199 protein-coding genes, 10 tRNA genes, 1 other RNA gene and 1 pseudogene (1 of these 211 only partly in view) are annotated in these 228,819 nt (G+C 62.6%); 81 read left to right on the forward strand and 130 right to left on the reverse strand.

Annotated features, from left to right (window positions below; translation table 11 throughout):
* Positions 1-300 precede the first annotated feature (300 nt).
* From I7X43_RS10775 to I7X43_RS10810, 8 genes are all read right to left on the reverse strand, one after another.
* On the reverse strand, positions 301-573 hold the full coding sequence (locus I7X43_RS10775) for a hypothetical protein (RefSeq protein WP_198100955.1): 273 nt from the start codon (positions 571-573) through the stop codon (positions 301-303).
* Positions 574-752: 179 nt separating this feature from the next.
* The gene (locus I7X43_RS10780; RefSeq protein WP_198100956.1) at positions 753-2,138 is read right to left on the reverse strand and encodes a YfjI family protein; all 1,386 of its coding nucleotides are present in this window, start codon (positions 2,136-2,138) and stop codon (positions 753-755) included.
* A gap of 164 nt (positions 2,139-2,302) precedes the next feature.
* Complete coding sequence (locus tag I7X43_RS10785) at positions 2,303-3,250, reverse strand: DUF7146 domain-containing protein (protein ID WP_198100957.1); 948 nt, start codon at positions 3,248-3,250, stop codon at positions 2,303-2,305.
* A gap of 240 nt (positions 3,251-3,490) precedes the next feature.
* Entirely contained in the window at positions 3,491-3,727 is a 237-nt protein-coding gene (locus I7X43_RS10790) for a helix-turn-helix transcriptional regulator (protein WP_198100958.1), read from the reverse strand.
* A 593-nt stretch (positions 3,728-4,320) separates the two neighbouring features.
* Positions 4,321-5,562: a tyrosine-type recombinase/integrase gene (locus tag I7X43_RS10795; protein ID WP_198100959.1), complete on the reverse strand. Its 1,242-nt coding sequence runs from the start codon at positions 5,560-5,562 to the stop codon at positions 4,321-4,323.
* A gap of 205 nt (positions 5,563-5,767) precedes the next feature.
* Positions 5,768-5,844 (reverse strand) — tRNA-Arg (locus tag I7X43_RS10800).
* Positions 5,845-5,896: 52 nt separating this feature from the next.
* The gene (locus I7X43_RS10805) at positions 5,897-7,882 is read right to left on the reverse strand and encodes an OPT family oligopeptide transporter (RefSeq protein WP_198100960.1); all 1,986 of its coding nucleotides are present in this window, start codon (positions 7,880-7,882) and stop codon (positions 5,897-5,899) included.
* Between the two features lie 86 nt (positions 7,883-7,968).
* Positions 7,969-8,045: transfer RNA gene (locus tag I7X43_RS10810), tRNA-Pro, on the reverse strand.
* A 183-nt stretch (positions 8,046-8,228) separates the two neighbouring features.
* Between I7X43_RS10810 and trxA the strand changes: the two genes are divergently transcribed.
* The 4 genes from trxA to I7X43_RS10830 all read left to right on the forward strand — a co-directional run bounded on the left by trxA (position 8,229) and on the right by I7X43_RS10830 (position 12,056).
* Positions 8,229-8,558: a thioredoxin TrxA gene (trxA, locus tag I7X43_RS10815; RefSeq protein WP_198100961.1), complete on the forward strand. Its 330-nt coding sequence runs from the start codon at positions 8,229-8,231 to the stop codon at positions 8,556-8,558.
* A 173-nt stretch (positions 8,559-8,731) separates the two neighbouring features.
* A complete protein-coding gene (gene rho, locus I7X43_RS10820; protein ID WP_198100962.1) occupies positions 8,732-9,997 on the forward strand; it encodes a transcription termination factor Rho in 1,266 nt (421 codons plus the stop codon).
* A gap of 87 nt (positions 9,998-10,084) precedes the next feature.
* Positions 10,085-10,339 carry a type B 50S ribosomal protein L31 gene (locus I7X43_RS10825; protein ID WP_198100963.1) on the forward strand — a complete coding sequence of 85 codons (255 nt, stop codon included), beginning with the start codon at positions 10,085-10,087 and terminating at the stop codon, positions 10,337-10,339.
* A gap of 67 nt (positions 10,340-10,406) precedes the next feature.
* Complete coding sequence (locus I7X43_RS10830) at positions 10,407-12,056, forward strand: hypothetical protein (RefSeq protein ID WP_198100964.1); 1,650 nt, start codon at positions 10,407-10,409, stop codon at positions 12,054-12,056.
* A gap of 15 nt (positions 12,057-12,071) precedes the next feature.
* Here I7X43_RS10830 and glmM read toward each other — a convergent pair whose 3' ends face one another.
* From glmM to I7X43_RS10850, 4 genes are all read right to left on the reverse strand, one after another.
* Positions 12,072-13,403, reverse strand: coding sequence for a phosphoglucosamine mutase (gene glmM / locus I7X43_RS10835; RefSeq protein ID WP_198100965.1), 1,332 nt, complete (start codon positions 13,401-13,403; stop codon positions 12,072-12,074).
* Between the two features lie 54 nt (positions 13,404-13,457).
* Positions 13,458-14,249, reverse strand: coding sequence for a dihydropteroate synthase (folP, locus tag I7X43_RS10840; protein WP_246480371.1), 792 nt, complete (start codon positions 14,247-14,249; stop codon positions 13,458-13,460).
* A 116-nt stretch (positions 14,250-14,365) separates the two neighbouring features.
* A complete protein-coding gene (ftsH, locus tag I7X43_RS10845) occupies positions 14,366-16,264 on the reverse strand; it encodes an ATP-dependent zinc metalloprotease FtsH (RefSeq protein ID WP_198100967.1) in 1,899 nt (632 codons plus the stop codon).
* An 84-nt stretch (positions 16,265-16,348) separates the two neighbouring features.
* Positions 16,349-17,029 (reverse strand): RlmE family RNA methyltransferase, encoded by a 681-nt coding sequence (locus I7X43_RS10850; RefSeq protein ID WP_198100968.1) that lies wholly within the window; start codon positions 17,027-17,029, stop codon positions 16,349-16,351.
* A gap of 21 nt (positions 17,030-17,050) precedes the next feature.
* Between I7X43_RS10850 and I7X43_RS10855 the strand changes: the two genes are divergently transcribed.
* A complete protein-coding gene (locus I7X43_RS10855) occupies positions 17,051-17,515 on the forward strand; it encodes a YhbY family RNA-binding protein (RefSeq protein WP_198100969.1) in 465 nt (154 codons plus the stop codon).
* Positions 17,516-17,534: 19 nt separating this feature from the next.
* Here I7X43_RS10855 and I7X43_RS10860 read toward each other — a convergent pair whose 3' ends face one another.
* From I7X43_RS10860 to carA, 4 genes are all read right to left on the reverse strand, one after another.
* Positions 17,535-18,002 carry a DUF4149 domain-containing protein gene (locus tag I7X43_RS10860; protein WP_310737557.1) on the reverse strand — a complete coding sequence of 156 codons (468 nt, stop codon included), beginning with the start codon at positions 18,000-18,002 and terminating at the stop codon, positions 17,535-17,537.
* A complete protein-coding gene (gene greA / locus I7X43_RS10865) occupies positions 17,962-18,438 on the reverse strand; it encodes a transcription elongation factor GreA (protein WP_198100971.1) in 477 nt (158 codons plus the stop codon). The genes I7X43_RS10860 and greA overlap by 41 nt, the downstream gene beginning before the upstream one ends.
* Before the next feature lie 72 nt (positions 18,439-18,510).
* Positions 18,511-21,795 carry a carbamoyl-phosphate synthase large subunit gene (gene carB / locus I7X43_RS10870; RefSeq protein WP_198100972.1) on the reverse strand — a complete coding sequence of 1,095 codons (3,285 nt, stop codon included), beginning with the start codon at positions 21,793-21,795 and terminating at the stop codon, positions 18,511-18,513.
* Positions 21,796-21,800: 5 nt separating this feature from the next.
* Positions 21,801-22,964, reverse strand: a complete 1,164-nt coding sequence (gene carA, locus I7X43_RS10875; protein WP_198100973.1) for a glutamine-hydrolyzing carbamoyl-phosphate synthase small subunit — start codon at positions 22,962-22,964, stop codon at positions 21,801-21,803.
* Positions 22,965-23,233: 269 nt separating this feature from the next.
* On the opposite strand from carA, the gene I7X43_RS10880 reads away from it, so the two are divergent.
* A complete protein-coding gene (locus tag I7X43_RS10880; protein WP_198100974.1) occupies positions 23,234-23,923 on the forward strand; it encodes a Bax inhibitor-1 family protein in 690 nt (229 codons plus the stop codon).
* Positions 23,924-23,981: 58 nt separating this feature from the next.
* On the opposite strand, the gene rlmD is transcribed toward I7X43_RS10880, so the two are convergent.
* Genes rlmD through surE form a run of 5 tightly spaced genes read right to left on the reverse strand, consistent with a single transcriptional unit; the run spans position 23,982 to position 28,808 of the window.
* Positions 23,982-25,337, reverse strand: a complete 1,356-nt coding sequence (gene rlmD / locus I7X43_RS10885; RefSeq protein WP_198100975.1) for a 23S rRNA (uracil(1939)-C(5))-methyltransferase RlmD — start codon at positions 25,335-25,337, stop codon at positions 23,982-23,984.
* A 22-nt stretch (positions 25,338-25,359) separates the two neighbouring features.
* Entirely contained in the window at positions 25,360-26,253 is an 894-nt protein-coding gene (locus tag I7X43_RS10890) for a sigma-70 family RNA polymerase sigma factor (protein ID WP_198100976.1), read from the reverse strand.
* 26 nt (positions 26,254-26,279) lie between these two features.
* Positions 26,280-27,233, reverse strand: a complete 954-nt coding sequence (locus I7X43_RS10895; RefSeq protein WP_198100977.1) for a peptidoglycan DD-metalloendopeptidase family protein — start codon at positions 27,231-27,233, stop codon at positions 26,280-26,282.
* Positions 27,234-27,273: 40 nt separating this feature from the next.
* Positions 27,274-28,053, reverse strand: coding sequence for a protein-L-isoaspartate O-methyltransferase family protein (locus tag I7X43_RS10900; protein ID WP_198100978.1), 780 nt, complete (start codon positions 28,051-28,053; stop codon positions 27,274-27,276).
* A complete protein-coding gene (surE, locus tag I7X43_RS10905; protein ID WP_198100979.1) occupies positions 28,050-28,808 on the reverse strand; it encodes a 5'/3'-nucleotidase SurE in 759 nt (252 codons plus the stop codon). Before surE ends, I7X43_RS10900 begins: the two co-directional genes overlap by 4 nt.
* A 55-nt stretch (positions 28,809-28,863) precedes the next feature.
* On the opposite strand from surE, the gene I7X43_RS10910 reads away from it, so the two are divergent.
* Positions 28,864-29,448 (forward strand): transcriptional regulator, encoded by a 585-nt coding sequence (locus I7X43_RS10910; protein ID WP_198100980.1) that lies wholly within the window; start codon positions 28,864-28,866, stop codon positions 29,446-29,448.
* Positions 29,449-29,478: 30 nt separating this feature from the next.
* Here the strand turns inward: I7X43_RS10910 and I7X43_RS10915 are convergent, their stop codons facing one another.
* The 8 genes from I7X43_RS10915 to uvrC form a co-directional block, all read right to left on the reverse strand.
* Positions 29,479-33,696: a PAS domain S-box protein gene (locus I7X43_RS10915; protein ID WP_198100981.1), complete on the reverse strand. Its 4,218-nt coding sequence runs from the start codon at positions 33,694-33,696 to the stop codon at positions 29,479-29,481.
* Between the two features lie 245 nt (positions 33,697-33,941).
* Positions 33,942-34,017: transfer RNA gene (locus I7X43_RS10920), tRNA-His, on the reverse strand.
* A gap of 29 nt (positions 34,018-34,046) precedes the next feature.
* Positions 34,047-35,966 (reverse strand): peptidylprolyl isomerase, encoded by a 1,920-nt coding sequence (locus I7X43_RS10925; protein ID WP_198100982.1) that lies wholly within the window; start codon positions 35,964-35,966, stop codon positions 34,047-34,049.
* 107 nt (positions 35,967-36,073) lie between these two features.
* Positions 36,074-36,149, reverse strand: a tRNA-Val gene (locus I7X43_RS10930).
* An 11-nt stretch (positions 36,150-36,160) separates the two neighbouring features.
* The gene (locus I7X43_RS10935) at positions 36,161-36,433 is read right to left on the reverse strand and encodes an HU family DNA-binding protein (RefSeq protein WP_198100983.1); all 273 of its coding nucleotides are present in this window, start codon (positions 36,431-36,433) and stop codon (positions 36,161-36,163) included.
* Between the two features lie 80 nt (positions 36,434-36,513).
* Positions 36,514-37,089 carry a CDP-diacylglycerol--glycerol-3-phosphate 3-phosphatidyltransferase gene (pgsA, locus tag I7X43_RS10940; RefSeq protein WP_198100984.1) on the reverse strand — a complete coding sequence of 192 codons (576 nt, stop codon included), beginning with the start codon at positions 37,087-37,089 and terminating at the stop codon, positions 36,514-36,516.
* Between the two features lie 19 nt (positions 37,090-37,108).
* Complete coding sequence (locus I7X43_RS10945; protein WP_246480358.1) at positions 37,109-37,477, reverse strand: hypothetical protein; 369 nt, start codon at positions 37,475-37,477, stop codon at positions 37,109-37,111.
* Positions 37,478-37,619: 142 nt separating this feature from the next.
* A complete protein-coding gene (uvrC, locus tag I7X43_RS10950) occupies positions 37,620-39,635 on the reverse strand; it encodes an excinuclease ABC subunit UvrC (protein ID WP_198100985.1) in 2,016 nt (671 codons plus the stop codon).
* A 59-nt stretch (positions 39,636-39,694) separates the two neighbouring features.
* On the opposite strand from uvrC, the gene earP reads away from it, so the two are divergent.
* Both earP and efp read left to right on the forward strand, forming a co-directional pair.
* Entirely contained in the window at positions 39,695-40,741 is a 1,047-nt protein-coding gene (gene earP, locus I7X43_RS10955) for an elongation factor P maturation arginine rhamnosyltransferase EarP (protein ID WP_198100986.1), read from the forward strand.
* A gap of 106 nt (positions 40,742-40,847) precedes the next feature.
* Positions 40,848-41,402: an elongation factor P gene (gene efp, locus I7X43_RS10960; RefSeq protein ID WP_198100987.1), complete on the forward strand. Its 555-nt coding sequence runs from the start codon at positions 40,848-40,850 to the stop codon at positions 41,400-41,402.
* Positions 41,403-41,531: 129 nt separating this feature from the next.
* Here efp and ompA read toward each other — a convergent pair whose 3' ends face one another.
* The gene (gene ompA / locus I7X43_RS10965) at positions 41,532-42,230 is read right to left on the reverse strand and encodes an outer membrane protein OmpA (protein ID WP_198100988.1); all 699 of its coding nucleotides are present in this window, start codon (positions 42,228-42,230) and stop codon (positions 41,532-41,534) included.
* A gap of 251 nt (positions 42,231-42,481) precedes the next feature.
* On the opposite strand from ompA, the gene gyrA reads away from it, so the two are divergent.
* From gyrA to I7X43_RS11030, 13 genes are all read left to right on the forward strand, one after another.
* The gene (gyrA, locus tag I7X43_RS10970) at positions 42,482-45,112 is read left to right on the forward strand and encodes a DNA gyrase subunit A (protein ID WP_198100989.1); all 2,631 of its coding nucleotides are present in this window, start codon (positions 42,482-42,484) and stop codon (positions 45,110-45,112) included.
* Positions 45,109-45,693, forward strand: coding sequence for a DUF2059 domain-containing protein (locus I7X43_RS10975; RefSeq protein WP_198100990.1), 585 nt, complete (start codon positions 45,109-45,111; stop codon positions 45,691-45,693). The genes gyrA and I7X43_RS10975 overlap by 4 nt, the downstream gene beginning before the upstream one ends.
* A 10-nt stretch (positions 45,694-45,703) precedes the next feature.
* Positions 45,704-46,816, forward strand: a complete 1,113-nt coding sequence (gene serC, locus I7X43_RS10980; RefSeq protein WP_198100991.1) for a 3-phosphoserine/phosphohydroxythreonine transaminase — start codon at positions 45,704-45,706, stop codon at positions 46,814-46,816.
* Positions 46,809-47,909 (forward strand): prephenate dehydratase, encoded by a 1,101-nt coding sequence (pheA, locus tag I7X43_RS10985; protein ID WP_198100992.1) that lies wholly within the window; start codon positions 46,809-46,811, stop codon positions 47,907-47,909. Before serC ends, pheA begins: the two co-directional genes overlap by 8 nt.
* 5 nt (positions 47,910-47,914) lie before the next feature.
* Positions 47,915-48,841 carry a prephenate dehydrogenase gene (locus I7X43_RS10990; protein WP_198100993.1) on the forward strand — a complete coding sequence of 309 codons (927 nt, stop codon included), beginning with the start codon at positions 47,915-47,917 and terminating at the stop codon, positions 48,839-48,841.
* 33 nt (positions 48,842-48,874) lie between these two features.
* Positions 48,875-50,890: a bifunctional 3-phosphoshikimate 1-carboxyvinyltransferase/cytidylate kinase gene (locus tag I7X43_RS10995; protein WP_198100994.1), complete on the forward strand. Its 2,016-nt coding sequence runs from the start codon at positions 48,875-48,877 to the stop codon at positions 50,888-50,890.
* A 127-nt stretch (positions 50,891-51,017) separates the two neighbouring features.
* Positions 51,018-52,727, forward strand: a complete 1,710-nt coding sequence (gene rpsA / locus I7X43_RS11000) for a 30S ribosomal protein S1 (protein WP_198100995.1) — start codon at positions 51,018-51,020, stop codon at positions 52,725-52,727.
* An 84-nt stretch (positions 52,728-52,811) separates the two neighbouring features.
* The gene (locus I7X43_RS11005; protein WP_198100996.1) at positions 52,812-53,102 is read left to right on the forward strand and encodes an integration host factor subunit beta; all 291 of its coding nucleotides are present in this window, start codon (positions 52,812-52,814) and stop codon (positions 53,100-53,102) included.
* 9 nt (positions 53,103-53,111) lie between these two features.
* Complete coding sequence (locus tag I7X43_RS11010; protein WP_198100997.1) at positions 53,112-53,405, forward strand: LapA family protein; 294 nt, start codon at positions 53,112-53,114, stop codon at positions 53,403-53,405.
* The gene (locus I7X43_RS11015) at positions 53,395-54,537 is read left to right on the forward strand and encodes a lipopolysaccharide assembly protein LapB (protein WP_198100998.1); all 1,143 of its coding nucleotides are present in this window, start codon (positions 53,395-53,397) and stop codon (positions 54,535-54,537) included. Before I7X43_RS11010 ends, I7X43_RS11015 begins: the two co-directional genes overlap by 11 nt.
* Positions 54,534-55,274: a glycosyltransferase gene (locus I7X43_RS11020; protein WP_198100999.1), complete on the forward strand. Its 741-nt coding sequence runs from the start codon at positions 54,534-54,536 to the stop codon at positions 55,272-55,274. The genes I7X43_RS11015 and I7X43_RS11020 overlap by 4 nt, the downstream gene beginning before the upstream one ends.
* Positions 55,271-56,050, forward strand: coding sequence for a glycosyltransferase family 25 protein (locus I7X43_RS11025; protein ID WP_198101000.1), 780 nt, complete (start codon positions 55,271-55,273; stop codon positions 56,048-56,050). Before I7X43_RS11020 ends, I7X43_RS11025 begins: the two co-directional genes overlap by 4 nt.
* Positions 56,051-56,127: 77 nt before the next feature.
* Positions 56,128-57,789: an ATP-binding cassette domain-containing protein gene (locus I7X43_RS11030; protein WP_246480360.1), complete on the forward strand. Its 1,662-nt coding sequence runs from the start codon at positions 56,128-56,130 to the stop codon at positions 57,787-57,789.
* On the opposite strand, the gene I7X43_RS11035 is transcribed toward I7X43_RS11030, so the two are convergent.
* From I7X43_RS11035 to I7X43_RS11045, 3 genes are all read right to left on the reverse strand, one after another.
* Positions 57,739-59,067 (reverse strand): patatin-like phospholipase family protein, encoded by a 1,329-nt coding sequence (locus I7X43_RS11035; protein ID WP_198101002.1) that lies wholly within the window; start codon positions 59,065-59,067, stop codon positions 57,739-57,741. The two genes, I7X43_RS11030 and I7X43_RS11035, sit on opposite strands and share 51 nt — an antisense overlap.
* Positions 59,068-59,076: 9 nt before the next feature.
* Positions 59,077-62,583, reverse strand: a complete 3,507-nt coding sequence (gene dnaE / locus I7X43_RS11040; protein ID WP_198101003.1) for a DNA polymerase III subunit alpha — start codon at positions 62,581-62,583, stop codon at positions 59,077-59,079.
* Positions 62,584-62,705: 122 nt separating this feature from the next.
* A tRNA-Ala gene (locus I7X43_RS11045) sits at positions 62,706-62,781 on the reverse strand.
* 168 nt (positions 62,782-62,949) lie between these two features.
* Between I7X43_RS11045 and I7X43_RS11050 the strand changes: the two genes are divergently transcribed.
* A complete protein-coding gene (locus I7X43_RS11050; protein WP_198101004.1) occupies positions 62,950-63,306 on the forward strand; it encodes a DUF1304 domain-containing protein in 357 nt (118 codons plus the stop codon).
* A gap of 24 nt (positions 63,307-63,330) precedes the next feature.
* Here I7X43_RS11050 and dnaB read toward each other — a convergent pair whose 3' ends face one another.
* The 6 genes from dnaB to ppsA form a co-directional block, all read right to left on the reverse strand.
* Positions 63,331-64,749, reverse strand: a complete 1,419-nt coding sequence (gene dnaB, locus I7X43_RS11055; protein ID WP_198101005.1) for a replicative DNA helicase — start codon at positions 64,747-64,749, stop codon at positions 63,331-63,333.
* 154 nt (positions 64,750-64,903) lie between these two features.
* On the reverse strand, positions 64,904-65,356 hold the full coding sequence (rplI, locus tag I7X43_RS11060) for a 50S ribosomal protein L9 (protein WP_198101006.1): 453 nt from the start codon (positions 65,354-65,356) through the stop codon (positions 64,904-64,906).
* A 17-nt stretch (positions 65,357-65,373) separates the two neighbouring features.
* Positions 65,374-65,664, reverse strand: coding sequence for a 30S ribosomal protein S18 (gene rpsR, locus I7X43_RS11065; RefSeq protein ID WP_198101007.1), 291 nt, complete (start codon positions 65,662-65,664; stop codon positions 65,374-65,376).
* Between the two features lie 30 nt (positions 65,665-65,694).
* Positions 65,695-65,988: a primosomal replication protein N gene (gene priB, locus I7X43_RS11070; RefSeq protein ID WP_198101008.1), complete on the reverse strand. Its 294-nt coding sequence runs from the start codon at positions 65,986-65,988 to the stop codon at positions 65,695-65,697.
* A gap of 60 nt (positions 65,989-66,048) precedes the next feature.
* Positions 66,049-66,414, reverse strand: a complete 366-nt coding sequence (gene rpsF, locus I7X43_RS11075; protein ID WP_198101009.1) for a 30S ribosomal protein S6 — start codon at positions 66,412-66,414, stop codon at positions 66,049-66,051.
* Positions 66,415-66,514: 100 nt separating this feature from the next.
* The gene (gene ppsA, locus I7X43_RS11080; protein ID WP_198101010.1) at positions 66,515-68,914 is read right to left on the reverse strand and encodes a phosphoenolpyruvate synthase; all 2,400 of its coding nucleotides are present in this window, start codon (positions 68,912-68,914) and stop codon (positions 66,515-66,517) included.
* A 159-nt stretch (positions 68,915-69,073) separates the two neighbouring features.
* On the opposite strand from ppsA, the gene ppsR reads away from it, so the two are divergent.
* Positions 69,074-69,895, forward strand: a complete 822-nt coding sequence (ppsR, locus tag I7X43_RS11085) for a posphoenolpyruvate synthetase regulatory kinase/phosphorylase PpsR (RefSeq protein ID WP_198101011.1) — start codon at positions 69,074-69,076, stop codon at positions 69,893-69,895.
* A 10-nt stretch (positions 69,896-69,905) separates the two neighbouring features.
* Here ppsR and I7X43_RS11090 read toward each other — a convergent pair whose 3' ends face one another.
* The 15 genes from I7X43_RS11090 to rpsB all read right to left on the reverse strand — a co-directional run bounded on the left by I7X43_RS11090 (position 69,906) and on the right by rpsB (position 83,496).
* Complete coding sequence (locus tag I7X43_RS11090; protein WP_198101012.1) at positions 69,906-70,691, reverse strand: TrmH family RNA methyltransferase; 786 nt, start codon at positions 70,689-70,691, stop codon at positions 69,906-69,908.
* Complete coding sequence (rnhB, locus tag I7X43_RS11095; RefSeq protein WP_198101013.1) at positions 70,688-71,332, reverse strand: ribonuclease HII; 645 nt, start codon at positions 71,330-71,332, stop codon at positions 70,688-70,690. Before rnhB ends, I7X43_RS11090 begins: the two co-directional genes overlap by 4 nt.
* A complete protein-coding gene (gene lpxB / locus I7X43_RS11100; RefSeq protein ID WP_198101014.1) occupies positions 71,304-72,443 on the reverse strand; it encodes a lipid-A-disaccharide synthase in 1,140 nt (379 codons plus the stop codon). The genes rnhB and lpxB overlap by 29 nt, the downstream gene beginning before the upstream one ends.
* Before the next feature lie 6 nt (positions 72,444-72,449).
* Complete coding sequence (gene lpxA, locus I7X43_RS11105; protein WP_198101015.1) at positions 72,450-73,235, reverse strand: acyl-ACP--UDP-N-acetylglucosamine O-acyltransferase; 786 nt, start codon at positions 73,233-73,235, stop codon at positions 72,450-72,452.
* A gap of 11 nt (positions 73,236-73,246) precedes the next feature.
* Positions 73,247-73,687 carry a 3-hydroxyacyl-ACP dehydratase FabZ gene (fabZ, locus tag I7X43_RS11110; RefSeq protein ID WP_198101016.1) on the reverse strand — a complete coding sequence of 147 codons (441 nt, stop codon included), beginning with the start codon at positions 73,685-73,687 and terminating at the stop codon, positions 73,247-73,249.
* A 2-nt stretch (positions 73,688-73,689) separates the two neighbouring features.
* The gene (gene lpxD / locus I7X43_RS11115) at positions 73,690-74,730 is read right to left on the reverse strand and encodes a UDP-3-O-(3-hydroxymyristoyl)glucosamine N-acyltransferase (protein WP_198101166.1); all 1,041 of its coding nucleotides are present in this window, start codon (positions 74,728-74,730) and stop codon (positions 73,690-73,692) included.
* Positions 74,731-74,744: 14 nt separating this feature from the next.
* Entirely contained in the window at positions 74,745-75,245 is a 501-nt protein-coding gene (locus I7X43_RS11120; RefSeq protein ID WP_246480361.1) for an OmpH/Skp family outer membrane protein, read from the reverse strand.
* Between the two features lie 8 nt (positions 75,246-75,253).
* On the reverse strand, positions 75,254-77,566 hold the full coding sequence (gene bamA, locus I7X43_RS11125) for an outer membrane protein assembly factor BamA (RefSeq protein WP_198101018.1): 2,313 nt from the start codon (positions 77,564-77,566) through the stop codon (positions 75,254-75,256).
* A gap of 102 nt (positions 77,567-77,668) precedes the next feature.
* Positions 77,669-78,853, reverse strand: a complete 1,185-nt coding sequence (locus I7X43_RS11130) for a 1-deoxy-D-xylulose-5-phosphate reductoisomerase (RefSeq protein ID WP_198101019.1) — start codon at positions 78,851-78,853, stop codon at positions 77,669-77,671.
* Positions 78,850-79,680, reverse strand: coding sequence for a phosphatidate cytidylyltransferase (locus I7X43_RS11135; RefSeq protein ID WP_198101020.1), 831 nt, complete (start codon positions 79,678-79,680; stop codon positions 78,850-78,852). Before I7X43_RS11135 ends, I7X43_RS11130 begins: the two co-directional genes overlap by 4 nt.
* Positions 79,681-80,397, reverse strand: a complete 717-nt coding sequence (gene uppS, locus I7X43_RS11140) for a polyprenyl diphosphate synthase (protein ID WP_198101021.1) — start codon at positions 80,395-80,397, stop codon at positions 79,681-79,683.
* Positions 80,397-80,957 (reverse strand): ribosome recycling factor, encoded by a 561-nt coding sequence (frr, locus tag I7X43_RS11145; protein WP_198101022.1) that lies wholly within the window; start codon positions 80,955-80,957, stop codon positions 80,397-80,399. Before frr ends, uppS begins: the two co-directional genes overlap by 1 nt.
* A 22-nt stretch (positions 80,958-80,979) precedes the next feature.
* Positions 80,980-81,690, reverse strand: a complete 711-nt coding sequence (pyrH, locus tag I7X43_RS11150; protein WP_198101023.1) for a UMP kinase — start codon at positions 81,688-81,690, stop codon at positions 80,980-80,982.
* An 84-nt stretch (positions 81,691-81,774) separates the two neighbouring features.
* Positions 81,775-82,671, reverse strand: a complete 897-nt coding sequence (gene tsf, locus I7X43_RS11155; protein ID WP_198101024.1) for a translation elongation factor Ts — start codon at positions 82,669-82,671, stop codon at positions 81,775-81,777.
* An 81-nt stretch (positions 82,672-82,752) separates the two neighbouring features.
* Positions 82,753-83,496, reverse strand: coding sequence for a 30S ribosomal protein S2 (gene rpsB / locus I7X43_RS11160; RefSeq protein WP_198101025.1), 744 nt, complete (start codon positions 83,494-83,496; stop codon positions 82,753-82,755).
* Positions 83,497-83,682: 186 nt separating this feature from the next.
* Between rpsB and I7X43_RS11165 the strand changes: the two genes are divergently transcribed.
* Complete coding sequence (locus tag I7X43_RS11165; protein ID WP_198101026.1) at positions 83,683-85,206, forward strand: NAD(P)H-hydrate dehydratase; 1,524 nt, start codon at positions 83,683-83,685, stop codon at positions 85,204-85,206.
* A gap of 5 nt (positions 85,207-85,211) precedes the next feature.
* Here I7X43_RS11165 and rnr read toward each other — a convergent pair whose 3' ends face one another.
* Positions 85,212-87,344: a ribonuclease R gene (gene rnr, locus I7X43_RS11170; protein ID WP_198101167.1), complete on the reverse strand. Its 2,133-nt coding sequence runs from the start codon at positions 87,342-87,344 to the stop codon at positions 85,212-85,214.
* A gap of 111 nt (positions 87,345-87,455) precedes the next feature.
* On the opposite strand from rnr, the gene I7X43_RS11175 reads away from it, so the two are divergent.
* A tRNA-Leu gene (locus tag I7X43_RS11175) sits at positions 87,456-87,540 on the forward strand.
* Positions 87,541-87,666: 126 nt separating this feature from the next.
* On the opposite strand, the gene I7X43_RS11180 is transcribed toward I7X43_RS11175, so the two are convergent.
* From I7X43_RS11180 to I7X43_RS11195, 4 genes are all read right to left on the reverse strand, one after another.
* A tRNA-Ser gene (locus I7X43_RS11180) sits at positions 87,667-87,757 on the reverse strand.
* A gap of 55 nt (positions 87,758-87,812) precedes the next feature.
* On the reverse strand, positions 87,813-89,108 hold the full coding sequence (serS, locus tag I7X43_RS11185) for a serine--tRNA ligase (protein ID WP_198101027.1): 1,296 nt from the start codon (positions 89,106-89,108) through the stop codon (positions 87,813-87,815).
* 78 nt (positions 89,109-89,186) lie between these two features.
* Positions 89,187-90,149, reverse strand: a complete 963-nt coding sequence (ispH, locus tag I7X43_RS11190) for a 4-hydroxy-3-methylbut-2-enyl diphosphate reductase (RefSeq protein ID WP_198101028.1) — start codon at positions 90,147-90,149, stop codon at positions 89,187-89,189.
* On the reverse strand, positions 90,149-90,598 hold the full coding sequence (locus I7X43_RS11195; RefSeq protein WP_198101029.1) for an FKBP-type peptidyl-prolyl cis-trans isomerase: 450 nt from the start codon (positions 90,596-90,598) through the stop codon (positions 90,149-90,151). The genes ispH and I7X43_RS11195 overlap by 1 nt, the downstream gene beginning before the upstream one ends.
* Positions 90,599-90,674: 76 nt before the next feature.
* On the opposite strand from I7X43_RS11195, the gene radC reads away from it, so the two are divergent.
* Positions 90,675-91,349 carry a RadC family protein gene (gene radC, locus I7X43_RS11200; protein ID WP_198101030.1) on the forward strand — a complete coding sequence of 225 codons (675 nt, stop codon included), beginning with the start codon at positions 90,675-90,677 and terminating at the stop codon, positions 91,347-91,349.
* Positions 91,350-91,351: 2 nt separating this feature from the next.
* Positions 91,352-91,981, forward strand: a complete 630-nt coding sequence (locus tag I7X43_RS11205; protein WP_198101031.1) for a Smr/MutS family protein — start codon at positions 91,352-91,354, stop codon at positions 91,979-91,981.
* Between the two features lie 52 nt (positions 91,982-92,033).
* Here the strand turns inward: I7X43_RS11205 and I7X43_RS11210 are convergent, their stop codons facing one another.
* Both I7X43_RS11210 and I7X43_RS11215 read right to left on the reverse strand, forming a co-directional pair.
* Positions 92,034-92,792, reverse strand: a complete 759-nt coding sequence (locus I7X43_RS11210; RefSeq protein ID WP_198101032.1) for a MinD/ParA family protein — start codon at positions 92,790-92,792, stop codon at positions 92,034-92,036.
* Positions 92,789-93,511 (reverse strand): GGDEF domain-containing protein, encoded by a 723-nt coding sequence (locus I7X43_RS11215; RefSeq protein ID WP_198101033.1) that lies wholly within the window; start codon positions 93,509-93,511, stop codon positions 92,789-92,791. The genes I7X43_RS11210 and I7X43_RS11215 overlap by 4 nt, the downstream gene beginning before the upstream one ends.
* A 146-nt stretch (positions 93,512-93,657) precedes the next feature.
* Between I7X43_RS11215 and I7X43_RS11220 the strand changes: the two genes are divergently transcribed.
* Genes I7X43_RS11220 through I7X43_RS11230 form a run of 3 tightly spaced genes read left to right on the forward strand, consistent with a single transcriptional unit; the run spans position 93,658 to position 96,281 of the window.
* A complete protein-coding gene (locus I7X43_RS11220) occupies positions 93,658-94,509 on the forward strand; it encodes a CheR family methyltransferase (protein ID WP_246480362.1) in 852 nt (283 codons plus the stop codon).
* Between the two features lie 7 nt (positions 94,510-94,516).
* The gene (cheD, locus tag I7X43_RS11225; protein WP_198101035.1) at positions 94,517-95,188 is read left to right on the forward strand and encodes a chemoreceptor glutamine deamidase CheD; all 672 of its coding nucleotides are present in this window, start codon (positions 94,517-94,519) and stop codon (positions 95,186-95,188) included.
* Positions 95,189-95,195: 7 nt separating this feature from the next.
* Positions 95,196-96,281: a protein-glutamate methylesterase/protein-glutamine glutaminase gene (locus I7X43_RS11230; protein WP_198101036.1), complete on the forward strand. Its 1,086-nt coding sequence runs from the start codon at positions 95,196-95,198 to the stop codon at positions 96,279-96,281.
* A gap of 15 nt (positions 96,282-96,296) precedes the next feature.
* On the opposite strand, the gene hemW is transcribed toward I7X43_RS11230, so the two are convergent.
* The 5 genes from hemW to I7X43_RS11255 are packed head-to-tail and all read right to left on the reverse strand — an operon-like array spanning position 96,297 to position 100,706.
* Entirely contained in the window at positions 96,297-97,469 is a 1,173-nt protein-coding gene (hemW, locus tag I7X43_RS11235; RefSeq protein ID WP_198101168.1) for a radical SAM family heme chaperone HemW, read from the reverse strand.
* 32 nt (positions 97,470-97,501) lie between these two features.
* Positions 97,502-98,104 (reverse strand): non-canonical purine NTP pyrophosphatase, encoded by a 603-nt coding sequence (locus tag I7X43_RS11240; protein WP_198101037.1) that lies wholly within the window; start codon positions 98,102-98,104, stop codon positions 97,502-97,504.
* A complete protein-coding gene (gene rph, locus I7X43_RS11245) occupies positions 98,097-98,840 on the reverse strand; it encodes a ribonuclease PH (protein ID WP_310737558.1) in 744 nt (247 codons plus the stop codon). Before rph ends, I7X43_RS11240 begins: the two co-directional genes overlap by 8 nt.
* A gap of 1 nt (position 98,841) precedes the next feature.
* A complete protein-coding gene (locus I7X43_RS11250; protein WP_198101038.1) occupies positions 98,842-99,741 on the reverse strand; it encodes a PP2C family protein-serine/threonine phosphatase in 900 nt (299 codons plus the stop codon).
* Positions 99,738-100,706: a serine/threonine protein kinase gene (locus tag I7X43_RS11255; protein WP_198101039.1), complete on the reverse strand. Its 969-nt coding sequence runs from the start codon at positions 100,704-100,706 to the stop codon at positions 99,738-99,740. The genes I7X43_RS11250 and I7X43_RS11255 overlap by 4 nt, the downstream gene beginning before the upstream one ends.
* Before the next feature lie 48 nt (positions 100,707-100,754).
* On the opposite strand from I7X43_RS11255, the gene I7X43_RS11260 reads away from it, so the two are divergent.
* The 4 genes from I7X43_RS11260 to I7X43_RS11275 all read left to right on the forward strand — a co-directional run bounded on the left by I7X43_RS11260 (position 100,755) and on the right by I7X43_RS11275 (position 104,852).
* Positions 100,755-101,651 (forward strand): YicC/YloC family endoribonuclease, encoded by an 897-nt coding sequence (locus tag I7X43_RS11260; RefSeq protein WP_310737559.1) that lies wholly within the window; start codon positions 100,755-100,757, stop codon positions 101,649-101,651.
* Positions 101,648-102,286 carry a guanylate kinase gene (gene gmk, locus I7X43_RS11265; RefSeq protein WP_198101041.1) on the forward strand — a complete coding sequence of 213 codons (639 nt, stop codon included), beginning with the start codon at positions 101,648-101,650 and terminating at the stop codon, positions 102,284-102,286. The genes I7X43_RS11260 and gmk overlap by 4 nt, the downstream gene beginning before the upstream one ends.
* A gap of 18 nt (positions 102,287-102,304) precedes the next feature.
* The gene (rpoZ, locus tag I7X43_RS11270; RefSeq protein WP_198101042.1) at positions 102,305-102,508 is read left to right on the forward strand and encodes a DNA-directed RNA polymerase subunit omega; all 204 of its coding nucleotides are present in this window, start codon (positions 102,305-102,307) and stop codon (positions 102,506-102,508) included.
* A 100-nt stretch (positions 102,509-102,608) separates the two neighbouring features.
* The gene (locus tag I7X43_RS11275) at positions 102,609-104,852 is read left to right on the forward strand and encodes a RelA/SpoT family protein (RefSeq protein WP_198101043.1); all 2,244 of its coding nucleotides are present in this window, start codon (positions 102,609-102,611) and stop codon (positions 104,850-104,852) included.
* Here I7X43_RS11275 and greB read toward each other — a convergent pair.
* The 7 genes from greB to hemC form a co-directional block, all read right to left on the reverse strand.
* Positions 104,845-105,411, reverse strand: a complete 567-nt coding sequence (greB, locus tag I7X43_RS11280) for a transcription elongation factor GreB (protein WP_198101044.1) — start codon at positions 105,409-105,411, stop codon at positions 104,845-104,847. The two genes, I7X43_RS11275 and greB, sit on opposite strands and share 8 nt — an antisense overlap.
* Before the next feature lie 54 nt (positions 105,412-105,465).
* Positions 105,466-105,542: transfer RNA gene (locus I7X43_RS11285), tRNA-Arg, on the reverse strand.
* Between the two features lie 50 nt (positions 105,543-105,592).
* Positions 105,593-105,669: transfer RNA gene (locus tag I7X43_RS11290), tRNA-Arg, on the reverse strand.
* Positions 105,670-105,708: 39 nt separating this feature from the next.
* Positions 105,709-106,956, reverse strand: coding sequence for a heme biosynthesis HemY N-terminal domain-containing protein (locus I7X43_RS11295; RefSeq protein ID WP_198101045.1), 1,248 nt, complete (start codon positions 106,954-106,956; stop codon positions 105,709-105,711).
* On the reverse strand, positions 106,956-108,062 hold the full coding sequence (locus tag I7X43_RS11300; protein ID WP_198101046.1) for a uroporphyrinogen-III C-methyltransferase: 1,107 nt from the start codon (positions 108,060-108,062) through the stop codon (positions 106,956-106,958). Before I7X43_RS11300 ends, I7X43_RS11295 begins: the two co-directional genes overlap by 1 nt.
* Positions 108,063-108,121: 59 nt before the next feature.
* Positions 108,122-108,901: a uroporphyrinogen-III synthase gene (locus I7X43_RS11305; protein ID WP_198101047.1), complete on the reverse strand. Its 780-nt coding sequence runs from the start codon at positions 108,899-108,901 to the stop codon at positions 108,122-108,124.
* Positions 108,898-109,827, reverse strand: a complete 930-nt coding sequence (gene hemC / locus I7X43_RS11310; RefSeq protein WP_198101048.1) for a hydroxymethylbilane synthase — start codon at positions 109,825-109,827, stop codon at positions 108,898-108,900. The genes I7X43_RS11305 and hemC overlap by 4 nt, the downstream gene beginning before the upstream one ends.
* A 107-nt stretch (positions 109,828-109,934) precedes the next feature.
* Between hemC and ppc the strand changes: the two genes are divergently transcribed.
* A complete protein-coding gene (gene ppc / locus I7X43_RS11315; protein WP_198101049.1) occupies positions 109,935-112,751 on the forward strand; it encodes a phosphoenolpyruvate carboxylase in 2,817 nt (938 codons plus the stop codon).
* A gap of 92 nt (positions 112,752-112,843) precedes the next feature.
* Here the strand turns inward: ppc and I7X43_RS11320 are convergent, their stop codons facing one another.
* The 13 genes from I7X43_RS11320 to I7X43_RS11380 all read right to left on the reverse strand — a co-directional run bounded on the left by I7X43_RS11320 (position 112,844) and on the right by I7X43_RS11380 (position 129,556).
* On the reverse strand, positions 112,844-116,410 hold the full coding sequence (locus I7X43_RS11320) for an alpha-1,6-glucosidase domain-containing protein (RefSeq protein WP_246480363.1): 3,567 nt from the start codon (positions 116,408-116,410) through the stop codon (positions 112,844-112,846).
* Between the two features lie 177 nt (positions 116,411-116,587).
* Positions 116,588-117,226, reverse strand: coding sequence for a 3-oxoacid CoA-transferase subunit B (locus I7X43_RS11325; RefSeq protein WP_198101050.1), 639 nt, complete (start codon positions 117,224-117,226; stop codon positions 116,588-116,590).
* Positions 117,227-117,238: 12 nt separating this feature from the next.
* Positions 117,239-117,937, reverse strand: a complete 699-nt coding sequence (locus tag I7X43_RS11330; RefSeq protein ID WP_198101051.1) for a CoA transferase subunit A — start codon at positions 117,935-117,937, stop codon at positions 117,239-117,241.
* A gap of 80 nt (positions 117,938-118,017) precedes the next feature.
* On the reverse strand, positions 118,018-118,884 hold the full coding sequence (locus I7X43_RS11335) for an alpha/beta fold hydrolase (RefSeq protein WP_198101052.1): 867 nt from the start codon (positions 118,882-118,884) through the stop codon (positions 118,018-118,020).
* 75 nt (positions 118,885-118,959) lie between these two features.
* Positions 118,960-121,140 carry a TonB-dependent receptor gene (locus I7X43_RS11340; RefSeq protein WP_198101053.1) on the reverse strand — a complete coding sequence of 727 codons (2,181 nt, stop codon included), beginning with the start codon at positions 121,138-121,140 and terminating at the stop codon, positions 118,960-118,962.
* Between the two features lie 289 nt (positions 121,141-121,429).
* On the reverse strand, positions 121,430-122,215 hold the full coding sequence (locus I7X43_RS11345) for a 3-hydroxybutyrate dehydrogenase (protein ID WP_198101054.1): 786 nt from the start codon (positions 122,213-122,215) through the stop codon (positions 121,430-121,432).
* Positions 122,216-122,228: 13 nt separating this feature from the next.
* Complete coding sequence (locus tag I7X43_RS11350; RefSeq protein WP_198101055.1) at positions 122,229-123,065, reverse strand: alpha/beta fold hydrolase; 837 nt, start codon at positions 123,063-123,065, stop codon at positions 122,229-122,231.
* Positions 123,062-124,198, reverse strand: a complete 1,137-nt coding sequence (locus I7X43_RS11355; RefSeq protein ID WP_198101056.1) for a branched-chain amino acid ABC transporter permease — start codon at positions 124,196-124,198, stop codon at positions 123,062-123,064. Before I7X43_RS11355 ends, I7X43_RS11350 begins: the two co-directional genes overlap by 4 nt.
* Entirely contained in the window at positions 124,198-125,223 is a 1,026-nt protein-coding gene (locus I7X43_RS11360; protein ID WP_198101057.1) for a branched-chain amino acid ABC transporter permease, read from the reverse strand. Before I7X43_RS11360 ends, I7X43_RS11355 begins: the two co-directional genes overlap by 1 nt.
* Positions 125,220-125,954 carry an ABC transporter ATP-binding protein gene (locus I7X43_RS11365; protein WP_198101058.1) on the reverse strand — a complete coding sequence of 245 codons (735 nt, stop codon included), beginning with the start codon at positions 125,952-125,954 and terminating at the stop codon, positions 125,220-125,222. The genes I7X43_RS11360 and I7X43_RS11365 overlap by 4 nt, the downstream gene beginning before the upstream one ends.
* Entirely contained in the window at positions 125,951-126,694 is a 744-nt protein-coding gene (locus tag I7X43_RS11370) for an ABC transporter ATP-binding protein (RefSeq protein ID WP_198101059.1), read from the reverse strand. The genes I7X43_RS11365 and I7X43_RS11370 overlap by 4 nt, the downstream gene beginning before the upstream one ends.
* A gap of 7 nt (positions 126,695-126,701) precedes the next feature.
* A complete protein-coding gene (locus I7X43_RS11375) occupies positions 126,702-127,859 on the reverse strand; it encodes a substrate-binding domain-containing protein (RefSeq protein ID WP_246480373.1) in 1,158 nt (385 codons plus the stop codon).
* Positions 127,860-128,071: 212 nt separating this feature from the next.
* Complete coding sequence (locus tag I7X43_RS11380) at positions 128,072-129,556, reverse strand: sigma-54 interaction domain-containing protein (protein WP_198101061.1); 1,485 nt, start codon at positions 129,554-129,556, stop codon at positions 128,072-128,074.
* Between the two features lie 116 nt (positions 129,557-129,672).
* Here I7X43_RS11380 and I7X43_RS11385 point away from each other — a divergent pair, with 116 nt between their 5' ends.
* The 5 genes from I7X43_RS11385 (at position 129,673) to trhP (ending at position 135,900) form a co-directional block, all read left to right on the forward strand.
* The gene (locus I7X43_RS11385) at positions 129,673-130,560 is read left to right on the forward strand and encodes a GNAT family N-acetyltransferase (protein ID WP_198101062.1); all 888 of its coding nucleotides are present in this window, start codon (positions 129,673-129,675) and stop codon (positions 130,558-130,560) included.
* A complete protein-coding gene (locus tag I7X43_RS11390; protein WP_198101063.1) occupies positions 130,557-132,473 on the forward strand; it encodes a B12-binding domain-containing radical SAM protein in 1,917 nt (638 codons plus the stop codon). The genes I7X43_RS11385 and I7X43_RS11390 overlap by 4 nt, the downstream gene beginning before the upstream one ends.
* Positions 132,474-132,535: 62 nt before the next feature.
* Positions 132,536-132,907: a BlaI/MecI/CopY family transcriptional regulator gene (locus I7X43_RS11395; RefSeq protein ID WP_198101064.1), complete on the forward strand. Its 372-nt coding sequence runs from the start codon at positions 132,536-132,538 to the stop codon at positions 132,905-132,907.
* Positions 132,900-134,453 (forward strand): M56 family metallopeptidase, encoded by a 1,554-nt coding sequence (locus tag I7X43_RS11400; protein WP_198101065.1) that lies wholly within the window; start codon positions 132,900-132,902, stop codon positions 134,451-134,453. Before I7X43_RS11395 ends, I7X43_RS11400 begins: the two co-directional genes overlap by 8 nt.
* Before the next feature lie 52 nt (positions 134,454-134,505).
* Positions 134,506-135,900 carry a prephenate-dependent tRNA uridine(34) hydroxylase TrhP gene (gene trhP, locus I7X43_RS11405; RefSeq protein ID WP_198101066.1) on the forward strand — a complete coding sequence of 465 codons (1,395 nt, stop codon included), beginning with the start codon at positions 134,506-134,508 and terminating at the stop codon, positions 135,898-135,900.
* A 24-nt stretch (positions 135,901-135,924) separates the two neighbouring features.
* Here the strand turns inward: trhP and I7X43_RS11410 are convergent, their stop codons facing one another.
* The 3 genes from I7X43_RS11410 to I7X43_RS11420 are packed head-to-tail and all read right to left on the reverse strand — an operon-like array spanning position 135,925 to position 138,193.
* Positions 135,925-136,356 (reverse strand): Cd(II)/Pb(II)-responsive transcriptional regulator, encoded by a 432-nt coding sequence (locus I7X43_RS11410; RefSeq protein WP_198101067.1) that lies wholly within the window; start codon positions 136,354-136,356, stop codon positions 135,925-135,927.
* 4 nt (positions 136,357-136,360) lie between these two features.
* On the reverse strand, positions 136,361-137,155 hold the full coding sequence (locus I7X43_RS11415; protein ID WP_198101068.1) for a LytR/AlgR family response regulator transcription factor: 795 nt from the start codon (positions 137,153-137,155) through the stop codon (positions 136,361-136,363).
* A gap of 3 nt (positions 137,156-137,158) precedes the next feature.
* Entirely contained in the window at positions 137,159-138,193 is a 1,035-nt protein-coding gene (locus I7X43_RS11420) for a sensor histidine kinase (RefSeq protein ID WP_246480364.1), read from the reverse strand.
* Between the two features lie 39 nt (positions 138,194-138,232).
* Between I7X43_RS11420 and argH the strand changes: the two genes are divergently transcribed.
* The 3 genes from argH to I7X43_RS11435 all read left to right on the forward strand — a co-directional run bounded on the left by argH (position 138,233) and on the right by I7X43_RS11435 (position 141,605).
* Entirely contained in the window at positions 138,233-139,639 is a 1,407-nt protein-coding gene (gene argH / locus I7X43_RS11425; protein ID WP_198101069.1) for an argininosuccinate lyase, read from the forward strand.
* A 16-nt stretch (positions 139,640-139,655) separates the two neighbouring features.
* Positions 139,656-140,858, forward strand: coding sequence for a DNA polymerase IV (gene dinB, locus I7X43_RS11430; RefSeq protein WP_198101070.1), 1,203 nt, complete (start codon positions 139,656-139,658; stop codon positions 140,856-140,858).
* Between the two features lie 150 nt (positions 140,859-141,008).
* Positions 141,009-141,605 (forward strand): sensor histidine kinase, encoded by a 597-nt coding sequence (locus I7X43_RS11435; protein WP_198101071.1) that lies wholly within the window; start codon positions 141,009-141,011, stop codon positions 141,603-141,605.
* A 70-nt stretch (positions 141,606-141,675) separates the two neighbouring features.
* Here the strand turns inward: I7X43_RS11435 and I7X43_RS11440 are convergent, their stop codons facing one another.
* Genes I7X43_RS11440 through I7X43_RS11455 form a run of 4 tightly spaced genes read right to left on the reverse strand, consistent with a single transcriptional unit; the run spans position 141,676 to position 150,269 of the window.
* Entirely contained in the window at positions 141,676-144,054 is a 2,379-nt protein-coding gene (locus I7X43_RS11440; protein ID WP_198101072.1) for a serine/threonine protein kinase, read from the reverse strand.
* A gap of 37 nt (positions 144,055-144,091) precedes the next feature.
* Entirely contained in the window at positions 144,092-145,804 is a 1,713-nt protein-coding gene (locus I7X43_RS11445) for an HDOD domain-containing protein (RefSeq protein ID WP_198101073.1), read from the reverse strand.
* A 54-nt stretch (positions 145,805-145,858) separates the two neighbouring features.
* Positions 145,859-149,830, reverse strand: a complete 3,972-nt coding sequence (hrpA, locus tag I7X43_RS11450; protein WP_198101074.1) for an ATP-dependent RNA helicase HrpA — start codon at positions 149,828-149,830, stop codon at positions 145,859-145,861.
* 40 nt (positions 149,831-149,870) lie between these two features.
* A complete protein-coding gene (locus I7X43_RS11455) occupies positions 149,871-150,269 on the reverse strand; it encodes a VOC family protein (RefSeq protein WP_198101075.1) in 399 nt (132 codons plus the stop codon).
* Positions 150,270-150,390: 121 nt separating this feature from the next.
* Between I7X43_RS11455 and argA the strand changes: the two genes are divergently transcribed.
* From argA to I7X43_RS11520, 13 genes are all read left to right on the forward strand, one after another.
* Positions 150,391-151,731 (forward strand): amino-acid N-acetyltransferase, encoded by a 1,341-nt coding sequence (gene argA, locus I7X43_RS11460; protein ID WP_198101076.1) that lies wholly within the window; start codon positions 150,391-150,393, stop codon positions 151,729-151,731.
* A 54-nt stretch (positions 151,732-151,785) separates the two neighbouring features.
* Complete coding sequence (locus tag I7X43_RS11465; protein ID WP_198101077.1) at positions 151,786-152,064, forward strand: oxidative damage protection protein; 279 nt, start codon at positions 151,786-151,788, stop codon at positions 152,062-152,064.
* A 114-nt stretch (positions 152,065-152,178) separates the two neighbouring features.
* Complete coding sequence (locus I7X43_RS11470) at positions 152,179-153,210, forward strand: extracellular solute-binding protein (protein WP_198101078.1); 1,032 nt, start codon at positions 152,179-152,181, stop codon at positions 153,208-153,210.
* Between the two features lie 99 nt (positions 153,211-153,309).
* Positions 153,310-153,609 carry an H-NS histone family protein gene (locus tag I7X43_RS11475; RefSeq protein WP_198101079.1) on the forward strand — a complete coding sequence of 100 codons (300 nt, stop codon included), beginning with the start codon at positions 153,310-153,312 and terminating at the stop codon, positions 153,607-153,609.
* 121 nt (positions 153,610-153,730) lie between these two features.
* Positions 153,731-155,554: a DNA primase gene (dnaG, locus tag I7X43_RS11480; protein WP_198101080.1), complete on the forward strand. Its 1,824-nt coding sequence runs from the start codon at positions 153,731-153,733 to the stop codon at positions 155,552-155,554.
* Positions 155,555-155,692: 138 nt separating this feature from the next.
* Positions 155,693-157,909 carry an RNA polymerase sigma factor RpoD gene (rpoD, locus tag I7X43_RS11485; protein ID WP_198101081.1) on the forward strand — a complete coding sequence of 739 codons (2,217 nt, stop codon included), beginning with the start codon at positions 155,693-155,695 and terminating at the stop codon, positions 157,907-157,909.
* Positions 157,910-158,038: 129 nt separating this feature from the next.
* On the forward strand, positions 158,039-158,980 hold the full coding sequence (locus tag I7X43_RS11490; protein WP_198101082.1) for an adenylate/guanylate cyclase domain-containing protein: 942 nt from the start codon (positions 158,039-158,041) through the stop codon (positions 158,978-158,980).
* Positions 158,967-160,016: a ferrochelatase gene (gene hemH / locus I7X43_RS11495; RefSeq protein WP_198101083.1), complete on the forward strand. Its 1,050-nt coding sequence runs from the start codon at positions 158,967-158,969 to the stop codon at positions 160,014-160,016. The genes I7X43_RS11490 and hemH overlap by 14 nt, the downstream gene beginning before the upstream one ends.
* Positions 160,013-160,423: an Hsp15 family ribosome-associated heat shock protein gene (locus tag I7X43_RS11500; RefSeq protein ID WP_198101084.1), complete on the forward strand. Its 411-nt coding sequence runs from the start codon at positions 160,013-160,015 to the stop codon at positions 160,421-160,423. The genes hemH and I7X43_RS11500 overlap by 4 nt, the downstream gene beginning before the upstream one ends.
* Before the next feature lie 85 nt (positions 160,424-160,508).
* Positions 160,509-161,033 carry a nucleotide exchange factor GrpE gene (gene grpE / locus I7X43_RS11505; protein WP_198101085.1) on the forward strand — a complete coding sequence of 175 codons (525 nt, stop codon included), beginning with the start codon at positions 160,509-160,511 and terminating at the stop codon, positions 161,031-161,033.
* Positions 161,034-161,131: 98 nt separating this feature from the next.
* Entirely contained in the window at positions 161,132-163,090 is a 1,959-nt protein-coding gene (dnaK, locus tag I7X43_RS11510; protein WP_198101086.1) for a molecular chaperone DnaK, read from the forward strand.
* A 72-nt stretch (positions 163,091-163,162) separates the two neighbouring features.
* Complete coding sequence (gene dnaJ / locus I7X43_RS11515) at positions 163,163-164,308, forward strand: molecular chaperone DnaJ (RefSeq protein WP_198101087.1); 1,146 nt, start codon at positions 163,163-163,165, stop codon at positions 164,306-164,308.
* 135 nt (positions 164,309-164,443) lie between these two features.
* Positions 164,444-166,090: a response regulator gene (locus I7X43_RS11520; protein WP_198101088.1), complete on the forward strand. Its 1,647-nt coding sequence runs from the start codon at positions 164,444-164,446 to the stop codon at positions 166,088-166,090.
* On the opposite strand, the gene I7X43_RS11525 is transcribed toward I7X43_RS11520, so the two are convergent.
* Complete coding sequence (locus tag I7X43_RS11525) at positions 166,087-167,160, reverse strand: PA0069 family radical SAM protein (protein ID WP_198101089.1); 1,074 nt, start codon at positions 167,158-167,160, stop codon at positions 166,087-166,089. The two genes, I7X43_RS11520 and I7X43_RS11525, sit on opposite strands and share 4 nt — an antisense overlap.
* Positions 167,161-167,722: 562 nt before the next feature.
* On the opposite strand from I7X43_RS11525, the gene I7X43_RS11530 reads away from it, so the two are divergent.
* Positions 167,723-167,807: transfer RNA gene (locus I7X43_RS11530), tRNA-Leu, on the forward strand.
* Positions 167,808-167,928: 121 nt separating this feature from the next.
* Here the strand turns inward: I7X43_RS11530 and I7X43_RS11535 are convergent.
* The 20 genes from I7X43_RS11535 to I7X43_RS11630 form a co-directional block, all read right to left on the reverse strand.
* Complete coding sequence (locus I7X43_RS11535; RefSeq protein ID WP_198101090.1) at positions 167,929-168,450, reverse strand: phosphoribosyltransferase; 522 nt, start codon at positions 168,448-168,450, stop codon at positions 167,929-167,931.
* A 63-nt stretch (positions 168,451-168,513) separates the two neighbouring features.
* Entirely contained in the window at positions 168,514-169,851 is a 1,338-nt protein-coding gene (locus I7X43_RS11540; protein WP_246480366.1) for an adenylosuccinate synthase, read from the reverse strand.
* Between the two features lie 48 nt (positions 169,852-169,899).
* Positions 169,900-171,057, reverse strand: coding sequence for an ATP phosphoribosyltransferase regulatory subunit (locus I7X43_RS11545; protein ID WP_198101091.1), 1,158 nt, complete (start codon positions 171,055-171,057; stop codon positions 169,900-169,902).
* A gap of 56 nt (positions 171,058-171,113) precedes the next feature.
* Positions 171,114-171,299 carry a DUF2065 domain-containing protein gene (locus I7X43_RS11550; protein WP_198101092.1) on the reverse strand — a complete coding sequence of 62 codons (186 nt, stop codon included), beginning with the start codon at positions 171,297-171,299 and terminating at the stop codon, positions 171,114-171,116.
* 3 nt (positions 171,300-171,302) lie between these two features.
* Positions 171,303-172,202: a protease modulator HflC gene (hflC, locus tag I7X43_RS11555; RefSeq protein ID WP_198101093.1), complete on the reverse strand. Its 900-nt coding sequence runs from the start codon at positions 172,200-172,202 to the stop codon at positions 171,303-171,305.
* Positions 172,203-172,217: 15 nt separating this feature from the next.
* Positions 172,218-173,447, reverse strand: a complete 1,230-nt coding sequence (gene hflK, locus I7X43_RS11560; RefSeq protein WP_198101094.1) for an FtsH protease activity modulator HflK — start codon at positions 173,445-173,447, stop codon at positions 172,218-172,220.
* A gap of 21 nt (positions 173,448-173,468) precedes the next feature.
* Entirely contained in the window at positions 173,469-174,659 is a 1,191-nt protein-coding gene (hflX, locus tag I7X43_RS11565; RefSeq protein ID WP_198101095.1) for a GTPase HflX, read from the reverse strand.
* 54 nt (positions 174,660-174,713) lie between these two features.
* Positions 174,714-174,950, reverse strand: coding sequence for an RNA chaperone Hfq (gene hfq / locus I7X43_RS11570; protein ID WP_198101096.1), 237 nt, complete (start codon positions 174,948-174,950; stop codon positions 174,714-174,716).
* A 98-nt stretch (positions 174,951-175,048) separates the two neighbouring features.
* Positions 175,049-176,380 (reverse strand): ribosome biogenesis GTPase Der, encoded by a 1,332-nt coding sequence (der, locus tag I7X43_RS11575; protein ID WP_198101097.1) that lies wholly within the window; start codon positions 176,378-176,380, stop codon positions 175,049-175,051.
* A gap of 10 nt (positions 176,381-176,390) precedes the next feature.
* Positions 176,391-177,518 (reverse strand): outer membrane protein assembly factor BamB, encoded by a 1,128-nt coding sequence (gene bamB, locus I7X43_RS11580; protein WP_198101098.1) that lies wholly within the window; start codon positions 177,516-177,518, stop codon positions 176,391-176,393.
* Complete coding sequence (locus I7X43_RS11585; protein WP_198101099.1) at positions 177,518-178,183, reverse strand: YfgM family protein; 666 nt, start codon at positions 178,181-178,183, stop codon at positions 177,518-177,520. The genes bamB and I7X43_RS11585 overlap by 1 nt, the downstream gene beginning before the upstream one ends.
* Before the next feature lie 30 nt (positions 178,184-178,213).
* Entirely contained in the window at positions 178,214-179,512 is a 1,299-nt protein-coding gene (gene hisS / locus I7X43_RS11590; protein WP_198101100.1) for a histidine--tRNA ligase, read from the reverse strand.
* Positions 179,509-180,762: a flavodoxin-dependent (E)-4-hydroxy-3-methylbut-2-enyl-diphosphate synthase gene (gene ispG, locus I7X43_RS11595; RefSeq protein WP_198101173.1), complete on the reverse strand. Its 1,254-nt coding sequence runs from the start codon at positions 180,760-180,762 to the stop codon at positions 179,509-179,511. Before ispG ends, hisS begins: the two co-directional genes overlap by 4 nt.
* Before the next feature lie 22 nt (positions 180,763-180,784).
* Positions 180,785-181,684: a helix-turn-helix domain-containing protein gene (locus I7X43_RS11600; protein WP_198101101.1), complete on the reverse strand. Its 900-nt coding sequence runs from the start codon at positions 181,682-181,684 to the stop codon at positions 180,785-180,787.
* Positions 181,681-182,454 (reverse strand): type IV pilus biogenesis/stability protein PilW, encoded by a 774-nt coding sequence (gene pilW / locus I7X43_RS11605; protein WP_198101102.1) that lies wholly within the window; start codon positions 182,452-182,454, stop codon positions 181,681-181,683. The genes I7X43_RS11600 and pilW overlap by 4 nt, the downstream gene beginning before the upstream one ends.
* Positions 182,455-182,488: 34 nt before the next feature.
* Entirely contained in the window at positions 182,489-183,619 is a 1,131-nt protein-coding gene (rlmN, locus tag I7X43_RS11610; RefSeq protein ID WP_198101103.1) for a dual-specificity RNA methyltransferase RlmN, read from the reverse strand.
* A gap of 13 nt (positions 183,620-183,632) precedes the next feature.
* Positions 183,633-184,058 (reverse strand): nucleoside-diphosphate kinase, encoded by a 426-nt coding sequence (gene ndk / locus I7X43_RS11615; RefSeq protein ID WP_198101104.1) that lies wholly within the window; start codon positions 184,056-184,058, stop codon positions 183,633-183,635.
* A 42-nt stretch (positions 184,059-184,100) separates the two neighbouring features.
* Positions 184,101-185,849 carry a pseudouridine synthase gene (locus tag I7X43_RS11620; protein WP_198101105.1) on the reverse strand — a complete coding sequence of 583 codons (1,749 nt, stop codon included), beginning with the start codon at positions 185,847-185,849 and terminating at the stop codon, positions 184,101-184,103.
* Positions 185,842-186,555 carry an SMC-Scp complex subunit ScpB gene (scpB, locus tag I7X43_RS11625; protein ID WP_198101106.1) on the reverse strand — a complete coding sequence of 238 codons (714 nt, stop codon included), beginning with the start codon at positions 186,553-186,555 and terminating at the stop codon, positions 185,842-185,844. The genes I7X43_RS11620 and scpB overlap by 8 nt, the downstream gene beginning before the upstream one ends.
* Before the next feature lie 168 nt (positions 186,556-186,723).
* Entirely contained in the window at positions 186,724-187,728 is a 1,005-nt protein-coding gene (locus tag I7X43_RS11630) for an RluA family pseudouridine synthase (RefSeq protein ID WP_246480367.1), read from the reverse strand.
* A 121-nt stretch (positions 187,729-187,849) separates the two neighbouring features.
* Between I7X43_RS11630 and I7X43_RS11635 the strand changes: the two genes are divergently transcribed.
* Both I7X43_RS11635 and I7X43_RS11640 read left to right on the forward strand, forming a co-directional pair.
* A complete protein-coding gene (locus I7X43_RS11635) occupies positions 187,850-188,638 on the forward strand; it encodes an outer membrane protein assembly factor BamD (protein ID WP_198101107.1) in 789 nt (262 codons plus the stop codon).
* A 109-nt stretch (positions 188,639-188,747) separates the two neighbouring features.
* Entirely contained in the window at positions 188,748-189,488 is a 741-nt protein-coding gene (locus I7X43_RS11640) for a PP2C family protein-serine/threonine phosphatase (protein ID WP_246480368.1), read from the forward strand.
* Positions 189,489-189,525: 37 nt separating this feature from the next.
* On the opposite strand, the gene ubiM is transcribed toward I7X43_RS11640, so the two are convergent.
* The 11 genes from ubiM to I7X43_RS11695 all read right to left on the reverse strand — a co-directional run bounded on the left by ubiM (position 189,526) and on the right by I7X43_RS11695 (position 200,044).
* Positions 189,526-190,701, reverse strand: a complete 1,176-nt coding sequence (gene ubiM, locus I7X43_RS11645; protein WP_198101109.1) for a 5-demethoxyubiquinol-8 5-hydroxylase UbiM — start codon at positions 190,699-190,701, stop codon at positions 189,526-189,528.
* 62 nt (positions 190,702-190,763) lie between these two features.
* Positions 190,764-192,086 carry a fumarylacetoacetase gene (gene fahA / locus I7X43_RS11650; protein ID WP_198101110.1) on the reverse strand — a complete coding sequence of 441 codons (1,323 nt, stop codon included), beginning with the start codon at positions 192,084-192,086 and terminating at the stop codon, positions 190,764-190,766.
* Positions 192,087-192,176: 90 nt separating this feature from the next.
* A complete protein-coding gene (locus I7X43_RS11655; protein ID WP_198101111.1) occupies positions 192,177-192,914 on the reverse strand; it encodes a SapC family protein in 738 nt (245 codons plus the stop codon).
* Positions 192,915-192,943: 29 nt separating this feature from the next.
* Positions 192,944-194,257 (reverse strand): hemolysin family protein, encoded by a 1,314-nt coding sequence (locus I7X43_RS11660; protein ID WP_198101112.1) that lies wholly within the window; start codon positions 194,255-194,257, stop codon positions 192,944-192,946.
* A gap of 194 nt (positions 194,258-194,451) precedes the next feature.
* Positions 194,452-194,810: a transfer-messenger RNA gene (gene ssrA / locus I7X43_RS11665) on the reverse strand.
* A gap of 14 nt (positions 194,811-194,824) precedes the next feature.
* The gene (gph, locus tag I7X43_RS11670; protein WP_246480369.1) at positions 194,825-195,508 is read right to left on the reverse strand and encodes a phosphoglycolate phosphatase; all 684 of its coding nucleotides are present in this window, start codon (positions 195,506-195,508) and stop codon (positions 194,825-194,827) included.
* The gene (gene ubiG, locus I7X43_RS11675; RefSeq protein WP_198101113.1) at positions 195,493-196,218 is read right to left on the reverse strand and encodes a bifunctional 2-polyprenyl-6-hydroxyphenol methylase/3-demethylubiquinol 3-O-methyltransferase UbiG; all 726 of its coding nucleotides are present in this window, start codon (positions 196,216-196,218) and stop codon (positions 195,493-195,495) included. Before ubiG ends, gph begins: the two co-directional genes overlap by 16 nt.
* Positions 196,219-197,058: a 2OG-Fe(II) oxygenase gene (locus tag I7X43_RS11680; RefSeq protein WP_198101114.1), complete on the reverse strand. Its 840-nt coding sequence runs from the start codon at positions 197,056-197,058 to the stop codon at positions 196,219-196,221.
* The gene (gene yaaA, locus I7X43_RS11685; protein WP_198101115.1) at positions 197,055-197,852 is read right to left on the reverse strand and encodes a peroxide stress protein YaaA; all 798 of its coding nucleotides are present in this window, start codon (positions 197,850-197,852) and stop codon (positions 197,055-197,057) included. Before yaaA ends, I7X43_RS11680 begins: the two co-directional genes overlap by 4 nt.
* A gap of 21 nt (positions 197,853-197,873) precedes the next feature.
* Entirely contained in the window at positions 197,874-199,238 is a 1,365-nt protein-coding gene (locus tag I7X43_RS11690) for a TolC family outer membrane protein (protein ID WP_246480370.1), read from the reverse strand.
* A gap of 152 nt (positions 199,239-199,390) precedes the next feature.
* Positions 199,391-200,044, reverse strand: coding sequence for a protein-L-isoaspartate O-methyltransferase family protein (locus I7X43_RS11695; protein ID WP_198101116.1), 654 nt, complete (start codon positions 200,042-200,044; stop codon positions 199,391-199,393).
* A gap of 82 nt (positions 200,045-200,126) precedes the next feature.
* On the opposite strand from I7X43_RS11695, the gene I7X43_RS11700 reads away from it, so the two are divergent.
* From I7X43_RS11700 to I7X43_RS11740, 9 genes are all read left to right on the forward strand, one after another.
* The gene (locus I7X43_RS11700; protein ID WP_198101117.1) at positions 200,127-200,951 is read left to right on the forward strand and encodes an undecaprenyl-diphosphate phosphatase; all 825 of its coding nucleotides are present in this window, start codon (positions 200,127-200,129) and stop codon (positions 200,949-200,951) included.
* 7 nt (positions 200,952-200,958) lie between these two features.
* Complete coding sequence (map, locus tag I7X43_RS11705) at positions 200,959-201,762, forward strand: type I methionyl aminopeptidase (protein ID WP_198101118.1); 804 nt, start codon at positions 200,959-200,961, stop codon at positions 201,760-201,762.
* Between the two features lie 4 nt (positions 201,763-201,766).
* The gene (locus I7X43_RS11710) at positions 201,767-204,331 is read left to right on the forward strand and encodes a [protein-PII] uridylyltransferase (protein ID WP_198101119.1); all 2,565 of its coding nucleotides are present in this window, start codon (positions 201,767-201,769) and stop codon (positions 204,329-204,331) included.
* A 79-nt stretch (positions 204,332-204,410) separates the two neighbouring features.
* The gene (locus I7X43_RS11715) at positions 204,411-205,469 is read left to right on the forward strand and encodes a peptidylprolyl isomerase (RefSeq protein ID WP_198101120.1); all 1,059 of its coding nucleotides are present in this window, start codon (positions 204,411-204,413) and stop codon (positions 205,467-205,469) included.
* A complete protein-coding gene (locus I7X43_RS11720; protein ID WP_198101121.1) occupies positions 205,469-206,488 on the forward strand; it encodes an alpha/beta hydrolase in 1,020 nt (339 codons plus the stop codon). Before I7X43_RS11715 ends, I7X43_RS11720 begins: the two co-directional genes overlap by 1 nt.
* Positions 206,489-206,544: 56 nt before the next feature.
* Positions 206,545-207,324 carry a transporter substrate-binding domain-containing protein gene (locus I7X43_RS11725; RefSeq protein ID WP_198101122.1) on the forward strand — a complete coding sequence of 260 codons (780 nt, stop codon included), beginning with the start codon at positions 206,545-206,547 and terminating at the stop codon, positions 207,322-207,324.
* A gap of 112 nt (positions 207,325-207,436) precedes the next feature.
* Positions 207,437-208,219, forward strand: coding sequence for a lysine/arginine/ornithine ABC transporter substrate-binding protein (locus I7X43_RS11730; protein WP_198101123.1), 783 nt, complete (start codon positions 207,437-207,439; stop codon positions 208,217-208,219).
* An 18-nt stretch (positions 208,220-208,237) separates the two neighbouring features.
* Positions 208,238-208,927 carry an ABC transporter permease gene (locus tag I7X43_RS11735; protein ID WP_198101124.1) on the forward strand — a complete coding sequence of 230 codons (690 nt, stop codon included), beginning with the start codon at positions 208,238-208,240 and terminating at the stop codon, positions 208,925-208,927.
* A complete protein-coding gene (locus I7X43_RS11740) occupies positions 208,927-209,616 on the forward strand; it encodes an ABC transporter permease (RefSeq protein WP_198101125.1) in 690 nt (229 codons plus the stop codon). Before I7X43_RS11735 ends, I7X43_RS11740 begins: the two co-directional genes overlap by 1 nt.
* On the opposite strand, the gene I7X43_RS11745 is transcribed toward I7X43_RS11740, so the two are convergent.
* Positions 209,589-210,416, reverse strand: coding sequence for a substrate-binding periplasmic protein (locus I7X43_RS11745; RefSeq protein WP_198101126.1), 828 nt, complete (start codon positions 210,414-210,416; stop codon positions 209,589-209,591). The two genes, I7X43_RS11740 and I7X43_RS11745, sit on opposite strands and share 28 nt — an antisense overlap.
* Before the next feature lie 184 nt (positions 210,417-210,600).
* Between I7X43_RS11745 and I7X43_RS11750 the strand changes: the two genes are divergently transcribed.
* The 4 genes and pseudogenes from I7X43_RS11750 to I7X43_RS16435 all read left to right on the forward strand — a co-directional run bounded on the left by I7X43_RS11750 (position 210,601) and on the right by I7X43_RS16435 (position 213,261).
* The gene (locus I7X43_RS11750; RefSeq protein ID WP_198101127.1) at positions 210,601-211,587 is read left to right on the forward strand and encodes a LysR family transcriptional regulator; all 987 of its coding nucleotides are present in this window, start codon (positions 210,601-210,603) and stop codon (positions 211,585-211,587) included.
* 27 nt (positions 211,588-211,614) lie between these two features.
* A complete protein-coding gene (gene gluQRS / locus I7X43_RS11755; RefSeq protein ID WP_198101128.1) occupies positions 211,615-212,523 on the forward strand; it encodes a tRNA glutamyl-Q(34) synthetase GluQRS in 909 nt (302 codons plus the stop codon).
* 15 nt (positions 212,524-212,538) lie between these two features.
* Positions 212,539-212,883 (forward strand): annotated as a pseudogene (locus I7X43_RS16430) (FKBP-type peptidyl-prolyl cis-trans isomerase); the annotation flags it as partial.
* 18 nt (positions 212,884-212,901) lie between these two features.
* Complete coding sequence (locus I7X43_RS16435; protein WP_246480385.1) at positions 212,902-213,261, forward strand: FKBP-type peptidyl-prolyl cis-trans isomerase; 360 nt, start codon at positions 212,902-212,904, stop codon at positions 213,259-213,261.
* Positions 213,262-213,279: 18 nt separating this feature from the next.
* Here I7X43_RS16435 and I7X43_RS11765 read toward each other — a convergent pair whose 3' ends face one another.
* From I7X43_RS11765 to I7X43_RS11775, 3 genes are all read right to left on the reverse strand, one after another.
* The gene (locus tag I7X43_RS11765) at positions 213,280-214,149 is read right to left on the reverse strand and encodes a hypothetical protein (RefSeq protein ID WP_198101130.1); all 870 of its coding nucleotides are present in this window, start codon (positions 214,147-214,149) and stop codon (positions 213,280-213,282) included.
* A 102-nt stretch (positions 214,150-214,251) separates the two neighbouring features.
* A complete protein-coding gene (locus I7X43_RS11770; protein WP_198101131.1) occupies positions 214,252-215,826 on the reverse strand; it encodes an ABC transporter substrate-binding protein in 1,575 nt (524 codons plus the stop codon).
* Positions 215,827-216,203: 377 nt separating this feature from the next.
* Positions 216,204-217,046 (reverse strand): isopenicillin N synthase family dioxygenase, encoded by an 843-nt coding sequence (locus tag I7X43_RS11775; protein WP_198101132.1) that lies wholly within the window; start codon positions 217,044-217,046, stop codon positions 216,204-216,206.
* Between the two features lie 253 nt (positions 217,047-217,299).
* On the opposite strand from I7X43_RS11775, the gene I7X43_RS11780 reads away from it, so the two are divergent.
* The 7 genes from I7X43_RS11780 (at position 217,300) to I7X43_RS11810 (ending at position 226,431) form a co-directional block, all read left to right on the forward strand.
* Positions 217,300-220,155 (forward strand): 2-oxoglutarate dehydrogenase E1 component, encoded by a 2,856-nt coding sequence (locus I7X43_RS11780; protein WP_198101177.1) that lies wholly within the window; start codon positions 217,300-217,302, stop codon positions 220,153-220,155.
* 61 nt (positions 220,156-220,216) lie between these two features.
* The gene (gene odhB, locus I7X43_RS11785; protein WP_198101133.1) at positions 220,217-221,464 is read left to right on the forward strand and encodes a 2-oxoglutarate dehydrogenase complex dihydrolipoyllysine-residue succinyltransferase; all 1,248 of its coding nucleotides are present in this window, start codon (positions 220,217-220,219) and stop codon (positions 221,462-221,464) included.
* 63 nt (positions 221,465-221,527) lie between these two features.
* Complete coding sequence (gene lpdA, locus I7X43_RS11790; RefSeq protein WP_198101134.1) at positions 221,528-222,961, forward strand: dihydrolipoyl dehydrogenase; 1,434 nt, start codon at positions 221,528-221,530, stop codon at positions 222,959-222,961.
* Between the two features lie 19 nt (positions 222,962-222,980).
* Positions 222,981-224,078 (forward strand): cell division protein ZapE, encoded by a 1,098-nt coding sequence (gene zapE, locus I7X43_RS11795; RefSeq protein ID WP_198101135.1) that lies wholly within the window; start codon positions 222,981-222,983, stop codon positions 224,076-224,078.
* 125 nt (positions 224,079-224,203) lie between these two features.
* Positions 224,204-224,539 carry a hypothetical protein gene (locus I7X43_RS11800; protein WP_198101136.1) on the forward strand — a complete coding sequence of 112 codons (336 nt, stop codon included), beginning with the start codon at positions 224,204-224,206 and terminating at the stop codon, positions 224,537-224,539.
* Between the two features lie 209 nt (positions 224,540-224,748).
* Positions 224,749-225,399 carry a DUF47 domain-containing protein gene (locus I7X43_RS11805; RefSeq protein ID WP_198101137.1) on the forward strand — a complete coding sequence of 217 codons (651 nt, stop codon included), beginning with the start codon at positions 224,749-224,751 and terminating at the stop codon, positions 225,397-225,399.
* Between the two features lie 21 nt (positions 225,400-225,420).
* Positions 225,421-226,431, forward strand: coding sequence for an inorganic phosphate transporter (locus I7X43_RS11810; protein WP_198101138.1), 1,011 nt, complete (start codon positions 225,421-225,423; stop codon positions 226,429-226,431).
* Between the two features lie 53 nt (positions 226,432-226,484).
* Here the strand turns inward: I7X43_RS11810 and I7X43_RS11815 are convergent, their stop codons facing one another.
* Positions 226,485-227,471: a DnaJ-like protein C-terminal domain-containing protein gene (locus I7X43_RS11815; RefSeq protein WP_198101139.1), complete on the reverse strand. Its 987-nt coding sequence runs from the start codon at positions 227,469-227,471 to the stop codon at positions 226,485-226,487.
* Positions 227,472-227,630: 159 nt separating this feature from the next.
* On the opposite strand from I7X43_RS11815, the gene metG reads away from it, so the two are divergent.
* Positions 227,631-228,819: the 5' portion of a methionine--tRNA ligase gene (gene metG, locus I7X43_RS11820; protein WP_198101140.1), read on the forward strand. 857 nt of this gene lie beyond the right edge of the window; 1,189 of the gene's 2,046 nt are visible here — the first part of the coding sequence; its start codon is at positions 227,631-227,633; its stop codon lies beyond the right edge, outside the window.

The raw sequence follows: 228,819 nt of genomic DNA on the forward strand, positions 1-228,819 counted from the left end.
GCGCAGCTGTGCGCCCCTTATTGTTGTAACTGCGCCCCTAATCGGGCGGACCGCTGCCATCCTAACTCCTTGTCAGATCATCGTTTTCAGGTCCTGAAACGGGACGTTTATCCAGTACTAAATTTCCAGTCAAAAGCGGCAACGGTTACAACTGGCCGACCGCGCCAACGAAGCCCAGATTGAAGACGATAAAGCAGTCACGAGCAAACGACTGCTGCTGGCCGGGATCACCAGTTCGCTGCTAGAACAGGGAGTGGCTGCTCGTCGAGTCTTGATGACCCCTCTGAACAGGCTAGGGGTTCAGGCAAAGGGGGTGGATCTGCTCCTGAGCGCATCCTGTGGGACTCTCAACTCCCGCCATAGGGCCGGCACAGGCTCCCAGCAGCCCTGGGTGCGCCTCACCAGTCCAGCCGCTTGGAGTCGGGTCAAACCGGCGATCACAGCGCCATAGGGCCATCCAGAAGCCAGCGCCAGTTCTTTGAAGTGCAGTGCGCCCGTGTCGGGATAGGCCCAGAGCAAATAGCCCAGCAGCCCGCGTTCATCGTCGGACAGCGCCAGGGCCTGCGCCTCCATCGGGCCAGGGGTTGGCGGTGGATTGCTTGCCGGTTCCGGCCCTTCCAAAATGTCCACAGGGGCCAAGGTGGGGGCTACAAAACCTACGAAACCCCCGCCCCCGGCCTCCTCTGCCAGTTTTGTAGGTTTCGTAGTGCCCTCTTTGACGGCTTCGCCAGAAATAAGCCGCTGTAGCCACTTCATTGAGCACCCTCCGCCAGGAGGTCTGGGTGGATCAGATATCGCTCGCTTGGGCGGCCTCCGGTGATGCCTGTTGGTGTTGCCACCCTGGCTAGCCACCCATAGTCCGCCAGCACGTCAGCCGCCTTTCGCACGGCATCAGGGGACGTCAGCCCTGCCCAGTTCTTCACGGCGATTTCTCGCGGCGCAAAGTCTTGGGCCTCTTCGCCTCCATGCTTAGCCAGCTTGCCGGCCTTGATCTTGGCCAGTAGCGAGTGGGCGCCGTCCACCTCGGGATGCAGGGCGGCGCTGTAGAGGCGTTCGGCGTGTGTCCGCAGGTAGTCCCCCCATGCTAGGGCGCGGCCCAATTCGCGGGCTCCAATCTTGTGCGGGCTGTCTGGCGTATCTACCAGCGCAAAGATCAGCGCCAGCGCCGGGATCAACTTGGCATATTTGCTCAGGTGGGAAACCAGGGCGGGATGCAGTTCTTCCCCCCGGATCTCGGTCTGGAACGCCTCAAACCATTCATTGAACAGTCCTTGTGCCTCGGGCGTGAAGCGCCACTCCTGGGGCTCGCGCTCGCTGGCTGGCTGTAGATTGTTCAAGCGCTCGAACAGGCCCCACACGTTTTGGCGGGCTGTGGTGTCAGGCCATTGATCGACGTTCTTGAACTCGCGCACCACATCGGGCCAGACTGTCAGGCCAAATCGTTGAAGCAAGCCGTCATCCCCGGCACCCGCTGCAACGGCCTCCCGCACATAGCTTTGCACCTTGCCGGGCTGAATGCCGCCCAGCATGGCAATGCAAACCCTAGGGAGATAGCTAGCCCCGCGCATGATGCGATCTACCGCATAGCCTTGGTTCCCGTCATAGCCGGTGAGGTAGAAGCCGCGTGCACCTTCTTGGCCTGGGCGATCCATGCTGCACAGGCGGCCGTGCATTTCGTCCCCGAAGACAAGCAAGCCATAGGGGTGAGGCACCAGCAGTTCGGCCAGGGCTTCCACCGTGCTGTCATTGATCACATAGCGGCGCGCCTTGGGTTCCGGCTTCACCTCGGCAGGCTGCAACAGTGCGCGGGCCTTGCTCGGGTCTTTGATGGATTCCTTCTTGGCCAAGATCTCGCGCTCCTTGGCTGCCAGTTCCTCCACCTTGGCATCCAGAGCCCACTCATCATGGGCAAGCTCCCACCGTTCGCGCTCCTCGCGTTCTAGGCGCTTGATCGGGGCCAGGGCTTCACTGAGGGCTGGGGATTTCATGACGCCAGGGCGCCCCACCACCAGTCCCCACAGGTTCGGCGTCACGCGCCAATCGTCCCGCTCCTTTGGCGCCACAACGGCACGCGCACCAATCAGGGAAGACAAGGCCACGATGACGCCCACCGCCACGAAGTCGGGCGGGCATTGCATACGGTGTGCAATATCGAAGGCCCACGGGCGCAGCGTTTCAGGCAGCAATTCAAAGTGAAACGGCTCGACAGGGGGGAGGCTTGTTGGCAATGGCGTAGGCGCAGGCCAGCCTTCCCCTGCTGTTGCGTTCAAACCCTGAAGCCGCGACAAATCATCACGCGCATTCATGCCTGCACCCCCACTGATTGCCCGGCCGCCCACACATCGCACCAGTCGACGCCAGCGTCTGAGGGGCTGTGCACCTCACAGCGCAGGTCAGCCCGCAGAGCACGGGCCCTTAGGGTGTCGGCGGCGTCTAGGCCGGCTTTGTCGTTGTCCGCAAACACCACGATGCGCCGCACATCGCTAGGCCATATCCACTGCGCCAAGTTGCTGGCGCTGTACGCAGCCACCACGGGCAAGCCAGACGCCAGCCCGGCAGCTAGGCCGGTTTCAATGCCCTCAGAAATGCCCAGAACACCCCGCGATGGTTTGGCCAGGGCAATGCAGGCTCCTGCCAAGGGGCCGGCTGCTGCGGTCAACTTCTTGACAGTGGGCACAGGCGCTTTGCGGCCGCCCTGAGTCAGATAGGTACGGTGCAGGGCCACCAATTCCCCTTCGGGGGATGTGATGGCGGACACCATGGCGGGGAAGAGCCCGATTTGCTGGCCATCGGCCCAGTAGCCAAGGCGCGGGTGAAAGCGCAGGCAGTCCGGCAGGGGCCACATCCCACCAAGGCCGCGCCGCTTGAGGTAGAGCGTGGCGGAATCCCCAGGCAGCAAGGGCTCACACTCAGCCCACAGGGCGTGCACTCGCTCGGCGTTTTGTGCCCACCGCTGGCGCTGCTCTCGCTCTCGTTCGGCGCGGCTGGCCTGCACTTGGCGCTGGAACTGCGCCAGCTCGGCGGCGGACATGGCACGGCGATCCACCGCAGACCAGACCTCAAAGATTCCTTGACGGTGGCAGCCAAAAACGCCGCCCCGGCCGTCCTCAAACAGCTTGCACCATCCGGCGGTGTCGCCGCGTCGGCCATTGGTGCTGAATCGCTGCAGCTTGCCGGGCTCGATGAAGTCAGGCGCGCCGCTCAATACGTGGCGCATGAAGTCCAAAAATTTGGCTCGGGTGTCAGTCATGGCGTTTCCCCGTCATTGAATCGAACGCGGCCCCGATACGCGCCAAGGCACGCAGGTGCAGATGCACCAGGGCGGCGTTTAGGGAGTCAAGCTCGATGGGATGCACCCACCGCAGCCCAGGCCGGCAGAGGGTTTGGTGGGTTTGGGGGTTGGCGGCACAATCTGCGTGCCTGCACAGGCAACCCCATTCGCGCCCTGAGCCGTTCGAGCGGCCGGGGCGTTCTTCTTGGCGGGCCCCATTCAGTTGGAGCAGGCTTGCTGGGTTTTGATCCAGTCGCGCACAGCGGCGGCTGGCCAGCGGGTACAGCGGCGGCCCAAGCGCACAGGCTGGGGGAAGTCACCCACCGCCATGCGGCGGTAGATGCTCGGGCGGCTCAGACCCGTCACGGCCTCCACGATTTGCAGCTTCAAGAGTGCATCGGGAAGGCTGGCCGCTTCCAGGGGCTGGAAGCGTTCAGATTGGTTCTTATCGGTCATGTGGCGCTCTGTGGTTAATCACAGTGCGCATTCGACACATCTGGAGCGTTTATGGCTGCGGGGGAAATTGACCCAATAAAGCCCGCAGTCTTTCTCCGGCGAGGTGTCTAAGCAAATCCTCATCGAGATCACTCAATCCGCGATGATCTGAGCGAATTTTCTGGGCTTCACGCCGGTCCAGGCCACTGCTCCGGTGATCAATTTCTCGCCTCGCAACATCCATGGCGGCACAGCGATTTTCTGGCGTGTAGCCTCGCAATCCAAGAATCGCGTCGAACGCGGCCAACTCGCCCTTCCATCTCGGGAATGGATCGCGGGGCCGCCCTGCGCTGCGCTCAACCTCTACACAGAGAGCTCGTTCCAGGGGCTCGCCCCCTAAAAAAGACCACAACCTTTCAGAAAGGTAATGGGCCATGGCGCTTGAGAGCTGGCCGGAATCGAGCCCCGCCACGCAATGAGCCAGAAGTGCTCGCCCAGCGACTGCATCTCCAGATAGAGCTCGCTGAATCCAAGCGGCCTCCAATTCACTTTGGTCCTTCATCTTTTCTCTCGCTGTCTAGACGGGATCGCCTTGCGTGAAGCTGCTATGCGGTCTATGCAGCCTTGAACGGTAAGACCTTGGCGCCTGCCTTCAATTGGTCCAAATAGTCCGCCCACAGCGCCATCAGAGCCCGGCGCTGAGCCATGAATTCGGCGCGGTCATAGGCTGCCCCCAGGGGGCCGCTCTTGCCGTGGGCGAGTTGCGCTTCGATCACATCGGGCGAGACGCCGGGCAGTTGTTCCACCATGAGGGTACGTGCCATGGCGCGGAATCCGTGGGCGGTCATCTCGTCGGCCCCAAAGCCCAGGCGGCGCAAAGCGGTGTTCACGGTGTTTTCGCTCATGCACTTGTCGCCACCCTGCAGGGCCGGGAAAACAAAGCGGCCAGCGCCTGTGAGGGGCTGTAGCTCACGCAGCAGGGCCAGGGCTTGGGGCGCCAGCGGGACAAGGTGCGGCCGGCCGTTCAGCTTGGCGGTTTTGCGCCGCTTCATCTTGGCGGCGGGGATCGTCCACAAAGCGCCGTCTAGGTCGATTTCGGTCCATTCCATGGCGCGGATATTCCCCGGCCGTTGGAACAGCAGCGCTGACAAAAGCAGCGCGGCTCGCGTGGTGGGTTGACCGTGGTAGCTGTCGAGTGCGCGCATCAGCTCACCCGCATCGGCGGGCGCCAGCACCGCAGCCATGTGCTTGACCTGCACCGGCTGCAAGGCCCCCACCAAATCTGGCGCAGGGTTGGACTCACAAACCCCCGTCTGAATGCCGTACTGAAACACCTGCCCCGCCGTCTGGCGCAGCGTGTGGGCCGTTTCGATGGCCCCCCTGCGCTCCACCCGTCGCAACACTTGGAGCAATAGCGGGGCTTTGATATCGGCCAGCGGCAACGCACCAAGGTGGGGGAACAAGTCTTTCTCCATGCGCTCCAGCCAGCGCCGGGCGTAGGTGTCGCTCCATCCACTGGCCTTGGCGGCATGACATTCGCGGGCCACCGCCTCAAACGTGGTGGCGCTGTTGATCTGCGCGGCCAGCTTGGCGGCCTTGCGCTGTTGCACCGGGTTGGCGCCCGTTTCGCGGGTGCGGCGGGCTTCGTCACGGGCCTTGCGGGCCTCTTTCAGCGTCACAGCGGGGTAGCTGCCCAACGCCAACCGGCTCTCTTTGCCGTCCGGGTAGAACTTCCAAAACCAGCGTTTGGCGCCGTTCGGGCTGACTTCGAGGTAGAGCCCTGCCCCATCGGTCAGGCGGCGGCGCTTGGCCTCGGGTGGGCAGGTGGCATTGCGACAGTCGGCATCGGTCAGCATGGGGTATCCCCTAGGGCCAGAGCGACCCGGGGAACGCCTTTGTTCCCCGGTTTCTCAATTTACCCCGGTTTGTTCCCCGGTATGTTCCCCTGTGTTCCCCGATCTGCAAAGCCCCCATGTGATCCAACGTGGGCACAAAAAAGCCCCTAAGATTTTGATTTACTTAGGGGCTTGAGCGGTTCGGAGCGGGTTCGAAATGCTGATTTGGCCCGACGGGAGGGACTCGAACCCCCGACCTGCTGCTTAGAAGGCAGCTGCTCTATCCAGTTGAGCTACCGTCGGCCTGAATGACGAAGGGGCTCTCACGAGCCCCTTCGCATTGTGCCCTGGCGGATTAGGCCAGCAGCACGTTGATGATCGCGTTACCGATCCCCATGAGTGCAGCGCCAGAAATCAAGCCGGCGCACACGGGCTCGAGGCCGTCCACCCAGATCTTGTGGCCTTTGCTGGCCGGGTCCTTGTGCTTGCGGCCCATGATCCAGAAGATCAGCGCCCCGACAAACATGGCAAAAGTCGACTCGGGTGGCAACACAACGCCCAAGCCGATCGCCACGGCGGACAGACCAAATTTGCCCTTGGTCCGGATGCGCAGCACTTCGATCACGATGGCCACGATGGCCGCCACTGCCATGGAAATGATGGCCGACATGGGCAAGCCCTTCAAGCCTTTGGCAATGATTTCTGCCACACCCTTCCACTGCAGCGCAGCGGGCATCGCAAACTGATCACTGACGATGGTCGTCACCGAGCGCACCCCGTTGGCATCCGGCGGCAAGAACAGCAGGAAAAACAGGGGCACACAAAACAGCAGGCCGGCGATGTTGCCGATGATGTGGCCAATGGCCTGGTGACGCGGCTTGCCGCCGAGCATGTAGCCGGGCTTGATGTCCGACAACAGGTTGGCGGCGTTGGAAGCGATCTCCGAAGTCATGGCCGCGGGCAACAGATTCGAGCCCGGGTTTGTGCGATCAATCGCGCCCATGGTGAACTGCGTAATCTTGGCGAGCGAGCCCGTGGGCGTCCACGAGGTCAGGGCCATCGAATTGGTGCAGATCAGGGTGAGCACGAAAATCAGCGGCAGTGAAATCAGCGCCAACCACATCGGTACGCCAAAGAAGATGTGGGTCACCCACGCACCCAGAACCGAGAACACGGGCACGCCGACATAACTAATCCACAGCGGCAATTCGATGTCTTTGAGAACGTCGTTACCTGCGGCCGTCTTGTCCTTTTTGCTGAACGCTTTCAATGCGCTGGTGAAGATTTCCGGCTTGGCAGCCAGACTCACCATGGCGCCAGTCACCATCATGGTGACCCCCCACCACAGCGACCACTGATTCACGATCTCGGCGCGGTTCAGCGCAATCACTTTGCCGTCCGCGGCGACACGCGGCGCAATGTCGCCCAACTGGATCATCAGCGGCGCCAAGACACCAAAGTTGACGACGGCGCCGAGCAAGCAACTGGTCGCCACGGCGATACCCATCAGCCCCCCAACACCCAGCATGGCGGCATCCAAGGTCAAGCGCAGGCCCAACTGGCGAATATCTGTGCCCAAAATGGTCGGGATCCAGCCGTCTGCCTTGGCCGCCCAGGCGTAGTAGTAGTGATCCAACCGCTCATGGAAGTGCCACGCCTGCTTCATGTCGGTCCACTTGTCCATGGCCAACAACTTGAACTGGACGAGCTTCATCCAACCATCGCTGATCAGCGCTTGGTACAGCGCCGTACCCCCGCCCACGATGCCCAGCAGTCGAGCCTTGTAGACCCCGGCACCAGCGTCACCGCTGTACAACGAATCGAGCACCACACCGCAGGCCCGCCCCTCGGGGAATGGCGCTTGGTCGTCGTTGATGAACTTGCGCTTCATCGGGAAGGCGAGCAAAACCCCAATCATCGAAACGACGAAGAGCCAAATCATCAATTGCCACCAAGGAATGATGACCCCCGTGACCAGCATGTAGGCGACCAAGCTGGAGTAAATGGGGCCAATCACATAGCCAGCCGCAGTGGCAATGGACTGGGTGCAGTTGTTTTCCAGGATCGTGTAATCCTTGACGACTCCCGCAGCGGACAAGGCGCGAAACAGCGCGAAAGCCAGAATCACCGAGGTCAGGCCAACCCCAATGCCGATGCCGGTCTTGGCACCGATATACAGACCCGTGGCGGACAGTACGCCCCCGAGCAGGAAACCCGTCAATGCGGAACGCAGCGTGAGCTGCGCCATGTCGCCCTTGAAGACGTTCTGCAGCCACCAGCGATCTTTTTGTTCGCGGCTCCAGGTTTGAACTTCTTCGTCCGAGAGATGCAAGAGGGCCATAACGTCCCCAATTCGTTTCAGTTGCTACAAGTTCGGATGCAAAAAGAGGACCTCGCGGTCCCCCTTTTCAACGCCAAACAACGATTTGGTCGGGGCGAGAGGATTCGAACCTCCGACCCTCTGCTCCCAAAGCAGATGCGCTACCAGACTGCGCTACACCCCGAAAAACCTAGCATTGTAGACACGGGCGCAAAACTCTTGTCATGCCCCCTGCCAGAAACCACGAATGTCCCAGCCCGTTTCTGCTTGAAAGCACTGTGTCAGAATCAGTCGTGACCGCTTTAGCCGGTCCTCTGACTTGCACTTCACGCTGTCGTGGAGAGGTCTCAACCCCTAGGATTTTTTGATGAGCAGCGACTTGATCAAACACGTCTCCGACGCCTCGTTCGAAGCTGACGTGCTGAAGTCCGGCACCCCGGTGCTGGTGGACTACTGGGCGGAGTGGTGCGGCCCCTGCCGAATGATCGCCCCGATCTTGGACGAGGTCAGCGGCGCCTACGAGGGCAAGCTGCAAGTGGCCAAAATGAATGTCGATGAAAACCGGGAGGTTCCGGCCAAGTACGGCATCCGCGGAATCCCAACGTTGATGCTTTTCAAAGACGGCCAGCTGGCTGCCACCAAGGTTGGCGCGCTTTCCAAAGCCCAACTGACGAGCTTCCTGGACGCCCACCTATAATGGCGCCCGTTGTGCAGTCCTGACTTGACGTTTGGACTGCACCACCCTCCGGAACCCCCCGCTTAGTCGAGGCGCGGTTCGGAGGCTTTCCTCCTTTTTCTCCTCATCCCTGGCCAGTGTGGCGAAACGCACTGTTTCGCGCCCCGTCTGGACGATCGATTGGATGACATCCCATGCACCTGTCTGAATTGAAGGTACTCCACGTCTCGGCCCTCATCCGCATGGCCGAAGAGCTGGAAGTCGAGAACGCCAACCGCCTGCGCAAGCAGGAATTGATGTTCGCGATCATGAAAAAGCGCGCCAAAGCCGGCGAGCAAGTATTTGGGGATGGCGTTCTCGAAGTGTTGCCTGATGGCTTTGGCTTCTTGCGCGCTCTGGACTCCAGCTTCATGGCCAGCACGGACGACATCTACCTGTCGCCCAGTCAGATCCGACGCTTCAACTTGCACACGGGTGACATGGTCGAGGGTGAGGTGCGCGTCCCCAAAGATGGGGAGCGCTACTTTGCGTTGGTCAAGGTGGACCGCATCAATGGCCTGCCGCCGGAGGACATCAAGAACAAGATCATGTTCGAGAACTTGACCCCGCTGTTCCCCAAGGAACAGTTCAAGCTCGAACGTGAAAACGTCAAAGGCGATGAAAACGTCGCCAGCCGCATCATTGATTTGATCGCTCCCATCGGGAAAGGTCAGCGCGCGCTGCTGGTGGCCCAGCCCAAAACCGGCAAAACGATGCTCATGCAGCATCTGGCGCACTCCATCGTCGCCAATCACCCAGAAGTGCACCTGATCGTGCTGCTGGTGGACGAGCGCCCCGAGGAAGTGACCGAAATGGTGCGCACGGTGCGCGGCGAGGTCATCAGCTCGACCTTTGACGAACCGGCAGCCCGCCATGTGCAGGTCGCTGAAATGGTCATCGAGCGCGCCAAGCGGTTGGTTGAGCTGAAAAAAGACGTGGTCATCCTGCTGGATTCGATCACCCGCCTAGCCCGCGCTTACAACAACGTGCTGCCCAGCTCCGGTAAGGTGCTAACGGGCGGCGTGGACGCCAATGCCCTGCAGCGCCCGAAGCGTTTCTTCGGCGCCGCGCGCAATGTGGAAGAAGGCGGGTCGCTCACGATCATTGGCACGGCGCTCATCGACACCGGCTCAAAGATGGACGAGGTGATCTACGAGGAGTTCAAAGGCACAGGCAATTGCGAAATCCATCTGGATCGCCGCATGGCCGAAAAGCGGGTCTACCCCTCGATCCTGATCAACCGCAGTGGCACCCGGCGCGAGGAGTTGCTCCTCAAACCAGAGATCCTCCAGAAGTCCTGGATTCTGCGCAAACTGCTTTATCCGATGGATGAGATTGAGGCGATGGAGTTTTTGCTGGACAAGATGAAGGCGACGAAGAACAACCACGACTTCTTCGACCTGATGCGCCGCGGCGGCTGATATACTCTCACGTTTTTCCGACCCACCCTGGGCAAGTTCTGCGCCATCGCGGCGCGGTGGCTACCCAAGCATTCCCCGAGGTTCGCCATGAAAGAAGGCATTCACCCCAACTACCGCGAAGTGTGCTTCGTGGACCTGTCCAACGGCTTCAAGTTCGTGACCCGCTCGACGGTTGGCACGAAAGAAACCATCAAGATGGACGACGGCCGCGAGCTGCCGCTCGTTAAGCTGGAAACCACCAGCGAGTCGCACCCCTTCTACACGGGCACGCAAAAGAGCGTGGACAACCTGGGTGGCCGCGTGGAGAAATTCCGCAACAAGTTCGCTCACCTCAAGAAGTAATTTCTACCTTGAAGTGCACCAAGAGGCAGCCTACGGGCTGCCTTTTTGTTGGCATCATGCTTCTGCCGTGAACCCCAGCAATCCCGCCACACCTGCCATCGTGACCGAAGCCGGTGCACGCCCCTTGTCGCGTGCTGTGCTTTGGCTCATGTGCCTGACTTATTTGCTACCGGGACAATGGTCTCGCGAGGTTTGGCGCCCTTTCGATCTGGGCGCTTTTGGGTACATGGCTGCACTGGCTGAAGGCCGCGCCGAATGGCTCAATCCCACGCTTGCGGGTCTACAGACCCCCGATGGCGCGCTCCTGCCTTATTGGATTGGTGCTTGGGGCATTCAATTGCTCCCCTTTGATCCCGCACTCGCTGCACGCCTGCCTTTCTTGGCACTCCTGCTGGCTTGCTTGGCATTGCTCTGGTACGCGACATTTCACCTGGCTCGGACCGACGCCGCACAACCCGTGAGCTTCGCTTTCGGAGGCGAGGCGCAAACCATCGATTACGCCCGAGCCCTGGCGGATGCAGCCTTGTTGGCCCTGATGGCCACACTGGGCTTTCTTATGGCCCACGAAGCCACGCCTGCCATCGTCCAACTGCTGGGCACCGGCCTTTGGATCTATGCCTTGGCGGCCGCCCCCTACCGAGCAGGCTGGGCCCAAACCAGTTCGGCCAGCGGCTTGGTTGTCTTGGCCCTGAGCGGCGCTCCGTTTGTCGCTCTGCTGCTGGGCTTGGCTGGCTGGGTCATTTGTCACCGCTCTCGTTTTGAAGGGGCGCGGCGCCTTCGGTGGGGTTTGGCGCTGGGAATCGCCGTTGCATGCGCCAGTGCGGTGGTCACGCATGCATGGGCGTGGCGAATCGCGCAACTGAACGGGAGCAGTCTCCTGCAGTTGATCGCGTGGTACGTCTGGCCCAGCGGTGCGCTGGCGCTGTGGACGTTGTGGCGCTGGCGACGCCAGTGGAGTCGCCGACATGTCGCGATTCCCCTGTCGTTGAGCTTTGTTGCCCTGCTCAGCTGTTTGGCCATGGGTGGACAAGAGCGGGCCTTGCTGATTGGATTGCCTGGCTTGGCCATCTTGGCAGCCTTTGCAATCCCGACCTTGAACCGCAGCCTCAGCGCGATGGTGGACTGGTTCTCCCTGTTTCTTTTCAGTGCCACAGCCCTGTTCATTTGGGCGTATTACCTTGCGCTGCACACCGGTTGGCCTCCGCGCTTGATGGCCAACGTGAACCGTTTGGCACCCGGGTTTGTGATGCCATTCGACTCGATTTCGCTGGTCTTGGCGCTCGCTGGAACGCTGGCATGGCTCGCCTTGGTGCGCTGGCGGACCAGTCGGCAGCGCGCGGCCTTGTGGCGCAGCCTCGCCCTCCCGGCGGGGGGCGTGGCCCTAATGTGGCTGCTCATGATGACGCTGTGGCGGCCGGCGCTCGATCACGGCATGGGGCAATCCGATTTGCTGCGCCAACTCCGAAGTCATCTCGCTGTTTCGGCGTCAGACTGCATCGCCGCGCCCCATCAAAGCCTGGCTCTCCTGGCCACCTTGGAGGCTCAAGGAGGATGGACAACCCACGGAACCCAGACGCTTGATTCCACGTCTTGCCACTGGGCGGTGGTGCGACTGGCCGTCGGTCAAAACCCCGTTCTGCCCAACGGCTGGACTGCCGTTCAGTCGTTGCAGCGCTCCTCAGACCGAGGATCTCGATACTGGATTCTGAAGCGCTGAGCGCAAAGTGGCCGATTACCGAAGGGTGTTGGCCATCTTTTCGGCACAAGTGGCCGCCAGGTCCGCGTCGCGAGCCTCCACCATGACCCGAACCAAAGGCTCGGTTCCGGAGGGGCGGATCAGCACTCGCCCCTGCCCAGCCAGGGTCCGCTCAACCTCCGCTTGAGCCTGTTGCAAAGCCGGGTTGTCCCGCCAGTTCTGCCCCGGCTGAAGGCGGACATTGACCATCTTTTGGGGATAGAGCTTCAGATCCCCGAGTAAGCCCCCAAGCCCTTGGGCACCCGAGCGCACCGCGGCGGCCAACACCAGGAGCGCGCTCACCAAACCATCGCCCGTGGTGTGTTTATCAAGGGCCAGCAAATGGCCAGAGCTCTCCCCTCCCAGCTGCCAGCCACGCGCTTGGAGTTCCTCCAGCACGTACCGGTCTCCCACTTTGGCGCGAACCAAAGGCACCCGAACCTGCTCCAAAGCCAGTTCCACGGCCACATTGGTCATCAAGGTACCGACCACGCCGGGAACAGCCAAACCCTGCAACTGCCGGTCGCGAACCAAGAGATAGAGCAACTCATCGCCATTGATCAGGCGCCCTGAAGCGTCCACCAGTTGCAAGCGATCGGCGTCTCCGTCCAGGGCTACGCCGTAATGCGCGTTGTGAGCCCGCACCGCTGCCTGAAGGGCTTCCGGCGCGGTCGCTCCGTGCCCCGCATTGATGTTGTAACCATCGGGCTCACAACCGATCGCGACGACCTCCGCCCCCAATTCGTGCAGAACATCCGGTGCCACGTGATAGGCCGCACCATGCGCGGCATCCACGACAATCTTGAGGCCCCGCAAGGTCAAATCCGTCCCCACGCAGGCCTTGCAAAACTCGATGTAGCGCCCGCCCGCATCGTTCAATCGGATGGCTTTGCCCAGTGAACGGCTGTCGACGTCTTGAGCGGGCTCGCTCAAAGCCGCTTCGACGGCGAGTTCCCATGCATCCGGCAGCTTTTCACCGCGGGAAGAAAAGAACTTGATGCCGTTGTCTTGAAAAGGGTTGTGTGAGGCACTGATCACGACGCCCAAACTGCGACGCAACGCTCGCGTGAGGTACGCCACACCTGGCGTCGGCAAGGGTCCCGTCAGCGTGACGTCCACACCTGCCGAGACCAAGCCAGCCTCAAGTGCGGACTCCAGCATGTACCCGCTGATTCGGGTGTCCTTGCCGATCAGGACCGAAGGGCGAGCTTCGTTGCGTTTAAGGACTCGCCCAACGGCCTGCCCCAAACGAAGTGCGAACTCCGCGGTAATCGGGTGCTGGCCTACCGTGCCTCGAATTCCATCCGTACCGAAATACTGCCGTGTCATCTTGTTGCTTCAATGGTTGTGTGAGTCTGCGTCAGCAGCTCGATTACGATGCGGTCATGGCGTGCGGGGGTCCTGGGGGGCCATCGCCGCCCAAACCTGCAGCGCGTCCTTCGTCGCTTGTACATCGTGAACGCGCAGAATTTTCGCCCCTGCCTGCACTGCGGCTAACGCGGCAGCCAAACTTCCGGCCAGTCGATCCGAGACCGCGCGGCCCGTCAACCAGCCCACCGTGGACTTGCGGCTCCAACCGACCAGCACCGGCAGCCCCAGTTCCGCCAGCACCGGCAAATGCCGGGCCAGCGCGACGTTCTGCATCGGACTTTTGGCAAAACCAAACCCCGGATCCAGAACAAGACGGTGCCTCGCAATCCCCTGCCCCTCCAGCACGTTCACCCGCTCGCCCAATACCGTCTTCACTTCTTCGACCACGTCGTCGTACTGGGTGAGTTGCTGCATGGTCTGCGGCGTGCCTCGCATGTGCATCACACACGCGCCCGCCGTTGCATGACCGGCCAGCACGCGCTGAGCATCTAAGGCGCAAAAACCTTGCACGTCGTTCAAGATGTCCGCCCCTGCCTCCAACGCCCGCTGCATGACTTCGGGTTTCTGGCTGTCCACCGAAACGGGAACCCCCCACCGTACAGCCTCTGCGAGGACCGGAGCCAGTCGAGCCCACTCATCCTGGGCCATGACCTCAGCCGCGCCAGGGCGGGTGGACTCGGCGCCAAGATCCAGAATGTCGGCGCCCTCACGAAGCATGCGCTCGGCGTGACGTGTGGCGAGTTGCGGCGTCGAACATGCCCCACCGTCAGAAAACGAATCAGGGGTCAAGTTCACGACACCCATCACCAGTGGACGGTTTAAAGCAAGAACAAAACGACCAGCGTGCCAGTTCATCGACGACCCCATCAGCAACAAGGGCCCCACAAGGGGCCCTTCAGCAAGCGAATCAGCACCAGCCCTTAAGCAGTGGCCGTGGTTCCGGTAACCGGTGCACCCCCGTCGCCCCCCGCCGAGGGCGGAGTCCCGCCTTGCGCCGCAGGCGGCCGCGGCGGTCGGCCCTGCATGATGTCTTCAACCTGCTCGCCGTCGATCGTTTCCCATTCAAGCAAGGCCTTGGCCATGGCATGCATCTTGTCCGAATGTTCCTCGATCAACTTCCGTGCGATTCGGTACTGCTCATCCAAGATGCGCCGCACCTCAGAGTCGACCTTGCGCATGGTGTCCTCAGAAATGTTCTTGGTCTGCGTGACCGAACGTCCCAAGAAGACTTCACCCTCGTTCTCGGCATAAACCATGGTGCCCAGGGCATCGCTCATGCCATAGCGCATCACCATGTCACGGGCAATCTGCGTTGCGCGCTCGAAATCGTTGCCGGCGCCTGTGGTCATTTGACCCATGAAGACTTCTTCTGCAATGCGCCCGCCATACGCCATGGCGATGGAGTTCAACATGCGCTCTTTGTCATTGCTGTAGCGGTCTTTCTCCGGCAGGAAGACCGTGACGCCCAAGGCTCGGCCACGCGGGATGATCGTGACCTTGTGGACCGGATCCAACTTGGGCAACAGGCGCCCAATCAGCGCATGGCCCGCCTCGTGATAGGCGGTGTTCTTGCGCTCTTCCTCATCCATCACCATGGTCTTGCGCTCGGCGCCCATGAGGATCTTGTCCTTCGCGCGCTCGAAATCGATCATTTCCACCACACGCCCGTTGCGACGCGCAGCGAAGAGTGCCGCCTCATTGACCAGGTTCGCCAAATCGGCGCCGGAGAAGCCTGGCGTTCCGCGGGCAATCACTTCCGCCTTCACATCGCCACCAATGGGCACCTTGCGCATGTGCACATTGAGAATTTGCTCTCGGCCCCGAATGTCCGGCAAGGTCACATAGACCTGCCGATCAAATCGCCCGGGGCGCAGCAACGCAGGGTCCAAGATGTCGGGGCGGTTGGTCGCTGCCATGACGATGACGCCCAGGTTGGTTTCGAAACCATCCATCTCAACCAGCATCTGGTTTAGCGTCTGCTCCCGCTCGTCGTTCCCTCCACCCAGACCTGCGCCCCGGTGGCGACCCACTGCATCAATTTCATCGATAAAGATGATGCAGGGGGCATTCTTTTTGGCTTGCTCGAACATGTCGCGCACCCGCGCCGCCCCCACCCCGACGAACATCTCAACGAAGTCCGAGCCCGAGATCGTGAAGAACGGGACCTTGGCTTCGCCCGCAATGGCTTTGGCGAGCAACGTCTTGCCCGTTCCCGGCGGGCCGACCAACAGCACGCCGCGCGGGATTCGCCCCCCCAGCTTCTGGAATTTCTGCGGATCCTTCAGGAAATCCACCAACTCCTTCACTTCCTCTTTCGCCTCGTCGCAACCCGCCACATCCGCAAAGGTGGTGGCGTTGTTGTTCTCATCCAGCATGCGCGCCTTGCTCTTGCCGAAGCTGAAGGCCCCGCCCTTGCCGCCGCCCTGCATCTGACGCATGAAATAAATCCAAACGCCGATCAGCAGCAGCATCGGCCCCCAGCTGAGCAGCAGGGTCATCAGCAGGCCTTGCTCCTCGCGCTTCTCAAAGCTGAACTTGACGTTGTTGCGAATCAAGTCGCCCGTCAGGCCCCGATCAGAAAAACCACCCTGGACTGAAATGTCACGACCATCCGTGGTTTTGGCGCGAATTTCGACGCCACCCGCCCCTTCAACCAGCTTGGCACTGGCGATACGACCCGCATTGACATCGGCCAGAAAGTCCGAGTACTGCATGGCCTCGCCGCGCACATTGCTGCGGTCAAAGTGCTTAAACAGCGTAAACAGGACCAACAAAATAATGGCCCAGACCGCAACTTTGGAAAACCAAGGGTTGTTCACTTCAATCCTTCCACACGGCCGGCACGCTCCAACGGCAGGCGGCTCACCCGTGCAAGTGGGGGCGATTTTAGAGAGTTCAAGCCTTTAGCGCTTGGGGCGTTTGAGTCGCAGGCCAACCAAAAAGGTTTCTGCTGAACGGTCCCGGCTGGCCTTGGGCTTCACAGGCTTCACGACCTGGAAGTTCTGCTTGAACAGCTCCACCAATTGACTGTAGCCGGCGCTATGAAACACCTTGGCCACCAGCGCGCCATCGGGCTTAAGGTGTTGTTGACAAAAATCCAGGGCCAATTCAATGAGGTGCTCTACCCGTGCAGCATCCACGTCTTCGACCCCCGACAGGTTGGGGGCCATATCCGAAACCACGACGTCCACCGAGGCCCCCCCCAAAGCTGCGGCGAGGGCATCTGCGACCGCCTGCTCACGGAAATCGCCTTGGATGAATTCCACCCCCTCGATCGGTTCGAATTCCAGCAGGTCCAGGGCCAGGATGCGGCCATTCAAATCCCCCACCGCCGCACCGCCCTGCCCCGCCACTTTGGGAGCAAATTTGCGGCGAAGGTACTGGCTCCATGCGCCCGGAGCGGCGCCCAGATCCACCACCAACTGCCCCGGCTTGATCAGGTGCAGCGCCTCATCAATTTCCTTCAGTTTGTAGGCGGCGCGTGAACGATAGCCTTCCTTTTGCGCCTGCCGAACGTAGGGATCGGTGACGTGGTCATTGAGCCAAGCCTTGTTGACTTTCTTGCTTTTGGTTTGAACTTTCATGGTGCCAACGATAATCCCGGCATGACTGCATTGATTTTGAACGCGGCGCAGCGCCGTGAACTCCGCGCCCAGGCCCACCACTTGGACCCCGTGGTGATGATTGGCGCGGATGGTCTGACACCCGCCGTAACGAAGGAAGCGGACGCCGCGCTGAACGCGCACGGGCTGATCAAGGTCCGAGCAGCCTTGGACGACCGAGCCACTCGGGAAGCGGCCTTTGTGCAGCTCTGTGACAGCCTGGAGGCCGCACCGGTCCAGCATATTGGCAAGCTGTTCATCTTGTGGCGCCCCATGCCCGAAAAAGAAAAGGCGCCGGACGCAGGTACGAAACGTGCGCCCCGCATCGTCAAGATCGTCAAAGCGTCCAAGAACAAGTTTCAGCGACCGCAAGTCAAGAGCATCAAACTGCTCGGGAACGAGCGAATCACGGCCGGTGGTTTGGTCAAACGCGCCAAGCCCAAGATGTCCGGCAAGAAACGCGGCTGATCCCCCACTTGGGGCGCGTTCAGCGCCTGGGCACCAGCGCCCAGGCCATGTAGGCGACCAACGTCGACTTCAGAGCGAAGACGCCCGTCGAAGCCGCGTGTAGCAGGGCGAACGACCCTTGCCCGGTCATCTTGGCCTGCTGAATGAGCGGCTGCAGCACCTCGGCACCAATCAGGGTCAACACGAGAACTGCGACGGGCACCACGAACCCCAGGCCGAAGCGAAAGCGACGTTCGTCCTGAGCCCGTTGTAGTCGCTGCTCCACCATGATCAGCAGCACACCCAGTGCCAAGCTGTACCAAGCCTCGGCTCGAAACAAACCCGCCACATACAGGCCGGCCTGGGGGCGCTCCAGCGTGGCAAAGGCGGTCGGGGCCGCCACGAGAGCCACGCTGAGCAAGCCCCCGGCCCAAAGGCCAGTGAGCCAGCTTTGGGCAGCGGACAGCTTAGACGTAGCGCACCTCGACCACTTCGTAGGCACGCTCACCGCCAGGGGCCTGGTAAGTCGCCACGTCTCCCGCTTCCTTGCCAATCAGCGCCCGGGCGATGGGTGAACTGATGGAAATACGACCGGTTTTCAAGTCCGCTTCGTCGTCTCCCACGATTTGATAGGTGACTTCGTTGCCATTGCTTTCGTCCGAGAGGACTACCGTGGCACCGAACACCACCTTGCCCCCTGCGTCCAGCTCGGCGGGGTCGATGACTTTGGCAGCCGCCAGCTTGCCCTCAAGCTCTTGGATCCGGCCTTCGATGAAGCCTTGCTTGTCCTTGGCGGCGTCGTACTCCGCGTTTTCGCTCAAATCACCCTGCGCTCGTGCCTCAGCGATGGCTTGGATAACGGCGTGGCGCTCCACGGTCTTCAGGCGGTGCAGCTCTTCGCGCAGCAGTTCGGCGCCGCGTCGGGTCAAAGGAATGGTGGCCATGCGTGTACTCAGAATCAAAAACAAGCCGCCGCCCCGGCAAGCCAGGAGCGGCGGCGATTGGTTGGTCAAATTTTAGGCGAGCTCGGCGTGCAACTCTTGCAGGGATCGCACCAAGAGACCGTCTTGGTGCTTCATGCCCTCGACCGCCGCCTCACACCCCGCCATCGTGGTGTAGTACGTCACTCGGTTGGCCAACGCGGCCTGACGGATGTATCGGCTGTCCGCAATCGCCGTGCGCGTTTCATCCACCGTGGTGAAGACCAGTTGGATTTCCCCGCCCTTGATGGCGTCGGTGATGTTGGGCCGGCCCTCCTTCACCTTGTTGATGCGGCGCACCGGCAGTCCAGCCGCTTCAATCGCATCCGCCGTGCCCCGGGTGGCAATCAGGCCAAAACCCAGCGCATGCAAGTCCTTCGCACAAGCAATGGCCCGGGCCTTGTCGCTGTTCTTGATGGTGATCAGCACGTTGCCCGCACGCGGCAAGCGCGAGCCAGCACCGATCTGGCTCTTGAGCATGGCTTCGCCAAAGGTCTTGGCCGCGCCCATCACCTCGCCCGTCGAGCGCATTTCAGGGCTCAAGATCGGGTCCACACCTGGGAACTTGTTGAAGGGGAAGACGGCTTCCTTGACGCTGTAATAAGGTGGCGTGATCTCGCGGGGCGCGACGCCTCCAAGGCCCTTCTGATCCTTCAGCTTCACGCCCGCCATGCAGCGGGCAGCGATCTTGGCCAGTTGCTGGCCGGTGGCCTTCGAGACAAAGGGCACGGTTCGAGAAGCGCGCGGGTTCACTTCCAGCACGTAGACCGTGCAAGCCGACAGACCACGCGCCACATCCCCCTGAATGGCGAACTGCACATTCATCAGGCCCACCACTTTGAGGGCCTTGGCCATGGCCGCCGTTTGGCGACGCAACTCGTCCTTCAAATCTTCCGCCAGCGTGTATGGCGGCAGCGAGCACGCGGAGTCGCCGCTGTGGATGCCCGCCGCTTCGATGTGCTCCATGATGCCGCCGATCAGCGTGTCCTCGCCGTCGCTGATGCAGTCGACGTCGACCTCGACCGCGTCTTCCAAGAAACGGTCAAGCAGCACCGGCGACTTGTCGGACACGCGCACGGCTTCGCGCATGTAGCGCTCCAGGTCCTTGTCGCCGTGGACGATTTCCATCGCCCGGCCCCCGAGCACATAGCTGGGGCGCACAACCAGCGGATAGCCGATCTCGTTGGCCAAGGCCAGGGCCTGGTCTTCGGTCCGCGCCGTGCGGTTGGGTGGCTGCTTCAGGCCCAACTCATGGAGCAGCTTCTGGAAACGCTCACGGTCTTCGGCGACGTCAATCGAGTCGGGCGTGGTGCCGATGATGGGCACGCCAGCGCGCTCCAAATCCAGCGCCAATTTCAGCGGGGTCTGGCCGCCATATTGAACGATCACCCCGGTCGGCTTCTCTTTGTCGACGATTTCGAGCACGTCCTCGAGGGTCACCGGCTCGAAGTACAGGCGGTCGCTGGTGTCGTAATCGGTGGAGACGGTCTCCGGGTTGCAGTTGACCATGATGGTCTCGTACCCGTCCTCGCGCATGGCCATTGCGGCGTGCACGCAGCAATAGTCGAACTCAATGCCCTGGCCGATGCGGTTGGGGCCACCGCCCAGCACCATGATCTTCTTCTTACTCGTGGGATCAGCCTCGCACTCCTCGTCATAGGTCGAGTAGAGATAAGCCGTCTGGGTCTCAAACTCTGCCGCACAGGTGTCCACGCGTTTGTAGACCGGGCGAATGTTCAGCGCATGGCGGCGCGCGCGCACCTCGTGCTGGTTGGTGCCCAAGAGCGTGGCCAAGCGGCGGTCGCTAAAGCCCATCTGCTTGTAGGCGCGCAGCGTCGCCACGTCCAAGTCGCTCAAGCTCTTGCCTGCCAGCGCCTCTTCGGCGCGCACGATCTCCTCGATCTCGCGCAGGAACCAGGGGTCGATCGCCGTCTCGCGCTGAATCTCCTCAAACGGCATCCCGACGCGGAAGGCATCCGCGAGATAGAGGATGCGGTCGGGTTTGGCCTCGCCAATCTGCTCCAAGATCTCATCCCGGTCGCGACTCTTGGGCGTCAGGCCATCGATGCCGGTCTCCAGGCCCCGCAGCGCCTTTTGAAAGCTTTCCTGGAAGCTGCGGCCCATGGCCATCACTTCGCCGACCGATTTCATTTGCGTGGTCAGGCGAGCGTCGGCCATCGGGAACTTCTCGAAGGCGAAGCGCGGGATCTTGGTGACCACGTAGTCGATGCTGGGCTCGAACGAAGCCGGGGTGGCGCCGCCCGTGATGTCGTTCTTCAGCTCATCCAGGGTGTAGCCGACCGAAAGCTTGGCGGCAATCTTGGCAATCGGAAAGCCAGTGGCCTTGGAGGCCAGCGCCGAGCTGCGGCTGACCCGCGGGTTCATCTCAATCACGACCATGCGGCCGTCGCGAGGGTTGATCGAGAACTGCACGTTGGAGCCCCCGGTGTCCACGCCAATTTCGCGCAGGATGGCGATGGAGGCGTTGCGCAGCAGTTGGTACTCGCGGTCGGTCAGGGTCTGGGCTGGGGCCACCGTGATGGAGTCACCGGTGTGAATGCCCATCGGATCCAAGTTTTCGATTGAGCACACGATGATGCAGTTGTCCGCACGGTCGCGCACCACCTCCATCTCGTACTCTTTCCAGCCGAGCAGCGACTCTTCAATCAGCAGCTCGTTGGTCGGCGACAGGTCCAGACCCCGCTTGCAGATTTCCTCAAATTCCTCCGGGTTGTACGCAATGCCGCCGCCGGTTCCCCCAAGCGTGAAGCTGGGGCGAATCACCATCGGGAAGCCCGCGCCCCCAATCTCAGCGTGGATGCGGCGCTGCACGCCCCAGGCCTCTTCCATCGAGTGCGCAATGCCCGATTTGGCGGAGCCGAGGCCAATCTTGGTCATCGCGTCCTTGAACTTTTGACGGTCCTCGGCCTTCTCGATGGCATGCTCATTGGCACCGATCATCTCCACACCGTACTTGGCCAGCACGCCATGCTTGTGCAGATCCAGTGCGCAGTTCAGCGCCGTCTGGCCACCCATGGTGGGCAGCACGGCCATCTTTTCATCCGGGAAGGCTTGGCGCTCTTTGGCAATGATCTTCTCGACCACCTGCCAGGTGATGGGCTCGATGTAAGTGGCATCGGCCATTTCCGGGTCCGTCATGATGGTCGCCGGGTTGCTGTTGACCAAGATGACGCGATAGCCCTCCTCGCGCAAAGCCTTGCAGGCTTGGGCACCGGAGTAGTCGAATTCGCAGGCCTGCCCGATGACGATGGGGCCGGCACCAATGATCAAGATGCTCTTGAGGTCAGTACGCTTGGGCATTCTTCTTATTCCTTCGCCATCAGGGCCACGAAACGGTCAAACAGGTAGCCGATGTCATGCGGCCCTGGGCTCGCCTCCGGGTGTCCCTGGAAGCTGAACGCCGGTTTGTCGGTGCGGGCGATGCCTTGCAGGCTGCTATCGAACAGGCTGACATGGGTGGCGCGCAGGTTGGCAGGCAAGGTGTCGGTGTCCACCGCAAAACCGTGGTTCTGGCTGGTGATGCTGACGCGGCCACTGTCCAAATCTTTGACTGGGTGGTTGGCACCGTGGTGACCAAACTTCATCTTGTAGGTCCTGGCACCGCTGGCCAGCGCCAAGATCTGGTGACCCAGGCAAATACCGAAGGTCGGCAGGCCAGCATCGACCAAGGCGCGCGTGGCGGCGATGGCGTATTCACAGGGCTCCGGATCCCCAGGACCGTTGGAGAGAAAGACGCCATCCGGTTCCAGATCGAACACACGACTGGCCGGCGTCTGGGCCGGCACGACGGTGACCTTGCAGCCGCGATCAGCCAGCATGCGCAGGATGTTGCGCTTGACCCCAAAGTCATAGGCCACAACGTGGAAACGGGCCTGTGACGGGTTCTTGAAGCCTTCACCCAACCGCCACTCGCCCTCGGTCCACAGTTGTTCGGTGGGGCGCGACACCACTTTGGCCAAATCCTGCCCAGCCATGCTGGGTGCCGACTGGGCCTTGCTCAGGGCCAGCGCCCAATGGGCCTCGGTGACGGTCTCGCCCGACTCGAGCCCCAACAAACAGGCATTCTGCGCACCGCTCGTCCGCAGAATGCGCGTCAGACGGCGGGTGTCAATGCCCGCGATGCCCACGCACTGCTGTGCAACCAAGTAGTCCTGCAGACGCTGTTCACTACGGAAATTCGAGGCTGCGGCCGGTACTTGCCGCACCACCAAGCCTGCGGCTTGCACCTTTTCGCTTTCGGCATCGGCCGCATTTACCCCGTAATTGCCGATGTGCGGATAGGTCAGCGTGACGATCTGGCGGCAATAACTGGGGTCCGTCAGGATCTCCTGGTAGCCCGTCAGCGACGTATTGAACACCAGCTCGCCCACCGATGCGCCGGTAGCGCCAATCGAGTGACCGAGGAATCGCGAACCGTCTGCAAGCACCAGCAAACAGCTGGCGACGGCGGGGGAGTTGGACGAAAGCAAAAGCGCGGCTCCTTCTTGAGCGCGCCCCGCCCCGCCCTTGAAATTAGCGGCCTGGCTGCGGAGATCGAAGGGGATTTCGGTTCGAGGCGCGCTTGTATTTAGGGTAAACCTGAGGAGTATAGCCGAGCCCCTTTCCGGCCTATACGCGGCCAACCTGAACCTCTGAAGGGGACGAAACCCCCTTTCGCGCCCTTGAAATCCGGGCGTTGCCCCCCCACGTAGCGCGGGCGATGCCTAGAATCGCGCGCACTTCAACTTGGAGATTTCGGATGAACCACCCCATGCCTTTCGCCTCCGGCACCGCGCAGTTGGGCGCCGCGCAACGCAACCGCGTGCTGCGCAACACCTACAGCCTGCTTGCGGTTTCGCTGCTGCCCACCGTGGCCGGCGCATGGCTCGGCGTCAGCACTGGCCTCGGGGCGTTGTTCACTGGCGGTTTTGGTTTGATCGCGTTCCTGGTCGGCGCGTTCGGCTTCATGTGGGCCATCGAAAAGAACAAGGACCGCGCAGCCGGCGTATACCTGTTGCTGGGGTTCACCTTCTTTATGGGCGTGATGCTGTCACGCCTGATCGGTGCGGTGCTGGGGCTTTCTAACGGCGCCAACCTGATCATGCTCGCCTTTGGTGGCACCGCCGCGGTGTTTGCCACGATGGCCATGCTGGCCAATGTGATCAAGCGAGATTTGAGCGGCATGGGCAAGTTCTTGATCGTGGGCGCCGTCATCATGATGGTGGCCGGCATCGCGAACTTTTTCTTCCAGTCCAGCGCCCTGATGCTGGCCTTGCTGGTCGCCTGCTTGGCGCTGTTTAGCGCCTTCCTGCTTTATGACCTGAAGCGCGTGGTCGACGGTGGCGAAACCAACTATGTGAGCGCCACCCTGGCCATCTATTTGGATCTGTACAACATCTTCCAAAGCCTGCTGTCGCTGCTGGGCATCTTCGGCGGCGAGCGCGACTGAACACCGCCTCGAAACAAAAAAGGCCCTGCACTGCAGGGCTTTTTTTATCGGCAACGCTTTAATCGCGCTCAAAGACCGCGATCGACTCCACATGCGCCGTGTGCGGAAACATGTTGACCACCCCCGCCGCACGACAGCGATACCCTGCCACGTGCACCAGAACGCCCGCGTCGCGAGCCAGCGTTGCCGGGTTGCAGCTGACGTACACAATGCGTTTGGGTGGCACCCAGCCCGGTGCAAGCGTCGGGTCTTGCACCGCATCGGCGACGGCCTTGGACAGCGCAAAGGCCCCTTCCCGAGGCGGATCCACCAACCACCGGTCCGCAGACCCATAGAGCGTCAGATCGCCGGGACTCAACTCAAAGAGGTTCCTCGCCTCAAAGCGCGTGTTTGCCCCGAGCCCGTTGTGCATCGCGTTCTCCCGCGAGCGGGCCACCAGCGCCTCGCTGCCTTCGATCCCGAGCACCTCTGACGCTTGGGTGGCCAGCGGCAAGGTGAAGTTGCCCAGGCCACAAAACCAGTCGATCACCCGCTCGTTGGGCTGAACTTCCAGCAGTCCGAGCGCACGGTGCACGAGGACCCGGTTGATGTCGTGGTTCACTTGAGTGAAATCCGTGGGTTTGAACGGCATTTCAACCCCGAACTCCGGCAACCGGTAGGCCAGCGTCGGCCCCGTGTCATCCAAGCGATGAACCGTGTCCGGGCCCTTGGGCTGAAGCCACCACTGCACGTCGTGTACCTGCGCAAAAGCGCGCAGCGCCTGCAGGTCCGCCGCGCTCAGGGGCTCCAGATGTCGAAGCACCAGGGCCGTGACTTCATCTCCCATGGCCAATTCGATCTGCGGCAAACGCTCGCGCGCCTCCATCGACCCGACCAGCGCACGCAAGGGCATCAGCAGCGCGCTGATCTTCGCCGGCAGGATGGGGCAAACCTGCATGTCGGCGACATAGCGGCTTTTGCGCTCATGAAACCCGACCAGTACCGTCCCCTTCTTAGCAACGTGCCGCACCGAAAATCGCGCGCGTTTCCGGTAGCCCCAGGCTTGCCCCTCAATCGGGCGAAGCACCCGCTCGGGCTGCACTTTGGCCAAGTGCTTGAGGTTGTCTTCCAGAACCCGCTGCTTGACAGCAATCTGGGCACCGGCGTGCAAGTGCTGCATCTTGCAGCCTCCGCAGGCCCCGCTGTGTAGACCGAAATGAGGGCACCCCGGGCGCACCCGTTGGGAGCTTTCTTGGCCCAAGGCCGTCATCGAGGCCTGTTCCCAGTTGTTCTTGCGGCGGTGCACCTGGACTTGCACCGCCTCACCCGGCAGCGCGCCCTCGATAAACACCACTTTGCCATCGGCACGATGCGCCACGCCTTGGGCTTCCAGGTCCAAAGATTCGACCTGCAGCCATTCATCCTGATTAGTCATGGGCGCGATTATCGGCAGGCCGCTAGAACAACGTCTCCGGACGCACCCCGCGCCGCAACAACTTGCGCTTCAACTTGATCGCCGCTTCGGACTGAATTTGGCGAACGCGCTCGCGGGTGAGGTGCAACCGCTGCGAGACGGCATCCAAGGTCTCGGGCTCGCGGTCAAACAGACCGTACCGAGCACACAGCACTTCACGTTCACGCTCGCTCAAGTCGGCCAACGCTTCACGAAGCAAACGCTCCCACTCCGTGTGCAGCCGGGTCTCCAGTGGGTCTATGGCCGCTTCGTCCTCCACCCGGTCGGCCAAGGCGGACTGCTGCTCGCCTCCCGCCTCCGTGACCTGATCCAGTGAAAAATGCCATTCCGCATGCCCCAACAGATCTTGAACCGTGGCAACAGGCCGATGCAACCAGTGCGCGATGTCCTCCGCGGTGACCGGCCCCTGCCATTGCGGCAAGGCCTCCAGCGCCCGGCGCGCCCGTAAGACCTGACTGAGTTCGCGAACCACATGGACCGGCAGCCGCACCATGCGAGCTTGGTGCATCAAAGCGCGTTCAATGGCCTGACGGATCCACCAACTGCCATAGGTCGAAAAGCGAAAGCCTTTTTCAGGATCGAATTTGCCGATCGCGTGGATGAGACCGAGATTGCCTTCTTCGATCAAATCCCCAAGGGGCAGGCCACGTCCCAGGTAGTGCTTGGCAATGGACACAACCAATCGCAGGTTGTGTTGAACCATGGCCTGACGCGCCTCAAAGTCTCCGGCTTGAACGCGCCTGGCCAGCGCCACTTCCTCCTCAGGGGAAAGCAACGCGGTGCGCCGAATCTCGCGAAGGTACAGCTGGAGCGCATTGGGCGCCCCCGGTTCGAGTACCCCTTCGTCTTCCGTGTTCTGCGGTCGTGTGCCTTCCATCGTGCCTCCTGACCGCACCCACGGATTCAGCGCGGCGGCAACAACTCAGCCGGGTCGACTGGAATGCCTTTGCGCCGAATTTCAAAGTGCAGCTTGACCTGATCCGTGTCGCTGCTGCCCATCTCCGCAATTCGCTGACCCTTGCGAACCACTTGGTCCTCTTTCACCAACACCGCTTGGTTGTGCGCATAGGCACTCAAGTACGTGTCGTTGTGCTTGATGATGACCATGTTGCCGTAGCCACGCAAGCCCGATCCGGCGTACATGACCCGGCCATCGGCCGCCGCCAACACCGGATCACCGGCCTTGCCGCCCAATCCAACCCCCTTGTTGCGACTCTTGTCAAAGGCAGCCACGACGGCACCTTGGGCGGGCCACGCCCAGCTCGGTTCTCCGTCCACGGCCGAGGTCGAAGGCGTTGGTTGGCTCGTAGGGCCGCTGGCCGGGCCCGCCGTGACGGAAGCGGTGGTGGATGGCGGCGCCGCCGGCACGGACGCGGAACCCGACGGGCCACGTTTCCCTTCCGGGTTCTTGGGCTCTAAGGGCTTGCCGTCCAGGGGCTTGAGTTCCACCGGCTTGCTGTCGGCGCGCGGCGCGGCGATCGGGCGGGTTGAAGTGCCATCCGCCGCCACCACTGAACCGGGCGGCACCACCTTGAGCACCTGACCCACCTCGATCAGGTTGGGGTTGTCCAACCCATTCCAGCGCGCCAAATCTTTGTAGCTGACGCCATGCTCGAGGGCGATACGGATGAGCATGTCGCCCGGCTTCACCACATAGGTGCCCACCCGCGCCGGCTCGACGCCACCCCGCCCTTCGGTCGGCACCGGCTGTACCGGCGCTGGCGGCGTCAGGCTCACTCGATCTTCAACCGGTGCTCGGTGGGGCTGCGGCGCGGTGCAGGCGGCCGCCAAAACCACCCAAGATGCACACAGGACTCGGGTTCCCACGGAAGAAAACGACAACAGCTTGACGGGCATTCGAGTGCGGATCGGATTGCGCGACCTGGCGCGAATCCAGTCAGTTTTGGACGCCCGATTTTAGGGGGACGAAGGAGACCGCCTCGTAGTCGGCCGTCCGCCACTCTGCCCCGGTTTCATTCGAAGCCTTGCGATCAACCACCATCAGCCGCTGACTTCGTCCGCTGTCATCGCTCACCGGAGCAACCAAGCGACCACCGGGCGCCAATTGGTCCAGCCACGCCTGCGGAATCGCCGATCCCCCGGCCGCCGACAAAATGGCGTCGAATGGCCCGCCGCTCAAGGGCGCGGCCCCATCGGCGAATCGAAGCTCCCATGGACACAGCGGCAATTCACGGCTGAGTTCGTTCAACCGCACCTTCGCCGCCCCGTGCAACGGCTCAATCCGTTCGACCGAAATCAGACGTCCGGACATGAGGGCCAACAGCGCGGCCTGATAACCGCAGCCCGTCCCAATCTCCAAAACCCGCCCCAAATTCGCCCGCTGTGCCGCACCCGGCGCCTGCACCAGCAACTCCAACATGCGCGCGACGACCGAGGGCTTCGAAATCGTTTGTCCGTGACCAATCGGCAGGCTCGTGTCTTCATAGGCCTGGGGCGCAAAGGCCGAATCGACGAATCGGTGTCGCGGAATGGCGGCAAAGGCCGCAAGCACCCGCTCGCCCGCAACACCTGAACGCCGCAGGCGTTCGACCATGCGCAATCGAACGCCGGGGGAATCCAAGCCGATCCCACTGGGCACCGTCAGGCGTTCGCGCTCCTTCACGACTTCATGCAAGAGCCGCTGCGGACGCAGGGGCGGAGCTGGCCGCCGGGTCATGTACGCCCCTGCGGGCACAAGCGGTTCGCCCACAACCCCAACTCTGCATGGTGGGTCAGATCAACCTGCAAGGGGGTGACCGAAATCGCGCCGTGGTGGGTGGCATGGAAATCCGTTCCCTCACCCCCTTCACGGACCGCTCCCGGTGGGCCAATCCAATACATGGCCTCACCCCGCGGATTGACTTGGCAATGCGCGCCAGAATTCGCGTGACGCGCGCCCAGTCGGGTCACCTGAATCGGCAAATTCGCGGCATCGGCCCGGTTGGGAATGTTTACGTTCAGCAGGTACGGGGTTGAGAGCCCCTGAGCCAAAACGGCCTCCACCACACGGCGGGCCGCCTGCCCGGCTGCATCCAAATGCGTCCAGTGACGATCGACCTGCGAAAACGCGATCGCAGGAATCCCGAACAAGTAGCCCTCCATGGCGGCAGCCACGGTACCGGAGTAAATCGTGTCCCCCGCCATGTTCGCGCCGTTGTTGATGCCCGACAGGACCAAGTCGGGCCGCCAATCCCCCAACAGCGTGGTCAGCGCCAGGTGTACGCAGTCCACGGGCGTCCCATTCACATACCGGAATCCATTCACACCCTCGTGCACGCTCAGCGGTCGCTGAAGAGACAACGCATTGGAGGTGCCGCTGGCGTTCTGCTCAGGGGCGATCACTTGAATCTCGCCCAAATCCCTGCAGGCCGCCACCAGCGTGGCGAGACCGGGGGCGAGGTAACCGTCGTCGTTGGCAATCAGAATTCGCATCGTGACACCGATTCTAGGGAGGCACAGGAGCGGCGACCTTGGTTAGCATGCCAACATGCCCCTGCGTGCCCTCATCCTCGACCCCAACCCGCTGACACGGGCCTTTTTGGTGCGGGTGCTCTCCGAAGGCCTGAGTGATCCTCTCTCATGCAGCGAATGGGGTCTGGAGCACGAGGTGCTGACGGCACTGAGGGGCGGAGCCGCTTTCGACTTGGCGCTGATTGACGTGGATGGCCCGGGCGGCGGATTGGCGGTGCTGGACGCCCTGCAAGGCAAACCCACGCTGAAGATCGTTCATACCCTTTATGGGGAAGATGAAGCGCTGTTCACCGCCGTTCAGTGGGGCATCGACGGGTATTTGCTCAAAGAAGATCGATTTGAGACCGCGGTGGAGTCCTTGCAGCGCATCGTGAGGGGGCGCCCTGGGCTGTCCCCTGCACTGGCCCGCCGCTTGCTGCTCGCCGCGCGGACGTCCCCCTCCCCCCGCGCTGCGCGCGAGATGGAGGTGTTGGACTATGTCGCCAAAGGTTTCACGCCCAAAGAGATTGGAAACTTGATGGGTTTGAGTTTGCCGGCATTGGGCGCCTTGATTGGGGCTATTTATCGGCCGGGGCCCCTCCGTACCGCGACCGCCGACTGACGCGTTGTAGCGGGACCGGTGGGTCTCCGTTCATGCGCCAATATCGAGCGCGGAAAGCGCCGAACAACTGATCTCAAGGCTCACGCGCAGAGGCTCCAACTGCGGGGGCGTTTGCTGTTGTCGGAGGTGTTCTTCAACCAAGGCCGCTTGACGGCTGATTTCGTTGAGCCCCAGAGAAGCGCTCGCACCTCGCAGAGTATGGGCCAGTCGCCGGCTCCCCTCCCAATCCTGCGATTCGACCGCCTGAGCCAGGCGATCCGCCGCCCCGGCATAGTCCGCCGCGAAGCGACGAAGCAGGCGGCTCAGCACACCGATCTTGCCCCCCAGCACCGCCAATCCCTGCCGCAAGTCCAGACCCGGAATCACCGCCAAATCTCGCTGCAACCGATCCTCCAGCGATTCGGCGGACTTGCCCGCGGGAACGACCCGGGTCTCGCTCTTGGATTGATCGCCGCGGACGTCTTCGGCAGTGTCCCGCTGGGCGTCAGGTGACGGCGTCATGGGGGGCCGCTCGCGCGTCGGCAGCCACTTCAACAGCGTTTCGTACAGCACTTCTGCTGAAACGGGCTTCCCGATGTGGTCGTTCATGCCCGACTCCAATGCCGCCGCACGGTCTTCGGCAAAGGCATTGGCCGTCATGGCGACGATGGGCGTCCGTACATGCTGATCAATGTTGCGAATGGCCATGGTGGCTTCGAAACCATCCATGATGGGCATGCGCAAGTCCATCAAGATCAAGTCGTAACGGCGCTCGGCTGCCATGTGCACGGCTCGGCGTCCATTGACGGCGACATCGGCCGCCACCCCGGCATTGCGGAGCATCTCCAGCGCGATCTCCTGGTTGATCGGCGTGTCTTCCACGAGCAGCACATAGGCGCGTCGCTGCCGTAGCTGTGCCAACACTTCTGTATTCGCCGTTGGCTCCGGAAGGGCCGTCTCGGCTGATGCCGGCCGCTGTGCTTCCAAAAAGGGCGCTTCAAACCAAAAGGTACTGCCGCCCCCCGGGCGACTTTGCACGCCGACCTGCCCCTCCATGAGGTCGGCCAACCGTCTCACGATGGCCAAGCCCAAGCCCGTTCCCCCAAACTGCCGGGTGGTGCTCGACTCCGCCTGCTCAAACGGATTGAAAAGACGTGCGCACTGCTCAGCCGTCAAACCGATGCCACTGTCGCGCACTTCAAACCGTATGCGCAGCGGTTCATCACCCACGGAGACCGTCCGGGCCCGCAACAGCACCTCACCGCCCTCGGTGAATTTGACCGCATTGGAAAGAAAATTGAGCAGAATTTGTCCCAACCTCAACCCATCGCCGCGCATGTGACGTGGAGCCAGCGCCAACTCGGTACGCACGCGGTTGCGATTGGTCTGGGCCTTGTCCTGCACCATGAAAACAACGCTTTGGACCAGCTCATGCAGATCAAAGTCGGTGACATCCAGGCGCAACTTGCCAGCTTCGATTTTGGAGAGGTCCAAGACATCATTGAGGATGCCCAGCAGGTGATGGGCAGACTGCTCGATCTTTCGCGCTCGGTCCTGCACTTTTTGAAGAATGGGGCTGCAGGCTTCTGGCGCGGGGGCTGCAGTTAGATCGGTTTCAATCAGTTGGGTCAGCCCCAGAATGGCATTCATCGGCGTCCGGATTTCGTGGCTCATATTGGCCAAGAACGCGCTCTTGGACTGACTGGCCACCTCGGCTTGCAGCTTGGCCTCGTGCAATTCGGCGGTTCGCTGCAACACCAACTCCTCGAGGTGATGCCGGTACTGCGCCAACTCTTCGCGCATGGCCCGTTTCTCGCTGATGTCCTCTTGGACCGAAACGTAGTGCGTCACCAGACCGTCCGCCTGCCGCAAGGGGTGAATCGAGGCCAAATCCGTGTAGATGGAACCGTCCTTTCGGCGATTCACCAATTCGCCGCGCCACGTCGCCCCTTTGGTCAATACCCCCCAGAGATTCAAGTACGTCTCAGGCGGCGTCCGGCCGGACGCCAACAACCGAGGCGTCTGGCCCAACGCCTCGGCCGCGGTATAGCCCGAAACCCGTGTGAAGGCTTCATTCACGTACTCAATCGTGCCGTCCAAGTCCGTGATGATGATGCTGGCCGGACTTTGGGCCAAGGCCAGCGAGAGCCGCATCAAGTCCATTTCCGCTTGTTTCTTCGCGGTGATGTCCGCATGGGTGCCCGCCATCAGCAGTGGCTGGCCCTCCGGATCCCGGCTAAACACTTTGCCGCGGTCCAAGACCCACACCCATCGCCCCTCTTTGTGGCGCATGCGGATCTCGCATTCATAACCCGGCGTCTCGCCCCGGAAATGGGCCTCCAACAGCTTGGTGGACCGAACATAGTCTTCGGGGTGGCACAACTCTCTCCACGTGCCAATGCTAAGGGGCTGCAGTTCATGGAGGGCATAGCCCACGATTTGGGCCCACCGTTCGTTGAACATCACCCGCCCCGTTTGCACCTCCCACTCCCAGGTGCCCACGTTGGTGCCCTCCAGGATCCGCTCCAGGCGAATGCGCTCCTGCTGAAGCTCCCGCAAGATCAGCTTGCGGGCGCTGACATCCTGGTGGGTACCCACCACCCGCATGGCTTGCCCGTACTCACCGCGCTCCACCACGGATCCATTACTCAGCACCGAGACCCAGGCGCCCGAGGCATGGCGTGCGCGAACTTCCACAGAGAAATCGTCGGGGCCCTCCCGGGAAAACGACTTGTCTCGAAGCCCATCCATCCGGGCGCGGTCATCGGGATGGATGCGCTCCATCCAATCCTCGATGTTCACGATGGGGGCATCTGCCGGCAAACCCAACATGGTCTTCCACCGCTCATTGACAGACAGCGTTCCCTGGCTCGGCCTCCAATCCCAGAAGCCCAGGTCGCCCCCCCGCAAGGCCAGTCGCAAACAGTTCTCTCCGTCTCGTAGCGCCTCTTCATGCGCCTTGGTTTCGGAGACGTCCCGGGCGATGCCGAAGATTCCCATCAACTGTCCATCTTGATCGCGCAGGGGGCCTTTCAAAACGGAGTAGGTCTTGAGTCCACCACCGGGCATGGGGAGGCGGGTTTCCCAGCGACGCGGCTTCAACTCCCGCACGACAACTTCGTCCTGCGCCCGAAACTCTTCAGAAAACGAACCCGCATGAATCTCCTCATCGGTCCGTCCCAAGATTTGTTCAGGCTCCAAATGAACCAAGGCCGCTCCCGCCGGGTTCATCCACAGGTACCGCCCCCTCAGGTCCTTGGCAAAAATGATGTCTTCTGAGTTGCGAGAAATATCCGCAAGCAAATTCAGCGCCTGCAGTCGCTGCTCGTGCTCACGGCGCCAATTTACAGCCAACGCTCGCTGCTGACGCTGGCGGTGCAAAACGTGCAAGGTGACGATCAGCAACGCCGCCAAAACCCCGACCAGCCCAATTTGGCCCAAGGTGGGAGCCGCTCGCACCATCAGCTCATTGGGTTCAAAACGCGACAGCAGGTACCAGTCGGTGGCGCCCACGCGCTCCACCAAAGTCAGAAATCGCTGACCGGACCCTAGCTCGGTGGGAACCACCTGCCCGACACGCTCTCGCAAGATCGCCCAATCCGCAGCGGCAAGTTCCGTGCCCTGGCCTTCCAAACCGGGAGCGGCCTGACCGGCAGTTTCGGCGGTCGACGCCAAGAGGGCCGCCCCCTGGGGCATCGCCCACACCAGCCGGCACTCACCGGCCTGCCCATCCAAGGGCCACCGTTCAACAGCATTGCGAAGCCAGTGGGCCGGGTCCACGCGCAGAACCACCCACAGCGCATCCGAGCCCTCGGCAATAACCGGTGCGACAAACGCCACCCGCTGTCGACCCTGCGCATCTCGGTAGGGACCGATGAGCTCAGCCGGCTGAGCAACAGCCCCCCCGCGCAGGCGATTCAAAAGGGTCGGCTCCTGGGCAATAGAGCCATCCCCACCCGGTGCCCCAACCCCACGGCCGTCCGACCCCACCATGTCAAAGCCGCTGTATCCGGCCGCCTCCCGAATCTGGGCGAGCCGACGCTCGAGGGACTGCAGGGCTTCGGCGCTGCCCGCTTGGGCCGCCGAATATTCCCGAATCAGCAGGGCGCTGGTGCGGAAATTGTTCATGTCAGCCTGCCGCTCGCCCAGCCAATCCGCCAGTTGCAGCGACTTGAACCGGGTGACCGTCCGCAACTCGGACGCCAAGTCCTCTCGACGATGCGAAACGACATCCCATCCGGCTGCCAGCATCGCAAGCGCGACGAGCATCAACCCAAGGGGCAGCCGCCACCGAACCATCCACCGGAGGCCTAGCGTTCGCAGTCCCAGTCGAGTCGAATCGAGCGTCAAGTTCCCTGGTCTCCCCCCGCGTCGCCGGGCCCCATGCCCAGCAAGATCGCACTGCGAGTGTCGGGCCAAGCGCCCTGTAGCGCCAATCTCGGGGATGCCCCTAGGTCTTCAGAGGGAATAGGGATCAGAAAACAAAAAACCCGTTGAGGACCAACGGGTTTTGATGGGGTGGCTGATGGGACTCGAACCCACGACGACAGGAATCACAATCCTGGACTCTACCAACTGAGCTACAGCCACCGTCGAAAGCCTGACAGTATAGCAATAAATTACTTGCTAGAGCCCTCACTCTTTTGATCGACCAAAATTTTGGCCTTGTACTGGCGCTTGAGTGCCTCCAAGTAAGCGGCCGACTCGGCCGCGCCCAGTGCCTTGCCAAATTCGATGGCGGCTTGGGTCGGTGGCACCACTTGGGCGTCCGGCGCTGAAATTTGGGTCAGCTTGACCAAGGCATATCCACCCGCACCCAGATCAATCCCCAAGACGGCCGGCAGCTTGCTGCCGTCGGCACGAAGGATGCGCTCAAGCATGTCACGCGGCATGCCTGAGGCGGCACCCCGCGAGACCTTGCGCGCCCCCGTCCACCCCGCGCCCGCTCCGGCCTTGTCGGGGTCGGCAGCCAAAGCCTTGAGTTGTTCCTCGCCGGATTTTTTGGCGAGAGCCGCAGCGCGCTCCAGCACGAGCTGTTCTTTCACCGCATCTTTGACGCGCTCAAAATCGGGGGCCGCCGCAGGGAAGTGCTCCACGATGCGCGCAGACACCAGTTGCTGCGGCGCAGTCTCAACGGCCTCGGTGTTGCGCTTGTGCCGCACTGAATCTTCCGCGAACACCGCTTCCAGCAATTTGCTCGAACCCAGCGGACCCGAGGCGCCGCCCTGGGCTTTGCGCATCACCTCCGCCGTGGCCACCTTGAGGCCCAGCTTCTCGGCAATGGGCTGCAGGGAGTCCGCCTGCTCGTACACCGAATTGCTAAATTGCTCAGAGAGTTCTTGATAGCGCTTGCGGGCCAGCTCCGTGCGTTGTTCGGTCTCGATCTCGGCACGCACGTCGTCAAACTTGCGCACGTCTCCCCCGCGAATGGCTTCCAGCTGAATCAGGTGCAGCCCAAAGTCGCTCCGAATGATGGGGCTCAGTTCACCCACCTTCAAGGCAAACGCCGCGTCAGCGAACGGTTTGACCATTGCTTCACGGGCGAAGAAATCCAGATCGCCCCCATTGGCCGCGGACACTTCATCTTGAGAGTGCTTGCGGGCCAATTCAGCAAACTGCTTGGGATCCTTGCGCAGCGTGTCCTGCAGTGCCTCCAGCTGCGCGCGAGCCGCTTTCTCCGCCGCAGCGTCGGCCTTCGGCTCCAGCTTGATCAGTATGTGACGCGCACGCCGCTCTTGTGCCGTGCCGTAACGCTGTTTGTTCTGCTCGTAGAACGCCTTCAAATCATCCTCAGACACCTGGACTTTGCCCCGCAAAGCCTCCAAATCGAGGACCAAATATTCGATCCGGGCCCGTTCGGCCTGCTGCCAACGCTTTTGCGTTTCAGGCAGTTGGTAGTGCTTGCGCACCTCGTCGTCTTGCACGAGAACCTGGTCTCGGAACGCCGACGGCTCCAGGCGCAACACATTGACCTCCCGTTCCTGCAAGACCGCATCAAAGGCCAGTTTGGCGGCTGCGGTCAGCGAAGTGGGCACCATTTGACCGGGGGCCATGGCTTGCTGCTGTGCCAAGTCATAGCGTAGGCGTTCAGCAAAACTTTCTGCCGTCATGCCTTGCGCCGCCAACAGAGCACGATTCGGCTTGCCCTCCGGCGTGCGCAACATGGCCAGGGACGGAGACCGGGAGAACACCGACTGCACGCGAGCATCGGCGATCTCAAGATGCTGATTCACGATGGACGAAGCAATCACCCGCTGCGTCACCAAATTTTCCAGCGCTTGTCGCTTGGCCTCCGGTGTATCCAGCAACTTGGCATCCACTTGCGGATTTTCTCGGCGCACCCGTTCCGCCTGTTCTCGAACGGCCGAATCCCATTCACCTTGGGTGACTGAGCGGCCATCGACTGAGGCCACCTTGGTTGCCACTCCGTCCGCAAAGCTCGAATAGCCCTGAACACCCAGCGCAACAAACGAGGGCAGGATCAGCAACAACAAGATGGCTTGAAGCCAGCGCTGATGGGTACGAACAAACTCAAACATGCAGCGTCCTCAAACGGCTCGCAAACAAACAAAAGGCGAACCAAGGTTCGCCTGAAAGTCGACCGGGGCATTTTAAGGCGCGGCCCCGGGCTTGCTCGCGCTGTCGGTGGTGGGTGCTAACGGGCTCGAACCGCTGACCTACGCCTTGTAAGGGCGCCGCTCTACCAACTGAGCTAAGCACCCGACAGAGACTCTTACTTGATTGCGTCCTTCAAGGCCTTGCCTGGACGGAACTTGGGCAGCTTGGCCGCCTTGATCTTGATGGCATCGCCGGTGCGCGGGTTGCGCCCCGTGCGCGCGGCGCGTTTGGTCACGCCAAAACTGCCAAAACCCAGCAACGATACCGTACCGTTTTTCTTGAGGGTCGTCTTGATGCCACCGATGAGCGCCTCCAGTGCGCGCTGCGCGTCCGCCTTGGACAGCCCGGCTTGCTTGGCGATGTGCTCAATCATTTCCGACTTGTTCATTCCAACGCCCCCTTATGGCGAATTCGAAAGATCCAAAACCGATGGTGCCCTGTGCTCAATGTGGGCATGGGGCGCGGATTCTAGCCAGCTCGCGCGCGAATTTCAGGCAAGGCCTTGCGCAAGTAGTAAACCATGCTCCAAACCGTGAGGATCACCGCCGCCACCAGCAGCACCATGCCCCACAGATGGGTATCGATCACGCCGAACAGGTGACCGTCGTACAGCAAGAACGGAATGGCAACGAGTTGGGCCGTTGTTTTGAGCTTGCCAACCATGTGGACCGCGACGCTACCCGATGCGCCGATTTGCGCCATCCATTCCCGCAACGCCGAGATGGCAATTTCTCGGCCGATGATCACCAGAGCCATCAACGCCCCCCAACTCCCCAGTCGCTGTAAATCAATAAGCACCAGGAGCGAGGCACACACCAAGAACTTATCGGCCACCGGATCCAAAAAAGCCCCAAAAGAGGAGGCCTGGTTCAGCTTGCGGGCAAGGTAGCCGTCCAACCAGTCGGTGATCGCGACGGCCGCAAAAAGGGACGTGGCCACCAGGTTCTGGACCTCCGGGGTCAAGGGCGCATGAAAGACGCCCACGATCACGGGGATGGCCACGATCCGAGCCCAAGTCAGCAGCGTGGGGATGGTGAAAAACATGGGCGAATTGTGCGTCCCCTCACTCCAAGCTTCGAGGCTTGAAACGCCGAGCGTCGTCGAAAAGAAACGACTCGGTGAAAAACCAAGGCGAAGGCAATGCTTTCACGTTGCCAAACGGGGCCGCACGCTCAATGGCTTCTCGCGCCAACTGAATGGTTTCCGGTGCTTGCCGCGGCTCCCGCAAGACTTCGATGCGGCGGATGCTGCCATCAGCATTCAAATCCACCCGAAAAACGGGAACCGCCAAGAGAACGGGCGGTGCTTTGTGGGTGTAGGTCTGCCCTGGATTGGCGGCTATCAAGCGCTGCGCCACTTGTCGCTGCAACTCGGCGCGGGTGCGCACCGCCTCTGGCGCTGGCAAGCGGGGCCCCACCTTTTTGGGCTCCACGGGTCTTGAGATTGCAGGCCGCGCGCTGGACGGCTCCGCCTCTGTCTCCGGCGTGACGACAGGCTTCAGCGATGGCGAGTGGGAGGCGCACCCCGCCAGTACCAGGACGACCCAAGAGAGCCCCAGGGCGCGGCGCCACAAGTCAGCGGAATGCACGATAGATCTCCTGCGCCAACTCTTTGGAAATACCTTTTACCGTACACAACTCTTCGACGCTGGCCCCCTGAACGCCTTTGAGCCCCCCGAAGCGCTGCAGCAAAGCGGCCCGTTTGCGCGGGCCCACGCCGGGCACGTCCTCTAGGCGCGATTGACGCACCCGGGCACTGGCTCGACGTGCCCGCATGCCGGTAATGGCGAAACGATGGGCTTCATCGCGAATTTCCGCCACCAGCATGAGTGCGCCGGAGGTGGGGTCCAGGGTGAGTTTTTCGCGTCCATCGGCAAACACAAGCTCTTCAAGACCGACCTTTCGTCCCAGCCCCTTCTCGACGCCAACGAGGCGAGACAACTCCAAGCCCAAAGTCTCAAAGACCTCCCGCGCCACGCCAACTTGCCCTTTCCCCCCGTCGATCAAAACCACATCCGGCCAACTGGCAGCCGGTTGATCGGCCAGCTTGGCATAGCGCCTTTGCAAGACCTGCCGCATCGCCGCGTAGTCATCCCCCCCGGTGATGCCCTCAATGTTGTATCGGCGATATTGAGAGGGCTGCATGGCGTGCTGCTCGTACACAACGCAGGACGCCACCGTGGCCTCCCCGGCCGTATGGCTGATGTCGAAACATTCCACCCGAAAAGCAGCCAACTCCGCCAGATCCAAACCCAGAACATCGACCAGGGCGCGGGTCCGTGCTTGTTGGCTGCCCTCCTCTGCCAGCAATCGAGCCAGCGCCAAATCCGCCCCTTGCTCACACATGTCCAGCCAAACCCGCCGAGCCCCACGCGGTTGCGCTTGCACATCCACTTGCCGACCAGCCTGCGTCGACAACGCCTCACCCAGGGCCACCCCCACGTCGTGACTCACCAGCACACTGTGAGGGATCGCCCCCCCCAGGTAATGCTGCGCCAAGAATGCCTCCAGCACCTGCTGCTCCGGCGATCGCGTCGCGTCCCCATCGTCTTCGCCATCCAGCCCGGAAGCGGACATCTCCGCATGGACAGGGAAGAACGCTCGATCCCCCAAATGCCGTCCCCCCCGCACCATGGCCAAATTCACGCAGGCTCGGCCGCCCTGAACTCGGACCGCCACCACATCGACATCCCGTCCGGTGTCCACCGCGCTGTTGGCCTCGACCGCTTGCTGTTGCAAGACTTGCGACAGCGCTGCGATGCGGTCTCGAACCTCTGCCGCCTGCTCGTAGGCCCAGTTCCTTGCGTGCTCGGCCATCTGCTCTTGCAGCCCACGCATCACGGCGTCAGTCTCGCCACGCAAAAAATCCGCGGCACGCTGTACGTCCGCTTTGTACGTCGCCTCGTCAATCAAGCCGACGCAGGGTGCGGTGCACCGTTTGATCTGATGCAGCAAGCAAGGACGGGTTCGGTGGCGATATACCGCCTCCTCACAAGTTCTGAGTTGAAAGACTCGCTGCAGCAGCTCCAAAGTTTGGCGCACGGCATGCGCATTCGGATAGGGCCCAAAGTACTGCCCCCGCCGGTCAACGGCCCCCCGGTAATAGCTGATGCGCGCGAACGGCTCACTGGAAAATCGAAGATAGGGGTAGCTTTTGTCATCCCGAAACAAGATGTTGAACCGTGGGTTCAACGCCTTGATCAAGGTGTTTTCCAGGAGCAGAGCCTCGCCTTCGGTGCGCACGACCGTGGTCTCCAACCGAACCACACGCGCCACCATCAGACCAATGCGAGTGCCTCGATGGTCGCGCTGAAAATAGCTACTCACCCGGCGACGCAATAACTTCGCTTTGCCCACGTACAGCACTTGGTCTTGCGCATCGAAGAAGCGATACACGCCAGGGAGTTGCGGCAATGCCGCCACCTCCAGCAGCAACCGTTCTCTGGCGGGCCGCGCCGCAGCTTCCAAGGCGGCTGTACGCTCCGCCTCCTGGGCCTCGCGCTCTGCCCGGCTTACCGCCCAACTCTCCAGCGCGTGCTGACCCACTAGAGAGGCATCTGCGAGGGACTTTTCACCGCTGTTTGTGTCCATGGTGCCCGCATTGTCTGCCTTGCCCCATGTGCGAGGAATGAGGCGCCGACAATGTCGTCATGGCATCCAAGCGCTGGGATATTTTTTGCCGCGTCATCGACAACCACGGCGATGTGGGCGTCTGCTGGCGCCTGTGCCGGGACTTGGTCCGTCGCGGCCAATGGGCCCGCTTGTGGTTGGACGATGCCCGCGCGTTGTCCTGGATGGCGCCTCACTGCCCATCCGGCCTTGAGGTCCATCCCTGGCCAGACTCTGACTGGTTTCCAAGCGGTGGACCCGGCGAAGTGGTCATTGAAGCTTTCGGCTGCGAGCTACCGGAGTGCGTGAAGCGTCAGTTGCCCGGCGCCAGTACGCATTGGTTCAATCTGGAATACCTGAGTGCGGAACCCTACGTCGAACGAAGTCACGGCTTGCCGTCGCCAGTTGGCTTCGGGCCGGCACAAGGCATGACCAAGATCTTTTGGTATCCCGGCTTCACGACCAAGACAGGTGGACTCTTGCGGGAGTTGGATTTGTTGGAGCAACAGCGACGCCATCAAAACGCTGCCTTTTGGCGCCGTCTGGGCGTGCCGCTGACACCCAGTCAACCCCTCATCAGCCTGTTTTGCTATCCCCATGCACCGGTCGATTGGCTGATTGGGCAGTTGCAGATATCCACCGCGGGCGCCCCGGTCACGGTCTTGGTGTGTGGGAATACGGTCGCACCCACCCAGGTGCCCAGCCACGTTACGGTGCGACGTCTGCCATGGTTGAGTCAAGAAGACTACGACGCCTTACTGTGGAGTTGCGACCTCAATGTTGTGCGGGGAGAAGACTCGCTGGTTCGGGCGATTTGGGCCAACAAGCCCTTCCTCTGGCACATCTACCGCCAGGACGATGGGGCCCACGATGCCAAATTGGAAGCCTTCATGCGCTTGTGGCCTGGGGGGGCCGTCACCGAAGCGTGGCGCACGCTTTGGCGAGGCTGGAATGGCCTGATTCCCCTCGACACGCTTGGACCGGTCGCATTGAGCCCTTGGGCAACGCCTTGGCATCGCGTCTTGCGTGAGCAATTGCTCGGACAAAAAGACCTGTGCACCCAACTGATGGAAGCGGTTCAAGGATAGAATATAGGGCTTTGCGCCCGTCACTGGCCTTGCGCGGCTGACCGCGGAACCACTGGGCGCCCACCCGCCGGCATTTGATCCGGCCCAACTGCGCCCAACTCACACCATGAAACTCGCCCAAGAAATCCGCGCCGGCAACGTCATCATGCAAGGCAAGGACCCGATGGTCGTGCTGAAAACCGAATACAGCCGCGGCGGCCGTGGCGCTGCCACGGTGCGCATGAAGATGAAGAACCTGCTGAACGGCTCAGGCGCCGAAGTTGTGTTCAAGGCCGACGACAAGATGGACCAGATCATTCTGGACAAGAAGGACTGCACCTACACCTATTTCGCCGACCCGATGTATGTCTTCATGGACGCCGAATACAACCAGTTCGAGGTGGAAGCCGAGAACATGGGCGACTCGGTGAACTACCTGCAGGACAGCATGGAAGTGGAAGTGGTGTTCTACGACGGCAAGGCCATTTCGGTCGAATTGCCGACCACCATCGTGCGCGAAATTGAAACCGAGCCGGCCGTCAAGGGCGACACCTCGGGCAAAGTTATGAAGCCGGCTCGCGTGGTGGGCACGGGTTTCGAAATTTCGGTGCCGTTGTTCGTCGAGTCAGGCGACAAGATTGAAATCGACACCCGGACGCACGAGTACAAGAAGCGCGTCTAAGCGCCCTGCGCCTCCTCATGAAAGCGCCTCTCACGGGAGGCGCTTTTTTATTGCCAGCGCGAGGCCAAGTACTAATCCCGACAATGAAAAAACCCCGCCGAGGCGGGGTTTTGATCGAAGGCCGAAGGATTACTTCTTGGGCTGTACCGTGCGGGTACCAACCACTTCGATTTCGGTCCGGCGGTTCTTGGCCTTGCCTTCCTTGGTCTTGTTGTCGGCAACCGGGCTCTTCTCGCCCTTGCCTTCGGTATAGATGCGGTTGGCATCAATACCCTTGGTCACCAAGTAAGCCTTCACCGCCTCAGCACGACGCACCGAGAGCTTCTGGTTGTAGGCGTCCGAGCCATCACTGTCCGTGTGACCCACGGCAATGATCACTTCGAGGTTGATCGAGCCCACCTTGGAGGCCAAATCGTCCAGCTTGGTCTTGGCTTCCGGCTTCAGAACCGACTTGTCCACGTCAAAGAAGGCATCGGCCGCGTAGGTCACCTTTTCAATGATGGGCTTGGGCGGGGCCGGCGGCGGCGGCGGTGTGACCGCCTTGGGCGGCTCGACCTTCGGTGCCGGCTTGGGCGGGGGCGGCGGCGGCAGCAATGCGCCGTCGCACGAGGCATTGGCAAAACCCTTCGCGCCCTTCAGGCTGTCGAGATTCTTGGCCGCCGTCGCCGGCGTCCAGAAATTGTTACGCCAGCAGTGCTCACTGGTGCCATTCAGCCAGACCAGCTTGCCATCGCCGTTCATCCAGTTGTCGTTCGTCTGCGCTTGCACGCCGACTTGGGCCATTGCGGCCAAAGCCAGCAGCGAGGCCACACGGGTCAATTTCTTCATTCGTTCTCCTCTCGAGGGTCGCAGTTGCCTGCTCACGGATGGGTCAGCCAATCTATGCGGTTCGCCGCGAAGCCATTTTGCGAGAAAACAGCCCCACGACATTCCAGCAAGCATTGTGGCGGGGCCCTCAAAGCGCCGGCCGGCCTTGTTGCAGAGTAACGACAGCCTTCACCCCATAAAATCGTCGGCTCTTTTGACCTCAATTGCCCCCGATCCGGCGTTGCCGCGGTGGGTGTTGGAAAACGCGCCGAATGACGTCTCAATTCGCCAAAGAAACTCTGCCCGTCAGCCTCGAAGAGGAAATGCGCCGTTCCTACTTGGATTACGCCATGAGCGTGATCGTGGGACGGGCCCTCCCCGACGCCCGTGATGGCCTGAAGCCCGTGCATCGCCGTGTGCTCTTTGCGATGCATGAGCTGAACAACGATTGGAACCGGCCGTACAAGAAATCAGCCCGTATCGTGGGTGATGTGATTGGTAAATACCACCCGCACGGCGACAGCGCGGTGTACGACACCATTGTGCGCATGGCGCAGGATTTCAGCCTGCGCCACATGCTGGTCGACGGGCAAGGGAATTTCGGCTCCGTGGACGGCGATAACGCCGCCGCCATGCGTTACACGGAAATTCGACTGTCGAAAATCGCGCATGAAATGCTGGCTGATATCGACAAGGAAACGGTTGATTTCGGCCCGAACTACGACGGCTCTGAAAAAGAGCCGCTGGTTTTGCCGACCCGTTTGCCCAATTTGCTGGTCAATGGATCCGCCGGTATCGCCGTGGGCATGGCCACCAATATTCCGCCGCACAACTTGAACGAAGTGGTGGACGCTTGCTTACACCTCCTGGCGCAGCCCGAGGCCTCCATCGACGAGTTGATGGGTTTTATTCCGGCCCCGGACTTCCCCACCGCCGGCATCATTTACGGCCTTGAAGGGGTCCGCGAGGGCTACCGCACTGGTCGCGGCCGCGTGGTGATGCGCGCCAAAGTGCACTTCGAAGACATCGACCGCGGGCAACGTCAGGCCATCATCGTTGATGAGATCCCGTATCAGGTCAACAAGAAGACCTTGCTTGAGCGGATCGCCGAGTTGGTCCAGGAAAAGAAGCTCGAAGGCATCTCGCACATTCAAGACGAGTCGGACAAATCCGGCATGCGCGTGGTCATTGAACTCAAGCGCGGCGAAGTGCCCGAGGTGGTGCTGAATAACCTGTACAAGCAGACCCAACTACAAGACAGTTTCGGCATGAACATGGTGGCCCTGGTGGATGGCCAGCCCAAACTGTGCAACCTAAAAGACCTGATCTCGGTCTTTTTGGAGCACCGGCGGGAAGTGGTCACCCGCCGCACGGTGTTCGAGTTGCGCAAAGCGCGCGAACGCGGCCACGTGTTGGAAGGCCTTGCGGTTGCGCTGGCCAACATTGACGAGTTCATCCAGATCATCAAGAACTCGCCCACACCGCCCGTCGCCAAGGCCGAGCTGATGACCCGCCGATGGGATTCGGCACTGGTGCGCGAAATGCTGGTGCGCGCCAACGCCGACAACACCGGGGGAGCTCAGGCCTATCGCCCAGACGGCCTGGAAGCCCAATTCGGCCTGCAGAGCGACGGCCTCTATGCGCTGTCGGAGACCCAAGCCGGCGAAATTCTGCAGATGCGCCTGCAGCGTCTGACGGGACTGGAGCAAGACAAGATCGTCGGCGAGTACAAGGATGTGATGGCCCAGATCGCGGACCTGCTGGACATCCTGTCCAAGCCGCAGCGCGTCACCACCATCATTGGCGATGAATTGCGCACCCTGCGCGCCGAGTTTGGCCAAACCAAAGTGGGTGAACGGCGTTCGGTGATTGAACGCAATGCCCAAGAACTGGGTACGGAAGACTTGATCACCCCGACCGACATGGTCGTGACGCTCTCGCACACCGGCTACATCAAGAGCCAAGCGCTGAGCGAGTACCGCGCCCAGCGCCGCGGCGGGCGCGGCAAGCAAGCCACGGCGACGAAGGAAGATGACTGGATCGACCAGCTCTTCATTGCCAACACCCATGACTGGATCTTGTGCTTCAGCGACCGCGGCCGGGTGTATTGGCTCAAGGTGTGGGAAGTTCCGCAAGGTTCGCGCAATTCGCGCGGCAAGCCCATCGTCAACATGTTCCCGCTGCAGCAAGATGAAAAAATTTCGGTGGTGTTGCCACTGTCGGGGGAATTCCGCAGCTTCCCCGAAGACCACTACGTTTTCATGTGCACGGCCCAAGGGACCGTCAAGAAAACTGCCCTCAAGGACTTCAGCAACCCCCGCAAGGCCGGCATCATTGCGGTTGACTTGGACCCGGGAGATTTCCTGATCGGGGCCGCGCTGACCGACGGCCGGCACGATGTCATGTTGTTCAGCGACGGTGGCAAAGCTGTTCGCTTTGACGAAGACGACGTGCGCCCCATGGGCCGTCAGGCACGCGGCGTCCGGGGCATGCAGCTGGAAGATGGTCAGTCGGTCATTGCCATGTTGGTGGCCGAGGACGAATCGCAGTCCGTCTTGACGGCCACCGAGAATGGTTTTGGCAAGCGCACCAGCATCGTGGAATACACGCGCCATGGCCGCGGCACCAAGGGCATGATCGCCATTCAACAAAGCGAGCGCAACGGCAAGGTTGTCGCCGCCACCCTGGTGCGGGCGGAGGACGAAATCATGTTGATCACTGACAAGGGCGTTCTGGTGCGCACCCGTGTCAGTGAGATCCGTGAGTTGGGTCGTGCCACACAGGGCGTGACCCTCATCGCGCTGGACGATGGCAGCAAACTCAGTGGCTTGCAGCGAATCGTCGAAAACGATGCGGGCACCGAACCGGACGACGAATCGATGGGCACAGGGGACGGCGCATGATGACCTCGCGAACCTGTCGTTCGGTTGGGCTGCTGGTTCTGTGCCTGGCACTCAGCGCACAGGCTGCGGCCCAGGCTCCCGCGAGCCCTGGCAAAAAGGAAATGGTTCAGAAAATTCTGACCCTGCAAAAAGCGGCCCATGAGCCTTTTGCTGCCACGCTCGCCCAGGCCACCGTGCAGCAATTGATCCAAAACGCAGGGCAGGTTCTCCATACCCGGGTCCCCGAAGATCGGCGCGAAGCGCTGGGCAAGGCCATGGACGAGGAGTTGCGCGCCTACTTCAAAGACGTGATGCCAGTGCTCCGCAGCAGCGTCACCAAGCACGCGGCCGTGGTGATCGGTGCCCGCTTGGAAGCGGACTTCAGCGAACCGGAACTCAAGCAATTGATCCAATTCTTGGAGTCCCCGGCCGTCAAGCGCTATCAGCAACTGGGCAATGACTTGAATGGTCAAGTAGCGCAAAAAGTGATGCAGGAACAGGGCAAGGCCATCGAAGCCCGAGCCAAGCAATTGGACCAGAAGTTGGTTGACTTGCTGGGTCTGAAGGCCCCAGCACCTGCTGCGAGCCCTGCCAAGCCTTGAAGGCCCGCGTATGAGAAGCCCCCGCCCCTACAACTTTTCGGCGGGCCCGGCCTGCCTGCCACTGTCGGTCCTGGAACAAGCCGCCGCCGAGATGTGCGACTGGCAAGGCACGGGCATGGGCGTGATGGAAATGAGCCATCGCAGTTCGGCCTTTCAATCCATCATCAGCCAAGCTGAATCGGACTTGCGGCAACTGGCCCAGGTGCCCGATGACTTCGCCATCTTGTTCATGCAGGGTGGGGCACTCGCTGAGAACGCCATCGTTCCCCTGAACCTGGCCCATACCGGACAGGTGGACGTCGCGGTCACGGGGTCTTGGTCCGCCAAGAGTGCGGATGAGGCCGCCCGTTATGCGCATGTGCACCGCGTTACAGACACGGTTCAAGACGGCTATCGCAGCATTCCCGCCCCCAGCACGTGGACCCTCCGCGAGGGCGTCGACTACGTCCACCTGTGCTCCAACGAAACCATTGATGGGGTGGAGTTTGCGGAGCTGCCCAATCTTCGCGAGCTGGGTTGTTCAGCGCCGCTGGTGGTCGACTGTTCGTCCAATCAGCTCTCGCGTCCCTTCGACTGGTCGAGGATCGGCCTGGCCTTTGGGGGGGCCCAGAAAAACATCGGCCCTGCAGGGTTGACTTTGGTTTACGCGCGCAAAGCGCTGATGAAGTCGCCCTTGGCGGCGTGTCCAACCGCCTTCAGTTTTGAACGGGTCGCGCGGGATGGATCGATGTTCAACACCCCGCCCACGTATGCCATCTATATAGCTGGACTGGTGTTTAAGTGGGCATTGAGGTTTCAATACGCGGGGTTGCAGGGTTTGGCTGCATTGGATGCCCAAAACCGCGATAAGGCCGCACTGCTGTACGGCGCCCTGGATGGCTCGGCACTCTTCGAGAATCGAGTGGATCCGAGTGTGCGCTCACGCATGAACGTGCCCTTCTTCCTGCGCGAATCAAGCTTGACGGACACTTTCCTGGCACAGGCGAGCCAGGCTGGCTTGATGCAACTGAAGGGCCACAAGAGCAAAGGAGGGTGTCGCGCATCGATTTACAACGCGATGCCACTCTCTGGCGTTCAAGCCCTGGTGGATTTCCTGCAGGACTTTGAACGTCGCCATGGCTGAACCGTTTGATGATGCCCTAGCCGGGCTGAGGACCCAGATCGACGAAGTCGATCAGGCCCTGTTGTCGCTCTTGAACCAGCGTGCGCAGTTGGCGCAGAAAGTGGGGCACATCAAGAAGCAACAAGGTAGCTTGGTGTTTCGTCCCGAGCGTGAAGCCAAAGTGATTGCCGGTTTGAAATCTGGCAACCCCGGACCGCTGCAGAACGACGCCATTTCTCCCATTTGGCGGGAAATCATGAGCGCCTGTCGGGCGCTGGAAACGCCCACGCGGGTCGCCTATTTGGGCCCTGCCGGGACCTTCTCAGAACAGGCCGCGCTGGGATTTTTTGGCTCTTCCCTGGTCAAAGTGCCTTGCGCCAGCATCGACGAGGTGTTTCACGTCACGGCGGCCGGCGCCGCCGACTTCGGTGTGGTCCCGATCGAGAACTCCACCGAGGGTGGCGTGGCCCGCACCCTGGACCTTCTGTTGTCCACCCCCCTCTTCATCGTGGCCGAGACCAGCCTCAATGTGCGGCACAACCTGCTGCGCGTTCGCAACGACTTGCGTGACATCGAAGCCATCGTCGCCCATCCACAAGCGCTGGCGCAATGCCAAGGTTGGCTGGCCCAACACCTCCCGCATGCGGAACGCCGGCCCGTGGCAAGCAATGCGGAGGGCGCACGCCTAGCCGCCCAAGACCCCACATTGGCTGCGATCGCCAGCCTGCGCGCCGGCACCGAATGGGGTCTGCATGTGGTGTCGCCGGCCATTCAAGATGAAGCGCACAACCGCACCCGATTCGCCATCTTGACGCACCCGGAGCAGCACCCCAGCCCCCGCGCCAGCGGCAGAGACTGCACGTCACTGGTGGTGTCGGTGCGAAACCGTCCCGGGGCGTTGCACGATCTGGTTGTCCCGCTCAAGACCCACGGCGTGTCCATGACACGCTTTGAATCCCGTCCCGCGCGAAGCGGAGGCCAGTGGGAGTACTTCTTTTACATTGACTTGCAGGGCCACCCGGACGAACCCTCCGTCTCCGCCGCCCTGCAAGAATTGCGTGACCACTGCGCCTTCTTTAAGGTGTTGGGCACCTTCCCCCTGGATACGCACTGACCCGCATGACAAGACTCAATCGACCGCAATTTCAGCAACTGGGCATCATCGGCTGCGGCCTCATCGGCGGCAGCTTTGCCCTGGCACTGAAGCGTGCGGGGTTGGTCAAGCGGGTGGTGGGCTATAGCAAGAGCCCCAGTACCACCGAGGTTGCCAAGAAATTGGGGGTGATCGACGTGGCGGCCGAATCGGCTCTGCTTGCCGTCTCGGGCTCTGACCTCGTCCTCGTGGCCGTCCCCGTTTCGGCCACGGAGGCCACGCTGCGCGCCATTCGCCACCTGGTTCAGATTCAGCCGCAAACGCTCTTCATGGACGTCGGATCGACCAAGGCTGATGTCGCCATTGCGGCTCAGAAGGTCCTGGGGGACTTGGCCAGCCAGTTCGTCCCGGCACACCCCATCGCAGGGAAAGAGAAAGCCGGTGTGCAAAACGCTGATGCGCTGCTCTTCCAAGGCAAGCAGGTGGTCCTCACCCCCTTGCCGGAAAACTCTGCAGCGGAGGTTCAACGGGCGGCCGGTGTTTGGGCCGCCTTGGGCTGCAAGGTGCTCAAGATGACGCCGGAGAACCATGACGCTGCGTACGCGGCCGTCAGCCATTTCCCGCACCTGCTCTCGTTTGCCTATTTTCAGTCGGTCATGCGCCAACCCTCCGGTCGGGAGTTCATGGAACTGGCCGGCATGAGCTTCCGGGACTTCACCCGCATCGCCGGGAGCGATCCGGCCATTTGGCGTGACATCTTGCTGGCCAATCGCGACGAAGTCTTGCACCAGTCCCAGCGCTTCCGCTCCGTTCTGGACCGCTTGGAGCACTGGCTCAAGGAAGGCGACGCGGGCGCCTTGGAAACCCTGCTTCGCCAAGTGAGTGAGGCTCGAGCCAAGTGGACCCCCGCCTTCACGGATCCCGATGACGGCACACCCTCCTCGCATTTCTGATCTGCCCTTGAAGGCGCTGCGGCGCCCTGCTCCATGCTGAAGATTGCCCACCTTGACCTGCCGCCCTTACAAGGTGCCGCCGGTACCCTGCGCCTGCCGGGCTCCAAGAGCATTTCCAATCGCTTGCTGTTGCTCGCCGCGCTGGCCGAGGGCGAAACGCGAATCGAACACCTGCTGGAGGCCGATGACACCGCGGTGATGCTGGATGCGCTGCGCGCGCTGGGGTGCGCTTGGCACCGCAACGCGGATGGCAGCCTCACGGTGCAAGGCCTGGGCGGTCACCTGCCGGTGTCGCAGGCCGACTGTTTCCTGGGCAACGCCGGAACCGCCATGCGCCCCTTGGCGGCGGCGCTGGCGCTGCTTGCCGCCCGCGATGGCGGTCACTACGTCCTGCGCGGGGTGCCCCGTATGCACGAGCGCCCCATTCGTGACCTCGTGGACGCCTTGCGCGAGCTGGGCTGCCGCATCGAGGACCTGGGGCAGCCCGGATACCCGCCGCTGGCGCTCCGCGGCCCGGCATCGCTCCAATTGAACCAGCCGGTGCGCGTGCGCGGCGATGTCTCCAGCCAGTTTCTGACCGCACTCCTGCTCACCCTGCCCCTGGTGGCGCAGCAGGATGTGGTGATTGAGGTCGAGGGCGAGCTGATCTCCAAGCCCTACATCGAGATCACGCTGGCCCTGCTGGATCGCTTCGGCGTCCGGGTGCAGCGTGAAGCCTGGCGGCGCTTCACCATCCCAGCGGGAAGCCGACTGCGCAGTCCGGGCCGGCTGCAAGTTGAGGGGGACGCCTCCGCGGCGTCCTACTTCATCGCCCTCGGTGCACTGGCCGCCACCGAAGCGCCGCTCGTCATCGAGGGCATTGGGCGCAATGCCCTGCAGGGCGATGTGCGCTTTGCCGATGCCGCCGCAGCCATGGGGGCCCAGATCGAGTGGCGCGATCACGCCCTGGCGGTCCGGCGCGGGCGATGGCCCCTTCGGGGCATTGAGTTGGATTGCGTGGCCATCCCGGACGCGGCCATGACCCTGGCGGTGATGGCTTTGTTTGCCGACAGCCCCACACGCCTGACCGGTATCGCCTCCTGGCGCGTCAAAGAAACGGATCGGATTGCGGCGATGGCGACCGAGTTGCGCAAGCTCGGGGCCACCGTGCAAGAGGGGGCGGACTGGCTCGAAGTCCACCCCCTGCGCGCCGAGGACTGGCGCACCGCCGCGATCCACACCTACGACGACCACCGGATGGCCATGTGTTTTTCACTGGCCGCCCTGCACCCCCTTGCCGGTGCCACCCCTCAAGCGCTCAGGATTCTGGATCCCGGCTGCGTAGCCAAAACCTTCCCGGACTACTTCGAAACCCTGTTCGACCTGGTTCAGGCTCGCAGCGAGGACATCCCCGTGCTGTGCATCGATGGCCCCACGGCCTCGGGCAAGGGAACCCTCACCGAGCGCGTGGCAGAACGCCTCGGCTATCACGTGCTGGAATCCGGCGCGCTCTACCGCGCGACCGCGCTGGCCGCCCGTGCGGCGGGCATTGCCTGGACCGATGAGGCGCGCGTCGCCAGCATGGCACGGAGTTTGGCGTTGCACTTCAGTGGCGGGCGCTGCTACCTGGAGGACGAGGACATCACCGATGCCCTGCGCGCCGAGGAGATTGGACTCGGCGCCTCTGCGGTGGCGGCCCTACCCGCCGTTCGGGCGGCGCTGCATGAGCTTCAGTTGTCTTTCCGGCGCGTCCCCGGCTTGGTGGCCGATGGGCGCGACATGGGGACCGCCATTTTCCCGGCCGCCCCACTCAAGGTCTTCTTGACCGCCAGTGCTGAAAAACGCGCCGAGCGCCGGTATAAGCAATTGATTTCCAAGGGCTTTTCCGCTAATATGGAAGGCTTGCTTCGAGACCTAGAAGCGCGCGACCTGCAGGACAAAACCCGCAGCAGCTCGCCTCTCGTGCCGGCGCAAGACGCTTTTTTGCTCGACAACTCGGACCTCAGCATCGACGCCAGCGTCGAGCAGGTGCTGCAGTGGTGGGCACAAAAGCAAGCCTTCCCGGCCTGAGCGCCCGCTCCGACCGAGACCCCCGTGGCGGTGGTTGCCCAGGCTTGGGCGGCTGCCGCTTTTTTACAGCTCCGGGCTCACGCCCGTGTTTTCGCCCGCAGCCCGGCTGCGGACCCAAGGAAACTTCATGAACCAAACCCAAACCGCCTTCGCAGCAGAATCCTTTGCCGCGATGTTCGAAGAATCGCTCCAACGCGCCAACATGCGCTCGGGCGAGGTCGTGTCCGCCGAAGTGGTGCGCATCGATTACAACTTCGTGGTGGTGAACGCCGGCCTCAAGTCTGAGGCTTATGTGCCCATCGAAGAATTCAAGAACGACCAGGGCGAGATCGAAGTCCAAGTGGGCGACTTCGTCTCGGTGGCCGTGGACGCCGTGGAAAACGGCTACGGCGACACCATCCTGAGCCGTGACAAGGCCAAGCGTTTGGCCTCGTGGCTGAGCCTGGAAACCGCTCTGGAGTCGGGCGACTTCGTGACCGGTACCGTCAGCGGCAAGGTCAAGGGCGGCCTGACCGTCATGGTCAACGGCATCCGCGCCTTCCTGCCGGGTTCGCTGATCGACACCCGTCCGGTCAAGGATCTGAGCCCGTTCGAAGGCAAGACCATGGAGTTCAAGGTCATCAAGCTGGACCGCAAGCGCAACAACGTCGTGTTGTCGCGTCGCGCTGTGGTTGAGGCTTCGATGGGCGAAGAGCGCGCCAAGCTGCTGGAAACGCTGAGCGAAGGTGCCATCGTCCAGGGCGTGGTCAAGAACATCACCGAGTACGGTGCGTTCGTGGACCTGGGGGGCATCGACGGCCTGCTGCACATCACCGACATGGCCTGGCGCCGTGTCCGTCACCCGAGCGAGGTGGTGACGGTGGGTCAAGAGCTGACCGCCAAGGTGCTGAAGTTTGACTCGGAGAAGAACCGCGTCTCGCTGGGCATCAAGCAGCTGGGTGACGATCCCTGGATGGGTGTGGCCCGCCGCTATCCGAACAGCACCCGCTTGTTCGGCAAGGTCACCAACATCGCTGACTACGGCGCGTTCGTGGAAATCGAACCCGGCATCGAAGGCCTGGTGCACGTCTCCGAAATGGACTGGACCAACAAGAACGTCGCCCCCAGCAAGGTGGTGACCCTGGGCCAGGAAGTCGAAGTGATGGTGCTGGAGATCGACGAAGACAAGCGTCGCATCTCGCTGGGCATGAAGCAGTGCCGCGCCAACCCGTGGGAAGAGTTCGCCGAGAACTTCAAGCGCGGCGACAAGGTCAAGGGCCCGATCAAGTCGATCACCGACTTCGGTATCTTTATCGGTCTGGCCGCCGGCATCGACGGCCTGGTGCACCTGAGCGACCTGAGCTGGAACGAAACCGGCGAAGCTGCGGTGCGCAACTTCAAGAAGGGCCAGGAAGTCGAAGCCATCGTGCTGGCCGTCGACGTCGAGCGCGAGCGCATCTCGCTGGGCATCAAGCAAATGGACAGCGATCCGTTCACCAACTACACCTCGGTGAACGATCGTGGCGCTACGGTGAACGGCAAGGTGCAAACCGTTGATGCCCGCGGCGCGGAAGTGCTGTTGGCTGACGACGTGACGGGCTACCTGCCCGCCAGCGAACTGAGCCGCGATCGCGTGGAAGACGCCCGCAACGTGCTGAAGGAAGGCGACGAAGTCACCGCTCTGATCATCAACATCGACCGCAAGTCGCGCTCGATCAAGCTGTCGATCAAGGCCAAGGACGACGCCGACCAACAGGAAGCCATGAAGGCCCTGTCGGCCACCAGCGAACGCGAGAACGCCGGCACCACCAGCCTGGGTGCCCTGCTGCGCGCCAAACTGGACAAGGGCAACAACTAATCAGTTGCCGGGGCGTTCCTCTTGAACGCCCGTTATTCTTGAGGGCTCGCCTGGCGCGAGCCCTTTTTCTTGCTGCCCCGCACCATGACCCGCTCCGACCTCGTCACGCTGCTTGCCGAACGCTTTCCGCAAATCACTCACAAAGACACGGAGTTTGCGGTGAAAGCCATTCTGGACGCCATGAGCGACGCCCTCGCCAAAGGCCACCGCATTGAAATTCGCGGCTTCGGCAGTTTTTCGGTCAGCCGCCGCCCTCCTCGCATGGGACGCAATCCGCGCACTGGCGCGCCGGTCCCGATTCCTGAAAAACTGGTGCCCCATTTCAAGCCTGGAAAAGCCCTGCGAGAAGCCGTCGAGGCCCGCACGAAAAGCTAAACAGCGCCCATGAAATTCCTGCGTCGCCTTTTCTACCTCTTTGTCTTCTTTGCGCTGTTCGCCTTCTCGCTGAACAACAAGAAAGATGTAACGGTCCACTGGTTCTTTGGCTACGAATGGACCACACCGCTGGTGTTCGTTGTGCTGGCCAGTTTCGCCGCGGGCATTGCCTTGGGCGTGATGGCCATGGTGCCGGCCTGGTGGCGACAGCGAGCACAGGCTCGACGCCAGTCTGCCCTGCCGGATGCAGCGCCCAGCAATCTGGCCGCCCCCACTGTCCAGGGGATCCGCGATGGACTTTGATTTCCGCTGGTTGCTGCTGATTCTTCCCGCAGCCTTTGCGCTGGGCTGGCTGGCTTCCCGCTTGGACCTTCGACAAGCCAAACGGGACCCCCGCGATGCCCCGCACGCCTACTTCAAAGGCCTCAATCTGTTGCTGAATGAGCAGCACGACAAGGCCATCGATGCGTTCATCGAGGCTGTCCAACACGATCCCGACACCGTTGATTTGCACTTTGCCCTGGGGGCTTTGTTTCGTCGCCGGGGGGAAACGGAGCGAGCGGTCCGGGTTCACCAGCACTTGATGCAGCGTGGGGACCTGCCCGCCGTCGAGCGCGCCCGTGCACAGCACGCGCTGGCCCAAGATTTCTTCAAGGCAGGTCTGTTCGACCGCGCGGAGGCGGCCTATCGCGCCCTCTCGGGCACCCCCTTTGAAGGAGAGGCTGAATTGGCCCTGTTGTCGCTGTACGAGCGGGGCCGTGATTGGGAGCAAGCTCAGCGCATGGCGCAAGCCTTAGAAACACGAGGCGTCGGCTCTTTTGCCACTCGACAAGCCCACCACTTGTGCGAATTGGCACTCCAAAGTCAAGCTGACGGAGCGCTTCAAGCGGCCGTGGGCCTGCTGCGCCAGGCCCACCAACTGGCTCCGCGCGCTCCGCGCCCACTGCTCTTGTTGGGCCAAGCCTCGCTTCGGTCCGGCCAAGCGAGCGAAGCCCTGGGGCTGTTTGAAACCCTCTTGACCGTGGCTCCCGATGCGTTCAACCTTGCCGCGGGTCACTACGCTGAGGCCGCGAACATCGCCGGGGAAACAGCACGGGCACTTGCCAACCTCGAAACACAGTACACCCTGGCCCCCAGCATGGCCCTGGTGCTCGCACTCAATGCGTTGGCCCCGGATGCCCAAGAGGCGCGACTCAGTGCCCATCTGATGCGCCACCCCGCCGCCTTGGATGGCGCACGTCGTCTGCTGGCGCTCGCTCCCACCGAAGCGGGGAGCTCTCAAGCAGCCCTTCAGAACGCGCTGGACCGTGCGGTCAAACCGCGCACACGCTACCGCTGCGCGGCCTGCGGCTTTGAGTCCGGCCACTATTTTTGGCAATGCCCTGGCTGCCTGAGTTGGGACAGCTTCCCCCCTCACCCCATCGAAGAACTATGAACCCCGCCGATTCAGATCGCTTCATCATTTGCATGAAGTGGGGCACCAAGTATGGGCCAGAGTACGTGAATCGCCTGTACGGCATGGTGGCCCGTCATTTGCGCGGACCTTTCCGGTTCGTCTGCCTGACCGATCGAACCGAGGGCATCCGGTCGGAAGTGGAGTGCCGGCCCATTCCCGAGCTCAAACTGCCGCCAGGTAGCCCGGAGCGCGGCTGGACCAAGCTCACCACGTTCGAGGCTGACTTGCATGGGCTCAAAGGGACTGCGTTGTTCCTGGATCTGGACGTGGTGATCGTTGACGACATCACGCCGTTCTTTGAGGCGCCGGGGGAATTTCTCATCATTCACGATTGGAAACGGCCGTGGCGTATCACTGGTAACAGTTCGGTCTACCGCTGGCAACTCGGAGCCTATCCCGAGCTCCTGGACTATTTCCGAACCCATTTCGAGGAAGTGCGGCGGCGCTTCCGCAATGAGCAGGCTTTTCTTTCGGATTGGCTGAATCAACACGGAAAGTTGCAGTACTGGAACCCACAGTGGTGCGCCAGTTGGAAGTACCACTGCATTCCGCGCTGGCCGTCCAACCTGTGGAGCCCCCCCCGCATTCCCACGGGTGCACGCATCTTGATTTTTCATGGCGTCATGAATCCGCCGGACGCCCTTGCAGGGCGCTCCAACGGCAATTGGCGCAGAGCCAAACCCGCAGCTTGGATCGCGGACCACTGGCACGAATGAACGAACCTTTAATGCCTCATCGCACCCACACCTGGGTCATCAATTTGGATCGATCCGCTGATCGGCTCGCGCGCATCGGCCCTGCACTGGACGCGCTGGGATTGGCTTGGACCCGCCAACGGGCGGTTGATGCCCGCGACCTCAGTCCAGCCCAGGCGGCTCAACTGGAAGAGGCAGCGTATGCGCGCAAACATGGCAAGCGCCCCGCCCTGGGCGAGTTGGGCTGCTACTTGTCGCACATGGAGGTGATGCAAAACTTTCTGGCCTCGCCCCATGAATTTGCCCTCGTCTTGGAGGACGACGCCCAGTTGGGGGCGGAGTTACCAGCAGTCGTGGCGGCTCTGGAGCGACTGAGTGGCCGCTGGGACATGGTCAAACTCTCGGGCGTGCATTCCGGTACCCCGCAGTCGGTCGCGACGCTGACCGACCACACAAAGCTAGCCGTCATGCTCTCGCGTTGCACGGGTTCCAGCGCTTACCTGGTAAACCGCCACGCTGCCCAGGTGTACCTGGACCGCCTGTTGCCCATGGAACTGCCATACGACCATGTTTTCGATCGCGGCTGGGCGCTCAACTTGAAGATTCGACTGGCCTCCCCGCCGCCGTGCGGCCACGACCAGGGCGTTGAAACCACCATCGCGCTCCCCCAAAACCGCAAGTTCCACTGGACGAAGCGGCTGAGCGCCTATGGCTACCGCTTGCGCAATGAGTGGCAGCGGGTGGGCTATGGCTTGCATCAATGGTGGACCGAACGGCGCCGCGCTTCCACCCCATGACCCCCCGAACCGAACGCCCGCCTTTGGGTCAAACTTTTCAGCGATTGGTGCCATTTGCTCGCCCTCATGCGCGAGGATTGGCCGCCGCCATAGCGGCTTACGTCGCAGTCGGTGGGACCGAGGTTCTGATTCCCGAGTTGCTCAAGACCGCCCTGAATGACGGGTTCGCGCAACAAGGGGCATTTTCTTTGTGGGCCGTGCCGGCCGTCTTGATCGGTTTGTTCGCCATTCGGGGGATTTTTGGCTTTCTCGGCCAGTATTTGCTGCACTGGACGATCGGTCGAACGGTCCTGGATCTGAGACAAGCCTTGATGGATGCCTTGCTGCGGGCGCAGGCCACTTATTACGTCAAATTGCCGGGTGGGTCCGCGGTCACGCAAGTCGTGTCAGACCCCCAACAAGCCATTCAGCTGTTGGGGCAAGCCAGCATCACCTTGCTGCGTGATGGTTTGCCGGCGTTGGCCATGTTGGGGTACCTGTTCTTCATGAACTGGAAACTAACCCTGATGACGCTCGTCACGCTACCGGTGATGGCTGTGGTCCTGAAACAGGTCAACCAGCGCGTGCGGCGGGTCGGTAGTGCGGCCTACGATGCCCAGATCACCCTGTCATCCGTGGTGGATGACGCGGCCCGTGCTTGGAAGCTCATTCGAAGTTTCGATGCCGTGCCGTTTGAGCGCGCGCGTTTTGCAGACGCCGCGACCCAAGTGCGACGTCAAACGCTAAAACAAGTGGCGGCCAATGCCCTGTCCCAACCGCTGTCGCAACTGATCGCCGCAGTGGGGCTCTCGGCCATCGTCAGCATGGCGCTGTATCAAGGCCGAGTGGAGGGCAGTACCCCAGGCGATTTCGCGGCGTTTTGCACAGCGCTATTGCTGCTCATGAGCCGGGCACGCCATTTGGCGGAAGTGGCCCAGCCCATTACCAATGGCTTGATCGTCGCGCAGGGCTGCACCGCCCTCCTCGACGTGCCCGCGGAGCGCGACCCAGGGACAGGCACCCTCCCCGAATGCCGGGGCGATCTTCAAATCCAGGATCTGCGCCTGCAGTACGAAGGAAGTGCCGCGCCTGCGCTGGATGGACTGAGTTTGCACATTCCCGCCGGTCATACGGTGGCACTGGTCGGGCCCTCGGGGGCGGGAAAGAGCAGCTTGATCCATGCACTTCAAGGGTTTGCCCCCCCGTCGGGTGGCCGCATCCTGCTGGATGGGTACGACACCCAGTCTTTGACACTGAACGAAGTACGCCGCCGGTTTGCCGTCGTCAGCCAGGACATTGTGCTCTTTGACGACAGCGTGATGTCGAACGTCGCTTATGCACAGAACCCCAACCCGGCCAGAGTCGAAGCCGCTCTTCGCGATGCTGCCCTCTGGGACTTTGTCCAGAGCCTTCCGGAGGGTCTACACACTCGCATCGGAGCCAATGGCAGCACGCTGTCTGGCGGACAGCGTCAGCGATTGGCCATCGCCCGGGCCCTGTACCGGGACGCCCCAATTTGGATCTTCGATGAAGCCACTTCTGCACTGGACACCGAAAGCGAACGCGCTGTGCAGGAAGCCCTGACACGTCATCAGGGGCAAAAGACCGTCATCTTGATTGCCCACCGGCTCTCGACCGTACGCCATGCAGACTGCATCTTTGTGATGCAAGCGGGTCGGGTCGTGGAGTCCGGCACTCACAGCGAACTGCTAGCCCTGGGCGGTTTCTATGCCCATTGGGTCACCCTGGCTGAGACTTGACGCACCGCCTCCGGCTGGCGCGTCCTTTGCAACGAATGTCGCTTCCGGGGGGGTCAAGAGGCGCCGCCAACTCGGTTCCATGGGGGTCGAGGGCCAGCCGAAGAACTTCAGCACGTCCGCCCGCCGATTCAGGGTATCCGTCATGCCCAGCAAGATGAGTTCGGTCGTGTAGCCGGACTCGAACAAAAGGTAACTGGCCAGCACCGAGCCCCGGGCCGTACTGCCCTTGCCCGTCACCCCGACGGTTCCGAGCAGTGCGCGCATGGTGGCGGGCAGCTCATGTTGGTGCTCACCCGCCATCTCGTCCAGGCGTCGACTGGGGGCAATCACCAACACATCCACGGGTCGAAGCGGCGTCTTGTCTCGCACGTCCGGTGGCAGCAGCGCCAGCGTCTTGTTGATCCGCTGCAGGCGCTCAATGTCAACGGCCAATGCATCCAAAAAGATGTTGGACATCGCATGACCTGCGATCTGCGCCATGCTGGGGTAGCCCCCGACCGGCAGTTTCAGATCGGGAGCGGCACCCGCCTCTTGCATGCGCCCGGCCCCAATCACCAACACCCGCTCCGCCCCCAGGTGAATCGCGGGCGAGATGGGGGCGTTTTGCCGCATGGAACCATCGCCGAACCACTCTGGGCTTCCCGCCAACTCCAGGGTCTGGGCGGGAAAGATGAACGGGATGGCCGATGAGGCCAGGAGGTGCTTGTGCGTGATCGGCGCTTCAACGGCAGAACGCTGGGATCGAAACCAAGGCTCAACGCCCTGGCGTGACTGATAAAAAGTGATGTGATGCCCAGTGGAGTAACTGGATCCCGTCACCGCCAAAGCATCCAAGTGGCCACCCGCAAAGATTTTTGGCAGGCGCTCGAACCGAACGGTCCGCTTCAGCAGCTCACCCAGCGGCTCGTTATCAAGGAGGCTACGAGGTTGCGACTTTCGCCACCGCTGAATGGCCCAACCCAGGGTCATCATCGTGACCCAGCGCCCACCCGTTCGCATCACGCCGAAGGCGTCGGCACGGTAAATCTGCTCCACATGCAAGCGCGACCACAAGCGAACCAGCGCATCGACTGCGCCGTCAAAATGATCCGCCTCACAGGCCAGCGCTGCGGCATTGATGGCGCCAGCGGATGTACCCGAAATCACCTGGAACGGGTTGCCGCCGACCCCGGCATCTCGCTTGATCTGCGCGATACCTTGCAGCACCCCAATCTGGTAAGCAGCGCGCGCGCCACCGCCCGTCAGGATCAAGCCGGTGGAAGGAGTGGTTGTTGTCACCCCGCCAGCTTAGCGGTAGAGCAACTGGGCCGGCACACCCATGTGCTGCAACTCCAACAGTGCGGCGTCACTGGGCCAGTGCAACGCCGCCGGGCCGAGTTCCACATCGCCACTCGCACGGCCCAGGCGCAAAGGCCAGCGAACCGACAACCCGCGAGTGAGCGTTCCCTCCTCGCTTTCAACCCGTTGAGCCGGATGGCGCAGCACCCACGACTTGAACGCCGCGACCTGCGCCTCCGTGGGGTGCGGCAAATCGATTTGCAGTGCTTTGGCAAAGCGGCTGCGTGCTCCCGCCAAATCCATGAACTGTTGGGCCTTGGCGCGCAATCCGTTGCTGAAATTGTCAAAACGGACCGTGGCCTGGCACACCAGCAGGTTGTCCTCAACGATCAGATCTTTGTTCTGGTCGTACACCTCGCCCGAGCAGGCCACCTCCAGCAAACCCACCCCGTCATCCAACTTAAAGATGGCCACCCGCCCCCGTGCGCCGTTCACCACACGGAAGTCGCTCACGATTCCCGACACCATCACCGGCTCACGGCTGTCTTCCAGTTCGTTCAGTGCCTTCGGGCAGAGGCGACGGACTTCCGTGGCATGTTCATCGAACAAATGACCCGTCAAATAAAAACCAATGGCAGCCTTTTCAAAGGCCAGTCGCTCGCGAACGCCCCAGGTCCGTGCCTCCAGCAGTTCCGGCTCTGAAGCGGGGGCATCGGCAAAGTCGAAGAGCCCACCCTGCGCTGCGTTGGCCTCCAACTGCTCCGCGTGCTGAAAGGCGAGGCCCACGGACTCCAGAACCCGCTCTCGGTCGGGGTGCACCGTGTCAAACGCCCCCGCTTTAACCAGAGCTTCGACCACTCGCTTATTGACCGTACGTCGATCCATGCGAGCACAGAAATCAAACAGGCTCTTAAACGGTCCGCCTTCGCGCCGGACCCGCTCGATCACCTCAATGGCGCCTGCACCGGTGCCCTTGATGGCGCCCAAACCATAGCTAATGAGCTTTTTACCCAAGGGCACGAACTTGAGCTCACTGCGATTGATACAGGGCGGCTGAAAGTCAATGCCAAAGGCCCGTGCATCCGCGAGCAAGATCTTGAGCTTGTCGGTGTTGTCCGATTCAATGGTCATGTTGGCCGCGAAGAACTCGGCCGTGTAATGCACCTTGATGTAGCCCGTGTGATACGCCAAGAGGGAGTACGCCGCCGCGTGCGACTTGTTGAAGCCGTAACCCGCGAACTTCTCCATCAAGTCAAAAACTTCATCGGCCTTCTCGGTGGCGATGTTCAGTTTGGCCGCCCCAGTACGGAAGATTTCCCGGTGCTGCGCCATCTCCTCGGCTTTTTTCTTGCCCATGGCGCGGCGCAACAGATCGGCCCCACCCAGCGAGTAGCCCCCCATGAGCTGAGCGGCCTGCATCACCTGTTCTTGGTACACAAAGATGCCATAGGTTTCGTTCAGCACCTGCCCCAGTAAGTCATGCGGGTACTCGATCTTCTCCTTGCCATTCTTTCGTGCGCAGAAGGACGGAATGTTCTCCAACGGCCCGGGGCGGAACATGGCGTTCAAGGCGATCAGGTCTTCCAACCGCGTGGGTTTGGCCTCGCGCAGCATCTTTTGCATGCCCGCCGATTCAAACTGGAACACGGCTTCCGTCTTGCCATCGCTGAACAGTTTGTAGGTCTTCGCGTCGTTCAGCGGCAGGTTTTCGTAGGCAAAGCTTTGGTCGTGGCGCGCCGTGATGTAGTGCTTGGCCAACTCCAGAATGGTCAAGGTCGCCAACCCCAGGAAGTCAAACTTCACGAGGCCAATGGCTTCGACATCGTCTTTGTCGTACTGACTTACCGCCGAGTCAGAGCCCGGCTGCTGATAGAGCGGGCAGAAGTCCGTGATCTTTCCGGGAGCGATCAGCACACCCCCGGCGTGCATGCCGATGTTGCGCACCATGCCCTCGACCTGAGTGGCCAGACCGAGCAAGGTCGCCACCTCCTCTTCGGCCGCTTCACGGCGCTCCAATTCCGGCTCCTCCTGCCGGGCATAGATCACCCCTGGATCCGGCTTCTCCGGTACTTTCGCCAAAGTCACGGTCTTGCCCGGGGGGGCTGGGATCAGCTTGGAAATGCCATCCACATGGCCATAACTCATACCCAATACGCGCCCGACATCGCGCAGCGCGGCCTTGGCGGCCATGGTGCCAAAGGTGGCGATCTGGCTGACGGCCTCGCGTCCGTACTTTTGCTTGACGTAGTCAATCACCCGGTCGCGGTTACCCTGGCAAAAGTCAATGTCGAAGTCGGGCATCGACACCCGTTCCGGGTTCAAGAAACGCTCGAAGAGCAGGTTGTAGGCCAGAGGATCCAGGTCCGTGATCGACAGGGCATAGGCCACCAACGAACCGGCACCCGACCCTCGACCCGGCCCAACGGGGCAAGCATTCGCCTTGGCCCAGGTGATGAAGTCCGCCACGATCAAGAAATACCCGGGGAATCCCATCTTGATGATGGTGGTCAGTTCGAACTCCAAACGCTCCACATAGCGCGGGCGCTCCGCCTCCCGTTTGGCGGCCTCCGGGTACAGGTGCTGCAGACGGGTCTCCAGCCCTTCAAAGCTCAGCTGACGGAAGTACTGCTCCATCGGCATCGGCGTGCCATCGTCCAACAGGGGTGTCGGAAAGTCAGGGAGTTGCGGCTTGCCCAGCACCAATTCAATCGAACACCGCTCGGCGATGGCCAGCGCGTTCGCCACCGCGCTGGGTATGTCGGCAAAGCGTTCGCGCATGTCTGCTTGCGACTTGAACGCCTGGTCCGGCACAAACCGCTTCACGCGCTTGGGGTTGTCCAGCGTATCGCCCTCGGCGATGCACACGCGCGCCTCGTGGGCGGTGTATTCCTCCTCGTCCAAGAACTGGACGGGATGCGTGGCCACCACAGGCAAACCCAGCCGCGCCGCCAACTGACAGCTGGAGCGAACGAGGCGCTCGTGGGCCTGCCCCTTGACGCGCTGCAACTCCACATAAAAGCGGCCCGGAAACGCGGCCGCCAGTTCCAGCGCCACCGTGTCCGCACGGGCTTCGTCTCCCGCCACCAGAGGCGCCGCCAGGGGACCGAATCCGAATCCCGACAGGCAGATCAAGCCCTCGTTCAACTCCGCCAGCCACTCCCGTTTGAGACAGGCCTGGTTGCGGATGACATTGCCGACCCACGCCCGACTGAGCAGTTCACACAGGTTTAAATACCCTTGGCGGTTCTGGACCAACAGCAGCACCCGGGGCGGCTGGGCCACCTGGCCCGGAGGCGCACTTTCCGGCTCCAGCCAACAGTCGGCCCCCAAGATCGGTTTGACGCCTTTTTTTCGGGCGGCCCTGTAGAACTTAACAGCCCCAAAGAGGTTGCCGAGGTCAGTGACCGCCAGCGCGGGCTGTTTGTCTTTGGCGGCAGCCTTGACCGCGTCATCAATCCGAAGCGTTCCATCAACCACCGCAAATTCGGTGTGAACGCGCAAGTGAACAAAGTGCATGAGCGCATTCTCCCCGAGGGGGTGATGCAGCCGGCTCCGCGTCGGCCCTGAGGTGCCTTGGGCACGGCCCTCGAAGCCAGAAAAAAGGGCTTGGTCGAAACCAAGCCCTTGAGCAATTCTTGTGGTGGAGAGGAGGAGGATCGAACTCCCGACCTTCGCATTGCGAACGCGACGCTCTCCCAGCTGAGCTACCCCCCCACAGAAGAGGCCGAAACTATAGCACGCCCATGTCAAGTTTCGGACTTCACGGGGCCTTAGCCTTACCGGGAGATCCCAGGTACTCGAATGCCTGGCGCCCGTGCCTAATGCGGGTCTTCACCGTTCAACGTACAAGGCTGGCTTGACGCCTGCCTCTTGGAGATGGCCATGTCCCTTTGGGCCGATGTTGTCGTGGGTTTGATTGCACTCTTGCACGTCTACATCCTCGTGCTTGAAATGTTCTTGTGGGACAAGCCCCAAGGACGCCGCGCGTTTGGATTGACGCAGGAGTTCGCTCAACAGACCAAAGTGCTGGCCGCCAACCAGGGGCTGTACAACGGTTTTTTGGCCGCTGGCTTGCTTTGGGGGCTGTGGCTGGGGGCGAGCGCAGGGCTACTGGTGAAAGTATTCTTTCTGGGCTGCGTGCTGGTCGCCGGCGTTTTTGGTGCCGCCACCGCCAACAAGCGCATTTTGTTCATCCAGGCCATCCCGGCGGCCCTGGGTTTGGCGTTGCTGATGCTGTAAGGCCCATCCGCAAAGGCGGCGTGCTCAGTACTCCGCCCCACCGCCTTGATAGTCGGGAGCCAAGTTCTCGAACTTGGTGTGCATGCGTTGGAAGCCCAGTTCCACGGTGCCCACCGGGCCGTTACGCTGCTTGGCGATGATGATCTCAGCCACGCCGGGTTTCTTGCACTCTTCTTTGGTGTAGTACTCGTCGCGGTAAATGAACATGATGACGTCGGCATCCTGCTCAATGGCACCGGATTCGCGCAGATCACTCATCATCGGGCGCTTATCCGGACGTTGCTCGACCGAACGGTTGAGCTGCGAGAGCGCAATCACCGGGCAGCGCAATTCTTTGGCCAAGGCCTTCATGCCGCGCGAGATCTCGCCCAGAACGGTGGCGCGGTTTTCTTCGCTGCCCCCACTCTCGCCCGTCATCAGCTGCAGGTAGTCGATGATGATGAGGCCGAGCTGACCGCACTCACGCGCCTGGCGCCGCGCCCGCGCGCGCACTTCCGAGGGGGAGAGGCCGGGACTTTCGTCGATGAACATGGGGGCCCGCCCGAGGCGCTCGACCGCCTCCATCATGCGGCCCCATTCGTCGTCTTGCAGCCGACCGGTGCGCAAATGGCTTTGGTCCACGCGGCCGATCGAACCGACCATCCGCAGCGCCAACTGTGAGGCACCCATTTCCATGGAGAACACCAAGACCGGCAGGCCTTCGTTCACGGCCACATGCTCGCCGATGTTCAACGCGAAGGCGGTTTTACCCATCGACGGGCGCGCCGCCAGGACGATCATGTCGCCAGGCTGTAAACCCGCGGTCATGCGGTCCAGATCGAAGAACCCGGTGCGCACCCCCGTCACATCGTTGGCGCCGTTTTCGGCCAACTCGTTGACGCGCTCCATCAACTGGACCATCAGCTTGTCCATGCGATGAAAGCCTTGACCGCCGCGCATGCCCTCTTCGCCAATGCGCAGGATCTTGCTCTCAGCATCGTCCAGGATGCTGGACACGGTTCGGCCCTGCGGCGCCAGGGCTGCCGAGGCAATTTCATCGCTGGCGGTCACCAGCTTGCGCAGCACAGCCCGCTCGCGCACGATTTCTGCGTAACGACGCAGGTTGGCCGCGCTAGGCACGGCCTGGGCCAGGGCGTTCAGGTAGGCCAAGCCCCCGCAGTCCTCGGCCTTGCCCTGCATCCCCAGGTCTTCGTTGACCGTGATCACATCGGCCGGCTTGCCGGCGGTGATCAGGCGCCCGATGGACGCAAAGATGAGCTTGTGCTCCAAGCGGTAAAAGTCGCTCTCGCTCACCAGGTCAGCCGCCCGATCCCAGGCGCTGTTGTCGATCAGCAGACCGCCCAGAACCGATTGTTCGGCCTCGATGGAGTGCGGCGGCACGCGCAGACGAGCGAGGTCGTCTTCACGAACCAAGGTGGGGGCAAAAGACGCGTTGGATGACATCACGGGATGATAGGAGCGCAGGCCCACTCCGGCTGTGGACAAGCCTGGGGGCAAGCCGTGCAAATGCGGTGCACAGCGGGGGAAAACTCAAAACACCAATAACAAAGGCCGGAGCCCTTGCGGGTCCGGCCTCAGCGCATCGGGCGCCAGCAGCTTATTCGGCGGCGGCGACCACGTGCACGTGAATGTCCACGACCACATCAGAGTGCAGGCCCACTTGCAGGGCGAACTCACCGGTGTGCTTCAGCGGACCGTTGGGCAGTCGAACCATGCCCTTGACCACGTCCATGCCTTGCGCCTTGATGGCGTCGGCGATGTCGGCGTTGGTCACCGAACCGAACAGGCGACCGTCCACACCGGCCTTCTGGGCCACAGTGATGGTCTTGCCGTTCAGCTTCTCGCCCAGCGCTTGCGCGCCAGCCAGCTTCTCAGCGGCGATCTTTTCCAGCTCAGCGCGCTTGGCTTCGAATTCCTTGATCGCGGCCTCGGTAGCGCGGCGCGCTTGCTTGGTCGGGATCAGGAAGTTACGGGCGTAGCCGTCCTTGACCTTGACGATGTCGCCCAGGTTGCCCAGGTTGGCCACTTTTTCCAGCAGGATGATTTGCATGTTCAGGTCTCCCTTGCTTAGGCCTTGTGCTGGTCGCTGTACGGCAGCAGGGCCAGGAAGCGAGCACGCTTGATCGCGTTGGTCAGCTGACGCTGATAGATGGCGCGGGTGCCGGTCAGGCGGGCCGGGGTGATCTTGCCGTTTTCGGCGATGAAGTCACGCAGGGTGTCCACGTCTTTGTAGTCGATCTGCTCAACACCGGCGACGGTGAAGCGGCAGAAACGCTTGCGACGGAACAGCAGCGACTGTTGGTTGCGCTTGGGCTTCTTGTCTTTGGAGAAGCGACCCTTGCCACGAGAAACGGTCATGTTGGACCTCTTGGATTCGTACTGTTGATCTCAGGGATTCGTCGGTGTCACTGTTTGGATGCCGGTGATGTGCATCACCACCCCTTTGCCGTTGCGGGCCGGTGCCAGAAACCCAGACCAAAGGTGCTGGGTGTCAGCGGGCACCGTTTGCAACTCGCGCGCCAGTGGCCCGAGGGCCACGGCCCGGACTCTCAGTTCGATTTTCCGGAGCAAGCCCGCTTCAGCGGTTTGCCCCAGGTGTTCGAGCACCAAATCCAGGGCCGGCATTCCAGCCGGCGTGTAGCGCAGCGCAGCTCGCTCAACCCACCGTGCGCTCAAGGTCATTTGATTGACCGAGCAGGGGGCAAGCGACTCTGGGGTGTGCAGTGACGTCCTCCGAAAGCGTTAGGCGGCAGCCGCCTCTTGGTTGGCCTTGCGCGACTCCTCGCGCTCCACCGCCTTCATCATGATCGACGGCGCGGTTTCAGCGACGTCCTTCTTGATGGTCAGGTGGCGCAGCACGGCGTCGTTGTAGCGGAAGCCAGTCTCGAGCTCAGCCAGGATTTCCTTGCTGGTTTCGATGTTCAGGCACACGTAGTGGGCCTTGGCAAGCTTCTGGATCATGTAGGCCAGCTGACGACGGCCCCAGTCCTCAACGCGGTGCACCTTGCCGCCGGCGGCGGTGACGATGCCCTTGTAGCGCTCCAGCATGGCCGGAACCTGCTCGCTCTGATCCGGATGGATCAGCAGCACGATTTCGTAGTGACGCATGAAAACTCCTTGTGGGTTCCGAAATGGAAGCCGGGCGCGGCGTCTGACGCCCCCGGCAAGGGAAAGCCCGCGATTCTAGCGGATTTCTGCGACGCGTGGCTCAGCGACGCTCCGCGAGCCGCACCCAGGTGTCGATCACGGTATCGGGGTTCAACGAGATCGATGTGATGCCCTCAGCCGCCAACCAGTCGGCGAAGTCGGGGTGGTCACTGGGCCCCTGGCCGCAAATGCCGATGTACTTGCCCGTGGCGCGGCAGGCATTGATGGCCCGGCTGATCAGGCTGCGCACGGCCGGATCGCGCTCATCGAAGTCGCCCGCCAACTGCTCCAGGCCGGAATCGCGGTCCAAGCCCAGCGTCAGCTGGGTCAGATCGTTGGAGCCAATGGACATGCCATCAAAGTGCTCCAGGAACTGATCAGCCAGGATGGCATTGCTGGGCACCTCACACATCATGATGACGCGCAGCCCGTTTTCGCCGCGCTTGAGGCCCCGCTCACCCAGCATGGTCACGACGCGCTCGGCCTGCTTCACGGTGCGCACAAAGGGCACCATGATCTCGACGTTGCTCAGTCCCATGTCCTGCCGCACCCGCTTGAGCGCCTCGCACTCCATGGCAAAGGCGTCGGAGAAGTCCCCACTGATGTAACGGCTCGCACCCCGGAAACCCAGCATGGGGTTTTCTTCGTCCGGCTCGTAGCGAGACCCGCCGATCAGCTTGCGGTATTCATTGCTCTTGAAGTCCGAGAGCCGCACGATGACCGGGCGCGGGTAAAACGCGGCCGCGATCGTGGCAATGCCCTCAGCGAGCTTGTCCACATAGAAAGCGCGCGGGCTGGTATGTCCCCGAGCCACCGACTCGACGGCCTTCTTGAGGTCGGCATCGATGGCCGGATAGTCCAAGATCGCCTTGGGATGGACGCCAATGTTGTTGTTGATGATGAATTCCAGGCGCGCCAAGCCCACACCGCCCGAGGGCATCTGAGCAAAGTTGAAGGCCAACTGGGGGTTGCCCACGTTCATCATGATCTTGACCGGGCAGTAGGGCAGCTCTTTCTTCTCGACTTCGGTGACCTCGGCCTCGATCAAGCCCTCGTACACGAACCCGGTGTCGCCCTCGGAGCAGGCCACGGTGACCAACTGACCGTCCTTCAAGGTCTCGGTGGCGTCGTGGCAGCCCACCACCGCCGGAATGCCGAGCTCGCGCGCAATGATGGCCGCGTGGCACGTGCGGCCCCCGCGATTGGTGACGATGGCCGCTGCGCGCTTCATGACCGGCTCCCAGTTGGGGTCGGTCATGTCGGTGACGAGCACATCGCCGGGCTGCACGCGCTCCATTTCGGCCGTGCTGTGGACGATGCGCACGCGGCCCGTGCCCACCTTTTGACCGATGGCACGGCCTTCAGCCAGCACCACGCTGTCCTTGCCGGCCTTGAGCTTGTAGCGGTGTTCCACCTGCGCCTGGCTCTTCACCGTTTCGGGCCGGGCCTGCAGGATGTAGAGCTTGCCGTCCTCGCCGTCCTTGCCCCATTCGATGTCCATCGGGCGGCCGTAGTGCTGCTCGATGATGACGGCGTAACGCGCCAATTCCTCGACATCCGCATCCGTCAGCGAGTAACGGTTGCGCAACTCCACCGCCGTGTCCTCGGTCTTGACCAGCTTGCCCGACTCGACCCGCTCCTGCGGCGTGGCAAAACCCATGCGAATCAGCTTGCTGCCTAAATTGCGGCGAATGATGGGCAGTAGCCCCTTGGCCAAGGACGGCTTGAAGACATAAAACTCGTCCGGGTTCACCGCGCCTTGCACGACGGTCTCCCCGAGCCCATAGCTGCTGGTGATGAAGACCACGTCCTTGAAACCGGACTCGGTATCGATGGTGAACATCACCCCCGAACTGCCCAGGTCCGAGCGCACCATGCGCTGAATGCCAGCCGAAAGGGCCACGTGGCTGTGCACGAAACCCTTGTGGACGCGATAGCTGATGGCGCGATCGTTGTAGAGCGAAGCAAAGACCTCGCGCACCTTGTGCAGCACATCCTCGATGCCATGCACATTCAGAAAAGTTTCCTGCTGCCCCGCAAAGCTGGCGTCAGGCAAGTCCTCGGCCGTCGCCGAGCTGCGGACGGCGAAGCTGGCATCTGGCAAATCCGCAGCCAACGCCGCATACGACGTGCGGATGGCAGCCTCCAAGTCCTTGGGGAACGGCTGGCTCATGACCCAGCCCCGGATCTCCGCTCCCGCCTCGGCCAGAGCCCGCACGTCGTCAGCATTCAGGGCATCCAGTTTGGCGTTGATGCGGGCATCCAGACCGCCCTCGCGGAGGAACTCCCGAAACGCATGGGCGGTGGTGGCGAACCCTCCCGGCACCCGCACCCCGGTTTCAGCCAGTTGCGAAATCATTTCGCCCAGGCTGGCGTTTTTGCCGCCAACCACTTCAACGTCTTCCATCCGTAGATGGTCAAAGGGCACGACCAGGGCGGTCGGCTCAAAGCGTGCAGACATGGAACAACTCCTCGATGGTGAAAACCGGGGGTCGCCGCGCCCAAACACGCACTGCCGGGCTGTTGTTCTGGTTCTGGAAGGCAGGGAGTCACCGGCGGGCAACGATTGGGCTTGATTCTAGGGAGGCTAGGATGGTCTTTTGCCCCAGCCTTCGCCGCCATGACCGACCGTACCGTCTATTTCCTCTCGGATGGCACCGGGATCACCGCCGAAACCTTTGGCAATTCCATCTTGGCCCAATTCACGCTGCGGGCACGGCATGTGCGGCGCCCCTTCGTCGATTCGGAGGAGAAGGCACGCGAGGTGGTGCGTGAAATCAACGCAGTGGCCGAGGCATCGGGGCAGCGCGCCATCGTTTTCGCCACGCTGGTGAACAAAGAGGTGTTGGCCATCGTGCGCGAGCATTGCCAGGCCCTGGTGCTGGACATGTTCGGCATGTTCATCGTGCCGCTGGAAGAGGAATTCCAACTCAAGAGCAACCACCGCGTGGGTCGCTTTGGCGACGCCGCCAAGAGCCAGGAGTACCACGAGCGCATCGAGGCCATCAACTTCTCTTTGGCGCACGACGACGGTCAGTCGGCCCGTAACCTCGCCTCGGCTGACGTGATCCTGGTGGGCGTTTCCCGGTCGGGCAAGACACCCACCTCCCTGTACCTGGCGATGCAGCATGGCATCAAGGCCGCCAACTACCCGCTGATACCGGAGGATTTCGACCGTGGGCGCCTGCCGGATTCGCTCAAGCCCTACAAGGCCAAGTGCTTTGGGCTGACCATCGACCCCGACCGGCTGGCCCACATCCGCAACGAGCGCCGGCCGGGCAGCAAATACGCCGATTTTGCGAACTGCCGCTACGAAGTCGCCGAGGCGGAATCCATGATGAAACGCGAAGGCATCGCCTGGCTGTCCAGCACGCACAAGTCGATCGAAGAGATCGCCACGACCATCTTGCGCGACATCCGGCCCGATCGGCTGGTGTACTGAACGCGCCGACCTAGGTCAAAGTCCGTCGCAGGCTCTCGTACAAACAGATGGCGGCGGCGGCCGCAACGTTGAGCGACTCCTCGCCCCCCGGCTGGGGAATGCGCACCGTGGTGTGACACCGGGCCAGCAGGATGTCCGACACCCCCTGCCCTTCATGGCCCAGCACCCAGGCGCAGGGCCACGGTAGGTCGACTCGATGCAACGCTTCTCGGGCATAGGAGCTGGTCGCCACCAAGGGCACAGTCAACTGCTCGAGTTCGGCCTCGCTCACGCCCTCCACCCAATGCAAGCCGAAATGAGCCCCCATGGCGGCGCGCATCACTTTCGGTGAACCGAGGGCCGCCGAGCCCTTCAGCGCCAGGACCTGTTTCACCCCCAGGGCCGCCGCACTGCGCAGAATGGTGCCGACATTGCCGGCGTCCTGCAGCCGGTCCAGGACCACGGTGGCGCAGTCCGGTAGCACCCCGCGGGCGCTCGGCACCGCCAGCGTGGCACCAATTTGCGTGGCTGAGGGCAAGCCACTGACAGACTCGAACAATTTGGCGGGCACCACGCGCACCCTCGGGGCGCTCAGGGCCAGCTCGCGCCACTCGGGTCGCTGGTGCATCGCCTCTTCGCTGACCAGCACCAGATTGGGCGCTTGGCCACGGGCCAGCGCGGCGCGAATCAGGTGATCGCCATCGAGCCAGAGCTCGCCTTGTTCGCGATAGGCGGTGCTGTCGCGGGCCAACAGGCGCAATCGTTTGAGCGTCGCGTTGCTTGCCGAATCGATGCGTTCCACTTGCGGGCTGGTCATGGCCGCTCTCCCAAAGCCTCGCGCACGGGGCCAAAACTGCGACGGTGCCAGGGGCCAGGCCCATGGCGACGTAGGGCCTCCAGATGCTCGGCCGTGGGGTAGCCCTTGTGGGCGGCAAACCCGTACTCAGGATGCTCCGCATGGACTGCGACACACCAGGCATCTCGGTGCACTTTGGCCAGGATGGAGGCGGCGGAGATTTCCGCCATCAAGGCATCGCCCTTCACCAGGGTGCGCGCGGGGATGTCCAGCGCCGGTGCACGGTTTCCGTCCACCCACACCACCCCCGGCCGCAGACGCAGGCCCCGCACGGCTCGCTGCATGGCCAGCATCGTGGCTTGCAAGATGTTGAGGCGGTCGATTTCTTCCACGCTGGCTTCGGCCACGGAAACGCACAGCGCCTGGGCCCGAATCAATTCGGCCAAGCGCTCCCGTCGCCGCGCCGTGAGCGCCTTGGAATCAGCCAGCCCCGGGATCGGGTGGTCCGGATCCAGAATGACAGCGGCCGCCACCACAGGCCCGGCCAAGGGCCCCCGGCCCGCTTCATCCACCCCCGCGACCAGGGCTTGTGCCGGATCGGGGGCAAACAAATCGAGCGTGTAGGGCGGGCGCTCAGGTCCCGAGGGTTTGCGCGATGGCATCGCTACACAAGGTGGCCGTGTCGGCCTTGAGGGTTTCGTAGAGAGTCCGGCAACGCTCCCGCAGCCGCACCACCGGTTCACCACCCGCGAGCCAGGGTTCCAGGGCGTCGGCCAGGGCGTGTGGCTCGCAAGCGTCCTGGAGCAGCTCCGGAACCAAGAACTCACGCGCCAGGATATTGGGCAGCCCCACCCAGGGCTGCAATTGCTTGCCCTTCATGCGCCAATGGTTGAGCCCACTCACGCGGTAGCCAATCACTTGCGGACACTGCAAGAGCGCGGCTTCCAACGTGGCGGTCCCACTGGCCACCAAGGCCGCATCCGCGGCAGCCAGAACCGCATGCGACTGACCATCGACCCACTGGATGTCCAGGTCCGGTACCTGCTGCTGAGCAATCGCGAGCAAGCGATCCCGCAAGCCCGGCGCCAGGGGCAGCACCACCTTCAAACCGGGATGCCGTCGGGCTGCGAGGCCTGCGGCCTGCAAGAACGCCGGGCCAATGAGGTCGGCTTCACTGTTCCGCGAGCCTGGGAGCACCGCCAGCACCGGGGTCTCGGGCGCCAGACCCAATTGCTGGCGCGCCCGGGCCCTTGGCGGCTCTGGGGGAACCATGCCGGTCAGCGGGTGCCCGACGAAGGTCGCCGGGATCCCCGCCGACTGCAGCAAGGCGGGCTCAAATGGAAAGAGACAGAGCACATGGTCGGCCGCCGCCCGCACAGTGTCGATGCGTTCCGGCCGCCAAGCCCACAGCGAGGGGCACACGTAGTGCACGGTCTTGATGCCGCCGGCGCGCAGGCGACGCTCGAGGCCGAAGTTGAAATCCGGGGCATCGACGCCCACAAACACACTGGGCGGGCGGGCCAGCCAACGCTTGCCCGCCTGGCGCCGGATCGACAGCAGTTCGGGCAGGCGCTTGAGGGCATCCACATACCCAAACACCGAAAGCCGCTCGGACGGCCACCAAGCTTGCGCCCCCAGCACCTGCATGCGCGGGCCCACGATCCCCTCGGTTTGAAGGCCCGGCCAGCGCGGGGCGAGGGCCTCCATCAGGCTGGCGCCGATGAGGTCGCCCGAGGCCTCGCCGGCGACGATGCCCAGGCGTTCAAGGCTCATGGGCGTTCAGCGAACCAAGCCGCGCTTGGAGGCGGCCAAGAAGTCCAACATGACTTGGACCTCCTCGTCGCCACCCTGCCCCCGCAAGCCCTCAATTGCCTGCCCCGCTTGCTCCAGCGTGAGCGACTGGCGGAACAAAGCCTTGTGCATCTGCCGCACGACGGCGATGCGCTCCGGTGTGAAGTCGCGACGCTTGAGCCCGGTGAGGTTGACCGCACGCACCGAAAGCGGATTGCCGTCCACGGTCATGTACGGTGCCACATCCTGGCTCACATGGGCCTGAAAGCCCACCATGGCATGGGCCCCGATGTGCACCCACTGGTGCACACCCGTCAGGCCGCCGATCACGGCCCAGTCCCCAACGTGCACGTGCCCCGCCAAGGTGGCGGCATTGGCCAGCACGCAGTGGTCGCCCAGCACCACATCGTGGGCCAGGTGCACGTAGGCCATGATCCAGTTGTCGGACCCCACCCGCGTCACACCCTGCTCCTTGTGCGTGCCCGTGCTGAAGGTGCAGGACTGGAACACCGTGTTGCGGTCCCCCACGACAAGCGCCGTCACCTCGTCCCCATGGCTCATGTCTTGCGGCATGCAGCCAATCGAGCTGTGGGAGTGGAACCGGTTGTCACGGCCGATGGTGGTTCGTCCCTCAATCACACAGTGCGGACCGATGACCGTCCCCGCACCGATGCGGACCTGCGGACCCACGATGGCATAAGGTCCCACCTCAACGCCGGTGTCCAACTCGGCCGCCGGGTCTACCAGCGCAGTGGCGTGGATCTTGGTGCTCATTTGCTGCCGCCTCAGGGCGCGATGCGGCGCATGGTGCTCATCAGCTGAGCCTCCGCAGCGAGTTCCTCGCCAACATAGGCCTTGCCAGTGAACTTGTAGATGCCCGCCTTGGCGCGGTCCAGGGTCACGTCCAGAATGAGCTGATCCCCCGGCTCGACGGGCCGTTTGAATCGCGCGCCGTCAATGCCGGCGAAATACACCACCGTGGTCTCATCGAGCACCACTTCCGAGCTGCCCACCGCGAGCAGCGTCGCGGCCTGGGCCATGGCTTCCAGGATCATCACGCCCGGAAACACGGGGCGGTGTGGGAAGTGGCCCAGGAACACGGGCTCGTTGATGGACACATTCTTGAGCGCGCGAATGCGTTTGCCCTTTTCAATGTCGAGCACCCGGTCCACCAACAGGATGGGGTAACGATGGGGCAGGCATTTCAGGATTTGATGAATGTCCATGGTCAAACGTCGCTCTTTGGATTGTTTTTTTCAAGTGCCCTGACCCGCTCGCGCAGCTTGTACAGCTGCCGCAAAGACGCCGCATTCTTTTCCCAGGCCGCGTTGTCGTCGAGCGGAAAGATGCCGGTGTAGGTTCCCGGCTTCGTGATCGAACGGGTGACCACCGAACAAGCCGAAATGTGCACGCTGTCCACCAGCGTCAGGTGGCCAATGATCTTCGCGTCCCCGCCAATGGTGCAATGCTTGCCGATTCGGGTACTGCCCGCGACCGCAGCGCAGCCGGCCATGGCGGTGTGTGCCCCGATGTGGACGTTGTGGGCGATGTGGATCAGGTTGTCCAGCTTGACGCCGTCTTCAATCACCGTGTCGTCCAGCGCGCCGCGGTCAATCGTGCAGTTTGCGCCGATCTCCACGTCGTCGCCTATGCGCACCCGTCCCAGCTGTTCGATCTTGGCCCAGGCTCCCTGCTCGGGCGCGAAACCGAAGCCATCTGCCCCGATCACCGTGCCGGCATGCACGATGCACCGGGCCCCCAGCTCACAGCCCTCGCCGATCCACACCTGACCGGCAATGCGCGCCTGCGCACCAATATGCGCCGCGCGCCCGACCACAGTGTGCGGACCCAATTGCGCCCCGGCCTCTAGGACGGCGTCCGCCTCGATCACAGCAAAGGGTCCGATGCTGACGTTCGCCGCCAACTGGGCTGTGGGGTGCACGCAAGCCGTGGCGTGGATGCCACCGCTGCCCCGCCCCGCACGCACCTTGGCCAGCCACCACTGGCTGAGCCGGGCGTAATACAGGTAGGGGTTGGGGGTGACGATGAGCGCGGCCTGCGTCGCCGCCTCTTCCGCCAAGTCCGGCGGCACGATCAAGGCCCCTGCACGGCTGGCGCGCATGGCCGCCCTGTGCTTGGCCCCGGTCACAAAACCGAGATGGTGGGCCTCGGCAGACTGCAGGCTGGCCAGCCCCAGAAGCGGAAGCGCAGCCGACCCAATCAAGTCCCCGCCCAGCGCGGCAACGATGTCACCGAGCTGAACTTCCACCTCGCCGCGCACGCTTATTTCTGCGCGTTCAAAGCGTCGATGACACGCTTGGTGATGTCAATGCGCGGGCTGTAGTGAATGGCATCCTGCAGGATCAAGTCGTACTTGTCTTGTTCGAAGATCTGCTTGATGACGCGATTGGCACGCTCCACCACCACCTGCAACTCTTCATTGCGGCGCTGTTGAGCATCCTCTTGGAATTCGCGGCGCTTGCGCTCGAGATCGCGGTTGGTCTCAACCAATTCCCGCTGGCGGCGGTTGCGTTCAACCTCGCTGAGCATGGGAGAGTCTTTTTCAAACTTCTCACCCGCAGCCTGCAACTTGGCCGCCATGTCTTTCAGTTCTTTCTCGCGTTTGCCAAATTCAGCCTCCAGCTTCGCCTGCGCCGCGCGGGCCAAGTTGGACTCCTTGATGACACGCTCACTGTTGACGAACCCAATCTTCAACTCTTGCGCCGAGACGCCGGTCAGGGGAAGCACCGCAAAAGCGGCCAAAGTCAGGGCACGCAGGCTCATGGCAATCATCAGAAGGAATTCCCGATCTGGAATTGGAAGCGTTCAATTCTATCGTGGGGCTGGTAGCGAATTGGCTTACCCCAGCTCAGGCGCAGCGGACCCACTGGCGACATCCAGGACAAGCCAATACCCGCCGAGGCCCGGAGGCTGGAGATGCCCACCTTTTCATAATTGCTTTCGGTGTTCCAGACGTTGCCGACATCGACAAACGTGAAAAGGCGGAAGGTTCGATCCTTGCCGGCCCCCGGCACCGGGATGTACAGCTCGGCGTTCAGGTTGACCTTCAAGTTCCCCCCACTGCGGGCCCCTGTGTTGTCCACGGGACCGAGCGATCCGCCCTCAAAGGTACGGACCGATCCCAAACCCCCCGCATAAAAGGTCTTGAACACCGGATACAGCCGCCCCCCCAGCGCCTTACCGGCTCCCACCTCACCGTTCAACATCAAGGTGAACTTGCTGCCAATGGGGAAAAACTTCTGCGCCTGGATATTCAACCGGCCATACCGCGCATCCCCGCCGGGACTGAACTCCAAATTCACCCGCTTCATCGACCCTGAAATGGGCGAAAGCAGGTTGTCCCGGTTGTCATTGGCCCATCCGATGGTCAACGGGATCGACACACTGGAACGACCAAACGCTTGCGCATACTTGAAGATATTGTTGGGCACGCCCTGCGTTTCGGTAATCTTGGTCCGTTCATATCCCGCACCGAAAAACACCGTATCAAATTCGGCGACGGGAACCCCCCAGGTGAGCTTTCCGCCCTCGGACGCAAACTCATAGACTTCGCCGAGGTTGCTCAGCGGCCGCGACGTGCGATAGAAAAGGTCCAAACGACGCGAAACCCCATCCTCGTTCGAATAAGGATCCGTCAGGCCCACCACCACGGCACGACCGATCTTGGACGTATTCAGTTCCAACTCCACCCCACGACCAGACCCCAAGAAGTTGTCCTGCCGGATGGAACCCGTCAACGTCATCTTGGTTTGGCTGGAGTAGCCCATACCAAAGGTCACAGCCCCCGTTGACCGTTCCTTGACCGTCAGGACCACATCCACCTGATCCGGCGCTCCGGGCACCTCCACCGTGTCGACTTCTACCGACTCAAAGAAACCCAGGCGGTCCACACGTTCCTTGGACGCTTTGATGCGTTGGCCGTCGTACCAGGCCCCTTCAAACTGTCGGAACTCGCGCCGAATCACCTCATCGCGCGTTTTGTTGTTTCCCGCCACCGAGATGCGGCGCACATAAGCCCGTCGCTCTGGACTCGACACCAGAGTCACCGTCACTTGCCCGGTGGCACGATCGATATCTTGGCGCGCCTCCACACGGGGGAAGGCATAACCGAAGGCCCCAAAATAGTCGCTGAACGCACGGGTGGTTTGTGTCACCGTTTCGCCATTGAACGGTTCGCCGGGCTTGATGGCAACAAGAGACTTGAAGTTCTCCAACTGGCCGAGGTAATCCCCCTCCAGTTTCACCGCCGCGACGGTGTACGGCTGCCCCTCATTGACCGTAACGGCCACCGAAATGTGCTGCTTGTCGGGCGAAATCGTGACCTGAGTCGATTCGACATTGAACTCCAGGTAGCCCCGATTACGGTAGTAACTACTCAGCAGTTCCAAATCGCCGTTGAGTTTGGTGCGCGAATACCGATCCGTCTTCGTGTACCACGTCAGCCAACCCGACTTCGTTTGGTCAAACAAGCCCATCAGCGTGGACTCGGAGAACACCTTGTTGCCCAGAATGCGAATGTCTGCAATCTTGGCCGGCTCGCCTTCAACCACAGCGAACGTTACGTTGACCCGGTTGCGTTCCAGCGGCGTAATCGTTGTCGTGACCTCAGCCCCGTAATAGCTCTTGGTCAGGTACTGGCGCTTGAGTTCCTGCTCAGCACGGTCCGCCAAGGCGCGGTCAAACGGCCGCCCCTCACCAATGCCCACGTCCTTCAAAGACTTCGTCAACGCATCGCGGTCAAACTCTTTCAGGCCAATAAAGCTGACGTCCGCAATGATGGGACGCTCTTCAATCACCACCACGACCGCGTCACCGTCAATTTGAATGCGTACGTCTTTGTACAGACCGGTGGCGAAGAGCGCGCGCAAAGCGGCGACACCCTTTTCATCGGTGTAGGTGTCACCGATGCGAAAGGGCAAGCTCGCGAACACCGTACCGGGATCGGTCCGCTGCAGACCTTCAATGCGAATGTCCCGCAGCTTGAAGGGTTCAACCGCCCAAACTGAAGTGCTAAAGGCGCCCGCCAGCACCAGAGTCAACAAAGACGAGTGGATGCGCGTGCGCGTACGTTCAAAAGCGGCCATGCCAGGGGGATTCCAAGATCCGAGAAAACCAACCGGCCACAGAGCCGACGGGCGAGAAACACAATGCGCCTGCAAAGGCGCCGCGGATGATACTTGAGCCACTCAATGAGTCAGGGCTGCTTCCGCTGCACGGCGAGCGCGCTGATCCAGGGACAGCAGACCCTCGAGGTCAGCGGTTTCGGCCGAGCTGGGGATGACCGCCTCAAGGCAGCGCCCGACCAGTTCGGCGATGCCCGTGAATGGCAACCGTCGGTCCAGGAATGCCGCGACCGCGACTTCATTGGCGGCGTTCAGTACGGCCGCGCTCCCTTCCGGTCCCCGCAAGGCTTGCCACGCCAAACCCAGCGCTGGGAAACGGCGCATATCCGGTGACTCAAACTGCAACGCTGAAAAGTCCAACAAATTCAGCGCCGAAGCGCCAGATTCGATACGCTCTGGGAACGACAGGGCAAAGGCGATGGGCACGCGCATGTCCGGTGTCCCCATCTGAGCCAGTACAGACTGATCGCGACAAACCACCATGGAGTGCACGATGCTTTGAGGGTGGATCAACACCTTCAATCGATCAGCGGGCATCTGAAACAGCCAATGAGCCTCAATCAACTCGAGCCCCTTGTTCATCATGGTGGCCGAATCGACTGAGATTTTTCGGCCCATGACCCAATTGGGATGGGCGCAGGCTTCCTCGGGGGTCACGGCCCCCAACGATTCGGGGGCGCGCTGACGGAAGGGCCCTCCCGAGGCGGTAAGAACCAGGTGGTCAATCACCTCAGGCCAGCGATGGCGAGCCTCCGGCAGACACTGAAAGATCGCGGAATGCTCAGAGTCCACCGGCAGCAGCGTGGCGCCCCCTTGCGCGACCGCGCGCATAAAGTAAGCCCCCCCAACGACCAGTGCTTCCTTGTTGGCCAACAGGAGCCGCTTGCCCGCACGCGCCGCCGCCAGGCAAGGGCCCAAGCCCGCGGCCCCGACGATGGCCGCCATCACCGCGTCGACTTCGTCATGGGCGGCCAAGGCTTCCAGCGCTGCCGGGCCGACCAGCACTTCAGTGGAGATTCCAGCCGCACGCAACCGCGCCTGCAAAGCATGCGCCGCTTCTGGATCAGCCAAACAGGCCCACCGCGGCCGGTGCTGCAGGCACTGTTCGAACAGGAGATCGGCACGTCCGTGTGCGGTCAGTGACACCGCCTCAAACCGATCGGGGTGCCGAGCGATGACGTCCAGCGTGTTCTTGCCAATGGAACCGGTCGACCCCAGTACGCAGACCCGCAGTCGGCGTGAGCTCATGCCAGCACCATCAACGCCCATGCGGCCGGCAGGACCGGGAGCAAAGCGTCTATGCGATCCAGCACGCCGCCATGACCCGGCAACAGGTGGCTGCTGTCCTTCGCTCCCGCAGCCCGCTTGACCAAGGACTCCACAAGATCCCCCATCACACTGAGGGCCGACAAAGTCACGCAAATCACCATCGTCAGCAACCAACCCCAGCGTGCGACCCATCGACCGTATGCGCTGGCACCGTCAACCCAAGACTGGGTATCGATCACCGCCACCCAAAACCAAGCCAGCGCCAATACGCCGATTAGGCCAGACACCACACCCTCCCAGCTCTTGCCTGGGCTGATCGTCGGCGCCAATTTCCGTTTCCCGAAAAGTCGCCCGCCCGCATAAGCCGCAATGTCGGCCATCCAGACCAAGCACAGCACGGATAGCAAGGCATTCAAACCCAAGCCCTTCAAATGCACCAAGGCCAGGCCCGCGGGTACCAGAAGCAAAGGGCCCACCGCAAGCCGCAGTCCCTGCGGCCATTGCGCCCAGCCTTCAGGGCCCCGAGACAGCAGCCAACTCCCGCCCAAGACCCACATCAACAGAACCAACTGCCAAATGGCAACCGACAAGGGCCACCAGTGCAACGCGGCCAAGAGGCTCAACACCGCCACCCCGAGCGCCACGGATGCGCTGAAGCCCCAGCCGTTCAAGCGCCCCCACTCCCAACCGGCCAGCACCATGGCCGTGACAGCCACAACCGCAAACGGCCAGGTTTGGCTCGACGCCAACGCGGGCAACACCAGGGCCAGCAAGACCACGGCCGTTAGAACACGCTGTTTCAACATTTAGCGACTCTCCTTAAGCCCACCAAAGCGGCGCTCTCGCCCCTGAAAATCGCGGATGGCCGCATCCAGGTCGTCGGCGCCAAAGTCGGGCCACAGCCGATCGGTGAACACCAGCTCCGAGTACGCCGCCTGCCAGAGTAGAAAGTTGCTCAATCGCTGCTCACCGCCGGTCCGGATGAACAGATCCGGATCTGGGGTGGGCGCCAGCGCCATGTAGCGCGCCAAACGGTCTTCAGTCAGGGCCGCGGGTTCAACCCCATCGGCCATGGCCCGACGACAAGCCTGCGCGATGTCCCATCGCCCCCCGTAATTGAAGGCGACCTGAAGCAGCAATTTGTCATTGTGCGCGGTCGCTGCCTCCGCGTCATCCCATGCTTGCCTGAGCTTGGCGGACACGGCGTCTCGATCGCCGATCACCCGCACCTTGACCCCCAAGGCCCCCAATCGCACCAAATAGCGGCTGATGGCAGCCAGCACCAAGCCCATCAACCCGCTGATTTCCTCATCCGATCGCTTCCAGTTCTCAGAGGAAAAGGCAAACACGGTCAGGATCGGAATGTCCCGGTCCAGGCAGCCCTGAATGACCCGCACCACGGCATCCACACCGGCCTTGTGCCCAAAGAAACGCGGCAAAAAACGCTTCTTGGCCCAACGTCCATTGCCATCCATGACGATGGCGACATGGCGGGGCAAACCCGCCAAAGCTTCAGCCGGCATCAGACCGCCAAAATTTCCGTTTCCTTGGCTTGCAGCAGCTTATCGATTTCCGCAACGGTCTTGTCCGTGAGTTTCTGCATTTCGTCCAAGCAGCGGCGCTCTTCGTCTTCGGTGATCGCCTTGTCCTTCAGCAGCTTCTTGGCATGCTCATTGGCATCGCGACGCAAATTGCGCACGGCGACCTTGGCATCTTCACCGGCACCCTTGGTGACCTTGACGAGGTCACGCCGACGCTCCTCCGACAGCGGCGGCATCGGGACGCGAATCAACTCGCCTTGCGCGCTGGGATTCAGACCCAGATCGGACTCGCGAATCGCTTTCTCAACCTTGGCGGCCATGGGCTTCTCCCAGACCTGAACGCTGATCGTGCGCGCGTCCAACAAGCTCACGTTGGCCACTTGGCTGATCGGCACCATGGAGCCGTAGTACTCCACATGGACTTGATCCAAGATGCCAGGATGAGCACGGCCCGTGCGGATCTTCTGCAATTCGTTTTTGAACGCTTCGATGGACTTGGCCATCTTGGCTTCGGCATTCTTTTTGATGTCGGCAATGCTCATGGAAGTCTTCTCACACTCAGAGTCAAACGTGAACCAGGGTACCTTCGTCGTGGCCCATCACCACCGACTTCAAAGCCCCCGGCTTGAAGATGCTGAACACCCGAATCGGCAGCTTTTGATCCCGGCACAGCGCAAAGGCCGTGGCGTCCAGCACCTGCAGATTACGCGTGATCGCCTCATCGAAGGTCAGGCGGTGATAGCGCGTGGCCGTCGGATCTTTCTTGGGATCGGCGGTGTACACGCCATCCACCTTGGTGGCTTTGAGCATCACTTCGGCACCGATTTCGGCGCCGCGCAGCGCGGCCGCCGTATCGGTCGTAAAGAAGGGGTTACCCGTGCCCGCACCAAAAATGACAACCTTACCCTCTTCCAGGTACTGCAAGGCTTTGGGGCGCACGTAGGGCTCCACCACTTGATCGATGCTGATGGCTGACATGACCCGGGCCGTCATGCCTTCTTGGCGCATGGTGTCCGCCAACGCCAGCGCATTCATCACGGTAGCCAACATGCCCATGTAATCGGCCGTGGCCCGATCCATTCCGACGGAGCCACCTGCCACCCCTCGGAAAATATTGCCCCCCCCGATGACGACGGCCACCTCGGTTCCGAGTTGCGTGACCTCCTGAATCTCGCGCACGATGCGAACGATCGTGGAGCGATTGATCCCATAGGCGTCGTCGCCCATGAGGGCCTCACCGGAAAGTTTGAGCAGGATGCGTTTGTGGGCAGGCATAGACAGGCTGGAAGAGGGAATGCACCAGTGTAAAGGGCGCCCTTCAAGGCGCCCTTTACTCCTTCAAAAAGTGGGATCAGACGATCACTGACCCTTGGCAGCAGCCACTTGGGCCGCCACTTCCGCAGCGAAGTCATCCACCTTCTTCTCAATGCCCTCGCCCACAACGAACAGGGTGAAGCCCTTGAGTGCCGTGGCTTTTTCTTTCAGCATGGCTGCGACGGTTTGCTTGCCATCCGCAGCCTTCACGAAGACCTGATCCAACAAGCTGACTTCCTTCAGGTACTTGGCCACCGCCCCATCGACCATCTTGGTCTGGAACTCAGCAGCTTTGCCCGACTCGGCAGCTTTCTCAGTCGCGATCTTGCGCTCTTTCTCAATCAGATCGGCCGGCACTTCAGCGCTGGACAGCGCGACCGGCTTCATCGCCGCGACGTGCATGGCGACGTCCTTGGCCGCCACGTCGTCACCGTCAAAGGCCACGATCACACCAATCCGGGTGCCATGCAGGTAGTGGGCCAACTTTCCAGCGCCGGCGTAGCGCTGGAAACGGCGAATGGTCATGTTTTCGCCAATCTTGCCAATCAGCCCCTTGCGAACGTCTTCCACCGTCGGGCCAAAGCTCTCTTGGCTCAGAGGCAGAGCCGACAGCGCCGCCACGTCGGCAGGGTTGTGTTCCGCCACCAACGAAGCCAGCGCATTGGCGAAAGCCAAAAAGGCATCGTTCTTGCTCACGAAGTCCGTTTCGCAATTGACTTCGATCAGCGCACCGTTGTCACCTTGAACTGCCGCAGCCACGACACCTTCAGCGGTAACACGCGAAGCGGCCTTACCCGCTTTGTTGCCCAGCTTGACACGCAGAATTTCTTCCGCACGGGTCATGTCGCCGTCGGCCTCGGTCAGGGCCTTTTTGCACTCCATCATCGGGGCATCAGTACGGGCGCGCAGTTCAGCGACCATGCTTGCGGTGATAGCAGCCATCACAAACTCCAGAAAACTTGAAGGGATCTAATTGGGACAAAGGGGCCACGAAGGGCCCCTTAATGCACTGAGGGGAAGGGCTTACGCGCCTTCGCTGACCTCAACAAACTCGTCGCCAGAAGCGACGGCTTGCACCAGGTCTTGCGTTGCATTGGCCTTGCCATCCAGCACGGCGTCGGCCATGGCCTTGGCATACAGCGCCACCGCTTTGGCCGAGTCGTCGTTGCCCGGGATGATGTAGTCCACGCCTTCGGGCGAGTGGTTGGTGTCCACCACAGCAATCACGGGGATGCCCAGCTTCTTGGCTTCGGCGATGGCAATCTTGTGATAGCCCACGTCGATCACGAACAAAGCGTCCGGCAGCGCAGCCATATCCTGAATACCGCCGATGTTCTTTTCCAACTTGGCGATCTCACGATCGAACATCAAGGCTTCTTTTTTGATCTTGGACTCACCGCCCGCTTCTTTGGCGGCCTGCATGTCCTTGAGTTTCTTCAGCGAGCCCTTGACCGTCTTGAAGTTGGTCAACATGCCGCCGAGCCAGCGCTGTTCAACATAGGGCATGCCAGCGCGTTGTGCCTCCAGGGCGACGATGTCGCGACCCGAACGCTTGGTGCCAACAAACAGGATGTTGCCGCGCTTGCTGGCCAGTTGGCGCGCAAACTTCAGAGCTTCCTGGAAAGCCGGCAGGCTCTTTTCCAGGTTGATGATGTGAATCTTGTTGCGATGGCCGTAGATATAGGGGGCCATCTTGGGGTTCCAGAAGCGAGTTTGGTGACCGAAGTGGACACCGGCTTCCAGCATTTCACGCATGGTGACGGACATAGTAGTCTCCGAAGGTTGGGTCTTAAGCCGGGCCAGACCATCCAGGGGATGGCACCATTCGGGGCCCGACTCGCGATTGAATGACTTGCCGCCAAAGCGACTTCGCCATTCCGCGTTACCACAGGGTTGAAAAAAGCTCTACGGCAATATCCGCCGCAAAACCCAGAGAGTATAAGGCATTTCCCGATGTCTGCTTCCATCCGCCGACTCACTCCGCTGCACGCCCCCGAAGCCGCTGTAGGCGTCCAAGCCATTCGCGCGCTCGAGTCGCAGCGACTTGGCGCAGAGCGCGGTGCAAGCCCTTCGCCGCTCATGGAACGCGCGGGGTGGGATGCAGCCCGGTTGCTTCGCGCCTTAAACCCCGCCCGCGAACCTGTGCACATTCTTTGCGGGCCGGGCAACAACGGTGGCGATGGATTGGTCTGTGCTCGTCACCTTCGCCAAATGGGCGACGACATCAGCGTGTACCTGCCGGAGAGCGTCAGTCGCACGGCCGATCAGGCCGCTGCGCTCGCGGCAGCCATTCAGGCCGGGGTCACCGTCTTCACCAACCCGTCGCCCCCCAAAACAACAAGGTGGTTGGTCGATGCCCTTTTGGGCATTGGGGCCCAAGGCCCGGTACACGGCGCCTTGGCTGAAACGCTGCACCTTTGGGCCCAGCACCCGGCTCGGCGCCTGGCCCTGGATCTCCCCTCGGGATTGGACGCCGATTCAGGGGCCGATGGTGGTGCGCTCAGGTGCGACCACACACTGACATTCCTGCGCAGCAAACCCGGACTCTGGACAGGCGCCGGGCGAGGCGTTTGCGGCGAGATCTGGCTGAGCACCTTGGGCGAGGGGCTGATTTCCGACGACGCCCCCCTGGCCCCCATCCAGCTGGGAGGGCACCACCTCATCACGGATTGGTTGCAGTGGTCGCCGCGGTCACGGCAACCGCATACCAGCCACAAGGGTCGTCAGGGTGATGTCTTTGTTGCCGGCGGCGAACTGCTCGGCGCCGGACTTCTCGCAGCGCAGGCCGCACTCTGGTCTGGCGCTGGCCGCGTTCGATTGGCCTCGGCGCAGAACAGCTTGGTTCTCCCACACTCACCCGAACTGATTCTTGACGCATTGGACGGACTCGACCGCCACCCCAATCAGACCGTCGTTGTGGGTTGCGGATGGGGCAACCAGTCGTCCCAACCGTTGGAGCACTTGATCGAGCGCGCCGCACGATTGGTGCTGGATGCCGATGGACTTAATGCCGTCGCCCATAACCCCAACTTGGCCCAGACCCTGCGATCGCGCAGCCCTCTGGCACGCGCCAGCATCCTTACCCCCCACCCCTTGGAGGCCGCCCGCCTGCTCGGTTGCGACGTTTCGACCGTGCAGCGGGATCGGCTGGCAGCCGCCCAGGCCATTGCGGAGCAGTTCCGCTGCACCGTGGTGCTCAAAGGATCGGGGTCGGTCATTGCTCACCCCAACCGCCAGCCCTGGATTAACACCACGGGACACAACGCACTGGCGACTGCTGGCACCGGCGACGTACTGGCCGGCTGGCTCGGGGGCCTGTGGGCACAGAGTCCCACAGGCGACCCTCAGCACCTGGCCGCCATCGGGGTCGCCTGGCACGGGGCGGCCGCCGATGCCGTGCCAACTGGAAGCGCACCGCTCACGGCCACCGAACTCATCAAGGCGATGTATGCCCTACACCCCCACTCGATGATCTAAGCCGGTCAGCGGCGACCGTTCTTGGTCTTGCGCCCAGCGGGCTGACTTTCGCGCAGAGCGCTTTGCCGCGCCCGTTTGAACTGCCGCGACTCCGCCTCAACCTCCTTCAAGCGCTGCACCGCAGGTCCACCGGCCTTTCCACCAGTTTTCGACACTCCTTTTCCAAACCCTATCGTTTTGGTGTCGGCGCCCTTTGGGTCAAAAAGTCGGAATTCAATCCGCCGGCCATCCAGGTCCACTCGACTGACCTGAACGTGCAATCGGGCACCCAATCCAAACCGGATCCCGGTTCGTTCACCTCGCAGCTCTTGACGCGCCTCATCAAACCGGAAGTACTCGCCGCCCAATTCCGTGATGTGGACCAACCCTTCCACAAACAAGCTTTCAAGCTGCACAAACAGCCCAAATGGCGCCACCGACGTGACATGCCCAAGGAAATCCTCACCCAGGCGGTCTCGCATGTACCGGCACTTCAGCCAGGCTTCCACATCGCGCGAGGCCTCGTCCGCACGGCGCTCATTGGCACTGCAGTGCAATCCCAACTGTTCCCAGGCTTGCACCGCCTCGGCCTGCGCCTGCTTGCCCCGTCCGTGTCCGGTCAAAGCGTACCGCTTGCCTTGTAGCAAGGCCTTGATAACCCGATGCACCAACAAGTCCGGGTAGCGGCGGATGGGGCTGGTGAAATGCGTGTAGGCCGAGTACGCCAACCCAAAGTGCCCGTTGTTGTAGGGCGTATACATGGCCTGCTGCATCGAACGCAGCAGCAGCATGTGAACTTGCGGCGTGTCTGGTCGATTTTTGGTCGACTCAGCCAAGGCTTGCAGGTCTGCCGGTTTCAAGGGATCCGGCAGGTTCGGGGTGAGCCCCAGAGCCCGCAGCGACGCCATCAAAGTCTGCCGCTTCTCCTCGGTGGGGCCCTCGTGTACACGAAAAAGCGACGGGTGCTCTGCCTGCTGAATGAACTCAGCAGCACACACATTGGCTGCGAGCATGCACTCTTCGATCAGACGGTGCGCCTCATTCCGAACCCGCGGCACGATGCGCTCAATACGACCGTTCTCGTCGCAAATGATCTGGGTCTCGGGCGTGTCAAAGTCAACCGCACCGCGCCGAGCTCGGGCTTGCAGCAGTGCCTGGTACACCCCATGCAGGTTGAGCAAGGCCGGGACCAAATCGCGACGTCGCTGCGCCTCCGGGCCATGGGTATTGCCCAGAATGGCCGCCACTTCGGTATAGGTGAACCGAGCCTGCGAAACCATGACCGCCGGATAGAACTGAAAGGCCTTGACCTGCCCCTCAGACGACACAGTCATGTCGCAAACCATGCACAAGCGCTCAACCTCTGGGTTCAGGGAGCACAAGCCATTCGACAACTTTTCCGGCAGCATGGGTATCACCCGACGCGGAAAGTAGACCGAGGTCGCACGATCGAAGGCGTCATCGTCGAGGGCTTCGCCCGGTTTGACGTAGTGACTGACATCCGCTATTGCGACCAACAATCGCCACCCCGCCTTGCCGTGCGGCTCACAATAAACCGCATCGTCAAAGTCTCGGGCATCCTCGCCGTCAATAGTGACCAGATTCACATCCCGCAGGTCGACGCGCCCTTTGAGATCTGCTGCTCGCAACTTTTCCGGCAACTTTGCAGACTGCGCCAAGGTCTCTGGAGAGAAGACATACGGAACCTCATATTTGCGAACCGCAATCTCAATTTCCAGACCGGGATCATCGATATCCCCCAGCACCTCCGTGATTCGCCCAACCGGTTGCGCATACAGCGTCGGCACCTCGGTAAGCTCCACCGCCACCACTTGCCCCGGTCTCGCCTGCGCTGTATCCGGTTTGGGGATCAAGATGTCTTGCCCCAAGCGCTTGTCCTCCGGCGCAACAAGCCAAACACCCTGCTCGATCAACAAGCGCCCAATTAGCGGCCGCTTGCGACGCTCGACGATCTCCAGAATGCGACCTTCGGGTCGTCCCCGCTTGTCAATGCGCACGACCCGAGCTCGAACCACGTCGCCATGAAGGGCGGCACGCATCTCATTGGCGGGTATGTAAAGGTCGGGGCCTTTGCCGTCCAACAAAACAAAGCCGTGTCCGTCGCGATGCCCCTGCAGGGTCCCTGTGAGCTCCTGCAGCCATCCTGTGCCGGCACCCTCGGGAGCCGGCTGTACTTTCGTTTTTTTGATGATATAGTCCTTGTCTTTCTTGCCGAAGCAGCCAGATTCTCTGGCGCCAACAGCAGATAAGCCCAGGTGGCGGAATTGGTAGACGCACTAGTTTCAGGTACTAGCGGGTAACTCCGTGGAGGTTCGAGTCCTCTCCTGGGCACCAAAACAAAAAAGCCAGCACATTGTGCTGGCTTTTTTATTTGTTTTTCGCGCCCCCGAATCAACTCGCGCCCTCACGAGCAGACAACGGAAAAAAGAAAACGGGCCGCGCGGCCCGTTTTCTAATATTTGGCGGAGAGGGAGGGATTCGAACCCTCGGTACGGTATAAGCGTACGCCGCATTTCGAGTGCGGTACATTCAACCACTCTGCCACCTCTCCTAATTCAGGTGCCCGCGGTGGTGCTTGCGGGAAAGCTCAGCAGTATAGCGCAAATTTACGCGCGCAGCTCGGTCACGCCACCCATGTATGGCACCAGTGCGTCCGGAACACGAATCGAGCCATCCGGCTGCTGGTAGTTCTCCAGCACCGCCACCAGGGTTCGGCCCACCGCAAGGCCAGAACCATTCAAGGTGTGAACCAGTTCGTTCTTGCCCTGAGCATTCTTGAACCGCGTTTGCATGCGACGCGCCTGGAAGGCTTCGCAGTTTGAACAACTGCTGATTTCGCGATACGTGTTCTGCGCGGGCAGCCACACCTCCAAGTCATAGGTCTTGGCCGCGCCAAAACCCATGTCGCCCGTGCAAAGTTGCATGACACGATAAGGCAAACCCAATCGCTGAAGGATGGCCTCCGCATGGCTCACCATTTCCTGCAAAGCCGCCTCACTTTGCTCTGGGTGCACGATCTGAACCATCTCGACTTTGTCGAATTGGTGCTGCCGAATCATGCCGCGGGTGTCCCGCCCCGCCGAACCCGCTTCCGAGCGGAAGCAAGGGCTGTGCGCGGTCAGCTTGATGGGCAAGTCTTCCGCTTTCAACACGGTTTCACGCACGCTGTTGGTGAGAGAGATTTCCGAAGTTGAAATCAGGTACTGCTCGGGATGTTGGTCGTCCCCCCCTCGCAGCACCCAAAACATGTCTTCTTTGAACTTCGGAAGTTGCCCCGTCCCTTCCAACACCTCACGGTTCACGATGTACGGTGTGTAGCACTCGGTGTAGCCATGCTGCTGGGTCTGTACGTCCAGCATGAAGGCAGCGAGCGCCCGGTGCAGTCGAGCCATCGGTCCTCGCAGGAAGGTGAAGCGCGCGCCCGAGAGTTTGGCCCCCGTCTCAAATTCAAGACCCAGCGGCTCCCCCAGGTCCACGTGGTCGCGGGGATCCGTCTCGAAGACCCGCGGCGTACCCCAACGGCGCACTTCAACGTTGCCGCTTTCATCCGGCCCCACGGGCACGTCTTCCTGAGGCAAGTTGGCCACGTGCATCAGGATGTCATTCAGTTCGGCCTGCAGCACGTCCAGTCGCTCCGCGCTGGCCTTCAATGCGTCACCAATCCCCCCCACTTCGGCCATAAGAGCACTGGCATCTTCCCCCTTGCCCTTGGCCATGCCAATGGCCTTGGACAGGCTGTTGCGGCGGGCTTGCAGATCTTCAGTCTGGGTCTGAAGTTGCTTACGCTCCGACTCCAATGCCTGGAAACGGGCAACATCCAAATAGGGCTGCGGATTCTTCCGCGTCTGAAGGCGGGCAACCACGGCATCCAGGTCGCGGCGTAAAAGGCTGATATCAAGCATAGAAACTCTTTTGGGATGGAAACGAGGCTAGAGGCCTCGATCAAAGCAAGGGCGGGGGTACCGAAGCAGAGGGAACGGTCAAGATCGATCAGCTGAAACGGTGGCCATCGATTTGTCCCCCAGCCCCAAGGGCAGAGGGAAACGAACCTGCTCCTGAACACCGGAGAGGGACCGAATGGATACCGCGCCCATCAGGCGCAGCTTCTGAATAACGGCTTGCACAAGAACCTCAGGGGCTGACGCACCAGCAGTTAAACCGATGCGCGGGCGCCCTTCGAGCCATTCGGCTTGCAAGTCCTCCACGGTATCGACCATGTAACCTGGTGTGCCCAAACGCTCGGCCAGTTCTCTGAGCCGGTTGCTGTTGGAACTGGTGGGGCTTCCCACCACGATCACCACGTCAACCTGCGGCGCCAGCACTTTGATGGCGTCCTGTCGGTTTTGCGTGGCATAGCAGATGTCTTGCTGCTTGGGCTCTCGAACTTGGGGAAACCGCCGGCGAATGGCCTCAAGCACCTCAGCCGCATCGTCGACGCTGAGTGTGGTTTGGGTCACAACGGCCAACTTCTCGACGTTGTCAAGGTTCAATCGCGCAACATCATCGGCGCTCTCGACCAGATCAATGCCCGCACTCAGCTGGCCCATGGTGCCCTCAACCTCAGGGTGGCCCGCATGCCCGACCATGATGAAGCGATACCCTTCGCGCGCCAGCTTGGCCACCTCAACATGAACTTTCGTGACCAGCGGACAGGTGGCGTCAAAGATCTGGAAACCCCGTGCTTGCGCCTGGAGCCGCACCGCTTGACTGACCCCGTGCGCCGAGAACACCAGCGTTGCCCCCACCGGCACTTCATCCAACTCTTCAATGAAGATGGCGCCCTTGCGCTTCAGATCGGCCACCACATAGGTGTTGTGCACAATTTCGTGCCGCACGTAAATCGGTGCCCCAAAACGCTGCAAGGCTCGCTCAACGATCTCGATGGCGCGATCCACACCGGCACAAAAACCGCGAGGTTCAGCCAAAACCACTTCGGCATTCATCACAGGATTCCGATCACCCGCACTTCAAAAACCAGGGGCTGGCCCGCCAATGGGTGGTTGAAGTCAAAGTCAAAATAATCTTCGCCTTCGGCGATCAACAGCCCCGTCAATTCCTGCGCCCCTTCCGGCGCGGGAAATTGGATAGCATCCCCCACCTGGTACACGTGGTCGGGGTCCCCGTACTGAGCCATCAGCTTGCGGCTCAGCCGTTGAACCAGCTCCGGGTTGCGCGGACCAAAAACCGCCTCGCCATCGACCTCGAATCGTGCACTCTGGCCTTCGGTTAAACCGATCAAACAAGCCTCCAGTCCGGGGGCAAATTCCCCTGAACCCAGGGTTAGCGTCGCAGGCGGATGGTCGAAGGTATCCACCCAAGCCCGCCCCTCGCGGCTGCTGAGTCGGTAGTGCAAGGTCAAAAACGCGCCGGGCGCGGCCGTGGCAACAGACATGGCGAAGCCGGTACACCGGCGGATCAGACAAATGGGGGATTTTAGAGAGCGGGTGAGTGGTTTTTAGAATTCCATCATGCTGCTAGACACACTGCCCCAAAGCTGCCGTCCGCGGGAAAAACTGCTGAACCACGGCGCACAAGCGTTGAGCGAGGTGGAGTTGTTGGCATTGCTGTTGCGAACAGGCACGGTGGGACGATCTGTGCTTCAGATGGCAGAAGAATTGCTCCAGCAATTTGGGGGCTTGGGAGGGCTGCTCAAGGCCCCCAGGGCCGAATTGGCCCGCGTCAAGGGGCTGGGCCCCGCCAAGCAGGCGGAATTGCAGGCCGTACTGGAGATTGCCCGCCGTGTTTTGACCACCCCGCTGACCGAGCGGCCCATTCTTCGAGAGGCTCAAGCCGTAGAAGACCTGCTTCGATTGCAAATGGGGGGGCTCGGCCATGAAATTTTTGCCGTGCTGTTCTTGGACAGCCAATTGCGCCTGATTCAGTTCGAAGAGGTGTTTCGTGGCACCCTCACCCAAACGGCGGTCTATCCCCGAGAAATCGTCCAACGTGCCTTGCATCATCGGGCTGCGGCGGTCGTTCTGGCCCACAACCACCCCAGCGGGGTGACCGAGCCCTCGTCGGCCGATATTCAACTCACCCAACGACTGTCCGCGGCCCTTGCGCTAATTGATGTCCGCGTTTTGGATCACTTTGTTGTGGGGCAATCCGCCTGCGCGTCCATGGCTCAGCGGGGGTTGATGTGAGGGTGCGCGGCTTGGGCCTGGCCGGGCTGGCGGAAATTCAACCGATATTGAAGCGCCGACGCGATGAGGTGGAACGCGCCGCTCGAGAGCGTGCCGAACAATTGGCCGCGCTCGATCGAGAACGCCGCCGCTTCGAACTGAGCGTTGGCCCTGTTACCCGGATGAAGGACCAGAGGCTCGCGGTCCTGCGGCGAGAAGCGCCCCGCCCTGAACCCAAGCAGAGCGCGGCGGATGAGGCCGACGTGTTAAGGCAAGCCCTCTCCGACGGCTTCGACGTCGAAAGTCTGCTGGAAACCGATGAGGAACTGTCGTACCGCCGACCGGGTGTATCCACCAATGTGTTGCACCGATTGAGGCGCGGGCACTGGAGTTTGCAGGCGCAATTGGACCTCCACGGCCTGCGCCAAGACGAAGCCCGCGAGGCCATTGGGCACTTTTTCCATCTGTGTCAGGCACAGGAGCGACGCTGCGTTCGCATCATTCATGGCAAGGGCCACGGCTCACCTGGCCGCGAGGGCATTTTGCGTGTCAAGGTGCGACGGTGGTTGGTCCAGCATGACGCTGTCTTGGCATTCGTCCAGGCTCGAGCCGACGAAGGGGGCGCTGGCGCCCTTGTGGTGCTGCTCGCCTGATTCCCCCGGGGGGGGTCAGGAGACTCCCCGGGGGCGGATGGACACCGTCAGCTCAGCCGATCAATCGGTTGGCCAGCGCCTTCAGCCCTTGGGCCGCGTCACTACCGGGGCTCAATTCGAGCAACAGTTGACGACGCAAAACCGCCTGGCGCACGGCGACGTCATTGCGGACCTCCCCCATCAACTCCAAGCGGAAACTGTGCCCGGTTGGTTCAACAAACCGGGCCAGGACCGTTTGTAATTGGGTACAGATCGTGCGACCTTCGCCTTGTCGATTGGCTTGGTTCACCACCAGTCCGACATTGCGTCGGGCCTGTTGAGTTGCCAAGACTTTGATGGTGGCATAGGCGTCCGTAAGCGACGTGGGCTCTGGCGTGGCCACGACCAACACCTCCGTCGCCAACGACACGGCGTACAACACCACATCCGAGATGCCCGCCCCGGTGTCGATCAATACCCAGTCATAGCGCGGTCTGACCTGGTCCACGATGCGCAGCATCTTGTCGCGAACCTCCGGCGTGAGGCGCGAATATTCCACCATCCCTGAGCCCGCCAACAACACCGAGAACCCCCCGGGCGCTGGCGCGATGGCCTGGTCCAGGCTGCATTTGTCCGTGAAGACGTCGTGCAAAGTTAGCTTGGGGTGCAAATTCAGGACAACGTCCAAGTTAGCCAAGCCCAAATCAGCATCCAACACCAGGACGCGTTGTCCCCGGGAGGCCAGTGCGCAGGCGAGATTGGCCGTCACAAAGGTTTTCCCGACGCCCCCTTTTCCGCTGGTAATCGCGATGGTTTTGGCGCCGCTGCTCATGGCGTGTCCTCGGGTACAACGGCAAACAACATGCTTTTCTCGTCAGCGCTCACCACGGACTCCACTTGGGGCTCCAGGCAGGCCCGGTTACGTCCCTCCGCCTTGGCGCGATACAACTGGCGATCCGCACGCTCCATCCAGAGCAAAGGTGAAGATCGCACCCACTGGGGTGCAAATGCACCGCCCACACTCACCGTCACCCGCAAGGACAAGGCTGGGGACACCGGTATGACGGCCGCCTCAACGTTGACCCGGATTCGTTCGGCCACTGTTGGACCAAAGCTGGCCGAGCAGTTGGGCAGGACCACCGCGAACTCCTCGCCCCCCACCCGGGCCACGGTATCCATGGGCCGCACAGCAGCCGCCACGGCGTCCGCCACAGCGCGAATCACCACATCGCCCGCTGCGTGCCCATGGGTGTCATTGACTTTCTTGAAGTGATCGATGTCCAGCATGAGCAGCAACGCTTGCTCACCCGATCGCGCCACGCGGTCAATTTCGCGGATGAGCTGCATCTCGAAATTTCGGCGATTGGCCAAACCCGTCAGGGGGTCTCGATTCGACAAATCGGCCAGCGCGTCAATCAACCCCTGCATCCAAGCCAAGCTGTAGGGGGGCGCATCCGGTAACAGTGCGCCGGCTTGATCCAGCAACTGCACCGCGCGCTCCAGGTCAAGCTCGCGCAGGGCCGGCAGGGGATCGGTGCGGAGAAGGGTCATCAGCTCACAGGTAAGGACTCGAATCAGTCTAGCAGTGCATTCCCGCCCTGTGGAAGCCAAGCTCAAGAATCCGCCCCCCGTATCGATACTAGGGTGAAAACTCAGCGGCGCCTCTCACAATGGGTTCAACCTCTGATGGCTTGGGCATGACCTTACTTGAAATGCAGCGTTCGGAAGGATCCGAACAGGAATTCAGCTTCAGTCGCAACGACTTTGATCGGGTGCGCAAAATGATTTATGCGCACGCAGGCATCAGCCTTCACGATGGCAAACACGCCATGGTGTACAGCCGCCTGTCGCGGCGCTTGCGCGAAACCGGCCATCGGAGTTTTTCTGACTATCTGGATGCCTTGGATCGCAGCACGGGCCAGGCCTCCGAGCAAGAGTGGCAGGAGTTTGTGAACTGCCTGACCACGAACCTGACCAGCTTTTTCCGCGAAGAGCATCACTTCCACGCCCTGGCCGATGAGTTGAAGCAGCATTTCCAGGGCAAACCGTTGCGCATCTGGTGTTGCGCCGCCTCCACAGGCGAAGAACCCTACTCGATCGCCATGACGTGTCATGAGTCGTTGGGCAACGCCGGGCAGGTGCAATTGGTCTGCTCTGACATCGACACCAATGTGCTCGCGACCGCCCGTCGAGGGGTCTACAGCGCTGAGTCGCGCGGTTTGTCGCCCGAGCGACTCAAACGATTCTTTTTACGCGGCACGGGCGCCAATTCGGGACGCATTCGGGTCAAACCCGAACTCACGCGCGGGATTGATTTCCGGGTCGTCAACCTGATGCACACTCAGTGGCAACTGGGAGAGCCCTTCCACCTTGTGTTTTGCCGCAACGTGATGATCTACTTTGACGCCCCCACCCAGCGCAAAGTGCTGGAGCGAATCCATCGGGTCATGCAACCCCATGGCCTGCTCTTTGTCGGGCATTCTGAGAATTTCACTGAATCCAAGGACTTGTTCCGCCTTCGGGGCAAGACGATTTACGAACGCGTGTAGGTCCCCCATGAGCAGCCTTTCGAGTGCATCGGTCTCCGCCAGCAGTGCGCTGGGCGGAAACGCGGCTGCCACCGCATGGGTGAGTAAGCTCAAAACGGTGCCGCGCAAATCCGGCGAGGCCTCGTTCTTTTTTTACGACTCTCACTTCAAGAACGCCGCCGTCAAAGTGTTGCCCGGCGAGTACTTTGTTGAAAACGAAGATCTGCTGATCATGACGACCTTGGGCTCCTGCATTGCCGCGTGCTTGTGGGACCGGACAGCTCAAGTGGGAGGCATGAACCATTTCATGCTCCCGGAAGGCAATGGTGAATCCGGTCGCTATGGCAGCTTCGCCATGGAATTGCTCATCAACGAAATGATGAAACGCGGCGCCAATAAGGGGCGCATGGAAGCCAAGGTCTTCGGCGGCGGCGCCGTGATCACCGGCATGAACAGCCTGGCTGTTGGCGAGCGCAACACCAACTTTGTATTGGATTATTTGAAAACGGAGCGCATCCCGGTCGTCTCCAAAGATGTCTTGGATGTGTACCCCCGCAAGGTCTGCTTCCTGCCCAAGAGTGGGAAAGCCATGGTGAAACGTTTGGCCTCGGCCAATGAGGCCTTGGTGGTTCAGGATCAAACTGCCGTGACCCGCGTTCAGCCCGTGGCCAGCAGTGGCGGCTCCATCGACTTGTTCTGAGGCATTGATGGCAAAGATTCGTGTGGTCGTGGTGGATGACTCGGCGCTGGTGCGCTCCATCCTCACTGAAATCATCAACAAGCAACCCGACATGGAGTGCGTGGGAGCGGCCAGCGACCCCCTCATTGCGCGGGAGATGATCCGCAACACCAACCCCGACGTGATCACGCTGGATGTCGAAATGCCCAAGATGGATGGCATTGACTTCCTGTCACGGCTGATGCGTTTGCGGCCCACGCCCGTGGTCATGGTCTCCACGCTGACCGAGCGTGGGGCCGAGGTCACGCTGCGGGCCTTGGAGTTGGGCGCCATTGATTTTGTGGCCAAACCCAAGATTGGCGTGGCCGACGGCATTCGCCAACTGGCCGACGACATCACCGACAAAGTCCGCATCGCTGCCAAAGCGCATGTGCGTCGGACCCCCAGTGCGGCCCCGACGCCCGCCGGGACAGCGGCACCCGCACCAGCACCGGTGACTGCTGTGGGCCGACTTTCCACCGAAAAAATCATTTTCATTGGCGCGTCAACCGGCGGTACCGAAGCAACCAAGGATGTTTTGGTCAACCTGCCGGCCGATTGCCCCGCCGTTTGCGTCACGCAACACATGCCCCCAGGATTCACTGCCAGCTATGCAAGCCGATTGAACTCGCTCTGCAAGATCCGGGTCAGCGAAGCCCGAGATGGCGAGCGCATTCTTCCCGGGCACTGTTACATCGCGCCCGGTGGCAAGCATTTCAGCGTTGAACGCTCGGGCGCCAACTACATCGCTCGCGTTCAAGATGGCGACCCTGTGAACCGGCATAAGCCGTCGGTGGAGGTTTTGTTCAACTCCGCTGCCCGCGTGGTGGGGCGAAACGCGTTAGGCATCATGCTCACTGGCATGGGCGGGGATGGCGCGAAAGCCATGCGCACGATGAAAGACGCCGGAGCCTACAACTTGGTGCAGGACGAAGCCACTTGCGTGGTTTTTGGGATGCCGCGCGAGGCCATCGCCGCCGGAGCCGCCGATGAAGTCCTGCCACTGCCTCAAATTGCGCCGCGCTTGATCGAGTACCTGCGCAGCACATCGGGCATGTCCATGAACCGCGTGTGACGCGGCTCCTGCGCCTTAAGCGGGCAGGAACAGCGCCTGGGTGTCACTGAGGAAGTCAAACCCCTGAGCGGTGGCGCAAATTTGCGCCGCCTCGGCAACCAGGAGCCCGCGGCTCACTCCTTGGTTCATTGCGTTTCGAATGGCCGACAGGGGGAGTCCGGTGCGCTCCATGAACAGTGACAGGGGCACACCTTGGGCAAGTCTCAGAGCATTGAGCGCAAATTCAAATGGCAAATCGGCGCGTCCCACCTCATGCTCATTGGACACCGCTGCCCCTTGGGTGGCTTGCTCCATGTAAGTCCGCGGCTCCCGCCACCGAACCTGCCGCAAGATGCGGTGCGGAAAACTGAGCTTGCTGTGAGCGCCCGCACCGATCCCGAGGTAATCGCCAAATCGCCAATAGTTCAGGTTGTGAGCACAGCGATGCCCCGGGCGAGCGTAAGCCGAGACCTCATAGCGCTCCATCCCGGATGACACCGCTCGATCCCGAATGCAGTCCAGCATGTCACTGGCCGTATCGTCGTCTGGCACCGTTGGCGGGTTGAGGGCAAACCGCGTGTTGGGCTCAATGGTGAGGTGGTAGACCGAAAGGTGTGGCGGCGCGAAGGCAAGCGCTGTACCCAAGTCCGCCTGCAACTCCTGGACCGTCTGACCGGGCAGTGCGTACATGAGGTCCAGATTGAAAGTTTCAAAGCACTCAGCCGCTTCAGCCACAGCCCGACGGGCTTGATCGCCATCGTGAACACGGCCCAGCGCTTTGAGGTGGGCATCTGAAAAGCTCTGAACCCCAATGGACAGGCGCGTGACGCCCGCGGTCCGATAGTCCCGAAATCGCCCGCGCTCAAAAGTCCCCGGATTGGCCTCAAGCGTAATCTCGGCGCCCGACTCAAAGGGCAACAGCGCGCGCAGATTGGACAGCAGTTGCTCCACTTGACGGGGCGAGAACAAGCTGGGCGTACCGCCCCCAATGAAAACCGACACGATGGGGCGGCCCCAAACCAGGGGCAAAGCCGCTTCAAGATCCGCACGCAGTGCCGCCAAATAGCGGCTTGCGGTTTCCTCATCCACGCCCTGCTGACGCTCATGGGAATTGAAGTCACAGTACGGGCACTTGCGCAGGCACCAGGGCAAGTGAACGTAGAGCGCTAGCGGGGGCAAGCTACTGAGTTGGATCAACCCCGGCCGCATGAGATCTTGGACGCGCCAAGCAGCGTCACGAATCACCGCCAGCCCCACACGTTGGTCAACTGCTCCTTGAGCGCACGCATGGCTCGAGCCCGGTGACTATTTTCATTCTTCAGGTCGGCACCCATACGAGCCACGCTCACGCCGGAATCAGCGGCCGCGACCAAGGGGTCGTAACCGAATCCCCCTTCCCCGTCTGCGGCATCCAGCACGATCAACGGCCATGCACCCATGCCCACCAGGGGCTGGGGGTCTTCGGCATGCCGTACGGCAACCAGGACACACACAAATTGTGCGTTCCGATTGGTTTGCCCCCGCATCTGCTCGATGAGCTTCTGGTTGTTCGCTGCATCACTGCGCGCCCCCCCGGCAAGACTCGCCCACCGCGCCGACTGGACGCCAGGTGCCCCCCCCAGCGCTTCGACACAGAGCCCCGAGTCATCGGCGAGGGCCGGACGTCCGGTGCACCTCGCTGCATGTCGAGCTTTGGTGAGCGCGTTTTCCAAAAAGGTTCCGAACGGTTCCTCAGCGTCCGCAACCCCAAACTCCGTTTGGCTGTACACCCGAACACCGGGAAGGAGTGCCTCGAGCTCCGCGCGCTTCTTGGCGTTGCCCGATGCCAGCACCAACTCACGCATGGCGGAGTTCCAGCGCCAGTTCCTGGGCCTGAACCAATTGGCCAATACCCGCTTGCGCCAAATCCAGCAAGGCCTGCAGCTCCCCGCGGGAAAAGGGCGCGCCCTCTGCTGTGCCCTGCACTTCAATCATGCCGCCCGCTGCGGTCATCACCACATTCATGTCGGTATCGCACTGGGAGTCCTCTGCGTAGTTCAAATCAAGCACAGGCTGACCTTGAACCACCCCCACAGAAATCGCCGCCACGGCGTCACGCAGGGGCCAAGCGCTCAGCACCCCTTGCTGCTTTAACCAGGTGCACGCGTCATAGGCGGCCACATAGGCTCCTGTGATGGCCGCCGTTCGCGTTCCCCCATCGGCTTGCAACACGTCACAGTCCAAATGGAGGGTCCGTTCGCCCAAAGCCTCCAAGTCGAAAACTGCGCGCAGTGAGCGCCCAATCAAACGCTGAATTTCCTGGGTTCGCCCACTCTGCTTGCCCTTGGCCGCTTCACGATCGGATCGTGTATGGGTCGCGCGGGGCAACATGCCGTATTCAGCGGTCACCCATCCCCCCCCCGAGCCTCGACGATGCGGCGGAACTTTGTCTTCCACCGACGCGGTACACAAGACTTGCGTGTCGCCAAAGCAGACCAACACCGAGCCCTCGGCATGCTTTGTAAAGTGGCGCACCAGACGCAACGGGCGCAATTCATCGGCGCGCCGGCCATCGGCACGCAAGGATGTTTCTGAACTCATCTCAACCTCGGTTTTGGACGCGGCGAATGGTGGCGTTGATCTCGTCCACCTGCCGATTCATTTCATCTTCACTCAGTTCGGTGCGGCGGTCCCATTGGTCCAACACGGCCGCCTGGATCGTCGTCGCATAAGCGGACTCTCCCGAACTGCGGGTGGATACAGCCTCGACCACCCCCTCTTCGCCTTCCCACTCCAGGGCCAACACGGTCACGTTGTCGCACTTTGCCCCCCCGTGACGCAGGGCACTTTCCACCAAATCAGGCACGGCATCATGCAATTCGCGCGTGGCCAACTGATGAACAATTTCTTGATCCGCCAGTTGTCCCCACAGCCCATCGGAGCACAAGAGAAGCCGGTCACCCGCCGCCAATGGCAGGGGCCCCTGCTGATCAACCATGGGACGACCAGGACTGCCCAGGCAAGTAAACAGCACATTGCGATTGACTCGCTCCATGTGACGGCCCAGGGCTTCTTGCAACTCTGAGTAGGAGTGGTCGCGGGTGCGTGCCAACAACTCACCGGCGCGGACCCAATACAAGCGCGAATCACCACAGTGGGCCCAATAAGCTTGGCCGGATTGAGTCACGCAGGCAACGATGGTCGTTCGCGGGGTGTCGCCTAACTTTCGTTCTTCGGCATAACTCAGAAGCTGCTGATGCGCAGCCGCGACGCCGTCCCGCAGGAACACGAGCGGATCATCCAATCGCGGCTGCGCCTGTTCTTGAAACCGAGCGGCCAATACCTGGAGGGCGATCTGCGCTGCCATTTCCCCTTCGGGATGGCCTCCCATGCCATCGGCTAGAGCAAACAATGCCGAATCGCGGGTGTAGCAGTACCCCATTCGGTCTTCGTTCTTCTCCCGCCCCCCTTTTCGGCTGACCTGGAAAACACCAAACTTCACGCCTTGGCCCCGGTCTTGAGGTTTTCGAGCTGCATTTTCAGCCGCTCACTAAAGCTCAATTTGGTATATCGACGCTCGGTTTCACGCGCCAACTCTTTTTGAAGCGCAAAAACCGACTGCGGCCGCGCCAGAGGATCCAGGGACATGCACCATTCGGTGACTTCAATCAGGTTGTCCGAATACACGTTACGCAGTCGGGACAAACTCAGATTGAGGCGGTCTTTTTCCTGACGCTGCGGCGCATCATTCGGCGGATAGCCTTGCATGCAAGCGTAGATGCAGGCTCCAATGGCATAGATATCAGTCCAGGGCCCAAGGGACCCGTCGCGACGATACATCTCCGGCGCAGCAAAGCCCGGCGTGTACATGGGACGGATGAAATTCCCCTCTTTGCTCAAGACCTCGCGAGCAGCGCCGAAGTCGAGCATCACCGCACGGTTGTCGTTGGTGATGAAAATATTTGCGGGTTTGATGTCCAAATGCAGCATCTTGTGCTGATGAACGATCCGCAAACCTTTCAAAATTTCATCAAAAAGCGACCGGATCGTGGACTCACGAAAGACTTTATCGCGCTTCAAATCGCGAGCGGTCACGATGAAGTCCTGCAGGGTATCCCCTTGCAGGTAGTTCATGACCATGTAAACCGTTTCGTTCTCTCGCAAAAAATTCAACACGGACACCACGGAGGCGTGCGAAATTTGCGCGAGTGAGCGCCCCTCTTCGAAAAAGCTCCGAAGCCCCAGTCGATAGAGCGGCAACTTGTCCGGCTTGATGCGCGGAATCAACTCGCCGGGCGAACGTTCCGCCAGCGAAGCCGGTAAATATTCTTTGATGGCAACCAAGTGGTGTTCTGGGTCTTCAGCCAGATACACCACACCAAAGCCGCCTGCGGCCAATTTTTTGATGATCTGGTAGCCGCCCACCACAGTTCCGGCAGGAAGCGGTGCCGGTTTCGGCTTTGACATAATCGGGAATCGCCTCTATCGCCAGCCAGATTCATGCCAGTCTACAGCATGACCGGATATGCCAGTGTCTCGAAACCCCCGACGCCGGCCCCGAATGCAACACCCCCTTCACCTGTCGCCGTTGAGGTGCGCTCCGTCAATGGCCGCTTCCTCGACTTGAGCCTTCGTCTAAGCGACGAGTGGCGACACCTCGAACCCGCCATTCGCGAGCGGGTCACCCACACCATCCGCCGCGGCAAGGTGGAATTGAAGTTGGGCGGACAGCGTGATGTCGATTCGCATTTGCCAACGCTGCACGCGGACGTCATTCACCACCTCAGCGCCCTCAGTCAGACCTTGGAAACCCAGTTTCCAACGGCCCGTCCGCTCAGCGTCAATGAATGGCTGCACTGGTGTCGGCAAGGCGGCTCAGCGCAGCGCCCGGATGACCCATGGGTTTTGACGCTGGTTGACGAAGCCTTGGCCGCGTTGCAAGCGGCACGTGCCCGAGAGGGGGCTCGCCTAGTCGCCGTCCTATTGGAAAAGGTCGAACAACTGGAATTGATCGCAGCTCAAGTCGAGCCGCTGGTTCCGCAGGTTGTCGCCAGACATCAAGAGCGTTTTTTGGCGCGTTGGAACGAAGCCCTGACTCAAGCGGGTGCGCGTGCTGACGCTGAGTTGATGGCCTCAGCGCGCGAACGCGCGCTGGCTGAAGCCGCGGCACAAGCCATTCGGATCGACGTAGCCGAGGAATTGGCTCGGCTGCGATCCCACATCGCCGAAGTGCGAGCGCAGTTGATGCGCGGGGGCGAACTGGGCAAGCGCCTGGACTTTTTGGTTCAGGAGTTGCATCGTGAAGCGAACACGTTAGGCTCGAAATCGACCGCACTCGAACTCTCGGCTCTCGCGGTCGACTTGAAAGTGCTGATCGAGCAGATTCGCGAACAGGTACAGAATATCGAATGAACGCCTCTCCGACTCAAGACGCGCCTGGCAACCTGTTCGTGGTGGCCGCGCCCAGTGGCACCGGCAAAAGCAGCCTTGTCAAAGCACTGCTGGAACTGGATGCCAAGCTGAGCCTGTCCATTTCCCACACCTCCCGAGCTCCGCGTGGGCAAGAGCAAAACGGGCGCGAATACTGGTTTATCACGGAAGCTGAATTCCGCGACAAGGTCACTCACCACGACTTTATCGAGTGGGCGGAGGTGCATGGCAACTTGTACGGCACCTCTCGCGCCACCATCGAGAGCCGCATGGCCGCCGGTGAGGACGTGGTGCTGGAAATTGACTACCAAGGCGCCATGCAGATCAAACAGCTGTTTCCGGCCGCCGTTTTGATCTTTGTGCTCCCCCCCAGTTGGGATGAACTGCGCCAGCGCCTGATTCGCCGCGGGGACACTGCAGAAGCAGTCATTGCCAAGCGGATGGAAAACGCCCACTTGGAAGTTGCGCAAGCCAAACACTTCGATTTCGTGGTGATCAACGCCGTCTTTGAGACGGCCCTCTTCGATCTCAAAACGATTGTTCACGCGCAGCGTCTAAAATACGCAGCTCAGTTGCGCCATCGCTCCGCGGTGTTTCAAGCGCTTAGTCTGTGTTGATTCAAGAAAAGCACCCCCATGGCCCGCATCACCGTTGAAGACTGCCTGGAAAAAATCCCCAACCGCTTTCAGCTCGTGCTGGCCGCTACGTACCGCGCCCGCATGCTGAGCCAGGGGCACTCTCCCAAGATCGAAAGCAAGAACAAGCCCGGCGTGACCGCGCTGCGCGAAATCGCAGCCGGTGAGGTGGGGTTGGAAATGCTCCGTCGCGTGCCCGTCTGAGTCCACCGACCCTCTGAGAGAAAGCGCCTGCGGGCGCTTTTTTGTTTTCTCGACGGACTTCGCCTGCAGAGCCCGCTCAGGCTTCGAGTAAATTCGGCCCATGCTCCGCTCCTTCCCCGGCATCCGCTGGCCTGGCACCCGCCCCAATCGCCCCCCTCAAGAGAGCTCTCCGGCCCACGCCGCCTCTTTTGAGGTGCTGTCGCGCCATTTGGGCTATCTGAGCAAGTCGGATCTCAAGCGGGTCCGCGACGCCTTCCGCTTCGCGGACACCGCCCATCTAGGTCAGACACGTGCCAGCGGTGAGCCGTACATCACCCACCCCTTGGCGGTGGCCGCCATTTGTGCCGAGTGGAAGCTTGACGCGCAGGCCTTGATGGCCGCCTTGATGCATGACGCCATGGAGGACTGCGGCGTCACCAAGGCCGAGCTCATCGAAAAGTTTGAAGCTCCCACGGCCGAGTTGGTCGATGGGCTCACCAAGCTGGACAAGTTGCAGTTCTCGACCAAAGAGGAATCGCAGGCCGAGTCTTTCCGAAAAATGCTGCTGGCGATGGCCCGAGACGTCCGGGTCATTCTGATCAAACTGGCCGATCGCTTGCACAACATGCGCACCATGGACTCCATGGCGCCGAGCAAACAGCGGCGCATTGCGCAGGAAACGTTGGAGATTTACGCCCCCATCGCTCACCGCCTGGGGCTGAATCAGACCTATCGCGAGTTGCAGGATCTGAGCTTTCGCTATCAACATCCTTGGCGTTACGGTGCCCTGGAAAAGGCCATCACCAAGGCCCGAGGCAACCGTCGCGATGTGGTGCAGCGTATTGAGCGGGACGTGCGCGCGGCCTTGAGCCAGAGTGGTCTTGGCGTGGACATCCAAGGGCGTGAAAAGACGCTGTTCTCGATTTACAACAAGATGCGCGAAAAGCACCTGAGCTTTGCTCAGGTCACCGACATCTTTGGGTTCCGCGTGGTGGTGCAGGAGTTACCGCAGTGCTATCTCGCGCTGGGCGTCCTGCATCAGACCTTTAAACCTCAGCCAGGGCGCTTCAAAGACTACATCGCCATTCCCAAGCCCAACGGCTATCAAAGCTTGCACACCACGTTGGTGTCTCCCCTGGGAACCGCGGTTGAGTTCCAAATTCGCACCCAGGCCATGCACCATGTCGCAGAACAGGGCGTGGCCGCGCACTGGCTGTACAAAGCCAAAGGCCCGTCAGATGCCCAATCTCTAGGCGCACGGCTACTGCAATCTCTGTTGGATATCCAAAACGAGACGCGGGATGCCCGTGAATTTTTGGAGCACGTGCGCATCGACCTGTTCCCCGATTCCATCTACGTGTTCACCCCTCGATCGCGCATCCTGGCACTTCCCAAGGGCGCCACGCCGGTTGATTTCGCATATGCCATTCACTCCGACATCGGGGATCGGTGCGTCGGCGCTCAGGTCAATGGGGAAATGGTGCCGCTCAAAACGGCGTTGCGAAGCGGCGATGTGGTTGAAATCGTCACAGCCCCCTCAGCACGGCCCAATCCCGGCTGGCTGGGCTTCGTCCGCACCGGGCGAGCCCGCAGCAAGATTCGTCACCACTTGAAGACCCTCGCTCAGGAAGAGGCGCGCGAGCTGGGGCTCAAATTGCTGGGGCAAGCCCTGCGTGCAGAAGGCCAAACAATACCCGCCTTCGACGGGCCGCACGCCCCCCTGTGGCAGACCTTGGTGCGCTGGTCCGGGCAACGCACCACCGATGATCTACTGGTTGAAATCGGGTTGGGACGCAAGATTGCCGTGATGGTGGCCAAGCAGCTGTCACACATGCTCATTGAAGCCGGTCACCGTCCCGACGCAGTTTTGCTGAGTATGGGTCGGTTCTCGGAAGATGAGACTCCCCAGCGAAGCGTTGCCTTGCTCGATGGCAGCGAAGGCGCCAGTGTGCGGTACGCCCCCTGCTGTCACCCCATTCCCGGCGATGACATCCGGGGCTACATGGGGCGCGGTGAAGGGTTGGTGGTTCACACCGCAGAATGTCCCACCGGCCGCCGTCTGTTCCAACGGGACAGCCAACACTGGATTCAGGTGGCTTGGGCCGACGAACTGCAACAAACCTTCGAAGCCGAAGTCGGCATCTTGATGAACAACGAGAAGGGTGTTCTCGCTCAGGTGGCGGCCGGTGTGAGCCAAGCACAGGCCGACATCACCCACGTGGAAATGAACAAGGAATCGGACGTGGCGCGCGAGTCCGCTGTCATGCAAATGCTGATCGCCGTTCGCGACCGGCACCATTTGGCCGACGTGCTTCGGGTGTTGCGGCGCGTTCCCCCGGTGCTGAAAGTCTGGCGGGTCAAATAGGGGCTGGCTTGGGGTAGACCACCTCGACCACCTCAAGGCATTCATCGCCCCCCGGCGTACGCAGCCACACCTCGTCGCCGACCCGTGCGCGCAATAAGGCGCGAGCCACGGGAGCCACCCAGCTGATCTCACCGTTCAAACTGTCTGCTTCGTCGATGCCCTTGATGGTGACCGTCTTTTCATCGCCACGGGTCGTCAAATACGTCACCGTCGCACCAAAGAAAACCTGGTCACTGCCGTGATGCACGCTGGGATCGACCACTTCTGCAATTTCCAATCGCTTGGTCAAAAATCGCAGGCGCCGGTCAATTTCACGCAGCCTTTTCTTTCCATAGAGATAGTCGCCGTTTTCACTGCGATCCCCATTGGATGCTGCCCAGTGCACGATCTCAACGATGCGGGGGCGCTCATCGTCCAGCAGGTGCATGAACTCCGCCCGTAGTCGCTGATGCCCTGCCGGCGTCATGTAATTGCGCTGCCCCGTCGGCAGGGGCGGCGCAGATTCGTCGCCGTCCTCGTCGTCTTGGCTCTCAGGCTCGCGGGTGAATGCCTTGCTCATCTCGGTGCGGAAATGAAAACGGGTCGATGTTTGTCACATCGACCCGTCTAATTCTGGCGCGGCTGGCAGGATTCGAACCCACGACCCCTTGGTTCGTAGCCAAGTACTCTATCCAACTGAGCTACAGCCGCAATCAAAGCAACACGTCTCGCAACAAACGAAACTCGACACTTTGGTTTTTTGGCGCGGCTGGCAGGATTCGAACCCACGACCCCTTGGTTCGTAGCCAAGTACTCTATCCAACTGAGCTACAGCCGCGCGAAAGACTAAGAGTATAGCGCGAAAATTGAATCTATTTCAAGAGGCCCGCGCGGCTCGCTCCAGAAACTCCACCTGCGCGGTCAGGTCGTCGGCCTGCTTGGCCATGTCCGCCAACTGAATCCAGGCACGGCGGCGCGCGGCCACGTCCAGTCGCCCATCCTCCGCTGCGGTCAAGAGCATTTGGCGGGCTTTGCCCCACAACTGAAGCTCCGCAAGAACTTGCCCCAAGGCCATCGCCAGTCGCCCCTCGCGTGGCCACCGCGCCTGTGCGCGCTCCAGCAGCGGCAGCCAGTCCGCCTTGATGCCCGTACAGGTGTGGATCAGCGCATCAGCAAGGGCCGCGCGCTCATCTTCGGTGAGCGCCTCCAAGCGTTCGAACAGCGGCCTCAGCCACTGCCGCCCTTCGCCGGCAGCGCCGTACGACGCCATGGACTGGGCCGCCCGAGCCACGACAAAGGCGTCACGCCGGTCAGCCGAGTCCAACTTCAGCCACACCGTACGCAATTGCTCCGCATCGCGCGCCGTACCCAAAACTTCAATGGCCAGCGACCGCAGCAAGCTCTGCGCCACATCCGCCCGAAAGCCTTGGTGCTTGGAGAGCAGGCGAGCTGTCCGCAAGGCCTCGAAGGGCTGCTCGGCCATTCGAGTTGCCTGCAATTTTTGTCTCAGCGCTTGTGTCCGACGGGCCGCCCCGGCAGGCAACTCGGCCAACAACCGCAAGGCGTGAAGGGGCTCACGATCCTCAAGAGCCCAGCCCACCGCCATCAGGCGTGCCGCCTCTTCATGCGACCTCGCTTCAGCATGCGAAGCGCAAAGGCGCAGCGCCGTCTCCCACTGCTCCTGCCGACGGGCCCTGTCCTGCAGGCGATGCGCAGCTTCAGCTGCCATCAAATGGGCCAGGACCAAACCACCGCCATCTCCCTGCAACTCCGGTGTTTTGGCATTGAGCGTCAACAGTCGCTGGACCGCTTTTTGCGCTCGCGCATAACGGGCGCTCCACAAGTCCACGAGCGATTCCCGCAGCAGTTGCTGGGCCGCACGATCCCGTTGCGCCAATCGCCATCTGCGGGCACGCTGCGGCAAGTCGAACAGCCGGTGCAGGGTTTGCAGCAAACCGAACACCAGCACGCACCCCACCACCATGATCAGCAGGAAGAGGTTGAGGGATAGATCGACACGCCAACCCGCCCAAAACAGACTGACCAACCCATCGTTGCGACCCAAAACCAGCGCCGCAACGGCCGCGCCGGCAAAGAGCAGGACCAACCAGAGTACGCCACGCATCAGCGAACACCCGCCACCGCAGCCAACGCCGCCAAACTGTCTTCGGGCCGAGGCCATTGAATGGGCTTGGCCTGCTGCTGGACCTGACGCAAGACCTCGAGAGCAACTTGGGCACGGCGCTGACGGGCATCGGCATGTCGCTCCAACGCTTGGAGCACCGAGCGGATGTCGCTCTGCACACTGTCGTACTGACGGGACATCAGTGCCAAACGCGCATTGAGCAGCCGCAATTTAAGGTTGTCACGCAGAAACTGCACTTGATCCGGTGCGAGCAGCATGGCTTCGGGAGCCTCGATGCGGGTGACGCGAACCAGCCCCTTGAACTCCGACCACACCTCTCGAGCGCGTTGGTGCACCCAGGTCTGAGCCGTCTGCCAAGTCAAGCCTTGGCCCGTGGCGGGCGCCGCAACAACCGCGGGCGACACGTTCTTTTGCACTCGCTGTGATTCCACCAACAGCGGCACCTCATCAACCAGTCTTGCGACTTCATCCAAGCGCAGCGCCAAGGTGGTGCTGTCCACAGCCCCCAACGCCTTGATCCGGTCCAGATCCCTCAGCACCGCACGCCGCACCCCCTCCAGTCGTGGCTGCTTGTGCCGCTGCAAGCGGTCATCCGCCTGTCGAAGCGCGTTGACCAAGGGTTCAACGCTGCCAAAGAACTGGGCCTGCTGGCCGGCCAGACGCAGACTGGCCTCCAAATCACCAACAATGTTTTCGTCACGCGAGCGAGACAGTTGGGACAACAGTTCTTCCAGCTGACTGCGCTGGATGGAGACCTCCGCCAAGCGGGCCTCAGCCAGCGCCAACTTGGCCGCCAAGTCGCGCACTTGTTCCTGCGTCTGCTGGGCTGATTGGCGCGCTTCGGCCGCAACCGTCTGCGCCGTCGCTTGGCGCCGCACCAACTCCTGCTCCAAGTCATGGAGCCGACTCTGAGACTGCCAGGCCAACGCCACGGCTCCCACGCTGAGAAGGCCCCCTGTCGCAGTCAGCCAGGTCACCCAAGACGGAGCCGCTGGGGCGGGGGGCGTGGAGACGGCGGGCAGCACCGGGGGGGCAACCGCAGGTGCTGTCGGCGACTCAGGGGTTTGAACGGTTTCTTCTGCCATCTGAAGGATTCTAGGGACGGTCGGCAAGTAGCCCGGCCATGGCCCTCCAGGCCCGGGCTTCAGCAAGCAGCGGGGGCCGAAGGGGGGTGCTGTGCAGCCCAGGTCCGCCATGCAGCCGCAACAGCTTCGGGCTCACTCCGCACCAACTCGACCCGCAAGTGCTCGCGATGGGCGGCTTCGGCAATGCGCGGATGGGTGGCCAAGGCAAAGTCTCCAGGCCGAATCCATTGATTGGCCAGGCCATGCTTCAACGCTTGCGCACTGGTCAGCAGCCACAACGCCGGTGCGCCTCTCAAGCGCTCCACGGCCGCTTGCCGCTCCCCGCTCGCGTCCGGGCAGACTCGCTGGTACACACTCAAGGCCTGAACGGCGGCGCCCTCGGCCGCCAACTGGTCGGCCAGCCATTCACGCCCCCCATCGCCGCGAAGCATGAGGACCGATGCACCCTGCCAACCCCCACGCTCCCGGAGCAACGGCCACAAGGCCTCCGATTCAAACCGCTCACTGTCCTCGGCCGGAGACACCACGTCCCTGACCCCTCGCAGCCGCAACGCCTGAGCCGTGGCGGGGCCTACACAACCCGTCATCACAGGGCGCGGCCAACCGATCCATTTCAGGCCGGCTACAGCGTCAAGGGCCGCCACAGCGCTCGGGCTCACAAAAATCACCAAGCGCGGACCCCGCATCACGGCCGCCCAGGCCGATTCCAATGTCTCCAATGGGGCCACGACGATATCGATCAGCGGCACCCCCTGAACTTCGACGCCCAGTGCGGTCAGTGCCGATTGCCAGCGGCCCTGCTGGGCGGCTGGTGCAGTGAGAATCAGTGGGGCGGTCACACTGAGGCTTGCGTGCGCGCCCCTTGATCCACCAGCGCCTGAGCCGCCAGGGCACCCAGCGTGCGGGCCGCGCCTTCATCGTTCACTGGCGCGCGATGGATCGATCGCAGCAGCGGGCCCGACTCACCTTCAGCGGGCCCCAGCGCCACGCTGAGCTCCAGTTCACCGGCCGGCAACCACACGGCATGCGCCGCCAGCGGCATGGAACAGCTGCCCCCCAATCGCCGAGAGACTTCACGCTCCGCGGCACAGGCCCATGCGGTTGGGATGTGGGCCAAGGTGCCCAACCGCTCAATCAATGACGCGCGGTCTGCCCGGACTTCAATCCCCAGAGCCCCCTGCCCCGCACACGGGATCAACTCATCGGTCGCAAAGTAGCCGCGGATTCGTTCGGCCAACTCCAACCGCAGCAATCCAGCCGCCGCCAAGATGATGGCGTCAAAGCCCCCTTCGTCCAACTTGCGCAGGCGCGTGTCCAAATTCCCCCGCAGGGGTTCGATGCGCAGATCCGGGCGCAGGGACTTGAGCTGCGTGCTGCGTCGCAAGCTCGACGTTCCAACACACGCGCCCTGGGGCAAATCCGCCAAGCACCCATAGCGCGGGCTTACAAAGGCATCGCGCGGGTCTTCGCGCTCCATGACACAGGCCAAAGCGAAGCCCTCTGGCAAGCTCATGGGCACATCCTTGAGCGAATGCACGGCCAAATCGGCTTCCCCCCGCTCCAGGGCCAGCTCCAATTCCTTGACGAACAAGCCCTTGCCGCCCACCTTGGAGAGGCTGCGGTCCAGGATCTCGTCCCCGCGGGTGGACAAAGGGACCAACTCGACCTGCACGCTCCACTGGGCCTCCAACAAGGCTTGAACGTGTTCGGCCTGCCACAGGGCCAAACGACTCTTGCGAGTGGCAATTTTCAAAATCTCACGCATGGCAGCATGCTATCTGCCTCACGAAGCCCGCCTGCGCTCACCGGCGAATGTCTTGTTGCACCTCAAAGTAACCAAGTTACATTAGAAATACGCAAGAGTTACATGCCATGAAACGCACCGAACGCACCCCCGCCCCCGACGCTGATAAAGATCTGCCGCTGCGAGACGACATTCGTCTGCTGGGCCGCCTGCTGGGCGATGTCATTCGCGACCAAGAAGGCCGGCAGGCGTTCGAGCTCGTGGAGCGCATCCGCCAACTTTCTGTGGCCTGGCGGCGCGGGCAGGATGCAGCGGCGGGTCGCCAGTTCGATCGCCTGTTGAAAGGGCTGTCCGCCGATCAGGCCGTGATGGTGATTCGAGCCTTCAGCTACTTCAGTCACCTGGCGAACATCGCGGAAGACCGCCACCATGTCCGCCGCCGGGAACATCACGACCGCGCCGGACACCTGCATCCCGGTTCGCTGGCTTTCAGCTTGGATGCGTTGCATGGCGCCGGCGTTCGACCGGCCGACATCAGCGCCCTGCTGGAGCGCGCCCACATCTCGCCCGTGCTCACGGCCCACCCCACCGAAGTGCAGCGCAAGAGCATCTTGGACGCCGAACGCGCCGTCGCGCAACTGATTCATCAGCGCGAATTTCTGAATACCGAGCGCGACCGCAAAGCCAATGAGGACCTGCTACGCGCCCGCATCACACAGCTCTGGCAGACCCGCATGCTGCGGTACTCCAAGCTGACCGTGGCCGATGAGATCGAGAACGCGCTGTCGTATTACCCCGCCACATTCTTGTCGGAAATTCCGCGCCTTTACGGCGAGCTCGAAGCCGCCCTGCCCGGCCAGGCCTTGCCCTCCTTCTTGCGCATGGGCCACTGGATTGGCGGGGACCGAGATGGCAACCCCAATGTCACAGCGACCACCTTGCGCCATGCCCTGAAACGGCAAGCGGAAGTGGCGCTGCGCCATTACCTGACCGAGTTGCATGAATTGGGGGCCGAGCTGTCCATTTCCGCCCGTCTGGCCCGCATCACACCCGAGATGCAGCAACTCGCCGCGCGCAGCCCCGATCGGAACGAGCACCGGCAGGATGAACCCTATCGCCGCGCCCTCACGGGCATGTACGCCCGCATGGCCGCCACCTTGCACGCACTCACCGGCACCGAAGCCTTGCGTCACGCGGTCGCGCCTCAGGATGCCTACACCGGCCCCGACGAGCTGCTGGCCGACCTGCGGGTCATTGAAGCCTCGCTGCGCCACCACCATGCCGATGCCTTGATTGCGCCACGCCTGACGCCGCTGATGCGGGCCGTCGGCGTCTTTGGATTCCACTTGGCCACCCTGGATTTGCGCCAAAGCAGTGACCAGCATGAGAGCGTGGTGGCCGAATTGCTCGCCGTGGCGCGCGTTGAATCGGCGTACAGCGAACTGGATGAGGTGGCCAAACGAAGCCTCTTGCTGCGCTTGCTGAGCGAAGCCCGGCCCCTGCGGGTGGTGGGGCACCAATACAGCGAGCGCAGCGAGGGCGAGCTCGCGGTGTTTGAAGCCGCACAAGAGGCCCTGCAACGCTACGGTCGCCAGGCCATTCGGCACGCCATCATTTCGCACACGGAATCGGTCAGCGACCTGCTCGAAGTCCTGCTGCTGTGCAAAGAGGTGGGCCTGCTGCACGGCCAGTTGGGCCGGGATGCGCGCTGCGAGCTCATCGTTTCGCCGCTCTTTGAAACCATTGGCGACCTGCGGGAGGCGCCAACCATCATGCGGGAGTTCTATGCCCTGCCCGGCGTCCCCGAACTGGTCATGGCCAGTGGCGGCGAGCAGGACATCATGCTGGGCTACTCGGACTCCAACAAGGATGGCGGCGTCTTCACCAGCAACTGGTCGCTTTATCGCGCCGAGATTGCCCTGGTTGAACTCTTTGACGCTTTGCGGGCTCACCATGGGGGTCCGACGCTGCGCTTGTTCCACGGGCGCGGCGGCACCGTCGGCCGGGGCGGTGGCCCCAGCTACCAAGCCATCCTGGCCCAGCCCCCGGGGACGGTCAATGGCCAGATCCGGTTGACGGAGCAAGGCGAAGTCATCGCCTCCAAGTACGCCAACGCGGAGATCGGACGACGAAACCTCGAGACCCTGGTGGCCGCCACGCTGGAAGCCAGTTTGTTACACCCGACCCAAGACGCCCCCAAGACGTTTTTGGAGGCCGCCCAGCAGCTGAGCGATGCCAGCTTTACCGCCTATCGCGGTTTGGTCTACGAGACCGATGGGTTTGCCGATTACTTCTTCGCCGCCACCCCCATCCGCGAGATTGCCGAGCTCAACATTGGCTCGCGCCCGGCCAAGCGGCCCGGCAGCGGCGGGGGCCCCAAAGCCATTGAAGGCCTCCGGGCCATTCCTTGGGGCTTCAGCTGGGGTCAGGCTCGCGTGGCCCTCCCCGGCTGGTGCGGCTTCGGCTCCGGCGTGATGGCTTACCTGGGCGAGGCCGGCAGCGCCGGGCATGCCAAGCGCCTGGCGCTCTTGCGCCGAATGCACCGGCAGTGGCCTTTCTTCCGCACCTTGCTGTCCAACCTGGACATGGTGCTGGCCAAGAGCGACCTGGAGCTGGCCGCCCGCTACGTCGAGCTCGTGGAAGACAAAAAGCTGGGGCGACGCATCTTCACCGCGATTCGCGGGGAGTTTGCCCGCACTGAAGAGGCGCTCAGCCTGATCACCGGGGACAACAAACGGCTGGCCACCAACCCCTCGCTGGCCCGGTCCATCGCCCATCGCTTCCCCTACATCGACCCGTTGAACCACCTGCAGGTCGAGCTGATGCGGCGCTACCGCGCCTTGAGCGCACAGTCGCAGGTCGATCCCGAGGTCATGGAGCGCGTGCAGCGCGGCATCCACCTGTCGATCAACGGCATTGCGGCGGGCTTGCGAAACACGGGCTGAGATCCCCGAACGCGACGCCTGACGCTGCCGACGCGATTCAAACAAAAAAAGGCCGCTCACCGAGCGGCCCTTTTTTTCGCTTTCGACGGCGATCAGCGCACAAACACCGCCGCACTGCGCGCAGGCACGTTGAAGCGTCCACTGGCGGATTCGTAGGTCGCACCGGCACGCACGCGCGCATCCGCTGCGGTGGCCGCCGCCTGCACCGGGTGGAGCTGGAAGGCCCGGTTCTTCAGGGCCTCCACCGTGATCTGCTTAGGCTGTTTGTCCACGTTGATCACATAGACCACTTCATTGAAATTGGCCCCCGCATAGCCGCTGCCGTCGACGGCCGCTATCACCGCGGTTGGGTCCAAGCTGGCGCCCGTGTTGAAGAACCGCAAGCGGGCCTTGATGTCCGCTGCCGTGCGCAGACGCAACAGCGTCGTGCTGGCGCGAATCTTAAGCACGTCCCGGAAGGCATCGCGCGTCCAGGCAATGTCGCTGGGCGTCGGCTTGAGGGCGCTGTTGGCGAGCAAAGGCTTGAGCACCTCCCAATTGGCTTGGTTGTCGCTCTTGAGCGGCAGCCCCGTGCCCCAGTAGTTGTCTTGGTAGCTCCAATCCAGACGGTTGAACCAGTCGCCCGCGTCATAGCTGTTGCGGTCCCCGCTCTTGCTGCGAAGCGTGTCCACCCCCGCATGGAAGTACGCCACGCCCTGGCTGAAGGCGTTGATGGCCGCCGCCAGGATTTGAACGCGAGCGCGGTCTTCTCGGCTGGTGTTGGTGGGCAGGCGGAAGGCGTTCAGGTCAAAGAGCGTGTGGTTGTCGTGGTTCTCCACGTAGTTCACCACCTCGCTGGGCTCCACCACATAACCCACCAGTTGGTTGCCCAGGGACTGCAGCTCATTCGTCGCGCCCCAACTGGTTTCCAAGCTGTAGGAGCGGATGGATCCGGCCAAACCCGCCTTCACCACATCGTTGGCCCAGCCCAGGTCACCGCGCGTCTTGGCCCCGCCCTGCGGGTTGGCGTCGTAGAACAGACCGTTGACAAAGCCTTGATTGCCGACGAAGCCCGTGCCCTCGCCGAAGCTGGTGCCGCGAACCTGATCGCGCAAGCGGTCGTTGAAGGTCCCGATGCCGCTGCCGTTCAAGCTCAACTGACTGGCCTGGACGAAGCGGCGGCCATCGGCCACTTCACCGAAGTTCCAGCCCTCGCCCAGCATCTGCACCTCACGGCCCAGCTCGGTTTTGAGGCGAGCTTTGATCGCTTCCATCACCGCACGGGGCTGGTGGCCCATCACATCGAAGCGGAAGCTGGCGATCTTGTACTCGCGCGCCCACAGCAGCACCGAGTCGCTCATGAGCTTGGCCATCATGAGGTTTTCGGTTGCGGTGTTCTCGCAGCAGGTGCTTTGCTCGATGCCCCCCACGGCGTTGTAGCGGTGGTAATACCCTGGCACGACGCGGTCCAACACCGAACGCTCGCGCTGACCGGACGTGGAGGTGTGGTTGTAGACCACGTCCATGCCCACGCGCAGCCCCGCCCCATGCAGGCCCATCACCATCTGACGGAACTCCAGCACCCGCTTGTTCAGGTCGTTGGCGTCACTGGCGTACGAGCCTTCCGGCGCGTTGTAGTGTTGCGGGTCATAGCCCCAGTTGAAGCAATCCGTGCCGCGGCTGGCCTCAACGGCGGCTTGCTGGGTTTCATCGGCCGCACCTCCAGTGAGGGTGGGCGTGCTGCACCCTGTTTCGGGGACCGAGCTGAAGTCATAGACCGGCAGCAGGTGCACATCCGTCAGGCCGGACTGAGCCAGAGCCTTCAGGTGCTTCATGCCGTTGCTGCCCGCCTCGCCAAAGGCCCCGTACTTGCCGCGGTTGGCGGCGCTGACCGTGGGGTCGTTGGCCGAGAAGTCGCGCACATGGAGTTCATAAATGCTCATGTCCGTCGGGGCCTGCACCGTGGCGGGAATGGCTGACCCGTCCCACCCCGCCGGCTTGGTCGCCGCTGCCTGCAGACTCAGTACGCCACTGCGCTTGCCGTCAGCGGTCAGCGCCACGGCGTACGGGTCGGTCACCAAGTTGCGCACCACCCCCACGCCGCGCACGTACACCTCCACCGCATAGCGGTAGGTCTTGCCCGTCAGGTCGGCCGCGGCCGTGGCCGTCCAGACCCCTGTCGCGGTGTCAAAGCTGGCGTCGTAAACGCCCTCGGCCTCACCCGTCGCATTCGGGTAGGTGAAGACCAACACCTTTTGGGCCGTCGGCGCCCACAGCTTGAAGCGAGTCGTGCTGCCGGGGCTCACCCCCAGGTCTTGGACACCCGCCGCGGCCGCATACAAGTCGTCCAGCGCGGCGGCGGACTGCAAGGCGGTGGCGTTTTGCACCTGGCCGCTCGCGTTTTCTTGAACGATCACCACCTGGTTCTTCAGCCAGGCGGCCAGGTTCCCAGCCTGCGCATCGGGCAGTTTGAAGCGCGCGCCCGCCGCAATCCATTTGAAGCGATCGGCCGCATCCGCGGGCACCGTGCCGGTAAAGCCTTCCAGGGTCAAGCTGCCGTCCGCTCCGCGCACGGCTTCACCCTTCACCGCCACGATCTGCGCTGTGGCCGAGTGATAGAGCTTCACCGTGCCGGTGCCATCCACCTGCGGCCACTGGATGAGCTGCTTGTTCAACCAAAACGCCCGCGCCTCGTTCACGTTCGCACGGCGCAGGTCCGGCGCGGCGGTGTACACGGTGGCATCGCCCTGCACCAGCCAGATCTCGCCCACGCGGTTGGTCACCGTGAGCGTTGCATAGCGGACCTGAATGTTGTCGTTGCGACCGTCTTTGTCGTTCTCGTTCGGCGCCTTGCCGTGGATGATGAATTCCAGACTCGTGCGCGAGGCGTCCAGCTTGGGGTTCAGCACGGGGATGTCAAACACCACCTCACCCGCGCCCGCAGCGTACGAGGGCATGCGGTCAAAACCCGCCGCATTGCCCCACTGCTCAATGGCAACACCCGGCAGCCGGCTGCTGTCGAGCCCGCTCCCATTCCACAGGTGCAGGCCCCAGGCGCTGTACTGCCCGTCAAAGCGCTTGTAGTGGACCCGAACGGTGTCCAAATCCAAGGTCGGCGGCGGGCCACCGGCTGCAGCCAGCGAGGTGTACGTGTTCGGGTCGCCCTGCTTGCGCCAGATTTCGTTTTTGCCGGGCTTGAGCGTCAGGATTTGGTCGGCACCGCCATGGTCCTTGTCATCGCCCTTGTGGAACAGGTAGCCCACGTCGCCCGTGGTCTGCGCCAGCGGCACGTCATACACCGCCCCAAAGCCATCCGTGCGGCTGATGTTGTGGCCGTTGTTCCAGCCCGGATCTTGGGCGGACTTCCAGGTGTGGACTTGCCAACCGGTGTAATCACCCCCGGAGCGCTGGTAGTGAATGGTCAGCGTCGTGGGTTCTGCCGTGCCGCCACCGCCGCCCGTGCTGGTCTGGGCGGCTTGCGCATGAAGCACCGTCTCAAAGCCCGCATTGCCTTGCACCAGTCGCGGGTCGGGGGCCGGCGCGGGCGGCGGCGGGTTGGGCGTGGGCGTCGTGCTGCCCCCACCCCCGCCCCCGCAAGCCACGAGGGCCGCCACCAAGGTCGCCCCTACCGCAGCGCGCAGGGCGCCCCAACTCGAAGTCCAAACCTTCCCCATCGCCATCGCCCATTCCCCAAAGTTCAGTGCTTGGGGTTGAGCGTATGTAGTTTTGCTACATACAGGTGAGCGTCAAAACCCTTAGAAACCTAGTGAAACTACAAAGAACTCGCCTGCCGAAAACAAAACGGCCGCCCGAATCACTCGGGCGGCCGTTGGGGGCCGGCAACGGTCGAGCGCTGCTCAGTTCAGCGGCACACCCGTTTTGCTCTGCACAAACTCGCGCGTCACACCCTCGGCAAGCTCCACCAGCTTCAGGCCCTCGGGGGTCACGTCCATGACGGCCAGGTCCGTGATGATGCGATTGACCACACCTTGACCGGTGAGCGGCAGGGTGCAGGCGGGCAGGATCTTCAGGTCTTCTGTGCCGTCTTTCTTCTTGGCCACGTGCTCCATCAACACGATGACGCGTTTGACGCCAGCCACGAGGTCCATGGCGCCCCCCATGCCCTTAACCATCTTGCCGGGAATCATCCAATTGGCCAGATCGCCCTTGTGGGTGACCTGCATGGCGCCCAGGATGGAGAGGTTGATCTTGCCACCCCGGATCATGGCAAAGCTCTCGTGGCTGCCAAAGATGGAGCTGCCCGGCAGGGTGGTCACGGTTTGCTTGCCGGCGTTGATGAGGTCGGCGTCGACTTCGTCCTCCGTGGGGAAGGGGCCGATGCCGAGCATGCCGTTCTCGCTTTGCAACCACACCTCTTTGTCGGCGGGAACGTGGTTGGCCACCAGGGTGGGGATGCCAATGCCGAGGTTGACGTAGAAGCCATCCTGCAGCTCTTGGGCGGCGCGCTGCGCCATTTGGTCTTGGGTCCAGGCCATCGTGTCAGCTCCTCAAGCGGGTCGCGTGGTGCGCTTCTCGATGCGCTTTTCGGGGTTGGGGTTGTGCACGATGCGGTGCACGTAGATGCCGGGCAGGTGCACGTCATCGGGGGCGATCTCGCCCACTTCGACGATGCGCTCGACCTCGACCACGCAGACCTTTCCGGCCATGGCGGCCGCGGGGTTGAAGTTGCGCGCGGTGAGGTTGAAGCGCAGGTTGCCGCTCTTATCGGCCACGTCGGCTTTGACCAGGCTGAGTTCCGGCGTCAGCGCGCGTTCCATGACATAGGTTTGGCCATCAAACTCGCGCAGCTCTTTGCCTTCGGCCACCAGCGTGCCCACGCCGGTGCGAGTGAAGAAGGCCGGAATGCCCGCCCCGCCGGCGCGCAGCTTCTCGGCCAGCGTGCCCTGGGGCGTGAACTCCAACTCCAGCTCGCCCGCCAGGTACTGGCGCTCGAACTCTTTGTTCTCACCCACGTAGCTGGAGATCATCTTCTTGATCTGGCGCGTTTCCAGGAGCTTGCCCAGGCCGAACCCGTCGACCCCAGCGTTGTTGGAAATGGCGGTGATGTTCTTGACGCCCGAGTCTTTGAGCGCCTCGATCAGCGCCTCGGGAATGCCACACAGGCCAAAACCGCCCACGGCGATCAGTTGATCGTCGTGAACCAGGCCTTCGAGGGCCGCAGCGGCGCTCGGGTAGATCTTGTTCATGGGGTGAGGAACCTCAATTCGGTAAGCCCGTCAGCTTACGTGAAAACCAAGGGCTTGCTGCAGCGCAGCAGAGCCCGACCTTACAACGTGGGCGCAACCGGCACCACTTGCGCCAACCAGCCCTCCAGGGCCGCGTGTGCGACGGGTTCGTCCAGCGTGGGCGCGTGGCCCCGATTGGGCACCGTGACCGCCTGCAAACCCGGCAGGCGCTGCTGCATCTCGACCACGGTCTCGGCCTGGAGCAGGTCCGACAGCTCACCGCGCAGCAGCAGCTGGGGCAAGGTGCCCACGGCCTCGAACAGCGGCCACAGGGGCGGCACGGCACTGCCATTGGCCAGGCCCTGAGCAATGGCGGGGTCGTAGTCCGGCACCCACGCCGCGCCCTCCCCGCGCCAGGTCTCCAGGACCATGCGCCGCCAGTCCGCAGCCGTCCAGTCGGGGAACACGGAGCCCTGTACGGCGGCCGTCAGCGCCATGGCTTCGGCCAGGCTGTTCGCCCGCACGGGCTGGCCCACATAGCCCGCAATGCGGGCCAGCCCAGCGGGGTCCAGCACCGGGCCCACGTCGTTGAGCACCACGCCGCGCACCCGCGCGGGCTGCCAGGCGGCCAGCATGATCCCCATCATGCCGCCCAGCGAGGTGCCGATGATGGTGACCTGCGCGACCTCCAGTTCATCCAGCAGGCGGCCCATGTCCGCCACATAGCGATCCGGGCGGTATCGCGCAGGGTCAGCGTCCCACGCGGACAGGCCCCGGCCCCGCTGATCGGGACACAGCACCCGGTAGCGCGGTCCCAACCGAGCGGCGAGCGCGGCAAAGTCCCGGCCGTTGCGGGTCAACCCCGGCAGGCAGAGCAGCACCGGGGCGGTTTCATCGGCTCCGGGGTAGTCGGCCACATGGAGGCGCAGTCCGTCCTCGCTGGCGTAAAAGCGATGCAGAGCGTGCATGGCAATCGGATCAAGAGGCCGGCGAGGGGGCACTGCCACCCCGCCGGCGGGTCGGTCTTAGGAGCCTAAGCGGCCTCAGAAACGATAGGTGGTGGTGAAGCTCACCTGACGCGGGGCACCGTAGAAGCCATTGAGCACCCCGAGCGCCGGGATGTTGTAGCCGTCCGTGCGATAGGCCTTGTCACTGAGGTTGCTGCCTTGCAGGGCAAAGGTCCAGTTTCGATCCCGTTCCCAGATCACACCCGCCGACCACAGGGCATAACCGGTCTGCGCGATGACCTCGCTCAGGTCCGTGGTCGGGTAGACCTTGCTGCGGTAGCTCACCCCCACGCGAGTGCGCACTTCGCCGCCCAAGGGAAACGCCGTGCGGTACTCAACGTCCATCGCGCCCGAGACCTTGGGCGTGTTGCTGAACTTCTTCTGATCGGCGATGTTGACGCCCTTGTCCAGGTACTCGTCGTACTTGGCATCCAACACCGCCGCATTGCCCTTGAAGGTCCAGTTGCGCGTGGGGCGCCAGATCCATTCGAGTTCCAGACCGTTGACGGTCGCCTTGCCCGCGTTGGTGAAGTCACCGAAGAAGCCTGGCTGGCCATTGGCCTGGGTGTACGACGTGAACACCGAGAGTTGAACGTTTTTGTAGTTGTTGTGGAAGGCCGCGGCATTGAGCTCCAACCGACCCTGGTCAAACAGCATCTTGGCACCCACCTCCAAGCTGTCCAGCGTTTCGTCCTCGAACGGCTTGCTGGACGACGGCACGGCCGTGACATTGGCGCGGATGTTGTAGCCACCGCTCTTGAAGCCGCGCGAAGCCGTGGCATAGAGCTTGGTGTCGCGGCTCAGCTCATAGCCCAGCGACAACTTGGGGGAGGTGTTGTTGACCGTGCGCGTCTTGTCAAAGTTCGACACCGTGGCGGTCGGCGTGGTGAAGGTCGCATCGCTGTAGGCGCGGTTGAGCACCACGGCGCGCTTTTCTTCGCGCGTGGCACGCAGGCCGGCCGAGAGCGTCAGGGCAGAGGTCAGCTCCCAATCCCAGTCCGCGTAGGCCGCCGTGCTGCTGGTGTAGACCTCTCCGCGCGTGTCACCGAAGCTCAGGTTGAAGAAGTTGTTGCGCACCTGACCGCCAGCCTGGCCTTCAAAGCGGTAGAGACCGATGACGCCGCCCCCTGCGCGCGTGAATTGCAGTTCATGGCTGCGGGCGTGGTCGCTGTAGAAGGCGCGCACATCGGCTACCTTGTTGGGGCGGCCATCAAAGTCGATGGAGGTGTCGGTGTCGCTGGAGCGGTAGCTGCTGATGAATTTGCCGCTCCAGTCCTTGCCCAGGTCGAAGTTGACCGTCCAGGCGTGGCCGCCGGCTTCGGTCATGTTGGCGTTGGGCATGCCGCTGGCGATGTCGTACCGGCTGGGGTCCAGCACGTCGTTGGCAATGAACTTGTTGGTGGCCATGCGCTGGAAGCCGCGCATGTTGGAGTGGTCGTTCGTGCGGTCAGCCGCGAACTGCACCGACAGCGGCAGGCTGCTGGGGAACCAGCCCAGTTGCACGCGAGCGGCCTCGGTGTCCTGATTGCTGACATCGGTACCGTCGGTCAGGTTCTTGCCAAACCCGTCGCGCTGCGCCTTGGCCACCGCCACACGGCCGCGCCACTCCCCACTGTCGGTGCCACCGCCCAGCGCCGCCTTGAACTGGCGCTGGCCGTAGTCGCCCAGCGTCAAAGACGCCACGCCTTCCGTCTTCGTGCCCAAGGGACGGGACACGTACTTCACCGCACCGCCAATGGTGTTCTTACCGTACAGCGTGCCCTGCGGGCCACGCAGCACTTCGATGCGCTGCACGTCAAAGACCTCCAGCAGGGCCCCCTGCGGGCGCGCCATGTAGACGTCATCCAGGTAGATGCCCACCCCCGGGTCGACGCCCCACAGCGGATCGGCCTGCCCCACACCGCGAATGAAGGTGGTGATGGTGCTGTTGCTGCCGCGCGCTGCGTACACGGTCAGGCTGGGCACATTGCCCTGCAAATCCCCCAGGTTCTTGATGTTCAAGCGGTCCAGGCTCTGGGCCGTCAGGGCCGTCACAGCCACCGGACTGTCCTGCAGGGTTTCTTCGCGCTTGCGGGCGGTGACCACCACTTTTTCCAGCGCGCCCTCATCAGCCTCGGTCTTTTTTTCAGGGGCGGTTTGGGCGCCGACCGGAGCCGCCATCAGGGCCAGTACGGCCAGGGCCAGGGGATGCAAACGCACGACAGACGACACAGACATGAAGGACTCTCCGGTGAATGAAAACTGAGGTTCAAAAACACCCGATGCGAACTGCGCACCGGTGACCTTGGCTGGGATTTCGCAAGTTGCGTGCCGAAAGCGCAAACCCACGGGAAAACCATCAGAAACCAGGGTTGGAGGCTGGATTTGGGGGCACCGGCCGTCCCCGCAGGCGGGTCCCGGGCTCCGCTTGTCGCCAGGGCAACGGCGCGGTGCACGGATTGCAGACAGGCGGCGGCGGTCTTGCTGTCTGATTTCCAGGCGCTGCCTGGAATCCAGACACTGAAAGTCACTGCGCCGTCCAGCCCCCATCCACCGGCAGCGCCACGCCAGTGATGCCTGCGGCGGCTGGGCCGCACAAGAACACGGCCACCTCGCCGATGTGCGAGGGGGGCAGCAGCGTCAGGTTGGGCTGTTTCTCGCGCAGCAGGTCGCGAATGCCAGCCGCCCGGTCACCGCCAAAGGCCGCAGCGCGCGCTTCGATCTGCGGTTGGATCAGCGCGGTGTCGGTCCAGCCCGGGCAGATGCAGTTCACCGTGATGCCCTCTGCCGCCGTCTCCAGAGCCACGCCTTTGGACAGGCCGACCAGCCCATGCTTGGCCGCCAGGTAGGCGCTCTTGTTCACCGAGGCCACCAGCCCGTGCACCGAGGCAATGTTGACAATGCGCCCCCAGCCGCGCGCGCGCATGCCAGGGATGGCCGCCTTCATGGTGTGGAAGGCGCTGCTGAGGTTGATGGCCAAGATGGCGTTCCAGCGCGCCGCCGGGAACTCGGCGATGCCACAGGTGTGCTGGATGCCGGCGTTGTTGACCAGGATGTCGGGCGGGGCGAGCGCCTCGGTTGCCGCAGCCACCAAGCCGGCGGCGGCCTGCTCGTCGCTCAGGTCGCCTCGCACGTAGGCACAGCGGGCCCCGGTCTCCTCCTGCAGTCGCGCCGCGACCACGGCGCCTTGTTCCACGGGTTCGATGCCGTGCAGCACCACCTGGGCGCCGGCCCGAGCCAGGGCTTGTGCGATGGCCAGGCCAATGCCTTGGGTGGAACCGGTCACCAGCGCGGTACGGCCTTTCAAGCTCATGGGGACTCCAGATTCAATGGGCGATCAGAAAGCGCTCGATCAAACCGAGCTGCTCGGGGGTATTCAGCGCCGGTGCATGGCCACAGCCTTCGACGACGACGCCGACGGCGCGCGGCCCCCGCGCGCGCATGGCCTCAAAAACCTCGGGGGTCAGCAGGTCGGAGTCGACGCCACGCAGCGCCAGCACGGGCAAGCTCAGGCGATCCCACTCCATCCAGCGTTCGTAATCCTGCGGATGGTGAACGAACTGCTCGACCATCGCCGGGTCGTAGTGCGGGGTCACGCGGCCATCGGGAAGGCGGCGTGCCGAGGTCTCGGTCAGGCGGCGCCACTGGGCATCGCTCAACCAGCCATAGGGCGCATAGATCTGCCGGAAATAGCTTTCCAGCTCGGTGATCGTGGCGAAGGCCGGCGGCAGGCCGGCATAGGTGCGGATGCGCGCCAGTGCCGGCTCGGCCAGTTCGGGGCCAACATCGTTCAGCACCAGGCGGCGAATGCGCCCTTGCAGCGGCCCAGCCGCGGCCACCAGGCCGATGGCGCCGCCCATCGAGGTGCCAACCCACAGGCACTGCGCCACGCCCAGCTGGTCCAGCAGCGCAGTGGCCAGCTCGGCATAGAAGTCCAGGCAGTATTCATCCCGCGGATTCGGGCTCCATTGCGAGAGGCCACGGCCAATCGTGTCCGGGCACAGCACGCGAAAGCGCGGCGCCAGCTGCTGCGCCAGCTCGTCCATGTCCCGCCCGGTGCGCGCGAGGCCATGCCAGGCCACGACCACCTCGGGATTGGTCGGGTCGCCCCAGTCCATGAAGTGGACTTCGCGGCCCAGGCAGCGCAGGTAGCGCGAGTTCATGACCGGCGCGTCCGGCCGGCGCCGGGCCGCCCCAAGCCGGCCGCGGCCCCCTCGGGGGGTGGCGACCGCGGGGAGACTGGGGGCGCCCTTAATTTGCCCACGATCCCGGTCGGGAAGTGGTAGACCGAGAGGATGAACAGCACGCCCAGCCAGAGCAGCCAGCGGTCCGGCGAGGTCATGGCACCGAGCACCGGCACATCGGCGAGCGGCCCTTGTGCCAGTCGCATCAAGTCCTGGAGATAGTTCTGCGCCAAGACGAACAGCACCGAACCGATGACCGCGCCGTAGATCGTGCCCATGCCGCCGATGACGACGATCAGCAGGATGTCCAGCATGATCTCGAAGGACATCGCTGTCTCGGGCCCCACGTAGCGCAGCCACAGCGCCAACAGCACGCCGGCCAGTGTGGCAAAGAGCGCGGCCAGCACGTTGGACAGCGTGCGGTAGACGACGGTGCGGTAACCGATGGCCTCGGCGCGGAAGGCGTTTTCGCGGATGGCCTGTAGCACACGACCGAAGGGCGAGTTGACGATGCGCAGCATCAGCAGCACCAGCACGGTCACTGCCGCGCACAGGCCGTAGTAGCTGAGCAGGCGGCCATCCACGTCCACACCGAACCAGGGCTCGTCCAGGAACACCGTGGCGGGGCGCAGCAGCTCGGGCACCTTGAAGTTCAGCCCGTCTTCGCCGCCGGTGAACTCGCTGAGTTGCGAGGCCAGGGTCAGGAAGGCCGAGGCCACGGCCAGCGTGATCATGGCGAAGAAGATCGCCTTGACCCGCAGAGAGGCCAGGCCGATGACTAGCGACAGCAGCAGGCTGGCGAGCAAGGCGGCGCCGGCGCCCAGCAGCACCGCATCCCAGCCCGGACCCATCCGATGGCTGGCGATCGCCACGCCATAAGCGCCGATACCGAAGAACAGCGTGTGCGCAAAGCTGACGATGCCGGTGTAGCCCAGCAGCAGGTCGTAGCTGGCCACCAGCACGATGAACACCAGGGCCTTGGCCGCGACGTTCATCGGCTTGGTGCCGGGGAAGAGGAAGGGCGTGGCCAGCAGGCCCAGCACGGTGATCACCACCAGTGCCGCCAGCACACGGCTGCGTGGCAGGTCATGCGAGAGCAAGGTCTTCAACATCAGCCAGCCCTCCGCGCGACGGGGTAGAGCCCTTCGGGCCGCCACAACAGCACCACCACCATCAGCGCGATGTTCGAGAACAGCGCCAGCTTCGGCGCCAGGAAGCCGGTGTAGTTCGCCACCAGGCCCACCAGCAGCGCGCCCACAAAGCTGCCGAAGGTGGAGCCCAGGCCGCCAATGATGATGACGATGAAAATCAGCACATTGAGCTGGGCGCCGATCTGCGGCGTGACGCCCTGCTGGTAAAGACCCCAGAGCACACCGCCCAGCCCCGCCAGCCCCGAGCCCGCTACAAAGGTGCCAATGAAGAGGCGGCGGATGCGGTAGCCCAGGCTTTCCACCATCTCTCGGTCCTGCACGCCAGCGCGGATCAGGAGGCCCAACTTGGTGCGGTTCAGCAGCCACAGCAGACCGACCAGCACCGCAAGGCCGACGACCATCGCGAGCAAGCGGAATCGCTCCAGCGCCACGTCGCCAAAGAGCAGCGCGCCGCGCAGGCCCTCGGGCGGTGTGATGGGCACGAGCTGCGCGCCGTACTGCATCTTCAGCAGCTCTTCGCCCACGATCATGCCGCCCATGGTGATCAGGATTTGCTTGAGGTGCAGGCCATAGACCGGCCGCACCAGCACGCGCTCGAAGGCCAGGCCCACCGCACCCGCCACGCCCATGCCCACCAGGCAGGCTGTACCCACCGCGAGCAGGTTGGCGCTGAGGTCCGGGCTGTGCACGAGGCCGCTCAGGGAAGCGAGCACGGTCGTCGCCATGAAGGCACCCAGCGCGATGAACAGGCCGTGGCCGAAGTTCAGCACGTCCATCAGGCCGAACACGAGCGTCAGGCCCGAGGCCATGATGAACACGATCAGGCCCATGGCCAGACCGGCCAGGGTCAGCGTGGCCCAGGAGCTGGCGCTGCCGATCAAGGGCAAGGCCAGCAGGGCCAAGCCAGCGAGCAGGGCCAGCGGCGAAAAGTCAAAGCGCTCGCGCGGCAGGGCGGCGGGCGTGGCCGCGGTCGACACGGTGTTCATTGGTGCGCTCCCAGGCTCAGACCGAGCAGGCGTTGTTGCAGCCCTTCGTCTTCCGCCAGCTCTTGCATGGCCCCGGTGTACACCACGCGGCCGTCGTCCATCACGGCCACGCGGTCGCCCAGGGCCTTGGCCATGGCGAAGTTCTGCTCCACCAGCAGCACGGTGGTCTGTTGCTTCTTCAGTTCGCGCAGCGCTTCAATGAGGTTCTGCACGATGGCCGGCGCCAGGCCCTTGCTGGGCTCGTCGATCAGCAGCAGGCGGCGCGGCTCGATCAGCGCGCGGGCGATGGCCACCATCTGCTTCTGGCCACCGCTGAGCTTGCCGGCGGGGTATTGCCAAAAGGTTTTAAGCGCGGGGAAGAGGCCGAACAGCCAGTTCAAGCGTGCTTCATCCAGGTCTTGCAGGCGCTTGGCTTGTCTTGCGGCGAGCAGCAGGTTCTCGGCCACGCTGAGGTCGCTGAAGATGCCCATGGATTCGGGCACGTAGGCGATGCCTTGCTGGGCGATCTCGGGCGTGCTTTGCCTGTGCTTGCTGCCGGCGAACTCGATCGTGCCTTGGCTGTGTGGCCACAGGCCCATGATGGTGCGCAAGGTGGTGGTCTTGCCGGCGCCATTGCGACCCAGCAGCATGGTCACTTGCCCCTCCGGCACTTCCAGGTCCACGCCGTGGAGGATGTGATAGGCGCCGATGTGGGTGTGGACGCCGGCGAGTTTCAGCAGGGTCGGACTCATGCGGCCACCCCCAGATACGCGTTCTGCACGACAGCCGAAGCCATCACAGCAGCTGGCTCGCCATCCGCGACCAAGGCCCCCTGGTGCAGCACCACGATCCGATCCGCCAACTCGCGCACCACATCCATCTTGTGCTCCACCAGCAGGATCGTGTGCTTGCCCTCGCGCTTGAGCTCACGGATCAGGTCCAGCACCACCGGCACCTCGTCCACGCTCATGCCCGCGGTCGGCTCATCGAACAGATAGACCTTGGGCTGCAGCGCCATCAACAGCGCCACCTCCAGCTTGCGCTGGTCTCCATGCGGAAGGCTCGCGGCCAGATCGTTGGCCCGCGCTGCGAGTCGCACCCGTTCCAGCAGGACCATGGACTCATCGATCAGGGCCCGGTGGCTGAGCCACACCGAGAGCAGCCGCAAGCCCAGCCCACAGCGAGCCTGCACCGCCAAGCGCACGTTTTCCAGCACGGTCAGGTGTGGGAACAGCTGCGTCAGCTGGAAGGCCCGCCCCAGGCCGCGGCGCGTGCGCTGCGGCGCGCTCAAGCTCGTCAGGTCCTCGCCATTCAGCAACACCCGCCCGCTACTCACCGGCAACTGCCCGCTGATGAGGTTGAAGTAGGTCGTCTTGCCCGCGCCATTGGGGCCGACGATGGCGGTCAGCGTGCCAGGGTGAAAGGCGCAGGACACGCGGTCAACGGCCACATGGCCGCCGAAGCGGATCGTCAGGTCTTGGGTTTGAAGCACGGCGCCCTCAAGACTTGTTGCGGACAGGCACGTTCATCTCGCCGGGCTTGATCTCCCGCACCAGTTCCGGCACGCCCCACTCAAACGCCGGGTCCACCTTGATCTTGAAATGGAACATCGACTGCAGCGCTTGGTGGTCCTCGGGGCGGAACCACATCTCGCCCTTCGGGCTTTGGAACTTCAGCCCCTTCATGGCCGCCTGCAGCTTGGCGGTCTTGCTGTCGCCGCCGGTCTTCTTCAGGGCCTCGACGATGGCGATGCCGGCCGTCATGCCACCGGCCGTGAACATGTCGGGCGGGGTCTTGAACTGCTTGTAGTGGCGAGCGACCAGCCACTCGTTGACCGGGTTTTTGGGCATGCCGAAGTAGTAATACGCAGCGCCCTCCATGCCCGGAAACTGCTTGTAGGCCGTCATGGCCGGCAGGATGTTGCCGCCGGTGGCGATCTCGATGCCGTGGCGCTTCAAGTCGAGGTCGGCGATCTTGAAGGGGTTGCCGGCGCCGGCCCAGAGGATGAAGACGATCTTGCGACCGGGCAGGCCCTTGAGTTTGTCAATCAGGCGCTGGGCCCCGGCCGTGAAGTCCGTGGTGGTGGTCGGCAGGTACTCCTCGTGCACCAGTCGGGCGCTCTTGAGCGCCTCGCGGAAGGCCTTCACACCGTCGCGACCGAAGGCGTAGTCCTGGGCCAGCGTGGCAATGTGGGTGCCCGGTTTGTCCAGCGCCACGGCGTTGGCGATCGCATCCTGCGAGCTGTTGCGGCCGGTGCGAAAGATGAAGGGGTTCCACTTCTCCCCCGTGATGGAGTCGGCGACTGCCGGCTCCACCAGCAGGATCTTGCCGGCCTCCTCCGCCACCGGCAGCAGGGCCAGGGCCACGCTGGAGCTGGTGGGGCCGACGGCCAGGTCCACCTTGTCGTCGGCGTAGGCGGCGGCCAACAGGTTCTTGCCCACGTCGGGCTTGCCCTGGTCATCCTTTTCCAGCACGACGATCTTGCGGCCGGCCACGGTCATCGTGCCGCCGGTGGCGTACTCCAGGCCCAACATCAGCCCGGTATGGGTCTGCTTGCCATAGGCCTCCAGCGGGCCGCTCTTGCTGTAGACGTGGGCAATGCGCAAGTCTTTGCCCTGGCCGAAGGCCGGGGCCCAGGTTGAGGCCAAGCCCAGCATCAAGGCGGGGATAACGCGCAGGGATCGGATCAGCGACATGGAGACTCCATCAGGAAGGGCCCGCAGTCGGGGCCGTCACCCTACGTTCGCAAGCTCCATGCCAACCAGGGAAAACCCACAAGAAACCGCCCGCAACGGGGCCACCTCAGCGCGCACCGTCTGGAATCCAGACAGCGCCACTCCGGCTCAATGTCCAAAAAAAAGACAGGTGATCAGAGTCCGTACAGGGCCAGCTTCTCGTACAGGGCGGCGCGCGAGATCTGCAAGAGCTTGGCTGCAGCCGCCTTGTTGCCTCGGGTTTGCAGCAGGGCTTGGGCGATGGCGCGCCGCTCTAATTCGGCGATTTGCTCCGGCAAGGGGCGCACACCGGGTGTTGCCTCGGCGGGTGGGGCCATCGAAGGTTTGGGCTGCAGGCCCTCGGCCCCCGCCACGGCCCGTGCCGCGCCCGGCACCAGACCCAGAAAGTGGCTAGCCTCCAACTGCAGGGCGTCGCTCATCAGACTGGCCTGCTCCAGCACGTTGCGCAGCTCGCGAATGTTGCCCGGCCACGGCTGAGCAACCAGCAACTCCAGCGCTTCGGCGGAGACCGTGCGCGTGGGCATGCCCGAGCGGCGGGCGATGTCTTCGCCCAATACCTCGACCAGGGCCTCGAAATCCTCGCGCCGCTCGCGCAGCGGTGCCACGCGGATGGGCACGACGGCCAACCGGTAGTAAAGGTCGGCGCGGAACTCGCCCCGCGCCACCAGGGCCGGCAGGTCCCGGCTGGTCGCGGCGATGACCCGCACGTCCACCCGCCGCACCTGGTTGGAGCCGAGCGGCTCCACCTCCTGCTCCTGCAGCACCCGCAACAGCTTGCTTTGCAGTGCGAGCGGCATGTCGCCAATCTCGTCCAGGAACAGCGTGCCGCCATCGGCAATGGCGAACTTGCCCTCGCGCCCGCGCCGGTCGGCTCCGGTGAAAGCCCCGGCCGCCACGCCAAACAATTCGGCCTCCAAGAGCGTGTCCGGAATGGCGGCAATGTTCAGACTCACCAGGGGCTTGTGGGCGCGGGGGCTGGCCGAGTGGATGGCATGGGCCAGCACTTCCTTGCCCGTTCCCGTTTCGCCCAGCAGCAAAACCGTGGAGTCGGTCGGCGCCACGCGCCGGGCCTGGCGCTTCACTTCGAGGGCTGCGGCGCTGCTGCCCACGAAAGAGCCAATGGTGTACTTGGGCCGGCGCCCCTCGCTGAGCTCGCGCCGGGCGTCGTTGAGCTGGTGCTGCAGGTGCGAGAACTTCTGCATCAGCGGCTGCAGGCTGGACTCACTGTGCGCGGCCAGCACCAAGCCGAGCGCGCCGATCACCTGACCGGCGTCATCGTGCAGCGGCAGGCGGCTCACCACGAAGGTGCCGGCGCGATTGGTCAGCAGGTCGACGAGGATGGGGCGCCCGGTGTCGATGACGTCCGCCAGCAAGGTTCCGGGCACCACCTCCTCCACGCGGCGCCCGACGAACTCGGCCTCGGCCGCGAAGCCCAGGGCCGGCAGGAAGCGCTTGTAGCCGTCGCTGATCCAGACGATGCGGTGGGCACGGTCCAGCAACATCATGCCCTGCGAGGCCTCGGCCAGGTGCTCGAACAGGGATTGGGCCGCCATGCGCAGCACGCCATCCAGGTCGGACGGCAGGCCGGCGGCTTCAGGGGTCAATGCTGCAGAAAACATGGGCTGGGGGGGGAGATGGTGCGCGATTGGAGCGCGCTGCGGGCCCATCGACCATCGGGATTTGCCTGCGCGGCCCCACTCACAATGGCAGCCCTGCCTTGTGCGATACCGAAACCATGACGCTCACCCTCTCCCCGACCGATCAAATTCCACTGGATCGACTGCATGCCACATTTGGACAGGCGTTTTCAGACTATGTGGCCGGGCCCTTCCAACTCACCTTCGAGCAGTGGCCGGGTTTTTTAGCCCGCCACGGCGTGGACTTGGCCCTCGGCCGTGGGGTGGCTGACGCAAAGGGAGATCTCCTGGGTTTCGCCCTGGTCGCGCCTCGCCCGGCCCTGGGCCGCTGGCGGCTGGGTGCCATGGGCTTGGTGCCCGCCGCGCGGGGCAGCGGAGCCGCCCAACTCTTGCTCGAGGACTTTTTCACCCGGGCCACAGCCGCGAGCGTGACCGCCGTGGAGCTGGAGGTCATCGCGCAAAACCCGCGGGCGGTGGCGCTGTATGAGCGCCAGGGCTTTGTGCGGCAGCACGCTTTGATGGGCTTTTCTTGGGCGGGCCGACCCAGCCCCAGCGCTGTGCCCGGCGCCGAGGTCCAGGCCGTCACCGCCGTCCCCGCTGACGCCGCCTTGGCATGGCTACAGGCCGCTGAGCGCACCCTCCCCGACCTGCCGCTGCAAGTCGGCCCCGTCACCCTGGCCGCCCTATCCGAACCCTGGACGGCCTGGCAGGCCGGTCAAGCCCAGCTCGTGTTCACGGGCTCCGAGGCGGAAGGTTGGCTGCTGCGCTCGCTGATCGACCTCGACCCGGACCAACCCGGGGCGGAGGCCTTGCTGCGCGCCTTTTGCGCCACGCATGGGGCGCAGACGATTCGCGTCCACCCCCTCCAGAGGCTGGATGTTGGGGGCGAGGCGCTGCTGCGGTGCGGCTTCACGCAGGAGACCTTGCACCAGTGGATCATGCGCCGCGACCTCCCCAGGGCGGAGGCTCCGACAATCGCCCCATGACCGAGCCGCTTCGCGTGCTGTCGCTCATCCCGCCGATGACGCAGCTCAACACGCCCTACCCCGCCACCGCCTACCTCACGGGTTTTTTACGCTCGCGCGGCATCGACGCGCGCCAGGCCGACCTGGCCCTGGCCCTGGTGCTGCGTCTCTTCAGTGCGGAAGGCCTGCAGGCGTTGCGCGAGGCCGCCGCCCTGGCCCCCAACCCCGGCCCGGCGCTGCAGTTCCACCGGCTTGAAGCCGAGCGCATTGCCGAGGTCACCCCCCGCGTGCTGGCCTTCCTGCAAGGCCGCGACTCGACGCTGGCCCACCGCATCAACAGCCGCGCCTACCTGCCCGAAGGACCGCGCTTCGCGCCGGTGGACGCCAGCATTCCGGGACAAGAGGATGAGCCCGACCCCATGGCCTGGGCCTTCGGCACGCTGGGCGCGCAGGACCGGGCCAAACACCTGGCCACGCTGTTTTTGAACGACTTGGCCGATGCCGTGCGCGAGGCGCTGGACCCGCGCTTCGAGTTCGTGCGCTATGCCGAGAGCCTGGCCATGAGCCAGCCCCATTTCGACCCTTTGGCGGAGGCCCTGGCCGCGCCACCCACCGTTGTGGATCGGATGCTGGAAGCGTTGGCGCTGGAAACCGTCGCTCAGCACGCCCCGCAGCTCGTGCTGCTCTCTTGCCCCTTCCCCGGCTCGGTGTATGGCGCCTTTCGCATCGCCCAAGCGATCAAGCGCGCCCACCCGACGATCAAGCTGGTGCTCGGTGGCGGCTACGTGAACACCGAACTGCGCGAACTGGCCGAACCCCGCGTGTTCGACTTTTTTGACTTCGTCACCCTGGACGCCGGCGAACGCGTGCTGCTGGCGCTGATCGAGCACCTGCAGGGGCAGCGCAGCGTCAACCGCCTGGTGCGAACCTTTGTTCGCGACGACGGGGCGGTTCGCTATGTGAACGGTATCGGCGGTCTGACCGAGCCCGAAGTGCCCTTTGACGAAGTCGGCACGCCCACCTGGGACGGCCTGCCGCTGTCCAGCTACCTGAGCCTGCTGGACATGCTCAACCCCATGCACCGCCTGTGGAGCGATGGGCGCTGGAACAAGCTCACCGTGGCCCTGGGCTGCTATTGGAAGAAATGCAGCTTCTGCGACGTGGGGCTGGACTACATCGGCCGCTACGAGGCCACGACCGCCGAAGTACTGGCGGACCGCATCGAAGCCATCGTGCTTGAAACCGGCCAGACGGGCTTTCATTTTGTCGACGAGGCCGCGCCGCCCAAGGTGCTCAAGGCGCTGGCGGACGAGATCATCCGCCGCCGCCTGACGATCAGCTGGTGGGGCAATGTGCGCTTTGAAAAGACCTTCACCCCCGCCTTGGTGGAACAGCTCGCCGAGAGCGGCTGCATTGCCATCAGCGGCGGGCTGGAGGTCGCCTCGGACCGCCTGCTCAAGCTCATGAACAAGGGCGTCAGCGTCGAGCAAGTGGCCCGTGTGACCAAGGCCTTTGCCGACCACGGCGTGCTGGTGCACGCCTACCTGATGTACGGATTCCCCACCCAGACCGCCCAAGACACGGTGGACGCCCTGGAGTACGTGCGCCAGCTCTTCGAGGAAGGCTGCATCCACAGCGGCTTCTTCCACCGCTTTGCCTGCACCGTGCACTCTCCGGTCGGCCAAAACCCGGACGACTTTGGGGTGCAGCTCATTCCGCTGCCGCCCGGCCGCTTTGCGAAGAACGACATCGGCTTCATCGACCCCACGGCCGTCGACCACGACCGCCTGGGCTTGGGCCTCAAGCGCGGGCTCTACAACTTCATGCACGGCGTGGGCCTGGACTGGGACGTGCGCCGCTGGTTCGAAGAGATCCGCGTGCCCAAACCCACGGTCAAGCGTGGGGCGATCGGGCGGGCGTTGCAGCTCGGGTAAACCCAAGCATTCGATTTCGATTACACGCGTAAACTTAAATCGTTTACACAAGTAATCGAAATATGAACCCTCCCATCAGTGACGCCGAGGCCCAGGTCATGGAGGTGCTGTGGCGTCGGGCGCCGCAGACAGCCGACGACATTGCCGCCGCCTTGGCGGGCCAGCAAGACTGGCAACTCGCCACCATCAAGACGCTGCTGAACCGCCTGCTCAAAAAGGGGGCCATTGCGGCCGACAAGGACGGGCGGCGCTACCTCTACCGCCCCTTGGTGGCGCGGGAGGCCTGGCTCGGCACCCAGAGCATTGGCCTGCTGGACCGCCTGTTCGGCGGCCAGCTGGCGCCCCTGGTGGCGCAGTTCAGCAGCCAGCGCAAGCTCAGCCCGGCGGATCGCGCGGCGCTCAAGAAACTGCTGGCGGAGCAAGGCGATGAGTGAGGCCCACCTCCTCAAGCTGCTCGGGCAGCAGACCGTCTTACTGAGTCTGGCCGTACTGACCCTGTTGCTGCTGCGCCCGCTCCTGCGTCGCTGGGGCGGCGCCGGCGCGGTGCTGGCCGGGTGGAGCGCCGTGCCCGCCGTGTTGCTCAGCCCCTGGCTGCCCCCACTGGGTAACGGCTCAGAACCCCTGGCCTGGCGGGTCCGCACCGAGGCCTTGCTTGCGGCCCCACTGCAGGCCCTACCCGCGCCAGCCACCCCTGGCGTGGCCTGGGGGACGCTGCTGCTCACCGCCTGGCTTGCCGGCCTGGGGGGGCTCGCACTGGCCCTGGCCTGGCAGCAGCGGCGCTACCTGCGCCAAGGCCCGCGCTTGCCTGCCGGCAGCAGCCCCGCCTGGGTCGGCCTGTGGCGCGGGCGCCTGTGGCTGCCGCTGGACTACCGCCAGCGCTTCGCCCCCGAGGAGCGCCGCCTGATCCGCGCCCACGAGCGCGCCCACGCCCAGCGCGGCGACAACGCCTGGACGCTGCTGGCCACCGCCGTCTGGCTGCTGCACTGGTTCAACCCCTTGGCTTGGTGGGCCCTACGCCGCCTTAGGGCCGACCAAGAACTCGCCGCCGACGCGCAAGTGCTGCGCCGGCACCCCAGCCAACTCGCCACCTATTTGCGCACCCTGGCCAAGGCCGAAGCCGGGGACGCCCCCCGCCTCGCCATGAGCCCCTTTGCGCCCCATCCCCTGCTCGAAAGGATTCGCTGGATGAAAACCGCCCACGCCGCCCGCATTGCCCGCCCCTGGGTGGCCTTGTTCACAGGATTGCTGATGCTGGGCACCGCTTGGGCCCTTCGCCCTGCTCCGCCCGTAGCTACAGAACCAAATGCCACGGCCACCGCGCCGCGCTACTGGGTCGCCATTCGGGTGGGAGAGCGCACCGTCGACCACAAGACCTTGACGTTGGATGACTCGGGCAGCGCGTCGGTGCGCTTGTCCAGCTTTGGCAACGAGGACCTGCTGCTGACGCTCAAGGGCGGCCCCCTCGAGGCCAAGGGCCAGCGGCTTCAAGCCCATGTTCAGGCTGGCGCCTTGACGGTCAGCATGACCGAAGGCGAAGCCGTGGTGCGCGAGGGGCACCCGCTGCAGCTGGCCATCCACAACCCAGAAAACCACGCGCAGCACGCCATGGTCCAGATCGGCCGCGTCGTGGAGCGTCCGATGCCAGCTTTGGACCCCGACCAGTCCGGGGAGGTGGTGGTCGACATTCAGGCTTTTGTGGATCAGAAGGCCTGGGGGTCGGCGACCCTGCAGTCGGCGATGGGTCAAGCCATTCCCCTGGCACTGGCCGAATCGTCGGGCCTGCCCATTCGCGGCACGTTGCAAGTTCAAGCTCGCTTGCCGGCCGAGTTGGATCTGGGCTTTGCGTTGCAGGTGGGCGAGCGAACGCTCAAGCCCCGTGTTCTGACCCGCAGCGGCGTCAAAGCCACGATCGAGTTCAACAGCCCTGAGGACCCGCGCATCGTGCGCATCGAGGTCACGCCGCGCCGCCTCCGGCCCTGAGGCGTAGGCCCGGGGCGCGCAGGGTCTCCGTGAGGCTGGGACAATCGCGCCCATGTCTGCCCCCACCCTCCGCGCCCCCGAACTCCTCCTGCCCGCCGGCTCTCTGGCCAAGATGCGGGCGGCCTATGACTTTGGCGCCGATGCCGTCTATGCCGGTCAGCCCCGGTATTCGCTGCGCGCGCGCAAGAACGAGTTCCGCCTGGAGCAAATCGCCCAGGGCATTGAAGAGGCCCATGCGCGGGACAAGAAATTTTTCGTCACCAGCAACCTGATCGCCCACAACGACAAGGTGCGGACCTACCTGCGGGACATCCAGCCCGTTGTGGAGCTGCGGCCCGACGCTCTGATCATGGCGGATGCGGGCCTGATCATGCAGGTGCTGGACCACATGGAGCGCGGCCTCTTTCCCAAGGTGCCCATTCACCTCTCGGTCCAGGCCAACACCACCAACTGGGCGGCCGTCAAGTTTTGGCAGAAGGTTGGGGTTGAGCGGATCATCCTGTCGCGCGAACTGAGCTTGGATGAGGTCGAGGCCATTCGCAACGAGTGCCCCGACATGGAGATTGAAGTCTTTGTGCACGGTGCCCTGTGCATCGCCTACTCGGGCCGCTGCCTGCTGTCGGGCTACTTCAACCGTCGCGACCCCAACCAAGGCACTTGCACCAACGCCTGTCGCTGGGAGTACAGCACCCAGGGCGCCCGCGAAGACTCCCCTTCGGGTGAGGCGATTCCGGTCGGGAAATTGGACGCGGACTTCAACTTTGCCGAGGCCCAGTCCGAAGCGGAATCCACCTTCTCCACCTGCGGCGGGGGGCAACGCCACCCGGCCGCGGACCAGGTCTATTTCTTGGAGGAAAAGGCCCGGCCGGGTGAGCTCATGCCCATCATGGAAGACGAACACGGCACCTACATCCTCAACAGCAAGGACTTGCGAGCCGTGGAGCATGTGGAGCGGCTGGCGCGCATTGGTGTCGATTCCCTCAAGATTGAGGGCCGCACCAAGAGCCTGTACTACGTGGCCCGCACGGCCCAGGTGTACCGCCGAGCCATTGACGATGCGGTGGCGGGGCGACCCTTCAACCCCGAGTTGCTGCTGGAGTTGGAAGGGCTGGCCAACCGCGGGTACACCAGCGGGCTCTTGGAGCGTCGACCCGCCCAGGACTACCAAAATTACATCAACGGCAGCAGCGAGCTGCATCGCAGCCATTTTGTGGGCGAGGTCACAGCGGTGCGCGACGATGGGTGGGCCCAGGTGCAAGTTAAGAACCGCTTCGCGGTGGGCGACCGCATCGAGCTGGTACACCCTCAGGGCAATCAGATCTTCGAGCTCCAGGCGATGCAAAACCTGGAGGGCGAGCCCATCGCGGTGGCCCCCGGCGACCCGTTTTGCGTCTGGCTGCCCTTGGGCCCTTCTGCGGCGGGTGGCTTGCTGGCCCGCCTGCTCTAAGGTCCCATTCCGCCGGGGCTGTGCTCAGTTGCGCTCATGCCGACCGTGGACGTCGGTCGGCCGTTCATTCGCCAGCGGCGCGGTTGCCAGCCGCTCCAAAATGCCGCAGGCGTCGCCTTGCCCCTCACAGCGCGCTCGCAAAGCCTGCAATTCGGACTCCAGCGCCTCGAGCTCCCGGCGGCGCGCTTGCACATGGGCCAGGTGGCGGTCGATGAGCGTGTTCACCGCCTCGCAGGCCTGCTCGTCCCGCGCAGCCAGCAACGCGCGCAGCTCGTCCAGCGACAGGGCCAAGGCCCGGCAGCGGCGAATGAATAGCGCCCGCTCCACTTGGGCTGGGCTGTAGTGACGGTAATTGCCCTCGCTGCGAGTGGGGCTGGGCAACAAACCCTCGCGCTCGTAAAAGCGCAAGGTGGGCACGGACAGCCCCGAAACCCGGGCCAGTTCACCAATGCGCATGGGCTCAATCTCCCGCGCCAATGGCTTCACGCACCGCGCTGAGCTGGCGGCGCGACACCGGCAACCACTCCTGAACCGGCGCCACTCGCACGGCCCAGCTTTCCTGAATCTCACCCTCCGTTTCGCTCCCCGCCTCTGGTTCGGCCCGTCGTGCCAGTTCGCGCACCGCATTCTTCGCCACCAAGGTATTGCGGTGAATGCGCAAGAAACGATGGCCCATGCGATGTTCCAAATCGTTGAGGCTGCCATCCATGACGTAGCGCTGCTCGGGCGTGCGGACCGTCAGATATTTGAGTTCCGCTTTGACGTAAATCACCTCCCCCACCGGCACCCGGACCAAACGGCCGCGCTCGTGAATCTGCAGCACCTCATCGGGCGGGGACTCCAGTGCCGCCACCCGCGCCAGGGCCTCTCGCTCCCGCAAGCGCTGCGCCACGCGGGTCAGTGCCGCCTGCAGCCGCTCTTGACGCACGGGCTTGGTCAGGTAGTCCACGGCATTCAAGCCAAAGGCATCCAGCGCATGCTGGGCATGCGCGGTCACGAAGACCACGGCCGGAGCATCCGCACGCTGTTTCAGGTCCGCGGCCAAAGCCAAACCGTCGCCTGGCATCTGGATGTCCAGCAGCAGCAGATCGCAGCCGTGGTCCTGTAGCCACGTCTGCACTGCGGTCGCCGAAGCCAGTGACGCCAGCACCTGCGCGTGCGGGTCCCGGCACCCTTCCAGCAAGCTGGCGAGGCGCGCACGGGCCAGCGGCTCGTCGTCAGCAATCAGGACACGCAGTGGCGCCTCGATCAACATCGTTCAACCTCCCTGTGGCAATGGCAAGCCGATTCGAACGGTAAAGCCTCGCGCGGAAGCCTCCGCTTCAAAAGAGCCCGAGACGTCATGCAGCAGCGCCATGCGCTCGCGCACATTGGCCAGCGCCAGCCCATGCCCTCCGGCCGCCGGCGCGGCCACGCTGTTCCAGACCGTGACTTCGACCCGCCCCGAACGAACCGCCGAGCGAACTTCAATATCGCCCCCACTTTCGTTGGGTTCGACCCCGTACCGAACCGCGTTCTCCAGCAAAGGTTGAAGCAAGAGGCTGGGCACGCGGGCGGCATCACAGGCCGCATCCAATTGCCAGCGCACCCGCAAACGCTCCCCAAAACGCAATTGCTCGATGTCCAGATAGCGGCGAGCCATTTCAACTTCCGTCGCCAGCGTGCTGGGCTGCCCATCGGTCGCCAAGGCACCGCGGAACAAGTCCGCCAGGTCTTCCAGCACCCGCTCCGCCACGGGAGGGTTGACGCGAACAAGAGCCACCGCGGTATTGAGGGTGTTGAATAAAAAATGCGGACGGATCCGGGCTTGGAGCTCAACCCACCGTGCCTGCATGCCACTGGGAACCGCGGCCCGCGCTCGCCACAACAAGCCCTGCACGAAGCCTCCCGCCAACGTGGCGCCCACCAGCGCCACACCCAGGCCCCGAAACTCCACCGGGCCCATGTCCATCGCCAGCGCGTGACCGAGCACCCACCAGGGCCACCAAGCGCTGCCGGCGCCCAGCGCCACCAAGGCCACTTGGATGCGGATCAAGGGCCAGGCTGCCAAGCGCAGCCGCAAGCCGCACACCACGGACAGCCAGGTTGCCAGCGCGGGCATGCTGATCACCGAACTCTGGAGGTAACGCACCCACCAGTCCAGCGGACCCGAGGCCACCAACATCAAGCCCAAGGCCATGGCCCCTTGAATGAGAAACAGTGCGCGCAGCACCACGCCGGGCTGGCAGACCTCAAAAACGGTCTCCATGCGCAATCGGTCAACCGAGGATTCCGAGGCAGGGGGCGTTCGCATTCCTAGAATCCTAGGACAGCTTCCTCTATTCCTGCCCCCATGTCTTCCAACCCCCTGGCCAACAAGGCCCAAGCCTGGTCCGCACTGTTCGCCGAACCGATGAGCGAACTGGTACAGCGCTACACCGCCAGCGTTGGCTTCGATCAACGCCTGTGGGCGGCCGACATTCAAGGCAGTTTGGCCCATGCCGAGATGCTGCACGCTCAAGCCTTGATCAGCGATGCCGACTGGGCCGACATCCAGCGCGGCATGGCGCAAATCCGCGCCGAGATTGAGGGCGGACAGTTCAAGTGGAAGCTGGAACTGGAGGACGTGCACCTCAACATCGAGGCCCGTCTGACCGAACTGGTCGGCCTGGCCGGCAAGCGCCTGCACACCGGGCGGAGCCGCAACGACCAGGTGGCCACCGACGTGCGCCTGTGGCTGCGTGGCGAGATCGACGGCCTTCTGGCGCTGCTGCGTCAGGTTCAAGCGGTGCTGGTGGAACGCGCCGAGGTGCATGCGGATGTGATCGCTCCGGGCTTCACGCACTTGCAGGTGGCCCAGCCGGTCAGCTTTGGCCACCACCTGCTGGCTTACGTGGAAATGTTTGCCCGCGATGCCGAACGCCTGGCCGACTGCCGCCGCCGCGTGAACCGCCTGCCGCTGGGTGCCGCCGCTCTGGCTGGCACGCCCTACCCGCTGGACCGCGAGCGCGTGGCCCGCACCCTGGGCATGGAAGGCGTCTGCCAGAACAGTCTGGACGCGGTCAGCGACCGCGACTTCGCCATCGAGTTCACGCATGCGGCCGCGCTGGCCATGATGCACATCTCGCGCCTCTCCGAGGAGCTGGTGCTGTGGATGAGCCAGAGCTTCGGTTTCATCCGCCTGCCCGACCGCTTCTGCACCGGCTCGTCCATCATGCCGCAGAAGAAAAACCCCGACGTGCCGGAGCTGGCGCGCGGCAAGACCGGCCGCGTGTACGGGCACCTGATGGGCCTCTTGACCCTGATGAAGGGTCAGCCCCTGGCCTACAACAAGGACAACCAGGAAGACAAGGAACCGTTGTTCGACACGGTCGACACCCTGCGTGACACCCTGCGCATCTTTGTCGAGATGCTGGCCGGCCTGGAAGCCCGCGCCGACAACCTGCGCGCCGCCGCACAAAAAGGCCACGCCACCGCCACCGATCTGGCCGACTACCTGGTGCGGACCAAGGGCGTGCCCTTCCGCGACGCGCACGAGATCGTGGCCCACGCCGTGCGCGTGGCCAGCGAACAGGGGCTGGAGCTCGCTGCGCTCTCGCTTGAGCAGTTGCAGGCCATGGACGCCCGCATCGACGCCGATGTATTCGGGCCGCTCTCGCTGGAGGGCTCGCTGGCCAGCCGCAAGGTGCTGGGCGGCACCGCGCCGGAGCAGGTGCGGGCCCAGATCGCGCGCCACCGCAGCCGACTCGCCGCCGATTGATGCCGACTGACGCCGATTGACGCCCCGCTGGATCGCCCACCTCGACATGGACGCGTTCTACGCGTCCGTCGAGCTGCTGCGCTACCCGCAGCTCAAGGGCCTGCCGGTGGTCATTGGCGGTCGCCGGGAGCACCAGCCCCAGCCGGGCCCCGACGGTCAGTTGCAGTTCGCCCGTCTCAAGGACTACACCGGCCGCGGCGTCATCACCACCGCCACCTACGCCGCACGCGCTTTTGGCGTGCGATCCGGCCTGGGGTTGATGAAGGCCGCGCAGCTGTCACCCGATTGCATCCTGCTGCCGGTCGACTTCGAGGCCTACCGGGCTGCATCGCGCCGCTTCAAAGCCGCCGTCCGGGAAATCGCGCCGGTCATTGAAGATCGCGGCATCGACGAGATTTACATCGACTTGACTGAGTTGGCCGCCCAGCGGGAGGGCGTGGCCCACGATCCCCTGGGGGGGTTGAAACAGCTGGCACAGGACATCAAGAACAACGTTCGAGGGGCAACCCAACTCACCTGCTCCATTGGACTGGCGCCCAACAAGTTGCTGGCCAAGATCGCCAGTGAGTTGGACAAACCCGATGGTCTGACCCTGATTCGCCCGGAAGACCTGACCGTGCGCATTTGGCCCTTGTCGGTCCGGGCGATCAATGGCGTGGGCCCCAAGGCCGCCGAGCGCTTGGAAAGCCTGGGCATTCACACCATTGGCGCCTTGGCCGCCTGCGATCCGGCGTGGCTCATCCAACGCTTTGGCAAAGCCTATGGTGCCTGGCTGCACGAATCCGCCCATGGACGCGATGATCGGCCCGTCATCACCCACAGCGAGTCGGTATCGATCAGCCACGAGACTACCTTCGAGCGGGATTTGCATGCGGTTCGCGACAAAGCCGAGCTCGGACGCATCCTGACGTCGCTCTGTGAAGCGCTGGCCCAGGACCTGGCGAAGAAAAAACTGGCGGCCCGCACGATCGGCATCAAGCTGCGGTTCGAGGGGTTCAAGACCGTGACGCGCGATCAAACGCTGGACGCCCCGGTGTTCGAGGCCCGCGCCATCCGCCACGCGGCGGGCCTGTGCCTCAAGCGGGTGGATTTGAGCCTGCGGTTGCGGCTCATGGGCGTCCGGGCCTCGGGTCTTCAGGCAACCCCCCTGCAATCGGTCCGCTCACCGCTCGTGAAGCCGCGGCCCCGCATCAGCATCGCCGACTTGTTCGACCCTTGAGCCACCCGGCCGCCGCCGAGCTCTGATACCGTCATCCCGTCGCGTGCTCGCCCCCTTCGCCCCGCCCATGGCACGCCCCTGCCTCGCCCGGAAGTCGAGCAGTTGCTGGCCTGCGGCATTCGGGGTGAAGACTTGCCCCAGGTGGATGCCGTGTTGCATTCACCTGGACGCGTCGAGTTGCTGGAAGCGGCTCACCATTTGGCCGCGGCCATTGGGAGCGCAGCGACGATCAGTTCAGCGGTCGAGGGCGTCACCCGCATCGTTTTCGCCCTCAAAGCCTATGCGCGCCAAAGCACCCAATTGGAGGCGGTAGAGACCGATTTGGCGGCCTGCCTCGACACGGTCTTGACTCTGTACCAAAACCAGATCCGGCGCGGCATCGAGTTGGTCAAACAGATCGAGCCCGTTCCACGGATCCGGGCCCATCCCGACGAACTCAACCAGGTGTGGACCAACCTGGTCCACAACGCGCTGCAAGCGATGGGCGGCTCCGGTACCCTCACGGTGTCATTGAAATCCCGCGATGGATTCGTCGTCGTTGCCGTGGGTGATACCGGACGCGGCATTCCAGCGGAGATCCAAAGCCGCATCTTTGACCCGTTCTTCACCACCAAAGCCATGGGGGAAGGCAGCGGCTTGGGCCTCAACACCGCCAAGGCCATTGTCGAAAAGCACCGGGGGCAGATTCAGTTCACCAGCCAACCGGGCCGGGGCACCGTGTTCTCGGTCAGTTTGCCGCTGCCGTAAGCGTCACGCCGCCCCGACCGACGAGGTAGCGAAGGGGCGCCGCCGGGGAGCCCCCCGCTCGACAAAACCTTCAGGCCCCACCCGCCTGCCGAAAGGCCATCACCGCCTGGTTGCGCAGCGTGCGCAGCAAGGACAGCTCCTTCTCGTCCAGCTCGATCGAACCGGCCTGAGCGCGGTCGGCATAGATCATGGCGAACGGCGCCCCTTTGACCATCAAGGGCAAGACCAGGAAGCTGCCTGCAGCGAACTGGCGACGCCACCACTCGGGCAGGCGCTGGGCCACCGTGCCGTGGGTGGTGTCGCTGATGAGGGTGTCCACACCTTTGAGGCAAACCGCCGCAAACAGATCCGGCGCCAGGCCCGGCGCTGGCTTCAACGGCACCTTGAATTGGGGCGTCAGGCTTTCGATGCCCTCGCCCATCCCAAATCGGCCCACCAGGGTGTCCGTACGGGCATCGCGCAACACAAAGAGCACCCGGCGCAGGTCCAGCGCGCGGTACATGGTTTCCAAAATCATGCGCAGTACCGAGCCCAGGTCATTGCTTTCGACCATCGCATCGGTGATGTCCTGAATGCCCGCCGCCAAATGCTGGGCGGCTTTTTCGCGCGCGTTGGCCGGCTCTTCATGAATCACTTTGGTGTCCATGACCAAAGTGGCCATTTCAGCGGCGGCCATGCCAGAACCATCCGCGGCCTCAACGGGCGGGGGCGCAATCAAGCGCTGCTCGGGCGCCCGCTTGTCGATGCGCAGCTCCATCACCTCGACCAAATCAGCCAGCCGCTGCTTGGCCTGACCACAGGCTTCCTCAAACACCTTGCCGCTGAGTCGCAAGGCCTTGCTGCTGGATTCGGCCAACTGGGCGAGCTTGGACTGCACCCGCTCGGGTTCGGTGTGCAACATGGTGTCCGCCGCATCGTTGGCCAGGCGCCCCATCCAGCGTTGGCGCTCCACGGGCACCTCCAGCGGCCGATCCGGCGGCTCGCCATTGGGTTTGCGCATGGCTTGCGTGAGGCCGTCGGGCATGCCCCAGCGTTTGGCCACTGCCGCACCCAGTTCTTCGTAGGAGATACCCAGGGCCCGCGTGCTGGCCGTGGCCTCGCTCACCGGGGCCTGCGTCCCTTGGGCATCGCGCACCGTGCGGCGGACCTGCTGCGCCTCCTCGGGGAAATAGAACTCGGTCAGCATGCGCCCCAGGTTTTGGAACAGCGCCACAACGAACATCTCTTCGGCCTCCCGCGGCCGGTCCATCAGTTCCCGCGCCAAACTTCCTGCCATCAGGCTGCGCACAAATTCCGTCTTGAGTTGCGCCGCATGGGCGCGGTTCTCCATACGTTCCAGCAAGACCAAGGACAAGGCCAAGCTGCGAACCCCTCCAAAGCCCACCAAGGCCACCGCGCGGCTCACGGTGCTGATGTTTCCGCCCCCTGCATGCCGGAACTGGGCGGTATTGACCAAGCGCAGCAGCTTTTGGGTGAGCGCGACGTCTTTCAGAATCTCATTCGCAAATCCCGACAGACTTTCGGTTTCCGAATGCGCCAGCCGTTGAATGCGCTCAATCGACGCCGACAGGCCCGGAAAGTCGGCCTTGGCTCGCATGCGTCGCAACAGAAACTCGAGCGCCGCCGCCCCGGCCTCCTTATCGCCTTCACCTTGATCCTCTTGGGGAACGTGAAGCCAGTGCGTCAAGGCGTCACGCATCGCCGCGGCGCTGTCCCAGCGCTTGGACGGGTCCCGCGCCATGCCCCGCTGAACGATGGCCCGCAGCGCATCGTCCATGTCGGCGTGCTTGACCTCGGGCAGTTCAAAGTCCTCGTCCAAGGTTCGGCGCAGGCTGCGCATGGCATTGCTGTCGCCATTGATGCGTCGGCCGCTGAGCAACTCTGCCAACATCATGGCGGCCGCGTATACATCCATGCGCGGCTGCGGCGCCTCACCCCGAGCCGCCTCCGGGGAGATGTAGCCCGGTGTGCCAACGATCCGAGCCTCCGAGTGATCGGTCGCCCTTGCGGCAATCCCAAAGTCTGTCACTCGCGGATGTTGCTGGGGGTCGAGCAGCACATTGCCCGGCTTCAGATCACGGTGCACGACACCGGCGGCATGCGCACAGGCCAGCGCATCCAAGATCTGAATCATCAACTCCACCGCACGTCGAGGGGCTTGCGGGCCTTCACTCATCAAGCGGGTCAGCGTGCCCCCCCGGACCAACTCAAAGACCAGGGCCGGCTGTCCGTCAAAGCGATCGGCCTCGAAGACGGGCACGATCCCGGGATGGTTCAGACGGCTGACAGCGCGCCCTTCGTGCAACCAGGTGTTGACGTCGGCGTCCTCCGCGGTGAGCACTTTCAGCGCCACTTCGCGGTCCAAGCGCGGGTCATGCGCCAACCACACAGTGGCTTGGGCCCCTTCACCCAACTTGCGCACCAACTTGAACCGCCCCAGTGTTGCCATGCCTCCCCCGTCTTCTTGTTCTCGACTCTAACGCCGCCTAGGCCAAGGTGTGCTGGATGGAGGCCTGCGCCGACTCCGGATAAACCGCCATGTGGACGACCTCCAAGCTCAGGCCCACCGTCCTGGCATAGCGGCGGGTGATCAGCTCCAAACCAATGCGGCGTCGCTTCAAATCCCGCTGAGCCAGGAGCGTGACCAACTCGTTGGCCATGGCGCAGATGAGCCGCAAACCGTCCAAATCTCCGCTGCCATGGGGTACGGGCTGCTCGGGGTCAGGGCGCCGAATCAACTGGGCAAACTCGTCCCCCAGGCCCCACGCGCGTAGCGCAGCCACCCCCAAGTCATCCAGCTCACACCCCAGCACGGCGAACGCGGCTTGGCGCTCACTCAACCCGCGCGGACTCGGCACGGCTTCGGTGGGTTCCGGCGCGACTTGAAGGCGGTCTATTTGCTCGCTCTCGTCCGGCATGTGGTAGCTCGCTAGCAAGCGCCCCAAGTTTTGCCCCAATGCCGTCAGGCGCAGCATGTCTGGGTCATAGCCCCGTGGAGCCAGACGCTCGGCAATCTCCGCCGCTTTGTGCGCCCGCGCCACAGCTAGGCGCAAGCTCACCACCCGCTCCGGCGCCAACAAGCCGGGCCAGGGTCTCAGCGCTTGCGCAGCTGCGGACAGCTCTTTCAACCCGATCAGGGCCAACGCCTTTCCCACATTCAGAATGGCGCTGTAGCCGCTGCCGCCCTCCCGTCGACGGGCGAGATTCACACGGCGCAGCACCTCCAAGCTCAGCGCCAGGTCTTGCATTACCAGACCCGTCAATTCACCGACATGGCGCCCTTCCAATCCCCCGGCCTGAATGCTCTTGAGCGCCTCCGGCCGCGTCACCGGCAAGCCGCCATAGCGCGTCAACCGGTCCAAGAGCCGCGCCACGGAGCCCCCTTCCGGGTTCTGGGCGCGCTCGCGCCAGCCTTCCAGCGCCCGCGCAAATGCCCATGCCTGCAAATACCGGTGCGTGGGCTGAGTGGCCGTGCTGCGATTCAAAATAGCCCGCAGCGCATCGTCAACCGGGTGGGTGCTTTCGAATCCGAGACGAACGATTTCCGGCCCGTGGGGAGGCATGCGCAGCAGGGTTTCGCGTGTGTCCGTGCACTCCAGCGGCGCCCGTCCGCCCACCAGTCGGTTGGCGAGCAAGCCCACACACAGCACGTCTTCCAGGGCTTCGCCCTGGCGGCGACGCCGCGCTTCAGCGCTCTCCTCCCACTGGGCCCCCAGCAGCCCCAGGCCGAGCACAAAGGCCCGCCCCTCGTCCCCCAGAACGACCGTAAAGGGCTGCAGATCGCCATGCGTGAAGCCGGCGTCATGAACAATCCCCAGCGCCTGCAACAGACGCTCGAGCCAGCGAGACGCCTCAACCCCGGTGGGGGCTTTGTGACTGACCAGCCATTCAGTCAAGGTCTGACCCAGGCTGCGGGCATAGGCCAAATAGGGCAGACCATCCGCAAAGCCGGTATCGGCCGGCGTCGGCAAGCCCGGGTGCTCCAGTCGCGTCGCCTGCCGGGCCGCAGCCAGCCAGGCACCCGGATCAACCGGCCGATGGCGGGGCAAAACCAACAGCAAGTCCTGCCGGTTCCGTGAGTCGGCCACCTGCCACACCATGCTGCGTTCGCTCTTGCCAAGCAAGCGGCGCAGTTCAAACGGCCCGAGTAGACGCGGGGCCGGTGGGGGCGATGCTGAAGGGCTTGAGGAGTCCACCATGAAGACGAATTAAACACTGGCCACCAGCGGTCACTTGCAGCGAAGAAGCAAGGATCAACCCTGCATCTGCTGCCAAACCTTTTCGAGCCGCTTGACAGACACCGGCTGCGGCGTCCGCAGCTCCTGGGCAAACAGGCTGACCCGCAGTTCTTCGAGTTGCCAGCGGAATTCGTCCAAGCGCGGATCGGGCGTGCCTCGGCGCTCTGCGACGCGGCGCTGCCAGCGCTGCTCCAGCGGGCGCAGTTCGCTGAGGAGTCGGGCATCGCGCTCCAAGTCGGCTCGGCACTTGTCCAGCCGCACTTGGATGGCCTTGAGGTAGCGAGCGAAGTGTTGAAGCTGGGCCCACGGCGTTCGCACCAAAAATTGTTTAGGCAGGAGGCGGTCCAGCTGGGACTGGATGTCCTCCGCCACCTCTTTGGGCGCCCGGGCATCCTTCAGTTTTCGCAGCGTGGCCTGGAACTCGACCAACACGGTCCCAGCCAAGCGCACCACTTCCTGGGCGATGAGCACCAAGCGGGGCCGCCCTTCGTTCATCCGGGTCTGGAACTCCGCGGCGGTGGTGGGCAGCGGGTCGGCTGCAAAGGCCCGGTCCAAAGCCAAGTTGAGTACCTGGGCACGCAATTCCTCCACCGTACCCAAGCTCATAAACGCCACGCCGAGCTTCAAGAAGTCGGCGCCCAGGTTCTTCTCCAGCCCCTTGAGCGGCTCTTTCAACTGCAAGGCAAACAGCCGCAGGAGCCCGTGCCGATGCAAGGCCTGCGCCGACTCGGGTTCATCAAACACTTCGATTTCGACGTGACTGCCCTTGTCGATTAGCGCCGGGAAGCCAATCAAGCTTTGGCTGCCGCGCCGGATCTCCAAGAGCTCCGGCAGTTCACCAAAGGACCAATCGGTATAGCGCGGCGTGCCCTCCACCGGCGCGGGCGCGGCAGGGGCGTGCCCACTGGACGCCTTGCTTGGCGCACCCTGGGATCGCGCATCGGTCAAGGGCGCGGACGGCTGGGCCGCCTGAGCCGCGTTCGAAGCGAGTTTCAAGGCCGCCAGGGCCTGAAAACTCGACCGGGCCAAGCCACTGAACTCGGCTTTCAAGGCAGCCAAATGACGCCCCATGCCCAGCTGGCGGCCATGTTCGTCCACGATCCGCAGGTTCATGAACAGGTGGGGGCTCAACAGCTCGAGCTTGAAGTCCGCTCGCGTCAGGGGCAGCTGCACGCGCTGTTTGATCGCGGCCAACAAGCCGTCGATCAGCGAGCCCTCACCAAAAGGAGTGGCGGCAACAAACTCGGTGACAAACGCCGGAACCGGTGCCAATCGGGCACGGGGTTTCTGCGGCAGCGCCTTGATGAGGGCGGTGACCTTGGCCTCCACCAAGCCGGGTACCAACCACTCGCAAGCCGCATCGCTCACCGGGTTGAGGGCAAACACCGGGATCGTGACCGTCAGCCCATCGCGCGCGTCACCCGGATCGTGCAGGTATTCGCAGCGGCAATCCACGCCACCCAGGCGCAGCATCTTGGGAAAGGCATCGCTGGTGATGCCCGCCGCCTCATGACGCATCAAGTCTTCACGGCTGAAGTGCAGCAGCTTGGGCGCCTCCTTCACCGCTGAGCGATACCAGCGCTCCAACGTGGCCGTCGAACATACAAAGTCAGGGATGTGCGCGTCGTAGAACAGGTAGATCAATTCATCGTCCACCAGGACGTCTTGCCGACGGGCCTTGTGCTCCAGGCGCTCGACCTCGGCCACGCGCTTGGCGTTGTGGGCCAAGAACGGCAAGTCCGATTCCATCTCGCCAGCCACCAGCCCATCCCGGATGAAAATTTCTCGGGCTTTTGCAGCGTCCAGGCGGCCGAAATTCACCCGTTTGCCTTGGTACAGCGTCAGTCCATAGAGCGTTCCCCGCTCCAGCGCCACCACTTCGCCAGCCTTTTTCTCCCAGTGCGGCTCCGACAGCGAGGTCTTGAGCAAATGCCCGCATTGCGCGAGCACCCAGGCCGGGTCGATGTTGGCGAGCCCGCGACCCCACAGGCGTGAAGTCTCCACGAGCTCCGACGCCAACACCCAGCGCCCCGGCTTCTTGCTCAGGTGGGCGCCCGGCCAGGGCCAAAATTTGATACCCCGGGCCCCAACGTACGCATTGGTGTCTTCGGTCTCGCTTTTCAGGCCGATATTCCCGAGCAAGCCGGCGAGCAGGGCCCTGTGAAGCTGCTCATACGTGGCTTCGCTTTCATTGAGGCGCCAGCCCTGCTCCGCCACCACGCTGTGGAGCTGCTGGTGAATGTCACGCCATTCCCGCACCCGCCGTGGGTTGATGAAATGCTCTCGCAGCAGGGCTTCGTGCTTGCGGTGGCTGAGCTTGTGTTGCCCCTCACCCCCTCGAGAGGTTTCCAGCCACTTCCACAGTTTGAGCAAGCCCGTGAATTCGCTCTTTTCGTCGTCAAAGGGCTTGTGCTTGGCATCCGCCTGGCTGGCGCTCTCGGGTGGGCGGTCACGGACATCCTGGCTGCTCAGGCTGGACGCAATGATCAGCATTTCGGTCAGCGCTTGGCTGTCTCGAGCGGCCAGCAACATGCGCCCCACCCGCGGGTCCAGCGGCAGCTTGGCCAATTGCAAGCCGATGTCTGTGAGCTCGTTCTTCTCGTCGACGGCGCCCAGTTCGGCCAACAATTGATAGCCGTCCGCGATGGCCTTCCCCGGTGGCGCCTCCAGGAAGGGGAAATCCTCCACAGCGCCCAGGCCCAGGGACTTCATCCGAAGAATCACCCCAGCCAGTGAGCTGCGCAGGATTTCGGGGTCGGTGAAACGCGCCCGTTGGGCGAACTCTTGTTCACCATAGAGGCGCACGCAAATGCCGTTGGAGACCCGACCGCAGCGGCCCGCCCGCTGGTTGGCCGCAGCTTGGCTGATCGGCTCGATCTGCAGCTGCTCGACCTTGTTGCGGTAGCTGTAGCGTTTAACCCGCGCCGTCCCCGCGTCAATGACGAACCGAATGCCCGGAACCGTCAACGAGGTCTCTGCCACATTGGTGGCCAGGACGATGCGTGGGGCGCCATGGGGCTGGAAAATCTTGTCCTGATCTTGCTGGCTTAGTCGGGCAAAGAGCGGCAAAACGTCCACACCCGGCGGATGATGACCTCGCAGGGTCTCGGCCACTTCGCGAATTTCACGCTCCCCCGGCAGGAACACCAAGCAGTCGCCGGGACCGCTGCGCCACAGCTCATCCACGGCATCGCGGATGGCATCGGCCAGGCCGTAATCCTTCTTTTCCTCGAAGGGTCGCCACCGCTGCTCCACGGGGTACAAGCGCCCACTGACTTGTATGACCGGTGCTGGGCCCCGCTTGGACTCGAAATGGCGGGCGAACCGCTCGGCGTCGATGGTGGCGGAGGTCACCACAATCTTCAGATCGGGTCGGCGCGGCAGGATGTTCTTGAGGTATCCCAGCAAGAAATCGATATTGAGGCTGCGCTCATGAGCCTCGTCAATGATGAGCGTGTCGTAGCGTTTGAGCAGCGGATCGGTTTGCGTCTCAGCCAGCAAGATGCCGTCGGTCATCAGCTTCACCGACGCGCCGGGCTGCAGTCGGTCGTTGAAGCGGATCTTGTAGCCCACCACCTCACCCAAGGGCGAGTTCAACTCTTCGGCGATTCGCTTGGCCACGCTCGTGGCCGCCAGTCGGCGCGGCTGGGTGTGGCCAATCAACCGCCCCCCATTGCCCGTGCCCCGGCCCAAAGCCAGTGCAATCTTGGGCAACTGCGTGGTCTTCCCCGAGCCGGTTTCACCGCACACGATGACCACCTGATGGCTGCGCAGGGCTGCCGCGATTTCCTCCCTGCGGCCGCTGACCGGCAGCGATTCCGGGAAGGAAATCGGCGGGATGGGCGTCGCAGGGGCAGCCGGCCGGCGCTCAGCGCCGCTGCGGGGTTCGGTCGCGCGGGGGAGCGCCGACTGGGCCTCCAGTTTGGGGCGGCGTTCAACGGAAACAGCCGGCGGGGCGCGCCGGCTGTGGGGCTTGTCGTCATTCATGGCAGGCGCATTGTCCCGCCTCTGACGCCCGGGAAGGGGGTCAGCTTTGGGGGCTGTAAGCAATGACCTGGAACACCGCCCCCTGCGGATCCTGCAGGACGGCCATCCGTCCGACATTGGGAATGTCAAATGGCGGCGCCAGCACTTTGCCGCCCAATTTCTCGGCCTGCGCGGCCGTGGCATCAGCGTCCGCCACGGTCACATATGTGCCCCAACTGGGCGGCATGTCCTCACAGCCCGGCTGGGGCGCCATCAGGCCACCAATAGGGGCCTCGCCCACTTGGATGAGGTGATACGGGCCAGACCCCATATCCAGGGTCTGAAAGGTCCACCCCAGCAGGCCGCCATAGAACTCGCAGGCCGCTGCGGGGTTCGGCGTCGTCAACTCGTTCCAACTGAAAGCACCCGGCGTGGCGTAAATGTCTTTGAAGTCCTTCATGGGCAAGCCTCAAATGAATGGCAGAAGGCATGGATGCTGTCACGGGGAATCTCTGTCGAAAAGAGGCCAAACGTCATGCCGCACAATGGTTACCCCACCCCTTTCTTGTTGAGTTCGGCGCATGAGCCTGGTGTTTCCCCACACTTTCGTTCCCTGGTTTCGCGCGGTCGCGCCCTATATCCACGCCTACCGGGGGGAAACCTTTGTGGTGGGCATGGCGGGGGAAATGATTGCCGCCGGGAAACTCAACGTGTTCGCGCAAGATTTGGCGTTGATGCATGCCATGGGGATCCGGATCGTGCTGGTCCATGGCTTTCGTCCGCAGGTGGACGAGCAGTTGCGACTAAAAAATCACCCTGCGCGGCACTATCGCGGGCAGCGCATCACTGACGCCATCGCCTTGGACTGCGCTCAGGAGGCAGCCGGGCAGCTGCGCTTTGAGATTGAGGCCGCGTTCAGTCAGGGGCTGCCCAACACCCCCATGGCCAATGCGACGCTGCGGGTGGTTTCGGGCAATTTTTTGACAGCCAAGCCCATCGGGATCATCGATGGCATCGACCACGAGCACAGCGGCTACGTGCGACGGGTCGAGGGCGTGGCCATTCAGCGCGCGCTGGACTCGGGGGCCATCGTGCTGCTGTCTCCCTTCGGTTTTTCGCCGACCGGTGAGGCCTTCAATCTGGCCATGGAGGATGTTGCGACCCAGACGGCCATCGCCTTGCAAGCCGACAAGCTAATCTTCATGACCGAAACCCCCGGCATTCACGAACAGCCGGATGACCCGTCCAGCGCCGTGGACACTGAGCTGGCTCTGGCCGACGCCGAGCGGCTGCTCGCACGTTGGCCCGAGCCGGCCTTGCCCACCGACCCCGGCTTTTATTTGCGCCACTGCGTGAAGGCCTGTCGTGCGGGGGTGGATCGCTCCCACATCCTGCCCTTCATTGTGGACGGCGCCCTGCTGCAAGAGGTGTACACCCACGATGGCATTGGCACCATGGTGGTCGATGAGAAGCTTGAAAGCCTGCGGGAGGCCAACAGCGACGATGTCTCGTCCATCATTGCGCTGATCGAACCCTTCGAGCGCGAAGGGGTCTTGGTGAAGCGCGACCGTACAGAAATCGAACGCGATGTCGAGCTGTACACGGTGATCGAGCACGATGGCGTGATCTTTGGCTGCGCGGCGCTCTACCCCTACGTGGAAGCCGGCACCGCCGAGATGGCCGCCCTGACCGTCAGCCCCCAGTCGCAATCGCAAGGTGACGGCGAACGCCTGCTCAAACGCGTCGAACAACGCGCCAAGGCGCAGGGTCTGAAATCCATCTTTGTCCTGACCACTCGCACCATGCATTGGTTCATCAAGCGGGGCTTTCAAGTCGTCGACCCCGAGTGGTTACCCGAAGAACGCAAGCGCAAATACAACTGGGACCGTCGATCCCAAGTCCTGGTCAAACACCTGGTTTGATCCAGCCGCTACAGTCGCGCCCGTTTCAATGTCCCGTGAAGGCAGGAGGTCCCCATGGCCCGCACCGTTCAATGCGTTTATTTGAAAAAAGAGGCTGAGGGCCTCGACTTTCCGCCTTACCCCGCGCACACCCCGTTGGGCCAGCGGATCTGGAATGAGGTCAGCAAGGAGGCGTGGGGGGCCTGGGTCAAGCACCAGACTATGCTGGTCAACGAAAACCGGCTGAACTTGGCGGACCAGCGCGCCCGGCAGTACCTCGCCCGGCAAATGGAGCAATTTCTTTTTGACGGGGGTGCGGAAGCGCCCGCTGGCTACGTTCCACCCGCAGCCTGAGCGCACGCCAGGTGCCGAAGGCGGAGCAAAAAGTAGAGTTTGAGTTAACGCAAACGCGAACAATTCTTATTTGATAAACTTCAGGGCATCGCATCCCGCCGCTTTGGAGTTTTCATGCTTCGCGCTACCGCCCACCTCACCGCCCTGCTTGCCCTTGCCGCATCGGCTCATGCTCAGGACACGGTTCTCAATCTGTACTCTGCCCGTCACTACCAGACGGATGAGGCGCTCTACGCCAATTTCACCAAGGCCACGGGCATCAAGATCAACCGCATTGAAGCGGACGACGCTGGCATCCTTCAGCGCCTGAAAACCGAAGGGGCCGCCGGCCCGGCGGACGTGATCCTGCTCGTGGACGCCGCGCGACTGGACCAGGCGGAACGCGATGGCCTGTTTCAACCCTTCAAGTCAGCCGTTCTTGACCAGCGCATCCCGGTTCAGTACCGGGCAACCGCCAGTGCCCAAGGCAGCGCGTGGTATGGCTACTCCACCCGCGCCCGCCTGATTGTGTTCAACAAAGCGGCGGTCAAGCGCGAGGATGTCACCCGCTACGAAGATCTGGCCGACCCCAAACTCAGGGGCAAGGTCTGCACCCGCTCCGGCTCGCATCCCTACAACCTGTCGCTGTTTTCTAGCTTGCATGAGCGAATGGGCGAAGTTGCCGTCGAAAAGTGGCTGAGCGGCGTTGTGACCAATATGGCCCGAGCCCCCAAAGGGGGAGATACCGATCAGATCAAAGCCGTCGCCAGCGGCGAATGTCAGGTGGCGCTGACCAACAGCTATTACTTGGCACGCCTGATGCTCTCCAAGAAACCCGAGGATCAAGCGGTGGTCGACCAGATTGGGTATGTCATGCCCAACCAGCGCGACCAAGGTACCCACATGAACATTGCTGGCGGTGCCATGGCGCGCCACGCCAAAAATCGAGACGCGGCCCAGCGTTTTTTGGAATATTTGGCCAGTGATGCCGCGCAGCGGTATTTTGCCGAGGGCAACAACGAGTGGCCGGTGGTGAATGCTGTGCGCACCGAAAACCCGGCATTGCGTGCCATTGGTGAATTCAAGACAGAATCCATTCCATTGGCCCGAGTTGCCGCCCACCTCGGAAACGTTCAGAAAATGCTGGACCGCGTTGGGTATAAGTAACTATCCGCCATTGCCCGAATTCAATTCTTGGTTATGATGCGCCCGACGCTGTGAAGTTATGCGGCGGATTTCATACCGACAACCAGCCGAGGTGGCAACGTGGCAACCCTCCAAGAATTGATGGCGCAACGCGCCGCTTTGGATCAGCAGATTGCGGAAACCAAAGACCGTGAACGCAGCGATGCCCTCGCAAAAGTTCGCACCCTGATGTCTGAATATGGTTTGACCGTGGCCGATCTGGCGGCTCCGCGTCGAGGCCCCGTCAAGGGCCAGTCCAAGGTCGCGGCGAAATATCGCAACCAAGCCACGGGCGAGACCTGGAGTGGCCGAGGGTTGCAGCCCAAATGGCTCAAGGCGGCATTGGCCGGCGGCGCCAAGTTGGAAGATTTTTCGGTTTAATCGACCTCGCCGCCCAGGCGGCGAAGCACAAATGTTCGACAAGGCGGCACCGAGCCGCCATGACACCTGCCGCTCGTGCTGAGTCGCAGGTGTTTTTCTATTTGGCGCCTACACTGACAGCGTGATCCCGCCCGAGTTCGTTCAGCAACTGTTGAGCCGCCTGGACATTGTCGAGGTGGTGGGCGCCCACATCAGCCTGAAAAAGTCTGGGGCCAGCTACAAAGGCCTGTGCCCTTTTCACGGCGAAAAAACCCCGAGTTTTCACGTCAGCGCCACGCGTCAAACCTATCACTGTTTTGGTTGTGGGGTTCATGGCGACGCCATTCGTTTCCTTTGCGATCACCTGGGCCTTTCTTTCATCGAAGCGGTTCAAGACCTTTCTCGGCGCGTGGGCCTGGACGTGCCCGACGATCGACGGTCCGCTGAGGAGCGCGAGCAGGCACAAAAAAAGAAGGCTGAACAGCGCGACCTGTCCGAACTTTTGGATCAGGCAGCCAGTTATTACCGACAGCAGCTCAAAACAGCGCCGGCCGCCATCGAATACTTAAAGGGACGGGGCCTGAGCGGCGTCATCGCTGCCCAGTTCGGGTTGGGGTATGCCCCGAAAGGATGGCGTGGGCTTTCACGTTGTTTTTCGGACTATGCCGACGCCCAACTCGAGGCGGCGGGTTTGGTCATCGTCAGTGAGGATCGCAAAGACGAGGACGGGGCGCCCCGGCGGTACGACCGGTTTCGCGATCGGGTCATGTTTCCAATTCGCAATGTCGCGGGCGCGGTCATCGGGTTTGGTGGACGGGTTCTGGACCATGGCGAGCCGAAATACCTGAATTCCCCCGAGACCCCGGTGTTTATCAAGGGGCAAGAGCTCTATGGACTTTATGAGGCGCGCGCGGCCATTCGCCGGGCGGGCTATGCCCTGGTGGTCGAGGGCTATATGGACGTTGTTGCTCTGGCCCAATTTGGCATTGGGCAGGCCGTCGCCACCCTGGGGACCGCCTGCTCGGTTGAGCACGTTCACAAACTTTTTCGCTTTACCGATCAAATCGTCTTTAGCTTTGATGGCGATGCGGCCGGGCGCAAGGCCGCGGAACGGGCGCTGACGGCCGCCCTTCCCCACCTCACGGCGACCCGTCAAGTCCGGTTTTTGTTCTTGCCCCCCGAGCACGACCCCGATTCGTTCGTGCGAGCGGAGGGGCGTGAAGCGTTCGAGCGGGCCTCGGCTGACGCGATGCCCCTGTCCAGTTTTCTGATCGAAGTGGCGAGCCATCAATGCCGCCTGGACACACCCGAGGGCCGCGCCCGCTTTTTGCAGCAAGCCCAATCTCTGTGGTCCCCCCTGCCCGAAGGCGGGCTCAAACAGCAAATGGCGGGTGAATTGGCCCACCGCGCCAAGCTCTCCAAGGAGGAGTTGCTGAGTCAGTGGCAAGGCTTCGCGGCGGTTCCGGAGCGAAACGCCCCGCCTGAATCACCCGTGCCGGGCGGGGCCAATCCCAACGCCCGAGAAACCCGATGGTTGCCCCGCAAGGATCGCAAGGCCGCGCCAGGCAAGCTTCAGCCCCTTTCGCCCCCGTCCCCCGAAGACCGACTGGTTCGCGCCATGCTGGTCAACGCAGCAGCCTGGGCCCAACTCAGCACAGAGACCCACACGCAGCTGACTGACCGCCCCGGGCCCCATGCCGCTGTGCTGGCGTGGCTGGATCGACAAACCACGGAGCACGGCCCCTTGGCCTGGGCTGAGCTGCGCGCCCGCCTTGCAGAGGACCCGGAGTGCACGGTCTGGCTTCAGCAGCGTCCCGCGCTCGCCCTTGAGCATTTGGACGAAGCCGCGAGTCTGGACTGGCCAGCCGACGAATTGCAGCGCCTCGTTCAAGCCGTGCTGCAGAGCCGGCTGGATCTCACCGCCATCTTGGGCCGCCCCGCCGCCAAGCTGCGCTTGGACACGTGAAGCACCTTTAAATTGGCCAGTTCGACGGTAAAATAGAGGGTTTGCTGAGAACAACGTTCGCGGAGTGCAAAAGCCAGGCATGTGAGACCCGGTTGCGCCCCCTTGCGTTCGGCGCCCCATTCGCTCCAAAGGACTTGCATGCCCGCCAAGAAAGCCACCCCCGCCGCGACAGAAGCCAAAAAATCGACCGCCAAGTCGGCGGCCGAAGAGGGTGTGAGCAAGAAGGCCACCAAGGCCGCCAAGACCGAGGTCACGGAAGACAAGCCCAAGCGCGGCCGCAAACCCAAGGCCGCCACCGAATCGCCCAAAGCCGCCAAGAAGCCCGCCGAAGAGGAAGACGAGGACCTGGGCGACATTGAAGCGGAACTGGAGGGCGAAGCCGAACCCGAAGAGGTTGTGGCAGACGAAGTCGGTGAGAGCGAGGAAGAAAAGGCCAAACCGCTGCGCATCAAGGTCAGTCGCGCCAAAGAGCGCGCCCTGATGCGGGAATTCGGCCTGGACGACACCCAACTCACCGAAGAGGAAGTGGCCAAGCGTCGCCACGAACTCAAGACGCTGATCAAGATGGGCAAGACGCGGGGTTTCCTGACGCATCAGGAAATCAACGACCACTTGCCTGAAAAACTGATCAACGAGGAAATCCTCGAAGCCATCGTGTCGATGCTCAACGACATGGGCATCGCCGTGTATGAGCAGGCCCCGGACGCCGCAACCCTGCTGCTGCAGGGCCAGAGCACGGCTGCCGCCTCGGAGGAAGAGGCCGAAGAAGCCGCCGAAGCCGCACTCTCGACCGTGGATTCCGAATTCGGCCGCACGACCGACCCGGTGCGCATGTACATGCGCGAGATGGGCTCCGTGGAACTGCTGACCCGGGAAGGCGAAATCGAAATCGCCAAGCGCATCGAGGGGGGCCTGCAGGCCATGATGCTGGCCATTTCAGCGTCACCCACCACCATCGCCGAGATCTTGTCGCTGACCGAAAAAATCCGCGCGGGCGAATTGCCCATCTCGGACGTGGTGGACGGTTTCGTTTCCGATGACGAAGCCGACGATTACGTCGCGGAAGAAGATTTCGACGAATTCGACGAAGAAGACGATGACGACGGCAATGGCGGCTCCAAGGCCCTGACCAAGAAGCTTGAAGAGCTGAAGAACGCGGCGTTGGTCAAACTGGACAGCTTGTCGGCCAACTTCGACAAGATGCGCAAAGCTTTCGAGAAGGATGGCTACAAGAGTGCCTCCTACACGAAGGCCCAGGAAGCGATCAGCGCCGAAATGATGACGATCCGCTTCACCGTCAAGACCATCGAACGCTTGTGCGACATCCTGCGCTCCCAGGTCGACGATGTGCGCAAGTTCGAGCGCGAAATTCGCCGCATCGTCGTCGACCGCTGTGGCATGCCCCAGGAGCAGTTCATCAAGGCCTTCCCGCCCAACGTACTGAACCTGCAGTGGGCGGTCAAAGAAAGCCAGAGCGGCAAGCCCTACGGCGCCGTGATGGGCCGCAACCTGCCGGCGATTCAGGAACTGCAGCAGAAGCTGATCGACATTCAGTCCAAAGCGGTCGTGCCGCTGGAGGATCTGAAGGAGATCAACAAGCACATGAACGCCGGCGAGCGCGCCAGCCGCGACGCCAAGAAGGAAATGATCGAGGCCAACCTGCGCCTGGTCATCTCCATCGCCAAAAAGTACACCAACCGCGGCCTGCAGTTCCTGGACCTGATCCAGGAAGGCAACATCGGTCTGATGAAGGCGGTCGACAAGTTCGAATACCGCCGCGGCTACAAGTTCTCGACCTACGCGACCTGGTGGATCCGTCAAGCCATCACGCGTTCGATTGCCGATCAGGCCCGCACCATCCGCATCCCGGTTCACATGATCGAAACGATCAACAAGATGAACCGCCTCTCGCGCCAGCATCTGCAGGAGTTCGGCTTCGAGCCGGACGCGCCGACCCTGGCCGAAAAGATGGAGATGCCAGAAGACAAGATCCGCAAGATCATGAAGATCGCCAAAGAGCCGATCTCCATGGAAACGCCGATCGGTGACGATGACGACAGCCACCTGGGCGATTTCATCGAGGACACCAACAACGTGGCCCCGGTGGAAGCTGCGATGCAGGCGGGCCTGCGCGATGTTGTTAAGGACATCCTGGACAGCCTGACGCCCCGCGAGGCCAAGGTGCTGCGCATGCGTTTCGGTATTGAGATGCAAAGCGACCACACGCTGGAAGAGGTCGGCAAGCAGTTCGACGTCACCCGCGAGCGCATCCGCCAGATCGAAGCCAAGGCGATTCGAAAGCTCAAGCACCCCAGCCGCAGCGACAAACTGCGCACCTACCTGGAAAATCTGTAAAGGCAGACCCCGGCGGGTGGACGGAACACCAACGGATCAGCCGGGCCTCGGGCCCGGCTTTTTTGTGCGTCCCCCAATTGTTCAGCCCCTAAACTCGCACCTCTTCGACTCCTTGTCGTCCCTGCGTCAATGACCCAAACCCGCCAGAGCGCAGTTGTCTTTGCCGATCTCCGCGGCAGCACCGCCCTCTTCGAAAGTTTGGGCAATGCAGAAGCCACCACCTTGGTGACCGCGGTCATTGACCGACTCCAGAACGCCATCGAAGGCGCAAAGGGTCGGGTGGTGAAGACGCTGGGCGACGGGCTGATGGCGGTCTGCGAAAAACCCTGCGATGCGCTGAACAGCGCCCAGGCGATGCACGACGCGCTGCTTCATCTGGGGCCGCTCCGCCCCGCCCATGCGCCCAATCGCCTCAAGCTGCAGGTGGCCATGAGTTACGGCGAAATCGTGGAGCTTCAAGGGGATTGCTTCGGCGACGCCGTCAACGTCGCGGCTCGACTTTTGGATCACGCAGGTGACCATGAAACCTTGGTGACCGAGGAATTTGTTGCGGCCCTCGCGGTCGACGACCGGTCGCGCTTTCGCAGTTTGGAGCACATCAATTTGCGCGGCCGAGCGGAGCCGGTTCACGTCCATGTTTTGCGGGGTGTCCAGCAAGCGCTGGATGCGCCACCCACGGAATTTGGGGATGCCCCCTTCCAACCCCAACGCCCCGAGGGCATCCGACTGACATGGCTGGGCAGCGAGCGGTTTTTCGACACCAGCCAGCTTCCCATCGTGCTGGGGCGCAGTGCCGACGCGGCGTTTTGCGTCACAGACACCCGTGTGAGTCGATCCCACGCTCGAATCGATTGGCATGCCGGCAGCTATGTACTCACCGACCTGAGCTTCAACGGCAGCTTCGTTCGCTTCAGTGGTAGTCAAGAAGTGGTGCCGCTGCGCCGCTCGGCCTGCACCCTGCATGGTTCCGGCAGTATTGGCCTGGGTGCCTCCCCCACCGATCTGGCGACCCCGGTGGTTCGCTTCGACGTGTTGCATTTCGCCGATACACAGCCCCATGCAAGGCCCTGATTTGACGAGTCCCCCCGCCCGCCCGCCCCGCGTTGGCCTCTTGCTGTGCAATCTGGGGAGCCCAGATGCCCCTGAACCCCAAGCGGTTCGCCGCTATTTGGCCGAATTTTTGGCCGATCCCCGTGTTGTGGAGATACCGCCCCTGCTGTGGTGGCCCATCCTTCACGGCATTATTTTGCGGGTTCGGCCGGGCAAGAGTGCCGCCAAATACCAGTCAATTTGGATGGCAGAAGGCTCGCCCCTCAAGGTGTACACCGAGCGCCAGGCCAAATACCTGCGGGGCGCACTGGGAGAGCGGGGGTTGGCTGTCAACGTCGAATGGGCCATGCGCTATGGCAACCCCAGCATTGCCGAGGGATTGGAGCGACTGACATCGGCCGGCGCTGAACACGTCTTGGTGTTCAACGCGTACCCACAGTACTGCGCCGCCACCTGTGCCAGCGTGATGGACGCGGTGACCGACTGGCTGCGCAAGCGGCGCGCTCAGCCTGAAATCCGAGTTCTGCAAAGCTATTTTGACCACCCCGCCTACATCCAAGCCCTGGTGAGCAGCGTTCGCGCCCATTGGCAGCGAGAAGGGTCCACAGGCCAACATCTGCTGATGAGCTTTCATGGCATGCCGGAGCGCACCCGGCAGTTGGGCGACCCTTACCACGACCAGTGCCAGGCGACCGCCCGAGCGCTGGCCGCGGCCTTGGACCTGCAGGACGGGGCGTGGAGCGTGGGCTTTCAAAGCCGCTTCGGCCCTGCCAAGTGGCTGGAACCCAGCACCGAGCAGCGCCTCCTGGCCCTGGGCCAGGCCCGCACGGCAACACTGGACGTCATTTGCCCCGGTTTCGCTTCCGACTGCCTGGAAACCCTTGAAGAGATTGCCATGGAGGGCGCTGAGACCTTCCACGCGGCGGGGGGGGGCACCTTGCGGTACATCCCGGCCCTGAACGACAGCGGCGAGTCCCAGCGCCTGCTCGCGACCTTGGCGCAGCAGCATCTACAGGGCTGGCCCACATCCCTCCCCCCCCGCAACCACCCCGCATGAAAGAGCTGCCCGCCGTGTTGCGCCTGGACAAGTGGCTGTGGGCCGCGCGTTTTTTTAAAACCCGCGCCTTGGCCGTTGAAGCCATTGATCGACAACGGGTGCGCGTGAACGACCAACCGGCAAAACCCAGTCGAGACGTTCGGCCCGGTGACCGCATCGCCTTGACGCAGCCGGGCTGGGTTCGTGAAGTCGAAATTCTGGCCCTCTCGCTCACCCGCGGACCCGCCCCCGTGGCGCAGCTGCTGTATCGAGAAACCGAGGCCAGTCTGCGCGCTGCAGCCGAGGCCGCGGAGCGAAGACGGCTGGCGCCGGAGCCCGCCGCCAGCATCGAGCAAGGGCGGCCCACCAAACGAGACCGCCGAGCGCTCCAGGACTGGGATCGCTGGAGCGTCAGTTTGGAAAAATAGGCCCTTGAAATCTTCCGGCGCTGCCCCATCTTTGAAGGCAGCCCCTTCGGCCCCTTGCTGGGCCTTCGTTTTTTCTGAGTCAACGATGAACGCAGACAACCCCACGCCCGAGATGGATTCGGCCGCTTTCGGCGCCTCGACCGAGACCGCAGCGGACCCTGCGCAACAACTGGCCGCGCTGGAGGCCCGCCTCGTCGAGATGAGCGACGCCTACCTCCGCGCCAAAGCGGAAGGCGAGAACATTCGCCGCCGTGCCGATGAAGACAGCGCCAAGGCGCGAAAATTCGCCGTGGAGGCCTTTGCCGAGGCCATGCTGCCCGTGCTGGACAGTCTGGAAGCCGCCATTGCTCGACCCGACGCCACGCCCGAGCAGGTGCTCGAGGGCGTGCACGCCACCCGTCGCCAACTGGTGCAAGCCCTGGAGCGCAACAAGGTCGTGGAAATCAACCCTCCGGCGGGCCACAAGTTTGACCCCCACCAGCACCAGGCCATCTCCATGGTGCCAGCGGATCAAGAGCCCAACACCGTCGTCATGGTGCTGCAAAAAGGCTTTTTGATTGCGGACCGGGTACTGCGACCCGCTTTGGTCACCGTGTCTGCCCCAAAGTAAACAAAAGTCATGCCAAAGGGCTTGAAAAGCCCCACAGCGCACCCAGATATCCCGCAGAACCCCATCTGCACAGAAATTCAGCATTCAAGGAGCATTCCATGGCAAAGATCATCGGCATTGACCTCGGCACGACCAACAGCTGCGTGGCCATCCTCGACGGCAGCAGCACCCGCGTCATCGAAAACGCGGAAGGCGCGCGCACCACCCCGTCCATCATTGCCTACATGGAAGACGGCGAAATTCTGGTGGGCGCCCCCGCCAAGCGCCAGGCCGTGACCAACCCGCGCAACACGCTGTACGCCGTGAAGCGCCTGATCGGCCGCAAGTTCGCTGAGAAGGAAGTGCAGAAGGACATCGACCTGATGCCCTACACCATCGCCGCCGCCGACAACGGCGACGCTTGGGTGGAAGTGCGTGGCAAGAAGATGGCCCCGCCCCAGGTCAGCGCCGAAGTGCTGCGCAAGATGAAAAAAACCGCCGAGGACTTCCTCGGTGAAGAAGTGACCGAGGCAGTGATCACGGTGCCGGCCTACTTCAACGACAGCCAGCGCCAAGCCACCAAAGACGCCGGCCGCATCGCCGGTCTGGAAGTCAAGCGCATCATCAACGAGCCCACCGCGGCGGCCCTGGCCTTCGGCCTGGACAAAGCCGGCAAGGGCGACCGCAAGATCGCGGTGTACGACCTGGGCGGCGGCACGTTTGACATCTCGATCATCGAAATCGCCGACGTCGACGGTGAGAAGCAGTTCGAAGTGCTGTCCACCAACGGCGACACCTTCTTGGGCGGTGAAGACTTCGACCAGCGCATCATCGACTACATCGTTACCGAGTTCAAGAAGGAACAAGGCGTCGACCTGACCAAGGACGTGCTGGCCCTGCAGCGCCTGAAGGAAGCCGCCGAGAAGGCCAAGATCGAGCTGTCCAGTGCCGCCTCGACCGACGTCAACCTGCCCTACATCACGGCCGACGCCTCGGGTCCCAAGCACCTGAACGTCAAGCTGACCCGCGCCAAGCTGGAAAGCCTGGTCGACGAGTTGATCGAACGCACCATCGCCCCCTGCCGCACCGCCATCAAGGATGCCGGCGTCAGCGTGGGTGAGATCGACGACGTGATCCTGGTCGGCGGCATGACCCGCATGCCCAAGGTGCAGGACGCGGTGAAGGCCTTCTTTGGCAAGGAACCGCGCAAGGACGTCAACCCCGACGAAGCCGTGGCCGTCGGCGCTGCGATTCAAGGCTCGGTGCTTTCGGGCGACCGCAAGGACGTGCTGCTGCTGGACGTCACCCCGCTCTCCCTGGGCATCGAAACCCTGGGCGGCGTGATGACCAAGATGATCAAGAAGAACACGACCATCCCGACCAAGTTCAGCCAGACCTTCTCCACCGCCGACGACAACCAACCGGCCGTAACCATCAAGGTCTTTCAAGGCGAGCGCGAGATGGCCTCGGCCAACAAGTCCCTGGGCGAGTTCAACCTGGAAGGCATCCCCGCCGCGCCGCGCGGCGTGCCCCAGATCGAAGTGACCTTCGACATCGACGCCAACGGCATCTTGCACGTCAGCGCAAAGGACAAGGGCACGGGCAAGGAAAACAAGATCACCATCAAGGCCAACTCGGGCCTCTCGGAAGCCGAGATCGAAAAGATGGTGAAGGACGCCGAGCTCAACGCCGCCGAAGACAAGAAGAAGGTCGAACTGGTGCAGGCTCGCAACCAAGGCGACGCCATGGTGCACTCGGTCAAGAAGTCCATGACCGAGTTCGGCGACAAACTGGATGCCGACGAGAAGTCCAAGATCGAAGCCGCCATCAAGGACCTGGAAGACACGCTGAAGGACAGCGAAGACAAGGCCGCCATCGAAGCCAAGACGGAAGCCCTGATGACCGCCAGCCAAAAGCTGGGCGAGAAGGTCTACGAGCAGGCGCAAGCCGCACAGGCCGCTCAGGGTGCCGCCGCCGGTGCCGACTTCCAGCAGGCTCAGGCCAGTGGAGCTTCCGCCAAACCCGCAGACGACAACGTCGTCGACGCCGAGTTCAAGGAAGTCAAGGACAGCAAGTAAGCTGGCCCGGGCCTCTTCGCACAGCCCGGGCGCCCCTGCCCGGGCTTTTGACTTTCAAACCGCTCCCCTGCCATGGCCACCAAGCGCGATTTTTACGAAGTCCTCGGCGTTGCAAAGAACGCGGACGAGGATGCCATCAAGAAGGCCTACCGCAAGCTGGCCATGAAGTACCACCCGGACCGCAACCAGGGTGATGGCGCGAAAGCGGCCGAGGAAAAATTCAAGGAAGTCAAAGAGGCCTACGAGATCCTCAGCGACGGCCAAAAACGCGCCGCATACGACCAGTACGGTCACGCGGGCGTCGACCCCAACATGGGCGGGGGGGGCGGTGGCGGCTTTGGGGGCGCAGGCTTTGCCGATGCGTTTGGCGACATCTTTGGGGACATCTTTGGCGGGGGGCGGCGCGGCGGCGCCAATGGCGGTGGCCAGCGTGTGTACCGCGGAGCCGATCTGTCCTACTCGCTCGAAATCACGTTGGAGGATGCCGCGCGTGGCTCCGACACGCAGATCCGCATTCCCACCTGGGAAAGCTGTGGGACCTGCAATGGCACGGGCGCCAAACCCGGAACCAGCGCCAAGACCTGTGGGCACTGCAATGGCAGCGGCACCGTCCACATGCGACAGGGCTTTTTCTCGATCCAGCAGACCTGCCCGCACTGCCATGGCAGCGGCAAGATCATCCCCGACCCCTGCGGCGCCTGTCATGGGGCGGGCAAGGTCAAAAAGACCAAGACGCTCGAGGTCAAGATCCCCGCGGGCATCAACGAAGGCATGCGCATTCGCTCCACCGGCAATGGGGAGCCCGGCGTCAATGGCGGCCCCCCGGGCGATCTCTACATTGAGATTCACCTCAAGCAACACGACATCTTTGAGCGGGATGGCGACGACCTCCATTGCACCGTCCCGGTGGCCCTGACAACCGCTGCCTTGGGCGGCAACATCGAAGTGCCCACCTTGGGGGGGAAAGCAGAAATTGAGCTTCCCGAAGGCACGCAGCATGGCAAAACCTTCCGCCTCAAAGGCAAGGGCATCAAGGGCCTGCGCGCCAGCTACCCCGGCGACCTGTACTGCCACATCAGCGTCGAAACCCCCGTCAAACTGACCGAGTACCAGCGCAAGCTGCTGAAAGAACTCGACAAGAGCTTCCGGGACGGAGGCGACAAACACTCGCCCAGCAGCAAGAGTTGGGCCGATCGCGTCAAGGATTTGTTCAAGTGAGCGTTACAAATCCTTGCGCCTGCGGTGAATTGACAACGATCCGCTGGCAGTAAAGGGCTTGCCCTCACCCACGATGTGGGCAAGCGGAGCATGATCGGGGGATCGCAATCCGCTCTTCGCCCCCATCGAATGCTCTTGGACAGCACGATTCACAAGGCCAACGCCTTGGTGATCGACGGCAACGCCAACGCCCGCAGCTTGATCACCTCACAACTGCGCGAAGTGGGGGTGGGGTTCGTGCGGTCGGTCACGCGCCTCAAGGATGCGCGCATCGTGCTGGAAAACAGCCCCTTCGATCTGGTCATTTGCGATTACCACTTTGACGGGCACGAAGAGTCCGGCCAGGATCTGTTGGACGAGCTGCGCCGCGAGCAGTTGCTCCCCTATTCCACGGTCTTCATGATGGTGACGGCGGAGGCCTCGTACAGCAAGGTCGCCGAAGCCGCTGAAGCCGCCCTGGATGGCTACTTGGTCAAGCCATACACACTGACCGCGCTCGCCGAACGAATTCAGGCGGCCCGACATCGAAAGCGGGTGCTGAGAACTATTTTTGAAGCAATTGAAGCCCAGGATTTCGAACTCGCTGCAAATCTTTGCCTTGAGCGGTTTCAAAAGCGCTGGGAATTTTGGCTGTTCGCCGCCCGCATTGGCGCCGAATTGCTGCTGCGCTTGCGGCGTCATGAAGAGGCCAAAGAGCTTTATGAGGCCATCATCGCCGCCAAGACCGTGCCCTGGGCCAAGCTGGGGGTGGCGCGCTCGGAATATGCAGCCGGCCAATTGGCGCAAGCCCGCCGCACCGTGGAAAACCTCATCGGCGAGATGCCGGACCATGCCGACAGCTACGACGTGCTCGGGCGCATCCACATGGATCAAGGCGATCTCAAGGCCGCCCTGGAGACGTATCGCACCGCGTCCGAACTCACCCCCGGTTGCTTGCTGCGCATGCAGCGCTCGGGCACCTTGGCGTTTTATATCGGCGAACGTGCCGACGCGCTCAAGATTCTGGAACGCACCGTCGCCTCGGGTTTACGCTCCAAACTCTTCGACCTGTACACACTGGTGCTCTTGGCCCTGATGCGCTACGACAAGCGCGATCACAAAGGGGTTCGGCATGCCCAAGACGCGATGGTTCGGCAACTGGAGCGCGCCTCCGACTCCCGCCGCATGACCCGTTTGCACGAAACCATTCAGGCCTTGATTGCCATGCAAGAAAAGCGCAGCGCCGATGCGCTGGGCCACGCCCGCAGCCTGGCCGCGGAACTCAAGCGGGGGGATGCCGACCTCGAAGCCGCCAGCTTGGTTATCGCCGTGTGGATTCGATTGGCCGCCGCTGATCTGCAACTCACCGAAATGGAAGATGTGTTCCAGAGCTTGGCCATGCGGTATTGCAGTTCCCACGCGTCCACCGGCGTGCTCACCGCCATGGCAGAGAACAACGAGACGACCGTTCAGCTGCTCAAGAGTGCCCACGGCAAGGTGTTCGAAATTGCTGAAACCGCCATGAAGCAGTCGCTGCGCGGCAATGCGCAGGCCTCAGTCGAAATCTTGATCCAACAGGGCGGCCAAACCCGCAACGCAAAACTGATCGACATGGCGGGCTCCGTACTCAAACGACATGCGACCAAGATTGAGACCGCCGAAATCCTGGAAGCGGAAATTGCGGAACTGCAAGAACGCTGGGTCAAGCCCCTGGGCAGCAGCACCACCCGCAATCGCGCCAGTGGGGGCGTTGCCTTGCGCACCGGCGGCGGCCCGGATGAAAAAGCGGCGCCGACGGTCTAAAACAATTCACCCTGCGCAGCCAACCCTGGCGCTCGAAAGCGGCTGAAATCGTAGTCAAACCGCTCTTGACCCAATCCCGAGCGCTGACAGGCCTTCCGAAACCGCTGCGCACGAAACTCCGCCCACACCCCCACGCCCCTCATTCGACTGCCAAAGCGGGCATCGTTGTCTTTGCCTCCGCGCATGTCATTCACTCGCGCCATCACCCGCTCAGCGCGTTCGGGGTAGTGGTTCTGGAGCCATTCGCGGAACAAGGGAGCGACTTCCCAGGGCAGTCGCAAGGGAATGCTGAATGCCGTTTGGGCGCCAGCCTCCCTTGCGGCCGACAGAATTTTTTCCATTTCGGGTTCATTGAGGAAAGGGATGGTCGGTGACACGCTGACGCCAACCGGTACGCCCGCCCGACTGAGGCGTTCTATCAGTTGAAGGCGCCGTGCCGGCGCGGCAGCCCGCGGCTCCAGCCGCCGAGACAACTCGGGATTCAGACTGGTCACGCTGACATAGACCCCAACCAAGCGCTGTGCAGCCAGGGGCGCCAACAAGTCCAGGTCACGCTCGATGCCCGCACCCTTGGTGATGATGGAAAACGGATGACGAGCCGCGCCCAAGACTTCGATCACCGAACGGGTAATCCGAAGTCGACGCTCTACCGGTTGATAGCAGTCGGTGGCCGCCCCCAAGCACAAGCGCTGCGGCCGAAATCGTGGCGTCGAAAGCGCTGCGCGCAACAGTTCGGCCGCATTGACTTTCGCAACCAGACGAGTCTCAAAGTCCAAGCCGGGGGACAAATCCAGGTAGCTGTGCAGAGGCCGCGCGTAGCAATAGATACAGCCGTGCTCGCAGCCGCGGTAGGGGTTGATCGAGAGCTCGAAGCCAATGTCGGGAGAATCGTTACGGGACAGGATGGAGCGCGCATGCTCCTCACGCACTTGGGTGGACGGGGCCGTACCTTCTGCCCCCTCGGCATCCGCAGGCCAGCCGTCGTCCAGTTCCATGCGACGCCAAGCCTCAAAGCGGTGGGGGGGCACCGTCACTGTGCCGCGGCCTTTCACCCGGGGAGTTGGCGGCATCGGGTTCCGCGGCAGAACGGTCCTGGGTTCCTCAGTCGAAATCTCAGTGGCGGGTGGATGTATCCCTCAAAGGTGGCTCTGACGGGGCGACCCAACGCTGCGCGATCCAACCTACGCGCAGCAGGGCCAGGAGGTGACTTCCTAGCGTGTGCCCAGGGGATGACTCGGCCCAAAGCCGGTCCGTCGCGCAAAGGCATTAACTCAGCCACCTTGGCGGCCCCATGGGCCCGCCCAGCGCCGCTGGGGCTGCGGTCATCGGTGATCGCCAAGGCGGCCAAATTCAGGGGCCGAGCACGCCGAACCAACGCTCCCGGAGGGTTGGCCCCGCGTAAAGAGCTGAAACGATTAAGCAAGCGCCGCGTAGCCTGCTCAGCCTGGCCCTGACCACCCTGTGATCGCGAATCACCGTATTTACCGCCGTCCATGGAGATACTGTATCTTTATACAGTTTTTCGTGAAATACCTGGCGCACGATCGAGGTCGTGCGCCAGTTCTTGCTTGATCATCAAAATTCGTGTTAGACTTTTAGTCTTCGCTAACAACCTTTCAGGTTGGCGGCAAGGCCCAGGTGGCGGAATTGGTAGACGCACTAGTTTCAGGTACTAGCGGGTAACTCCGTGGAGGTTCGAGTCCTCTCCTGGGCACCAAACAGAAAGGCCAGCGCAACGCGCTGGCCTTTGTCTTTTTGGCTTCTGAACAAACCATCTTGCGAATCGCCATGAAAAAAGGCCCGCGCAGGGGCCTTTCGCTCAGGAGAAGTGCGCCGCCTCAAATCGAAAGCTTGCGCAGCAGCGCCTCGGGGCGCATGGAATCGTACTCTTCGAACGGCTGATGGATCCAAGGACTGGTCTCGAGCTTCTCGACGTAGTACTCCGGCGTGTAGCACGAAACCCCCTTCACCCAAATCACGGCCGAACGCAGTTCGGTAATGGCGGGCGTTGCACGCAGTCGCTCCACCACTGCCTGGAGGGTGACGCCTGAATCCGCCAAGTCATCAACCAGCAGTACGCGTCCCGCCAGTTCACCCTTGGGCATGGTCACATAGCGGGCAATATCGAGTCGACCCTGAACCGTACCGCCCTCGGCCCGATACGAACTGGTCGACATGATGCCCAGCGGTTTGTCAAACACCCGCGACAGCACATCGCCCGGACGCAAACCACCTCGGGCCAGACAAAGAATCTGGTCGAACTCCCAACCAGAGGCGTGAACTTTCAGCGCCAGTTTTTCAACGAGCAGGTGGTACTCGTCCCACGAAACATACAGGTGCTTGCCATCGTCGGTCAGCATGGGCGGGCTTTCTAAGGAGTTGCTCGGGCAAAGATTCTGAGAACCAAATCGGTGAAGACCGACTTAGGCCTTGTACGGATGGCGCAACACAATCGTGTGTTCGCGGTCGGGGCCAGTCGACACCATGGCAATGGGAACCCCACTGACCGCCTCAATCCGCTTCAAATAGTTCTTGGCGGCCTGCGGCAGACTGTCCCAGGACGTGGCCCCATAGGTACTTTCCTTCCAGCCCGGAAAGGTTTCATAAATGGGTTTGCAGGCCGCAATCTCATCGGGGTCCAAGGGCAGGATATCCAGGCGCTGCCCATTGAGTTCATAGCCCACCGCCATGCACACCTCGTCCAAGCCGTCCAACACATCAAGCTTGGTCAGACACAGGCCCGTGATGCCGTTGATGATCATCGAACGCTTGAGCGCGGCTGCATCCAGCCACCCGCAGCGGCGCGCGCGGCCGGTGACCGTGCCTCGCTCTTGACCCACCACCGAGAGGTGATGACCGACGGTTCCTTCCGTTTCCCACGCCAACTCGGTCGGGAACGGGCCACTTCCCACTCGCGTGGCATAGGCCTTGGTGATGCCCAGCATGTAGTGCAGCATTTGGGGTCCCACCCCTGCACCGGCAGCGGCATTCCCCGCCACACAGTTACTGGACGTCACATAGGGGTACGTTCCGTGATCAATGTCGAGCAAGGTGCCTTGCGCGCCCTCAAAGAGCAAGTTGTCGCCACGCTGATGGGCCTGGTGCAGGGCATAGCCCACATCGGCCAACAGCGGCGTCATCGCCGGCGCCAAGGCCATCGCCTGGGCATACACCGTGTCGAAATCCAGCGGTTCGGCCTTGAGATGCCCCGTGAGCACCATGTTGTGCAAGTCCAGCAAATCCCGCAGCTTGCTCGCCAAACGGTCAGGGTGCTTCAAGTCCTGCAAGCGCAAGGCGCGACGCGCCACTTTGTCCTCATAGGCCGGACCAATGCCCTTGCCCGTGGTGCCAATCTTGCCGCTACCACTGCTTTCACGCAGCGCTTCGCGGGCTTTGTCCACCGCCACATGGAACGGCAGGATCATGGGGCAGTTTTCGCTCACGCGCAGTCTAGACCGAACTTCGACGCCCGCCTTTTCCAGCCGCTCAATTTCGCTAAGCAAATGGGCCGGGTCAACCACCACCCCGTTCCCGATATAACACTGAACACCGTCCCGCATGACGCCGGACGGGATCAATTGCAACGCTGTTTTCACGCCTTTGATGACAAGCGTGTGGCCGGCGTTGTGGCCGCCTTGGAATCGCACCACGCCCTGCGCGTGATCCGTCATCCAATCCACCACCTTGCCCTTGCCTTCATCCCCCCACTGGGTGCCCACCACCACCACGTGGCGACCTGCTGTCGACTGCATTGAATTCATCGCTTGTTCCCGTTGGGCTTCAACAGCCCCATTTGTTCCATGCCCGCTTTAAAGCGGCTGCACTACCCAGGTTCCGCCCTGCGCCACCAACTGTCGGTCACAGGCATATTCCTCGCCTTCGTCCTCATGACCCGGCAAGACGCACACCACCGTTTCGCCGGTCTGACGCAAAGCCCGTACAGCATCTCGCAATGCCGGCGCCTCGCCCCAGGGCGCACGGATCGCCGCCCGCAGCGGCTCCGCCGGCACCGAGTCCACCAGAGCCTTGAGGTCCAGACTGAACCCGACGGCCGGACGGCGGCGCCCAAACGCGGCGCCCACTTCATCGTAGCGACCACCTCGCACCAAGGCCTGATGCTGACCCGCACCATAGGCCGTAAAGCACACGCCGGTGTAGTAGTCGTTGCTCACCAAACTGGTCAGGTCCAAGGCCAGAGCAAGCTGCGGCCGGACCCGCTGCAGATGTTCACACAACCACTGCAGATCGCGCAGCGCCGACTCCAGTTGCGGGCTGGAGGGCAGCAGCGCGCGGGCTTGCGCTAGCACCTCGACCCCGCCTTCCAACTGCAGGAGCCGAACCAAGGCCAATTGACGATCCCCACCCAGCGGAGCGGCGGCCAGTTGCAGCGCTTGCGCATCCCGCACACTCAGGGCGGAACGGATCGCCTCTGCCACCTGCGGCTCCACATCGGCCAACAACGCCTGCAAAGGTCGCGCATCGCCGAGGTCCAACAGGCTGACCGGAGCCCCCACGCGCTCCAGTCCGTCCAGCGCAAGCTCGATCACCTCCAGGTCCGCCTCCAACCCCGCATGGCCATACACCTCCACCCCAAATTGCAGGGGTTCGCGAGTCGCCAAGGGCGTCGCAGGCCGGGTGTGCACCACGGGGCCGCAGTAACACAGGCGCGTGACGCCGCGGCGATTGAGCAGGTGGGCATCAATGCGTGCGACTTGGGGGGTCATATCCGCCCGAACCCCCAACGAGCGTCCAGACAGCTGATCTACCAACTTGAAGGTGCGCAGATTTAGAGCCCGCCCCGGGCCGCTCAACAGCGAGTCCAAATGCTCGAGCAGAGGGGGCGCAACCAGTTCACACCCGTAGGAACGGGCCAAATCCAGCAGTTGACGCCGCAACTCCTCGATGCGTCGAGCCTGTGCCGGCAGCACATCGGCCAGGTGCTCGGGCAGCAACCATGCTGAACTCATGCGAAAAGTGCCAGGGGGTTAAAAACGGCATTCTACGGGTAAGCCCGCAGCGGACTTCAGGCCAGCCACAACAAGGTGAGAAGGCCGGATCCCACACTCAGCAAGCCAACAAAGCGAAGTTGCCCGTCGTTGAACTGAAGCAGACGGGAAAAGACGGCGCGCCACTGCCCCGGGCTGATGAGGGGCATCAGCCCCTCAAAGATCAGCACCATTCCCAGAGCCCACCCCAATGTCTCCCACATGGCTTATTTACGAGTCGCCGGCGCGGAAGGGGCGCCGGGGCCACCACTTCGCATGGCTTTGAAGAACTCGCTGTTGGGGTCCAGCACCATCATGTCGCTGCGCTGCTGGAACGTGCGACGGTAGGCTTCCAGCTGCCGGTAGAACTGGGCAAATGCTGGATCCCGACCGAAGGCATCTGCATACAGGGCCGACGCCTTCGCATCGCCCTCGCCTTTGATGATTTGCGCCTGGCGGTAGGCATCCGCCAGGATGACTTCACGTTGACGATCCGCATCGGCTTTGATGCGCTCAGCCTCTGCTCCGCCAGTCGCGCGCAATTCGTTCGCGACGCGCTTACGCTCCGCCACCATGCGGTTGTATACAGAGTCGGTGATACCGGCCGCGAAGTCGACCCGCTTGATTCGCACGTCAACGATCTCAATCCCGAAGGCCTTGACATCCCCTTCCACACGTTTAGCGACATCGCGCATGACGGCATCCCGCTCCGTGGACAGGACGGCACCCACGGTGCGTTTGGTCACCTCTTCGTTCAGTGCGGCTTGGACGATGGGACTCAGGCGCGATTCGAGCTGCTGAATCACGGGGCCGCTGTTGCGAATGAACTGGCGAGCATCTTTGATCCGCCACTTCACCATCCAATCAATCACAAGACTCTTTTTTTCCGCCGTGAAGACTGGAGGGAAAACGGGGCTGTCCAAGGTCTGTACGCGACGATCCAAATAGGCCACGTTTTGGAACGGCGGGGGCATCTTGAATTTCAGGCCCGGTTCGGTCACCACTTCTTTAATTTCACCCAGCGCGTAAACCACAGCGAACTGCCGCTGGTCCACAATGAACAAGGTCGAGCTCGCCACCATGAAGGCGAGCAGAAGGCCAAAGACCAGAGAGATGATTCGATTCATTGCAGTGTCCTGGGCTCAGCGGCTGTCGCGATCGCGGGTGCGCGTTCCGTCGCGCGACCGAGGGTCATTGGCGGGCGAAGTCGCGGGAACCTCCACCACCGTGGTGGGGGTCGCCGGGTTTGTGCTCGTTGGCGATGCGCCCATTTGGCCCATCAATTTATCGAGCGGCAAGTACAGCAAGTTGGAACCGCTGCGTGCATCCACCATCACTTTGCTCACGTTCGACAGGACGGTCGTCATGGTGTCCGTGTAGAGACGGTCCCGTGTCACCGCAGGCGCCTTCTGGTACTCCGTCAGCACGGCCCGGAAGCGCTGCGCATCACCTTCCGCCATGGCAACGACTTTCGAACGATAGGCCTCAGCCTCTTGCAGCAGGCGGGCCGCGGTCCCTTTGGCCGTGGGAATGACGTTGTTGGCGTAGGCTTCGCCTTCGTTCTTCAAGCGTTCACGATCGGCGCCCGCCTTGAAGGCATCATCAAAAGCGGCTTGCACTTGCTCAGGCGCTTGCACGCTGCCCATGTTGACGCTCACGATGAGCACACCTGCTTTCAAGCGGTCCAATTGAGCCTGAACAGACTTCGCCAAATCGTTGGCGATGGCATCGCGCTGTTCGTAGAGCACCGAATCCATGTTGGACTTGCCCACGATCTCACGCACGGCCGATTCGGCAGCGAGTTGTACAGCCTCGTCAGGCTTGTTGTTTTCAAACAAGAACTCGCGCGCATCCTTCAACCGGTATTGCACCGTGAAGCGGATATCGACGATGTTCTCGTCCTGCGTCAGCATGGAGGAATCACGCAGCCCCGTCGCGGCGCCGACGTTGTTTCGGCCAATTTCGACCGACCTCAATTGCGTCACGTTCAAGATTTCGTGTGCTTGAAACGGATAGGGCAACCGCCACTGAAAGCCGGCCTCCACCGTCTTATCGAACTTGCCGAAGGAGGTAATGACCCCCTGTTGGCCTTCTTGAACAATGAAGAAGCCACTACCCAGCCAACCCAAACCCAAGACCCCCAAGATGAGCCCCAGTCCCGCTCCGGCGGCACGCCCATCACCCGACGAGGGCCCTTTGGGGCCGCCCGAGTCGCCGCTGGAACCGGGAACCAAGAGCCCCAGCTTGCGCTTGAAATCACGCCAAAGCTCGTCCAAATCTGGAGGGCCGTCTTGCTGCGCCCACAGCCCGCTCAGGCGGCTGCGGAATCGTGCCCAGGGCGAGCTGGGGTTCAACGGAGAAGGTGCACTCATTCGGTCCTCAATACTCAAACGTCAGGCCAAAGATGGGGGCGATGCAACTGGCATCAAGAGCAAAGGGGCTGTTTCCACGGGCAAAGTCGCCAAGGGATCCTCTCCCCGAGCGACAGCTGCCACAGCATGGCGGAGCTCAGAGATCCCTTCGCCACTGTAGGCGCTTACAAACACCCTTAGAACGCGGCGGCCATCGGGACGCTGCACAGCATCAACCATCGCACGTGGACGAGCCGCCGGTTCCAAACGATCGATCTTGTTGAACACCACGATTTGCGGGGTATCCGCGCAGTCAATTTCCGACAGCACGGTCTCCACGTCCTCCCATTGCTCCAGCAGCACGGGCGACGCGCAATCCACCACATGCAGCAACAGGTTCGCATCCGCCGCCTCCTGCAGAGTCGCCTTAAAGGCTTCGACCAACTTGTGCGGCAGATCTCGAATGAACCCGACGGTATCGGACAGGAGTGCTTGGGGGGTGTCGGATCCCAAATACAGCGTGCGTGTGGTGGTGTCCAGGGTCGCGAACAACTGATCGGCCGCGTAGCTCCCCGCCTTGGTCAGGGCATTAAACAGGGTCGATTTCCCGGCATTGGTATAGCCCACCAACGACACGCGCAATTGGCCTCCGCGGGCCCGCGCCTTGCGCTGGGTGTTGCGCTGCTTCTCGACCTTGGCCAATCGGGCTTTGAGTTGCTTGATGCGATCGTCAATCATTCGACGATCCAACTCCATCTGCCGCTCGCCCGGGCCGCCTCGTGTGCCAATCCCGCCGCGCTGCCGCTCCAAATGACTCCACCGACGCACCAACCGCGTCGCCAGGTACTGCAACTGCGCCAACTCGACCTGCAATTTGCCCTCGTGGCTGCGAGCCCGCTGGGCAAAGATTTCCAAAATCAACGCGGTACGGTCCGCAACGGGTACACCCAGATGTGACTCCAGATTGCGCTGCTGAATGGGCGACAGGGCTTGATCGAAGAGCACCGCCTCCGCGCGCTCGCCGATCACCAGCGCTTTGATTTCGTCTGCTTTGCCGCTGCCCACAAAGAGCGCGGCATCAGGGGCCTTGCGCCGGGCAATAACTCGCGCCACCGCCACGTCACCGGCAGTGGAGGCGAGCAACGCCAACTCATCGAGGGTATCGTCAAAGTCGGGATCGCGACCCACATCGACCCCTACCAGCACCACGCGGGCAGGTTCGTTAGAGCTCATAGCGCCTGTCAACCAGCTTCGCCCTCAGGCGCAGCTCCAAACAGCAATCGACGATCAATGGTCAGCGTCAGCGGCTTGAAAGCTCACAGCCCGCCCAGGCACCACGGTCGAAATGGCATGCTTGTAGACCATCTGTGTCACGGTATTGCGCAGCAACACCACGTATTGGTCGAACGATTCAATTTGGCCCTGCAATTTGATGCCATTGACCAAATAAATGGACACCGGCACGTGCTCTTTGCGCAGCAGGTTCAAAAAGGGATCTTGCAGCAGTTGGCCTTTATTGCTCACGATATGCTCCGTGTTGGTTGTGGTGGGCACTGGCGCGGACCTTATCACAGGCGCCCGACCGTGCCGAAGGTCAAGAAAGATTCCTTGACCCGAAAGGGTTAATCGCGATCGAAGGGGTTGTCGCCGCTGCGCATTTCAATGCGCATCGGTGTGCCCACCAAGCCAAAGTGAGCCCGGATTCGCCCCTCCAGATAGCGCTTGTAGGACTCGCTCACATGCTCGAGGGAATTGCCGTGGACGACCACAATCGGCGGATTCATTCCGCCCTGGTGGGCATACCGCAGCTTGGGGCGGAACGCCCCAACGCGCTGGGGCTGTTGATGCTGCACGGCGTCTTGAACAAGGCGCGTTAGCACCGGCGTACTCATCTTCTTGAAGGCCGAGGCATGCGCCTCCCCCAACGCCTTCCAGAGCGGGCCCAAGCCTTGCCGTTTAAGCGCCGAGATGTTCACCATGGGCGCAAACTTCAAAAACGACAGGCGGGCCTCGATGGAACGCTCCAGCATTTGTCGCTGGTAACTGTCAATCGCGTCCCACTTGTTGATGGCAATCACCACGGCCCGCCCACTTTCCAGAACATAACCGGCAATGTGTGCGTCTTGGTCCGACACGCCCTGTGTGGCATCAATCAAGAGCAACACCACATGGGCATCCGCGATGGCCTGCAGCGTCTTTACGACGGAAAATTTTTCAATAGCCTGAAAGACTTTGCCTTTGCGACGTAGGCCCGCGGTATCGATGAGCTCGAACTTTCGTCCGTCGCGTTCAAAGGGCACGCTGATGGCGTCGCGGGTGGTGCCGGGCATGTCAAACGCAACCAAGCGCTCTTCGCCCAGCCACGCGTTGATGAGGGTACTCTTCCCAACGTTGGGGCGCCCAGCAACGGCCAACCGGATCGGGCGATCGGCTTCGGGGGTTTCGTCCTCGTCCTCAGCTTCTTCAAAACCCTCGAGCGCCAACTCGATGAGGCTTCGAATGCCCTGACCATGCGCTGCGGACACCGGGATGGGCTCACCCATGCCCAATTCGTAAAACTCTGCCAAGGCAGGCGCGTCGCGCATGCCTTCGGCTTTGTTAACCGCCAGCAGCACTTTCTTACCCGTGGTGCGTAGGTAGCTGGCAATGTCATGGTCCTGCGCAGATAGACCCGCTCGAACGTCCACAACAAAGATCACCGCATCCGCTTCAGCCACCGCTTGACGCGTCTGCTTGGCCATCTCTTTGATGATGCCGGTTTCCGCGGTGGGCTCAAAACCACCCGTGTCAATCACGATGTATTCGCGCTTGCCCATGCGGCCATCGCCGTAGTGGCGATCGCGCGTCAGACCAGCAAAGTCCGCCACGATGGCGTCTCGCGTCTTGGTGCAGCGGTTGAACAGCGTGGACTTGCCCACATTCGGGCGGCCCACGAGGGCAATAACGGGTTTCATGCGGTCCCGATCACTCCGGCCGGAGCGCGTACACGCCACCGTTTTTCGCCACCGCAAGCAGGGTCGTTCCCGACCGCACAATGGGGGTCACCAAGGGTCCACCGCCAGTGGCAACCCGCAGTTGCGCTTTGCCCGTGTCACGTGCCAGGAAGTGCACCTGCCCTTCGAAGTCGCCAAACACCACCACCGCACCAGCCAACACCGGAGCGGTCAAGCGTCGGAGCTGATAGTCCTCGCTGGTCCAGAGCGTTTCACCGTTTTCGGTGCGCCAGGCGGTCAGACGGTCGCTGGCATCAAACCCGATCACCGCACGGTCATCAGCGGTCACCCCCAAGTTACCAGCACTGGGACGGCTCCAAACCAAGCTGCCGCGCTGGGCATTGACACACCCCACCGCTGCCTGAAAGGCACGAGCGCACAGCACGTCCCCCTGACGCGCCACCGGCCCCACCAAATCAGCCAGTCGCTCGACTTCATTGGTTCCGCGAGGAGAGGCCACGTTCGCTTCCCAGCGCAAGGTCCCTCGAAGCGGGTCCACCCCCGCCATCCGGGCGCCTTGCCCCACGATCAGGGTGTCCTTGAACGCAGCCAAAACCCCAGGCTGTGCCAGCAGTAGCGCATCGCCGGGACGCTTCAGTTCCCACAAGCGGCGGCCATCCAGCGCATCAAATCCATGCACGACACGATCCACCCCCTGGACAAACACCCGCTCGCCCGCCACCAAGGGGGCTGTCGCAACGGCTGAGGTCAGGCGCTTACGCCAAAGCACACGGCCCGCGTCCATGACCACAAGATCCAAATCTCGGGTGACCACCGCCGCAAAACGACCATCGCTGCCAACGCCCGCGGCCACCTTGCCGCCGACATCGCCCTGCCACAGAACCGCCCCATCTTGCGAGCGGAACGCCCGCACCTGACCGCTGGCATCTGCCACCACAAACCGGTCCGTGGTTGCCGCCACACTCAAGGGGAAATCCACGTCCCCCACCTTGGCCGACCAAACCACCCGCCCCGCGATGGTGGGCGTCACTGCCTGCAAAGCAGCCGGTTTGGGCGCATCACTGCCGAACCATGAGCAACCTGCCAGCGCCGTCGTGACGATGGCTGCGGCGGCCAACCGCTGAGAAATCCTCGTCATCAACGTTTCTCCGATTTCTGCAAGGTGCTGGGGTCCACAGCCAGCGCCATCAACTTGGCCTCCACCAATCGGCGATAGCCTTGATCTTCAGCCAACCCCTGGAAGGCTTTGGAATACTGGCTGCGGGCTTCGTCCAGCTTGCCTTGAAGCTGAGCCACGTCACCGCGCTTGTCCGCTGCCAGGGCCGCGAAGGCGTCTGACTTCACCTTGTCCAGGGCGGCCAGCGCCGGCTCAAAGCGCTTCGCTTCCAGATGCAACCCGGCCAATCGCAGGGCCGCCAATTCACCCAACGCATCGGGTTGGGCTTTTTGAATCGCCCATTCCAGCACCGGGATCGCTGCGTCCGACTTCCCGGCCTCCTGCAATGATTGAGCGGTCAAGAGAGCACCGTGCCCGGCATAGGTCGTGCGCGGCAACTTGTCCTGCATTTGCTGCCACAAGCGCAAGGCCTTGTCAGCATCCTTGGCCTCATGGGCGCGCTCGATTTCGTCATAGAGCACGCTGCCTTTGAGGCCCTGTTCGCGCTGCCACCAATTCCATCCGTTGACACCCGCAAAGGCCAATAGGGCCAAAGTCACCAGGGTGGTGATCAGGTTGCCCCACTTGGCCCAAAAGGCTTTGAGATTGTCGAGTTGTTCTTGTTCTTCGAGATCGAAAGTCGCCATGGCATCAGCCTATGAATAGAGCGGGCCGGATTATGCGGTCCGTAACTGAAGCGCCCAGTGGGCCACTTCCGCTAAGGGGCGGCTGAATTGGGCGGCGCCGTCCTCGCGCAGGGGTTTGACTGTCACCTCGCCACGGCTCAGCTCATCGCCACCAAAGATCAGGGCGTACCGCGCGCCGCTGCTATTGGCCCGTTTGAACTGGGACTTCATGCTGCCACCACCCGCATGCATTTGCACGCTCAAGCCTGCAGCGCGCAGGTTTTCCAACACGGGAAAAATTTGTGGCAGTTCAGCTACCTCGGGCACGACTGCATAGGCATCAGGGGCGTCCTCGCTGGGCACCAGGTTGAGGGCTTCGAGAAGCAAAAGCAGCCGTTCCATGCCCAGTCCGAAACCGACAGCGGGTGCTCCTTTGCCACCCAACTGCGCAATCAGGCCGTCATAGCGCCCGCCGCCACAGACTGTCGCCTGACTGCCCAAGTGCGGTGTGACCCACTCAAACACGGTGCGGTTGTAGTAGTCGAGGCCCCGCACCAGACGGGGATTGATGGTGTAGGCCAAACCCGCCCCATCCAAAACCGCGCGCACCGACTGCAGATGGGCGAGAGACTCCTCGCCGAGGAAATCCAAGAGCTGGGGCGCCGCTTCCACCATTTCTTGAAGGGCGGGGTTCTTGGTGTCCAACACACGCAGCGGATTGGTGTGAAGCCGCCGGCGGGCATCCGCGTCCAATTGCTCCTGATGCTGCTCCAGATAGGCAACCAGCGCTGCACGGTGAGCGGCCCGCTCCGCGGGCTCACCAAGGCTGTTGAGCTCCAGGCGGATGTCGACCCCTTCTTTGAGCCCCAGTCGGCGCCACAGGGCCCGCGTCAGCAAAATCAATTCAGCATCGACATCTGGGCCGGCAAAGCCCATGGCCTCAACATCCAACTGGTAGAACTGGCGGTAGCGCCCTTTTTGGGGGCGTTCATGGCGAAAAACTGGCCCAATGGACCACAGCCGCAGCGGGCCGTCATAAAGGGCGTTGTGTTCGATGACGGCCCGCACCAAGCCCGCGGTGATTTCGGGCCGCAAGGCCAACTCATCGCCATTGAGCTTGTCGGTGAAGGTGTACATCTCCTTCTCAACGATGTCCGTGACCTCTCCAATGCCCCGAACAAAGAGGGCCGTGGGTTCGACCATGGGCGTCCGCACATTGCGATAGCCATACAGGCGCAGCAAGTCGCGCATGTGCGCTTCCAGCCACTCCCAGCGGGCAGATTCGGGCGAAAACGTGTCATTCATGCCCTTCACACCCTTGAGGGGTTCGGGCTTTTTCAGCTCAGTCATGCGGATGGAGTCGCGCCATAGCGGCGCTCAATGTAGTTCTCTACCAAGAGTTGGAATTCACGGGCGATCCCGTCGCCACGCAGGGTCAAAGCCTTTTCACCATCAACGAACACCGGGGCCGCTGGCGCTTCTCCGGTCCCCGGCAAGCTGATGCCAATGTCGGCATGCTTGCTCTCCCCGGGGCCATTGACGATGCATCCCATTACGGCCACCTTCAGCTTTTCCACGCCCGGATAGCGAGCCCGCCAGACCGGCATCTGTTCACGCAAGAAGTCGTCAATCTGTTTGGCCAACTCTTGAAACGTTGTGCTGGTCGTCCGGCCACACCCCGGACAAGCCGTCACGCTGGGATTGAAGGTTCGCAACCCCAAAGCTTGCAGAATTTCAGACGCAACCACGACCTCCTGCGTGCGCGCCTCGCCCGGCTGTGGTGTCAGGCTCACCCGAATGGTGTCGCCGATGCCTTCCTGCAGCAGCACCGACAGCGCAGCGCTTGATGCCACGGTGCCCTTGGTGGCCATACCTGCCTCGGTCAGCCCCAGATGCAGCGGATGGCGCGTGACACGGTTGAGCTCCCGGTACACCGTGATCAGGTCCTGCACCCCGCTGACCTTGCAACTGATGATGACTTGGGCTGGGTCCATGCCCAGTTCAACGGCATAGGCGGCCGATTGCAACGCGGAGTCGATTAAGGCCCGATACATCACCGAGCTCGCATCCCAAGGCCGAGCGCGTCGGGCGTTCTCGTCCATCAAGCCGGCCAACAGCTCCTGATCCAGGCTCCCCCAATTCACCCCGATTCGCACCACCTTGTCGTGGCGCAGTGCCGCCTCAATCATCTGGGCAAACTGGCGGTCCTTCTTGTCGCCTTTGCCGACGTTGCCCGGGTTGATGCGGTACTTGCTCAAGCAGCGGGCCATCGCGGGGTGGTCCGTCAGCAAGCGATGCCCGTTGTAGTGGAAATCACCCACCAAGGGGACATCAATCCCCATGCGGTCCAATTGCTCCCGAATGAAAGGTACAGCCTCCGCGGCTTCCGGCGTATTCACCGTAATACGCACCAGCTCAGATCCGGCAAGCGCCAACTCTTTGACTTGAATCGCCGTCGCAATTGCATCCACGGTGTCGGTATTGGTCATCGACTGAATACGCACCGGTGCATCGCCCCCGATCGTGACGCATCGAGCCCCCCAAACGACCCGCGCCTGGAGGCTGCGACGTGCAGGGATGGGCTGGGCCACGACGGGCATTTCATGATTGGTCACGGCCGACTCAATTCAGGGTCAAACGGGCCACTCGGACACCGTAAAAAGCAGAAAGGTCTTGGATCTGACCGCGCCACTGAACCTCCGCCCCGGCGGCGTTCCCCAGCACCACACGCAGCGGTCCTGCCGGTAAATCCAATTGCAGGCGCTCGCCACGGGTCATCATCTTGGAAATCAACGAAGTCCCCGTCCCGTCCGACACCGATACCCAGGTCGTGTCGCGCGCCACGATATCGAGACTGGCCTTCGGGGTCAGACTGGGTCCGGTGGACGCGGAATCTGACGCCCTGGTCGCGACCTGCAGCGGCTCGGACGCACTGGCGGCCGGCTGGATCGGTGCCGATGCAGCCGTGGACGTGGCGGACAACGGCACAACCGAAGCCGGCGCACGGGCCACAGAGGGCGGCGTGTCAGGCGGAACCAGCGGCGCTTCGACATGCCGCACTTCCTCGGCCGCCGCGACGGCCTCCTGCGGGGAGTTCGCCGGAGACGGCCCCAACGATTCCAACCAGCCTCGCTGCCAGCTCCAAATACCCAGCGCGACGCTCAGCATCAGCAGCGCCGCCCCTGCCAGAGGGCGACTGCCGCCCTGCAGCCCCGTGGGACGCTCCTGGAAGGGGCGGTTCAAGCCTTCATGCACGCGCTCCAGCGCCACCGGTGCGGCACCGGGCATCAGCATCAAGACCGCAGCGGCTTCCACGTTCAATGCGCGACACACTGCGGTCGCCAATCCCCGGGCATAGGGCCCGCCAGGCAAGTCAGACCAGCGCTCGGCTTCCAGGGCTGCCAAGCGCCCCTCCGGCACTTTGAGCTGCAAGGCCAACTGGGCCAAGCTCAGTTGCCGCTGCAGGCGGGCGGCCTTCAGTTTCGCGCCCGCTCCCATCACTGCGTCAGCCCCAGCGCTCATTCAAACCGCCCCTCACGGAACGCATCGGCCTCAGAGGACTGGGGGAATTCACGCAGCAGGCGCTGCCCCCATTCCGTCACGCCAGGTCGATTGCCCAGGCGGTGTTCAATTTTCGCCGCCAGCCACAAACTGCTCGCCGTCGCGGCTTGCCCATTGACGCGCGCAGTCTGGAATCGGGCTCGTTCCCACTGCTGCGTACGGAAAAACACGTCGGCCAGACTGAAACTCACCGTGGGATTGCTGGGGTCGAGCTCAAAAGCCCGCATCAGGCTGGCCTCGGCCGCTTTCACATGATCGGCCCTCGCTTCGCATACCCCCTTGGCCAACCAAGTCCGCGCGGGAGCGCGGTAGGTGGACTGACGCAAGGCCTCATCAAATTTTTCGGTGGCGCGGCTCCACAGCTTCTGCTGGCACGCCACCCATCCCATGTTGTGTAGGGTGTCCGGATCCTGCGGATACAACGTTAAGGTGCGCCGAAACGTTTCGTCGGCAGCCGCGAGCTCACCCATGGCAGCCAAGATGAGCGCCCGAAGGTTCAATCCCTCCCGCGTATCCGGCTTCAGGGCCAGCGCCTGTTTGACTTCATCCAAGGCCACGTTGAACTGCCCGCGCTGCAGGTAGCCCCCGGCCAACTCGATGCGCATGGCGGCTCGGCGCTCCACCTCGCTCGCGTCCACGGGCGTCCGCGGCTCTTGGACTGACGCCGAGGGCTGTTGAGCACAAGCACTCAGCCCCAACAAAACACTCAAGACCCAACTGACACGGAGCATCGCGCGCCTCTTGATTGGCAAAGAACCGGATTCTTCACGAAATCCGTCGTGTGGGCCGGTGCACCACCACGGGCGCACGCGTCATGCGCTCTTGGGCACGGGTGCGGTCCTTCACCTCCCCCGCCAGTTGACCACACGCCGCATCGATGTCATCGCCCCGCGTCTTGCGCACCGTCGTCACGATGCCCGCTTGAATCAGCACGTCCGCAAACGCTTGAACCCGCTCACGCGGGCTCCTTTTCAACCCGCTTTCAGGGAAAGGATTGAAGGGAATGAGGTTGAGTTTGCAAGGCACTTTGCCCCGAAGCAAGTCCACCAATGCGCGGGCTTGGTCAACACTGTCGTTGACCCCATCGAGCATGCAGTATTCAAAGGTGATGAAGTCACGTGGCGCGGCGCTCAGGTACTGCTTGCAAGACTGCAGCAAGTCGGCAATCGGGTACTTGCGATTGATGGGCACCAACTGGTCGCGCAACGCGTCGTCCGGTGCATGCAAGGACACCGCCAGAGCCACAGGGCAATCCTCACGCAGGCGGTCGATCATGGGCACCACGCCCGAGGTCGAAACCGTAACGCGTCGACGCGACAACCCGTAGCCATGGTCGTCCAAAAAGGTTTTCAGTGCCGGCACCACGGCGCTGTAGTTCTGCAGCGGCTCGCCCATGCCCATCATGACGACGTTGCTGATGACCCGGCCACTCTGATCACGGACATGGCCTTCACGGCGCAACAGGTGCTCAGCAAACCACAGTTGGGCGACGATCTCTGCCGTACTCAGGTTGCGGCTGAAGCCCTGATGCCCCGTGGAGCAAAACCGGCAACCCACCGCGCAACCGGCCTGAGACGAAATGCAAAGCGTCGCCCGATCGTCTTCAGGGATGTAAACCGACTCGACGGCATTGCCACCGCCAACATCGAAGAGCCACTTGATCGTGCCATCTGACGAGCGCTGCTCGGACAACACGGACAGGGCTTGAACCTCGGCCACGCCCGCGAGCTTTTCGCGCAAGGACTTGGCCAGGTCGCTCATCTGCGCGAAGTCGGCGATTCCGCGCTGATGAATCCAGCGAAAGAGTTGAACAGCGCGGAAGCGCTTCTCGCCCAACCCTTCACAAAAGGCAACCAAGCCCTCCAGGTCAAACCCGAGCAGATTGATTGCCGTCATCTCAGCCTGCCGATCAGCGGCTGTAAACGTTCATGCCGGGGAAGAAGAACGCCACTTCCACAGCGGCGGTCTCGGCAGCGTCCGAACCGTGCACAGCATTGGCGTCGATGCTGTCAGCAAAGTCCGCACGAATGGTGCCCTTCTCCGCCTTCTTGGGGTCCGTGGCGCCCATCAGCTCCCGGTTCTTCAGGATGGCGTTTTCACCTTCCAGCACCTGAATCATCACAGGGCCCGAGATCATGAAGTTCACCAGGTCGTTGAAGAAGGGGCGAGCCTTGTGGACAGCGTAAAACGCCTCGGCTTCGGCACGCGACAGGTGCGTCAGCTTGGCCGCAGCGATCTTCAGGCCAGCGCCTTCAAAGCGAGCGTAAATTTGACCGATGACGTTCTTGGCAACGGCGTCGGGCTTGATGATGGACAGGGTGCGTTCGAGAGCCATGGGGTTTCTCCTAGTTGAGCCAATTGGGCAAAGCTTGCGATTTTAGCGCCGGCGGCGCCCACCCTTGCCGCCACCCGCGCCTCCGCCACCGCCACCACCCTGGCGACGATGGAAGCTATCGGCACCGATGTACCCGACCGAGGTTTGCATCGGGTCGGGCTCTCGCCCGCCACCGCGCCCACCGCGAGGCCCTTGGTCGTCCGGCGCACTCCCGCCATGACCAAAGCCCATGGGGAAACCGCGCTTTTGTTTGGCATGACGCCGGTCGAAGGTTTGCTCCAGCGGGTTGATGTCCCGGGGCATGTAGTCGTCGTCCTCATCAGGGCGACGCCGGGGCTCTGCCGGACGCGACCGATCGAGGCGCTGCGCCTCGTCGCGCGGGCGTTGCTCGCGGCCCTCCCGCGGTCCCCGCCCGTCCCTGGGCTCCTGCCCTTCACGCCCACGGCCTCGCGGTCCCCGGGTGTCCTCGGAGCGGTCACTGCGATCTGTGCGCTCACCCCGTTCCGGGCGCTCGCCCCGGTCCATACGTTCGCCCCGATCACCGTGCGGATGGGCCAAACGCCGAATGGCTTTGACATCATTTCCGCCCAACTCAACCCACACACCCCGCTTCAGGCCGAGAGGCAAGACCACGCTGCCATAGCGCACGCGAATCAACCGACTCACCGTCAACCCGATGGCATCGAACAGCTTGCGAACTTCGCGATTGCGGCCTTCCGTAATGACCACGCGATACCAACGGTTCGCGCCTTCACCGCCCGCGGCTTCCACACTCTTGAAGGCCGCCGTTTGGCCATCAACCTCCACCCCCGCCAGCAGGCGAGCCCGCGCCTCGTCTTCCAACTGACCCAGCACGCGCACCGCATACTCGCGCTCCACACCAAAGCGCGGATGCATCAATTGATTGGCCAAATCGCCTGAATTCGTGAACAGCAACAAACCTTCGGTGTTGATGTCCAGACGCCCCACCGACAACCACTTGCCCATGGGCAACTTGGGCAAGGTTCGGAACACGGTGGGCCGACCCTCAGGGTCGTTAAAAGTCACAATTTCGCCGACAGGCTTGTGATAGGCCAAGATCCGCGGCAAGCCCGGAGCAATCCGAATCCGGACTGGCTTGCCATTCACACTGACCTTGTCTCCCCACGACACGCGCTGTCCGATGTGGGCCGGCTGGCCGTTGACTTCGATCTTGCCCTCGGCAATCCAAGCCTCGATGTCCCGCCGCGAACCCACGCCGCTTTGCGCCAACACCTTTTGTAGCTTGGGCGCATCCGCTTCGGGCGCCAAAACGCGCTTCTCGGGCTCCTGCGCCACGCTCGGCTCGTCTTCCGCCGGCGCCTCACCTTCAGCCAACAAGGCCGTCAGGCGCTCATTCAGGGCGGCCTCCACCTGAGCGGCTTCCAGCACATAGCTGGGGCCTTCGGCCGCAGCGACGGCCAAATCACCGTCCTGGTTCGCGTCGTTTGCCGCCCCCAGCGTCGGCCCGTCCTCAGATTCTGGGGCCATTTCGACCGGGGGCGCAGACGCTGCAGGGAGCACGTCAGACGCCACGGCGTCCGAAACCACGGCCTCGGCGGCCTCCACCTTGCGCTTTCGCGCGGGTGCCCGCTTCTTGGCCGGCGCAGGCGACGGGGCCGCAGACTCACTCGCCTCCACCGCCTCGGCCGGTGCGCTTTCGGTCGTCACAACTTCTTCCGCCTTTTTGACACGCGGACTGCGCTTTTTCGGCTTGACAGGGGCCGATTCGTCGGCGGGCGTGGCGTCGGGCGTATGCACGTCTTCACTCATGATGGGAGGGTTCTTCCTCTGAGGTATTGCTCGACAGCATCACGGCTGCGGGCATCGTCACGGCCAAGGCCGTATCCAAATCTTGCGACCCATCCGCAATCGCGGCGGCCGCTACAACTTCTGCGTGCGGGGCAGACGTTCGCTCTTCGTCGGGTAACAGGCTCGCTTGCAGCGGCTCCGTGGCCGCCATCAAAGCATCCAACGCCGGCAAATCACTCAAGGCCCGCAATCCCAAGTCATCCAAAAATTGACGGGTGGTCGCATACAGGGCTGGGCGCCCGGGCGCCTCCTTGTGCCCTACAGATTCGATCCAACCCCGCTCCTCCAACTGGCGCATGATGGGGGCGCTCACCACCACGCCCCGTATGTCTTCAATGTCCCCACGCGTTACCGGCTGGCGGTAAGCGATGACGGCCAACGTCTCCATGGCCGCCCGCGAATACCTCAGGGGCTTTTCGGGATGCAGTCTCTCCATCGCCGAGCGGATTTGCGCCCGCGTCTGAAAACACCATCCACCGGCCAAGGCCACGAGCGCCAAGCCGCGATCGGCCCAATCCGATTGAATCTCACTGAGCAACGATTGCAAGGCGGCCGCGGAGCATTCTTCGCCCAGCAACAACTGCATGTCCTTGACGGACATGGGTTGCGCTGCACAGAGCAGCGCCGCTTCCAAAATGGACTTCGGCTGCGAAGCTTGACTTTCCATGACCTCTGAAACCAGCAGGACTGAACCCCTGCGCCGCGGCATCGCGGACTAGATTCCTGGCCCTCGGGCGACCGAAAGGCCTCAGGGCGCTTTGCGGATCGACTGCTGACCCGCCCCGGCCTCGGGCGCGCCCTCACGGACGGCGCGAAAGGCCAACAGGCCCGCATTCTAGGCGGAAGGAAGGCCCTCCCCGCTCCAACCCGTCAAAGATTGCGAGGCCATCGCCAAATCGGCCGGGGGCGCTGCTTCCCACACCAAGAACTTTCCCGTCACCGGATGCATCAATTTCAGACGGGCCGCGTGCAATCCCTGGCGGAGGAGCTCACCCTCTGACCGCCCCCCGTACAGCGCATCGCCCACGAGGGGCCACCCCATGTTTGCGGCATGGACCCGAATTTGATGCGTGCGCCCACTGTGCAAGATGCAATGCAGCAGCGAGTGCCCCTTCCCGGCCGCCAGTGGCACAAAGTCCGTACGAGCGGGCTTCCCACCCGCCACCACGCCCATTCGCACGCGGTTTCGGGGATCCCGTCCTATCGGTGCCTCAACCGTCCGATCGGCCAGCACGCGCCCATGAACCAACGCCATGTATTCCCGCCCCACCTGCCGCTCGGACAAGGCGGCCACCAGCGCGTGGTAGGTCTCAATATCTTTGGCCACCACCATGAGACCCGACGTGTCTTTGTCCAATCGGTGAACGATTCCCGCCCGCGGCAAACTGGCCGCCGTTGCATGGTGCGCCAACAGCGCGTTGAGCAAGGTTCCCGACCAATTGCCAGCGGCTGGATGAACCACCCAACCCGCACGCTTGTTCACCACGAGCAGGTGCGCATCCTCGTAAACCACCGGGATTGGAATGGCTTCGGCCTCAAACGGAACCGCATGGACCGGTAAGCGCCATTCCACCGCCAGCCGGCTCCCCGGCCGCAACTTACGGCTGGCGACTGTGCAAGCGGCCCCCTCCAATACGACGCGCCCCTCGTCGATCAAGCTCTGCAAATGCGAGCGAGAGGCGCCGGGGTACAGGCCCACCAAGGCTTTGTCCAACCTCCACCCGGCCCACTCGGGCAGGACGACACCCTCCCAACTGCGAGCCAAACGGAGCAGCGATTCTGTGGGCGCCGCATCGTCCTCCATCTCGAACTCGGACGTATCTATACTTTCGCCACTCATTTTGTTGTGCCGACCTGCCGGCTGTTCAATGTCCGAATTGCGTGTTGTTGCTGCCCCGCAGCCCCGAGCCCAGCGCCCCTTCACTCTTGCAACCATCGCGTTGCCGAAGCGGCTTGGAAAAATGGTGTCTGTGCGTCGTTGGGCGTTGTGCGCCCTGGTCGGATTGGCGGCGTGCGGCAGCGCGCCCAAAGACGACCCCAACTCCCAGGCCAGTCTCGATAAATTGTATGCAGAGGCCAAAGATGAGTTGCGGTCCGGTTCATATGAAAAGGCAACCAAGCTGCTGGAGCGCGTTGAAGGACGTGCGGCCGGCACCTTGATGGGTCAACAAGCGATGCTGGAGCTCGCTTGGGCTCAGCACAAGGGCGGGGAAAAGGCCCAAGCCTTGGCGACGCTGGACCGGTTCTTGAAGCTCTACCCGTCCAGCGCGGGGGCTGATTACGCTCTTTACCTCAAGGGGCTGGTGAACTTCAACGAGGACCTGGGCTTCCTGGGTCGTTTTGCTGGCCAGGACTTCGCGGAGCGTGACCAGCAAGCCTCGCGCGACGCACTGCAAACGTTCCGTGAACTGGTCGAGAAACACCCTCAATCGCGATATGCCGAGGATTCACGGCTTCGAATTGCGTTCATTTTGAATACCCTGGCGCAACACGAAGTGCATGTTGCCCGTTATTACCTGACCCGAGGCGCCAATGTGGCGGCGGTGAATCGCGCCCAGACCGCGTTGACGGACTACCCCAACGCACCGGCAGCCGAGGAAGCACTGGCCATCATGGCCCAAGCCTATGAGCGCCTGCAGCTCAAAGGCCTGAGTGAAGACGCCCTGCGGGTGCTACGGAAAAACTTCCCCAATAGCAGCCACCTCCCTGGTCAGGTTGTCGCCACCAAGCCCTGGTGGAAATTTTGGTGATCGGACACAGCGCGTTGGCTGCTTTTGCTTACATGTTCAGCCGCTGATGCACTAGGATCACTGGATGGTGATTCCACTTGGTATCCGTCCGCCAAAACCCACTTTGCGAATGGTCGCAGCGACCGGTATTCACCGCGGCGACCGTCTGTATCAGCAAGACCAAGTCGCCGTGTTGGCCCATCCCCGGGTTCAGGGTTGTGTTCTTGGCGTGGTGGCGGATGGCATGGGCGGCAAGAGCGGGGGCCGCAAGGCTGCCGATCAGGTGCTGTTGACAGCCAACCAGTTGTTTGAGCGTTTTGCACCCGAGGATGAAGATGCCGGCGATTTGCTCCGGCAGCTTTGTTCGGAAGCGCACCTGATGATCAAGCTGACGGCGCTGTCTGCAGAAGAAGAGCCCCACAGCACGCTGGCGGCTTTTTTGGTCACGCCGGATCGCCATTGTCATTGGCTGCACACGGGCGACTCAAGGATTTACCACTTCCGCGGTGCCAATCTGATGCGCCGAACACTTGATCAGTCCTACGTTCAAAAACTGGTCAATGAAGGCGTTCTCACCGAGGCCGATGCCAATTCACACCCGCAGTCCAATTTGCTAACCGCTTGCTTGGGGACGGTTCAGGATCCCGATCCAGTCGAAAGCATGATTTGGGACCTTGAGGTCGGTGACACCTTGATGGCTTGCAGCGACGGACTGTGGCACTACTTCAACAACCGCGAGTTGGGCACGGTGCTGCACAGTTTGCCCCCTCGTGAAGCGGCAGAGGTTTTGATCAACAAAGCCCGCCAACGCGCGCAAGGGGGCGGAGACAACCTCTCCATCGCCATTGTGCGACTGGAGGATCCCTCCTGAGCTGAGCGGGAAAACGGTCCGCCCAACCAAACGGACCTCAAACCCCCGTCAGTTGTCGTGAAATAGCCCAGCGCACCGGTGGAAAGTGGGCAGCCACGTCCAGCACCGCGCGCCGCAGCCACAGGGCCGGCATGCGGTCATCGGTAAAGAGCCGAACGATGGCATTGGTGCCCTCAAAAATGGGTTGAGTGGCCACCCGATGCGCACGCGCGTACCGGGCAAGCGCTTCCGGATCGCCCGCGTCAGCACCCCCATGCTTCGCGCGAGCCAACTCCGTCACCAAGGTTTCCACGCCGTAAAGCCCGAAGTTGTAGCCATGGGCCGTGACTGGATGCATGCCCACAGCGGCATCACCCGCGAGCGCAAATCGTCGCTCCGCAAAGGTATGAGCGTAGACCGCAACCAAGGGATATACCTGGCGCTGGCCGGTGACCCGCATGGGCCCCAATCGCCCTTCGCAGGCCGCCTCAACGCGAGCTGCAAACTCGGCCTCTGGCAGCCCCATCAGTTCGGCGACCGCGTCGCTGCGAACGGTCCACACCGCTGACACCCGTTGGCCCGGCATCGGGAGCAAAGCCAATGTGTGCCCTGCCAAGAAGCACTCTTGAGCCTCCCCGCCGTGGGGGATGTCGTGGCCCAAGGGGCACAAAATAGCCGAGCGACCAAAGTCCAAGCTGCGCGCGCCAATCCCCGCCAGTCGACGCAGATTGGAAAAGCGACTGTCGGCCGCCACCACGAGCTGTGCACTCAGAGCCCGGCCGTCAGCCAAATGAATGCGCGCCGCATGCGCGCCCCGATCCAGGCCCGTCACCGCGACGCCGGTGTGAATCGGAATGCCCCGCTCTTGGGCGCCGGCCCAGCAGGCGGCACGAATGTGGTGATTGCCAACCAACCAGCCCAAAGCTTCGCGGCCCTCTGAGCGGGCTTCGAAAGGCAGCACGCGGCGCGTGCCGGCACTGCGCACGGTCGCCAAACGCAAGGGCTCCGGCGGCGGAAAGCGCTGCCACAACCCCAATTGCTCCAAGATGCGTCGCGAGCGATGCGTCAACGCAATTTCGCGCCCATCGTCGGAAGGCTCCGCCAAACGCTCCGCCGCAGCCTGCTCGAAGACTTGAACTCGCCATCCCGCATCCACCAGCGCGCAAGACAAGGCCAAGCCTGCAGGGCCAGCACCCACAACCAGAACATCGGCGTCCAGGTTCGCGCTCGACATGATGAAACTCCAAAACCTCAGCAGACCGAGACTCTAGCCGGTTCGCAGGGCCAGCCTGGGTTTCAAATTGCCGGTAGGGCGGGTTGGATCAACCCGGTGCAAGGCCCCAGGCCAATACGGCGCGCCCCCGGCCGCTCGGCATAGGCGCGGAGACTGAGTTCATCGCCATCCTGCAGGAAGGTGCGGGTCTCACCGTCACCCAAATCGATCAATTGTTTGCCACCGAAGGTGAGCTCAAGCAAAGAGCCTGCTTGCTCCGGCGTGGGCCCCGAAAGCGTGCCTGTGCCCAACAAATCGCCCGGCTGCATGTTGCAGCCATTGGACGCATGATGCGTGAGCAACTGGGCGGCGGTCCAGTACATGTGGCGCATGTTGCTAAAGGCCACACGAACGGCGGGGCGTCCGGCGGCGCGCTGTGCGGCCGTATGCAGCCACACCTCAAGGTGCAAATCGATGCCCCCGGCGGCCTCATTCCCCGTACTCTTCAAATAAGGAAGCGGCTGGGGATCCTCGGCCGCCCGCTCTTGAGGGCAACGGAACGGCGCCAGCGCCTCCAGAGTCACGATCCACGGCGACAACGTGGTGCCGAAGTTCTTCGCCAAGAAGGGGCCCAGCGGCTGATATTCCCAGGGCTGGATATCTCGGGCCGACCAGTCATTCAGCAGACTCAAACCAAACAAATGCTCTTCAGCCTGTTGAATGGGGATGGGGTGACCCAAGGCGTTACCTTGCGCAACCCAGAGCCCCAACTCCAGTTCATGATCCAAACGCTGGCTCGGTAAAAACTGCGGGGTCTCGTCCTGCGGGCCCTTTCGTTGCCCCCAGGGTCGGCGCACGGGCGTGCCACTCACCACCAGACTCGATGCCCGGCCGTGATAACCAATGGGAACCCACTTGTAATTGGGCAGCAGCGGGTTGTCTGGACGGAATAACTTTCCAACGGCCACGGCATGGTGGATCCCGGCATAGAAGTCGGTGTAATCGCCAACCCTAGCCGGCAGCGCGAACTCCAAATCGCTTTGCGCAACAAGGGCGCTCTGAAGACGCGTCTGTTGGGCGCTTCCCTCACGCAAGGCTTCAAAAAGGGCCTGTCGCAGGGACCGTCGACTCGCGGCGGGCTGCGCCATCAAAGAATTGAGGTCTCCTCGCGCCAGTGGATCGAGCAAAACCTGGATCGCACTGCTCCACTTCCCCTGAGTTGCAGCCAAAGCCAAGTCCAGTGCCTGGTCGCCGATGGCCACCACAACGCGCCAATCTTGCTGACTCCCAGCCTTGCGCGCACGGGCGTAAGGAAGGTTCTGCAGCGGGAAGTCCGAGTCGGCCGCGTTGGCGCTGAGGACCCAGCTTTGAGCCGCCGGATCGTGGGTGAAATCGAGTGCGTTCATGGGCAATTCGCAAGGGTGAGGCGCGCATCCTAGCGCGCCACCCTCGGATTTACCCGAAGCCAGCCCTCCCGGGCTGGACAAGGTTTTCGATCAAGCCCCCAACCGCTTGATGGCCAGGCGACGCATGTTGCGCATCGACAGGCGATGGCATTCAATCAACTGCAGCAAACCCCGGCGGAACAGGTCCAGTACTTTGGCGTCGTCCAACTTCGCGTACTTCTCTTCGTTGATGGCCAAGAAACCATCCACCTCCACCTTTTCGCCACCATCGACCGTGGCTTCAAATCGCATGGGTTCCAGAATGTCCATGGAGTCCAGAACCTCGCAGACCGCTCGCGTGCGCTCGACTTCGCTTTCGTACTGATCCAGGAACTCAAGAACCGATTTGGCGAATTCCGTCGGTTCGCCCTTGTCGTCAAACAAGGCCTGGCCTTCAGTTTTCGAAAAACCCTCGAACTGTTCGTCCATGGAAACGACACGCTGGTTGTCTTGCTCAACACGCGCCATGGCGAACGGATAGCGACGCAGATAGGCAGGCGCGTACTCGGCATCCCACTTGCCGTCTTTGATGAACAGGTTTTCACCGGCTTTGAGGCCGAGTACGGCCAGCGGCATCAGGGGGGCCGGTTTTCCATCTTGGGCTTGGCCCGCACGGACAAACACGATGGGATAGTCATGAACCGCGTCGGCAAACTCCACCGCATTCAAGAACATGGAATTGAGGCCCTTGGCAGGCTCCAAGCTCACCAAATCCTGGCGGAAGCGCAAATCACGGTGCTGCACGCGGTCCAGTGCGACCAGGCTGCGGTACATCGGGGGCAAATTCATATCAGGTTCAATCCGGAAAAAGGCCGTACTTAGCGTCTGATCGACGCCTCAATGGGGTCTGGATTCAAACGGGTGGTCAGAACTTTGTCCACCCGCTTGCCGTCGAGGTCAACCACCTCGAAGCGCCACCCCCCCCACTCCACCGCATCGGCCGTGCGCGGCAAGCGGCCCAGCAACAGCATGATCATGCCTGCTAGGGTGTTGTAACGCCCGCGCTCTTCGTCGGGCAACTCTCTCAAGTCCAACCGATCCTTTAATTCGTGGATCGGAATCAGACCATCCATCAACCAGCTGCCATCCTCCCGCTGGGTGGCCCAAGCCTCACCATCACTCGGTGCATTGAATTCGCCGGCGATGGCCTCGAGCAAATCACGGACCGCAATGACGCCCTGAACTTCGCCATACTCGTCGACCACAAACACCAACGGCGCATCACTGGCGCGGAAATGCTCCAGCAACTCCATGCCCGACAGGGTTTCGGGCACGAAAACCGGGGGCTCCAGCGCCGCGGTAAGGTCCAACGGGTGCCCCGCCAGCGCACGATCCAGGAGAGCATGCGCGCTGACCACCCCCAAAACCTCGGACAAATCTCCACGGCACACCGGATAGCGACTGAATCCGTGTTCACGCACGGTGGTCAAGACCTCGTCCGCAGAGGCCTCGGCATCCAGCCACGCAATCTCCGCACGCGGAACCATCATGGACCCCACCTGACGCTCGTCCAGTCGGAAGACATTGCGCACCATCTGGTGCTCGCTCTCTTCGATGACGCCCGCATCCAATCCCTCTTCCAGGCTGGCGGCAATTTCCTCTTCGGTCACACTGCGCTGACCTTTGTCCTGAAGTCCCAGGACTCGGAGCGTGGCCTCCGTGCAAAACGACAGCAGGCGCACAAAAGGGCGTACCAAACGTGACAACGCCTGCATCGGCGGCGCCACCCGACGTGCAACCTGTTCGGGGTACAACTGGCCCAGGCGCTTGGGTACCAACTCACCGAACACGATGGTCAAAAAGGTGATGATGACCACAACCAGCCCTGTCGCCGACCAGTCACTCACCTTCGGCTCCCACTGGAACTGTTGCTCCAACCACGCCGAGACCGGTCCCGCGAACACGGCCTCCCCAACGATCCCATTCAAGACGCCAATGGAGGTGATTCCAATTTGAATGGTGGACAGAAATTGCGTCGGGTTGTCATGCAGCGCCAACGCCACCCCTGCACCTGACTCACCGGCTTCTCGCATCACTTGCAAGCGCGCTTTGCGACTGGCCGACAAGGCCATCTCCGACATCGCAAACCAACCGTTCAGCAGAATCAAAAAAAGTAAAAGCGCAGCGTCCATGGGTCGGGGCCTGTTCAGGCCCGCTAAAAAACAAGGCGCCGCTAACACGGCGCTCGCGGCATTCTCTCAGGTTCGACAGGTCGGCTTCTACGGTCAAGTCCTAAGCTCGATCTCGAAGCCTCTTGACCAAAAAGAAAGCCCCTGGAATTCAAATCCAGAGGCTATTGTGCAGCCCTTGAGGGGCTCTCATCGTGTGGTGGAGCCGGGGGGAATTGAACCCCCGTCCGTAAGCCATCACCGGGCAGATCTACATGCTTAGCGCGATGATTTGGATCTCAACCCCAGGCCGCGCATCGCGCACGCTTCCCAAAGGTCCAGCCTCTGAATCTCGTCACCCGGCGCGAGGCGCACCGTTTGACCAGCCGATGTAAATTACCCCTCAGCCCTTGCGGACCCGGCCCATCGGCCTGCCGTTGAGAGGCTCGCGGCATTAAGCGGCGAGGGCGAAACGTTCGTCGTTCGCAGTTAGTTTGTTCCAGTGGATTTACGAGCGTACTGGTGCTCGGCATGCCCTGCTCCAGATCCGCACCCACGTCGAAACCAGGTCGGCCCCAGAGAGGTTTGATTCTAGGCGATTGGAGCAAGCAGGTCCAGCAGATCCCTGGGCGACTGAACTCCTGCTACAGCCCCCCAGGATTCCCAGTCCCCGGACCCCAAATAGCCCCAACATGCCACCACACCGGCCATGCCCGCCGCGCGCGCAGCCTGAATGTCGCGCTCGTCATCTCCAACATAGATGCAGTCTTCCGGCGCCACACGCATGCGGCGCGCCGCTTCCAGCAAAGGTTCGGGATGGGGCTTGGCGTGAGGCGTCGTATCCCCAGCGACCCAGGTGCCGGCCTGCGCCAACAGTGGCGTTCCTTCACAAATTGGGCGCACGAACCGCTCATGCTTGTTGGTGACGATGCCCCACTGGCGCCCTTGGTTGACCAGCGCCAGAACCAACTCCTCCACCCCCCCAAAGGGGCGCGTGTGCTCCAGAAGATGAGTCTCGTAATGGGTCAAAAAATTGGCTTTTAAGGACTCGAAACGCGGGTCACCAGGATGAACATCCAGCGCCTGCGCCAGCAGCCCCCGCGCGCCAGCGCCCACCCAGGGTCGCAATGCGGACAAGGGCAGGGGCGACATGCCTGCGACTGCACGCAGCGCATTGGCAGCACCGGCCAAGTCAGGGGCGGAATCCACCAGGGTGCCATCCAAATCGAACAGCACCACCCGGCATTGCAGCCGGTCCATCACAAGCGTCGACATGCGAGCAGGTAGTTGACATCGGTATCGTTGCCCAGGCTGTAGCGCTGGTTCAACGGGTTGTAGCTCAAGCCCACCATGTGCAGCGGGACCAGACCAGCCTGGCGAGCGAACCCCGCCAATTCAGACGGCCGAATAAAACGGTCGTAGTGGTGCGTCCCCGTCGGCAACATCTTGAGCAGCCGCTCGGCCGCCACCACAGCGAGCGCGTAGGCCTTGAAGTTGCGATGCAGGGTCGAGAAAAACACCCAGCCCCCCGGCTTAACCAACTCCGCACAGGCCCTCACGACCGACGCCGGTTCTGGAACGTGTTCCAGCATTTCAAGGCAAGTCACTGCGTCAAACGCCCCCGGGCACTCTTGGGCAAGTCGCTCCACCGCCACCTCGCGGTAGCGCAGGTTGTGAACGTCGCCATCCATGGCATGCAATTCGGCCACGCCCAAGGCCTTGGCGCTCAAGTCGATGCCCAGCACTTCGGCGGCTCCGCGGCGGGCCATGCCTTCAGACAACAGACCGCCACCGCATCCGACATCCAGCACCTTCTGGCCCTGAAACGGCGAAAGGCCCTCAATCCAATCCAGTCGGAGTGGATTGATCTGGTGCAGCGGTTTGAATTCGCTCTCTGGATCCCACCAGCGATGCGCGGCATCACCGAACTTGGCCAATTCGGCCGGGTCGGCGTTGACGGGGGTGGCGTTCAAACTGTGTTCCATTCAAGCAAAGCGTCCTTGGCGCATCCATTTGGTTGCCACCCATTTCTCGCCTTCCAAGACCGGCGCCCCACCATGAAGCGTCAGGGTCGAGGGATCAGGGGTCGGGTAACTGAAAAAGACGGCATTCCCCTTGATCGGCTGCACCGCCATTTTCGACTCGGGGAATGTCGTCGCTCCACCTCGCAAGGGGGTGTTGAGGTACATCACCAGCGTTCCCACCCGTTGCCCCCCGCGTTTGAGGATGCTGGCCGTGCTGGCATGACGGGCATCGAAGTAGTCGTAATGCGGTTGGTACTCGGCGCCCGGTTGGTAGTGCAGCACCTGAATGCCCTCACCGTTCTCCAGGGGCCAATTCAAAACACGGGCGATTCGCGCTTCAACCCGCGACACGACGTCGTTGGCCCCCCGTTCAAAGAACATGCCGCGGCTGGTGCGCGCCATGTTCACTTCACTCCCATCTTGGACTTCTGAAACCGTTTCTGAGCGACTCATGCGGGGACGCGCCGCTTCCACCAGGGCATCGCACTCCAAATCGTCGAGGAACCCACCCAGCACCACCACCCGTGGACGCTCCACCACCATCAGCACCTGCACTTGCCGGTCACCGGCATCCAGCACACAGCCACCCCGACGCAAATCGGGCTCGGGCACACCCGGCGTGGCCTCCTCAGGCTTGAACCAGTTGTCCAGTTTGGCTGCCGCCACCGCCTCCAGGGCGACTTTCTGATGCCAACCAGCCTTGACCATGGACTGCACCAAGTCCACGCTGGACTGCCCGGCGATCAATTGCTCGCGCAGCCACTTTTTCAGTTCAGGTGTGACAGATTGGGTCGTACTCATGGCCCCCGATTCTCCCGTTGGAAGACCCAGCGTGCCGCCGTCGACTGCTGCCGACTCCAGGCATAGCCTTCCAGATCAAAGCTTCGAAGGGCGTCGGGGTGGTCCAGGCGGTGTTCAATGACGTACCGCGCCATCAAGCCGCGGGCCCGTTTGGCGAAAAAACTGATCACCTTGGCTTGACCTGCACGAACCTCTTCAAACACCACGTCCACCACCGGCAATTTCAGTGCAGGCCGCTTCACGGCTTTGAAATATTCTTGCGAGGCCAAATTCACCACGAGGGGCGCTCGATTTGCCGCGCCAAGCTGGTTCAAGCCTTCGGCCAAGTCATCGCCCCAGAAGCGATAAAGCCCGCGTCCGGCTGGGGTCGGCAAAGCACGACCCATTTCCAGTCGATAGGGCTGCATTCGGTCCAATGGGCGCAACAGCCCGTACAAGCCGGACAGGATTCGAACGTGCTGCTGCGCCCATCGCAAGGCACCGGCACTCAGGGTGCGCGCCTGCAACCCGTCGTAAACATCCCCATCAAACGCCCAAAACGCCGGCCGAGCGCTAGGGGAATCCGCATCCGCCGTCCACACCTGGAACCGCTGCGCATTGAGTGTCGCCAACGCTGGGGAGATTTCCATCAGCTGGGCCAAGCCGTCGATGGCGAGCTCGCGGGCCTGCCGCACCAACACTTCGGATTGGGCAACATAGGCGGGCGATGTGAGATCACCCGCCAACTCGACGGCGGTGGGCGGCAGCGGGGAGTCGAAGTCCAGCGACTTGGCTGGCGACAACACAATCAGCATGCGCGGCCCACCAGAACGCCCTTATTTGGCGAGCAAAGCATCCAAGGCCGCAATGTCCTCAGGGCGCAATTGACCCGACGCCTGACGCAGCCGCAAGCCCGTCATGACGGTGTCGAAACGCGCCTTGGCCAAGTCATTCCGAACGGCATCCAGTTGAGCCTGCGCGTTCAGCACATCCAGGTTCACGCGGACACCCACCTTGTAACCCAGCTGCGTGGCTTCCAATGCCAATTTGCTGGAGGCCTCGGCCGCTTCAAACGCCTTGACTTGAGCCTGCAGAGATTGCAGTCCGAAGAAGCTGCGGCGCGTGGCTTCGGCCACAGCGCGGCGGGCGGCCTCCAAGTCGTTGCGGGCTTTCTCCGCCAACAACACCGTCTCCGAGACCCGCGCGTCCGTGGCGCCACCGGTGTAAAGCGGCATCGTGACCTGGAAGCCCACGCTTCCCGATGTCGTGGTTCCGGGCAAGCTGGCCCCGCTTCCCCGCTCGTAACTGCCACCCAACGAACTCTTCAAATCCACAACCGGCGAGGTACCGGCCTTGGCCTTCTCAATTTCCAACTTGGCCACATCCAACCCGACTCGGGCCCGGCGCACTTGTGGGTGGCCGGCGTCGGCCTGGCCCAGCCAAGCTTCGACATTGACGGGTTCGACAACCGGCAACGCAACGGGTTGAGCGAGCGGCTGCGGCTGAACTTCATTGCGCCCCACCAATTGGTCGAGCGTGACGCGCTTCACGCGCAGGTCGTTGTCCGCGGCCAATTCCAGCGCACTGGCACGGTCAAAGCGCGCCTGAGCCTCTCGGGTATCGGTGATCGTGGCAGTGCCCACTTCAAAATTGCGCTTGGCCGATGCCAGTTGCTCCGCAATGGCTTTCTTGGAAGCCTGGCTGGTGGCCAAGGCCTCCCGAGCAGCCAACACATCGAAATAAGCCTGAGCCACACGGATCATCAGATCCTGCTCAGCAACTTCCAGGCCCGCCCGCGAGGCCTCCAGCCCTCGCTCCGCCTGGGAAATGGTGGCGCCGTTGGCACGGTTGTATAGCGAGTAACGCCCTTCCAGCCCCGCGGTCGCGGCCGTCCGGTTCACGCCGTGGCTCGGCGACGCCAGCACCCGATTGCCGTTGGCCAGCGTGGTGTAGATATCCGGCAACTCCGTGCGACTCTGCGTTCCGGTAATGCCCAGCCCCAACGAAGGTTTGCGCAAGGCCTGGGCTTGGGATAGCTTGTGCTGCGCTGTTTCGGCGTCAGCTCGGGCTGCCAAATAGGTGGCATCAAAGGCACGTGCCGCTTGATACAACTCATTCAAACTCTGGGCTTGCACATTCGCGCCGAGCAGGGCCAAAGCGACTGTGGCGAGGCGAAACGGCATCTTGAGGGAAGCGGACATGGGCTGAAACTCGACTATCAACGCGCGAACTGCGCAATATCCCGGTTTATAGGGGCAACTCAGCGGCCGTGCCCAGCCTCATGAGACAGCCTGCAACAAATGGGGCCTGAGCCGCGCCCGGCGACGCTTGAACGGCGCGCCAGCGCCCGGGATCAAAAAGCAAATTCCGGCTTGGGCGTGGTCCCCGCCAACCGGGGCAACACGATGTCAAAGCGCTCACTGCGGCTCCACTGGTCACCCTGGCGCTGCCACAGCACCGCACGCATCATCGGCTCGTGGCCTTCGACCAGAAGAATCCGTCCGCCCTCTCGAACCTGAGCCTTTAGGGTTTCAGGCAGTAAGGCCAAAGACCCGGTCGCCACGATGGCATCGAATGGGCCTTCGCTGGGGCAGCCGGCATCCAAGCCTTCTGCCACACGCACCTCCACCCGGCTCAATCCCAGGCGACGCAAGCGCGCTCGTGCCGCTTCAGCCAGTTCGGTGCTGGGCTCCAGGCTCAGCACCTCCTTGGCCTGATGAGCCAAGAGCGCTGTCAAGTAGCCGGTCCCAGTCCCCAGTTCAAGCACCCGGTCCGTGGGCTGAACGCGCAGCTCTTGCAACAGCCGAGCCTCCACACGGGGGGCCAGCGCCAGGCGGCCGCCCCCCAAGGGCAGCTCGGTGTCCATGAACGCGAGTGCGCGCAGTGAAGCCGGTACGAAGTCTTCCCGACGAACCAAGCTGAGCAGTTGCAAAACCGAAGCGTCCAGCACATCCCAAGGACGAATTTGCTGTTCAATCATGTTGAAACGGGCTTGTTCGACGTTCATAGCAAAGCTTCTGTTCTGGGCAAAAGCCGCATTTTAGGGAGGGTATCGCTATGATCCGCGCCCCTCTTTGGTCCCAAACACCATGGACCTCTTGCTTTTGATCAAGGCCGCCCTGATGGGCATCGTCGAAGGCCTGACCGAATTCCTGCCCATCAGTTCTACGGGTCACTTGATCTTGGCGGGGCACTTGCTGGGCCTTACGGACGACAAAGGCAAGGTCTTCGACATTGCCATTCAGACCGGCGCCATCCTGGCGGTCATCCTGATCTATGCGGACCGCCTGCGCGCCCTGCTGAACGGCCAACCGACGCCCGCCCACGCGAAGCGCTTTGCCGTGAATGTTGCCATCGGCTTTGTTCCCGCCGTTGTGCTGGGCTTGCTCCTGGGCAAAGCCATCAAGGCGCATTTGTTCACGCCCACCGTCGTTGCCACCACCTTCATCTTGGGGGGCGTCATTATTTTGTGGGCGGAGCGGAGAAATACCGGCCCCGCACGAGTCGAGCACGTGGATGACCTGACGCCCTCTGACGCACTAAAGGTCGGACTGATCCAGTGTCTGGCCATGGTGCCAGGCACCAGTCGATCGGGCGCCACCATCATCGGCGGCATGCTCATGGGTCTCTCGCGCGCCGCTGCAACTGAATTCAGTTTTTTCCTGGCCATTCCCACCCTCATTGGCGCCGGCTTGTACAACCTGTTCAAGGAGCGACATCTGCTGGCCTGGGGTGATGTCCCCATGTTTTCTGTGGGTTTGGCTTTCAGTTTCGTTTCCGCGTGGATTTGCGTGCGATGGCTGCTGCGCTATGTGGCGAGCCACAGCTTCGCGCCTTTCGCCTGGTACCGAATCGCCTTTGGCATCGTGGTGTTGGTGACCGCCCACTTTGGATGGATCGGTTGGTCGGGATAATTGGCCTATGAGTATTCAAATCAAGACCCCCGCTGACATCGAGGGCATGCGCGTGGCGGGCCGCTTGGCCTCTGAGGTGCTGGATCTGCTGACGGACCACATCAAACCGGGCATCACGACCCAGCAATTGGACGACATTGCCCGCCACCACATCCTTGAGGTCCAAGGGGCCATTTCCGCGACCATCGGATACCAGCCCCCGGGTTACCCCCCTTTCCCGGCTGCCATTTGCACCTCGGTGAATCACACCGTGTGTCATGGCATCCCGAACGATCGTCCACTTAAAAACGGGGACATCCTCAACATCGACTGCACCGTCATCAAAGAAGGCTGGCACGGAGATACGAGTCGGATGTACGTGGTGGGTGAAGGCTCCATTGCGGCCAAGCGGTTGTGCCAGTTCACCTACGAAGCCATGTGGAAAGGCATTGCCAAAGTCAAACCGGGGGCTCGCCTGGGTGATATCGGCCACGCCATTCAGAGCTTTGTCGAACCGGCTGGTTTTTCAGTGGTTCGTGAGTTTTGCGGCCATGGTGTGGGGCGCAAATTCCACGAAGAGCCGCAGGTGCTGCACTACGGGCGCCCGGGAACGCTGGAGGAGCTGGTCCCTGGCATGGTCTTCACCATCGAACCCATGGTGAATGCCGGGCGGCGCGAAATCAAAGAACTGCCGGACGGCTGGACCATCGTGACCAAGGATCGCTCCTTGTCCGCGCAGTGGGAACACACCATTGCGGTCACCGAGACGGGCTACGACATCTTGACCTTGTCGGCGGGAAGTCCCCCACCGCCAGCGTTTATTACGGGCTGATCCCATGTCGAACTACCGCGAAAGCAAGCAGCGCCTGCTGCAGGCGTTCGCGGCGCAGACGCCCACCACCCGAAGGGTGCAGGCGCTGTTGCGCGCCTTGGCGGCACGGACCGAAGAGGCACTCTCAGCGCTTTGGCATGAGGCCAACATGCCCGCAGAGGCCTGCCTCGTGGCGGTCGGTGGATTTGGGCGCGGCGACCTGTTTCCCCATTCGGACGTCGACGTTTTGGTGCTTCTGCCCGATGGCGCGGAAGCTCATCTCCCAGGCGCCTTGCGATCCAGCGTTGAGCGCTTTGTCAGCTCCTGCTGGGACGCCGGCCTCGAAATCGGATCCTCGGTTCGCACCCTGGGCGAATGCGTATCGGAAGCCCAAAATGACGTGACCGTCCTGACGGCGATGCTCGAATCCCGCTTGATTCTGGGACCGCGTACGAGTTTCAATGCGTTTGAGGCCGCCATGCAAACCAGCGTGGACCCGAGCGCCTTCTTTCGCGCCAAGTCGCTGGAGGCACAGCAACGGCACACCAAGTTTGAGGACACCCCATACGCCCTCGAGCCCAACTGCAAAGAGAGTCCAGGCGGGTTGCGAGACCTGCACGTTTTGATTTGGGTGGCACGCGCGGCCGGCCTGGGGCACACCTGGGCGCAGTTGGCGCAGCGTGGGCTGCTCACACCCCTTGAGAGCCGGCATCTGCGCCGCAATGAGGCCGCGCTCAAGCTCATTCGCTGTTTGCTTCATTTGCAGGCCGGACGCAGAGAAGACCGACTGGTGTTCGACTTGCAGACGGCAGTTGCCCATCAATTGGGGCTTCAAGCGCAGGGGGGCGTTAGAGCCTCCGAATTCTTGATGCGCCGCTACTACTGGGCGGCCAAAGCAGTCACTCAGCTGCACCAGATCCTGATGCTGAATCTGCAGGAGCGCATTGCAAAAGCCTCGACGACCCCGTCCCTGGCCCTCAATGCGCGCTTCCTGGATCGTGGCGGCCTCATCGACGTGGTGGACGACACGCTGTACGAGCGCGAGCCGCAGGCCATTCTCGAAACGTTTGTGCTGTACGTTTCGGTTCAGGGGCTCAAGGGCTTATCAGCCCGGACGCTGCGCGCCTTGTACAACGCTCGCAGCGTCATGGATGCCGCCTGGCGCAGCGACCCGACCAACCGCGCTCAATTTCTAACCATCTTGCGGGCCCCCCAGGGCCAGACACATGCCTTTCGGTTGATGAACCAGACCTCGGTCCTGGGGCGTTACCTGTGGGCCTTTCGACGGATCGTGGGGCAAATGCAGCATGACCTGTTCCACGTGTACACGGTGGATCAGCACATTCTGATGGTGCTCCGCAATTTGCGGCGTTTCTTCATCCCCGAGCACGCCCACGAGTACCCGTTCTGCACCCTGCTGGCGGCGCAGTTCGATGACCCTTCCCTGCTTTTCATCGCCGCCTTGTTTCACGACATCGGCAAAGGCCAAGGCGGTGACCACTCCCTCATTGGCGCGCAGAAAGTTCGCCGATTCGCGCGGGAGCACGGACTCACGCCGACCGATTCCCGCTTGGTGGAGTTGTTGGTCCGCAAGCACTTGCGCATGTCCCAGGTAGCGCAGAAAGAGGATTTGTCGGACCCGGATGTGATCGCTGGATTCGCCAACGAAGTGGGGTCCCCCAGGACCTTGACCGCGCTCTATCTGCTGACCGTTGCCGACATTCGAGGTACCGGCCCCAAAGTCTGGAACGCCTGGAAAGGGAAGTTGCTGGAGGACTGCTACCGCCTGACCTTGCGCCACTTGGGCGGCGCGCCACTGAACCGCGAAGCGGAGATCGAAGCCCGAAAACAAGAGGCTCGCCAACTGCTGGCACTGCGCTCTGCCCTGCCCGAGACCGAAGCGCCGTTGTGGCGCACCCTGCAGTTGAGTTACTTCGCACGCCACGATGCCGCGGAACTGGCTTGGCATGCGCGAGAACTCTGGCGCACGGTGGGTCAATTACAGGCCCCGGTCGTTCGGGCTCGGCCCAGTCCCATTGGCGAAGGTTTGCAAGTCCTGGTCTACACCCGAGACGTGGCCGACCTTTTCGCGCGAATTTGTGGGTACTTCGATGGCGCAGGATTCAACATCTTGGACGCCAAGATTCACACCACCCAAGATGGTGCGGCGTTGGACACGTTTCAGGTCCTCTCCAGTGACCCGGACACCCTGCACCGCGACCTTGTCCCCCTGGTCGAACAGCGACTGGCTCAGGCCCTGACCCAAAGCGGGCCCTTACCCGAACCCAGGCGCGCCCGGGTGTCGCGGCGTGTTCGCTCTTTCCCCTTTCCACCCCGCGTCACCTTGCGCCCTGACGAACGCGCACAAGCCTGGGTGCTGACCCTCTCAGCGACCGATCGGGTGGGGTTGCTTTATGCCGTGGCCCGCGTGTTGGCTCGCCACGGCGTCAACTTGGTCCTGGCGCGCATTTCCACCTTGGGTGAGCGGATCGAAGACACGCTGCTTGTCAGTGGCAGCGCCCTGCAGAGCCCGCGGCTGCAGTTGGCCATTGAAACCGAGTTGCTCGACGCACTCGCCTTGCCCACCTGATGCTCTCTTCGATCGGCCCTCAACCTCGTAGGGTCCACCGGTATGCTGCCGACTTTCGTGCGTGAACGATGGACTGACCATGTCTGCTGTGACTACTGCTTTGAAATCGGCTCTGGCGCTTGGACTCTCTTGGGGCCTGGCCTCACCCGGGTGGGCGGCCCCCAGCAAATCGGCCACGCCATCCGCCAAGAGTTCCACCAAGCCAACCACCAAACGCAAGCCGCCCGTCCCTCGCAAGGAAGCCGTTGCCAAGGCCATCGCCTCGGGGCAGGGCTTGGCCATCAGCAAGCTCTCGCCGGCTGAAGTGCTGGCCGCTGCACCGGCCGATGCTTGGCGCACACCCGCCGCCGAAAACGTGGTGCAAATGGAGGTCCAGCTGGCCACTGGAGCGCAGCCCATCCTCTTCGAGTTGGCTCCGCGCTTCGCGCCCCAGCATGCAGCCAACATCCGTGCGCTGGTTCGCGAAGGTTACTTTGACGGCCTGGCCATCTTGCGCGTGCAGGACAACTTCGTGACACAGTGGGGCGACGCCGCAGAAGGCAGTGAAGCGCGGGCATTGCCCGCATCGGCGCAGGCCAAGCTGCCCGCCGAGTTCAGCGCCGCCCTGCTCCCCCTGCCCTTCACCCCCTTGAGCGAAACCGATGGCTGGGCTGAGACCAATGGCTTTGTTGACGGCTTTCCCGTCGCGGCGGATCGAGCCAAGAACAAAGCCTGGATCGCGCATTGCTACGGTGTCATCGGGGCCGGTCGGGGCAATGAGGCCGACTCCAGCAACGGCAGCTCGCTGTATGCGGTGATCGGTCACTCCCCACGCACGCTGGACCTCAACATCACCGTGGTGGGTCGGGTGCTGAAAGGAATTGAGCACTTGGCGGCCCTGCCCAGAGGGGCATCCGCCATGGGTTTTTATGGGGGCGGTGAATCCCGCCCCCCCTTGCTGAGAGCCCGTCTCCTGGCGGACATACCCGAGACCGAGCGCCCCACCGTCAAAGTCCTTCGCGATGACACCCCAACCTGGACGGAGTGGGTCGCCGCGCGGCGCCATCGCACCGGCTGGTTCGTTCACAACCCCGGTCGCGTGGACCTCTGTAGCACGCAGGCACCGGTCCGCATTCAAACCCCAGGACAGCCTGGCTGATGGTCAGGGGCGACGTGGTACCCGCTTGGCGGCAGCGATGGCAGGGTTGGGCCCTTCGAGGCCTGGGTTTCCTGCTGCTGTTGCTGGCCTTCGCCTTCGCCGCTTTTCGTGCGCCGGATCGCCCCCTGCAAAGTCTGGTGGTCCGGTGGGCCGCTCCGCCCTCGCAGTTTCTTGAACTCCGCATGGGTGCGTTCACCCAGTTGACCCATGTTCGAGACGAAGGCCCCGGCACCGACCCCCTGCCCCTGCTGCTGATTCATGGCACCAGTGACAGCCTTCACACCTGGGACGCCTGGACGCGCGAATTGAGCAAGACCCGTCGGGTGATTCGGGTGGACTTGCCGGGATTCGGATTGACCGGGCCCGCCGCCAGCGGGGACTACCGCATTGACGCCTACGTGGGTTTTGTCAAAGCACTGCTGGACCAGATGGGCGTCCGTCGTGCCGTCTTGGTTGGAAATTCCTTGGGGGGCGAGGTCGCATGGATGACGGCGGCCCGGCACCCCCAGCACGTCGCCGGACTGGTGTTGTTGGATCCTTCGGGCTTGCCCTTCGAGCCTGAGGCCGTTCCCGCCGGGTTTCAAGCCAGCCTGTTTGCACCGACGGCGTGGCTGTCTCGCTTCCTGCTCCCCCGTCCGACCGTGCGCGCCAGCGTTGAAGCGGTGTTTGGCGATCCCAACCGGGTGGACGCCGCGTTGGTTGATCGCTACTTTGAAATCACGCTGCGCGAAGGCAACCGCGCCGCGCTGCGTGAGCGAATGCTGACTTTTTTGGAAGAAGTTCGCACGCCGATCTATCGCGAAGCGTGGCTGTCGGTGCGCGCCCCGGTCCTCCTGCTTTGGGGAGCGCGGGACCGCCTGATCCCGCCCCGAACCGCGCAGCAATACCTGGACTTGCGCCCAGCGAGCGCGCCCACGACCGAGCTGCGCCTGCTGCCCGGTCTGGGACATGTGCCCCAGCTCGAAGGGCCCGCAGAATCGCTCGCGGCCGCCCGTCCGTTTATCGAGCAACTGAAGTGAGCCGGCTCGCTTGTGCCCCGGCACCCACCCCACATTCATCCAGCATGGAGCCTCGCATGTCCCGTCGAACGCTTTGGATCGCCCTGCTCAACCTCGCCCTGCTCAGTGCCCTGCCCGTTCAGGCACAACCCACCACCAAGCTGCGCATCGGCGTGGAGGGGGCCTACCCGCCGTTCAGCGAAGTCACGACCGATGGCCAGCTCAAGGGCTTTGAAATCGATCTGGCCTGGGCGCTGTGCGCCCAAATGAAGCGGGAGTGTGAACTCATCAAGACGGACTTCGATGGCCTGATCCCCGCGCTGCAGTCCCGCAAAATCGACGCCATCATCGCGTCGCTCTCCATTACTGAGGCACGCAAACGGGCGATTGCCTTCAGCAAGCCTTATTACTCCACGCCACAAACCTTCATCGCCCGCCCCGGCGCTTCGCCCGATATCAGCCCAACCGCCCTCAAGGGCAAACGCATCGGCGTGCAGTCGGCCACCATCAACGAGGCCTATGTCAACGCGCTGTACCCGGACAGTCAAATCGTCCGCTACGCGACCCAAGATCAGGTCTATTTGGAGCTGAAAAGCGGTCGCATCGACTACTCCCTCGTGGACAAAGTCGCCGCCATGGCCTTCGTTCAATCGCCCGCAGGCCAGGGCATTCAACCCGTGGGGCCAGAGTTGCGCAACCGCCAATACTTTGGCGAAGGCGTGGGCGTGGGGTTGCGCAAGGCCGATGCCCGCTCCCTGGGCGCGTCTTTTAGTTCCGCCATCGAGGCCTTGCGGGCAGATGGTCGCTTTCAACGACTCAGTGCCAAGTACTTCCCCTATGACATTTCGCCGCCTTGAGCAAGGCGGCAGGCCATTCTGGGTTTATGGTCTGAGTTTTCGACCGTTTGATGGCGACGCACTGGGCCCGCCGCCGTCACTGCATTTGATTTGGCCCCATTGAGGACACACCATGCTCCGTCGCACCCTGGCCGCTTTGGCGGCTGTCGCGTTGGCCACCGCCATGGCACCCGCCAGTGCCCAAGGCAAAAAGCTCCGCATCGGCGTTGAAGGCGCCTACCCCCCGTTCAGCGAAGTCGGCGCAGACGGCAAGCTCAAGGGCTTTGAGATCGACCTGGCTTTGGCCTGGTGCGCGCAAATGAAGCGCGAGTGCGAATTGGTCAAAACCGACTTCGACGGTTTGATCCCCGCCTTGCAAGCTCGCAAGATTGACGCCATCGTCGCCTCGATGTCGATCACCGACGAGCGCAAGAAAGCCATCGCCTTCAGCAAGACCTATTTGGCTGCGCCGGCCATCTTCGTGGCCAAGAGCGGTACCAAGGGTGACGTGACGCCGGCTGCGCTCAAAGGCAAGAAGATCGGGGTCCAGTCCGCCACCACGTTTGAAACCTACGCCGCCGCGCAGTACAAGGACAGCACCTTGGTTCGCTACCAAACCCAGGACCAGATTTATTTGGAACTGAAGGCCGGCCGCGTCGACTACACGCTGGTCGACAAGTACGCGGTGGACAGTTTTCTGAAGTCGGATGCGGGCAAGGGCATGGCCTTTGTGGGCCCCGACATCGATGACGAGAAGTACTTCGGTGTGGGCATTGGCATTGGCATGCGCAAGGCCGACGAAAAAACGCTGGGGGCGCAGTTCAACGGCGCCATTGATGCGGTTTTTGCCAGCGGCGAGTACAAGAAGCTTTCAAGCAAGTACTTCGCTTATGACGTCGCCCCGAAAAAGAAATAAGTGAGTTAGAGAGGCCCCATGCTTCATGGTTTTTTGCCCAGTTTGTTGCACGGTGCGTGGCTGACTCTGGAAGTCGCCCTGCTCTCGCTGGCGATTGCCATGGTGTTGGGGCTGATCGGTTGCTTTGCCAAGCTCAGCCGGCACCGCTGGCTGAGGTGGCCGGCCCAGTGGTACACCACCGTCATTCGGGGCGTTCCTGACTTGGTGCTGGTCCTGCTGGTGTTTTACGGCGGCCAGGTATTGGTCAACGACATCGCCCTTGGATTGGGGTTTGAAGATCCCATTGATGTCGACCCGTTTCTTGCCGGCATTCTGACCATCGGCTTCATTTTTGGGGCCTACTTGACCGAAGCCTTTCGCGGCGCCTATTTGGCCGTGCCGCCGGGGCAGCGCGAAGCGGGCATGGCCTATGGCATGAGCGCGTGGCAGGTCAGTTGGCGCATTCAGCTGCCTCAAATGCTGCGCCATGCCCTGCCGGGCGTGAGCAACAACTGGTTGGTGCTGGTCAAGAGCACCGCCATCGTGTCGGTCATTGGACTGGATGACCTGATGAAGCGGGGTAACGATGCCGCCGGCGCGACCAAAGAACCGTTTCTGTTTTTCTGCGCGGTCGGGCTGATTTACCTAGTGTTCACCACGTGCAGTGAGGCCCTTTTTGCGTGGGCCCAGCGCAAGCTGGCGATTGGCGTGCGCCAGGGGAGCTTGTGATGGAAGGCTGGCAAACCATCGCCGACAACCTGCCGCTGTATTTCAGCGGGCTCGGCGTGACCTTGCAGTTGCTGGGCATCTCACTGGCCCTGGGGCTCTTGATCGCCGTGCCCTTGGGTGTTTTGCGGGCCCTGTCCAACCCCTGGGTATGGCGCCCCGTCTGGATCTATACCTACATTTTTCGCGGCACCCCCATGCTGGTGCAGCTCTTCTTGATCTATTACGGTCTGGGCCAGTTCGAAGCCGTTCGCACTAGCTTTGCCTGGGGCTGGCTGCAAAACGCTTGGTTTTGCGCTTGCTTGGCTTTTGTTCTGAACACTGGGGCCTACACGACGGAAATCATCGCGGGGGCCATCAAGTCACTGCCCGCGGGAGAGATTGAGGCCGCCAAGGCCTACGGCATGGACAGGCTGACGATGATGCGTCGCATCGTGCTGCCCGCTGCGTTGCGTCGCGCCCTTCCGGCCTACGGCAATGAAGCCATCTTCATGTTGCACGGCACCTCGATCGCCATGCTGGTCACCATCGCGGATGTCACGGGCGTGGCCAAACGCATTTACGCCACGCATTACATTCCCTTCGAGGCGTACATCACCGCTGGGGTGTTTTACTTTAGCCTCACACTCGCCCTGGTGGCGTTATTTCGCTGGGCCGAGAACCGCTACCTCAAGCCCTTGATGCCCCGCTGATCAGCCCCCCCGCCGGGTTGAGGCACATACCGTGCCCGGATCTTGGCCAGTTCCCCGCTGGCCTCCAGGCGCTCCAAACCCTGGTTGATCGCCCGCGCCAACGCCGGATAGCGGCGCGAGACCAGCATGTGGAAATCACCCGGTGGTAGCTCCGGCACTTCGCCCACGGCCAGATCGGGGTCGGCCAGTAGGTTTTGGCCGGTGATGCGCGTGCCCACCAGGATTTCCCACTTCTCGAGTCCCAGGTCACAGCGCCCCGCATGCAGTTTGATGACGACGCGGCTCACGTCTTGCGCTCCGCTGTCCAAAGCCCCTGGCGGCAATTGGTACGCCGCATAGTTGTAACCGTGCACACCGCAAATTCGATAGCGCCCCAGATCCGCCAAGGTGCGAATGCGCAGTCCCTGTGGAAACTGTCGCTTGGAATAAAAATAGCTGTGATGGGTCTGATAAAAGGGGCGAGTCATCAGGAAGCGGGCTGTCCGTTCGGGGCTGGGGCTCGCATTCAAGGCCATGGCGTACCGCTGGCCCTCCGCCACTTCCATCTGGCAGCGCGCCCAAGGCAGCAGTTCGACCGTGATCCGCCGCCCCAAGGGCGTCAAGATGCGCTCCAGCACCTCGACCGAGAATCCCACCACCGCTGAAGTCGGGCGACCCGCGTCATCCCGCTTGAAATGGGTGAAGGGGGGCCACTCTGCACCGTCGTCACAGACGGGCAACGGGTTGGGCCAGGACTCCTCTTGCGCTTGCGCATCGGCTCCCACGCCAACCAACAGCCCAGCGATCAGCAGCCTTCGCATCACAAGCCCGCTCCTTTTTTGCGCACGAGTGGATGACCACAGGCTAGCAGGGCCCGCTTCATTCAACCCCGGGGCTGTTGCGTACGCGCCGCGGCTTTGCACCGGGAATGTCCTCAGCGGTTGTGGGTTCGCGCGCCAATGAGGACAAGGCAGGATCGGGATCTCACTGGAATGCACAGAAGTTATGCACCTCGCTGACAAACGAAACGTACTCACACCGGACGCGTTGGCCCTGGTGGATGCCATTGCGCGCACCGGCAGCTTCGCTGGGGCCGCTCGGGAACTGGGCAAGGTACCTTCGGCTTTGACCTACTCCGTTCGTCAACTTGAAGATGCCCTGGATGTCCTGCTTTTTGATCGCAGCGCTCGGCACGCACAACTCACCGCCGCAGGTCAAGAGTTGTTGCATGAGGGTCGCCGTCTGTTGATGGAACTGGATGCTGTGGCCAATCGCGTGCAACGCATCGCCACCGGGTGGGAGGCGGAACTCACGATCGCCGTCGATGACGCCATCGCCCGCCCGGTTCTCTACGACTTGATTGCTGCGTTTCAGGCGCAGCGCGTGGAGTCCCCATCCCCCGTCCGACCGGCTCAGCTCGGTGGGCCAGCCCGCACCAACTCACCACCGACTCGCCTGCGCTTCCGGACCGAAGTCATGAGCGGAACGTGGGAGGCCTTGCTGGCTGGCCATGCCGACCTTTCCATTGGCACCAGCGCCAATCCGCCCGGCCCACACATTCTGTGCGAGCCGATTGGCATCCTGCCTTGGCACTTTGTGGTGGCGCCCGATCACCCTTTGGCCAACGCTGAAAACAAACTGAGTGCGCTGGAAATTGCCCGGCATCGCATCATTACGGTGGGCGACACGGCCCGGCAACTCGCCCCCCGCACCATTGGCGTGCTGCCCGGCCAAGATGTCCTCACGCTGCCCAGCCTTCAGGCCAAGTTCGATGCCCAGTTGAAGGGTCTGGGCTGTGGCTGGCTGCCCGAACCCCTGGTGCGCGACGCCGTTCAGCGGGGCTTGCTCGTGGTCAAGGACACATTTGACGAGCGAGTCAGTCACTTTCACTACGCTTGGCGCAATGGTCCGCAGCCTGCCGGCAAGGCCTTGGCCTGGTGGCTTGACCAACTGCGCAGCGAAGTGACTCGCAAAGCGCTGCTGGGGACCTGACGCGGCCCCTTTGGCGACAATTCCCGCATGCCCGTGTTCAGTCCGCCCTATGTGGGCCGCTTTGCGCCCTCACCCACTGGTCCCCTGCATACGGGTTCCGTGGTGGCCGCCTTGGGCAGTTGGCTGGATGCCCGAGCGCACGCAGGCCGGTGGCTGGTGCGCCTTGAAGACGTCGACACCCCCCGCTGTCCCGCAGGGCTGGGAGAAGAGATATTGCGTCAATTGGCGGTTCTGGGCCTGCAACCCGACGACGCCGTCACCTGGCAGTCAAAAACGTCGGCTCGGTACGAAACCGCGCTCGCCGACTTGGTGGCGAGAAACTTGGCGTACCCCTGCGCCTGCACGCGAAAGGAGTTGGCCGCGACCCAACCCGATCGCACCCGCCATCACGCCTTGACCTACCCCGGCACCTGTCGCCCCGAGCGAGGAGGCTTGCACGGACGCCCAGCCCGCGCTTGGCGGTTTCGGGTCCCCTCGGGCGTGCAGCAGTGGAACGACCGCCGGCTGGGGCCCATGGAGCAAGACGTAGTCCGCGACGTGGGCGATTTCGTGCTGCGCCGTGCAGATGGCCTGTGGGCCTATCAACTGGCGGTGGTGGTGGACGACGGCGCACAAGGCATTACCGATGTCGTGCGCGGTTCCGACCTCGCCGACAACACGCCCCGGCAAATTCAGTTGCAGCAAGCGCTGGGACTGCCTCGCCCTCGTTACCTGCATCTGCCCCTGGTTCTGGCACCCGACGGTCAGAAGCTGTCCAAACAGAATGGCGCCGCCCCGTTCGATGAGGGGCATCCGCTGGCCGTGCTGCACGAAGCCGCAGGGCGGTTGGGCTTGACCGGACTGCCCACAGGGGCAAACCGCTCAGATTGGCTGGCTCAGGCGGTCCGTGCATGGGCCGATCAGACCCAGTCGACAATGGACCCTGTTTTCGATTAAACGCAAAGGTTTTACATGCGCACCCTACCCAGCGGCCTCCAAATTGACGACACCCGAACCGGCGATGGCGCGGAAGCCCGAGCCGGCTGTGAGGTTCAAGTTCACTACACCGGATGGCTGTGGAAGGACGGGGAAAAAGGGGCCAAGTTCGACTCCAGTCGCGATCGCAATGAGACTTTTGCGTTTGAGTTAGATGGCGGCATGGTGATCCGCGGCTGGGACGAAGGTGTCCAGGGCATGAAAGTGGGCGGACAGCGCACCCTGATCATTCCTCCCCAGCTCGGCTACGGTGCCCGAGGCGCTGGGGGCGTCATCCCGCCCAATGCAACGCTGTGCTTCGAGGTGGAATTGGTCGCTGTGGCCGGTGGCTCCGAACCCATGGACCTTCCCTTTGAAACGACCGCCAGTGGACTCCAGTTCCACGATGCCGAGACCGGGGCAGGCAAAGAGGCCATCGCCGGCAGTCGGGTGCGCGTGCACTACACCGGCTGGCTATGGAAAAACGGGGCCAAGGGTCGCAAATTCGACAGCAGCAAGGACCGGGGCGTGCCCTTCCACTTTCACCTCGGTGGCGGCGAAGTGATTCCGGGCTGGGACGAAGGCGTCCAGGGCATGAAGGAAGGGGGCCGCCGCATCCTCATCATCCCGTCGGAATTGGGATACGGCGCCTACGGCGCGGGGGGCGTGATCCCGCCGCACGCCACGCTGTGCTTTGAGGTGGAGTTGATCAAGGTCTGATCTCTCCCTCGGAGGGCCTTAACGCCCTCCGAGCACCCAATCGTGCCGCAGCAAGAGCGCTGCCGCCAAACCGCCGCACACCAGACGCTCCTCAGCGTTCAGGTCGGGGGCCAACAGCACGGCGCCTGAATTCGTGAGGTCAATCGACGCCAGGACGCGATCGCCCTGGCGAACCTCAAAACCTAGGGGGGCCATGGCCGGCGAGAGACTGGCCGTTTGGCGACCATCGGTGCTCGTCACCGTTCTCAAGGGGGTAATCGCCAGTGCGGTCTCAGGTGCGGCCCCGTCGCGCAGCGCCCACCCCTCGCTCAAGAATGGACTGGCAGCCCCTTCGGGGTATTCCAAGGCAAAACGCCAACCCACCTGTGCGCCTTGGCCGTCCATGGGCAACAGACTGCCGATGAATTGATGGCGGGTCACAGTTTGTCGGCCCCCACTGACGGCCCGCTTGAACACCTGCAGGGCCCAGCTCCGGCTCTCTGCATCCAATTCGCCGGCAGCATGCACCTGCACTTGCCGGGGGCCAGCCCCCTCAACCAGGACCAGATTCAAGGCTTGCCGCATCTTTTCGATTTGGGCCGAGGAGCGATAGGCCAACCCCTCGTCGATGCCACGAATCGCCACGTCGACGCAGGGAACCGTGGAACTGCACGCACTGCGACTACTGGATCGGATGCGGTTCGAAACGTTGTCCGGGGTGTGAAAGTCGCCAAATCGCAGGGTACGACCGGGTCGCCAGCCAACACGCCCCTCCACCTTGAGGGCAGGGGTCGAATCCGCCCAAGCGGCAGACGACTTCACCATCCCGGTCTGGCAGCCGCTCAGCAACGATCCCGCAATGATTGCAGCGCCCAGCGCCCCGCGCTTTGCCCACCAGTTCTCGTACATCAGTTTCTCCCCGACCAGTCGGCCTGTGTCAAAAGCGATTCCAACGGCTCACATCGGTCGGGGTTGACGCAGCCCGGTCAGCCCAGCCGACCGATCACAGCATCATTTGCCCATTTGGGTGAATCGGGCCTCGGGCTTGTCGTCGGCCCGATGGGCGCTCGAGACGCTGGGTTTCATCACCCAGGGGCGAACTTGGTGATGGATGGGAATAAAGAAGGTCTCTTCCTTGATGCGCTGCTGTGCAGAGTTGATCAGGGCATTGCGCTTCACCGGCTCCATTTCAATCTTGATGTCGGTGATCAGGGTATCGAGCCGTCCGTCACTCAAGCGCCAATAGTTGTTGTTGCCATCCGCCCCTGCCGTCCGTGTGTGCCCCAGACTCTGCAGCGAGTACAGCGCATCAAAGGTGTTGACACCCCAACCATAGAGAAAGAGCGGGAACTCAAAGTTCTGCAGCTTGGGGCTGTAGCTGGCGAAACTCTCCGTTTGCAACTTGGCCCGGACGCCAATACGAGCCCACATGCTGACAATGGCTTGGCAAATTTCCTCGTCGTTCACATATCGGTTGTTCGGGCAGTTCAGCGGCGTGTCAAATCCGTTCGGATAACCGGCTTCAGCCATGAGTTTCTTGGCGCGCTCGGCGTCGGCTTTGGGCGCCGCATCCAGCTGCGGATTGTGGCCATTGACGCCCGGGGCCAGCAGGGTGGCTGCAGGCAGGGACAAGCCCCGCATGATGGCGCGCTGAATGCCGTGGCGGTCGATGGCCAGAGACAATGCCTCGCGCACCCGCTTGTCCTTCAGCGGATTGCCCTGCACGCTGCTGCCCTTGAGTTGATCCGAACCTTGGTCCATCGCCAGAAAGATGGTGCGAACCTCGTTGCCCTCCACAACCTTGAGCTTGGCATCGCCCTTGAGGCGCGCCACATCCTGTGTGGGCACATCCGTCAGCAAATCGACCTCACCCGACAGCAGCGCCGCGATCCGCGTCTGATCGTTCTTGATCGGGCTGTAGATCACCTCGGTCACATTGCTGGCCGCCTTGGCATCCCACCAGTCCTTGTTCTGGACCATGGTCAGCTTTTGCTCCGGCTGCCACCCGGTGATCCGGTACGGACCGGTGCCATTGGTATTGCGTGTGGCGAAATTTTCTTCCTTCGCCTTGAAATTTGGGGGCGTCTGCGCTTTGTTCTTCTCCGCCCAAGCCTTGCTCATCATGCGAAACCCCACCAAGGTTCGCGTGAGGATGGGGTCCGGACGGTCGAGGAAGAAATCCACCGTGTGCGCATCAACCTTTTTTACCTCCTTCACCCCTGCCACAAACGCATGCATGTTGGAGGTCGGCGCGCTGATGCGCTGGTAGCTGAACACGACGTCGTCCGCCGTGAAGGGACTGCCGTCGTGAAATTTCACCCCTTTGCGCAAGGTGAACCGAACTTGCGTCGGTGAAACCGGCTTCCAGTCGGTGGCCAGCGCGCCTTCAACCTTGTAGTCTTTGCCAAAGCGGGTCAGCCCTTCGTAGGCATGCTGCAAGATCGCACTCGTGGTGTTGTGATTTTGACTGTGGGGATCCAGACTCAAGACGTCGTTCTGAGCCGCCCAGCGCAGGGTGTTGGACGAGGCCGAGGTGGCCAACACCAACGAAACAGCCAGGCCCATCAAGGTGCGGTGGAAATTCATGCAGCAGTCCTCCAAAGCGAAGGCCGCATCGTAGTCATCCCGCCAAGCGTTTCAATCCCCGGCCACATCAATCCGGGCGTCACAACCGAGCCCCGCAGCGATTCCTCGGCGCGCCCACCGGCTCAACCACCGGTCCACCCAGAGGGGCTGCGGCTGGGGGCGCCCAGTGAGGTAGCCCCAAGGGGCCCGAAGCAGTCCGCAACGGTACTGGCGCGAACCGGCGTCCCACTCCAGCGCCCGGCAGGCGCCGCTCAGTCGACGGCTGGCCAGGGCGCCCCAGGGACAGGGCTCCGCCAAGCAGCACAAGCCACAGCCATTGCAGGAGGCCCCGAAAGCCGGCTTGGTCGGGGCATCCGCGTGAATCTCAACGATTCGCTTCAGCTCTTGACGCCCAGTTCACGCAGGCGCTCATCCAGATAGCTGCCCGCGGTGTAACGGTCGCTCAGCACCACGTCATTGCGCGGGTGGAGAAAAAGGGGAAGCGAAATGCGACTGCGCTTGGCCCCCTCGCCCGTGGGGTTGAGCACTTGATGCAGCGTGCTGGGGTAATAGCCCTGACTGGCCTCTTGCAGCATGTCGCCGATGTTGATGGCCAGCGTGCCGAAGTCACAGGGCACGTCCCGCCACAGACCATCCGTTCCCATCACCTGCAGGCCTGGCTCGTTGGCCGCAGGCAAGATGGTGAGCAAATTGATATCACCGTGCGCCGCCGCTCGCACCGCCCCCTCAGGCTCTTCCCCCGTCAGGGGTGGATAGCGCAAGACGCGCAGCAGCGTGTGATCGCTGCCCTTGATCATGTGACTCAGCGGCTCCCGGTAATGTTGAGCGATTTCCGGCGGCGTGTACCGCTCCACCCACCCCAGCAGTTCTTCGGCCAGTGCATTGGCCTGCGCGTAGTAGCTGAGGATGTCTTCCTTGAGACCGGGCGGGATGCGCCCCCAGGGGTAGACATGGAAGTACTCCTTGATGTCTTTCTGCTTAAACCCCTTGGCGGTTTCACTGATGGCCGTACTGAACCAACCATCCTGTTTCTCTGGACTAAACGCGTACCCCTGTTTCTCGTCACTGTTGAAAAAGGCCAACCAGCGGGCGTAAATCCGCTCCACCAGCGACTGCGGAATGGGGTGGTTCTTCAAGACGCCAAAACCCGTCTCGTGCAAACTTTGAGTAAAGAGACGCGCGGCATCCGGCGCGCGGTAATCCACAACTTGAACTTCCATGCCAGTCCTCTTGGTATGCCGTTTTGTATACAGTTGACCTGTCAGTGTAGCGACAGCTTGAAACAAGGGGTTCCTGATACAGTCGCCACCCCAACCCTTGCCTCGGCCAGGGTCGGCCGTTTTTTGAGTTTTGCCTTTGTAGCCCTTCCCGTCCCTCCGTCGGGGTCGCTCATCCGCCAACCGGTCAGGCCGTGTCGCGGAAGGTTCCATAACCAGCCAATTGCTTCGGAAACCGGGGCGTGAGGTCAGCGAAATGATGCAGCAATACAGGTCGAACTCGTACCTCTTCGGGGGCAATGCGCCCTATGTGGAAGAGATGTACGAGGCTTACCTCGACAACCCCGGTTCCGTGCCGGACAACTGGCGCGCCTACTTTGACGCGCTGCAACACGTGCCCGCCACCGACGGCAGCGACAGCCCCGATGTGGCCCACGCACCGGTCGTCGAGAGCTTTGCACAACGCGCCAAGGCCAATGCCTTCGCCAGCAAAGCCAGCAGCGCCGATTTGGCCGTGGCTCGCAAGCAAGTGCACGTGCAGTCGCTGATCGCGGCCTACCGCTTCCTGGGCAACCGCTGGGCCGATCTGGACCCGCTCAAGCGCGCCGAACGCCCCAAGATCCCGGAACTCGAACCGGCGTTCTATGACCTGACCGAGGCCGACATGGACCTCACGTTCTCGGCGGTCAACAGCTACTTCGGCGGCGAGACGATGACGCTGCGCGCCATCCACCAAGCGCTGCGCGAGACCTACTGCGGCTCCATCGGTGCCGAGTTCATGCATGGCTCCGACCCGGGTGAAAAGCGCTGGTGGCAGGAGCGCCTGGAGAAGGCCCGCGGCCGCCCCAGCTTCACGCCCGAAAAGAAAAAGGCCATCCTGGAGCGCCTGACCGCCGCCGAAGGCCTGGAGCGCTACCTGCACACCAAGTATGTCGGCCAGAAGCGTTTCTCGCTGGAAGGTGGCGAGAGCTTCATTGCGGCGATGGACGAATTGATCCGCCGCGCCGGCGAGAACGGCGTGCAGGAAATCGTCATCGGCATGGCCCACCGCGGTCGCCTGAACGTGCTGGTCAACACCCTGGGCAAGATGCCCGCCGAGCTGTTCGCCGAGTTCGAAGGCAAAAAGGACATTGACTTGCCAGCCGGCGACGTCAAGTACCACCAGGGCTTCAGCTCCGATGTATCGACCCCGGGCGGTCCGGTGCACCTGAGCCTGGCCTTCAACCCCTCGCACCTGGAAATCGTCAACCCGGTGGTGGAAGGCAGCGTGCGCGCCCGCCAGGACCGCCGCGGCGACAAGGAAGGCGCCCAAGTGCTGCCCGTGCTCGTGCACGGCGACGCCGCATTTGGTGGCCAAGGTGTGGTGCAGGAAACCCTGTGCATGGCGCAGACGCGCGGCTACAAGACCGGCGGCACGGTGCACATCGTCATCAACAACCAGATCGGCTTCACCACCAGCGACCCGCGTGACCTGCGCTCGACCACTTACTGCTCCGACGTGGTCAAGATGATCGAAGCCCCGGTGCTGCACGTGAACGGCGACGATCCCGAAGCCGTGGTCTGGGCCATGCAACTGGCGATGGACTACCGTGCCGAGTTCAAGAAGGACGTGGTGCTGGACATCATCTGCTTCCGCAAACTGGGCCACAACGAACAGGACACCCCGGCGCTGACCCAGCCGCTGATGTACAAGAAGATTGCCGCCCACCCGGGCACGCGCAAGCTGTACGGTGACAAACTGGTCGCCCAGAGCGTGCTGACCGCTGAGGGTCCGGACGACATGGTCAAGGCTTACCGCCAGGCCATGGATGAAGGCCGCCACACCGTGGACCCGGTGCTGACCAACTTCAAGAGCAAGTACGCCACCGACTGGTCGCCGTTCCTGGGCAAGAAGTGGACGGACAGCTGCGACACCGCCATCCCGGTGGGTGAATGGAAGCGATTGGCCGAGCGCGTCACCACGCTGCCGCAAGGTTATGCCGCACACAACCTCGTGCAAAAGCTCCTGAACGATCGCGCCGCCATGGGTCGCGGTGAGATCAATGTCGACTGGGGCATGGGCGAGCACATGGCCTTTGCCTCGCTGGTGGCCTCCGGCTACCCAGTGCGCCTGTCGGGCGAAGACTGCGGCCGCGGCACCTTCACGCACCGCCACGCCGTCATCCACGACCAGGCCCGTAGCAACTGGGACGAAGGCACCTACATCCCGCTGCAAAACGTGGCCGAGGGACAAGCTCCATTCACCGTCATCGACTCCATCCTCTCGGAAGAGGCGGTGCTGGGCTTCGAATACGGCTACGCCGCCGCCGAGCCCAACACGCTGACCATCTGGGAAGCCCAGTTCGGTGACTTCGTCAACGGCGCCCAGGTCGTGATCGACCAGTTCATCGCCTCGGGTGAAGTGAAGTGGGGCCGTGCCAACGGCCTGACCATGATGCTGCCGCACGGTTATGAAGGCCAGGGCCCCGAACACAGTTCGGCGCGCCTGGAGCGCTTCATGCAGTTGGCCGCGGACCACAACATGCAGATCGTGCAGCCCACCACGGCCAGCCAGATCTTCCACGTGTTGCGCCGCCAGATGCTGCGCATGTTCCGCAAGCCCCTGGTCATCATGACCCCCAAGAGCCTGCTGCGTGCAAAGGACGCCACCAGCCCGCTGGTGGAATTCACCAAGGGCGAGTTCAAGACCGTCATTGGCGAGATCGACGGCTCGATCAAGGCCGACAAGGTCAAGCGCGTGATCGTGTGCTCGGGCAAGGTGGTGTACGACCTGCACAAGAAGCGCGAAGAGAAGAAGGCCGACGACGTGGCCATCGTCCGTGTCGAGCAGCTCTACCCCTTCCCGCACAAGGCCTTTGCCGCCGAGCTGAAGAAGTACCCGAACGCGACCGACATCGTCTGGTGCCAGGACGAGCCGCAAAACCAGGGCGCCTGGTTCTTCATCCAACACGCCGTGCATGAAAACATGGCCGATGGACAGAAGCTGGGCTACGCCGGCCGCCCCGCCAGCGCCAGCCCCGCTTGCGGTTACGCCAGCCTGCACCAAGAGCAGCAAAAGGCTCTGCTGGATCAGGCCTTCGCCAAGCTCAAAGGCTTTGTCCTGACCAAGTAATGCCCTCGTGGCGGCGCGTATGACGCGCCGCCCGCGCAACGCACATCAAGAAAGAAACACCATGGCAATCGTTGAAGTCAAGGTTCCGCAGCTGTCTGAGTCTGTGGCCGAAGCCACGCTGCTGCAGTGGAAGAAACAACCCGGTGAAGCCGTCGCCATCGACGAAATCCTGATCGAGATCGAAACCGACAAGGTCGTGCTCGAAGTGCCCGCCCCCGCAGCGGGCGTGCTGGCCGCCCACGTGGTGGCCGGCGGCGGTACCGTGGTGAGCGACCAGGTCATCGCCACCATCGACACCGAAGCCAAGGCCGGCGCCGTGGCCGCACCCGCCGCGGCCGCACCGGCTGCTGCCGCACCGGCGGCTGCGCCCGCCACGGCCTCGGCCGCCGGCGTGGCCATGCCCGCGGCCGCCAAGATGATGGCGGACAACGGCCTGACCGCTGTCCCCGGCACCGGCAAAGATGGCCGCATCACCAAGGGTGATGTGATCCATGCCCTGGAAGCCAAGCCCGCAGCCGCGGTGGCAGCACCCGTGCCCGTGGCAGCGGCTCCGGCCGTGGCCAAGCCCCTGCCGGCCGTGGCCGCGCCCGTCAGCACGAAGCTGAGCGACCGTCCGGAGCAGCGCGTGCCCATGAGCCGCCTGCGCGCCCGCGTCGCTGAGCGTCTGCTGCAATCGCAAGCCACCAACGCCATCTTGACCACCTTCAACGAGGTCAACATGGCCCCGGTGATGGAGATGCGCAAGAAGTTCCAAGAGAAGTTCGAGAAGGAACACGGCGTCAAGCTGGGCTTCATGAGCTTCTTCGTCAAGGCCGCCGTGGCTGCGCTGAAGAAGTACCCGGTGCTCAACGCCTCAGTGGACGGCAACGACATCGTCTACCACGGCTACTTCGACATCGGCATCGCCGTCGGCTCGCCGCGCGGCCTGGTGGTCCCCATCATCCGCAACGCCGACCAACTCAGCTTTGCCGAGATCGAGAAGACCATCGCCAGCTTTGGCCAAAAGGCCAAGGACGGCAAGCTCAGCATCGAAGAGCTGTCGGGCGGCACCTTCTCCATCAGCAACGGCGGCACCTTCGGCTCCATGCTGTCGACGCCCATCATCAACCCGCCGCAGTCGGCCATCTTGGGCGTGCACGCCACCAAGGATCGCGCCGTGGTGGAAAACGGCCAGATCGTGATCCGACCGATCAACTACTTGGCGATGAGCTATGACCACCGCATCATCGACGGCCGCGAAGCCGTGCTGGGGCTGGTGACGATGAAGGAAGCGCTGGAAGACCCCGCGCGTCTGCTGTTCGACATCTGATCTAAGACCCATAGAGCGCCGGCACCCCCGCGAGGGCTGCCGGCGTTTGCACAAGGAAACCCCATGAGCACCAAGAACTTCGACGTCGTCGTCATCGGCGGCGGCCCCGGCGGCTACATCGCAGCCATCCGCGCAGCACAACTCGGCTTCAACGTCGCCTGTGTGGACGAGTGGAAGAACGACAAGGGCGGCCCGGCCCCGGGTGGCACCTGTACCAATGTCGGCTGCATTCCCTCCAAGGCCCTGCTGCAGAGCTCGGAGCACTACGAGCACCTGAACCACCACTTTGCCGACCATGGCATCACGGCCGACAACGTGAAGATCGATGTGGCCAAGATGGTGGCGCGCAAGAACACCGTCGTGAAGCAGAACAACGACGGCATCCTGTATCTGTTCAAGAAGAACAAGGTCACCTTCTTCCACGGCCGCGGCAGCTTCGTGGCGGCAAAGGACGGCGGCTACGAATTGAAGGCCGGCGACGAGACGGTATTTGCCAAGCAAGTGGTGCTGGCCACGGGCTCGAACGCCCGCCAACTGCCAGGCGCTGAGTTCGACGAAGACTTGATCCTCTCCAACGACGGCGCCTTGCGTATTGGTGAACAGTCGGGCGCCACGCCCAAGAAGCTGGGCGTCATCGGCTCGGGCGTCATCGGTCTGGAGATGGGCTCGGTCTGGCGCCGCCTGGGTGCCGAAGTGACCATCCTCGAAGCCATGCCCGCTTTCCTCGCCGCTGCAGACGAATCCGTGGCCAAGGAAGCTGCCAAGGTCTTCAAAAAGCAGGGCCTGGACATCCAGCTCGGCGTGAAGATCAGCAAAGTGACCAAGGCCAAGGACAGTGTCACCGTCGCTTACACCGACGCCAAGGGCGCTGAGCAAAGCCTCACGGTGGACAAGCTGATCGTCTCCATCGGCCGCGTGGCCAACACCATCGGTTTGAATGGCGAGGCGGTGGGCCTCGCGCTTGACGAGCGCGGCGCCATCGTGGTGGATGCCGAATGCAAGACCAACCTGCCCGGCGTCTGGGCGGTGGGCGATGTGGTGCGAGGCCCCATGCTCGCGCACAAGGCCGAAGAGGAAGGCGTAGCCGTGGCCGAGCGCATTGCCGGCCAGCACGGACACGTGGACTTCGACATCATCCCTTGGGTCATCTACACCAGCCCCGAAATCGCTTGGGTGGGCAAGACCGAGCAAGCCTTGAAGGCCGAGGGCCGTGCCTACCGCAGCGGCCAGTTTCCCTTCATGGCCAACGGCCGTGCGCGTGCGCTGGGTGACACCACCGGCTTCGTCAAGATGCTGGCCGACGCCAAGACCGACGAGATCCTGGGCGTGCACATCATTGGCCCCTATGCGTCGGAGCTGATCGCCGAGTGCGTGATGGCCATGGCGTTCAAGGCCAGCAGCGAAGACATCGCCCGCATTTGCCACGCCCACCCCTCCTTGAGCGAAAGCACCAAGGAAGCGGCGCTGGCGGTGGACAAGCGCACGCTGAACTTCTGAGCGCGACGGGGCACGGCGGATGAGCACCACCTCGGCCTACCAGGCCGAATTGGCCACGCGGGGTTTCACCGCCGACGCCGCCCAACTGCAGGGCCTTGCAGCCCTGCAGCGCTGCGAAGACGACTGGATCGCCTACAAGGCCCGCCGCAGCAATGCGGTGACCAAACTGCTGGTCAAGCCGCCGATTCCCCGCGGCGTGTACCTGTATGGCGGGGTGGGCCGCGGCAAGAGCTTCCTGATGGACAGCTTCTTCCACGCCGTGCCCCTGACCCGCAAAGTGCGCCTGCACTTTCACGAGTTCATGCGCGAAGTGCACCGAGAGCTGCACGAACTCAAGGGCATTGCCGACCCCATCGACGAACTCTGCCGTCGCATGGCCCGGCGCTACCGCCTGATCTGCTTCGACGAATTCCACGTCGCCGACGTCACCGACGCGATGATCCTGCTGCGCCTGCTCGAAGGCCTGCAAAAGCACCGCATCGGCATGGTAACGACCAGCAATTTCCATCCCGAGAGCCTTTACCCCAACGGGCTGCACCGGGACCGCATCCTGCCCGCCATCGCCCTGTTGAAATCAACGATGGAGATCGTGAATGTGGACGCCGGCATTGATTACCGTCGACGGACCCTGACGGATGCCAAGGTCTACCACTGCCCCCTGAACCCCCAGGCCGAGGTGGCCATGGGCCAGCTATTCGGCCAGTTGGCCGAGGCGCATGACGAGGACCCGCTGCTGCACATCGAGCACCGCGAGATCCGCGCGCGCCGCCGCGCTGGCGGGGTGGTGTGGTTCGACTTCGCCACGCTCTGCGGCGGGCCGCGTTCGCAGAACGACTATCTGGAGCTGGCGACGCAGTTCCACACGATCTTCTTGTCCGATGTGCCCGAGATGCCCATCCGCCTGGCCAGCGAAGCGCGTCGCTTCACCTGGTTGGTGGACGTGCTCTACGACCGCAAGGTCAAGCTGGTGATCAGCGCCGCCGTCGAACCGGAGCGGCTCTATACCGAAGGGCCGTTGGCGCATGAATTTCCGCGCACGGTCAGCCGACTGAGAGAAATGCAGTCGGCGGAATACCTCTCCGAAGCGCGGCGGGAAGTAGAGACCGGGCTGACTTAAGTCACCGATCCGCGCCCCGCGCAATTCGCCCCCCGATTTCTGCAATTCGTCTCGATCGACTGGCGGGATCCAAAGGTTTTAGAAACACTGCGAAAATCCGTTGGGTAACCCGTTGGTAACCGATCATGTCTCTGCCGCGTCTCTTGTCCTTGATCGCCGCTGCTTCGCTCTTGTGGACCACCGCCCCTGCGGCGCAGGCCAGTGAACTGGTGAAACTGGCTCGTTTGATCGTGACCGGCAAACGCAGCCCCACCGTGGCGCCCATCGACACCAAGGGTCCAGCAACCCCTGCGGCGGCGGTCAAAACAGACACCCCAGCAAGCCCAGAGCAACGCGCCACGCCCACGCCAGCCGCCAGCGACGAGTCGTCTGAGCCCAGCCTGGAATCGACGCCTGCGCGCTCAGAACCCCCGCGAACCGACCGTGTGGGCCACGCCCCACAGCGCGCCTCCTTGGGCTAAGCCCAGTCTCCTGTGGTTTTCTAACCCGTCCCAGGGGCAAACGGCACGGAACCCAGCCAAAGGTCGGCGACAATGCGGACCTCGGGTTCTCCCCAGCCTGACTGAAGCGCAGGCTTGCGCCCAGAATCCTCTTCAATTGACGAAACGGCGCCCCGCGCAATCGGGAGCGCCGTTTCGTTACTCGACCTCTCCACTTTCAGGATCTGATCATGTTGTTCGGAAAGCTGCTGCCCCGTGACGGCAATTTCTTCGAGTTGTTCAACCAACACGCCGCCTACACCGTCGAGGCGGCCAAGGCGTTTTCGCAGTTGGTTGCCAACTACAGCAACTTGGAATTGCGTGCCAAGTACAACGAAATGGTCGACAAGGCAGAACATGACGCCGATCGCATCACCCACGAGGTGAACCGGGCGATTCACGTCACCTTCATCACGCCGATTGATCGTGACCAGATCCACGCGCTCATCAACACCATGGACGATGTCGCCGACTTGATTCAAGACTCGGCCGAAACCATGGCGTTGTATGACGTCAAGCACATCACCGAAGAAATCACCCGGTTGGCCGAATTGGGCCAAAAGTGCTGTGAGCGGGTGCAGCACGCAGTCAGCCTCCTGCCCAAAATTGCCGAGCCGGCCACCACCGAAGCCGCCCTGAAGACTTGCGAAGAGATTGACCAACTGGAGGGCGACGCGGATCGGGTGATGCGCATGGCCATGAGCAAGTTGTTCCGCAACGACTCGATCGACGCCAAGGAGCTCATCAAACTCAAGGCGATCTACGAACTGCTCGAGATCATCACGGACCGCTGCGAAGACGTTGCCAACGTCATCGAGGGCATCATTCTCGAAAACAGCTGATCGCGGACCGAGGTTTCTGAGATGGAAACAACGCAAACCGCGCTGTATGTGGTGATCCTGTTGGTCACCCTGGCCCTGCTGTTCGACTTCATGAACGGCTTCCATGACGCCGCGAACTCCATTGCCACGGTCGTCTCCACCGGCGTTCTCAAGCCAGGGCAAGCCGTCGTCTTCGCTGCCTTCTTCAACTTCATCGCCATCGCCGTGGTGCCCATGGCAGTGGCTGCAACGGTGGGAAAAAACACGCTGCTGCCCGGTTTCGCCGACACCCATGTGGTGTTTGGCGCCTTGGTCGGCGCCATCACCTGGAACGTCATCACCTGGTATTACGGCATTCCCAGCAGCTCTTCTCACGCCTTGATTGGCGGTTTGGTGGGAGCGGCGATGGCGAAGTCCGGAACGGCCGCACTGAACTCGGCGGGTTTGCTCAAGACTTTCGCCTTCATTTTTGTGTCGCCAACGCTGGGCTTTGTGCTGGGCTCGCTGCTGATGGTGGCGGTGGCCTGGATCTTTAGGCGCACCCGTCCGACCAAGGTCGACAAGTGGTTCCGGCGCTTGCAGTTGGTGTCGGCCGGTGCGTACAGCCTCGGACACGGCGGCAATGATGCCCAGAAAACCATGGGCATCATTTGGATGCTCCTGATTGCCACGGGACACCTGTCCGGGGCGGAAAAGATGCCCCCCCTGTGGGTGATCGTGTCCTGCTACGTAGCCATTGCCTTGGGGACGATGTTTGGCGGGTGGCGCATCGTAAAGACCATGGGGCAACGCATCACCAAACTCAAGCCCGTGGGCGGGTTCTGTGCTGAAACGGGCGGGGCGATGACACTGGGCATTGCTTCGGTGTTTGGCATTCCCGTGTCCACGACCCACACCATCACCGGCGCCATCGTGGGTGTGGGCTCCACGCGTCGCGCCAGCTCCGTGCGCTGGGGGGTGGCGGGCAGCATCGTCTGGGCCTGGATCTTCACCATCCCCGCGTCCGCCTTTGTGGCAGCCATTTCGTACTGGGTCAGCTTCAAGCTGTTCTGAACTTAACCCCATCGGCTAGGCGCCCAAGCCACCTCGGCCTGGACGCCTTTCTTTTAAGGCAGGTTCAATTCATCGCGTTCCTGGAATTGAATCTCCTGGGTGCGCCCGTCTCGCTCGTACCGAACCCACAGGGTCTTGCGAACACCTGGGGCTGGGTCGCCGCCCAACCAGCTGTTGTGGATCTCCGGCCTTCCCCCGCGATTGAGCATGTGCTGCACCTCTCGGGTCACATCGGACCAGCGCTGATCGGCCCCATAACGCGCCTCCAAGACACGAACTCGGGCGTACCCGCCGCCGCGAGGGGCATCCCCATCACGCTCCCACGGCCTACCGGGGCGCCCTCCTCGTCCCCAGTTACCGGTCGACCATCCCAGGAAGAGGGCGCCTTCGACGTAGCTCCCTTCTGGGTAGTCCATCGTCTGCTCCCGCCCCTGCCCATCCCGGGCATAAATGCGCAACTGCTTTCGCGTCCCGTGGTCGGGATCGTGACCGAAGAGTTCGTTACTCACGCGAAACCGGCGATCGGAGCGTGCCAACTCGCGCAGACGATCGGTTACATCCATATTCGCTCGAGTTGAGCCATAGCGGGCACCCAGAATTTCGTACTGTCCGGCGTCGTCGCGCGGGCGGTCGAATTGATCCCAACCCCGTCCGTCGCGGTTCCAGTCGCGATCCCAGTGGCGATCCCGGTCGCGCCCCCAGTCCTGTCCGGTTCTCCAGCCCGTGAACTGGTGTCCATCCAGCGCATCACGCTCCAAAAACTCAAAGGTCCGCCGATCGCCCCCCCGCCCGACGGCAAAAATTCGCAAAACCTTGCGTTGCCCCGGCACAGGATCAACGCCAAACGCGTCATTCCCCACCACAAAGGTTCGATCCCGCCTGGCCAGTTCTTTGAGGCGCTCGGTCACGTCAACGTTGCGCTCTCGGGTTCCGTACCGTGCCGACAGGATTTGATAGTCCCCATCATCTCCACGATCCGCCCAAGTCGCCCCAGCACCCAGCAATCCACCGATCAAAACCCAGCGACGATTTGTGGCCATAAGCCCTCCAGTTTCGGTGGCACCCTAACGCAAACGGCCACCGTTACGTTGTCAAACGAAGTCACGCCCCCATCAGCCCACCGCCACAGAGTGCCCAACCGGGCACCCGTCCGTAGAATCCCCGATTCCCTTGGCTGGACCCCTATCTACCCGCCCATCATGCCGCGCCGCCAACTCTTCGTCACGACCGCCCTGCCCTACGCCAACGCAAACTTCCACATCGGGCACATCATGGAGTACACCCAGGCCGACATCTGGGTGCGCTTCCAGCGCCTGCAGGGCCATGAGGTGCACTTTGTCTGTGCGGACGATGCCCACGGTGCGCCCATCATGATTGCGGCCGAAAAAGCGGGGCTGACCCCCCAGGCCTTCGTCGCCAACATCGCCGCCGGCCGCAAGCCCTATCTCGATGGTTTCCACATCGGCTTCGACCACTGGCACAGCACCGATGCGCCCGAGAACCACACGCTGAGCCAGGACGTCTACCGCAAGCTGCGGGACGCGGGCCTGATCGAAATCCGCTCCATTGAGCAGTTTTTCGACCCGGCCAAGGGCATGTTCCTGCCTGACCGCTTCATCAAGGGCGAATGCCCCAAGTGCGGCGCCAAGGACCAGTACGGCGACAGCTGCGAGGTGTGTGGCGCGGTGTACGCGCCCACCGAAGTGAAGAACCCCTACAGCGTCCTGAGCGGTGCCACACCGGTGCTGAAGACGTCGGATCACCACTTCTTCAAACTCAGCGATCCGCGCTGCAAGCAATTCCTGGAGCAGTGGACGCACGAGGCCGGGCGCCTGCAGCCCGAGGTGCTGAACAAGATCAAGGAGTGGTTCACCGTTGATGAGGAAGGCAAAGGCGGCCTGGGCGACTGGGACATCAGCCGTGACGCGCCCTACTTCGGCATCGAGATCCCCGACGCGCCGGGCAAGTACTTCTACGTCTGGCTGGACGCGCCCATCGGCTACCTGGCCTCGCTGACGGGCCACTTCGCCAAGCTGGGCCAGGACGTCGACGCCTTCCTGGCCGACCCGGCCACCGAGCAGGTGCACTTCATCGGCAAGGACATCACCTACTTCCACACCTTGTTCTGGCCCGCCATGCTGCACTTCAGCGGCCGCAAGACGCCCGACCGCGTGTACGTGCACGGCTTCCTGACCGTCAACGCGGAGAAGATGAGCAAGAGCCGCGGTACCGGTATCGACCCCCTGCGCTACTTGGAGCTGGGCCTGGACGCCGAATGGCTGCGCTACTACCTGGCCGCCAAGCTCAACGACCGCGTGGAAGACCTGGACTTCAACCCCGAGGACTTCATTGCCCGTGTGAACAGCGACTTGGTGGGCAAGTACATCA

Source organism: Inhella gelatinilytica (genome assembly GCF_016093295.1).
In the GTDB taxonomy this organism is placed as follows: Bacteria; Pseudomonadota; Gammaproteobacteria; order Burkholderiales; family Burkholderiaceae_C; genus Inhella; species Inhella gelatinilytica.

What these genes read in the sequence shown, in the direction of transcription:
- serC (WP_198100991.1), top strand. Translation starts at nt 45,704, where the DNA reads ATGAGAAGCCCCCGCCCCTACAACTTTTCGGCGGGCCCGGCCTGCCTG.
- I7X43_RS11455 (WP_198101075.1), bottom strand. Translation starts at nt 150,269, where the DNA reads ATGAAGGACTTCAAAGACATTTACGCCACGCCGGGTGCTTTCAGTTGG.
- I7X43_RS11335 (WP_198101052.1), bottom strand. Translation starts at nt 118,884, where the DNA reads ATGCACGCTCTGCATCGCTTTTACGCCAGCGAGGACGGACTGCGCCTC.
- surE (WP_198100979.1), bottom strand. Translation starts at nt 28,808, where the DNA reads ATGCGAATTCTGATTGCCAACGACGACGGTTACCTCGCCCCCGGTCTC.
- hflX (WP_198101095.1), bottom strand. Translation starts at nt 174,659, where the DNA reads ATGAGCTCTAACGAACCTGCCCGCGTGGTGCTGGTAGGGGTCGATGTG.
- I7X43_RS11680 (WP_198101114.1), bottom strand. Translation starts at nt 197,058, where the DNA reads ATGAGTACGACCCAATCTGTCACACCTGAACTGAAAAAGTGGCTGCGC.
- I7X43_RS10855 (WP_198100969.1), top strand. Translation starts at nt 17,051, where the DNA reads ATGACTGCATTGATTTTGAACGCGGCGCAGCGCCGTGAACTCCGCGCC.
- argH (WP_198101069.1), top strand. Translation starts at nt 138,233, where the DNA reads ATGTCTTCCAACCCCCTGGCCAACAAGGCCCAAGCCTGGTCCGCACTG.
- rpsB (WP_198101025.1), bottom strand. Translation starts at nt 83,496, where the DNA reads ATGTCCGTCACCATGCGTGAAATGCTGGAAGCCGGTGTCCACTTCGGT.
- lpxA (WP_198101015.1), bottom strand. Translation starts at nt 73,235, where the DNA reads ATGAGCACCAAGATCCACGCCACTGCGCTGGTAGACCCGGCGGCCGAG.
- I7X43_RS11025 (WP_198101000.1), top strand. Translation starts at nt 55,271, where the DNA reads ATGAACGAACCTTTAATGCCTCATCGCACCCACACCTGGGTCATCAAT.
- radC (WP_198101030.1), top strand. Translation starts at nt 90,675, where the DNA reads ATGCTGCTAGACACACTGCCCCAAAGCTGCCGTCCGCGGGAAAAACTG.
- I7X43_RS11440 (WP_198101072.1), bottom strand. Translation starts at nt 144,054, where the DNA reads ATGGCAACACTGGGGCGGTTCAAGTTGGTGCGCAAGTTGGGTGAAGGG.
- hflK (WP_198101094.1), bottom strand. Translation starts at nt 173,447, where the DNA reads ATGAGTGCACCTTCTCCGTTGAACCCCAGCTCGCCCTGGGCACGATTC.
- greA (WP_198100971.1), bottom strand. Translation starts at nt 18,438, where the DNA reads ATGGCCACCATTCCTTTGACCCGACGCGGCGCCGAACTGCTGCGCGAA.
- I7X43_RS11465 (WP_198101077.1), top strand. Translation starts at nt 151,786, where the DNA reads ATGGCCCGCACCGTTCAATGCGTTTATTTGAAAAAAGAGGCTGAGGGC.
- I7X43_RS11815 (WP_198101139.1), bottom strand. Translation starts at nt 227,471, where the DNA reads ATGGCCACAAATCGTCGCTGGGTTTTGATCGGTGGATTGCTGGGTGCT.
- I7X43_RS11745 (WP_198101126.1), bottom strand. Translation starts at nt 210,416, where the DNA reads ATGCGAAGGCTGCTGATCGCTGGGCTGTTGGTTGGCGTGGGAGCCGAT.
- I7X43_RS11050 (WP_198101004.1), top strand. Translation starts at nt 62,950, where the DNA reads ATGTCCCTTTGGGCCGATGTTGTCGTGGGTTTGATTGCACTCTTGCAC.
- I7X43_RS11445 (WP_198101073.1), bottom strand. Translation starts at nt 145,804, where the DNA reads ATGGTGGACTCCTCAAGCCCTTCAGCATCGCCCCCACCGGCCCCGCGT.
- I7X43_RS10900 (WP_198100978.1), bottom strand. Translation starts at nt 28,053, where the DNA reads ATGACCCGGCGGCCAGCTCCGCCCCTGCGTCCGCAGCGGCTCTTGCAT.
- I7X43_RS11380 (WP_198101061.1), bottom strand. Translation starts at nt 129,556, where the DNA reads ATGTTTTCTGCAGCATTGACCCCTGAAGCCGCCGGCCTGCCGTCCGAC.
- trxA (WP_198100961.1), top strand. Translation starts at nt 8,229, where the DNA reads ATGAGCAGCGACTTGATCAAACACGTCTCCGACGCCTCGTTCGAAGCT.
- I7X43_RS11740 (WP_198101125.1), top strand. Translation starts at nt 208,927, where the DNA reads ATGGAAGGCTGGCAAACCATCGCCGACAACCTGCCGCTGTATTTCAGC.
- gph (WP_246480369.1), bottom strand. Translation starts at nt 195,508, where the DNA reads ATGTCGACGCTTGTGATGGACCGGCTGCAATGCCGGGTGGTGCTGTTC.
- folP (WP_246480371.1), bottom strand. Translation starts at nt 14,249, where the DNA reads ATGGGTGTCGTGAACTTGACCCCTGATTCGTTTTCTGACGGTGGGGCA.
- I7X43_RS10890 (WP_198100976.1), bottom strand. Translation starts at nt 26,253, where the DNA reads ATGGAAGGCACACGACCGCAGAACACGGAAGACGAAGGGGTACTCGAA.
- hemW (WP_198101168.1), bottom strand. Translation starts at nt 97,469, where the DNA reads ATGCGGCCGGGGTTGATCCAACTCAGTAGCTTGCCCCCGCTAGCGCTC.
- hrpA (WP_198101074.1), bottom strand. Translation starts at nt 149,830, where the DNA reads ATGAATGACGACAAGCCCCACAGCCGGCGCGCCCCGCCGGCTGTTTCC.
- rnhB (WP_198101013.1), bottom strand. Translation starts at nt 71,332, where the DNA reads ATGCCATCGCGCAAACCCTCGGGACCTGAGCGCCCGCCCTACACGCTC.
- I7X43_RS11695 (WP_198101116.1), bottom strand. Translation starts at nt 200,044, where the DNA reads ATGAACGTCGAACAAGCCCGTTTCAACATGATTGAACAGCAAATTCGT.
- I7X43_RS11750 (WP_198101127.1), top strand. Translation starts at nt 210,601, where the DNA reads ATGCACCTCGCTGACAAACGAAACGTACTCACACCGGACGCGTTGGCC.
- I7X43_RS11540 (WP_246480366.1), bottom strand. Translation starts at nt 169,851, where the DNA reads ATGAATTCAATGCAGTCGACAGCAGGTCGCCACGTGGTGGTGGTGGGC.
- I7X43_RS10850 (WP_198100968.1), bottom strand. Translation starts at nt 17,029, where the DNA reads ATGAAAGTTCAAACCAAAAGCAAGAAAGTCAACAAGGCTTGGCTCAAT.
- hemC (WP_198101048.1), bottom strand. Translation starts at nt 109,827, where the DNA reads ATGCGTGAGATTTTGAAAATTGCCACTCGCAAGAGTCGTTTGGCCCTG.
- I7X43_RS11725 (WP_198101122.1), top strand. Translation starts at nt 206,545, where the DNA reads ATGTCCCGTCGAACGCTTTGGATCGCCCTGCTCAACCTCGCCCTGCTC.
- rpoD (WP_198101081.1), top strand. Translation starts at nt 155,693, where the DNA reads ATGCCCGCCAAGAAAGCCACCCCCGCCGCGACAGAAGCCAAAAAATCG.
- trhP (WP_198101066.1), top strand. Translation starts at nt 134,506, where the DNA reads ATGTCTGCCCCCACCCTCCGCGCCCCCGAACTCCTCCTGCCCGCCGGC.
- I7X43_RS11220 (WP_246480362.1), top strand. Translation starts at nt 93,658, where the DNA reads ATGACCTTACTTGAAATGCAGCGTTCGGAAGGATCCGAACAGGAATTC.
- rpsF (WP_198101009.1), bottom strand. Translation starts at nt 66,414, where the DNA reads ATGCGTCACTACGAAATCGTGCTGCTGATCCATCCGGATCAGAGCGAG.
- I7X43_RS11630 (WP_246480367.1), bottom strand. Translation starts at nt 187,728, where the DNA reads ATGAGTGGCGAAAGTATAGATACGTCCGAGTTCGAGATGGAGGACGAT.
- pheA (WP_198100992.1), top strand. Translation starts at nt 46,809, where the DNA reads ATGGCTGAACCGTTTGATGATGCCCTAGCCGGGCTGAGGACCCAGATC.
- I7X43_RS10935 (WP_198100983.1), bottom strand. Translation starts at nt 36,433, where the DNA reads ATGAACAAGTCGGAAATGATTGAGCACATCGCCAAGCAAGCCGGGCTG.
- I7X43_RS11700 (WP_198101117.1), top strand. Translation starts at nt 200,127, where the DNA reads ATGGACCTCTTGCTTTTGATCAAGGCCGCCCTGATGGGCATCGTCGAA.
- I7X43_RS11375 (WP_246480373.1), bottom strand. Translation starts at nt 127,859, where the DNA reads ATGCTGGGCTTGGCCTCAACCTGGGCCCCGGCCTTCGGCCAGGGCAAA.
- I7X43_RS11240 (WP_198101037.1), bottom strand. Translation starts at nt 98,104, where the DNA reads ATGCGTGAGTTGGTGCTGGCATCGGGCAACGCCAAGAAGCGCGCGGAG.
- ppc (WP_198101049.1), top strand. Translation starts at nt 109,935, where the DNA reads ATGAAACGCACCGAACGCACCCCCGCCCCCGACGCTGATAAAGATCTG.
- I7X43_RS11640 (WP_246480368.1), top strand. Translation starts at nt 188,748, where the DNA reads ATGGTCGCAGCGACCGGTATTCACCGCGGCGACCGTCTGTATCAGCAA.
- I7X43_RS10785 (WP_198100957.1), bottom strand. Translation starts at nt 3,250, where the DNA reads ATGACTGACACCCGAGCCAAATTTTTGGACTTCATGCGCCACGTATTG.
- I7X43_RS11410 (WP_198101067.1), bottom strand. Translation starts at nt 136,356, where the DNA reads ATGCGCATTGGTGAACTGGCCCGGGTTTCGGGGCTGTCCGTGCCCACC.
- I7X43_RS11525 (WP_198101089.1), bottom strand. Translation starts at nt 167,160, where the DNA reads ATGCCGCCAACTCCCCGGGTGAAAGGCCGCGGCACAGTGACGGTGCCC.
- I7X43_RS11215 (WP_198101033.1), bottom strand. Translation starts at nt 93,511, where the DNA reads ATGACCCTTCTCCGCACCGATCCCCTGCCGGCCCTGCGCGAGCTTGAC.
- I7X43_RS11585 (WP_198101099.1), bottom strand. Translation starts at nt 178,183, where the DNA reads ATGGCGACTTTCGATCTCGAAGAACAAGAACAACTCGACAATCTCAAA.
- I7X43_RS11620 (WP_198101105.1), bottom strand. Translation starts at nt 185,849, where the DNA reads ATGAGTGAAGACGTGCATACGCCCGACGCCACGCCCGCCGACGAATCG.
- dnaK (WP_198101086.1), top strand. Translation starts at nt 161,132, where the DNA reads ATGGCAAAGATCATCGGCATTGACCTCGGCACGACCAACAGCTGCGTG.
- fahA (WP_198101110.1), bottom strand. Translation starts at nt 192,086, where the DNA reads ATGAACGCACTCGATTTCACCCACGATCCGGCGGCTCAAAGCTGGGTC.
- rlmD (WP_198100975.1), bottom strand. Translation starts at nt 25,337, where the DNA reads ATGACTAATCAGGATGAATGGCTGCAGGTCGAATCTTTGGACCTGGAA.
- I7X43_RS11490 (WP_198101082.1), top strand. Translation starts at nt 158,039, where the DNA reads ATGACCCAAACCCGCCAGAGCGCAGTTGTCTTTGCCGATCTCCGCGGC.
- I7X43_RS10825 (WP_198100963.1), top strand. Translation starts at nt 10,085, where the DNA reads ATGAAAGAAGGCATTCACCCCAACTACCGCGAAGTGTGCTTCGTGGAC.
- efp (WP_198100987.1), top strand. Translation starts at nt 40,848, where the DNA reads ATGAAACTCGCCCAAGAAATCCGCGCCGGCAACGTCATCATGCAAGGC.
- grpE (WP_198101085.1), top strand. Translation starts at nt 160,509, where the DNA reads ATGAACGCAGACAACCCCACGCCCGAGATGGATTCGGCCGCTTTCGGC.
- glmM (WP_198100965.1), bottom strand. Translation starts at nt 13,403, where the DNA reads ATGACACGGCAGTATTTCGGTACGGATGGAATTCGAGGCACGGTAGGC.
- pyrH (WP_198101023.1), bottom strand. Translation starts at nt 81,690, where the DNA reads ATGCCTGCCCACAAACGCATCCTGCTCAAACTTTCCGGTGAGGCCCTC.
- I7X43_RS11300 (WP_198101046.1), bottom strand. Translation starts at nt 108,062, where the DNA reads ATGGCAGAAGAAACCGTTCAAACCCCTGAGTCGCCGACAGCACCTGCG.
- serS (WP_198101027.1), bottom strand. Translation starts at nt 89,108, where the DNA reads ATGCTTGATATCAGCCTTTTACGCCGCGACCTGGATGCCGTGGTTGCC.
- I7X43_RS10975 (WP_198100990.1), top strand. Translation starts at nt 45,109, where the DNA reads ATGATGACCTCGCGAACCTGTCGTTCGGTTGGGCTGCTGGTTCTGTGC.
- hflC (WP_198101093.1), bottom strand. Translation starts at nt 172,202, where the DNA reads ATGAATCGAATCATCTCTCTGGTCTTTGGCCTTCTGCTCGCCTTCATG.
- gyrA (WP_198100989.1), top strand. Translation starts at nt 42,482, where the DNA reads ATGACGTCTCAATTCGCCAAAGAAACTCTGCCCGTCAGCCTCGAAGAG.
- greB (WP_198101044.1), bottom strand. Translation starts at nt 105,411, where the DNA reads ATGAGCAAGGCATTCACCCGCGAGCCTGAGAGCCAAGACGACGAGGAC.
- I7X43_RS11365 (WP_198101058.1), bottom strand. Translation starts at nt 125,954, where the DNA reads ATGAGTCCGACCCTGCTGAAACTCGCCGGCGTCCACACCCACATCGGC.
- I7X43_RS11715 (WP_198101120.1), top strand. Translation starts at nt 204,411, where the DNA reads ATGTCTGCTGTGACTACTGCTTTGAAATCGGCTCTGGCGCTTGGACTC.
- I7X43_RS11805 (WP_198101137.1), top strand. Translation starts at nt 224,749, where the DNA reads ATGTTGTTCGGAAAGCTGCTGCCCCGTGACGGCAATTTCTTCGAGTTG.
- I7X43_RS11535 (WP_198101090.1), bottom strand. Translation starts at nt 168,450, where the DNA reads ATGCTGACCGACGATGGCAAGCACCTGTATGTTTCGTGGGACGAGTAC.
- I7X43_RS10805 (WP_198100960.1), bottom strand. Translation starts at nt 7,882, where the DNA reads ATGGCCCTCTTGCATCTCTCGGACGAAGAAGTTCAAACCTGGAGCCGC.
- rpsR (WP_198101007.1), bottom strand. Translation starts at nt 65,664, where the DNA reads ATGACCGTTTCTCGTGGCAAGGGTCGCTTCTCCAAAGACAAGAAGCCC.
- I7X43_RS11770 (WP_198101131.1), bottom strand. Translation starts at nt 215,826, where the DNA reads ATGAATTTCCACCGCACCTTGATGGGCCTGGCTGTTTCGTTGGTGTTG.
- rplI (WP_198101006.1), bottom strand. Translation starts at nt 65,356, where the DNA reads ATGCAAATCATCCTGCTGGAAAAAGTGGCCAACCTGGGCAACCTGGGC.
- I7X43_RS11655 (WP_198101111.1), bottom strand. Translation starts at nt 192,914, where the DNA reads ATGAATTTGCCCCCGATGTACCGCAGCCTGGTCGCACTGGACCGCGTG.
- frr (WP_198101022.1), bottom strand. Translation starts at nt 80,957, where the DNA reads ATGAGCATTGCCGACATCAAAAAGAATGCCGAAGCCAAGATGGCCAAG.
- I7X43_RS11415 (WP_198101068.1), bottom strand. Translation starts at nt 137,155, where the DNA reads ATGTTGATCGAGGCGCCACTGCGTGTCCTGATTGCTGACGACGAGCCG.
- I7X43_RS11810 (WP_198101138.1), top strand. Translation starts at nt 225,421, where the DNA reads ATGGAAACAACGCAAACCGCGCTGTATGTGGTGATCCTGTTGGTCACC.
- I7X43_RS11350 (WP_198101055.1), bottom strand. Translation starts at nt 123,065, where the DNA reads ATGAACTCGCGCTACCTGCGCTGCCTGGGCCGCGAAGTCCACTTCATG.
- gluQRS (WP_198101128.1), top strand. Translation starts at nt 211,615, where the DNA reads ATGCCCGTGTTCAGTCCGCCCTATGTGGGCCGCTTTGCGCCCTCACCC.
- tsf (WP_198101024.1), bottom strand. Translation starts at nt 82,671, where the DNA reads ATGGCTGCTATCACCGCAAGCATGGTCGCTGAACTGCGCGCCCGTACT.
- I7X43_RS11325 (WP_198101050.1), bottom strand. Translation starts at nt 117,226, where the DNA reads ATGGCCTGGACCCAAGACCAAATGGCGCAGCGCGCCGCCCAAGAGCTG.
- map (WP_198101118.1), top strand. Translation starts at nt 200,959, where the DNA reads ATGAGTATTCAAATCAAGACCCCCGCTGACATCGAGGGCATGCGCGTG.
- I7X43_RS11660 (WP_198101112.1), bottom strand. Translation starts at nt 194,257, where the DNA reads ATGGACGCTGCGCTTTTACTTTTTTTGATTCTGCTGAACGGTTGGTTT.
- I7X43_RS11690 (WP_246480370.1), bottom strand. Translation starts at nt 199,238, where the DNA reads ATGTCCGCTTCCCTCAAGATGCCGTTTCGCCTCGCCACAGTCGCTTTG.
- I7X43_RS11635 (WP_198101107.1), top strand. Translation starts at nt 187,850, where the DNA reads ATGGTGTCTGTGCGTCGTTGGGCGTTGTGCGCCCTGGTCGGATTGGCG.
- I7X43_RS11330 (WP_198101051.1), bottom strand. Translation starts at nt 117,937, where the DNA reads ATGAACAAGATCTACCCGAGCGCCGCTGCGGCCCTCGAAGGCCTGGTT.
- rho (WP_198100962.1), top strand. Translation starts at nt 8,732, where the DNA reads ATGCACCTGTCTGAATTGAAGGTACTCCACGTCTCGGCCCTCATCCGC.
- I7X43_RS11210 (WP_198101032.1), bottom strand. Translation starts at nt 92,792, where the DNA reads ATGAGCAGCGGCGCCAAAACCATCGCGATTACCAGCGGAAAAGGGGGC.
- I7X43_RS11230 (WP_198101036.1), top strand. Translation starts at nt 95,196, where the DNA reads ATGGCAAAGATTCGTGTGGTCGTGGTGGATGACTCGGCGCTGGTGCGC.
- fabZ (WP_198101016.1), bottom strand. Translation starts at nt 73,687, where the DNA reads ATGGACATTCATCAAATCCTGAAATGCCTGCCCCATCGTTACCCCATC.
- priB (WP_198101008.1), bottom strand. Translation starts at nt 65,988, where the DNA reads ATGACCTTGAGCGCACGGTGGGTTGAGCGAGCTGCGCTGCGCTACACG.
- I7X43_RS11090 (WP_198101012.1), bottom strand. Translation starts at nt 70,691, where the DNA reads ATGACCAGCCCGCAAGTGGAACGCATCGATTCGGCAAGCAACGCGACG.
- I7X43_RS11255 (WP_198101039.1), bottom strand. Translation starts at nt 100,706, where the DNA reads ATGTCAAAGCCGAAACCGGCACCGCTTCCTGCCGGAACTGTGGTGGGC.
- ispH (WP_198101028.1), bottom strand. Translation starts at nt 90,149, where the DNA reads ATGAATGCCGAAGTGGTTTTGGCTGAACCTCGCGGTTTTTGTGCCGGT.
- pgsA (WP_198100984.1), bottom strand. Translation starts at nt 37,089, where the DNA reads ATGTTTTTCACCATCCCCACGCTGCTGACTTGGGCTCGGATCGTGGCC.
- cheD (WP_198101035.1), top strand. Translation starts at nt 94,517, where the DNA reads ATGAGCAGCCTTTCGAGTGCATCGGTCTCCGCCAGCAGTGCGCTGGGC.
- uvrC (WP_198100985.1), bottom strand. Translation starts at nt 39,635, where the DNA reads ATGGACACAAACAGCGGTGAAAAGTCCCTCGCAGATGCCTCTCTAGTG.
- I7X43_RS11165 (WP_198101026.1), top strand. Translation starts at nt 83,683, where the DNA reads ATGTCTGCTTCCATCCGCCGACTCACTCCGCTGCACGCCCCCGAAGCC.
- I7X43_RS11545 (WP_198101091.1), bottom strand. Translation starts at nt 171,057, where the DNA reads ATGAGTTCAGCATGGTTGCTGCCCGAGCACCTGGCCGATGTGCTGCCG.
- I7X43_RS11360 (WP_198101057.1), bottom strand. Translation starts at nt 125,223, where the DNA reads ATGAACACCGTGTCGACCGCGGCCACGCCCGCCGCCCTGCCGCGCGAG.
- gmk (WP_198101041.1), top strand. Translation starts at nt 101,648, where the DNA reads ATGAACGCCTCTCCGACTCAAGACGCGCCTGGCAACCTGTTCGTGGTG.
- I7X43_RS10880 (WP_198100974.1), top strand. Translation starts at nt 23,234, where the DNA reads ATGAACCACCCCATGCCTTTCGCCTCCGGCACCGCGCAGTTGGGCGCC.
- dnaE (WP_198101003.1), bottom strand. Translation starts at nt 62,583, where the DNA reads ATGCACTTTGTTCACTTGCGCGTTCACACCGAATTTGCGGTGGTTGAT.
- I7X43_RS11710 (WP_198101119.1), top strand. Translation starts at nt 201,767, where the DNA reads ATGTCGAACTACCGCGAAAGCAAGCAGCGCCTGCTGCAGGCGTTCGCG.
- rlmN (WP_198101103.1), bottom strand. Translation starts at nt 183,619, where the DNA reads ATGACGGCAATCAATCTGCTCGGGTTTGACCTGGAGGGCTTGGTTGCC.
- der (WP_198101097.1), bottom strand. Translation starts at nt 176,380, where the DNA reads ATGAAACCCGTTATTGCCCTCGTGGGCCGCCCGAATGTGGGCAAGTCC.
- ubiG (WP_198101113.1), bottom strand. Translation starts at nt 196,218, where the DNA reads ATGGAACACAGTTTGAACGCCACCCCCGTCAACGCCGACCCGGCCGAA.
- I7X43_RS10925 (WP_198100982.1), bottom strand. Translation starts at nt 35,966, where the DNA reads ATGTTTGAGTTTGTTCGTACCCATCAGCGCTGGCTTCAAGCCATCTTG.
- I7X43_RS11385 (WP_198101062.1), top strand. Translation starts at nt 129,673, where the DNA reads ATGACGCTCACCCTCTCCCCGACCGATCAAATTCCACTGGATCGACTG.
- bamA (WP_198101018.1), bottom strand. Translation starts at nt 77,566, where the DNA reads ATGGCCGCTTTTGAACGTACGCGCACGCGCATCCACTCGTCTTTGTTG.
- I7X43_RS11735 (WP_198101124.1), top strand. Translation starts at nt 208,238, where the DNA reads ATGCTTCATGGTTTTTTGCCCAGTTTGTTGCACGGTGCGTGGCTGACT.
- ubiM (WP_198101109.1), bottom strand. Translation starts at nt 190,701, where the DNA reads ATGTCGAGCGCGAACCTGGACGCCGATGTTCTGGTTGTGGGTGCTGGC.
- ppsR (WP_198101011.1), top strand. Translation starts at nt 69,074, where the DNA reads ATGACCGACCGTACCGTCTATTTCCTCTCGGATGGCACCGGGATCACC.
- I7X43_RS16435 (WP_246480385.1), top strand. Translation starts at nt 212,902, where the DNA reads ATGGACCTTCCCTTTGAAACGACCGCCAGTGGACTCCAGTTCCACGAT.
- rph (WP_310737558.1), bottom strand. Translation starts at nt 98,840, where the DNA reads ATGAGTTCAGAAACATCCTTGCGTGCCGATGGCCGGCGCGCCGATGAA.
- I7X43_RS11020 (WP_198100999.1), top strand. Translation starts at nt 54,534, where the DNA reads ATGAACCCCGCCGATTCAGATCGCTTCATCATTTGCATGAAGTGGGGC.
- I7X43_RS11005 (WP_198100996.1), top strand. Translation starts at nt 52,812, where the DNA reads ATGACCCGCTCCGACCTCGTCACGCTGCTTGCCGAACGCTTTCCGCAA.
- hisS (WP_198101100.1), bottom strand. Translation starts at nt 179,512, where the DNA reads ATGACTGAGCTGAAAAAGCCCGAACCCCTCAAGGGTGTGAAGGGCATG.
- zapE (WP_198101135.1), top strand. Translation starts at nt 222,981, where the DNA reads ATGAGCACCACCTCGGCCTACCAGGCCGAATTGGCCACGCGGGGTTTC.
- I7X43_RS11765 (WP_198101130.1), bottom strand. Translation starts at nt 214,149, where the DNA reads ATGTACGAGAACTGGTGGGCAAAGCGCGGGGCGCTGGGCGCTGCAATC.
- I7X43_RS11340 (WP_198101053.1), bottom strand. Translation starts at nt 121,140, where the DNA reads ATGTCTGTGTCGTCTGTCGTGCGTTTGCATCCCCTGGCCCTGGCCGTA.
- I7X43_RS11775 (WP_198101132.1), bottom strand. Translation starts at nt 217,046, where the DNA reads ATGGAAGTTCAAGTTGTGGATTACCGCGCGCCGGATGCCGCGCGTCTC.
- rpoZ (WP_198101042.1), top strand. Translation starts at nt 102,305, where the DNA reads ATGGCCCGCATCACCGTTGAAGACTGCCTGGAAAAAATCCCCAACCGC.
- I7X43_RS11015 (WP_198100998.1), top strand. Translation starts at nt 53,395, where the DNA reads ATGGACTTTGATTTCCGCTGGTTGCTGCTGATTCTTCCCGCAGCCTTT.
- I7X43_RS11320 (WP_246480363.1), bottom strand. Translation starts at nt 116,410, where the DNA reads ATGGCGATGGGGAAGGTTTGGACTTCGAGTTGGGGCGCCCTGCGCGCT.
- I7X43_RS11395 (WP_198101064.1), top strand. Translation starts at nt 132,536, where the DNA reads ATGAACCCTCCCATCAGTGACGCCGAGGCCCAGGTCATGGAGGTGCTG.
- hemH (WP_198101083.1), top strand. Translation starts at nt 158,967, where the DNA reads ATGCAAGGCCCTGATTTGACGAGTCCCCCCGCCCGCCCGCCCCGCGTT.
- lpdA (WP_198101134.1), top strand. Translation starts at nt 221,528, where the DNA reads ATGAGCACCAAGAACTTCGACGTCGTCGTCATCGGCGGCGGCCCCGGC.
- I7X43_RS11390 (WP_198101063.1), top strand. Translation starts at nt 130,557, where the DNA reads ATGACCGAGCCGCTTCGCGTGCTGTCGCTCATCCCGCCGATGACGCAG.
- I7X43_RS10790 (WP_198100958.1), bottom strand. Translation starts at nt 3,727, where the DNA reads ATGACCGATAAGAACCAATCTGAACGCTTCCAGCCCCTGGAAGCGGCC.
- I7X43_RS11135 (WP_198101020.1), bottom strand. Translation starts at nt 79,680, where the DNA reads ATGTTGAAACAGCGTGTTCTAACGGCCGTGGTCTTGCTGGCCCTGGTG.
- carB (WP_198100972.1), bottom strand. Translation starts at nt 21,795, where the DNA reads ATGCCCAAGCGTACTGACCTCAAGAGCATCTTGATCATTGGTGCCGGC.
- ompA (WP_198100988.1), bottom strand. Translation starts at nt 42,230, where the DNA reads ATGAAGAAATTGACCCGTGTGGCCTCGCTGCTGGCTTTGGCCGCAATG.
- I7X43_RS11275 (WP_198101043.1), top strand. Translation starts at nt 102,609, where the DNA reads ATGCTCCGCTCCTTCCCCGGCATCCGCTGGCCTGGCACCCGCCCCAAT.
- I7X43_RS11355 (WP_198101056.1), bottom strand. Translation starts at nt 124,198, where the DNA reads ATGTTGAAGACCTTGCTCTCGCATGACCTGCCACGCAGCCGTGTGCTG.
- I7X43_RS10990 (WP_198100993.1), top strand. Translation starts at nt 47,915, where the DNA reads ATGACAAGACTCAATCGACCGCAATTTCAGCAACTGGGCATCATCGGC.
- I7X43_RS11010 (WP_198100997.1), top strand. Translation starts at nt 53,112, where the DNA reads ATGAAATTCCTGCGTCGCCTTTTCTACCTCTTTGTCTTCTTTGCGCTG.
- argA (WP_198101076.1), top strand. Translation starts at nt 150,391, where the DNA reads ATGAGCCTGGTGTTTCCCCACACTTTCGTTCCCTGGTTTCGCGCGGTC.
- I7X43_RS10915 (WP_198100981.1), bottom strand. Translation starts at nt 33,696, where the DNA reads ATGCTCGTCGCGCTTGCGATGCTGGCAGCCGGATGGGATGTCGTTTCG.
- I7X43_RS11120 (WP_246480361.1), bottom strand. Translation starts at nt 75,245, where the DNA reads ATGAGCCTGCGTGCCCTGACTTTGGCCGCTTTTGCGGTGCTTCCCCTG.
- ppsA (WP_198101010.1), bottom strand. Translation starts at nt 68,914, where the DNA reads ATGTCTGCACGCTTTGAGCCGACCGCCCTGGTCGTGCCCTTTGACCAT.
- I7X43_RS10895 (WP_198100977.1), bottom strand. Translation starts at nt 27,233, where the DNA reads ATGCCCGTCAAGCTGTTGTCGTTTTCTTCCGTGGGAACCCGAGTCCTG.
- rpsA (WP_198100995.1), top strand. Translation starts at nt 51,018, where the DNA reads ATGAACCAAACCCAAACCGCCTTCGCAGCAGAATCCTTTGCCGCGATG.
- ndk (WP_198101104.1), bottom strand. Translation starts at nt 184,058, where the DNA reads ATGGCTCTCGAACGCACCCTGTCCATCATCAAGCCCGACGCCGTTGCC.
- I7X43_RS10795 (WP_198100959.1), bottom strand. Translation starts at nt 5,562, where the DNA reads ATGCTGACCGATGCCGACTGTCGCAATGCCACCTGCCCACCCGAGGCC.
- I7X43_RS11550 (WP_198101092.1), bottom strand. Translation starts at nt 171,299, where the DNA reads ATGTGGGAGACATTGGGGTGGGCTCTGGGAATGGTGCTGATCTTTGAG.
- yaaA (WP_198101115.1), bottom strand. Translation starts at nt 197,852, where the DNA reads ATGCTGATTGTGTTGTCGCCAGCCAAGTCGCTGGACTTCGACTCCCCG.
- I7X43_RS11730 (WP_198101123.1), top strand. Translation starts at nt 207,437, where the DNA reads ATGCTCCGTCGCACCCTGGCCGCTTTGGCGGCTGTCGCGTTGGCCACC.
- I7X43_RS11600 (WP_198101101.1), bottom strand. Translation starts at nt 181,684, where the DNA reads ATGAGCGCTGGGGCTGACGCAGTGATGGGAGCGGGCGCGAAACTGAAG.
- dnaJ (WP_198101087.1), top strand. Translation starts at nt 163,163, where the DNA reads ATGGCCACCAAGCGCGATTTTTACGAAGTCCTCGGCGTTGCAAAGAAC.
- I7X43_RS10780 (WP_198100956.1), bottom strand. Translation starts at nt 2,138, where the DNA reads ATGCAATGCCCGCCCGACTTCGTGGCGGTGGGCGTCATCGTGGCCTTG.
- I7X43_RS11780 (WP_198101177.1), top strand. Translation starts at nt 217,300, where the DNA reads ATGATGCAGCAATACAGGTCGAACTCGTACCTCTTCGGGGGCAATGCG.
- I7X43_RS11400 (WP_198101065.1), top strand. Translation starts at nt 132,900, where the DNA reads ATGAGTGAGGCCCACCTCCTCAAGCTGCTCGGGCAGCAGACCGTCTTA.
- I7X43_RS11720 (WP_198101121.1), top strand. Translation starts at nt 205,469, where the DNA reads ATGGTCAGGGGCGACGTGGTACCCGCTTGGCGGCAGCGATGGCAGGGT.
- I7X43_RS11295 (WP_198101045.1), bottom strand. Translation starts at nt 106,956, where the DNA reads ATGCGTGGCGTACTCTGGTTGGTCCTGCTCTTTGCCGGCGCGGCCGTT.
- I7X43_RS11420 (WP_246480364.1), bottom strand. Translation starts at nt 138,193, where the DNA reads ATGCGAACGCCCCCTGCCTCGGAATCCTCGGTTGACCGATTGCGCATG.
- pilW (WP_198101102.1), bottom strand. Translation starts at nt 182,454, where the DNA reads ATGCTCCGTGTCAGTTGGGTCTTGAGTGTTTTGTTGGGGCTGAGTGCT.
- uppS (WP_198101021.1), bottom strand. Translation starts at nt 80,397, where the DNA reads ATGCCGGCTGAAGCTTTGGCGGGTTTGCCCCGCCATGTCGCCATCGTC.
- I7X43_RS10910 (WP_198100980.1), top strand. Translation starts at nt 28,864, where the DNA reads ATGCCCCTGCGTGCCCTCATCCTCGACCCCAACCCGCTGACACGGGCC.
- I7X43_RS11470 (WP_198101078.1), top strand. Translation starts at nt 152,179, where the DNA reads ATGCTTCGCGCTACCGCCCACCTCACCGCCCTGCTTGCCCTTGCCGCA.
- I7X43_RS11345 (WP_198101054.1), bottom strand. Translation starts at nt 122,215, where the DNA reads ATGAGCTTGAAAGGCCGTACCGCGCTGGTGACCGGTTCCACCCAAGGC.
- ispG (WP_198101173.1), bottom strand. Translation starts at nt 180,762, where the DNA reads ATGCCCGTCGTGGCCCAGCCCATCCCTGCACGTCGCAGCCTCCAGGCG.
- I7X43_RS10775 (WP_198100955.1), bottom strand. Translation starts at nt 573, where the DNA reads ATGGAGGCGCAGGCCCTGGCGCTGTCCGACGATGAACGCGGGCTGCTG.
- lpxB (WP_198101014.1), bottom strand. Translation starts at nt 72,443, where the DNA reads ATGAGCCTTGAACGCCTGGGCATCGTCGCCGGCGAGGCCTCGGGCGAC.
- I7X43_RS11130 (WP_198101019.1), bottom strand. Translation starts at nt 78,853, where the DNA reads ATGAGCTCACGCCGACTGCGGGTCTGCGTACTGGGGTCGACCGGTTCC.
- dnaB (WP_198101005.1), bottom strand. Translation starts at nt 64,749, where the DNA reads ATGTCATCCAACGCGTCTTTTGCCCCCACCTTGGTTCGTGAAGACGAC.
- bamB (WP_198101098.1), bottom strand. Translation starts at nt 177,518, where the DNA reads ATGACGAGGATTTCTCAGCGGTTGGCCGCCGCAGCCATCGTCACGACG.
- I7X43_RS11195 (WP_198101029.1), bottom strand. Translation starts at nt 90,598, where the DNA reads ATGTCTGTTGCCACGGCCGCGCCCGGCGCGTTTTTGACCTTGCACTAC.
- I7X43_RS11500 (WP_198101084.1), top strand. Translation starts at nt 160,013, where the DNA reads ATGAAAGAGCTGCCCGCCGTGTTGCGCCTGGACAAGTGGCTGTGGGCC.
- I7X43_RS11800 (WP_198101136.1), top strand. Translation starts at nt 224,204, where the DNA reads ATGTCTCTGCCGCGTCTCTTGTCCTTGATCGCCGCTGCTTCGCTCTTG.
- I7X43_RS10995 (WP_198100994.1), top strand. Translation starts at nt 48,875, where the DNA reads ATGCTGAAGATTGCCCACCTTGACCTGCCGCCCTTACAAGGTGCCGCC.
- earP (WP_198100986.1), top strand. Translation starts at nt 39,695, where the DNA reads ATGGCATCCAAGCGCTGGGATATTTTTTGCCGCGTCATCGACAACCAC.
- I7X43_RS11260 (WP_310737559.1), top strand. Translation starts at nt 100,755, where the DNA reads ATGACCGGATATGCCAGTGTCTCGAAACCCCCGACGCCGGCCCCGAAT.
- odhB (WP_198101133.1), top strand. Translation starts at nt 220,217, where the DNA reads ATGGCAATCGTTGAAGTCAAGGTTCCGCAGCTGTCTGAGTCTGTGGCC.
- scpB (WP_198101106.1), bottom strand. Translation starts at nt 186,555, where the DNA reads ATGGAAAGTCAAGCTTCGCAGCCGAAGTCCATTTTGGAAGCGGCGCTG.